Below are 230686 nucleotides of genomic sequence, written 5' to 3' on the forward strand. Positions count from 1 at the left end.
CCGAACAGGTAGTCGATGCCCCACTCCGTGCCCACACCCTCGGTGTAGAGCGGATCGCCCTCGAAGTCGAAGAACAGGTCGCCGGGATCCGCGGGCGGCAGCGCGGCCAGGGCCGCGGGCTCGACCACGCGGTACACCGGCACGGGAGTCATGTCATCGGGGGCGTCCGCCAGGGCGATCTCGGACGCACGCTGCAACTGCGCCTGCGTGCGGAGCAGGCCGAAGACGTCCGCGTTCATCTTCGCGGGCGGCGCCTGCGCGACCGAGAGTTCGTCCAGGGTGCGGATGCCGGCGTCGCGGAGTTTCGTGCGCTGCAGCGGCCGCATGCCCGCCACCAGCAGCAGGTCGCGGGATGCCTCGACCTCGATCTGGCACGTGGCACATCGACCGCAGGCGAAATACCGGTCGTCACCCCAGGCGGCGGGCGCATCGGCGGGACCCCGCTCGAGGTGACGGCTCTCGATCAGTTCGACCAGGCGCGCGTAGCGCAGGTGATAGACGGGCAGGATGTCGTCCACGAGATGCGAGCTCGTCGTGCCATCGCCGAGCAACAGCTCGACGCGATCCGACCGCGGCACGCCGAGTTCATCGAGCCGCTGTACGTATGCCGCGAGCTGCATGAGCGCGGTGACGCGAGCACGACGTGCGAGCTTGGTGTCTTGAACCAGCCAGCGCCCGCTCTCGTCCCGAATCAGGAAGTCGGCGAAGCCGACGAAGTCGGCGGTGGCGAACGCCGCCTGATAGATGATGCGCACGGAGGGGTCCGCGAGCGCCGCGTTCGTGAGGCGGACGGCTTCTGCCAGGGCCGGAGCATCGACCGACGACACCTGAGCGATGGTGGCCACGCCATCCGGATCCTCCTCCCGATACCGCTCGAGCACGCGCCGCTCGTGTCGATCGCCGAGTCGTGCCGCGCGCTCCAGTGTGAGATCTTCGGGTTCGACGACCTGCTCGATGCGGCCCAGCCGCGCATCGATCGCACGGACCCACGCGAACTCGCATTCCGACGCGGCTTTGAGGTCGCTCGCGCTCGTCACCAGTCGGCCTTCGTTCTCGATGTATCGCACGGGGTCCCCTCCGTCTGCGACCCTACCCGCGGCCTCGGACAGCCGATCGGACTACGTGGACTTCTTCGTGCGTGCCGTCAGGTCGACCAGCGAGACGACGAATGCGAGAGAGATGCCGACACCGACCGTGACCATCCCGACCGCGTACGCGTCGTGATAGACGACGATCGTGGGGACGGAATCACCTTCGCTGTAGATCGTCGCGTAGAAGAAGGCGAGCGCGATGGCGGTGCCGATGGATGTTCCGATGCGCTGCCCGAGCTGACTCACCGACCCCGCGAGGCCGCCGCGTTTGGGCGGGATGTCGGCGAGCGCGAGCGTCTGGTTGGGCGAGACGACGAGCCCGCCACCCGCTCCGGCGGCGACCATGATCGCCGCCATGACCCAGATCACGGCGCCCGACGGCACGAAGAGGGCCGCCAGAACGAGCCCGGCCGTGCCTGCCAGCAGGATCGCGAGCCCCCACACCACGAGCGGTCGACCGATCCGGTTGACCCACAGACCGCCGAACCACGAGGTCAGGGCGCTCGCGAGGGCGAATCCGATCGTGACCATGCCCGCGAAGACCGGCTCGAGGCCGACCCCTCCCTGCAGATACAGCGTGGTCAGCAAGAACAGCGCGGGAAGCGCGGCGAAGTAGGCCGACGCCAAGATCGTGCCATTGCGGTACGACGAGACCCGGAACAGCCCGAGCGGGACGAGGGGCTGGTGCCCCCGCGCCTGGTATGTCCGCTCCCAGACGATGAAAGTGCCGATGAAGAGCACGGATGGAACGAGCAGCCACCACCGGTTCGGGTCGTCCGTCGGTGAGCCGGTCGTGAAGAGGAAGGGCCAGAGCAGCGAGACGACCGCGAGCCCGAACAGCAGGATGCCGACCGGGTCGAGCGAGAGCTTGCGCCTCGACTTCGTCCGCGTGGCCGGCAGCAGCCAGATCGCCGCGGCGATCGCGATCAGCGCCAGGGGAACGTTCATCCAGAAGATGCCGCGCCATCCGTCGGTCGGACCACCGATCGCGATGGCGAGCCCACCGAGCGTCGGCCCGAAGGCGGTCGCAATCCCGATGCTCGCGCCGAACAGACCGAACGCCTTGCCGCGCTCCGCCCCGCGGAACAACTGCTGGATCAGGCCCAGCACCTGGGGCATCTGGATGCCGGCGGCAACGCCCTGGATCAACCGGGCGACGAGCAGGACGGTGACGTCCTGCGCCAGAGCGCAGACGAGGCTGGTCACCGTGAACAGTGAGAGGCCGACGATGAACAAGGCGCGACGCGAGCGCTGGTCGCCGAGTCGCCCCATCGGGACGAGCGCCAGACCGAACGCCAGCACGTAGCCCGACACGACGAGCTGCAGCTCGGTCGATCCGGCGCCGAACGCCTTCTCGATGGAGGGCAGGGCCACGTTGACCTTGCTGAGGTCGAGGATCGTGAGGGCGGCGACACCGACGCAGACCCAGTAGGCACGCCACCGATGCCGCTCGGTGAGGGCGATCTCACGCGTGCGCGGTGGCTCTTCCGGGGGTGCCGTACTCATCCTGACCACCCTAGGGTGCCAGACTGGGGTGATGACCGACGGCCTTCCGTTCCGCAACGCCTACCGCCACGGCTTTGCGCGCGTTGCGGCGTGCACGATCCCGGTGCGCATCGGTGACCCCGCCTCGAATGCCCGGGCTGTTCTCGAGACCGCCCGCGAATGCCACGACGACGCCGTGGCCGTCGCGGTCTTCCCCGAACTCTGCCTGACCGGGTATGCCATCGACGACCTCGTACTGCAGGATGCCCTCCTGGATGCGACCGAGGCCGCGATCGGGCGTCTGATCGAGGCGTCACGCGATCTCATGACCGTGCTCGTCGTCGGCGCGCCGCTCAGGCACCGCAACCGGCTCTACAACTGCGCCGTCGTCATCCACGGCGGCGAGCTGCTCGGCGTCGTGCCGAAGTCCTACCTGCCCACCTATCGCGAGTTCTACGAGCGCCGCTGGTACGCGGCCGGCGACGAACTGACCGGCGATGAGGCGCGCTGGATCTCGGTTGCGGGCGCGGAGGCACCGTTCGGACCCCACCTGCTCTTCGCCGCCGAGGACCTACCGGGTCTGGTGCTGCACGCGGAGGTCTGCGAGGACGTGTGGGTTCCGATCCCACCGTCGTCCGAGGCCGCGCTCGCCGGTGCCACCGTGATGGTCAACCTGTCGGGCAGCCCCATCACGATCGGCCGGGCAGACGAGCGCGCGATCCTCTGCCGAGCGCAGTCGTTCCGCTGCCTCTCGGCCTACGTCTACGCCGCCGCCGGTCAGGGCGAGTCGACCAACGACCTGTCGTGGGACGGCCAGACGATGATCTACGAGCTCGGCGGGCTGCTCGCCGAGACCGAGCGCTTCCCGGATGGCCCGCGCCGGTCGGTCGCGGACGTCGACCTCGATCGGATCCGCCAGGATCGCGCCAGGCAGGGCACGTTCGACGACAACCGCCGCACGCACGCGGTACGCACCGGCGCATTCGTGACGGTGCCGTTCACGCTCGGCGTCCCCGCGCACGAGACGGGGCTCAGGCGTCCGATCGATCGTTTCCCGTTCGTGCCCGACGACCCCGCGCGCCTGGCCCAGGACTGCTACGAGGCCTTCAACATCCAGGTCACGGGACTCGTCCAACGCCTGACGGCGATCGGCGGCCCGAAGCCGGTCATCGGCGTCAGCGGCGGCATCGACTCGACGCACGCACTGCTCGTGGTGGCGCGCGCGATGGACCGGATGGGTCGTCCCCGCTCCGACATCCTGGCGTACACCATGCCCGGCTTCGCGACGAGCGACCACACGAAATCGAACGCGATCGCCCTCGCCGAGGCCGTCGGCGCCTCGATCGAGACCATCGACATCCGCGACGCGGCCAACGAGATGCTTGAGAAGATCGGGCATCCCTTCAGCGGCGGCGAACCGGTCTACGACGTGACCTTCGAGAACGTCCAGGCGGGCCTGCGCACCGACTACCTCTTCCGTCTCGCCAACCAGAACGGCGGGATCGTGATCGGCACGTCCGACCTGTCGGAGCTCGCGCTGGGGTGGGCGACGTACGGCGTCGGCGACCAGATGAGCCACTACGCGGTCAACACCGGAGTTCCGAAGACGCTCATCCAGCACATCATCCGCTGGGTCATCGCCGCGGGCGAGGGCGTCGACGCCGCGGAAGCCGCCGTTCTGCAATCGGTGCTCGACACCGAGATCAGTCCCGAGCTCGTGCCGGCCGACGCGGACGGCGCGACGCAGTCCACCGAATCGCTCGTCGGCCCGTATGCGCTGCACGACTTCACGCTCTTCCACGTGTTGCGGTACGGCTTCCTGCCGTCCAAGATCGCTTTCCTCGCGCACGAGGCGTGGGCGGACCCGGATGCCGCGGGCTGGCCGCCGGGGTTCCCCGAAGACGCTCGGCTGTCCTACGACCTGGCGACGATCGTGCGGTGGCTCGAGGTGTTCCTGAAGCGCTATTTCGCTTTCGCGCAGTTCAAGCGTTCGGCGCTGCCGAACGGACCGAAGGTCTCGGCCGCGGGCTCGCTCTCGCCGCGCGGCGACTGGCGGGCACCCTCGGATGGGAACGCGCAGGCCTGGCTCGACGAGCTACGGCAGGCCCTGCCCGAGCTCGCCTCCGACTGATGCGCACTCAGGCCGCGGCGTCCGCGTCGGGCGTCCGGTCACGCAGACCCACGCGGTCGGGGATCTCGAACGCCAGGCCGGGCAACCACGTGACGGGCTCGGGCCACGGGCGCGAGGTCGGCAGCGCCGTAAGCAGCCGCCGGAACGCGGTGTCACCCGGTGTCGCCGGGGATGCCGCGGGAAGGACCCGACGCGGAGCCCGGAATCCGAGGGCGCCGCACCACCAGTGCCGCCACGTGTCGTCGGCCGCGTCCGGATCGAGCACGATGTAGTAGTCGGGCATCAGCGCCGTGCCCTCCTCGAAGTGGGCGAGCGCCGCCTCGACCTCGACCTCGAGCGTGCCGAGCGTCGCGCGTTCCTCGTAGAGTTCGACCCACGCGGCCGCGACGTGTTCGAGGGGATCGGCGTCGTGCACGATCCAGGGTGTGCTGCACGCCGAGATTCGGCGAGCGGCGGTGGCGGGATCGGAATCCCGCAGCGAGAGGGTCTCGACTCCCGGGATGCCCTCGAGAGTCGAGATCGCGCTCGCCGATTCAGAACCGACGATTGCGACGATCGTTCCGGTGGCTCCCGCGAAAGGGGAGGTGTCTGAGTGCGCCATGACTCAGCCTACGTCCGCTCGTGTTGCGGGCGGATGTCCCGCACCGGCCGATCACGTAACAGTGGATCGCGCCACCCTCAGTCGCCGGAGCGGGCGTTGTAGACGACGATGCCGCCGCTGTCGACGGCCGCGCGGTAGGCGCGGAAGACCGCGAGGGCCTCGTCGCGCAGCACGTCCTGCACGACCTCGATTCCGCGGGCCTCGAACTGCTCAGCCCAGTCCTCGACCATCGGCCCCTCGTCGAAGGTGCTGATCTCTTCGAGCTCGGGACCAGAACCAGCGACGACGAGGGTGCGCACACCCGACCACATGGTGGCGCCGTAGCACTGCACGCACGGACGCCAGTTGACGACCAGTTCGTGGGGCGACAGTCCCTCGGCCCCGAGGTCCCAGGATCCGACACGGGCCTGCGCCGTGCCGAGCGCGGTGACCTCGGCGTGTGCCGACGAGATGCCGCTGCCGAGGACGACGTTGACCCCGACGGACACGATGCGTCCCGTGTCGGTCTCGGCGACGAGCGCGGCGAACGGTCCGCCGTTCCCCTCCCGCCAGTTGCGATCGGCGAGACGGTGCACGAGCGCCATCCGTTCGGCACGGTCCGGGATGATATCCGGCACGCCGTGCAGTTCTTCGGCGATCCAGTCGGGAAGGTTCACCGAGTACCCGGTGGAGAAATAGGCCATATCCATGGCCTCATCTTGCCGGATGCGTGTGTCGCGCTCGTGACGGGACAGAATGGGTGACCGTGAGACTTCTCGTCGCGGCTCTGGATGCCGAACTCGTGGCCTTCCCCGCTCAGATCGACGGCTTCGACCGCCTGGTGACCGGGCCCGGCAAGCTGAAGGCCGCCGTCGCCCTGACGCGTGCGCTCTCGGCTCGTGACTACACGGAGGTCGTGGTCGTCGGCACCGCAGGTGCGCTGGATCCCGACGTCGAGGCGGCCGTTCACGAGATCGGGGCCGTCCTGCAGCACGATGTGAGCGATTTGGACGGGATCGTCGGTCAGCACGTCTCGCTCCCGGCCCGCATAGAGCTGTCGAACCCGGGCCACGCGATCGCCACGGGCGACATCTTCGTCGACGACGCGGAGGCGGTCGTTCGCATCCGCGCGCTCGATGCCGTGCTGGTCGACATGGAGGCGTACGCCTACGCGTATGTCGCCGGGGAGTTCGGGGTGCCGCTGCGCATCATCAAGGCTGTCTCGGACCGCGCACAAGACGGCGCAACGCAACTCTGGGACGAGGTCGTCGCGGCGTGCAGCGCAGCGCTCTGGCAGAGCTTCCGCTCCGACTACGGGCTCTAGCGGTGGTTCCCTGAGGGGTTGTGAACCCAACGGGACACTCCATCGATCTCAGCGACCGCAAGGCATGGCTCCACCTGCCGATCAGAAGGGTGGTGGGTCGGTGTTGGGGGTGAAGTGGACTGCCGGGGGTGGTTTGTCGATGTAGACGTGCCCACCCGGCGACGTCCATTCCAGGACACCGCCGCCGAGTTGTCGGACGGTCCAGCCTGTTTCGCCTTTCAGGGTGTGGTGTCTCTTGCAGAGGCACGCGAGGTTGCAGGTGCGGGTTTCGCCGCCGAGGGCGTAGTCGTGGGTGTGGTCGCGGTCGCATCGGTGTGCGGGTTGCCGGCACCCGGGGAACCGGCAGCGCTGATCCCGTACGCGCAGGAACCGTTTCATGTCCGCCGACGGCGTGTATCGGTCGACGGCGAGAACGCACCCGGTGATCGGGTCGGCGAGGACCCGTTCCCACCCCGTCGCGTGCCCGGCGAGAGCGCGGGCGGTCGCGGGGTCGATCGGGCACCGCCCGGCGAGCTCGGCCGGTTCATCCGTGACCCCGGCCAGAGCGAGGGCGGGGACGGTGACGTTCACGATCGCCCGGATCGCACCCAACCCACCGAACCCGTCAGAGAGTCCGGCACCGGTTTCGACGGTCGGCGTGGTGGTGAGCAGCATGTCCGCGACCAGGTCCGCACGAATCTGATCCACCGTCCTCACATCACCCGGGTCGGCGTTCTTGATCGCCCGCGCTTGTTGCGTGATCCGGTCGTGCATCGCATGCGCCAGGACGGCGGGCTGCACAGAGGTGAACTCCGCCATCCCGTCCCCGAGGTCCCGCACACACGCACCCCGCGACGCACGCGCTTCCCGGTGGCGCTCCGCCAACGACCGGGGTTGGAGGGATTCCGCGAGCCGCGCCAACGCAGACCCCAAACAGCCGGGCGTGGTTCCCTCTGCCCGGACCAACGCCGCAGCCTCGAACTCCGACCGCGCCTCCGCATCCACAAGCGGCAACCCGTGCTCCATGATCACCGCAACATGCCCCGCACCGACCCGGCCCGCATCCCACGCGTCGAACGTCGCCGGGAACGCCTCGGCCAACACCGCGGCGTCGTTCATGCGGCGTTGCACCGTCCGGTCGGACATGTTCGCCGCGACACCCAACTCCGCCGCCAACGCCCGCACCGGCAACTCCGCCTCACGCGACGAGACCGACACCAACTCGGCAACGCGCCGCATCCCGAGGTCGGCCGCATCCGCCAACACCCGCGCCTGCGCGGCTTGCGCCCGCGCCACCGTCCGGGACGCCTCGGCGAACCGCACCGCGAGATCACGCGCGGCAACATCGACATCGTCATCGGACGCGACACGTGTGTTCGAATGCATGTTCGAAACTCTACGGACGACCACCGACATCCGACGCCCGAAAAACACCGAAATCACGCCACATCAGAGCGCGAAAGATGAGAGTTCCCACATCTTCGCCAACCGGCCGCTCACACAACCAACGCCGCGGCCGAAGCACGCAACGGGAATGCCCGACAACGTGAACGGGTTGCCGGAATCATGCGCTCCATCGTCTACTCCCAGACCGGAAACTCCGACGTCCTCCACGAGGTCGACAGGCCGATCCCCGAACCCGGCAACGGCGAGGTCCGGGTTCGCGTGATCGTTTCTGGCGTCAATCCGACGGACTGGAAGAGCCGGGCGGGCGGCGCACCCGCCCCGGCGCGCTTTCCGGAGCAGGCGCCGAACCAGGATGGTGCGGGCATCATCGACGCCGTCGGAAGCGGTGTCGAAGACTACTCGCCCGGGGACCGCGTCTGGATGTTCCTCTCGGCCTTCGACCGCCCCACCGGTACGGCGCAGGAGTACACCGTCCTCCCGGCAACTCTCGTCGCGCGGCTGCCCGACAACGCCTCGTTCGATGTCGGCGCCTCGCTCGGCGTGCCGGCGCTGACGGCGCATCGAGCGCTCACCGTGCACGACGGAGGACCGACGCGGCTCGCCCCCGGAGCACTCACCGGCCGGACCGTGCTGGTCGCGGGTGGGGCGGGCGCGGTCGGACACGCCGCCATCCAGCTCGCACGCTGGGCCGGCGCGACCGTTGTCACAACGGTCTCTTCCGACGCAAAAGCGGCTCTCGCCACCGCGGCCGGGGCGCACAACGTCGTCAACTATCGGGAGCAGGACGCAGCCGCCGAGATCCGCGCGGTGGCCCCCGACGGGGTGGACATCGTCGTCGAAGTCTCCCCCGCACGCAACGCCGAACTGAACGCCGCCGTCCTGGCCAACCACGGCTCCGTCGCCGTCTACGCGACCGACGGCGGAACCCAGATGAGCATCGACATCCGCACGCACTTCGCTCTCAACATCCGGTACCAGTTCTTGCTGCTCTACACGATGGGGACGGATGCGATCGGCGCGGCTGTCGATGATGTGACGGGCGCGCTCCGCGACGGCGCGCTCCCCGTCGGCCGAGACGCCGGCCTGCCGATCACGCGGTTCGCCCTGGACCAGACCGCCCCTGCCCATGACGCGGTCGAAGGCGGGCTCGTCGGCAAAGCGCTCATCGACGTAGCAACGAGCTGACCCGCCCGGTCCCGGGGCGATCCGCGTCCAGCAGTTGCGCCCGCACGGCGATACGGCGCGCCTCTTCGCGGTTCAGCCTGTGCATGCGCCGAGGTTACTCGGACATGCACCCCCGCGCGGCTGATCGTCGTACGGGATCTTTCCTCCCGCAACACCGCTCGGCATCCGTCCAGGAACCGCCGCGCGGACCGCCATAGGGTGGAACCACCAAGGGGAGTACTCCGACACGGTCGGCTCGTCACTACGGATGCCACGGCATCCCGGGCCACCGGTCCTCGTTCAGAGGATGGAGAAGACCTTGGCGTCGATTCATTCACGCCACGGTTGGGAACCCTCTTGAACATCACGCCGCTCATCTGGATCATCACGATCGCCGTCACGATCGCGTTCTTCGTCTACGAGTTCTTCGCGCACGTCCGCAAACCGCACGAGCCCTCCATCGGCGAATCCGCCCGGTGGTCGGCGTTCTACATCGGCCTCGCACTGCTCTTCGGCGTCGGCATCGGCGTCTTCAGCGACTGGACCTTCGGCGGTGAGTATTTCGCCGGCTACCTGACCGAGAAGGCCCTGTCGATCGACAACCTCTTCGTGTTCCTGATCGTGATGACCGGGTTCGCGGTGCCGAAGATATACCAGCAGAAGGTGCTGATGATCGGCATCGTGATCGCGCTCATCCTGCGCGGGATCTTCATCGCTGTCGGCGCGACCCTCATCGAGAACTTCTCGTGGATCTTCTACCTCTTCGGCGCGCTGCTGCTCTTCCTGGCCTACCGCCAGGCGTTCGCGCACGGCGAGTCCAACCCCGCCGACGGAAGGTTCATGCGTTTCGTCCGCCGCATCCTGCCCGTGACCGACGAGTACCACGGCGACAAGCTGACCGTCCGAAAGGGCGGCCGGCGCTGGGTGACACCGATGATGCTGACGATCATCGCGATCGGATTCGTCGACCTGATCTTCGCGGTGGACTCGATCCCGGCGATCTACGGCCTGACGGAAGAGGCCTACATCGTCTTCACGGCCAACGCGTTCGCGCTGATGGGGCTGCGGCAGCTCTTCTTCCTCGTCGGCGGACTGCTCGAGCGCCTCGTCTACCTCGCGCAGGGACTCGCCGTCATCCTCGCCTTCATCGGCGTCAAGCTCGTGCTGCACGCCATGCACGTCAACGAACTGTCGTTCATCAACGGCGGCGAGCCGATGCTGTGGGCCCCCGAGATCCCGATCTGGTTCTCGCTCGTCTTCATCGCGGCGACGATCGGGGTGGCGACGGTCGCGAGCCTCATCAAGACACGGGGCGACAAGCGGTCGGTCGAGGAGTTGACGCCCGACCGAGGTTCATCCCTGTAGCGCTTGACCCGAGCGCGGACCGTGGCCTAGCGTTGCAAGGCTGTGCCGACGGCACGGCGATCAAGGCAGGCCGAGAGGACGACGCGATGAACCCGCTGCGGGAGCTTCGCAATTCGACGGTGCTGGGACTCAAGCCCCAGTTCCGTTACGAGTCGTACCCTCCGGCGCCGGCCGTGTAGAAGCATCCGCTTCCCTCACGCCCCGCACCGCACAGGTCCGGGGCGTTTCCTTCTCCGCGTGGCGGATTCGGATCGTCCGTACGACCTGGACGACCCGCCTCCGCATCGCGCAGCGTCCTCATATGCAGGAGTTGCGCGCAACCATAGGAAAGGAATCATGGAGAGGCTCACGAACCGCCTGCTGTCGTGGGCGAGCCTGATCGATGAGAAGACCATCGAGCAGGCCCGCACATCCTCACGCATGCCGTTCATCTACCCGCACCTGGCGCTCATGCCCGATGCGCACCTCGGGTTGGGGGCGACGGTCGGATCGGTGATCCCGACACTCGGCGCCATCATGCCCGCGGCTGTCGGCGTCGACATCGGCTGCGGCATGATCGCGGTCAAGACCGCGTTCACCCGCGGCGATCTCGCCGGACGCGACCTCGTCGAGCTGCGCGAGCAGATCGAGCGTGCCATCCCGCTGTCGGCCGGACGCGACAACCGCAAGATCGTCGCGACGGCGGAGCCGCGGGTCGCCGAGCTTGAGGACCTCGCCGCGAAGGCCGGTTTCGATCCGGCCTCGTACGCGGGGCGCTGGCGCAACCAGCTCGGATCGCTCGGCAGCGGAAACCACTTCATCGAGATCTCGGTCGACGAGACCGACGCGGTGTGGATGTTCCTGCACTCCGGGTCACGAGGCGTCGGCAACAAGATCGCCCAGCACCACATCAGGGTCGCGCAGCGGCTGGCCAAGCAGTGGTGGATCGAGCTGCCGCACCCCGACCTCGCCTACCTGGTCGAGGGCACGCCGGAGTTCACGCGATACATCAGCGAGTTGCGGTGGGCTCAGCGATTCGCCCTGCTGAACCGTGAAGAGATGATGGACCGCGTCGCGAATCAGCTCGGCCGCTTCGTCGGCACGGGGCCCGGCGGCACCGGCGTCGACGAGCTCGAGCGGATCAACTGCCATCACAACTTCACCGAGTCCGAGATGCACTTCGGCAAGAGGGTGTGGGTCTCACGAAAGGGCGCCATCATGGCCGATACCGGTCGCCCCGGGCTGATTCCGGGGTCGATGGGCACGGCGTCGTACGTCGTGGAGGGCAGGGGCAACCCCCTGTCGCTCAACTCGTCGCCCCACGGCGCCGGACGGGAGCACTCGCGCACCTCGGCCCGCAAGACCTTCACGCACGAGCAGCTGCGTGAGGCGATGGCGGGCATCGAGTACCGGGACACGGATGCCTTCCTCGACGAGATCCCGCAGGCCTACAAGCCGATCGACCAGGTCATGGCGGACGCCGACGATCTGGTCACGGTGCGGCACGTCCTGCGGCAGATCGTCAACGTGAAGGGCGACTGAGAGACGGGCCCCGACGAGCGGGGGGCGGGCGACACCCGATCCCCCGCTGGCCGGTTCGCCCGTGACGATCAGGGGATGTGCCAGAACTCGCTGCCGAGCCCGTACACGTTCCAGATCCACCACCCCTGCCCGACCAGACAGGCGACGAGGACCCCGATCCTCCAGGCGAGACTGCGCGGCTGGGCCACCGCTCCCCACAAGGGCGAGAGCGGAAACAGAAGCCGGAGGAGGCTCGACTGCGGCAGGAACACGGCCAGCAGGTAGAGGGCGTAGCTGGCGGCCCAAAGACGGATCTCGATCCCCAGCCTCCGGACCTGAGGGACGAAGATGAGGATGCTCGCCACCGCGACGATGATCGCGAAGACGGCGACGGGCCCCCACGCCGGGTTCAGGGACCAGGTCTCGAACCAGTAGCCGGCCGCCTGGAACCAGCCCTCGAAAGGCACGAAACCGCCCTCGTCGTCCATCCAGAGGCGACGCCACGACAGCTCGGTCTGAAGGTACGCGTCTGCTCGGCCCGTCACGGTCGCCACGATGATCGGCCACGAAAGACCGCACATCGTCGCGAGTGCGGCGGCCCCGGAGATGTGGACGATCTCGCCCGGCCGCAGGGCTTCGCGACGGCGAGACATCCATCGCCAGGCGCCGAACAGTCCCAGCAACAGCGCGAAGGCGAGCACCCCCGGACGGAGAAAGGCCATCCCGAGGACGACGGCGTACAGCCAGCCGTATCGCCGCCGCTGCAGACTCAGGATGCCGAGCAAGGTCAGGAGCAGGAAGAGCGTCTCGGGATAGGCGACCTGGAACATCGCGGCGAGCGGAGCGGACGCGAAGAACACCACGGACCACATCGACGCGGAGCGCCCGATCGTGCCCACCAGCATCCGGTACAGAACGAGACAGCAGAGGTATCCGCTGACCAGCGCGATCACCACCGCCCCGGCGCCCCACGATCCGAGGGGTGCACCCACGATCGTGGACAACCACGGGAAGAGCGGCATGAACGCCCACGCGTTGTGGGCCACCTCGCCCGCATCCGTCAGGGGCAGCTGAGATGGGTACCCCTCCACGGCGATCCGCCGATACCAGCGGGCGTCCCACGCGTGCACGTAGGTGGCGATGTCGGCGCCCGGCCCGAATCGGGATCCGGGAGGCGACAGTGCGCCCGCGAGCAGCAGATAGGTCGTCGTGACGAGACGCGACGCGAGGTAGATCGCGGCTATGCGCGCGGCGGTCGAGCCGGAGAGGAGGGGACCTTCGCCGGGATCAGACCGCATGCGGTGACAGACGCGGCGTCGCGTCCGTCCACGTGATCACGAGTCGCGCGGCCGACGTGCGGCTGCCGGCCGCCTGGCGGATCCTGGCCGAGATCGCGTGGCGGACGGCCGCCGGGTCGACGTCCGCGCCTCCCGAGAAGTGCAGGAGGATCTCGCCCGGAGCCTCGGTCACGACGAGCGTGCCGAGTCCCGGCAGCTCCGTCAACGTCTCGTCAGAGGACATCCGGACGTGCTCGATCCCGCGCAGCGCCGTCGCCACCTGCGCCAGCACCGGCCGGGCGGAACGGGATGCGGGATGGATCCTCGCGTGCAGAGACGTCACGACATCAGTCTTCCCACCGAAAACGGCGCGGAAATGAACATTCGGTGACAGAGTTCGACGCGTGACCCGCGCCGGTCGGGCTCAGGCGGCCAGACGGTAGGTCTCGTGCAGACGACGGACCACGTTCCTTTCGACGAGGACCGGAACGTAGTGGCGCAGCCGCACCCCGTCGAACGACTCCAGCTCCTCGGCGATCAGGGCGAACACCGCTTCATCGCTCGATTCGGGAAAACGCCGTCGCAGACGCTCCGCGAGATACACGAGTGCCTCGAACTCGCTCTCGGGGTGGGTGCAACTCATGTACCAATTGTCCCCGAAGTCCCGGCGAACGGTCCCGTTCCACCCATTCTCATGGTCACGACGACGGGGCAGACGCGGTCTCCTCCGCGGCGTAGGCTTCGATCCTCGACATCGAGCAAGGAGACTGACGCCATGGCCATCACCGACAACGGGCCCCACCCGAACGCCTTCGACATCGAGTCCGCCACGCGACAGAACGAGAACTATCGCACCGTCGCCTGGACCGGGAAGTTCCTTCAGGTCACGCTGATGTCGATCCCCGTGGGCGAGTCCATCGGCCTGGAGTCCCACCCCGGGACGGACCAGTTCCTGCGTGTCGACGCTGGTCGCGGCAGAGCAGTCATGGGCCCCGCGAAGGATCAGCTGGATTTCGAGCAGGATGTCTCGGACGGATGGTCCGTTCAGGTCCCCGCGGGCACGTGGCATGACGTCATCAACACCGGCACAGCACCTCTGCGCCTCTACACGATCTACGCCCCGTCGCACCATGCGCTCGGCGCGGTGCAGCCCACGAGCGAAGATGCGGAGCGCGAAGAGGCGGCGGGCATCGATGAGGCGCCGTCCTGGACCGTGCAGCCCGCCGAGGAGGAGCCCGACCGGCACGCGTGATGAGCTGCGGGAGTCGGGAACGCCAGCCGAACGCTCAGCGTTTGCCCTTCAGGCGCGCCTTGGCTTCCTTCTCGATGAGCACCGGCACGAAGTCACGGACCTTCGCATCGGAGAACGTCGTGCGCGCGTACTCGACAGCGTCTGCGACCGACTCGGGTGTGGCATCCGGGAACCGCTCTCGGAGTCTCTCCACGATTTCAGAGATCGCCTTGCTCTCGTCGACAACCTTGTCACCTGACATCGTGCACTCCTCAGCAGCCTGGTGTTCTTCGCCACCCTTTCGCTGACTCTACTCAACCGAGGTGAACCGCCCCGCCTGAGCCGCACCCACGTCAGCGAGGACGAAGCACTGCGCTTTCTGCATCACACCGGCAACTGATCGCCGGGACGGTCGCGTGTCGCGTGATCGGAAGAGGCGACCCAGGTCGGTTGCTGGGGGTGCGGCGTTCGGCCAAGGTGAGAGCTGATCGCACCCGCCTCTTCCCGAGAGGGACCCCGTGTCCTCGCAGACCGCTATATCGCCGATTGCGCACCCCACTCCCCGACGCCTTCAGGGCGGGCGGGTGGGTTCGCTCGAATACGCGCTGCTCTTCATCGCCGTGTTCGCGCTGGTCATCGGGGTCGTCGCGATCGCGGTCGCGGCGCAGCCGCCCGGCAACCTGGTCGCGATCGTGCAGTACGTCGTGCTGTTCTGGATCTGGGTGGCGGCGGGGATCTGCGCCTGGTGGCGACGGCCGATGAACGGAATCGGGGGGCTGCTGCTCGTCGGTTCCCTCGCGCTGATTCTGGGCAGCGCCGGATACTTCGGCGTTCCGGGGCTGTACGCCATCGGGGCGGTCTTCTCGAGCAGCGCCCTCTCGGTCGCCGTGCACCTGCTGCTGGCGTTCCCCTCGGGTCGGATCCGGGACCGCCTGTCGCTGATCACGGTCGTCCTCGGCTACATCACATCGCTCTTCTTCGACCTGATCCGTGCGGTCGTGTTCGGAACGCCCGCATTCGCCCCCGTTTCGTTCGTCCAGAGCACGATCGGCGTGACGGTCATGATCATGACGGCCGTGGTGCTCGTGCGGCGTCTGAAAGCGGCGGATGCGGCTCACCGGCGCATCCTGCTCCCCCTCTTCACCTACGGCATCCTTGCGATCCCCGCGCTGCCGATGATCCCGAACGTGCTGCTCCCGCTCGGCGTCGACCCGGAGCTCGTCACGTGGATGCAGGGTGTCCTGCTCGCGGGGCTTCCGATCGCCTTTCTCCTCGGCGTCCTGCGCGGGGGTTTCACCCGGACGACGCCGCTCGAGGCCCTGAGCGAGTGGCTGGCGCTGCGCGGCGCGAGCCGGCCGGCCGTCGCACGGGCGCTCGCGACGACGCTCGGCGACAGCACCCTGCGTGTCGTGTACTGGGACGCGGCGCACGCTCGCTTCGTCGACGAACGAGGGCTCGAGGTGCGCAACAGAACGGGCGACGCCGGCCGGGGGTGGCTGCAGGTGCTCGTGGACGACGACCTGGTCGGCGCCATCGACTACGACGCGGGGATGATCGCAGAGCCCTCCCCCGTGCGGCGGGCGGCCGAGGTGCTCGCCATCGCCATCGACCGCGAGCGTCTCACGGTCCAGTTGCTGACGAGCAACGAGGCCCTGCTGCTCTCGCGTGCTCGCATCGTCGAGGCGGGCGACCGCGAACGGTTCCGGATCGCGCGCGACCTGCACGACGGCCTGCAGACGCAGCTCGTCCTCCTGGCGATCGAGGCCCAGACGATCGCGAACGCGCCCTCGGGCTCGGACGCTGCAGGTCCGGCTGAGGCCCTCCGACGGGGAATCGACACGGCCGCGGCCGACCTACGCCGCCTCGTGCACGACGTGCTGCCCGCCGCACTCCTCGAGCAAGGCTTCGTCGCGGCGGTCGAGGATCTCGTCGACCGCCTGCCCGTGGCTGCCACGTTCCGGGCCGAAGTCGACGAGCCGACGGTCGCACGACCGACGGCGCACACCGCCTACTTCATCGTCGCCGAGGCGCTCTCCAACACCGTCAAGCACGCGCGCGCGACGACGGTGCGGGTGACGATGACGCAGACCGACGGCCGCCTCGCGCTCGAGATCGAGGACGACGGGATCGGCGGCGCTCGGATCAACGCCGGGATGGGGCTGCGCGGTCTGGCCGATCGTGTGGATGCGCTCGGCGGCAGGATCGAGATCCGCTCCGAGCGGAGTCGAGGAACGAACGTGAGAGTGGAGTTGCCGTGCGCGTTGTAATCGGAGAAGACGAGGTCCTGCTCCGGGAAGGCGTCGCGCACATCCTGGCGAGCGACGGGTTCGAGGTCCTCGCCAGCGTGAGCGACGCGGCGCAGCTCGAGCGCGAAGTCAATCGGCACGTGCCCGATCTGGTCGTCACGGACATCCGGATGCCCCCCACGTACACGGACGAGGGGCTCGAGGCCGCTCTGCGGATCCGACAGGCCCACCCGAGCATCGGGGTCGTCGTGGTGTCGCAGCACGTGCAGCGGCGGTATGCGACCGAGCTGCTCGACGGGGGCGGAGGATTCGGGTACCTGCTGAAGCAGCGGATCGCGGACGTGCGCACCTTCACGTCTGACATCCGGCGCGTCGCGAGAGGCGGAACCGCGCTCGACCCCGAGGTCGTGTCGGTCCTGGTCGCGCGGGCGAGCCGGGGCGCCTCCGCCGTCGGCAGACTGACCCCGCGTCAGCTCGAGGTCCTCGGGCTCATGGCCGAGGGCCGCAGCAATGCCGCGATCGCCGCGCAGCTGGTTCTGAGCGAAAAGGCGATCGTGCAGCACACGTCGAACATCTACGACGCGCTGGGACTGCCGCTCGACGCCGACGACCATCGCCGGGTGCTGGCCGTGATCCGCTACCTGCAGTCCTCACAGCCCCCTGCCCTCTGAGAGTTCCCCGCGCGAAGTCCCTCGCGGGCTTCCGTCTCAACTGCCGTACAGGGTGTCGATCAGCAGGCGTGCCAGGACCGCGGCGGTCGGCAAGCCGTCGGCGCCGGGCGCGAGGTTCGTCCAGACGACCACCGTGACATCGGTTGCGGGGTCGTAGCCCATGAAAGAGTTGTATCCCGGGAGCGAGCCGATATGACCGTAGAACGAGTCCATCCCGGCCATCCCCCAGCCGTACGAACTGCCGTCCTCGTTGGGTTGCACGCTCTCGATCCGTCGCTGTTGCATGTCGTCGCTGAGCAGCCCCCCGCCTCCCAGAGCTTCCACCCACGTCGCCAGATCGGATGCCGTCGAGATTCCGGCGCCCGCGGCCGATGTCCACGACGCGTTGTCGTTCGTGTGATCGGTCGGCACCAACTCACCCGCCGCGGCCGCGGCGAGCTCGTCGTCCGACAACCACTCGCCCTCCATCGTGTCCACGTTGTTCGAGAACATGTAGCCGTGCGCGTACGGTTCCGGGATCGATGTGTCGGTGGCGGAGGGGTAGGACGTCTCGGACAGCCCGAGCGGGTCGAAGAGTCGCTCCTGGAAGATCCGATCGATCGGCTTCCCCTCGAGGTCCTGCGCGATGAGTCCGAGCAGGACGGTATTGGTGTTCGAGTATTCGTATCCCTCGCCCGGTGCGAAGTACGGCTCTTCGGCGAGGCCCATGCGCACCAGCTCTTCCGGATCCCAGACGCGCTCCGGCGTCTCGTCCAGCGCCGTGTTCAGCTCGAGGGTGGTCGTGTAGTTATGCAGACCGCTGCGCATCGTCAGCAACTGCTCGATCGTGATGTTCTCGCCGTTCGGCACGTCGGGGCGGTACATCGACACCGGGTCGTCGAGCGCGATCTCGCCCTCTTCGACGAGCTGCAGGATCACGGTGCCGGTCCAGGTCTTGGTGTTCGAGCCGATGCGGATGTGATCGTCCAGAGTGACGGGCGTCGACCCCGCCCACTCGGTGACTCCGTATGCGTGCTCGACCTCACCCTCCGGTGTGCGCACGATCATCACGGCGCCCGGGACGAGCATCGCGGCGGCCGAGTCGTCGAAGGCCGCGGTGAGCGCCTCGGCGTCGAAGTCGACGGTCGCGCCGCCCGACGCGGACGAGCTCGCCGTGGCACCACCGTTCGCGGTCGTGCCGCCCGCGCAGCCCGCGAGCGCGAGAGTTGTCACGACGATGGCCGCGGTCGCGATCCGTCGTCGGCGCGCGCCCCGGAGCAAGGTGGTCGTCTGGATTCTCGGCATGATTCGCACGTCGTCTCCTCTCGCCCGTGCGAGAGCGCCGGGACGGATCCAGCCTGGCGTCCGACACCGGATGGGGCCATGGACCCAGGTCGCCTACCGCCTGCGGAGCATGGACCCAGGTCCATTGCCATAACCTGTGCGGGAGCGGGAGGGTGGACCCGGGAGCGTGGGGTCAAGGGGGGTGCCCCCGCTCCCGACTGGTCCGATCCCCGCATCCGCATCACGACCGGCACAGCAGACAGAGGAACTTCCATGACGCCGCACGCCCGCCGTCCGCGCATCTCGCTCGCCATCGCGGGACTCGCCTCGCTCGCAGCGCTCGTCGTCGTGACGGGCTGCACATCCACCGCCGCTTCCGACACGACGCCGCCGGGCGCATCGAAGCCAGCCGCGATCCGGCCGGCGGCGCCCGAGGGCGGGCTGCCGGACGACCTGCAGACCGAGCTCCAGCGGATCGTGGATGCGACGATGACCGAGTACGGAGTGCCCGGATCCGCCGTCGGGGTCTGGATCCCCGGCGAAGGATCGTGGACGTCGTTCACCGGCCTCGCCGACATCGCGGCCGACGCTCCCGTGTCGAGCGAGATGACCTGGCCGCTGCGGAGCGTCACGAAGTCCTACACCGTGACGCTCATCCTGCAGCTCGTCGACGAGGGCGAGCTCCGTCTCGACGACACCCTCGACCAGTACGTCGACGGCATCACGAACGGCGATCGGATCACGATCCGCCAGCTCGCCGACATGTCCAGCGGCAACTCCGACTACACGACCGCGGCAGGCTTCGGCGAGGCGTACGGAGCCGACGAGGCCCACATCTTCTCGCTCGCCGAGCTGAACGACTTCCTCGTCGGGGAACCCGCGCAATTCGAGCCGGGCGCGGAGAAGGTCTACACGAACGCGAACACGAACCTGCTCGGTGCCGTGGTCGAGAAGGTGACCGGGCAAGACTTCGCCGAGGTGCTCGAGGAGCGCATCCTCGAGCCACTCGGCCAAACGGGCACGGAATACCTCCTCGATGCCACCGAGTGGGTGGACCACCCGCTGGGCTACGCGATCGAGGACGGCGAGCAGACGGTGCAGAACGACAACCTGTCGATCTACGGCCCGGCGGGCTCGATGGTGAGCACGCTCGACGACGCCCGAGTCTGGGCCGAGGCGCTCGGCGGCGGTCTGCTGCTCGGAGCGCAGACACAGGCCGAACGCGAGCAGGGCGCACCCCTCGACGCCGGCCCGCCCTACGACATCTACGCGCTGGGCATGGGAGAGACCAACGGATGGTGGGGCCACAACGGCGAGGGCCTCGGTTTCACCGCTGCGGTCTTCCACCAGCCGGAATCCGGGGCGAGCATCGTCGTCTTCATGAACGAATCGAACGTGGAACCGAAGGCGCATCCCGCCGATCAGGCCTTCCGCCGAATCGCCGAAGCTCTCGGAAACGAGTCCTGATCATGCGCGCATTCACACGCCGCACAGCGGCCATCGCCACCGTGCTCGGGGTCGCACTCGCCGTCACGGCGTGCACGGCGGAGCAGACCGATCCCTACGCCGTCGACGGTCTGCCCGAGGCCGCGCTGGAGGTCATGAACAAGGCGCCCTACGCGGAGGGAACCTGGTACATCGCCGTGCAAGACATCGACACCGGCGATGTGCTGATCGATCTCAACGCGAACAGGATGGCCGCACCCGGGTCGTTCGTGAAGACGTACAGCGCCGGCGCGGCCTGGCTCGAGTGGGGCCCCGACCACACCATCACGACGCCGGTCAAGCGCAGTGGCGAGGTCACCGCCGGGGCGCTCGACGGCGACCTCGTGCTGGTCGGCATGGGTGACATCACGATGGGCGGACGCACGAAAGCCGACGGAACCGTCGACTTCACGGACCTCGATCACAACGACGCGAACTTCCTCGCGGGATCGACACTCACACCGGAAGATCCGCTGACGGGGCTCGACGAACTCGCTGAGCAGGTCAAGGCCGCGGGTATCGACTCCGTCGCGGGCGACGTCGTGATCGACGACCGCCTCTTCGCCGGCGAGCTCGCGGGGCAGCCCGTCACGCCGATCGTCATCAACCAGAACCTGATCGACATCATGGTCCACCCCGGCAAGGCGGGCGAGCCGGCATCCGTCGACATGATCCCCGTCGTCTCACCGTGGGTCGTGACGTCCACCGTCGAGACGGTCGAGGCCGGCGGACCCACGAACATCACGCTCCCGAAACCGACCCGGGACGGAGAGATCCTGGTGTCGGGCACCATCGCGGCCGACAGCGACCCGCAGCTGAAGGTCTACGCGTTCGCGGATCCCGCGACCTTCGCCCGCACGGCCTTCATCGAGGCGCTCGAACGTGCCGGAGTGAGCGTCGCGGCCGATCCGATCATCGTCAACCCCGACGAGAACCTCGCCGACCGGGCAACCGTCGACGCGCTGCCCTCGGTCGCCGAACTGGAGTCGCTCTCGATCGAGCAAGAGGCGACCTACGTGATGAAGATCAGCTACAACCGCGGGGCGCAGACCTTGATCTGCCGTCTCGCCGCCGAACGCGGCTCGACCGATTGCGATGACGGTATCCCGATCGCCGCGGAGATCTGGGATGCCGCGGGCCTCGACATCCTCGGCGCATCCCTCGTGGACGGCTCAGGGTTGGAGGGCAACTACGTCACCCCGGCGAACGCCCTCCAGATCCAGACGCTCATGGCGACGCGACCCGACGCGGCGCGCTGGCAGGCGACCATGCCGGTTCTCGGCGTCGACGGCTCGCTGGCTGCGGTCGAGGCGGACAGCCCTGCCGCGGGCAAGGTGTTCGCGAAGACCGGCACCCTGATCGGCGGCGACCCGTTCAACGGGCGGATGCGGCTGACCACGAAGACGCTCGGCGGTGTGATGGAGGCCGCGACGGGACGGAACCTCGCCTTCACGATCATGGTCAACCAGGGGTTCTTCCCCGCGCTCGAGGGAGTCTTCGAGGCCAACGACGACGTCGGGGCCGTCGCCGCGATCATCCAGCAGGCCTACTGATGTCTGCTCTCGAACCGGACGGGCAGCAGCCCGTGGCCGCGCGACGATCCCGAGTGCGCGCTCCCTCCGTCAGATCCTGCATCCGATGACATCCGACGAGGTCCGGCTCGCCGGTTCAGGCCGATTCAGACCGGCGCGATCACGAGCTCCGCGATGTGGTCTGCCTGAACGGTGAAGCGGAAGCCGAGTTCGGCGATGCCACCCGGAAAGTCGCCCTCGAGGCGCGCGAGCACGACCCAGCCGGAGTCACCTTCACGCCGTTGACCGATGAGCGTCGTCGTGTAGGTGAACTCGGTGGCCACGGTACCCAACCACCCCAGAATCGCATCACGACCGTCGTACCGGATGCGCTCATCCGTGACGCTGGCATCCGCGGCGAACACGTCGATGATCGACTCCCGGCCGCGGATGTCGTCTTTCGCCGCGAGGTAGCGGACGATGGCGGCGGGGAGGGCGTCGGCGTCGTACGGAGCGAAGCGGTTCGAGTTCGTCATGTCGGGGTTCCGTTCTGCGTGGGGCCCGAAGGTGATTCCATCGGGGCGATCAACCGGGGTCGCACAGCCCAGACTGGGCCTTCCCCTCGGGGAAAGGTCAAACGGCGTCGACGGCCCCCGAGGTCAGCGCGATACGCGGAAGACGGGCCAGCCGATCTCCATGACGACGATCCGATCCACTCCGGGGAACCCCGTGACGTACGTCTCACGCACGGGCGCGTCGATCGCGAGCTCATGACGGGCCACGTATTCACCGAGCGCCGCGTACGCGCGCGGGACGGCCGCGTCGGGACCGTGGTGGGTGGCCACGGCCAGCTCGACCGCGGGCAGGTCGAGAACGGCCGCGTCATCGCCGATCGTGCCGTCGTCGAACCCTGGACCCACGGTCAGATACACCGTGGCGGCGCCGTACTCATCCGTGAACAGCTCGTTGGGCCAGACCCCGCCGTATGCCCCCGTGGATGACGGGTCGTTGTTCTCGGCGATGCTCTGCAGGGTGGCGATCCCTCGGCGGAACCACGCGCCGAGCGAATCGAGCGGGATGTCCTCGCTGATCGCCACGACGCGCGTTTCGGGAACGCTGCGGTGGACGATCTCGATGGGCGGGCCGCCGGCTCGAGTATCGAGCGCAGATTCGCGACCGCGGCGCGCGTTGCGCTGAGCTTCGCCTCCATCCGTTCCAGATGCTCGCTCAGCAGCCTCGCTCGCACATCGATGCTCGGCGCAGCCATGAGGTCGCGAACGGATTCCACGGGCACATCGAGTTCGCGCAGCGTCCGGACGATCTGAGCATCCGCGATCTGCTCTGCCGCGTACAGTCGGTACCCGTTCTGGTCGTCGACGTGGGCGGGAGCGAGCACCCCGCTCTGGTGGTAGAAGCGGAGCGCTTTGGCGCTCATCCGGACCGCGCGCGAGAAGTCGCCGATGGTCATGAGGTCACCCACGGGGCGATTATCCCGCAGGATGCTCACGCGTCTGCGGAATCTTCTCCAGATGCCCCCGCGCCACCGTCATCCGTGTCTCCGCTCGCCGGCAGGCTGTGCCAGATGTCGAAGGACACCGATTCCGCACCCCGCGCATCACCGGCGGCGAGAAGCTCGATGAGCTGCTCGTGCCTCGCGACGGACGCGCGTCCATCACCCGTGAACCGGTGTCGCTCGGCCCGGCGCACCAGCGGACCGAACTGTTCGAGAACCGCCTCGAGGGCACGGTTGCCGAGCGCGGCGACCGGGATCATGTGCAATTCGTCGTCGGCTTCGAGCGCGGCGGCGAGGTCGTTCGCGACGAGCGCGTCGGCGAAGCGGCGATTGGCGTCTCGCATGCGGCCGATGTCGTCGGCGCTCAACCGGCCCGTCGTCTCGCGCACCGCCAGCCCGTGCATGGCGGCGATGACGTCGCGCGCATCGCGGACCGCCCGCGGATCGATCGTGCTCACGGCCGTCGATCGGCCGGGCACGGCGACCACGAGTCCACTGGCCCCGAGGCGCAACAGCGCTTCGCGCACCGGCGTGCGACTGACGCCGAGCCAGGTTGCCAGATCACCGTCCCTCAGCTGCTCCCCCGGTTCGAAGGTGCCGTCGACGATCGCGTCGCGGAGGCGCAGATAGACGTCATCGCGGAGCAAGGAGCGGTCTACGCCAGAGCGGCCAGCGGGAATCGGCATGCAATACATTGCGCACACCTCGGGTGGGGATGCAAATCCTCATCCTCTATCGATCCGTGTATTTCAGTGTTCTGCACCGCGGTGCACAACGCGGTGCACAACGCGATGCACAACGCGGCGTGACGCAGCGTGCTCGGCGGAGTGACCTCGTCCGCAGCTTGTTGCTGCATTCGACATGTCAGCGAGCGGTCTGTCCGGCGTCGATCGTCACGGCCGACCCGCTGGTGAATGTCGATTCCTCACTCAGAAGAAAGCACACGGTCGCCGCGATCTCCTCCGGCGCGGCGTAGCGGCCGAGGGGGACGTCCGAAAGAAACGCTTCGTGACCGCCTGGGCCGACTTCATCTTCCACGGATGCCATGAGCTGGCCCGCTACCGGGCCAGGACAGATTGCGTTCACCCGAACATTTCTCGCTGCAAGTTCGAGTGCAGCAGTACGGGTGAGACCCACCACAGCGTGCTTCGAAGCTACATAGCCTGCTATTCCGGGGGAACCAACGAGACCTGCGACGCTCGCCGTGTTCACGATCGAAGCCCCCGAGCGCATCACCGCCGCGACGTGCTTCAGTCCCAGGAACACACCTTTCACATTGACTGCCATCACCCGATCGAACTGGAGGGCGTCGTATTCTTCGACGGGGCTGATCGGCCCGACGATGCCAGCGTTATTGAAGAACGCGTCGACGCGACCGTCTCCCAACGTCATCGCGGCGGCAACGTAGCCCGCCACCGACGGCTCGTCCGTGACATCGGCGACGTGTCCAACGGCCTCTGAGCCCGCCGAGCTGAGCGCACGTACGGTGAGCTGCAGCGCAGCCTCGTCTCGATCCACGCAGAGCACCTTGGCACCCTCACGCGCGAGCCGCAGTGCAGTCGCGCGCCCGATTGTCCCGCCTGCGCCCGTGACAATCGCGGTCTTCCCCGTGAATCTCGCTACTGACATTCGCCGTCTCTTTTCTCGTTCGCGCTGGAAAGGCCAAGCGTGCCAAAATCCAGAGCGGTAAACCATGTACGGGATCCCACAAGAAACACGGCCGAGTGTGATCCGGGATATGCCTATTCGGAGCTCGGTACGCCGAGTTCTGCGAAGAGGCGACCGGCCCCAGGCGGCCGCGAGTTGGGACTCGAAGCGGACTAGAACGCCACGTTCTCGCGTCCCTTGAGCTCGAGAATCTCGCGTGCCTCGGCAGGAGTCGCAACTTCGAAACCGAGCCCTTCGAGCACCTGGCGCATCTTCCGCACCTGTGAGGCATTGTCGGGGGCAAGCTCACCGGGGCCCAGCCAGAGCGAATCCTCCAGTCCGACTCGCACGTTGCCGCCCATCGCGGCCGACATCGCCGCAATCCGAAACTGCGAAGCACCCGCACCGAGGACCGACCAGCGGTAGTCATCACCGAACAGCCGGTCGGCCGTGCGCTTCATGTGCATGACGTCTTCGGGGTGGGTGCCGATGCCGCCGAGGATGCCGAACACGGACTGGATGAAGAGCGGGGGCTTCACCAGCCCGCGGTCCAGGAAGTGCTTGAGGTTGTAGAGGTGCGCGATGTCGTAGCACTCGAATTCGAACCGAGTGTTGTTCTCGTAGCAGGTCGCCAGGATGTACTCGATGTCCTTGAACGAGTTGCGGAAGACCAGGTCCTTCGTAGCCGCCAGAAATTCCGGTTCCCAGTCGAACTTGAACTCCTTGTACCGATCGAGCAGGTGAAACAGCGCGAAATTGATCGAGCCCATATTCAACGAAGCCACTTCAGGCTTGAGGATCTCCGCCGGCTTCACGCGCTCTTCGACCTTCATGAAGGGGCTTCCACCCGTCGTGAGGTTGATCACCGCGTCGGTCGCATCCTTGATCTGCGGAAGGAATCGCATGAAGCCTTCCGGTGTCTGGTCCGGTTGGCCGGTCTCGGGATTGCGGGCATGCAAATGCAGGATCGACGCGCCCGCGTCTGCCGCCCCGAGGGCGTTTTCGATGATCTCGTCAGGCGTGATTGGCAGATGCGCTGACATCGACGGCGGCGTCATCCGGAGGCCGACCCGCTGCTCGGCTGGTCTTCGATCGCACCTCGCGTGTGTGCATCGGGATCGACTTGGGCGCAACGCACGGATCAGTCGGCGTCATGGACCTGTCTGGAGAGGTGCTGCGTGAGGAGAGCAGGGTTCTCGACATCGCGGACGGACCGGCGCAGATCCTGACCTGGGCGCTCGACACCGCAGAGCGCCTCCTCCGCGCGACCGGGCGGAAGAAGCGCCAACTCCTGGGCATCGGGGTGGGGGTTCCCGGTCCCGTCGAGCACTCGACAGGACGACCGATCCGGCCGCCCATCATGCCGGGATGGGATGGCTTCGACATTCCCTCGTTCGTGCAGCAACGGCTTGAAGCACCGGTCCTCGTCGACAACGACGTGAACCTCTTGGCGCTCGGCGAACGCGCTACCCGCTGGCCGGCGGTCAGCGATCTCCTCTTCATCAAGGTCGCGACCGGCATCGGCGCGGGAATAATCCTCGGAGGTGCGTTGCAGCGCGGCGCCCGCGGTTCGGCCGGCGATATCGGCCACGTCCAGGTGCCGGGCGTCGCGGACGATCGCGACCTCGAGGCCATGGCGAGCGCTCCCGCGATAGCGGCCCAACTTGGTCGCGACGGTGCGACGGTGGCCACCGGTGACGTGATCGACCGTATCCGCACCGGTGACCCAACAGCGATCGCTGCAGCCCGGGAGGCTGGACGTGTCATCGGCAAGGTCACGGCGGCGTGTGTCAGCATCCTGAACCCCTCCGTCGTAGTGATCGGTGGACAACTGGGGGTGAATGTGCAGGAGATCATCGCTGGAGTCAGGGAGGTCGTTTATCAACGATCGATCCCCCTGGCAACGCAGCACCTGAACATCGTGCCCGCGGAGGGAGGCGCCACAGCCGGAATCCGCGGGGCGGGGCTGATGGTTCTGTCCGAACGACTCAGCGCATCGGCCGTTGATGACCTGATCGCACAGACCGTGTGACTTGACGGCCTACGTTCGCGGCTCGCACCACGATAATCGTCCGAGTCTCACCTCACACGCGCCTGGGGCACGAACTCGACGGAGGATGCAGCGCCCCGGCTAACTTCGATGCACTTTCAGGACGAGGGCTGCGCGACCGTGCCTACTCCTGGACGGCGAGCGTATTCCTGACACTCGCATCGCAGTACCGCACGAGCTGAGACGGGAACTCCGTCAGTATGCGAGGTAGGCGGAGTGAGCAATCACGAGGTCCTGCCACCCTTGCCCGACCGACTTGAAGACCGGCACTCCTGAGCGCCGAAAAGCAGGTCCCGAGCCACCCGACGTCACCAAATCCCGCAGCGGAACCAGCGCGTCTGCACTCAAGGCACCATCTGCGATCGCCATGACGACATCGCCTGCCTCGCGCAGCGCGGTAGGGACATCCTCGACGACGACCAGCGCGCGCCCCATCAAGACCGCGTCCAGCTCCCGGCGATCGGGGTGGTGAGACCCCACCGCGACGATCATCGCGTCGTCGCGGACCGACGCCCCGTCGAATAGCGGGCGTGCCGCGCTCGTCGCGGCCACGATGATGTCGGCCCGGGGCACGTCGCCGACGACCCCGACCGTGGCATGGATACCGTGCGCCCCGAGCCGGGCGACGAGGGCCGCCGAGCTCTCGTGCGAACGCGAGACGATCCTGATGTCGTCAAGAGGACGTACGGCAAGCAACGCGTGCACATGCCCCTCGGCCTGCGGTCCCGCGCCGAAGACGACGACTCGATGTCCCGCGGGCGCGGCGAGCGCATCCACAGCCACGGCGGACAAAGCCGGCGTCCGGATCGACGTCAACGCCGCGCCGTCCAGCAGCGCCCGGGGGGTGAGCGTCTCGGAGTCCATGAGGATGTACGTCGCCTGGATGCGGGGACGGCCAAGCGCGTCGTTCCCCGGAGCGACCGACAGGACTTTGACCCCCGCCATCCCGCCGTGCTCCGCCGGCATCAGGAGAAGCTCCCCGTGCTCAGTGGGAACGGCAGTCCGGGCGGGCTGTCCGGCCGGATCCAGGCCGCGCCGCAGCGCCGATCGCAGGGCACTCACCGCGTCATGCCACGGGACGAGCGCGAACACGGCGGCGGCGTCGAGCGTGATCACGTCGGAACCGGTCATTCGCCCTCCCCCGTGGTCGCCATGGTGCGTTGACGCGAAATCTCCGCGCGATCACTGTGCAGGATGCCCGGGGTGCGGCGCGACCCCACTGTTAGCCTCGGCGCGCGGCAACCGAGCGCCGCACGGACACAGGGGCTCATGACATGGATATCGACATCATCGCACCCGACCACGAATCGCTTGAGGAGGGTTCCTTCAGCCCGGCCATGCGTGCCGGCGGTTGGGTCTTCACCTCCGGGCAGGTGGGCGAGAGAACCAACGGGACCGTACCCGAGTCGTTCCCGGACGAGGTCGAACTCGCCCTCGACAACCTGGAATCCGTACTCGCCGCGGCGGGGAGCGATCTCGCGCACGTGATGCGGATCGAGGTCATCCTCGCCGATATGTCCGACTTCGCGGCGATGAACGAGGTCTACCGGAAGCGGATGAGTGCCCCCCGGCCCGCCCGTTATACCCATGGCTCTGCTCTCGCGCCGGGGTATCGGGTCGAGTTCGTGGCCACGGCTGTCGTGGTGGATTGAGATGTGCGCGGCATAGCCCGCCGCAGTCCTGCCGGTCATGACGGCCGGATGAGGTCGGCGATGAGGGCGACTCCGTAGCCGGTGCCGCCCGCGGCGCCCAAAGCGTCAGCCGTGTGCCGAAAGGCCGGTCCCGCCATGTCGACGTGCGCCCACGGGACCTCCGCAACGAATCGACTCAGCAAGAGGGCAGCCGTGGAGACGCGCGCTCGAGGTACACCGGGGAAGTTCTTGTAGTCGGCGATATCTGATGTGATCTGTGCGTTCACGTCGGCCTGGAGAGGCATCCGCCACACGCGATCCCCGGTCCGCTCCCCCGCTGCGAGCAGGCGCGACGCGAGGGCGTCGTCCGTCGCGACGAGCGCCGCGAAGTCATCCCCGAGCGCGTTCCGTGCAGCGTAGGTGAGGGCCGCGAGGTCCACGATCGTGCGCGGCCCCATCTCGACGGCCCGTGCGAACGCATCGACGAGGATGACCCGACCCTCGAAGTCCGTGTCCAGGATCTCGAGAGTCGCGCCGTTCCGGACGCGAACGACGTCACCCGGCCGGACCGCGTGCGCACCGGGCATGTTCTCGACGATCGGGATGACGGCCGAGAAGGAGCGACCCGGTGCAAGCGACGGCAGCAGCGAGAATGCGGCGATGACCGCCGCCGCGCCGGCCATGTCGGACTTCATGTCCATGAGCGCTTCGGGGGATTTCAGGGACATCCCGCCCGAGTCGAAGGTCACGCCCTTCGCGACGAAAGCGTATTCGGGCGGCCCCTCACCGAGGGCGAGTTCCAGCAACAGCGGCGGGTGGGCGGATCCCTTCCCGATGGCGATGATGCCACCGTATCCTCCGTCCTCCAGTTCCGCCGCATCCCGGATGACGACATGAACGCCCAGGGGCTCCAGCAGCTCGCGCGCCCGGCGGGCGAGTTCCGCGGGCGTGAGCGCGGAGGGCGGCAGATTGACGAGATCACGTGCGTGCTGCACGGCCGCGGCGATTCGCGCGCCTCGCTCCCAGGCATCCGGAGAGGATGCGCCCGCGCGTGCGGGCAGCGACCGCGATGTGAAGGTCGTCTCGCCGGTCATGCGGAAGCGGTAGCCGCCCCAGGCGATTCCGCGGGCGATCGCGACGACCGCCTCGTCGTCGGGGGACGCGGCGAACGAGTCGATGTCGACCTCGAGCGTGATCGGGTCGGATGCCTCGGACACCGCGAACGCCGCGGACACCCGGCGTGCGATGGCCGCGGCCGCGCGCGCCAACCGCTCGGGCGACGACGCGTCCCGAGCGCCGACGCCGGTGACTCCGACGATGTGGTCGCCCGACTGCTCGATCCGCGTCTGGCCGATGCGCCCGGTGAAGCCGTCCACGCGGCGCGCGTCGAAGACGTCGGTGTCGATGTCGTCCTCGTAGACCGCTCTGACGACGACCGTGCTCATGGCCCGAATCCAGGTTCGACCGGCACCCCGTCCAGCACGACCCTCGGACGCCGGTCGCTCCAGAGCATCGCGGGGTCGTCGAGGGGATTGCCGTCGAAGATCAGCACGTCACCGAAAGCGCCCGGTCCGATCCTGCCGATGCGGTCGTTCCTCAGCAGCGCCGCATTCACCGACGTGACGCTCCGCAACAGCTCGAGCACGCCCGAGACCTCGCTCTGCAGCCGGAGGCCGTGCAGTTGCTCGCTCTCGAGCCCTCCCATCAGGTCGGATCCGAAGCCCACGGGCACGCCCGCGCCGGACGCGCGCTCGATGGCGGTCTTGCCAAGGTCGAGCACCTCGGCATTCTTGGCGAGCCCGATGGAGGTCATGCCCAGCTCGCCGCCGTGGCGGGACATCGCGTCGTATGTGACCAGGGTGGGTACGAGGTACGCACCGGCATCCGCCATCGCGCGCGCCGTCTCCTCGTCGAGCAGGTTCCCGTGCTCGATCGAGCGGACCCCGCCGCGCAGGGCGTGCTGGATGGCTTCCGATGAGTAAGCGTGCGCCGCCACGTAGCTTCCGCGCCGGGCCGCCTCCTCGGACACGACGCGGATCTCTGCCAGTGAGTACTGCGGGATCTTCAGCGGATCGGTCGGTGAGGTCACACCGCCCGACGCCATGATCTTGATGGCGTGCGCTCCCCCGTGCAGGCGGCTCCGCACGGCGATCCGCAACGCGTCCACCCCGTCGACGATCTCGAGGCCCGGGCCGCCGTGGAAGCAGAGCGTGTCGTCGGGCGAGGTCGGGTCGCCGTGCCCGCCGGTCTGACTCAGGGCCGCGCCGGAGTAGAAGTAGCGCGGCGAGGTGAACAGGCCCTGCTCGATCGCGGTGTGCAGTCCTGCGTCACCGCCTGCGACGTCCCGAACGGTCGTGAATCCGCGTCGCAGAGCCGCGCCCAAGCGCTTGCGCGCGAGCAGGGCGACATAGCTGAGGTGACGGGTCTCGTTGTGCAGGAGGTTGAGCGACACTGCGTACGCGTGCAGGTGGGCGTCGATGAAACCGGGGGTGACGACCCCGCCGCGAGCGTCGATCTCGGCGATACCGTCGAGCGCCGAATCGTCGGCGTCGAGCATGACACCATCGCGGATGACGAGGTCACGCTCAACCAGCGCTGCGGACGATCCATCGAACAGCAGGCCGTTGCGGATGCGCAGGGAACCGCCACGGGTGCGGAAGTGCGTCATCGGGACACCTCCGGAAAGATCTCGGCACGAGCAGCGGCGACGGCGTCGGTCGCCGCCGCCGTGAGTTCCACCGCGACGGCGACCGACTCGTCATCGAGGCTTCCCTCGGGTCCGAGGAAGTTGATCGAGCCGATCGTCTCGCCCGCGTGCACGACGGGCGTGTTCACGATCGCGCCGCAACCGAGCGACTCGATCGTCGCCCAGTCGAAGAAGAACTCCCGCACCGCCTCACGGTCCGCGCCGAGGAACGGCCGCTGGCCCGCGACGACCTGATCGAGCCAGATCGGCGACGTCTGCGTCGGGTCCAGCCTCTTCCGGCCTCCCACGGCGTACACCTCGGGGTGCGTCGAGTACACCCGCGAGATCTCGGCACCGTCCGGCGTGAGCACGGTGACCGTGACGAGGATGCTGCCGAGTCGCCGGGCGGCGGACTCGGCGGTCTGGGAGAGGGACAGTGAGGACATGTGTGAAGCTCCGGTTCGTGGGCGGTCAGCGGTCGACGGACGGGGACGGTGGCTGCGGGAGGGATGTGAGGTCGAGGGCTGCGAGCAGCAGGTGCGTTGACAGCAACTCCGCCGGGCGGTCCAGGTGGATCCCGAGAGCGGCCGCGCGCCGCAGGCGCAACTGAAGAGTGTTGCGGTGGACACCGAGCTGCTCCGCCGCGGCGGTGACGGAGCCCGCAGAGTCCAGGTACGCGACGACCGTGGCGATGATGTCGGCGGCGTTCGGGTCCGCCAGCAGCCGGGGGTAGGCGGTCCGTGTCAGGTCGATCGCTTCCTCGGCGGGAAGAAGTCGTCGCACGAGGGGCAGACCGAAGCGCCGGAAGTCGATGATCGGGCCGCCCGGTTCGGCGAGGCGCGCTGCCAGTCCCGCTCGGCGGAGCAGGTTCGAAACTTGCTCCGTGCCATCCGGGTCAAGCGCGACGCCGACGGCCGTGCCGAGGGGCCCGAGACCCGAGTCCGCGAGCTGCTGAAGCGCGCCGTCGACCTCGGCGGACGGGTGTGCGAGCGGCACCAACGCGAACCACCCGGCATGCATCCGCGCGAGCGGCACACGAGGGAACGCCTCGCGCCAACGACTGTTCACGACAGGGGCGATGCGATCCGCCCGATGATCGATGTCGCCCTCGACCACCCTGAGGACGACGGCCGCGAGCGGCGTGCCCGCGGGCCACCGTCGAAGCGTCGATTGGTCCGGGCGAGCGTCGTCGACGGCGCTGCCCTCGTGCAGGCCGGTGAGGGCGGCGAACGACAGTAATGGCGCGGCGTCGACGAGGTCGTCGAGTTCCTGCGCGAGCAGAAGCGCTCGCAGGGTCATGCCGGCTCGTGCGAGCGCCTGCTCGGCGAACACCTGCTGGGGAAGCGGGACGGCCGCAACCAGCTCCGGACCCCGCCTGCCGCCTGTCAGCACCAACCTGATCGTCACCGGTTCAGGCGGCCGCTCGCCGTGCGAGACGAGCTCGATTCCTTCCACGAGGACCTGAACGTGCGCGTCGCCGATCTCCTGCGAGATCTCCCTCAGTACCTCCGGGATCGTCGTGGCACGGGAGACACGACTGTGAAGCGCGTCGAGGCGGGACAGTATCCCCGCCTCGAGCGCTCCGAGTTCGCGCGCCAGCGTGAGAGCCGTCCGGTCGATACCCACCGCCGTCGTGAAGAGCGCGACGCCGAATCTGCGAGCCAGCTCGATGACCGACTCCGAGAAGGACTGCTCGGACACGACCAGCGCCACGGCACGACGTTCCCACGCATAGCGCAGAGCAACGGAGACCACCCAGCCACCCAGGGCCAGTTCTTCGCCGAGCAGCACGATGCTGTCGGGACCGACCTCCAGGATCTGGTCGACGTGCGTGACGAGGGCGATGTCGCGCACCGACTGCGCAGAGGACGGGACATGGTGAGCGGTAAGCCCCACGCTGTCGTGAGCCAACAGAAGATCGCGCAGGCTCACGCCGCGTCGCATAGCGCTCATCGGACCCGTCCTGCCCGGGCGGGACCCACGACGTGCATCGCCATGGGTTCGACAAGCGCGCGACCCTCGGGCGAGTACCACTGGGCCGCGGCGGGGAAGCTGATGAGATCGAGCTTGTTACCGACCCAGAGATCGTCGAGGCTGGCGACACTGGCATCTTCGGGCCGCACCATCGTGATCACGTCCGGTACGACGGCCTGGATGGCGCCGTCGACGAGCATCATGAGGATCTCGTTCTGGATCTCGAGCCGCACGATGCGCCCTTGGGCTTCGTCGACCAGGGTCGCACTGGAGGGCCGGTCGGGCAGGCCGGGAACGGATGGGCGCGAGAGTCCCTCCACATCGGTGACGCGGGCTCGGATGACCTTTCGCATCCCGAGCAGCGTCGTGAGTTGTGCGTACTTGGCCTGCGTGTGCAGTGCGGAATCGAGGATCTCGCCGATCTCGATGAGCCGGCTGATGCTGCCGATCACCCCGTGCGCCTGCAGCTGGGTCGCGGTCACCGGGTAGGAGGCGGTCGCCGCCCACCCGCCGAGTTCGGACGCGAGCGCGCGGACGATCCGTTCGGCTCGAGCCGGGGCGACGACATCGACCACCGCGGTCTCACCGGTGGGGCCGGTCAGCGCGATGGGCCCGGCGCTCAGGCCGGCTAGCGCGAGGGTCGTCTGGCTGACCAGCGGGAAGACGCGCCCCATGGGATCGGCGTCGACCAGGGGGAGCCCGGTCTGCACGGCCACATTCACCGGGACCATGGCGTTCACGCTGGCCGCCGCGAGCGGGAAGATCCCGCGCAGCGGCACACCCAGCCGTTCCTGCAGCAGCTTCAGCGCCGTCTCGAACTCGTCACCGACGGGGATCATCTCCGAGAACATCAGGCCTCGGTTCACGAATCCGATGGATGTCGTCATGTCCCCGGGATCGAGGCCGTCCGCCGACACCAGAACGGGTCCCTCGCCGCTGCGTTCGATGAGCGACAGCGTCGTATCTCGATACTGCTTGGCGCTCTCGTGATCGATCGTGCAGGCCACGAACATCGCGCCCGTGCAGAGGTGTCGGACGTCGACCGCGGTGAGTCGTCGAGGGGTCATGCGCGCCCGCCCTCGAGGACGCGCTCGGCGGGGATGCCGGAGCCCTGAGTATCGGCAACCCCGCGCACGCGCACGCGGATCATCTGGGCTTCGCCGTATGTCGTCGCCAACACCCGGGATTCCGTGACACGGACGCGCGCGGGGTGCGCCCCCCACGCCACGAGGTTCGCGCGGGCGATCGCCTCGCCGTCGGCGAGCGCCCGTTCGATGTCCTCCGCACCCAGCACCCGGGCGACGCGATTGTGCCAATAGGAGGCCGGCGCAACCGCGGCGCCCACCGCGACCAGATCCTCATCGGTGACGATCAGGGGAGCCAGGCCGAAGACGGCCAGGTCCTGTTCCGCGCCCTCGGCGAGTACCGTCACGGGCGGCTCCACCGACCCCGAGAGGAGCAGGTCCGTAAGCGGGACGACATGCGCGAAGCTCGAGGCGAGCGACATTCCGCCGGGGAGGGACGTCCGGCTGACGACGGACGGAAGACCGTCCACGAACTCCCCGATCCGCACGGCGCCCGGCCGGGCGACGATGATCCGTCCGTCGGTGCGGCCCGCGACGGCGGCACCCCCGAGCATCTCGCCGGCGACATCCGCGCGCATCGAATGGACGGGCGTGATCGGCAGCCGCGACAGGGGGGTACATCCGCCCTCGTTCGTTGCCACGAACGCCCGGACACCCTCGCCGGCGCCAAGCGCGACGGCGTCCGCGAGAGACGCCGCGAGACGTTCGGCGCTGGCGAGCATGACGGCGTTCAGGATGGCGGTGAACTCACGCACCAGGAGCGAGTCGCTGTAGAACGCGCTCGACTCCGTGACGCTGCCGACCGACACGGTCGAGCGAAGGACCTCGGCCGCTCGACGTTCGTGCTCCGGGTTGACCGGAGAGCCCGCGGCGGAGACCACGAGGTGCGACCCCGGCTCGATGTGCCCGGCGAGACCACGCAAAGCCTCCTCGTCCAGCGGCACGAGTTCGTGACCGAGGGCGTTGTGGCCCCCGCCGATGTGCGCGACATCGACCGGGATTCGTTCGGCGGGCCACAGATGACGCCGTGGCTCGCGCGGCTTGCGCGGCTCGATGAGCACCGAGACGACCTTGGTGTCGGCGTCCCGGACGAGCGCCTGGCTCACGTCGAAGACAACGGCCGAGACCGCATCACCGGCGTCGCCGCACAGGCGCCTGAGGATCTCGGCGACAGGCCGCGTCGGATCGCCCTGTGACGATCTCCGCGCGCGCGTCAGCCGCCCGTCCTCATGGACGGCGACGGCCGATATCTCGCGCCGCGTGACGCGCACGCCGATTCGCATAAGATCCTTCCGCGGCCCGGGAGCCGTTGAGGTTGTGTCTCTATCCTGGCCCGCTCGTCACCCTCGCGAGCGTCTGGATCTGCGCGAGAGCCACGCGTCCGCGGCGACGGCCACGAGGATGAGGACGCCCGTCACGACCTGCTGGTACGTCGTGTCCCAGCGCAACAGATTGAATCCGTTCCCGATGACGGTCAGGATGATGACTCCGACGACGGTGCGCCACACGGCTCCGGCCCCGCCGAGGATGCTCGTGCCGCCGATCACGACGGCGGCGATGGCGGTGAGCTCCATCCCGGTACCCATCGACGGTTGAGCCGAACCCGCGCGCGACGCGAGCACCATTCCCGCTGCGGCCGCGCAGATGCCGTTGATCGCGAACACGGAGATGTGGATGAGGGGGGTGCGGACGCCGCTCAGGCGTGCGGCCTCTTCGTTGCCGCCGACCGCGTAGACACGCCGACCGAACGTCGTTCCCCAGAGGACGAACCCGAGGACCAGCGCCGCTACGGCGAACAGTATCGTGCCGCCGGAGAAACCGCCTATGGCGGGGAGAGCCCAGAATCGGAATGCCTCGAGCTGGTCGCTCGGAACCGACAGGATCGCCCCCCCGGTCAGCACGATGGCGAGCCCTCGGTAGATGATGCTGATGGCGAGCGATCCGATGAAGGAGTTGACGCGTGTCAGCACGATCATCGTGCCCGTGATCGTGCCGAGGATCGCGCCGACGCCGAGGGCCAGGACGAATCCCATCGGTACGCCGAATTGCGTCGTGAGGAAGACCCCGGCGATCGCCGAGACGGCGAGGGTCGCCGACGACGAGAGATCGAACACGCCCGAGACGATGCAGAGCGTCGCGCCGACCGCCAGCAAACCGATGACGACCGCCTGGTCGAGCAGGTTGACGATGTTCTGACCGCTGAGGAACGTCGTGGTCGAAAGACTCAGGTAGACGATGATCGCAAGGAGTCCCCCGAGAATGCCGAAGTCCTTGAAGTCGAAGCCCCGGCGGCGCGGACGGGTGGCGATGTCTGTTGTCACGGAGGTCTCCTAGAGGAAGGCGGCGGACATGATGTCCTCGCGGTCGGCGGGGCTCGGGAATTCTGCGACGACCCTCCCGAGACGCATGACGAGGATGCGGTGAGAGAGGGCCATCACCTCCTCGAGCTCGGAGCTCACGACGATCACGGCCGTTCCGGCGGCGGCGAGGTCGAGGATCAGGTTGTGGATGTTGACCTTTGCGCCGATATCGACGCCCCGGGTGGGTTCGTCGATGAGAAAGATCTTCGGCGGCGTGATGAGCCACTTGCCGAACAGGGCCTTCTGCTGGTTGCCCCCCGACAGCGCGGCCAGGGGCACATGCCGGACGCTCCCCCGCACGTCGACCATGGTGACGACACGGTCCACCGCCGCGTGCTCGGAACGTCTGCGGAGGACGCCTGCGACCTGGCGTCTGCCCAGCGACGGGAGCGCGATGTTCTCAGTCGCGTCGCGGCCGAGGACCAGGCCTTCGTCCTTTCGGGACTCGGGCACCAGCGCGAGGCCGCGATCGATCATGCGGCGGATCGTCGCCCGCCGCACAGGCGCACCCGAGACGGACACGCGGCCCGACGTCAGACGGTCGGCGCCGAAAATGGCCCTCAGCGTCTCCGACCGGCCGCTGCCGACGAGGCCCGCCAATCCGAGGATCTCGCCCTCGCGCACGGACAGGCTGACGTCGCGGATGCGGTCGTTCGTCATGCCCTCGGCGCGGAGCACGACGGCGGCGGATCCCGGCAGAGGGCCCGGCGTGCGCGACAGGGCGGCGATCTCGCGACCGACCATGAGGCGCACGAGGGAGTCGGCCGTCTGTCCCGACGCGTCCTCGGTGGCGATCTGCGCCCCGTCACGGAGCACCGTGACGCGATCCGCGATGCCGAGCACCTCTTCGAGGAAGTGCGAGACGATGACGATCGTCGTGCCGCGGGCGGCGAGGGTGCGCAGCACCGCTAGCAATTGCTCGGTCTCCGCCTCGGCGAGCGCGGCCGTCGGTTCGTCGAGGCACAGCACCCGCGAACCGCGGGCGAGCGCCTTCAGGATCTCGACCTGCTGCGCCTTGCCGAGGGGGAGCGAGGCGACCTGGGCGTGCGGGTCGAGATCGAATCCGATCTCGGCGGAAAGCTCGTCGAAACGCCGGCGGTCGACCGCGGGAGTCGCGACCCCTCCCGCGTTCGCCCATCCGCCGAGGAAGACGTTCTCGAGCACCGTCCGGTGCGGGACCAGGGCGAGCTCCTGCGAGATGAGCGACACCCCGTGCGCGATCGAGTCTCGCGGACTCGACAAGCGGGTCGGGATCCCGTCGAACAGGACGCGGCCCGCGTCCGCGGGAATCGCCCCGCCGAGGATCTTCAGCAGAGTCGACTTGCCGGCCCCGTTTTCGCCGAGCAGGCCATGGATCTCGCCGGGTGCGATCTCGAACGAGATGTCGCGAAGGACCGAGATGCCGTTGTACGACTTCCCGACCGACTCGAGACCGATCAGCGGTGTGCTGGTGAGCGTGGTCGGCTTTGCCACCGTCTTCCCTTCGTGATTGTCGATCTCGCGATCGGACCCCGGGCGGGTCGCGTGTCCGCGGCCCACCCGGGTGGGCGATCAGTCGTCGTACGTCGCCTCGAAGCCCTCGAGGTTCGCGGCGGTGCCGATCCCCTTGCTCGGCGTCAGGTCGGCCTCGTTGATGGCCACCTCGACGTCCTCGCCCTGGTGCTTCTTGATGCCGAGCTCCGCCGCCGTGTAGCCGTTGAGGTAGAGATCGAGCGTGTACGTCGCGAACCACTCACCGCTGCGCACTGCCTCGACCGCCTGACGAGACGAGCCGTTGCCGACGAACATGACCGAGCTGTCGGCCCCGGCGGCGAGACGCGCCCCGCCGATGGCCTGCGAGGAGCCGATCACGACGTTCACGTCCGGGTTGGCGGTGATGATGTCCTGGAAGGCTGCCTGACCGGCGTGAGCAGTGTATCCGCCCTCGACCTGTGCGACGACCTCCGCTCCCCCGGCTTCGAGGGTGTCGACCACGGCTTGGGTACGAGCATTGTCGAGCGGGAGCGCCCGGAAGCCCTCCATGTAGGCGACCTGGCACGGGTCCGCCCCCGCCTCTTCGCAGGCCAGCAGGCCCATCTCGCCGAGCTTCTCGCCGTTGACGACGGCGGGGTCCACGATCGAGATCGCACCCTCCACCTGCGGCTCGACGGTCTCGAAGTCGGGACCGACGGCCGTGAACTCGACGACCACGGTGATGCCGGCGGCGACCGCGTCTTCGAGCGGCTTCTGCACGACGAGATTGTCGTTGGCCTGGATGATGATGATGTCGTACTGGCCCGACGTGACGGCATCCGTCACCTGCTGCGCCTGGAGCTGCCCGTCGAAGTTGGAATCGACGAACTCGGATGTGGCGCCCATCTCTTCCGCCGCGGCCTCGACCCCGTCGTACACACCTTGCGCGAACGAGTTCGCCGCGGCGAACCCGAAGAACCCGATGCTCAGCTGGTCGTCACCGCCGCTGGAACCCGAGCCGGGCTCTGTTCCTCCCGTGGCGCAACCGGCCAGGAGTGCGACCGTGGCTAGGGCCAGGCCGGGGACTGCGAAGTGCTTTCTCTTCATTGCAGGTACCGCTTCCTCTCGTGTGGGTGGAACTGTGATCTCATTCGGGGTGGACGTATCCGTAGTCCGCGCGCGCCCGCTCCGCCGATACGTAGCCGTTCTCCACGTCGTATCGGACGGCCTCGTGATCGCGCTCGGCGGGAGCGCCGTAGCCGCCGCCGCCGCCGACGGCGAGGCGGATGATGGTGCCCTTCGACGCGGGTTGGGCGTTGATCTTCAGGGTGCGGAACTCATCCGGGGTGCCAGGATTGATGACGACCTCCGGTCCCACGGCGCCGTTCCCGTCGAAGAGTCCCCAGGCGGGGGTCTGCGACCGCTCGAACCACAGGCCGAAGACGCCGTCCGCGAGGAACTCGTACTCGCGGACGACCCCGTTGCCGCCACGCCACCGGCCGGCTCCTCCGGAGTCCGCGCGGATGGAGTATTCACGGATGCGGAACGGCCACTTGGTCTCGACCATCTCGATCGGGAAGTCCTGGAGCGACCCGTTGACGTTGTTGATCAGTGCTGATTCGCCGTCCTCGCCGTTCCACGCGCCCCACCCGCCGAGCGTGGCCTCCATCGAGACCCAGTTGCGGCCGACCCGGGGATCGAACCCGGCGCTCGTGATGATCATCGAGTCGCCGTGGCTGGCGGCGGCGACGCGGTCGGGCAGTGCCGGCGCCAGGGCGCGCGACACCATATCGATGAGCATGCCCAGGTGCGAGAAGTACCACTGGCATGCGGCCGGCGCGACGGCGCCCAGGACCGACCCCTCGCGGACCTTGACCGTCAATGGACGGAACGACCCCCCATTGGAGTTGGTCTCGGGGCTCACCAGGATCTTGTAGCCGACGCGCAGAGCCGAGATCGCCTGCGCGACACCGCAGTTGACGGGGCCCTGGGTCTGGTCGGCCGACTCCGTGACGTCGAACTCGATCTGGTTGCCCGACACCGTCACGGTCAGCTTGATCGGGATCGGCACGTCGAGGTTGATGCCGTCGTTGTCGAGGAAGCCCTCAGCGGAGTACACGCCGTCCGGGATCTCGCGCACGCGCTCGAGTTCGAGCTCCTCGGTCTGGCGGAAGATCTCGTCGCGCGCCGCCTCGATGACGTCGAGGCCGTACTTGCGCACGAGCTCCTGCATGCGGATCGATCCCATGCGCAGGGCGGCGACCATCGCGTGCATGTCGCCGACCGTCTGGTACGGGAAGCGGGTGTTCGTCTGGATCAGTTCGACGACGTCGGTTTCGACGCCCTGGGAGATGAGCTTGACCGGACCCATCCGGAAGCCCTCCTGGAAGATATCGGTCGAATCCATGGACGCCCCGACGTCCTTGCCGCCCATGTCCATCCAGTGGGCACGCGTCGCCGAGAATCCGACCAGGACACCGTCGACGAAGACCGGTGCGAAGATCGTCACGTCGTTGAGGTGGGTCCCGCCGATGTACGCGTCGTTGAGGATCCAGACGTCGTCCTCTCGCCAGACGTCGCGACCGTACTTCTCCTCGACGGCCTTCGAGCAGGTCTCGATGTTGCCGAGGAACAGCGGCAGGCCGGCGGACTGCCCCAGCACCTGGTGGTTCTGGTCGAGCAGCGCCACGACGCAGTCGCCGCCCTCGTAGATGATCATCGAGTACGCCGACCGGATGAGCGTGGCGTTCATGTCCTCCGCCGCGCTCGTCAGCGCATTGCGCAGGATCTCGACGGTCACGGGATCGACGGTGACGGGAGCGCTCGCGCCCTCGAGGGCGGTGGTGTCGACGGTGGTCGAAGACATGGTTCAGGCCTCACTTTCGAGTTCGAGGTTCGTGATGATGAGCGAGCCGTGCTCGTCGACGGCCACGGAGAAGCCGGGCGGCACGACGGTCGTGGCCGTCGCCTCGATGACGATCGCGGGCCCGGAGAACGTGTGTCCCGCTCGGAGTGCGTCCCGTTCCGTGACGACGGTGTCGAGCTCCTGTCCGTCGAAGATGACCTTGCGGATCTCGTGGTCGAACTCAGCGTTCTCGGCGGGTGCGATCGTGAACGCGCTCGCCGACTCCAGCCGGCCGACCACGCGGGTGCGCAGCGTCACGATCTCGATCGGCGCGCCGAGCGTGGAGTGCCCGTACCGCGCCTCGTACGCGGTTGCGAAGCGCGCGCCGAGGGCCTCGAGGAAGTCGTCCCGCAACGGTTCGTCCGCGTTTTCGAGCGGGACGGTCAGGAAGTACTCCTGACCGAGGTAGCGCACATCCACCGCGTGCTCGGCGTACCGGTCGGCGGCGGGGATCCCCTCGCTCTCGAGGGAGGCGAGCGCCTCGGTCTCGACGGCGCGGAGCACCCGGCTCATGTCGGTCGCATCGATATCTTCGTCGAGGAAGTAGTACGGCTCGGTGAAGTCGCGCCGGATGTCTCCCTGCAGCATGCCCCAGGCCGAGAAGGCACCGGGGAAACGCGGGACGATCGTCTCGCGGATGCCGAGCTCCTTGGCGAGGAAGACGGCGTGCATCGGACCCGCGCCGCCGAACGCGACGAGGGAGAAATCGCGGGGCTCGATGCCGCGCGAGATGGTGATCGTCCGGATCGCCTGCGCCATCTGCGAGTTGGCGACATTGCAGATGCCCTCGGCCATCTGCACCACGTCGAACCCGAGCTTCGCTCCGACGGACTCGAGGGCGCTGACCGCGGCCTCGTGGTCCAGTCGCATCTGCCCGCCGGCGAAGTTCTCGGCGTCGACGCGCCCGAGCACGAAGTTCGCGTCGGTGACCGTCGGTTCGGTGCCGCCGCGGCCGTAGCACGCCGGCCCCGGCTGCGCCCCCGCCGAACGCGGCCCGACCCGCAGGCCTCCCGCCTCGACCCACGCGACAGAGCCGCCGCCGGCCCCGATCGTGTGGATGTTCACGATACTCATGAGCATCGGCAGACCCTCGAGGGTCGCCTCAGTCGACACATCCGGCACGCCGTTCACGACCAGGGAGACATCGAAGGACGTACCACCCATATCGACGCCGATGAGATTGTCGTTGCCGACGATCTTCGTCAGGGCTTCTCCACCGATAGCGCCGCCGACCGGCCCCGACAACAGGGTCTGCAGGGGACGCTCGCGCGCCGACTTGGCCGTGAGTACGCCCCCGGATGACTGCATGATGTGCAACGGTGCGTCCACTCCGCGCGCCGTCAGCTTCTCCTCGAGATCGACGAGATAGCTGCGCACGACCGGGCCCGTGTACGCCTCGATCACGGCTGACGAGGTGCGCTCGTACTCGCGCCACTCCTTGGCAGCCTCGTGCGAGAGCGACACGGTGAAGTCCTCGCCCAGCACCTCGCGCAGGATCTCGCGGGTGCGCAGCTCGTGCGCCGGGTTGCGGTAGCTGAAGAGATAACCCACCGCGACGGCGCCATAGCCCTCGGCCTTCGCCCGGGCCGCCGCGGCGCGCACAGCGTCCTCATCCAGAGGGACCAGCTCGCTGCCGTCGTACTGGAAGCGCCCGGCGATGCCGATCACATCCTTGCGCTCGACGAGGGGCTCGGGCTTGCGGTACTGCGCGTCGTACAGGCGCAGTCGGGGCCCCCGAGCGATGTGGTAGACGTCCTGCACGCCCTCCGTCGCGAGGAGGAGCACCCGCACCCCGCGCCGTTCCAGGAAGGCGTTCAGTCCCTGAGTCGTCCCGTGCACGATGAAGTCGATGTCGGCCAGATCATCGATGATCGACTCGAGCCCCCCGAGAACGCCCGTGCTGAGGTGTCCCGGGGTCGTCGAGGCCTTCGTCGCTCGGAACTCTCCCGTCGACTCATTGAATGTCACGATGTCCGTGAAGGTTCCGCCGATGTCCATCGACACCCTGTAGCTGGTCACTGCATGCCTCCTGCTGGGTCTGATTAGCGTGAATCGTATGAGTGACGCAAAACCGAAAGCCGTGCAGTTCGCCTTGTGCCGAGGCGCACAAGAGGGCATTCTGCCCGGTGTGAGCCGGTGCGGAAGACGGCGAGGTGAAACGACCTCGGCGGAATCCGCGAATTGACGCCGATCTCGGCAGCACCTCGGCGCGTGTTTCGGGCTTGTAAGACCTGTGTGAACCGGATCGTCCGCGGACGAAATCGTCGTCAGCGGGCCCGACGCAGCCTCAGCGCGTCCGCCAGGGCCGCTCGAACGGCCGCGATGGCGGGGCTCCGCCTCGACGCGGATCGGGTCGCCGCGAAGATCTCCCGTTCGGGCGGGCCCGGCAGGTCCACCAGGCGCACGGACGCCGCCTCGTCGGCCCACACGAGATCCGGCAGCATAGCGACGGCGTGACCCGAGGCCACGAGGCGGATGTGGGCGGTCAGGTCCGTCGCCTCGTACCGCACGTCGGGTTCGAAGCCCGCGGCGCGACACTGCTGGACGGCCCAGTCGCGGACGGCGGTGCCCGCTGGCTCGAGGATCCATGCCCGGTCCGCGAGGTCGGCCAGCCGACGAGCGGGATCGTCCCTCGGCAACGCGAGACGGATCGGGTCGGCACCGAGCGCCGTGCGGTCCACCCCCGCGCGCAGCTCGCGGGTGTGGCCGGGGTACTGCTCCGCGACGACCAGGTCGAATGTGCGGGCGGCGAGTTCGAACAGGGCTTCCTCGGGGGGCATCTCCCGATACTCCAGGCGCACGGGGGCACCGCGGGTGGCGAGCAGGTCGAGCGCGGGGGGCACGAGGGACTGCGCGGCGGTGGGCATCACGGCGATGCGGACCCGAGATGCTTCACCCCCGGAGTCCCGCAGCTCGGCGCGTGCGGCTTCGTCGAGCTCGAGCATGCGCGCGGCGTGGCCGGCCAGCCGCACTCCGGCGGGGGTGAGGCGCACTCGCCGGCCGTCCGGCTCGAGCAGAGCCGTTCCCGCCTCGCGTTCGAGCTGACCCAACTGCTGTGAGACCGTCGAAGAGCTGTAGCCCAGCGCCCCGGCGACCTCTGCGATCGTGCCCCGGAGGCTGAGCTCGTGCAGCAGGCGCAGGCGGCGAAGTTCGAGCACGGGCATCCAATCATCGATTTCATCGAAGAGTACACCCCGCGAATATGCGCTTTTCATGATGCTACGGCGGGACCACACTGAAAGTCCCGCACACGGGCCCACGCCGTACTGGAGGAACTCATGTCGCTCTCCCCCTCGATGAATCCCGTCGACGGGAGCCACGCCGCAGCCGAGCTCATCGGACTCGCGGACGATGCTGTCGCGCTCGTACACACCTGGCTCGAAGAAGCGCGCGGGGTGCCCGTTGACAAGGCCGCGCGTCGCCTCGCCGGGGTGCTCGGCGATGAGAACGGACTGGGATTCACCGTCGGGTTCGTCGACGGCGTCGTGCGGCCGGAGGATACGAGGGTGGCGGCACGGAACCTCCGTGTTCTCGCGCCGCTCACGCCCCGGTTCCTTCCGGCTCCGCTCCGCGCGCTCGTGAGGCTGGGGGGAACTCTCGCCCCGATCATCCCGGGCATCGTCGTCCCGATCAGTCGCCGTGTGCTGCGCTCGATGGTCCGGCACCTCATCGTCGATGCAACGGATCGGCGGCTCGGTCCGGCCATCCGGCGCATCCGGTCGGCCGAGGGCATCCGGCTCAACGTGAACCTTCTGGGCGAGGCGATCCTCGGGGAGGACGAGGCTGCGCGCCGCCTCGACGGCACACGCCGCCTGCTCAGCCGGGACGATGTCGACTACGTCTCGATCAAGGTCTCATCCACGGTCGCGCCCCACAGCCCGTGGGCCTTCGACGACGCTGTCGCACACGCCGCCGCCGCACTCATCCCGCTCTTCCGCATCGCGCGAGATGCGCCGTCGGGTCGCAAGTTCATCAACCTCGACATGGAGGAGTACAAGGACCTCGACCTGACGCTCGCCGTCTTCACGTCTATCCTCGAGCGCCCCGAATTCCACACGCTGGAGGCGGGCATCGTCCTGCAGGCCTACCTGCCGGACGCGCTGGGCGCCATGATGCGCCTGCAGGAATGGGCGAGCGCGCGGGTCTCGGAGGGCGGAGCGCCGATCAAGGTCCGCGTCGTCAAGGGCGCCAATCTGCCGATGGAGCGCGTCGACGCCGAGATCCACGACTGGCCCCTCGCCACGTGGTCCACCAAACAGGAATCCGACTCGTCGTACAAGGCCGTACTCGAGTACGCCCTTCGCCCCGAGAACACGCTCGCCGTGCGTGTCGGAGTCGCCGGGCACAACCTGTTCGACATCGCACTCGCCTGGCTGCTGGCGAAGCGACGGGGCGTCACTCACGCCATCGAGTTCGAGATGCTGCTGGGCATGGCATCCGCGCAGGCGACCGTCGTCCGACGGACGGTGGGCTCGCTCCTTCTGTACACACCGGTGGTCCACCCGGCCGAGTTCGACGTCGCCATCGCCTACCTGATCCGACGTCTCGAAGAGGGCGCCTCGAGCGACAACTTCATGTCGGCCGTGTTCGAGCTCGACAGCGACCCCGCTCTCTTCGCCCGCGAGCGCGATCGGTTCATCGCATCGACGAAGGCGCTGCCGCACGACGTCCCCCGGCCTCGACGGCACCAGGACCGTCGACAGGCGCCCGAACCGGCCGTCGTCGACGGCTTCCGCAACACCCCCGACACCGACCCGAGCCTCGCCGCGAACCGCATGTGGGCGGACGCCATCCGGAGCCGGATGCGGGACTCGTCGCTCGGCGAGCGCACGGTGATCGAGAACACACTGTCGGATGTCGCAGCGCTCGACAGGGTCGTCGCCGAGGCCGTCGAGGCGGGATCGGAATGGCGCGCGCTCGGACCCGATGCCCGTGCCCGGATCCTCCACCGGGCGGGCGACATCCTCGAGGCGCGCCGCGCGGATCTTCTCGAGGTGATGGGCGCCGAGTGCGGCAAGGTCATCGAGCAGGGTGATCCCGAGGTGTCGGAGGCCATCGACTTCGCGCACTACTACGCCGAGCGCGGGCGGCACCTCGCCCGCATCCCGGGAGCCGTGCCGGTGCCCGCGCGGCTCACCGTCGTCACGCCGCCCTGGAACTTCCCCGTCGCGATCCCCGCCGGATCGACACTCGCCGCTCTCGCCGCGGGATCGCCCGTCGTCATCAAGCCCGCCCGACGGGCACGGCGCTCCGGTGCCGTGATGGTCGAGGCACTCTGGGAAGCGGGCGTGCCGCGGGACGTCTTGCGCTTCGTGCAGCTCGACGGGCGCGATCTCGGCGACCACCTGATCGGTCACCCGGCCGTCGAACGGGTCATCCTCACGGGTGGGTACGAGACCGCCGAATCGTTCCGCAGTGTGCGCCCCGACCTGCCGCTCCTCGCCGAGACCAGCGGCAAGAACGCGATCATCGTCACTCCCAGCGCGGACCTGGATCTGGCCGCCAAGGACGTCGCGTACTCCGCGTTTGGACACGCGGGCCAGAAATGCTCCGCCGCTTCCCTCGTCATCCTGGTCGGCTCGGTCGCCTCTTCGCAGCGCTTCCGCCGCCAGCTCATCGACGCCGTACGGGCCTTCGACGTCGGCATGCCCTGGGACGGCACAGCACGCATAGGGCCGCTCATCGCCCCCGCCGACGGCAAGCTGCTGCACGCGCTTACCCATCTGGAACCCGGCGAGCGCTGGGCTCTTGCACCCGAGAAGCTCGACGAAGCGGGCGCCCTCTGGCGTCCCGGCATCCGTGACGGTGTCGCGCCCGGATCCCCCTTGCACCTCACCGAGTATTTCGGTCCCGTGCTGGGCATCATGACCGCGCGATCGCTCGACGAGGCCGTGGACCTCGTCAATGCGATCGACTACGGACTGACCTCGGGACTGCACTCGCTCGACGAGGACGAGATCGCCCAGTGGATGGCGTCGGTCGAGGCAGGAAACCTGTATGTCAATCGAGGCACCACCGGCGCCATCGTGCAGCGTCAGCCGTTCGGCGGCTGGAAGAAGGCGTCCGTCGGCACAGGAGCGAAGGCCGGGGGCCCGAACTATCTCATCGGCCTGTCGGACTGGATCGACTCGCCCGGGACGGCATCGAACGCGGCAGATCCGCTCTCAGAAGCGGCCGTGGATGCCGCGCGCGGTGTCGAGGCGGCGGATGTCGAATGGCTGCGCGGCGCCCTCGCGACGGACGAATCGGCGTGGGCCGACGAGTTCGCTGCGGTCCGCGACGTGACGGGACTCGAAACCGAGCAGAACGCGCTGCGCTACCAGGCAGTGCCGGTGACTATCCGAGTCGAGGAGGCGCGCACGGTCGACCTCGTCCGCGTCGTCGCGGCCGGACTTCGCGCAGGGTCTGACATGTCGGTGAGTAGTGCGGGCGAGCTCGCCCCCGCCGTGCGCGACTGGCTGTCCGCGAGCGGGGTGACATCGCGGGTCGAGGCCGAGCAAGCCTGGCTGACACGCGCGTCCGGACTGGCAGCGCGAGGTGGTCGTATCCGCCTGGTCGGCGGCGACGTCGCCGGCCTGGCCGAACACCTCGGCGGCACGCCCGCGGTCGCAATCTACGGCGGCCCGGTCCTGTCCGCCGGGTACGTCGAGATGCTGACGTTCCTGCGCGAGCAAGCCGTCTCGATCTCCGCCCACCGTTTCGGCACGCCGCGTCGGTATGAGATCCCGACCCTGCATCGCGCTTCGCGGAAGCAGGCGTAGGAGGTGCACATTGGAGCGCAGAGGGCCGAGTCTGACTACGGGAGTTAGAACTGGCCCGTCCGACCCGATGGACGGGCCAGATCCCATCCCTTGCTCCGATTACTGCCCATACTGCAAGGGTGCGTCTCGTAGCTTGGTGTCAATTCCTGCGGGGTTCTCGTCGTCGTTGACGTAGGAGGGCCATCGTGGGATGACCAGTTGTTTCCGCCAAGAAGCAAAGAAGAGATCCCACGATGACCCAGAATCAGTCTGCCTTGACGACCCTGATCGCAGAAGTCCTCGCCGATCCTGACCTCGCCCATTCCGACGTGTTCCGTCGGATGCTGCAGGCGGGGCTGCAGGACCTTGTTGACGCGGAAGCGACCGCGAAGATCGGCGCGGCCCGTTACGAACGCACGGCGGAGCGCACCACGCGTCGCAACGGTGCTCGCGCGAAGACGCTCGCCACGCCCGCGGGGGAGGTCGACATTCAGATTCCGAAGCTGCGGGAGGGGTCGTTCTTCCCGAGCCTGCTCAGCCCACGCCGCCGTGTCGACAAGGCGCTCTACGCGGTGATCTGCCAGGCCTGGATCGACGGAGTCTCCACCCGCAAGGTCGACCAGCTCGTCCGCGCGCTGGGCAACGACACCGGCATCAGCCGGTCCACCGTCTCCCGCATCTGCTCCGAGATCGATGAGGTGGTGCACGAGTTTCTGCACCGCCGGCTCGATCACACCTGGTTCCCGTACCTGTTCCTGGACGCCACCTACCTCGACGTGCGCCACCGTGGCCGGGTTCTCTCCCAAGCCCTCATCGTCGCGACCGGGGTCAGCGGCGACGGCCGTCGGGAGATCCTCGGGATGGCTCTCGGCGACGCGGAGACGACGGACTTCTGGACCGAGTTCCTCCGCTCCCTCCGCGACCGCGGTCTGAAAGTCTCCACCGACACAGACCCGCTCGGCGTGACCCTCGTCACGTCCGACGCTCACGCCGGCATCAAAGCCGCCGTCAAAGCGATCCTCCCCGGATCGGGCTGGCAGAGATGCCGCGTCCACTTCGCTCGTAACGTCACCCAGAAGCTCGGATCGGCACGCTCCAAGCCCGTCAACGCGCTGATCTCGACGATCTTCGCGCAGACCACCCCCGAGGCCGTGATCGCCCAGTATCACCAGGTCTCCACGTCCCTCCGCGGGTCGTTCCCGGAGATCGCAGACATGCTCAATGCTGCCGAAGCAGACCTCACCGGATTCGCGCCGCTCCCGCGTGAGCATTGGCAGAAGGTCTGGTCCAACAACCCGATCGAGCGCCTCAACCGTGAGATCAAACGCCGCGCCGACGTCGTGCAGATCTTCCCCGACCGCGACTCCGTCACCCGCCTCATCGGCGCCGTCCTGCAGGAGCAGCACGAGGAATGGCAATACGGTGAACGCCGCTACCTCTCCGACATCTCCATGCGCAAACTCGTCCACACACTCCAAGACCACGCCGAGCCTGAGCGCCCCGACCTGTTCCTCACCGCCTGACCCTCACCCATCAAGGAAGCAGCCGGATTGACACCACAACACGGGACTTGACCTACTGCAACGGCCCAGAAACCGACTGAGTACCCGACGGTGTGCGCAACATTCAGTCAGCACCGCGTTCAGAGGGTTGCCCCCGATCGTCGAGGATTAGACAACCTCATCGACGATGTCCTCGGAGCGGAAACAATCGGGATCCCTGGTCATGTCTTCGCTGGAACAGCCGAGCTCCGGCGCTTCTTGAGAGGACGGTCGTGAACTAGACGGCGCCTAACGGAGTCATGGACTGCAGAACTAGCGGACCACCGTGGCAACAATTCAACCGCAACGAACGAAACTGAGGCCGGCCCCAGCTGATCGAATCAGACTGAAACCGGCCTCAAAGTGGCGGTGACGGTGGGATTTGAACCCAAAAAGCCCCGCTGAAGCCCAGTTCAGTTCGATCAGAAAACCGCGGATTCATGCGGTTCCAAGCCTGATGTGGTCTGTGTTCGGCCCCTTTCGATCCGTCTCGTTCGCGTTCAGATGTGGGCACCGTATGGGCACGAAGCCGGGGCGCGCGCATGGCGTGCACGAGGACATGCGCGAAGACAACAAGCGTCCAGGACCGCAATCTAGCGGAGAGAGCCGTGTGTGCACTAGTCGGGCAATCCGGGCTTGATGAGCGCCGTCGTCCGGCACTCAAGTCCCGGATACACCTGTCACCGCACGACGACGGTTGCGGTCGCTAGCCGGTTGAGAACCTGCTGGCTGGTGGATCCGAGGATGAACCGGGCGATCGGACCACGGCCGTGTGAGCCGATGACCGCGAGCCGCGCGGTCATCGCGAGCCGGTTGATCACCGCATCCGGGCTGTAGCTACTCTCGACGACACTGCGGACGACCAGATCGGGGTAGAGCTGCGCAAGGCCGGCAAGCGATATCGCCAGCGACTCCTCCGTGACGATCTGCATGTTGCGCAGGTACTCATCGGGATACGTTCGCATCCCGAGCGGGATAGCGACGGGCGACCAGGTGCTCACCGCGATAAGCGGCTCACCGGAACGCTCCGCCTCGGCCGCCGCGAACGCGATCGCAGCTTCCGATACCGCCGATCCATCCGCTCCGACGACCACGCCCTCGCGTGCCGCCATATCGAGGTCAGGTACGACGACGACCGGGCAGTGCGCGCCCGCGGTGATGCGGATCCCGTGCGGCCCGCGAGCAGGACCCGAATCGGGGCCCCGGTAGTCACTACCGATGACCAGAAGGGCCGCTCCCGTCGAGGCCTCGATGAGCTGTTCAACGGGATTGCCCCGACCCACGCGCGTCTCGACGGGCACTCCTCGCTCGCGAACGCGCTCGGCTTCTCGATCGAGCAGGTGCTGCGTGAGCTTGAGCGCCTCGTCGATCACTCGATCCTCGCCGACGACCCCGACAGCGCCTCCGACAATGGAAACGAGTTCTACCGCGTCGCCCCGTCCGGCGGCTCGATCGGTGGCCCAGTCGACGGCCCTCCGCGACGCGGCCGCATCCGTCACACCGACAACTACTCTTTCGCGCACTTCGCACTCCTCTGCTCGAGGCGACGCTGTGGCGGTCGCCGCTCTGCTTCCACCTCCGACTATTCCCGATCACGGTGGGCGCGCGCCAGGACATAGGTCCCGCCCCCTCCTCGGCGGGCACAGAGGGACCATGTGCCCTATCGGTCTCGCTCGCGGTGGCGCACTGTGGGAGTACAGCGGCGAGCGATTTGTGTTGCTTCGCCGAGTTCTGAGAGACGACAGGTATTGGGCGTTATGACTGCAGCGAACTCCGGCGAATCTCTCCAGCCCGGCCTGCCATCCGGGCGCCCGCCGGAAGACCTCACGCACCACCCGGGCGCCTCGTCGGGGTCACCGAGCAAGCCGCATGCGCACCACGCCACCGATGTCCTCGAGGGGCTCGACACGAGCCGCTCGGGGCTGCGGTCGAGCGACGTTGATCGGCGTCACGCGCACTTCGGTCCGAACAGCTTTCCCGAGCCAACGCGAACGCACCCCATCGTGCGTTTCCTCGCACAGTTCAACAACGCCATCATCTACGTGCTCCTCGCGGCGGCCGTCATCAAGCTCGCCTACAGCGACTACATCGACGCGTCCGTGATCCTCGCTGTCGCGATCATCAACGCCATCATCGGCTTCGTTCAGGAGGGGCAGGCAGAGAAGGCGTTGCTCGGCATCCGGCGCATGCTCTCGCCGCAGGCGACGGTACGACGGGACGGCGGGTGGCACGACGTCGAAGCCGCCACGCTCGTGCCGGGCGACATCATCAGGGTGGGCGCCGGCGACCGCTCACCCGCCGATGCGAGGCTCGTCGAAGCACGCGACGTGCGCGCCGACGAGGCGGCATTGACCGGCGAGGCGGTGCCCTCCGACAAGCACACGGATCCGGTCGTGCGCGATGCCCCCGTCGGCGACCGCGACAACATGCTGCACGCGGGCTCGGTCGTGGTCGGCGGGCGGGCCGTCGCGGTCGTGACGGCCACGGGCACGCGCACAGAGCTCGGTCGCATTCAGCAGCTGGTGCGCGACGTCGAGCAGACCGACACTCCACTCATCCGCTCGATCAACCAGCTCGGACGCCAGATCACGGCGATCGTGCTCGCGCTGATGGTCATCATGGTTGTGTTGGGGTTCGTCCTGCACGGCGACCCGTTCGACACCCTCATCTCTTCTGCGATCGCCTTCGCCGTGGCCGCCGTCCCCGAAGGACTGCCCGCCGTCGTCACCATCACGCTGGCGCTCGGCGTGCGACAGATGGCCGCTCAGCGCGCGATCACACGCCGACTCGCTGCCGTCGAAACCCTGGGGTCAGTCACCGTCATTTGTTCGGACAAGACGGGAACCCTGACGAAGAACGAGATGACCGTGCGGGCAGCGGCGACCCCGAACCGCCGCTACACGGTCACGGGCGAAGGCTATGACCCCGAGGGCACAGTGCTCGCGGAGGACACCGCCGACGAGTCGGGCCCGGACCATCCGCACTCGGACGATCTCGCCGAGATGGCCACGATTCTCGCGCTCTGCAATGACGCTCGCCTCGATCGCGCCGAGACGGGCGAGTGGCGGGTCGTCGGCGATCCCACCGAGGGCGCCCTGGTGAGCTTCGGGCGCAAGGCGAACGTCGAGCTGACGTCCTTCACGCGTGTCGACGAGATCCCCTTCGACGCCGACGTCAAGTACATGGCTACCCTCGACAGGTCGGCTACCGGCGAGCAGTTCGTCTCGGTCAAGGGTGCGCCCGACCGAGTGATCGCGCTCTGCGCCTTTCAGCGCGCCAGCGACGGGGGTCAGACTCCACTCGATCCCGATGCGTGGCAAGCGCTCATCGACGACTACAGCGCCCGGGGCATGCGCGTCCTCGCTGCGGCGCGCCGCGACCTGCCGACGAATGCCGTGACCGTCGAGCCCGGCGACCTTCGCGAACTCGTCATGCTGGGCGTCGTCGCCATCGCCGACCCGCCTCGCCCCGAGGCGACCGCAGCAATCGCTAAGTGCCAGGATGCCGGCATCCGCGTGAAGATGATCACGGGCGATCATGCGCTCACAGCCCACGCCATCGCGGCCGAGATGGGACTGACTGACGCCGATGCGAGCGTTCTGACCGGCGCGGACGTAGATGGCCTCGACGACGCCCAGCTGGAGGATGTCGTCACCGATGTCGATGTTTACGCGCGCACGAGTCCCGAACACAAACTCCGCATCGTCGAAGCCCTCCAGTCGCGCGGCGGTGTCGTCGCGATGACCGGTGACGGCGTCAACGACGCCCCGGCGCTCACCCGCGCCGATGTCGGGGTCGCGATGGGCATGAAGGGAACCGAGGCGGCGAAGGATGCGTCCGATGTCGTTCTCGCCGACGACAACTTCGCCACGATCGAGCGGGCCGTCAGCGAGGGCCGGCGCGTGTACGACAACCTGCAGAAGTCGGTCGTCTTCATCCTCGCGACGACGCTCGGCCAGGCTCTCGTCGTCTTCACCGCCGTCGTCATCGGCTTTGCGGACCCCCTGCAGCCCACGCAGATTCTCTGGGTGAACCTCGTCACCGCTATCACCCTGTCGCTCGCATTCGCCCATGAACCCGTCGAGCCGGGAACGATGACGCGCCGCCCACGACCGCCCGCCGAGTCGATCCTCTCGCGCAAGCTCTTCCTTCTGGCAGGCATGGGTGTTGTGGTCGCCGCGGCGACCACAACCGCCTTCTTCGCCGAGCTCAACAGGAGCGGGGATCTGGACATCGCACGGACCGCGGCGGTGACCGTGCTGGTCGTCGGTCAGGTCGCGGTTCTGTTCAACGTCCGTCTGCTACACGGTTCGAGCTTCACCCGTCGCGTTTTCACCGGCAATCGCGTGATCTGGATCTCTATCGCCTCGCTTGCCGTCCTGCAGGCGGCGTACACCTACTTGCCTCCCTTCCAGCTGTGGTTCGGGTCGGTGCCCCTCGGTGCCGCGCACTGGACGACCGCGTTCGCCTACGGCCTCGCCGTCTTCCTGGTCATCGAGGCGATCAAGGCGATCGGTCGTCGTGCCGCGCCCGACGGGTGGCGGCGCGCCGATCCGTCCGGTCAAGGAATCGGCGTAGTTCACGGCTAACCGACACCCAGGGCACCCTCCTCGCACTCACCGGATCTTCGTCCGCATTGACCTGAAAGATCCTGGTAGCAGCGGCGCCTTGGCTTCTGGGATGCGTGAATCGCTTTCGACGTGAGCATCACGACGCTGTCGAAGATTTGGCCGTTGTCGGCCTTCCACCGCGACGGTAGCCGGGTCAACCTCGGCCTCGTCGCCAAACCGGACGACGTCGTCCCGCTGCGTCCCGCGCGGGTAGTCCATGCCGCCACGCCACAGAGCGAATCACGTCAGAAGGAGTCGTCCGGCATCTCGTCGATCGCGGCCGCATCGGCTCGAGCCCGTCTGCTGCGGGGCCTGGTCGCTTCTCGGATGCGCCGCACGATGAGGACTGCCACCCCGAGTGCGAGCGCGGTGTAGACGACGTAGTCAAGATATGACAGGTAGCCCTCGAGCCGTTCGTGTTGGGTCCCGAGCGCGGCACCCACCCCGATGAGCAGCGAGTTCCATGCGCCGCTGCCGACGATTGTGTAGATGCTGAACCGGACGAGGTTCATGTGAGATGCGCCCGCGGGGAGTGAAATCAGGCTTCGAACTCCCGGGACCAGCCTGCCGACGAGGACCGTCCAACTGCCACTGCGCAGGAACCAGTGCGCTCCGCGATCGAGGTCTGACCTACTCACGAGCTTCGTCGCCGCGAGAACGGTGACTGCGCGTTCCATACCGATGGCGTAGCCGACCCCGTACAGCAGCAGTGCCCCGATCCACGATGCGAGCGTGCTCCAGAAGATGAGCCATCCCAGGTTGAGGTCGCCGCTCTGGCTGAGGTACCCAGCGAACGGCAAGATGACTTCGCTGGGGATCGGGGGGATGAGAACCTCGATGAAGACCAGCACCCCGACCCCGAAGTCCCCGAACGCTGTTAAGACATCCGCGGCGAAGCCGGTCAGGCCGGTGAAACCGTGATCAGTCGCGGAGCTCGCAGCGGCGCTCATTCAGCCGACCTCCCGCTGTTGGCCGTGAACTTCGGATGGTCATGAAACGGTGGACAGTTCCGCTGGTCCCGGCAGCACTTCGCGCAGCAGGTCATCCATCGTGACGATGCCGAGGAGCGTGCCGCCGTCCACCACGGTCGCGAGCTGCACACGTCCGTACCTCATTCGCGCCAGCGTGTCGTACGCGGATGCATCGGGAGTGGTGACGAGGGCGTCCCGAGCGATATCGGCGGCAGGTGTTGCCAGGTCGATCGCCAAAGTGTCACGGACGTGTGCCACACGGGATCCCGCGCCCGTTCCGACGAGGATGCGAAGGTGGCCGGATGAAGCCGCTACCTCCTGAATGTCGGCCGCGGGCGCGGTCGCCGGCACCGAGGTCGGCACCCTGTCGGTGCGGACGATGTCGCCCACGGCGAGTGTGCCGAGCGCGATCGCCCGCGCAATGGGTGCCGAGAACTGCACGTCCAGCGTCCCGGCGGCACGCGAATGGGCCACGAGTTCACGGATGGTGTCCGCATCCTGTCCGCCCGCGGCCGCTTTCTCGACCGGCTCGACACCCCACGCCCGGACGAGGCGGTTGGCGATCTGGTTGATCCACAGGAGGAACGTCCGCAGCGGCCAGGTGAATGCCCGCGCCGCGATACCGGTCGCCTTCGCAGCCGTTTCCGGATGCGCGATCGCCCACGACTTCGGGGCCATCTCACCGATGACCAGGTGCAGGAAGGTGACGACGATGAGGGCGAGCATGAAGGCGATGACACCCGAGAGAACATCGGGCAGACCCCACTGTTCGAGCACGGGCGCGAGCGCGTAGTCGATAGCGGGCTTCGTGATGGCGCCGAGCAGGAAGGTGCAGGCGGTGATGCCCAACTGGGCGAAGGCGAGCATGACGGTCAGCTCGTTCATCCCGCGGAGAGCCGCTCGCGCCGACGCGCTGTGGTCGGCCTCTTGCTCGAGTCGGTGTCGGCGTGCGGCGAGCAGCGCGAACTCGACGATGACGAAGAACGCGCTCGCCAGGATGAGTGCGGTCGTGATGATCGTGACCACCCACCAGCTCATCGGGTCACCTCCTCATTCGAGGCATCCGCCGGGACGAGCGCAGCGTTACCAGGTGTCCCGCCAGCTGTCTCGGTGGCATCGTGATCGACCTCGCGAAGTCTCACGACGAGCTGCGAGGGCACGTGTCGGTCGACCTCGGTGACCTCGACGTCGAGCCATCGCTCGATGTGCATGCCCTGCACTGTCTCGGCCGGCTTTTCGGGCAGGGTGATCCGAACGGTCACGCCCACGGGCACCAGGTCGCCGTATTCGCTGATGATCAGACCCGCGATGGTCTCGGCGTCGCCGCGGGGCAGATCGTGGCCGATCAGTCGCTCGACCTCGTCCAGGTGCACGTCGCCGGGCAGGGTCCAGTGGTCGTCTCCCACATTGACGACTTCGTGGACATCCATGTCGTGCTCATCCGAGATCTCGCCGATGACTTCTTCGGTGAGGTCCTCGATGGTGAGGATGCCGTCGAAGTTGCCGTACTCGTCGACGACGCACGCGAGTTCGTTGCGGGTCTGGCGCATCCGTTCGAGTGCGACGGGCAACTGCATCGTCGTGGGGATGACGACGGCGTCGCGCATGACGGTCGACACCGGCGCGTCGTTGTCGTGCTTGTTGCGGAGCAGATCGATGAGTTCCACGACGCCCACCGGATCGTCTTCGTCGCCGATCACGGGGTAGCGGGTGTGGCCGGTCGCCATCAGCGCCCGGACCTCGCCGATCGTGGTGTCGGGAGAGATCGAGTCGATGCGCGAACGCGGGACCATCGCGTGCTCCACGTCGCGCTGCGGGAAGTCGAGGATGCGGTCGATGATCATCGACAGATCGTCCGGCAGGTCCCCACTGACGCGTGATTCCTCGATGATCGCCTCGAGGTCGCGTGCCGTCGCGCTCTCGTCTACGTCTTCGAGCGGCTCGATCCGCAGCAGGCGGAGCAGAGCGTTCGCGGCGACGTCGAACACCGTGATGAGCCATCCGAATGCCAGCAGATAGATGCGCGTCGGCATGGCGAGCGCGCGGGCAAGGGGTTCGGGATTCGCGATCGCGAGGTTCTTGGGATAGAGCTCACCGAAGATCATGGTGACGATCGTCGCGAGCAGCAGGGCACCGATCGTGCCCACCAGCACCGATACCGTCGGGTCGATGCCGACCCCGCCCAGCAGGGTGCCCAGCGAAACGCCGATCAGCGGCTCGGCGACGTAACCGATCAACAGGCCCGTCACTGTGATTCCGAGCTGGGCGCCCGAGAGCATGAAGGACGTGCGCTTGGTGATGGTGAGAACGCGCTTCGCTTGCGCGTCGCCCTTCTCTGCCAGCGCCGCCATGCGGGAGCGGTCGACCGACATGTAGGCGAACTCCTGCGCGACGAAGAATCCGCAGGCGGCGATGATCGCCAGCGTGACGAGCACACCCACCAGCAGAGTCAGCGCTGCCTCGAGCATCGAAATTCACCCCCTCGAAGAATGAGGGGGCTCGGTGATCGACCCTCCTGGTCGGTGGAGGCACGATGATGGCTCACGGGGTTTCTCTCTCGTGGGTCAGTGGCAAGTCCTGTCAACGATACGGGGCTGCCAGCCAAGCCGATGCTGTTCCGCTCAGGTGAGGGTCAACGCACAGGAACCTCACTCGTGACGCGGACTGGCCGCGCGGTCAAGTCCCGTGTTGTGGTGTCAATCCGGCTGCTTCCTTGATGGGTGAGGGTCAGGCGGTGAGGAACAGGTCGGGGCGCTCAGGCTCGGCGTGGTCTTGGAGTGTGTGGACGAGTTTGCGCATGGAGATGTCGGAGAGGTAGCGGCGTTCACCGTATTGCCATTCCTCGTGCTGCTCCTGCAGGACGGCGCCGATGAGGCGGGTGACGGAGTCGCGGTCGGGGAAGATCTGCACGACGTCGGCGCGGCGTTTGATCTCACGGTTGAGGCGCTCGATCGGGTTGTTGGACCAGACCTTCTGCCAATGCTCACGCGGGAGCGGCGCGAATCCGGTGAGGTCTGCTTCGGCAGCATTGAGCATGTCTGCGATCTCCGGGAACGACCCGCGGAGGGACGTGGAGACCTGGTGATACTGGGCGATCACGGCCTCGGGGGTGGTCTGCGCGAAGATCGTCGAGATCAGCGCGTTGACGGGCTTGGAGCGTGCCGATCCGAGCTTCTGGGTGACGTTACGAGCGAAGTGGACGCGGCATCTCTGCCAGCCCGATCCGGGGAGGATCGCTTTGACGGCGGCTTTGATGCCGGCGTGAGCGTCGGACGTGACGAGGGTCACGCCGAGCGGGTCTGTGTCGGTGGAGACTTTCAGACCGCGGTCGCGGAGGGAGCGGAGGAACTCGGTCCAGAAGTCCGTCGTCTCCGCGTCGCCGAGAGCCATCCCGAGGATCTCCCGACGGCCGTCGCCGCTGACCCCGGTCGCGACGATGAGGGCTTGGGAGAGAACCCGGCCACGGTGGCGCACGTCGAGGTAGGTGGCGTCCAGGAACAGGTACGGGAACCAGGTGTGATCGAGCCGGCGGTGCAGAAACTCGTGCACCACCTCATCGATCTCGGAGCAGATGCGGGAGACGGTGGACCGGCTGATGCCGGTGTCGTTGCCCAGCGCGCGGACGAGCTGGTCGACCTTGCGGGTGGAGACTCCGTCGATCCAGGCCTGGCAGATCACCGCGTAGAGCGCCTTGTCGACACGGCGGCGTGGGCTGAGCAGGCTCGGGAAGAACGACCCCTCCCGCAGCTTCGGAATCTGAATGTCGACCTCCCCCGCGGGCGTGGCGAGCGTCTTCGCGCGAGCACCGTTGCGACGCGTGGTGCGCTCCGCCGTGCGTTCGTAACGGGCCGCGCCGATCTTCGCGGTCGCTTCCGCGTCAACAAGGTCCTGCAGCCCCGCCTGCAGCATCCGACGGAACACGTCGGAATGGGCGAGGTCAGGATCGGCGAGGACTTCTGCGATCAGGGTCGTCAAGGCAGACTGATTCTGGGTCATCGTGGGATCTCTTCTTTGCTTCTTGGCGGAAACAACTGGTCATCCCACGATGGCCCTCCTACGTCAACGACGACGAGAACCCCGCAGGAATTGACACCAAGCTACGAGACGCACCCGGCCGCGCGACCTCATGCCTGGCGATCCCGCCCCAGTAGCAATGGCTAGCAGAACCATTGGGGCCGCTGGTGAGATCAGCCACACCGAGCCAGCCGGAGATGCGATGCGTGTAATCAGGACTCGAGTCACTGACGGTGGGCATTTCACCCACGTGAGATTCTGTGGGCAGCTCGTGGGCACGCACGATTTCGAGGAACTGCTCGACCGCGCTCGGCCGTGCTGAATGCGGTTCGCTCAAATCCAATTCGCTGACCCACGCAACGAAGAAAATCCCTGACCACGCCGTGCCCACAACTGAACCGCAACGAACAGAACTGAGGCCGGCCCCAGCTGATCGAATCAGACTGAAACCGGCCTCAAAGTGGCGGTGACGGTGGGATTTGAACCCAACCAGGAACACCTTTCATACGTGCACAACAGGCCGGCTTCGCTGTCATTCCGCGAGACTTGACCTTTCGGCCGTGTACTGCGAAGGCCCTGAGCTTTCGTCAATCTTTCTCACGGCGTTCCCACGGGCTCGGGCCTCGTGCGGGGCAAGGAAAGTGCCTTCTTTCAGCCCGCGGAGCGGGTTCCTCCTTGATCGCGTGCTATTGCGTCAATGATGGCGGGGATGTCGTCGCCGGCTTGCTGCAAGAACTCGTCCTGCAGCAGGGTGGCGAGGTCGGAAACGGCGACCGTGAGCACCTCTCCGGCGGCCACCACGATGGGGATGCGGCTCTTCTTGGCCGTTTTCGCGATGCCCCAGCCGGTGGTCATCGCTTGGGGCAGCGCGAGGGACCGATCCTTCTCGGCGAAGTAGTAGGTTTCGGCGCTCTGCATGAGATCGACGCGGGTTTGCGCGAGGGCTGAGGCGATTTCGTTCATCACCAGCGCATCGGTCTCGTACGCTTCGTCGCGTTCCAGGCGGGACACGAACCCGCCTTCAACGAGACTCCGGGTCCGCAAGGTGGTAGTGCGGCGACGGTTCAGCGCGGGGTAGAGCTGCATGATCCACGATACGGCGGCGGTGAAGAGAATGAAGCCGGTGAGTGCTTGGAGCGGGGCAAGTATTCGCAGCGCGGGGGTGGTCGCGACGACGTCTCCGTAGCCGAGGGTCCCAAGCGTGACGAGGGAGAGGTAGATCGACGAGAAGAGATCGGGATAGCGGTCCGGGTTGATACCCGGGGCAAAGCTGAAGCCGTCCGGCATCTGAGGCAGATAGATCAGTGTCCACCCGAAAACCTGCAGCGCTGCCCAGACGACGATGACCAGGACGATTCCCACCGGCCCGGCAAGCGGTGACGGGCTCCCCCTCGGCCACCGGGATACCCGCCAGGTTCCGCGCATCACCCACGTGCTCACCCCTCCGCGGCCGGCGGGGTGAAACAGCGTGTGGAATACGTCACGAAGGCCAACGAGAATCAGTGCGACACCGACTACGACGGACAGCACGTTCATAGTCTCCGGCAGCATCGCGTCGTTCCTCGACTTTCATTCTCTCCTCCGACTAGGCAAGCACCACCGCTTCAGCCTCAGATGGCGATGCGGCGTAACATGCCCGTCGGGCTCCTACGCCAGTTACTCGGCGGGGCACTGGCGCGCGGCGGCGCGATCGAACTCGGGTACCTCGCGGGCCTCAGCCTCGGCGACAGTGGCGGCGATGCCGTTCTCCTCGATGTCCTTGATCAGCCAGTCCATCTCGAGGATCTCGTTTCGCTGAGCTTCGCTGATCGAGATCGCGAGTTCGCACACGCGCACATCCTGAATCTGCGCCCGTTCGGAACGGGTGATGGCGAGCGAGTGATGCGGGATCATTGCGCTCATCCAGTCCGTGTCATCCACCGTGATCTGGCTGCGGTCGAGAGCGATGCCGCCGCCGATCAGCAAAACCCCGACTGCGACGATCGCGATGTTCGCTTTCGTGTTCTTGTACATGTTCAGCATCCAGGCGATCATGACCAACACCATGGTGCCGCCCATCGTGACCGCCATGAACACACGACTCTCGCTGAAGCGGACGTGGCCCCACTCCCACGAACCGGCGAACATCACCCAATACATGACGACCATCGCGGTGAGGATCATCGCCGCGAATCGCAGATACATCGGCATCTGCATCCGCGACTTCTGCTCCGTCTGGTGCTCGTTGTGGTCACGCTGTTGGTCGTTGTTCTGATTCGTCGACAAACGGATCATCTCCTCATTCACTCATTCGTAATCATTCACTCATTCGTACCGTCGATTGCCTCTCGTCGGTCGAGGCGCGATCGGTCGCGCTCTCAGGCGGCGAGCATCTCGACGCAGGCCTGCTCGCAGTGGCGGCACGCCTCTGCGCAGATCTTGCAGTGCTCGTGCATCTCGGCGTGCTGCTCGCACTCCTCCGCGCAAGCGGCGCACGCGGCTCGGCACGCCTCGAGGACCGCACGAATAGTGTCGGGGTTGCTGCCCGTCTGGCGGGTCAGTACGGCAGCGGTCGCGGCGCAGACGTCGGCGCAGTCTAGGTTCTTGCGGATGCATTCGGTGAGCTCCGCGACCATGTCCTCGCTGAGGCACGCGTCAGCGCACGCGGCACACGACTGGGCGCACTCCACGCACGCCTCGATACACGTCAGCAGCGCATTGCTCGCATCGGCCTTCGGGTGGGTGCGCAGCATGTCTCCCGTAATGGTCATCGTCATTGCTCCTTTCCCGCCGGGCGGATGCCCGACCAGCGGCACGCTACAACGGGCATACCCATCCACGGAGGGGGTTGCATACCGGTAGGGGGCTGCGGTACTAAGTCACACGTACGTAGCAAGCCAGAGCGTCTCGCGCACGGCCGCCATACCCAATGGGGGTATACAGTGAACTTGTCGCCATACCAACAAAGGCGACCCCCCAGGAGGGGAAGTTGTCATGTCGATGAACGAGTTTCGGGTATGGATATGACATGCGGGCTCGATGAAGCCCGCTGAATCGCTCGCTCACTCTGTTCCACCCGATGATCGCGACGACGTTGTCGATAGGAAAGGCCCATGACCTCAAACACCTCTGACCACGCCCCTGGGGGGACGCACCCCGGGGAGCACGGTCAGCACACCGGACAGATGGCAGAGCACGACGCACACTCAGAACACAGCGGGGCACATGCGGGCCACGGCGCCGATCACGTAACGCAATTTCGTCGGCTGTTCTGGATCAACCTGATCATTGCCATACCCGTCGTGGCGTTCTCGAGCATGTTTGCGATGCTCGTCGGATACCAGCTGCCCGACTTCCCGGGCGCCGCATTCATCGCCCCCGCGCTGGGTACCGTCATGTATGTGTGGGGCGGGCGCCCGTTCCTCACCGGTGCGGTCGCCGAATTGCGTGCCCGCACACCCGGCATGATGCTGCTGATCGCCCTCGCAATCACTGTCGCGTTCCTCGCCTCCTGGGGCGCGAGCCTCGGACTGTTGGATCACGAGCTCGAGTTCTGGTGGGAGCTGGCACTGCTGATCGTGATCATGCTCCTCGGGCACTGGATCGAGATGCGGTCGCTAGCCCAGACCACTTCGGCCCTCGACTCGCTCGCAGCGCTCTTGCCCGACGAGGCCGAACGGGTCGAGGGCGACGACGTGATCACCGTCTCACCCACCGACCTGAGGGTTGACGATGTCGTGATCGTTCGCCCCGGTGGCAGCGTTCCCGCCGACGGGCGCATCGTCGACGGCAGCGCCGACATGGACGAGTCCATGGTCACGGGCGAATCCCGCACTGTGTCGCGCGGTGTGGGCGACCCGGTCGTGGCGGGTACCGTCGCGACCGATTCCGGGCTGCGCGTGCAGATCACCGCCACGGGTGACGACACCACCCTCGCCGGCATCCAACGGCTCGTCACCGAGGCGCAGGCTTCGTCATCGCGAGCACAGCGTCTCGCCGACCGCGCCGCGGCATGGCTGTTCTGGTTCGCCCTCGGCTCCGCCGTCATCACCGCGCTCGTCTGGAGCCTCCTCGGCAACCCCGATGCTGCCGTCGTCCGCACGATCACGGTGCTCGTGATCGCGTGCCCTCACGCGCTCGGGCTCGCGATCCCCCTGGTCGTCTCGATCGCAACCGAACGCGCCGCGCGCGGGGGCGTTCTCATCAAGGACCGCCTGGCGCTCGAGAGCATGCGCACGATTGACGCCGTGCTCTTCGACAAGACCGGCACCCTCACCAAGGGCGAGCCGACTATCACCGATGTGCAGACGGTCGGGGATGTCGAGCCCGACACCGTTCTGCGCCTCGCGGCCGCGGCGGAGGCCGACAGCGAGCACCCGCTCGCGAAGGCGATCGTCCGCGCCGCGCAGGACCGGGGCCTCGCCGTGCCGCGCGCATCCGGCTTCCACTCCTCCCCCGCCGTCGGCGTCACCGCGACCGTCGAGGGCACCAAAATCCGGGTCGGCGGGCCGGCACTGCTCACCGAGGCCGCGGCGTCCGAAATCCCCGCCGCCGACACGTGGCGAGATGAGGGCGCGATCATCCTGCACGTCATGCAGAACGGCGCGGTCATCGGCGGGCTGCGGCTCGCGGACGAGATCCGCCCCGAATCGCGCGAAGCCGTCGAGGCGCTGCACGCCCTCGGGGTCGAGGTCGTCATGATCACCGGTGACGCAGATGCCGTCGCGCGGACGGTCGCGGGCGAACTCGGCATCGACCGGTACTTCGCGGGCGTCCGCCCCGAAGACAAGTCAGCCAAGGTCGCCGAACTGCAACACGGCGGACGCAAGGTCGCGATGGTGGGCGATGGCGTGAACGATGCCCCCGCCCTAGCGCAGGCCGACGTCGGCGTCGCCATCGGCGCCGGCACCGACGTCGCGATCGCTTCCGCCGGAGTCATCCTCGCCAGCTCCGACCCGCGCTCGGTGGTATCGGTCATTGAGCTGTCGCGAGCGAGCTACCGCAAGATGCAGCAGAATCTCTGGTGGGCCGCTGGCTACAACCTGCTCTCGGTCCCGCTCGCCGCCGGCGTGCTCGCCCCGATCGGATTCGTGCTGCCGATGTCGGTCGGCGCGATCCTGATGTCGCTGTCGACGATCGTCGTCGCCCTCAACGCCCAACTCCTCCGGCGCCTCGACCTGCAGCCCGAGGCATCCGTCCGCGCCGTCCTGAACCGCTAGAGAGGCCCTGCCATGTCGAACACCACCCGAGACCCCGTTCACGAGCCTGAATTCGCTCACGAACCCGCCGGGCACGGCTACATCACCGACAAGTCCAAGTACCTCAACCGGCTGAAGCGCATCGAGGGACAAGCCCGGGGTGTGCACAAGATGATCGAGGACGAGAAGTACTGCATCGACATCTTGACGCAGATCAGTGCTCTCACCAGCGCGCTACAGGTCGTCGCCGTCGGTCTTCTCGACGATCATCTCAAGCACTGCGTCCTCAATGCCGCGCGCGCGGGCGGCGACGAGGCAGACATAAAGATCAAAGAAGCCACCGACGCCATCGCGCGACTCGTGCGGTCCTGAATTCCCACCAGGCGGAAGCACGGCGGCGGTCTGCCTGACACCGCGCGCCAACATCGCCCCACCCCTCCGTCTCTCCAACCGCGTATCGCGCGGCAGACGCGGCGCAGTGTGCTCAGCCGCGAGCCGCGCGAAGCGAGTTCGGCGGATGGACACCCATAGGCGTGAGGCGCACCCTTCAGATGCAAGGACAGTGACCCGGCGCCCGAGGCCTCAAGACGGTTTGCGGCTGGACACCATTGCCCCGACGATCACCAGCAGCGCGGCAGCAGGATAGCCTGCGGCGAGGTCGACCCAACCTTCCGGTTGAGCTGGCCCGAAAGCTTCCAAATGCGCAAGCCAGTGGATGATGCCAACCACTGCTCCACCGATCATGATCACTTGACCTGCGCGGAGATATATCCGGCGGCGGCGGAAACGCTTCTGGAATTCTTCTTGGGTGGGCTCTCTACGCGGCGTGTCCATATGGCCTCCTCGCTTGTGGGGGTTTTGCAGCACCAACATGCTGCGGCGACAAGTGCTGCACCTCGGCGATCAAATGTGCCGACACGAACAGTTGGTGCGACCGAGTCGGGCCGCGCCGCTGGCGGTTCAGGGCACACCGCACTTTTAGGCGAGCGCGGGCGCACGTGCCGGTACGGACCTCGCCATTTGGTACGTGCGTCACGTTCACGGCGCCTTCAAATCGGCGCAGGCATCGTGGTAGCGAGTCACGCATCATAAGTGCCTCAGCGGAATCGTGCTCCGGCGGGATGACTTCGACGAGAGTCCAGCCACCGCACCCGCCGCGAATAGCAGAACGAGGACGCCCACGCCGAGCCGGTCGAACCATGGTGCTACCGCCATCGCTGGAGTGACCGAGTCGGATAGCGGCGCTTCGGCGACCATGGCGGAGCTTGTGAATGGTGCCATCGTGGCGATCTCTGCGCCGTCGGGCCCGATGATCGCGGATGATCCCACGGTAGACACGTTCGCCACGGATCGAGCCGTCTCCATCGCGCGGGCGCGCGCGATGGAGAGCTGCTGCTCACCCTGAGCTGAATCTCCGAAGTCAGCATTATTGGACGGGACGATCAGAATCTCGGCTCCCGTAGCGATAGTTTCCCGGACGAGTTGGTCGGAGACGATATCGAAGCAGAGTGCCAGACCGATCGGGACGCCGTTCACCTGGACGGTGGCGGCTGTCGTGCCCGGGGTCATATCGACAGGAATCAGTGACGGAACGAACGGCAGGAGGCTTGACCAAAGTGCACGGTCTGGAAGGAATTCGGCGAAAGGGACCGGGTACCTCTTGTCATATTGTTCGACTACTCCCACGCCCGCGCGCCAGACGAGTGCGCTGTTGAAGACCTGACCGTCGTCGACCGTGAGCGTGCCGAAAAGGATAGGCGCGCTCACCCGATCGGAGATCCCGTCGAGCGAGGCTTGAACTTCGGCGATTCGCGCGACGTCAACATCAACAGAATTCTCAGGCCACACCAGAAGATCGAGATCTTCGCCATAGAGCGATTGCGTTGCACGCACATGATCGCCGAAAATTCTCCCCGGCGCGCTGGCGTTGAAGATGCCGGCGTCCGAGTTGCCCTGCGCCGCACCAACTCGCATAGTTCCTGTTTCGTTGTAGGAAAAAGTGGGCACGGCCACGAGAGCGGCCAGAAGAACGAGTGGAGCGGATGCGTGCCCCAGTCTGCGCGAGCGTGCGACCTGCACGAGCATCGTGCTCATCACGACGACAGCGAAAGTAGTTCCGGCTACCCCGACCCACGGCAGTAGGTCGCGCAATGGGCCGTCGACCTGGCTGTAGGCGAGTCGACCCCACGCGAAGCCACCATACGGCCAGTTCCCAGCAACGAAATCGCGTCCTACCCACGCCGCTCCCACCAGCACGGGAACCACCACCATCCGGGTGAAGTCTCCCGGAATCCACTCCTCAATCGTCCGCCAGCCGGCGATCATGATTGCGGCGGCGCCCACCGACATGAGCACCTGCAACGCGACGAGTGCTGCCCAGGGTGCGGGACCTAGATAGGTTGTCAACCAGACAATGTGAATACCCCAGAAACATGTCGCTCCCGCCGCAGCTCCCGCCAGCGCATGGGTCATCCGTGGTGCCGTCAGAACGCAGACCTGCAGCGCGACGCCCACGAGCGCGAAGGGCCAAGACCCGACTGGCGGAAACGCGAGCGTCGTGAGAGAACCCCCCAGTGCGCCAAGAGCCAGAGTCCGCAGGAAGGCGTATCGGGGCGCCCGTCGCCGCGCCGACTTCGTGTGGCGGGGGCGAACCGCCTCGAGCGGGACCGGGATGGTCACGGTCCCGGGGGGTTATCGCCCGCCACGCGGGGGTCGGAGTCGGACGCTACGAAGGTTGAGCGGTGGGATTGCCTCTCACTCCCGAGAGTGCGGCCACTCTCCTGGTCGCTTGAAGCGGTTTTCGGGGAGCGGCCCTGTCGGTAAACGCTTAGTTCGGGCTCCGGGTGCCGGGCCGCTTGGACAACGACGAGAACCACGCCGGCAATCGCGAGGACGAGCGCTGTGAGCACGTTTATCTTGACGCCCCAGATTTCGAGCTCGGTGGGGTCGATACGAATGGATTCGAACCACGCCCTGCCCGTGCCGTAGATAAGCAGGTAGACGCCGAGCGCCCTGCCCCACCTCAGGTCATAACGACGCTCCAGAAGAAGGATCGTCGCGGCGCCTGCGAGATTCCACAACATCTCGTACAGAAAGAGCGGGTGAAAAATCGTGCCCGACGGCAAACCCTCCGGGAAAGCGGCGCTCTGCGGGTCGATTTGAAGCCCCCACGGAAGAGTGGTCGGAAGGCCGTAGAGCTCTTGATTGAAGTAGTTCCCCAGCCGACCTACTGCTTGCGCGATGAGCATGGCCGGTGCGAGTGCGTCGGCGAAGGACAGGAACCGGATTCCCGCGATGCGGCATCCGATCATCGCGGCAGCGCCCCCGACGAGGACGGCGCCGAAAATGGCGAGTCCCCCCTCCCAGACATAGAGCACGCGCCACAGATCAGCGCCCGGGTAAAAATAGTCGTTGGGATGGGTGATCACATGGTAAGAACGTCCACCGGCGATCCCGAAAGGGACCGCCCACAGCGCGATGTCGACGACAACGCCGCGGGCGCCACCTCGCCGTTCGAGGCGCCGAGAAGCCAGCCACGTGGCGATCGCAATCCCCAAAATGATGAATAGCGCATAGAAGCGAAGTTCGAAGCCGCCGAGATAGACAGAATTGATGGAGGGGCTGGGAATACCCGCCGTGAACATCAGGCCGCTGCCGTTCAAGGATTCACCTTTGCCGACAGCCACGCGTAGGGGTCGATGTAGGTACCGTCGGCTCGCATCATACCGAGGTGTAGGTGGGGGCCTCCGCTCAGTCCGGTATCGCCGACTTTGCCGACGAGGTCACCGACACTGACCGAATCACCGGCCCGGAGAGCCAGCGTCCCGACTGCCATGTGTGCGTACAGGCTGCTGATTTTCTCCCCGTCGACGACGTGGTCGATGATCGCGTACACGCCCCACTGGCTGCTGTCGCTGGCTGACGCTTCCCGTACGACGCCATCGGCGACCGCTTGGATCGCCGAGCCGGCGCCCGGGTTCATATCGATCCCGTTGTGATCCTGCGGGCAACCAGGGCACGGTGATTCGCGCCATCCGAACCCGCTGCTGATCGGAACTCCGGTCAGAAAGGGCCACTGTATCGCGCCGCTGTAGTTGACGAATGTGGATGCTGTCTGCGCATACACTCCCGTCGTGATCGCGCTCGCACTGACGTACGTTCCCCGATCGAGGGGTGCGCCTGTCACCTGGATGTCGAGGTCAAGCGATTGGGCCTCGCCGTCGGAGCCACTTGCCTCCACCGTGTCGCTCGACACCGATGCCGGGAATGAGGCGCCGCTGGCGGGAAGAGCGAAACTTAGCGCTAGCGCCACCGCGGACGACATCGCGGTCGCCGACACAATTTGTCGCCGGAACGACGAACGACGTGTCACGGCGAGCGCAGGGTTGGGTGGCGCCGATGGTGGCAGTGTCAGGCGCTCCTTTCCGCTCTCCCTGATGCTTCGGCGGGTCGGCGAGGTAGCGGGCATGGACGGGTCTGAGGATGAGGGCATTGTGCATTCCGGGAGGAGACGATGTCGCGCGCACCGGCGCGGAAGAAAAGCGCGAGGATCCAGGTAGCGGATCACTCGTGACGCGGTCGCGGATCATGAGGCAGACCGGTCTTGACTCACGCCGCCACGCCGCCTAAAAATACGCGGCGTGGGGCGGTAACGAGCACCGTGAGGAAAACGGGTGTGCTCAGGTCCGACTGATCGAGAGGACGTGAAGATCTGGTGCGCTGTGAAGGAGTACCCGCGCACGGAAACCCGTCCCTAAAGGGGGAACCAGACGTGTCGACAGCCAGAATCGCCGCGACGCCCGTGCGAGCCCGAGGCCTAAGGCAGCGACGAACGCGCAGACCGCGACAACCATGCACGCAAACAGGTCACCCATGTGGGATGAGCAATTTGAATCGCAGGGTTCAGCAACGGAAGAAGAACCGTCCGATGCGGAGGACAATATCGGGTTCTCCATAATGCTCTGCGAAAGGGACACTTCCGACGAGCCTGCGACGTTGTGCTCGCCCTCGCCCCCTGCATGCATCGCCAGAAGGGCGAGCACGAAGAGCGACACGAGCGTGACGAGCCAGAGGGTCGCGCCCTGCGTGCGTGTGCCGTCGCGAAGAATGTTCACTCGCGCCTTCCTGCCGCAGGGCTCGTTACGTGATCGTGATGACGTCAGGACAGAGTACAAGATCTGCATCCGAGACTTTCCTGTGAACCACACCTGGTAGGTATCGCCAACTGCAGTTGCTCGGCGTGTCTGGACAAGCGCGCTGGATGATCGGTGTAAGGGTAGCGAACGTTTCCCGCTATCGTCACCCGTCGCACGAGGAGTCCAATGTCCCGCTACCTTCCGCCGGTGGCGCTTCCCGCTGTCGACTGCGGGTGTGCACCATCCGCAGAAGAACTACGCAAACTTGAAGGACCGCGACGCGATGCGGGCGTCAGACACACATTGGGGCGGCGGGGCTTCGTGCGCATCGGCGCGCTCGGGCTGCTCGCCGCGGCGTCGCTCGGGGTGGCTGCTCCGGCCTTCGCTGCCACGTATCCGTCCTGGGACGATGTGCAGCGCGCCCGCGACAATGAAGCCGCGAAAGCCACCGAGATCTCGCGCATTCAAGGGTTCATCGCAACACTGAACGCCAACGTCATACGGACGCAGGCAGCAGCAGAGGAAGCGTCTCAAGAATTCTTCGTCGCGGAGGAGGAGTACTTTGCTGCTGTTGCGCGGGCGGATGAGTTCCAGTCCCAGGCCGATGCCCAGGCCGCCGTCGCAGCGACTGCCTCGGAACGAGCGGGCCGCGTTGCAGCGGAGATGTATCGATCGGGTGGCGACGACACGTCGTTGCGATTGTTCTTTTCCGATGCCGGTGACGCCGACCAGCTGCTGAGCAGGTTGGGCAGGGCTGACAAACTTCTGCAGCGAAACCGCGATGCGTTCGCTGATGCCACCGTCGCGCGCGGGGCGGCACAGTCGCTCAGCGATCAAGCCGCGGTCGCGCGAGACGAACGCGATCGACTCAAGCAGCTCGCTTCGCAGCGAATGGAAGAGTCGCAGGCAGCAGCCGACGCGGCTCAGCAGGCTCTCGATGAACAATCCACCAACTTGGTCGTCCTAGGTGCGTGGGTCAGATCCTTCCGTTAACGCGCCGGGGTGAATCCGGTGGATAGCGCGGGGTGCTGGGAGAATCGATTCATGACGGTGACTGCCAGCCTGGAGGGTCTGTTCGAGGTCGAGCCGGGTGAGGCGCGGGCGCCGGGATCGGCTGCACCGGCGGGTGCGGGCAAGACGTTCCGTGGGTATGACCAGGGGCAGTGTTTCCTGCTCCCGCCGAGTCTGGATGACTGGCTGGACGAGGATGATGAGGCCCGGTTCATCTCCGAGGTCGTCGAAGAGCTCTTGGATCTGACGCCGGTCTACGCGTCGTACGCGTCCGCCTCGGGTGCGCCTCCGTATGACCCGCGGATGATGTTGAAGCTGCTGCTGTTCGCGTACGCGACGGGCGTGACCTCGTCTCGTGAGTTGGAGCGGCGCTGCAAGCGCGATATCGCCTTCCGGTGGCTGTCGGGCAACCAGGCGCCCGACTACCGGTCGCTGGCCCGGTTTCGTCGGCGTCACCTGGATGCCCTGCCGGGGTTGTTCCTGCAGGTGCTGCGGGTCTGCGCGGAGGCGGGGCTGGTGCGGTTGGGGCGGGTCGCGCTGGATGGCACGAAGCTGGCTGCGAACGCGTCGCGGCATAAGGCGATGAGCTATGACCGGATCGTGCCGAAGATCGATCAGCTCCAAGCCGAGGTCGCTGCGCTGCTCGCCGAGGCGGAGGCGGTCGATGAGGCCGAGGATCAGCAGTTCGGCCAGGACCGGCGCGGGGACGAGGTCGCCCCGGAGCTGGCCCGCCGTGAGGGGCGCCTGGCAAAACTACGTGCCGCGAAGGACGCGATCGAGGCCGACGCCGCCGAGAAGGCGGCAGCCGTGGCGCGGAAGAAGGCCGACGCCGCCGGTCAGCCCCCTGAGCAGGCCGACGCGGCCGTCGCGACTGCGGTGGACACGGCGGCGCCGAAGCCGAAAGCGCAACGCAATTTCACCGATCCTGAGGCGCGGATGATGAAGACGGTCCGCGGCTTCGATTACGCGTTCAACGCGCAGGCCGTTGTCGATGAGGGCCACCAGATCGTGTTGAGCGCCGAGGTCACCCAGCAGGCCACCGATATCCAGCAGTTCGTCCCGATGGCCGAGCAGACCCTACGGAACCTCGACGCGGCAGGAATCGAGCGTTCCCCAGAGGTCGTCCTCGCTGACGCGGGCTACTGCTCGGAAGCCAACCTCGAAGCCGCCGACGATCTGGACGCACAGGTGTTGATCGCGACGGGACGGCAACGTCACGGCGAGAGCTTCCCTACCGCCGGCGCCCCGGACCCGGCCCCAGAGGACGCGAGCCGGCGGGAGCGGATGGCGCACGCGCTGCGCACCGAGCAGGGCCGCACCGACTACGCGCGCCGCAAAGCCATCGTTGAACCCGCGTTCGGGCAGATGAAGACCCGGCAAAACGCCGGACAGCTCCGGCTACGCGGACTCGCCGGCGCCCAAGGCGAATGGCTACTCCACACGATCTGCCACAACCTCCGCAAGCTCCGCGTCGCTACAGCCGCCGGGCTGGCGCCCGCATAGGCCTCCCCAGGGGTCCCTGGGCGTCACAGCACGCACCGACAGTCGCCACGAGCCCCTCGCCGTGCGATCCCGCACGCTCTCACACCGCAACGGCCCGCCCGTTCCCGTTCGCGACCGTCAGCGCGCGATGCCAGAGTCAACGCCGCGCGCCACGCCACCCGATTCTGACCCGCGCACCTAGTATCGATTACTTCCCCGATTGCCGCACATCGGGGCCCGTCTCGCGGCCGTTCGGGCGTGCTCTCGAAGTTTTTTCGAGAAATCTCCGCAAACGCGCGTCACGATTCGGGCGTTTCCCCGTGTTATGCGTGCCCGACTCCTGCACTGAGTCCCCCCAAGGAGTACCCCGGTGCGGGAGTCGGGTACAGATTTCAGGGTCCGATCTCGCGAGGTCGGGCCCGCATCCTGGGGAGGAAACGGGGAATGGCACTGCGTTCGGGAGTGATTCGAGACCGGGGCGGAAGCCGCTCGGCGCGCGTCGCGCGCGGTTTCGGCAAGTGGGTGGCAGGCGGGCTCGCCGCGCTGCTCTTCGGAACCGCGATGATCGCGAGCGGAAGCGGGATCGTCTCCGCCTCCGCGATGGAGGGCGCATCGCTGCTGCTCGTGAAGACCGTCGACGGCCAGGAGGCCAAGCGCGACCTGCGGCCCGGCGACTCCGTCGTCTACCGCGTCGAGTTCCGGGTGAACGACGAGGACGCGGACGCGCCCGTGCGCGTCGTCGACGAGCTCCCCGCCGCGTTCGCCGGATGGCGGATCAGCGAGCTCACCGCGGTCGTCGGCGGATCGCCGACGGGCATCACCCTCGATCTGCCCGGCATCGCCGCCGGGCCGTCGACCGCGGTTCCGGCGTCCGGCACGCTGGGATCCGGCTCCGAGGACCTCACCATCACGGTCGGCGTCGCGCTCCCCGTTCAGGCGGGCACCGGCAACGACAGCGGGCTCGGCATGTCGACTCGCCACACGGGCGTGCTCGAGTACGTGCTCACCGTTCCGAGCGACCTCTCGCCGAACGATCCGATCCTGCGCACCGACCTCGTCAACCGGGCGACCTTCTCCGCGATGGCCGGCCTCACTCCGCTCAGCGTCTCCGACACCGCGATCATCTCGGTCGACAACCCCGTCGCGGTGGACGTGACGCCGACGAAGACCTGGACCCCCGCCTCGCAGGGCTATCAGCCCGGCGCGGTCTCGAATCTGACCATCGGCGCCACGCAGGCCTCGAACGTGCCCGCGAGCGCGCTGCGGCTGCAGGATCCGGCCGACCCCGCTCTCGCGCCGGACGGCGCGACCTCGCTCGCGGACGCCAACCCCTTCAACTACGTCGACTTCGCGGGCTTCGCCGGCGACCCGACGACGAACCTTCCCGCGGGCGCGACCGCGGCCTCGGTCGAGGTCTACCACTTCGACGGCGCGAGCTGGAACTGGACCGCTTGGAACAGCGGGCTCGACAACGCAGACATCGCCGGTGTGCGCCTCGGCTACACCGGCTCGGTCCCCCCGGGCGCCTCGGTCTCGCAGGGCTTCGCGGCCCTGCAGCGGGCGACCCACCGCTCGACCGGCGCCGGGATCTCCGCGGGCTACACGATCTCGAACGACGTGCGCGCGACCGTCGAGGTGCCGGATCAGCCGTCCGTCTCGAAGGACGCCGAGGCGCCCTTCGCGGTCGGGCCGCAGCGCATCGACGTCTCGGCGCAGAAGCGCTTCCACACCCTTCCGGACGGCTCCGAGACCACGAACCTCACCGGGGTGACCGCCGGCGACACGGTGGGCGTCGTGCTGCGCGCGATCAACGCCGGCGTGCCGCAGAGCACCACCCTCGACCGCCTCGTCATCGCCGAGCCCGGCGCCGGATCCGACAGCCGCTTCTTCGGCGACGAGCTCTCCTTCGCGGGCTTCGCAGCCGGCGATCCGGCCGCGATCTGGCCCGCGGGTGCGACGAGCGCCGAGCTCACCTGGCAGCACCCCGGAGGCCCGACGGTCGTCACGGTGGCGGCCGGCGATCCGCTGCCGGCGGCGCCCGCGGACGTCACCGGCTTCGAGCTCGCCTTCGTCGGCGCGATCGAGCCGGGCGCCTTCAGCGAGGTCCGGTACCTGCTGGCCACGAGCTCCGACGAGGACTTCGTCGCCGCGGGCGGCACGGCGGGCCCCTTCCGCAACACGATCGACGTGACCGGTGAGAAGACCGGGCTCGACGACGACACGGACAATGCGGGAGCGAACCTCTCGCTGGTCGCCCCCAGCATCGACGTGGCGATCGACAAGCGGGTCGGGCCGGGAACGGTGCTGCCCGGCCAGGGCGTGGTCGTGCAGCTCGACACCCGCGTGCAGACCTCGGGCGGGCGCACGAAGCCGACCGAGATCGTGGTGGAGGACGTCTTCGGCGGGGCCGGCACCTTCTGGGACGCCTTCGACGCGGCCGAGATCCTGCCCCCGATCAGCCGCCCGGTGAACGGCGACGACCCCGTCGTCCAGGCCGATCTGCGCATCGAGGTGCTCGGAGCCGACGGCGTCACCTGGACGACGCTCGCGGACAACCCGGACGAGAACACCCCGATCGCGGTGCCGGCCGGCGCCACCGGCCTGCGCTTCGTCTACACCAACGCGGCCGGCTTCTCCCAGATCAGCTACGTGAAGCCGAACATCGCCTTCACCGCGCGCAGCGCGCTGCGCAGCGACGGCGCGCCCACCGGCGGCACCTTCGACACCCCCGTGCGCTACGAGAACGTCGCCACGGCCGAGGCCGAGGGCCGGCTCGACGACCGCGTCGTCACCGGCGAGGACGACGACCGCGAGAGCGTCGGGATCCGCGGCACCGAAGGCGGCACCGGTCCCGGCCCGGGCGGCCTGTGGGTGCACAAGGACTGGGCGCACAACTCGCTCGTCTCGCAGTCGGGCGCCTCCTCCTGGACCATCCAGGAGTGGGCCGTGACCCGGAGCGGCTACGCGACCGTGCAGCTGCAGGATCCCGCCGTTCCGACGGCGACGGGTGCGGGCACCGTCTTCGAGGCCTTCAACCTGACGCAGATCCGCCCGATCCGCTTCGCGGCCGGCGGCTCGAACAACACGGTCGATCCCATGCTGCGCTGGGACGTCGTGACCGACGTCCAGCTCTGGGACGGCGCGAGCTGGACCTCGGTGACCGCCCCCGCGGGCGGCTGGATGAACGCTGACGGCTTCGCGGGCCATGCGCTGACGGCGACGCAGCAGCAGAGCACCCTGGGCGTGCGCCTGGTGCTCGCGGAGAACACCGCGGCCCGGCAGGCGGCGGCCGACGCCGGCGACCTGACCGCCCCGGCGGTGGGCAGCGGCATCGCCGCCTCCGCCGAGACCCGTTCCTTCCGGCTGGACTGGCAGCTGCGCGAGACCGCGCGGCCCGCGAGCGATCCCGTGAAGTGGGTGAAGGAGAGCGGCACGACCTTCAACTGCGGCACCGCGGGCTGCATCGACAACGTCTTCGGCATCACCGCGACCCCCGAGGACGGCGCCCCGGCGACGGAGACCGCGAACGACACGATCCAGCTGCTCGACGGCATCGCCAACGTCGCGCTCACGAAGCAGGTGCGCCCGCTCCCGCTCGATGCGGCGGCGCCCGCCGCCGGCAGCATCGAGATGGTCGCCCCGAATCCGGGCGAGCTCGCCCAGGAGGACTACCCGCGGGCCCGCTACACGCTGACGACCTACAACTCGTCGACGATGCCGGCCGGCTCCCGAGGCGCGATGAAGCTCGGCAAGATCCGGGTGACCGACACCTCGACGCACCAGCTGAGCCCCGCTCCGGACTTCGACATGGATCGCAGTCCCTTCGAAGGCCGTGACTTCGCGGCCGAGGTCGCGGGGCCCGACGGCAACCACTTCGACCGCTTCAACCTGACGGGAGTCTCCTTCGAGGCGCTGCCGGCCTACATCGACGCCGCCGAGAGCACGGTGGAGCTGTGGCTCTACGACGGCACCGCGACCGGCACGACCCAGGTCTTCACCCTGCAGCAGGCGAGGGACGCCGATGCGGCGTTCGTCGCGGCGCTGCCGGACGCGATCGGCGTCGCCGTGACCTACTCCGGCACCGACCCCGCGCGCAACGGCAACCGCATCGTCACCGGCGACAACCTCGTCGTGCATCTCGACGTGCAGCTGCGCCAGACCGAGCGTCTGAGCGGGGACCCCGTCGAGGGCGGCACCCTGGGCAGCTCCGTCAGCGTGCCGAACGAGGCGATCTCGCGCGGCTGGGACGCGGTGGTGAACCCGGACAACATGCCGACCGACACCGGCGATGCCGTGGTCGAGCTCACCAGCGCGCAGATCTCCGTGAACCTGCAGAAGCAGATCGCGGTGGATCACGGCGGCACGAGCGATCGGACGATCACCGAGACCGATCCCGACGCCCCGGTGAACGTGCGGCTGACGGCCGACCCGGACGGCTCGACCGCGCCGCTCAGCACGCTGCGCATCGAGGACGACACGGCGGGCTTCTGGGATCGCTTCCGGTTCGTCTCCTTCGGCTCCCCGACCCATCCGACGGATGCCGACGCGGCGGCGTTCGAGATCCTCGTCGGTGGCGACTGGGTGCCGTTCGAGGGATACATCGGCGACCTCGCAGACATCGAGGGCGTGGCGGTGACCTTCTCGCGGACGACCGGCAACGGGCTCTTCCCGGCGGGCGCCGCCTCGTGGAGCGCCTCCTGGGGCACCGCGACGCTGCCCTTCACGGTGCAGCTGCGCGACGATGTCGCGGTCGACTGGGGAGACGACAGCGAGGAGAACACCGGCCGCGCGGAGGCGGTCAATCCGAACCTGCCGCTCGCCGAGGACGCCGCCGACGCCGAGGTCGACTTCTCCGACGGCACGAACGCGATCCGCGTCGTGAAGCGCGCGCCGAACGACACGGGCACGCACCAGGTCGATCCGCTCGTGAGCCTGCCCTGGAGCCTGGAGTTCACCAACACCGGCACCAGCTACCTGCCGATCACGCGGGTCACCGACGCGATGCCGGAGACGCTGAACTGGGACGGCGAGCAGCCGACCTTCACGAGCACGCCCGGTGCGAGCGGCGTCAGCGGGCTGACCGCCGACCCCGCCGAGATCGGGGTGAGCATCTCGACCGATGGGCGGGACCTCGTCTTCGAGTGGCCGGCCGGCTCCCGCATGGAGCCCGGCGAGACCATGACGATCGGTCTCGGCCTCATCCTGCAGCCGCTGCCCACGGGCGAGCGCGCGACCAACGAGGTCGTCGTCGAGACGGGCGTGCCGCTCGCCACCTGCACGCAGCCGACCGATTTCGGTCAGGATCCGCGGCAGCCCGGCGAGGAGGGCGAGTGCTCGAACACCAACTTCGTGCAGCCCCGCGCCGGCACCGTGATCGGCGCCGTGAAGACGGTGAACGGCGAGCCAGCCGAGACGCTCGGCGAGCACCTCGTCAGCGGCGCGCTCGACGTGCGCACGGGTGCCGAGTGCGCCCCCGGCAACTACCTGCCCATCGGCAGCGACTACACGCGCAACCCATGCGCCTCGTACACCGCTGTCGGCGCGACGGACACCTGGAAGCTGGAGCACATCAACTCGGGCACCAACGCCCTGTCGAGGATGACCATCGTCGACATGATGCCGGGCCCGGGCGACCAGATGCTCGCCGGAGGCGCGCCGCGCACCTCCACCTTCCGACCGGTGCTCGCCGGCACCTCGCCGGCGGACGTCTTCACCCTCTCCGGCCTGCCCGCCGGAGCGACGTACACCATCGACGTCACCACCAACCCGCAGGCCTGCGTGGGACCCACCCCGGGCAGCTCGCTCTGGGTGTCCGATCCCGAGTGCTCCGACGCCGTCGCCAACCCGGCGAACGTGTGGGTGCCGCTCGCCGGCTACACGGGCGACATCGCCGACATCGCGGGCTTCCGCGTCAACGTCGACATGTCGAGCGAGCCGCTGCAGCCGGCCGGCAACGTCGTGGTCGAGTTCGAGACGGTGAACCGCGTCGTGCAGAACGCGCCCGAGGGCCTGCAGCCGACCCTCGAGCAGTTCGCCACGCCCCAGTTCGCCTGGAACCAGAACGGCGTCATCGCCTGGGACACCGTCGGCAACCGCGTCAACCTGCCCGCCGCGCCCCAGCGCGCCGGCGTGACGGTGAAGACCGGCTCGCTGGAGATCTCGAAGGAGGTCCTGGGAGAGGGGGCCGGCAACGCGCCCGAGCTCTTCCCCGTGGAGCTCGCCTGCACCGTGCCGAGCGGCGTCGCCGACCCCGAGCGCGTGCCGCTCGACCTGGGCGACTCCTCGACCGTGCTGGTGCCGGGCGACGGCACCGCGGTTCGGATCTCGGGCATCCCGATCGGTGCGGACTGCATCGCCCGGGAGTCCGGCGAGGTCGGCGCCCACGGCGAGAGCGGCCGCTCCATCGAGCCCGCTCCCGGCGTGATGCCCGCGACCGACGGCCTCTCGGCCGAGATCCTCATCCGCGAGAGCGGCGGGGGAGCGGCTCACCTCCAGCTGCGGAACACCTACACGCTCGGCGAGCTGATCGTCGAGAAGGCGGTGCTCAGCAGCAACGAGCACGCGGTGCGCGAGGAGCAGCGGAGCGCGGTCTTCGAGTTCGAGCTCGTGTGCCTCGCGAACGGAATGGACGACGAGATCCGCCGCGGCTTCGAGATGCGGGCCGGCGAGCAGCATCGGGAGACCGAGCTGCCCGAGGGCGCCGAGTGCACCCTGACCGAGACCTCGACGCGCGGCGCCGAGTCGACCACCGTCACCGTGGGCGGCGAGGAGTCGGAGGGCGCGAGCCGAGTCGGCATCGTCATCACCGCCGAAGGCGCGCACGCGCTCGTCTCCAACGTCTTCGAGGGAGTCCCCCCGGAGGATCTCGAGAAGACGGGCGGGGCCGGCATCGCGGGGATCGTCATCGCGGCGATCGTGCTGCTCGGCCTCGGCGGGGCCGGTCTCGTGATCAGTCGCCGCCGCAGGAGCCGGGCCGACTGATCGCTCGCGATCGCAGTGGGGCCCGGGTCGTCGCGACGACCCGGGCCCCACTGCCGTTCGCCGCTCGCCGAGACCTGTTCGCTGCTCCCCGAACGCCGCGGAAAGCTAACGATACGGTCACGAGATCATTGAAAACACGCCGTTTTTTCAGGCCCCGGATCGCTTGGTGCGCTGACAGTCAACAACGTCTTCACTGTGTAGCAAAGATGCGCGCTACGATACTTGTACCGTGAAAGCGGAACACCCCGGCACTTTCGCACGGCCTCAAGCTCGCGGTGGCGCCGGTGGCCTCCGAAAACAATGATGTTGAAAGGAGCATGATGAAGAAGCTTCACATGAAGGCTCTGGTGGTGCCGGTCGCGGCTGCCGCCCTGGTCCTCGCCGGTTGCTCGGGTGGAGGCAACGGCGGCGGTGGCGACACGGGCGGTGGCGACGCGGCCACGGGTGAGCCCATCAAGGTCGCCGCACTGGCCTCGATGCTGTACTTCCCCGAGGCGCCTCCGGCCGCGCAGGCCGTGTTCGACGAGTACAACGCGAACGGCGGCTTCAACGGCCGTCCGATCGAGCTCGACACCTTCGACGACAAGGCCGATCCGGCCGCCTCCTCGACCGCGGCGCGCGACGCGCTCAACAGCGGCGCCGTCGCGCTCGTCGGCAGCTCGTCGATGCTCGACTGCTCGGTCAACAACAAGACCTGGGTCGACAACAACATCGTCTCCATCCAGGGCGTGGGCGTCGATCCGTTCTGCTTCGCGACGCCGAACATCGCTCCGGTGGACACGGGCCCCTACTTCAACATGTTCGCCTCGCTCTGGAACGGCAGCGAGACGCTCGGCTTCGAGAAGATCTGCTTCTTCACCGTTTCGGACGATGCCGCCGGCCGCGCCGCGTCCGAGCAGGCTCGGGATGCCTGGTCGGACGAGACCGGCAAGGAGCTGGCCCTGTGGGACGACTCGCTCGTTCGCGGCCAGTCGAGCTTCGCCGGCAACGTCGCGCAGATCAACAAGGACAAGTGCGACTCCATCTTGATCACCGGGGGGGACGCGGTGGCCAGCCAGTTCCTCTCCGAGGCGACCAACCAGGGCATCGACCTGCCCGTGCTGGCGCTGACCTCGACCTACTCCCAGGAGTTCGTCGACACGCTCGTCTACGCCGGCGACGTGCACGTGCCGTCCATGTTCTCGCCGTGGAGCGATCCGGAGGATCCCTCGAACGACGACTGGCGTGCGCTGATGGAGAAGAACAACATCGGTCTGACCTCCTTCGCGCAGGGCGGCTACCTGGCGGCCAAGGCGTTCATCCACATCCTGGAGAACGAGATGGACCCCGACGCCGAGATCACCCGCGAGGCGTTCACCGAGGCGGCCAAGGGCATGACCGAGGGCTTCGACACCGGCGGCATGACCGGTGACAAGTGGATGTTCGGTCCCGGCGATTCGCACCAGGCGAACGCCGCCGCGTGGCCGCTGGTCATCGAGGCGAACAGCGGCGAGTGGACCTCGCTCGGCCCGTGGTTCATCGGCACCGACAACGGCTGGGTGAACACCACCGTCCCTAGCAGCTGATCGGCTGAGAGGTTCCGGGTGCCGGGCGGCCTTCATGGTCGCCCGGCACCCGGAATCTTCGTCCTATTCCTCCAAGGGAGCACAATGAACCCACTGCTCGCAATGACGGCGGGGCTCACGGCAGGCGGCACGTTCGCGCTGTTCGGGGTCCTGCTCACCATCATGTCCCGGCTCGGCAAGGTCGTGAACTTCTCGCAGGTCGCGGTCGGCGTCTTCGCCGCGTTCATGGCGATTCGCATCGTGCCGAAGGACATGCAGCCCTGGGGCTCGCTCGTGGTCGGCATGATCGTGGCGATGCTGCTGTCGGTCCTGATCGGCTTCATCGTCGCCAAGTGGCTCGGCGATGCCTCGGTGGGCGCCCGCTCGGCCGCCACCGTCGCCATCCTGCTCGGCCTCTACTCGCTGTCGAACCTGCTCTTCGGCACGCGGGCCCAGCCGGTGCTGCCCCCCTTCAAGGGGCCGCTCATCCAGACCGACTGGATCAACATCTCGCAGCTGGCGGTCGTCACGACCATCGCCGCGATCGTCGTCGCGGTCGGCACCAAGCTCGTGCTCCGCTACACCATGGTCGGCACGCGCCTGCGCGCCGTGTCCGACCGACAGGATGCCGCCGAGCTCATGGGCATCAACGTGATGGGCCTGCAGCTCGGCGTCTGGGCGGTCACCGGCCTCATCGCCGGCTTCGGCATCGCGGTCGTCGCGAACATCCAGGCGTCCGACGCCAGCTCGATGATCACCATCTTCATCCCCAGCGCGGCCGCCGCGCTGGTCGGCGCCTTCAGGCGTCTCGACCTCGCGATCATCGGCGGCCTGGGCGTCGGTGCACTGCAGGGGCTGCTCACGGCCTTCCCCGCCCTCGTGCTGCTCAAGGACTGGGTACCGATCCTGGTGATCGTCGTGTTCCTGCTCTGGACCGAACGGAAGGAGGTGTGGGATGTCGCTCGCTAGCACCGCCATCGCGCGCCGTCAGCGCACACGATTCTGGATCATGGTCGCCGCGGCCGTCGTCGTCGCGGTCGCCGTGACCTTCGGCCTGCCCAGCTACTTCGTGTTCATCTCAACGACGGTGCTGGTGACCATGGTCTCGCTGATGGGCCTCGGCATCGTTACCGGCAGCGCGGGCATGATCGCGCTCTCGCAGCTCACCTTCGCCGCGATCGGCGCCTGGGTGATGGAGCTGCTGATCTTCCGCACCCCGCTCGGCACGATCTTCGGGGGCGTCTCGTTCATCGTCTGCATGCTGATCGGCGCGGTCGCCGCCGCGATCGTCGGCCTCATCGTCGGCCTGCCGGCGCTCCGACTGCGCGGCGTGAACCTCGCGGTGATCACCCTGGGCGTCGCGGCGGCGGCGGACATGACGCTGCAGAAGGTCTTCTTCCCCGACGCCTGGGTCAACCAGCGGGTGCCCCGCCCCTTCGGCATCTCGAACACGGTGGAGGGCGACCGGATCTACTTCCTCTTCACGGCGATCGTGGTCATCGTCATCGCGGCGGTCGTCTTCCAGGTGGGCAAGGGCCGCTTCGGCGCCATGTGGCGCTTCGTCGCCTTCTCCGAGCGCGGCACCGCGGCGGCCGGCACGAAGGTGCGCAACGCGAAGCTCAGCGCCTTCGCGGCGAGCGCCTTCATCGGCGGTCTCGCCGGCGGTCTCACCGTGGGGCAGATCGGCCAGGTGAACTACATCTCCTTCGCCACTGCCGGATCGCTCGGCCTCTACGTGCTCTGCATCGTGGTCGGCGCCCACTACATCGACATGGCGTTCGTGGGCGCGTGCCTGTTCGTCTTCATCCCCGAGATCCTGAAGCAGTTCGGCCTTCCCCTGGAGTGGGCGAACATCATCTTCGGCATCCTGGGTGTGCAGGCGCTCACCACCAACACCACGATGGGCGACCAGATCAGATCGGGGCTCAGAAAGCTCAGACGCCGCGGGGAGAAGGTCGAACCGGTTTCCGCGCATCTCGAAGAGGTCGATCTGGAACAGACCAGCGCGGTCTTCACGACCACGGGCAAGCCGCTGCTCGAAGTGAAGGACGTCAGCGTCGTCTTCGGCGAGTTGCGCGCGCTCGATCACGTGAGCCTGACGGTCTTCGACCGCGAGGTGGTGGGTCTCATCGGTCCGAACGGCGCCGGCAAGTCGACCATGATCGACACGATCACGGGCTTCATCTCGGGCTACGAGGGGTCGATCGTGCTCGACGGCCAGCCGGTCGACGGGCTCGCCCCCGACCGCCGTGCGCACGCCGGCATCCGTCGCACCTTCCAGCAGGATCGCGTGCCGACCTCGATGACGGTCGGCCAGTACCTGCGGCTCATGTCGCAGGGCAAGTCGACGAACGCCGAGATCGACGAGATCCTCGAGTACTTCGGCTGCCCCCCGGCGCACACCCCTCTGCGGGTGGTCGACGTGGGCTCCCGCCGCATCGTCGAGGTCGCCGCGAACGTGGCGTCGAAGCCGCTGGTGCTGCTGCTCGACGAGCCCGCTGCCGGCCTGTCGCACGAGGAGCACATCGTGTTCGGTAACCAGCTGCGCAAGATCCCCCAGAAGTACGGGATCTCGGTGCTGCTGATCGAGCACGATCTCGATCTGGTGCGCAGCGTCTGCTCGAAGCTGGTCGTGCTCAACTTCGGCGGCGTCCTGGCCTCCGGCGACCAGGAAGAGGTGCTTCGCAACCCCGAGGTGCTCAAGGCCTACATGGGAGAGAGGGTGGAGTGATGAGCCTCGTTCTTTCAGACGTCACGGTCAACCGCGGCATCGGCCCGGTCGTCAGCGGGGTGAGCCTCGAGCTGCAGCCCGGTCAGATCACCACGGTCGTGGGCCCCAACGGCGCGGGCAAGACGAGCCTGCTCGAGGCGATCTCGGGCCTGGTGCGCAGCTACACCGGCTCGATCGAGGTCGACGGCAAGGACATCCACCGGATGAACCGCCGTCAGCGCTCGAGGGCCGGCATCGTGCACGTGCAGCAGGGACGAGCCATCTTCCCGAGCCTCACGGTGCGCGAGAACATCGAGCTCGCCAGCCGGGACAAGGAGCGGTTCGCGCAGATCCTCACCTACTTCCCTGAGCTCGAGAAGCGCATCTCGGCGCAGACGGCCCTGCTCTCCGGCGGCGAGCAGCAGATGGTCGTGCTCGGTCGCGCGCTCGCGACGGATCCGAAGTACCTGCTGATCGACGAGATGTCGCTGGGCCTCGCACCGGTGGTCTTGATGCGCCTGCTGCCCGTGCTCGAACAGGTCGCCGCGACGGGCGTGGGCATTCTGCTCGTCGAGCAGTTCGCCCACCTGGCACTCGGCATCTCGAGCGACGCGCTCGTGATCTCGAACGGCAAGGTCGCGTACCACGGTGAGCCGAAGGTGCTGCTCGACGACGAGACGAAGCTGCACGACGCCTACATGGGCTGATCGTCTCACGGCGGAGGGGTCGTCGCGCTGATGCGCGGCGGCCCCTTTTGCGCGGTCCGGCGGATCCGACGGACGAGCCCGGCCGGAACCGGGATCGGCCTCGGCTCAGGCCGCGGAGACCATCGCGTTGAAGCGGTACTCGGTGGGCGAGATGCCCACCACCTGGCGGAAGAGCCGGGAGAAGTGAGAGGAGTTGAGGAAGCCCCAGCGGCTCGCGATGGTCGATACCGGCAGGTGCGCGAGCAGCGGGTCGCTGAGGTCGCGGCGGCAGCGCACGAGTCGGGCCTGACGCATATACCCGGCCACCGTGAGATCCTCGTCGCTGAAGAGCCGATGCAGGTAGCGGGTCGAGATGAAGTTCGCGGCGGCGATCTGCTGCGGATCGAGCTCGGGATCGTCCAGATGGCAGTCGATGAACGCCTGGATCTGCATGAGCAGCTCGCGCCGTCGGGTGCGGTGCGGCTCGGAGAGACTCTGGCCCACGAGGCTGAACATCATGGTCTCCACGAGGTCGACGGTGTTGCTCATGAGGCGCACGGCGCTCGGGCCGTTCAGGTCGGCGATGTTCCTCGCGAGGGTGGAGAAGAAGGGCAGCACGGTGCCCGAGACCCCGGCCCCGTCCTCGATGCGCTGGCCGATGAGGTCGTTGGTCGCCGCGTCGGGCAGGTCGAAGCGGTCGCGGGGGATCAGCAGGAACACCATGTGGAAGTCGTCGTCGAGGTACATGGTGTAGGGCCGGGCGCTGTCGTGGATGATCATCTGACCCGGCTCGAAGTCGGTCGAGCTCGTACCCTGCACCGAGTTCGCGTGGCCGCTCATGAGCACGCTCACCTTGAGGAAGCGGTGGTCCTTCGTGAAGAGGCGCACCTCCGCGTCGTCGCGGGCGATCTCGTGCTGCGAGCTGCGCACCTCGTTGACGTAGACCTCGCCGAGCACGCGGCTGCGGATGCCTCCCCGGAAGTGGGCGGGGTCGTCCGCCGTGATGCGCACCGGGGAATAGATGCGCGAGACCATCTCGGTGAAGTCGTCGATGCTGGTGGTGGATCCCCCGTCGATCGACGGCGGAAGCGCGGCATCGCGCAGATCTACCGTTGAAGGCATACGTCTCCCCTCCCTGGGAGTCGGACGAACCGTCCCGTGACCACAGTCTATGCGCTTCGGCGCTCCCGCTCCCAGGGTTCGTCAGGGGAACGGGAGCGCCGAGGACGCCGGGCTCAGAAGGGGTAGCGCGCGATGTCGCCCTGGACGGTGACCCACTGGGTCTCCGTGAAGGCGTCGAGGTTCGCCGCCGCGCCGCCGAAGCGGGAGCCGGTGCCCGAGGCGCCGACGCCGCCGAAGGGCGCGACCGACTCGTCGTCGACGGTCTGGTCGTTGATGTGCACGATGCCGCTCGGGATCATCTCGGCGATCGCGAGGCCGCGCATGACGTCGCGGGTGAGGATGCCGAGCGACAGGCCGTACTCGCTCTGCCGCGCGATCTCGACGGCCTCCTCGATAGTGCTGAACTTCAGCACGGGCGCGACGGGGCCGAAGATCTCGTCCTTGAACGCCGGGTGGTCGGGCTGCGAGTCGGCGATGACGGTCGGCTTGTAGAAGAGGCCGTCGTACTCGCCGCCCGCGGTGATGCGGGCCCCCGCGGCGCGGCTGCCCTCGACGAGCGCGTGCACCTTGTCGCGCTGGCGCTCGTCGATGATCGGACCGAGCGGCACCTCCGAGGCGCCCGTGTCGCCCACGGGGATGTTCAGCGCCTTCTCGGTGAGCAGGCTCACGTACTCGTCGTAGATCGACTCGTGGACGATGTGCCGGCCGGTGGTCATGCAGATCTGGCCCTGGTGCAGGAAGGAGCCCCAGGCGCCGGCCGAGGCCGCTGCCGCCACATCGACGTCGTCGAGCACGATGAGGGCGTTGTTGCCGCCGAGTTCCAGGTGCACCCGCTTGAGCTTCGCCGCGCCCGCCGCGCCGACCGCGCGGCCGGCGCCGGTGGAGCCGGTGAACGAGATGACGGGCACCCGGTCGTGGTCGACGAGTGCCGCGCCGACCTCGGCGCCGCCCGGCAGCACGTGGAACAGGCCGTCGGGGAAGCCCGCCGCCTCCGCGATCGCGGCGAGGAACAGGCCGCCGGAGACCGCGGTGCGGGGGTCGGGCTTCAGGATCACGGCGTTGCCCGCGGCGAGGGCCGGGGCGACGGAGCGGGCCGAGAGGATGCCGGGGAAGTTGAAGGGCGAGATGACGCCGACGACGCCCACCGGGACGCGGCGCGCCATGGAGAGGCGCGGCTTGCCCGAGCGCAGCAGCTCACCGTAGGGCTGCTCGACGAGGGCGGCGGCCGAGTAGAACTCGGCGGCCACGAGGTGCGACTCGAAGCCCGCCTTGCCGACGCCCGATCCGGCCTCGCGGGTCAGCCAGGAGATGAGCTCTCCGGCGTTCTCCTCGACCAGCCGGCCCGCCTTGCGGAAGATCGCGGCCTTCGCCTCGAAGGACATCGCCGCCCACTCGCGCTGCGCCGCCACCCCGCGCTCGACCGCCGCGTCGAGGTCGGCGACGTTCGCCACTCCGTAGGAGCCGATGGCCTGGCCCGTCGCCGGGGCCACGATATCGGCGGATCCGCCGCCGCCCGCTCGCCAGCCGCCGCTGTAGATGCGGCCGGACCACGTCTGCTCGTCGAAAAAGCCCATGATGAATCTCTCCTCGTCGAATGACCCTGTCGAAACGGTTCTGCGGATCCGTCCCCCACTGGGCGCGGATCCCGGGGGCCTCGCGGCCCTGCACGATCCAGTCTGCCAGGGGTCGCGGGGCGGCGCACCGGGTCGATCCGCTCGTGCACTGCGGGCACAACTCTTGTACGCGCTGACGCAACCGCGACGGCCCGGCAGGTGTGAGGCTGATTCTGCGAGGAAGCAGAGGAAGGGAAGCCGCGAATGGGCATCTTCAGACACGAGCTGGTCATCGTCGGCGCGGGAGTGGGAGGGCTCTACGCCCTGATCCGGGCGCGCAGGCAGGGGCTCGACGCCGTGGTGCTCGAGCGCGGGAGCGACATCGGCGGGACCTGGTACTGGAACCGCTATCCCGGCGCCCGCTGCGACGTGGAGAGCTTCGACTACTCCTTCTCGTTCGACGAGGAGCTGCAGCAGGAATGGGTCTGGACGGAGAAGTACGCCGGCCAGCCCGAGATCCTCGCCTACCTCCACCACGTCGCCGAGCGGTACGGACTGCGTGACGGCGTGCGCCTGCAGACGAACGTGCAGTCGGCGCGCTGGGACGAGGACGCCCTCGAATGGACCGTCGGCACCGAGGACGGCGACGAGTACCTAGGAGTGGCCCCACTTTCTGACTTGCCGGGGCGGTTCTGACGGTTTGATCTGGCCCCACCTGAGCGTGTGTTTCGTGTTGCTTCAGGATGAGCGGGCCCGGCAGGGGTCGAAAGTGGAATTGTTCGCGGATATCCGCCGTGCCTCGCGCGTCGACGGGCTATCGGTGCGCGCGTTGGCAGACAGGTTCGGGGTCCACCGTCGCACGGTGCGGCAGGCCTTGGCGTCGCCAATTCCGCCGCCGCGGAAGATACCGTCACGGATGTCTCCACGGCTGGGGCCGTACAAGGCGGTGATCGACGCGATGCTCACTCAGGATCTGGACGCGCCTCGTAAGCAGCGGCACACGGCGACAAGGGTTCTCGCGCGGCTGGTCGACGAGCACGAAGCGGCGGGACTGTCGTACTCGACGGTCCGCGACTACGTGCGCGTACGTCGTGCCCAGATCGATGCCGCAGCCGGGCGCCGCGTCGAGGTGTTCGTCCCACAGGAACACGCACCTGGTGAGGAAGCCGAAGTCGATTTCGGCGAGGTCTGGGTGATCCTTGGCGGGGTGAAAACGAAGTGCCACATGTTCACGTTCCGGCTCTCGCACTCGGGGAAGGCGGTGCACCGGGTGTACTCGACGCAATCGCAGGAAGCGTTCCTGGAAGGACATATCGACGCGTTCGACGAGATAGGTGGGATCCCGACCCGGCACATCCGGTACGACAATCTCACTGCCGCGGTACAGACGGTGCTGTATGGGAAGGGCCGTAGCCGAGTAGAGAACGACCGATGGGTACTGTTCCGCTCGCACTACGGGTTCGACTCGTTCTATTGCCAGCCCGGAATCGACGGCGCCCACGAGAAGGGTGGCGTCGAAGGCGAAGTTGGTCGGTTTCGCCGCACCTGGCTGTCGCCGATGCCGGTCATCGACTCGCTCGCCGAGTTGAACGAGCAGATCCGCCGGTGGGACGCCCGCGACAACGAGCGACGCATCAACACCCGGATCCGCACTGTCGGGCAAGACTTCATCGACGAACAAGCCCGCCTTACGCCATTGCCAGGCGAGCGGTTCGATCCTGGCCTGGTGCTCTACCCGCGGGTAGACCGCTCGAGCCTGATCACCGTGCGGATGGCGAGGTACTCCGTGCCCGCCCGTCTGATCGGGCGGAAGGTGCGGGTCTCGTTGCGGGCGTCTGAACTCGTGGTGTTCGACGGCCACGCCGAGGTCGCTCGGCACGAGCGGGTCGTGGCCCGCGGCGGGGAGTCGATCAACCTTGACCACTACCTCGAGGTCCTCAGGCGCAAGCCCGGCGCGTTGCCCGGGTCCACCGCGCTGGCCCGTGCACGCGAAGCCGGCGTGTTCACGACAGCGCATGACGCGTTCTGGCAGCAAGCGCGGAAGGTCGATGGCGACAGCGCCGGCACAAGGGCTCTGATCGATGTGCTCCTGCTCCACAGGACCATGCGAACCGTCGACGTGATCGCGGGGATCCGTGCCGCCCTCACGGTCGGGGCGGTGTCCGCCGACGTCGTCGCGGTCGAAGCCCGACTGCACGCCGCCGGGCCCGAGTCAGACCGTCATCGCGTTGAACAACCACGACGTGACGTGCAACGAGTTGTCAGCCTGACCCAGCGTCGCCTCATGGATCCGGCCGCGGTGATCGCCGGACTCCCAGCCGACCGGCGGCCACTGCCATCCGTCGCGCACTACGACGAACTCCTTAACCGACGTTCCGAACCAGAACCGCCGGTCACCGATGAGAGAGAAGGAATCGCCGGATCATGAGCAACCCCACGAATGTCACCACGACCCTGCGTCGGCAGCGCGGGCTGACCGAAGAAGCCGCCGCGGCCGCAGTTGACCAAGCCTGCCGCAGGCTCCGTTTACCCACCATGCGGGCGGTGATGCACGAAGCGATCACGGCCGCGGAACGTGAGCAGCTGACCTACCAAGGGTTCCTTGCCGAGCTCCTCCTCGCCGAGTGCGACGACCGGGACCGCCGGTCCGTTGTCCGCCGCGTGTCGGCAGCCGGGTTCCCGAGGAACAAGTGGCTCGGGGACTTCGATTTCGACGCGAATCCGAACGTCAACCCTGCAACGATCCATACGCTCGCGAACGGGGACTGGATCCGCCGCGGCGATCCGCTGTGTCTGATCGGGGACTCCGGCACCGGGAAGTCGCATCTCCTCATCGGCCTCGGCACCGCCGCTGCAGAGAAGGGCTTCCGCGTCCGGTACACCCTGGCGACGAAGCTCGTGAACGAGCTCGTTGAAGCCGCCGACGAGAAACAACTCACCCGCACCATCAACCGGTACGGACGCGTTGACCTGCTCCTGATCGACGAGCTCGGCTACATGGAACTCGACCGACGCGGCGCCGAACTCCTGTTCCAGGTCCTCACAGAGCGGGAAGAGAAGAACTCCGTCGCGATCGCATCCAACGAGTCGTTCAGCGGGTGGACGAAGACCTTCACTGACCCGCGCCTGTGTGCGGCAATCGTCGACCGGCTCACGTTCAACGGCACCATCATCGAAACCGGCACCACCTCGTACCGCCTCAACCACACCCGTCAGCGGCAGTAGCGATCCGAAAGTCATCAGAGGTAGCGGCAGATGGACTCCGGCGTGCAGGCTTCGGACGCCGTTGCCGTCGCGTGCGCCCGAAGCTCGACGATGCTCCCTCGTAGGGCGCGCAGCTGCTCGAGCTGCTCATCAATCTCCACGAGCCGGCGGTCAAGGAGATCCAGCACGTGAGCGCACGGCGAACCACCCGTGTCGCGAACATCGAGGATCTCCGCGGTCTGCGCAAGGGTGAGCCCCGCCGCGCGAGCCCGATCGATGAACTCGAGCCGCTGCACCGTCTCGTCACCATAGCTGCGGTACCCGGCCGGGGTGCGCTCCGGCGGTTGCAGCAGCCCGCGCTCCTCGTAGTACCGCAGCGTCGACGGTCTCGTCCTCGCCTTCTCCGCGAGTTCTCCGATCCGCATCGTGACACCTCCACCGTCAGTTTGACCTTCAAGCATGCTTGAAGGTCCATTCTGTCGCATAGGGCCGCACGTGCGGCCCGGTCCACCCGAGGAGGCATCATGACTCAGCACAACGAGTTCGATCTTGCGGTGGTCGGGACGGGCGGCGCGGCGATGTCCGCGGCGATCCACGCCCGACTCGAGGGGGCGAGCGTGGTCGCCATCGAATCGGGCACGCTCGGTGGCACCTGCGTGAACGTGGGTTGCGTGCCCTCCAAGACCCTCCTCGCGGCCGCGCACACCCGCCACGCCGCGCTCACGAACCCGTTCCCCGGCGCCGCCACCTCCGCTGGGGCCGTCGACCTCGGCGCGCTCGTGCAGCAGAAGGATGAGCTGGTCGGCATGCTCCGCCAGACCAAGTACGCCGACATCGCCGCCGCCTACGGGTTCGACATCCTCCCCGGCACCGCAACATTCACCGATCCCTCAACACTGCTCGTCGATGGACGACCGGTTCGCGCCAAGTCGTATCTCATCGCCACCGGCGCCGAACCGACCATCCCAACGATCCCCGGCCTCGAGCAGATCGATTACCTCACGTCGACCACGGCGATGGAACTCACCGAGCTGCCCGCTTCGCTCGTGGTGATCGGCGGCGGATTCGTCGGCCTCGAACAGGCCCAGCTGTTCGCCCGGCTCGGGGTCGAGGTCACCATCATCGGCCGGCTCGCCCCGCACGCCGAACCAGAACTCTCCTCCGAGCTCCGCAAAGCCTTCCTGACCGACGGAATCACCGTCATAGGCGACCGCGCCGCAACGATCACCCCACACGACGACCTGGTCCGAGTCCTCACCCGCACCGGGAAAGTAGCTACCGGTGAACGCGTCCTCGTCGCCACCGGCCGCACCCCCCGCACCGACGGGCTCGGCCTCGCCACTGCGGGCATCGCGACCGACACCCGCGGCTTCATCATTGTCGACGAACAACAGCGGACCACGAACCCGGCGGTGTTCGCCGCCGGCGACGTCACCGATGTGCCTCAGTACGTGTACGTCGCCGCGAGGACCGGGAAGATCGCCGCACACAACGCCCTCGGTCACTCTGAGCAGGTCGACTACACCGGGTTGCCCTCCGTCCTGTTCACCTCACCCCAACTCGCCTCGGCCGGGATCACCGAAGCCGAAGCCCTCGCCGCCGGCTACCGATGCGCCTGCCGCTACCTCCGACTGTCCGACGTGCCCAGAGCCATCGCCAACCACAACACCCGCGGCGGCATCAAGATCGTCGCCGACGCCGACACGGGCAAAGTCCTCGGCGTCCACGCCCTCGCCGACACCGCCGGCGAGATGATGCTCGCCGCGACCTACGCGATCAAAGCCGGATTCACCGTCACCCAACTCGCCGACACCTGGGCCCCGTACCTCACCATGGCCGAAGGCATCCGACTCACCGCGAACCTCTTCCGCAACGAACTCCCCACCTCCTGCTGCGCCTAACAGCAAACAGCAGCACACACCCGGGGCCAGTTCTAGCCGTCACCCCGGGGCCAAATCAGGTTGACAAAATCATGCCAGAGTGCGGCTGACGATCCGGGCGCGTAGCGGCTAGGTGCGTGGGTCAGATCCTTCCGTTAACGCGCCGGGGTGAATCCGGTGGATAGCGCGGGGTGCTGGGAGAATCGATTCATGACGGTGACTGCCAGCCTGGAGGGTCTGTTCGAGGTCGAGCCGGGTGAGGCGCGGGCGCCGGGATCGGCTGCACCGGCGGGTGCGGGCAAGACGTTCCGTGGGTATGACCAGGGGCAGTGTTTCCTGCTCCCGCCGAGTCTGGATGACTGGCTGGACGAGGATGATGAGGCCCGGTTCATCTCCGAGGTCGTCGAAGAGCTCTTGGATCTGACGCCGGTCTACGCGTCGTACGCGTCCGCCTCGGGTGCGCCTCCGTATGACCCGCGGATGATGTTGAAGCTGCTGCTGTTCGCGTACGCGACGGGCGTGACCTCGTCTCGTGAGTTGGAGCGGCGCTGCAAGCGCGATATCGCCTTCCGGTGGCTGTCGGGCAACCAGGCGCCCGACTACCGGTCGCTGGCCCGGTTTCGTCGGCGTCACCTGGATGCCCTGCCGGGGTTGTTCCTGCAGGTGCTGCGGGTCTGCGCGGAGGCGGGGCTGGTGCGGTTGGGGCGGGTCGCGCTGGATGGCACGAAGCTGGCTGCGAACGCGTCGCGGCATAAGGCGATGAGCTATGACCGGATCGTGCCGAAGATCGATCAGCTCCAAGCCGAGGTCGCTGCGCTGCTCGCCGAGGCGGAGGCGGTCGATGAGGCCGAGGATCAGCAGTTCGGCCAGGACCGGCGCGGGGACGAGGTCGCCCCGGAGCTGGCCCGCCGTGAGGGGCGCCTGGCAAAACTACGTGCCGCGAAGGACGCGATCGAGGCCGACGCCGCCGAGAAGGCGGCAGCCGTGGCGCGGAAGAAGGCCGACGCCGCCGGTCAGCCCCCTGAGCAGGCCGACGCGGCCGTCGCGACTGCGGTGGACACGGCGGCGCCGAAGCCGAAAGCGCAACGCAATTTCACCGATCCTGAGGCGCGGATGATGAAGACGGTCCGCGGCTTCGATTACGCGTTCAACGCGCAGGCCGTTGTCGATGAGGGCCACCAGATCGTGTTGAGCGCCGAGGTCACCCAGCAGGCCACCGATATCCAGCAGTTCGTCCCGATGGCCGAGCAGACCCTACGGAACCTCGACGCGGCAGGAATCGAGCGTTCCCCAGAGGTCGTCCTCGCTGACGCGGGCTACTGCTCGGAAGCCAACCTCGAAGCCGCCGACGATCTGGACGCACAGGTGTTGATCGCGACGGGACGGCAACGTCACGGCGAGAGCTTCCCTACCGCCGGCGCCCCGGACCCGGCCCCAGAGGACGCGAGCCGGCGGGAGCGGATGGCGCACGCGCTGCGCACCGAGCAGGGCCGCACCGACTACGCGCGCCGCAAAGCCATCGTTGAACCCGCGTTCGGGCAGATGAAGACCCGGCAAAACGCCGGACAGCTCCGGCTACGCGGACTCGCCGGCGCCCAAGGCGAATGGCTACTCCACACGATCTGCCACAACCTCCGCAAGCTCCGCGTCGCTACAGCCGCCGGGCTGGCGCCCGCATAGGCCTCCCCAGGGGTCCCTGGGCGTCACAGCACGCACCGACAGTCGCCACGAGCCCCTCGCCGTGCGATCCCGCACGCTCTCACACCGCAACGGCCCGCCCGTTCCCGTTCGCGACCGTCAGCGCGCGATGCCAGAGTCAACGCCGCGCGCCACGCCACCCGATTCTGACCCGCGCACCTAGAGGCTCAGCTCGCGGCACTACAGGATTCCACGGCACGCACCGTGGCGGATTACCAGGCCGGCGTGGAAGCTCGACGGCGCGCCGAGGAGGAAGCGAGACGACGCGCTGAGGAAGCGGCACGGCGTGCAGCCGAGGCAGCGGCTGCGGCTGGCGGGGGCGGCAGCGGCGGCGGCATGGCAGGACAGATCGGGCAGTCGGGTTGGGCGCGACCGTCCGGCGGGCGACCGACATCACGTTACGGAGCGCGCGCGACAATCTGCGAGAACGGTTATTGCACCGGCTATCACTACGGCACTGACATGGCGACGGGCTGCGGGGCTGGCGTTTTTGCGGCGAGTGCGGGTCGTGTTGCATACGCCGGGACATATGGAGCGTTCGGCCAGCACGTCCGCATCGATCATGGCGGTGGCATATTGACGGCATACTCGCACCTTCAGCAGGGCGGGATATTGGTGAGCTACGGGCAACAGGTCGCAGCGGGCCAGTTGGTTGCGCGGGGTGCGTCTCGTAGCTTGGTGTCAATTCCTGCGGGGTTCTCGTCGTCGTTGACGTAGGAGGGCCATCGTGGGATGACCAGTTGTTTCCGCCAAGAAGCAAAGAAGAGATCCCACGATGACCCAGAATCAGTCTGCCTTGACGACCCTGATCGCAGAAGTCCTCGCCGATCCTGACCTCGCCCATTCCGACGTGTTCCGTCGGATGCTGCAGGCGGGGCTGCAGGACCTTGTTGACGCGGAAGCGACCGCGAAGATCGGCGCGGCCCGTTACGAACGCACGGCGGAGCGCACCACGCGTCGCAACGGTGCTCGCGCGAAGACGCTCGCCACGCCCGCGGGGGAGGTCGACATTCAGATTCCGAAGCTGCGGGAGGGGTCGTTCTTCCCGAGCCTGCTCAGCCCACGCCGCCGTGTCGACAAGGCGCTCTACGCGGTGATCTGCCAGGCCTGGATCGACGGAGTCTCCACCCGCAAGGTCGACCAGCTCGTCCGCGCGCTGGGCAACGACACCGGCATCAGCCGGTCCACCGTCTCCCGCATCTGCTCCGAGATCGATGAGGTGGTGCACGAGTTTCTGCACCGCCGGCTCGATCACACCTGGTTCCCGTACCTGTTCCTGGACGCCACCTACCTCGACGTGCGCCACCGTGGCCGGGTTCTCTCCCAAGCCCTCATCGTCGCGACCGGGGTCAGCGGCGACGGCCGTCGGGAGATCCTCGGGATGGCTCTCGGCGACGCGGAGACGACGGACTTCTGGACCGAGTTCCTCCGCTCCCTCCGCGACCGCGGTCTGAAAGTCTCCACCGACACAGACCCGCTCGGCGTGACCCTCGTCACGTCCGACGCTCACGCCGGCATCAAAGCCGCCGTCAAAGCGATCCTCCCCGGATCGGGCTGGCAGAGATGCCGCGTCCACTTCGCTCGTAACGTCACCCAGAAGCTCGGATCGGCACGCTCCAAGCCCGTCAACGCGCTGATCTCGACGATCTTCGCGCAGACCACCCCCGAGGCCGTGATCGCCCAGTATCACCAGGTCTCCACGTCCCTCCGCGGGTCGTTCCCGGAGATCGCAGACATGCTCAATGCTGCCGAAGCAGACCTCACCGGATTCGCGCCGCTCCCGCGTGAGCATTGGCAGAAGGTCTGGTCCAACAACCCGATCGAGCGCCTCAACCGTGAGATCAAACGCCGCGCCGACGTCGTGCAGATCTTCCCCGACCGCGACTCCGTCACCCGCCTCATCGGCGCCGTCCTGCAGGAGCAGCACGAGGAATGGCAATACGGTGAACGCCGCTACCTCTCCGACATCTCCATGCGCAAACTCGTCCACACACTCCAAGACCACGCCGAGCCTGAGCGCCCCGACCTGTTCCTCACCGCCTGACCCTCACCCATCAAGGAAGCAGCCGGATTGACACCACAACACGGGACTTGACCGTTGCGCGGGAAGGGAACTCCGGATTGTCGCGGGGTTGCCATTTGCACTTCGAAGTGTGGCGAAACGGGCAACGAATCAACCCGGAACCATTCATGAGCGAGCGCGGCATCTCTATCTGATCTGGCAGCTAGAGGCGGCGGTACCAGCCGACTCACCAGGAATGGAATGTAAGATACCCCGTGGCGGTATAACCGCCGATAATCGGATTCGGCGAAAGGTTTCGCACATGAGCGTGATGCATCTACGCGTCGCCCTCACTCGCCGCGTCGGCTATATCCGCCCCCTTCTTCTCGCGACTCTGGGCGCCGCACTCATCATCGTTGGGCTACTGTCCATGCATGGGATGGGCGGTACCGCCGAACATTCGGTGCCCGCCTCTACTCAGGCACACGCTGTTGGTTCGGAGTCGTTGACGCACGACAAGCCCGCGTCAACGGATCTCGAAGAAACCGCAGGAGACTGCTCATCAATGTGCCCGACAGGGGACATGATGTCCATGCTCGCGTGCGTAGTGGCCCTCATGGTAGGCGCCCTCCTCGTCGGCGTCCGCCCGAAGGCCATGCGCGTCCTCCCGCGGCACCTCATTTCTCCTCGAATAAGCCGCCGTGTCGAAGATAGTGCGCCACCCGAGCCTCCTGACCTGAACGTCCTCTCCATCAGTCGAACGTGAACGGGTAGCTGCCACCACGCAGCCCGCTCTGACCACGGCTTCACCCAACACAAACGACGAACTTTTGAGGACAAGAAATGCGCACTCGATCCACCCTGCTCGCAGCAGGAACAGTTGCCACTGCACTTTTTCTTGCCGGCTGTACCGGCACGAGCATGGACGGCATGGACGGCATGAATGGCAACGAGCCATCGACAGGCATGTCGGCGGAGGCGACGGACGTCGATTTCAACGACGCCGACGTTTCCTTTGCGATGGAAATGATCATGCACCACCAGCAGGCGATAGAAATGTCCGACGTTCTCCTCGCGAAAGACGACGTCGCGCCCGAGGTCATCTCTCTCGCCGAACGCATCAAAGCCTCGCAGCAACCCGAAATCGACACCATGAACGGTTGGCTCGCGTCTTGGGGCCGGGAGACAATGGGTTCCATGGGCTCCATGGACAGCATGGGCGGGATGATGTCGGAAGAGGATATGACCGCTCTCGAAGACGCCTCGGGACCGGCGGCATCTTCGCTGTTCCTCGAGCAGATGATCGTGCACCACGAGGGAGCCATCGAGATGGCGCAAGCGCAGTTGACGGATGGGCAGAACCCGGACGCCGTGGAACTTGCGCAGAAGATCATCAACGATCAGACAGCGGAGATCGCAGAGATGGAGCAGCTGCTCACGCAGCTCTAAGCGCTTCGTGCCCGTAGCCACCTGCCATTACGAGGGGTCGCCGTGAAACTGGCGACCCCTCGCTTACCCCTCTTCGCCAGAAAGCGCTCATGACCCGCACGTCCAAACATCGCTCTCAGCGAGGCGGGAGTCAACAACTCCGCCTCGCTGTCACAGTCGTCATCGCCACGCTGACGCTCGTCGGCTGCAGCAACTCACCCGACGCAACAACACCGGAAGGCATCGCCGAGCTCCAACACGTCCATGGCATAGTCGACAATCCCGACGGAGACGGCATCTTGATCGCGACCCACGCCGGCATTTATGGTCTCGACTCCGTAGACGGAAATGGAGAACTGACCAAGCTTGTCGGCGGATGGGAATTCGATGCAATGGGCATCACCTCGACAGCCGATACTCTCTACGCCTCCGGGCATCCTGGGCCCGCGACACCGGAGGGTTTCGGCAGTCCGAACGTGGGCTTGGTTCAATCGGACGACGGCGCCCTCACCTGGCGGAGCGTGTCGCTTGCCGGGGTAGCGGATTTTCACGACCTGAGTGCCGCGTCTGAGGAATCCGAAACCATATACGGGCTGCAGGGCGAGGCGCTGCGCCGCAGCGACGACGGCGGCCAGACGTGGGTCGACCTTCCCCCCGTGCAGGCCCGCGACATTGTCGTGTCCCCCGGCAGCGGAGGCACGCTAAACGCGACAACGGAAGCGGGGCTGGCGGTGAGTTCTGACGGCGGCGAGAGCTTCGTCACCGACCCCCAGGCGCCCGTGATGTATGTCATCGCCGCCCGGAACGACGGAGGCCTCGTCGGAGTCGACCTCGCTGGCACGGTTCGCTACCAGGACGGACCTTCCGCGGAATGGGTTTCCGGGGGCGCTCTCTCGGGTACGGCGCAGGCGTTCAGCTATCTGGACGAGTTCGGAATGCTTCTCGCGGCCGATGATCGAGGAGTGCTCGCGTCGGAGGATTTCGGTGTGTCATGGGTGACCCTGATCGCGTCGTGAATGCGCGCCTAAGCCGGAGCACCTTTAGCGCACCATTGAACGTTGATAGGGTGAGGAGGACATGATCGCCCCGGTGTCGTCCCGACCCTCGTCAATCTTGTCCGAACGCCTGTTGATAACGAAGATCATTACGAGCGTGGCGCTCGCGTTCTTTCTCATCCTCGGCGCGTGGGTGTCGACTCACTCCGAGCAGGAGGCCGCTGCGCCGGTTCCTGTCGGCGTCGCGCTGATCGATTCACACGTCGAAGCGCCCGCTCCGGCCGTTCAGACGATCGTTAGCACATACTCGGGCACCGATTCCCTATGGGGAATAGCGGTGTGCGCATTTGGAGTGCTGTGCGGGCTTCTTCTCGTGCTGATGGCGACCAATTGGTTCCATTCGCGGGGGCGCCCAACCCACGCCAACGTCGCGCTCGCGATGACCCGCGTACTCCTCCTCGCGCCGCCCCTGCCTCGCAAGGTAGCACTTTCACTTACGCAATTGAGCATTTCTCGAACCTGATACTCGCTGCGCCGTCTTGGTGATGGCGTCTCGCTCCGGCCGTCCGCCGGAGGCATCCGTTTCTATGCCGTTCGCGTGTTGAGTGTGTGGAGTTGCTTCGTGAAAACCCCCGTAAAGGCGACATTGATCGCCATTGCTGTCGCTGTCGTTCTGGTACTTGCCGGAATTATCTATGCCCTCGTGAACCAGAGCGAGCCCTCGGCCCTCACAGGCGACGCCGGGGTTGTCTCGGTGGTGCGCCCCGACTCGCATGTCGTCGACGACGGAGGTGATGGCGCGGTCATTGTCGTGGAGTTCCTGGACTTCGAGTGCGAGGCGTGTGGCGCGTTCTACCCGATCGTGGAAGAAATACGGGAAAAGTTCGACGGCGAGATCACCTACGTCATCCGCTACTTCCCGCTGCCCGGGCACACCAACTCCACGAACGCCGCGCTCGCGGCCGAAGCGGCTGCGCAGCAGGACCAGTTCGAGGCGATGTATCAGCGACTGTTCGAGACTCAAGCCGAATGGGGCGAGTCGCAGGAATCCCGCGCGGATATGTTCAGAGGCTTTGCCGAGGGACTGGGGCTCGACCTCGCCGTCTACGACGCGGCAGTCGCAGACCCAGCCACGCTGGCTCGGGTGCAGTCGGACTTCGACGACGGACGCGCGCTCGGCGTCAGCAGCACCCCCACATTCTTCGTAGACGGGGCACTTCTGGAGCTGCAGCAGTGGAATGACCTCGAAGACACGATCGATCAAGCAGTCAACGGAGCGTCCGACTGAAATCGGCGTGAGCCGAGCCGCAGGCAATCGTAGACGCTCGCCACCGACCTCACGTCTCGACGCGGGCGAGGAATGAAGCGATCGCGATGGCCCGTCAGATCATCGACCGCCCCTGAAAGGAGCGAACCGTGGGCGCAGGACACAGCCACGACATGAGCGAAGCGACCCCCCGCAATAAATTGCTCATCGCATTCTCGATCACCCTGGCGGTGTTCGTGGTCGAAGTGATCGGATCGATCATCACCGGCAGCCTCGCGCTGCTGGTCGATGCGGGGCACATGCTCACCGACGTGATCGGCCTCGCGATGGCGGTTACCGCCGCTAACCTCATGAACCGTCCCCCGTCCGACCGGCACACCTGGGGGCTCCGGCGCGCCGAGGTTCTCAGTGCACTCGCCCAGGCCGCCCTTCTCTTGGGCGTGGGGATCTTCGCTCTCGTCGAAGGAATCCGACGTCTATTCGAGCCGCCCGAGATCGCATCCGGCAGCCTGTTGTTCTTCGGGATCGTCGGCCTGGTCGCGAACATCGCGTCCCTGCTGGTACTGATGAGCGGTCGCACACGCAACCTGAACATGCGCGCCGCGTTCCTCGAGGTCCTCAATGACGCACTCGGCTCGGGCGGTGTCATCGCCAGCGCCATCTTGATCGCCACCCTCGGCTGGTACCAGGCAGACGCCATCGCCGGCATCCTGATCGCCCTCCTGATCATCCCACGCACCTTCATCCTGCTTCGCGCCTCCGGCAGCGTCCTGCTCGAATCCACCCCGCCCGCCCTTGACCTGGCGGAGGTACGCCGACACATCCTCGAACTCCCGCAGGTGGTCGCCGTGCACGACCTGCACGCCTCCCAAGTCTCCACCGACCTCCCGACGCTAACCGCACACGTCGTGGTCGACGACACCCTCACCCCGGAGCAGTCCGCCCGGCTCCTGCGAGCACTCCAGGAATGTGTCGCCGAGCACTTCCCAGTCAGCATCGAGCACGCCACCTTCCAGATCGAACCGCAATCACACCCCGGAGAGCACACCACCCATGCGTAAATCCCGCCGCTACCTCTTTTCCGTCATCGCTGCAGTCCTTCTCGGGTCTGGAATCACGCTCGCGGCGGCAGGCCCGGCGCAGGCGCACGACGACCTCCTGGGCTCCTTCCCGGATGCAGATTCCACGGTCGCTGTCTCGCCGGATGAGATCACCCTGTCATTCAGCGGCGAACTCATCTCTGACATGCAATCAGCGGTCATCGAGGTGACCGCGCCCGGCGGCGAGAACATCGCTACTGACGCCCCGACTGTCAGTGGCACCACGATCACGCAACACCTAGAACCCAACCCCCCGGATGGCGCCTTCACCGTTCTGTGGCGGGTTGTTTCCGGCGACGGCCACCCGATCAGCGGCGAGTACACCTACACGGTCGAACCGATTCAGAGCGACGCGAGCACCCCGGGCGCGGGTGCGACGGAACAAGCGCCCGAACCGTCCATCACCTCCGCCGAGACAACCACCAACACCGGCGGTAGCGAGCCCTTTGGAGGTGTAGCACTCCTGCCGATCCTCGCAGTACTCACCGGGGTCATCATCCTCGGAGCGGGGTTCATCGTGGTGTTCAAGGTCACCCGCGAACGTCGACTCCGCAACGAGGAAGCGGTCGACCGACAGGAGCAGCAGGATTCCGAGCGCACAAGTAAGGACGCGTCCCATGAAAAGTAACCAGGTGCGATTGTTCGCGACGGCATGCATTGTCGCCGCAGCCGTAGTGGTGGTCGATCAGGCAACGAAGGCGGCTGCCATCGGCGGGCTGAGCGAGACGGAGCGGATACCCATCCTGGGTGACTTGCTCGGGCTGCAGCTGGCGTTCAACCCCGGGGCGATCCTCTCCCTCGGCTCCGAAGCAACTTGGCTGCTCACCCTGCTTGGCGCGAGCGCCATGGCGTTCCTTGTCGTCGCCGCAACGCGTGCTCGCAGCGCCGGGTGGGCGGCAGGAATCGGACTGATCCTCGGGGGCGCGCTCGGAAACCTTATCGACCGATTGTTCTCGCCCCCCGGATTCGCACGCGGCGAGGTAACCGACTTTCTCGCGTACGGGAACCTTTTCATCGGCAATCTCGCCGACATCGCCCTCGGCGCCGGCGCGCTCGTTCTCGCCGTGACGCTCTTGAATCGCTCCCGGCGCACTCGCGAAGGCCGTCCCGCGAGCACAGCTGCTGACGAGTCGAACATGCAGGTGGTTCCGTGAGCGACAAAGCCCGTGTTGCTTCATCCTTTCAACGGAACGCGTTCGCCCCCGGGCTCGTAGCTGCGGCTGTGCTGTTCGTTGCCCCCGTCCTCGTGGGAGACGACTGGTTCACCCTGGTGCTGTTCGTCACCGCCATCCTGGCTGCCATCGTGGGATGGTTCTCGATCCAAGCCCGCCAATGGTGGTGGACGCCTGTATTCCTCGCTGTCGCCGTAATCTGGAATCCCGTGTTCCCGCTGCCGTTCGCCGGTCCCGTTTGGGCGGGCGCTCAGTTCTTCGCGGCGGTGGCGTTCCTCGTCGCGGGTGTGCTGATCAAGGTGCCGCGCACATGAGCCTGCGCGAGCGAATCGGCTGGCCCTCCACGGTGCTCGCCATCGCCATAGTGCTCTCGGGATGCGCCGCCAACGACGCTCTCGCGGAGCAGTACCGGGACGGGAGTGAGAAGGGCTACATCTCCGGCGACTTTCAGGTCGTGGAGATCCCGGAGGGCGAGCGCGGCGATCCGGTCGATTTCGAAGGAGTCATCGAGACCGGAGAACCGGTCTCCAGCAGCGACTACAGGGGGGACGTTCTGGTCGTGAACTTCTGGTATGCGGCATGCGGCCCATGCATCGTCGAAGCGCCGCTCCTCGAGGAGGTATGGCAGAACTACCAGAGCGAGGGCGTCGCCTTCCTCGGGGTCAACACCTACGATCAGCCTGCCACCGCTCTGTCCTTCGCCCGGGACAACAACGTCACCTACCCGAGCGTCATCGACGTGAACGATGGAACCGTCAAGCTTGCGTTCGCGCAGGTCACTCCCATCCAGGCCACCCCAACCACACTCGTCCTAGATCGGGACGGGCGGGTCGCCGCCCGGATAATCGGGCAGTTGGCAACCGCATCCATCCTGTCCACCCTCGTCGATGACGCTCTCGCGGAGGACTCTCCGTGAATCCCGGTCAGCTGGTCTTCGATGGCGCCCTGTGGGTAGCGATCCCCATCGCCGTCCTCGCCGGTCTCGTCTCGTTCGTCTCGCCGTGCGTGCTACCTCTCGTGCCTGGCTACCTCGGCTACCTCGGTGGCACCTCGGTAGGTGATGGGGGAGCTGCTGATACTAATCAGCGCACGGCCACTGCGGACCGTGCCCGCATGATCGTGGGAGTGGGTTTGTTCATTGCAGGGTTCACCGTGGTGTTCGTGTCCGTGACGATCCTCGGCGGCACATTCGGTTACCTGCTGCTGCAATACGCGAACGTCCTGACCCGCATTTTCGGCGTGGTGGTGATCGCGCTGGGGCTGGTGTTCATCGGCTTCTTCGGGATCGCACAACGCACCCTGCGGCCCCGCGTCCAAGGCCGGGCCGGATTAATCGGTGCACCCCTACTTGGGTTCGCACTCGGTGTCGGGTGGACTCCCTGCATTGGCCCCACGCTGGCAGCGATCCTGTCTATGTCGTGGAACCTCGGCGACCCCGCCCGCGCGGGTCTCCTCGGGCTTGCATACTCAATGGGGCTCGGCATTCCCTTCCTTCTCCTCGCGCTCGGGTGGGGGTGGGCGTCACGCTCGGTGTCGATCCTCCGCCGCCACATCCGCGTCCTGAACATCGTCGGCGGGGCGCTGCTGGTTGTCTTGGGGCTGCTGATGGTGACCGGACTGTGGACCGCGCTGATGTCCACACTGCAGCAGGTGGTGATCAATGTCCCCGCCCCGCTCTGACACCGATAGTGCGGTCGATCCGCTGCGGCCGCCCGATCACGCCGACACCGATCGGGCCGACATCGTCGCCCCCTCTCTCGGGCTGGTCGGGTGGATGCGATGGGCGTGGCGTCAGCTGACCAGTATGCGCACCGCCCTCGTCCTGTTGCTCTTCCTCGCGATCGCCGCCGTTCCGGGATCGCTGTTTCCGCAACGCAGCGCAGACCCGAACGGGGTCATCCAGTGGGAGCGCAACAACCCCGACGTCTTCCCCCTGGCCGACGCAGTCGGCTTGTTCGATGTGTACTCGTCGCCGTGGTTCTCCGCGATCTACCTTCTGCTGTTCGCCTCCCTCATCGGCTGCGTGATCCCGCGCGCGAAGCACCATTACACCGCACTGCGGGCCCAGCCGCCTCGGACCCCTGCTCGGCTTGCCCGACTCCCGGCCTATCAGGAAACAACCCTGCCTGTCGTCGGCGGAAACACAGACGCCATGGGGCTCGCAGTTGACCTCGCGGAACGTCAGATGCGTCGGGCCGGCTATCGCGTGCACCGCTACGAAGGTGCGGGCTGGGCGTCGGTGTCGGCCGAACGGGGCTATGTGCGTGAGACCGGCAATCTGGTTTTCCACGTCGCCCTGGTTGGAGTGCTCACCTCGGTCGCCGTGGGCACCGGGTTCGCCTATACCGGACAGCGGGTCGTGGTGGAAGGCACCACGTTCGTCAACGCGCTCAGCGACTATTCCTCGTTCAATCCCGGCCGGTTCGTCGACGGGACCGTGCTCGCACCGTACTCACTCACCCTCGACGATTTCCAGGTCTCGTACCGACTCCCCGGCGCGCCTGGGGCCGGGCAGGCGGGGGACTTCTCTGCGGACGTCACCGTCCGCACACCGGGAGACGACGACCGCGCCGAGAGCGTGCTCGTGAACTACCCGATCACCGTTGATGGCGATCGGGTCTACCTTCTCGGCAACGGCTATGCTCCCACCCTCTCCATCCGCAACTCCGACGGCGAGCTGGTCTACAGCGAGTCGCAGCCGTTCCTTCCGCAGGACTCTGCGATGACCTCTTTGGGGATCATCAAGATCCCGGACGGTCTGCCGGAGCAGGTCGGCCTCGTCGGCTTCTTCTACCCCACGCAAGGCGTACTTCCCTCAGGCGCGTTCACCTCGATCTACCCCGATGTCGCGAATCCGGTCCTCACCCTCAATGTGTTCAGCGGCGATCTCGGCATCGATGACGGGATACCCCGGTCGGTCTACACACTGGATGTCGGCGGGCTCACCCAGCTCACCGGCGCTGACTCCGGCCTGGACTCCCTCGAGCTCACCCCTGGAGGCACCGCTGATTTGCCGAACGGGTGGGGCACCATCACCTGGGAGGACGACACGGAACAGGTCGGCGAGCCGGTGAAACGGTTCGCGTCCCTACAGATCCAGAGGGATCCCAGTGGCGTCTGGGTGCTCGTCTTCTCGATCCTCGCCCTCCTGGGGCTGTTCGCCGGACTGTTCGTCCCGCGCCGACGCCTCTGGGTCAAAGCTCGTCTGATGCCGGACGGGGTTCACGTCGAATATGCCGGTCTCGCGCGGGGAGAGGACCCGGCCCTTTCCCGCGCCGTCAGCGACTTCGCATCGCGACACTCCACCGCTTACACCGACCTGCCGAACGCAGCCCCACGCCCATGACGGAATGGATCTCGGACGCACCGCCCACGTTGATGGGGTTCCTTTCCCCTGTCCCGCTGCCGTTCCCGCTGTTGCCGCTTATCGCGGCAGCTCTTGCGGTCGTCTACCTCGTAGGCGCGATCCGGATGTGGACGCGGGGCAGGCGCTGGCCGATCTGGCGAACAGTCAGCTTCCTGCTGGGCTGCGTCAGCCTCGCCGCCATCACCGGGCTGGGAGTCGAGGCCTACGGGTACGCGCTGTTCTCGGTGTTCATGTTCCAGCAACTCACGCTCATGATGGCGATCCCACCGCTGTTGGTCCTCGGCTCGCCGGGCACGCTGCTCTTGCGCGCCACCCCTCACCACGGCGCCGGCCGCATTGTCCTCCAGATAGCTCACGCGGGGCTTCGCAGCCGGTTCGCGCGGTGGCTCCTCAGCCCCTGGATCGCGCTGCCGCTCTATCTCTTCGCGTTCTACGGTCTCTACCTGGCCGACTTCGCCGACCTCATCCTCGCTTTGCCCGGAGGTCATCTCGGCCTCGAGGTCGGCTTCCTCATCGCGGGGATCCTGTTCACCATCCCCGTGCTTTCCTCAGACCCGTTGCCCGTGCACCTCAATCACGCGGGACGAGCACTCGACGTCTTCGCGGAAGCCGCGCTGCACGCATTCTTCGGGGTGTTCCTGATGATCGCGGCAAGCCTTCTTATCGACAACTTCGCCGCATCCAGCCTCGCCCTCGGCGTTGACCCCCTCGTAGACCAGAGAATCGCGGGAGGGCTGGCCTGGTCGTACGGAGAAGCACCCACCCTGCTGATGCTCCTCTTCGTCATGCATCGCTGGTACCGCGACGACACCACCCGCGACGCAGCCGCCGCACGATACGCCGACACACACGGCGACCCCGATCTCGACGCCTACAACGCCTACCTCGAAACGCTCCGCAAGAGGGACACCTGACGAATGCTCTCGCTCACCTTCGCCTCTCACCCGACGCGACGCCGACACCGGCGACGGCAGGGTCACCGCTGTCCCGCCCCGAACCCGGCTCACTCCGGCCTCGATCGTCGATGCCTGGCTCACCACCCTCCTGCCGATCAGCGCCGGAGCCGGATTGATCCTTTTCGGATTCACTCACCGTCTTCGCAACCGACCTCGCCCTCACGATTGGAAACAACTCAATGCCCGGAACAGACCCACTTTCCCTCGATGGGATCTCACTGCTGCTGGTGTGGACGGCAATCGCCACCTACTCCCTAGCCTTCATCGCCTTCACCATCGACCTGGCGCAACGTGCCTCGCGCGCCGATACAGCGCACCTCCAGGAGCACCTACCCGCGCTCGTCGCTGTGGGCACAAACGCCCCCCACTCCGGCGTGGCAGACTTCGCCAACACTGCCGCCGCGAAACCAGCAGTCATCGATGCCCTGCGGGTGCCGCCAAGACTGCGCCCCCGACTGCTGTGGGCGCGCATCGGCACCGCGCTCACCGTCCTCGGGTTTCTCTTCCACGCGGCGGGCACCGTCTCACGCGGCATCGCGGCCGAGCGGGTTCCGTGGGCGAACATGTACGAATTCGCCCTCACCGGGACGTTGCTGATCGTGGCGGTCTTCCTCCTCGTCCTCCGGTTGTACGACCTGCGTTTCCTGGGTGCATTTCTCCTCGGAATGGTCGTGCTCCTTCTCGGTGGGGCGGCGGTCGCGTTCTACGTGGAGGTCGTCCCGCTGATGGACCCGCTCAAGAGCATCTGGCTGGTGATCCACGTGTTCGTCGCGTCCCTCGCCACAGCACTCTTCGCGATTGCATGCGGAATATCGGTCACGCAGTTGCTGCAAGCGCGCCGCGAGACGCGAGACTTGGCTACGTCCGACGATGCCGACATTCCCCGCTCTGGACTTCTGCGCGCACTCCCCAGTTCCGACGCCCTGGAATCGCTGTCCTACCGGTTTGCGATCGTCGGTTTCATGTTCTGGACATTCACGCTCATCGCCGGCGCCATCTGGGCAAACGACTCGTGGGGCCGCTATTGGGGCTTCGACACCAAAGAGGTGTGGACTTTCGTCATCTGGGTGCTCTACGCCGGTTACATCCACGCCCGGGCGACCCGCGGATGGCGGGGCAAGCGTTCCGCCTGGCTGTCCATCATCGGTTTCATGACCGTGCTGTTCAACTTCACCATCGTCAACATCTTCTTCAAGGGCCTGCACTCATACTCGGGCCTCAGTTGATCGGCAGGTTCAGGACGTCGAGGCGAGTGCGGGCTGCGAGGCGGCTGACTCAGTCATGCTGCGAACGAGAGCCGGGCGACGCGCAGCGCGAACGCCGTTCGCGATGACGATCAGCTCGGCTATCTCGTGAACCAGGACGACCCCAGCGAGCCCCATCACCCCGAATAGCGCGAGGGGGAAAAGCACAACGACAATCGCCAGCGCAAGGCCGATGTTGGCCGTCATGATCCGCCGACCGCGTCTCGCGTGCGCCAAGGCAATAGGGATAAGGCGAAGATCGTGGCCCGTGAAGGCGACGTCAGCAGATTCGATCGCCGCCGCGGAACCGCGCACTCCCATGGCGATCCCAACCGTTGCGGTAGCCAGCGCCGGGGCGTCGTTGATGCCGTCACCGACCATCGCGGTCGGATGCGTCGCCACGAGCTCCACGATCGCGTCGGCCTTATCTTTCGGCAGCTGCTCCGCCCGGACTTCGGTAATCCCGGCTTCCTCAGCGATCGCGCGCGCGGTGCGATCGCTGTCACCGGTGAGCATGATCGTGTCGATGCCCTGCGCGTGCAGCATCCGAACGGTCTCTGCCGACTCGGGCCGCAGCTCGTCACGCACCCCAATCAGACCGGCGAGCTGACTGTCTGCTTCGACGACAACAACGGTCATGCCGTGAGCTGCAATCTCTTCCGCGGCGACGCGGAGCCCCCCGGGGTCCAGCCAGCAGGCGTTGCCGACGTGCACGACCCGGTCGCCCACCTGGCCGGTGACACCGTGGCCGGCGTCCTCCACCACGTTCGTCGCGGAGGCGCCTCCCGTTCCGGCTTGGTTGATCGCCGCAGCCAGTGGGTGTGTGCTGGTGGCCTCGACCGCTGCAGCCCAGTCCAACAGCTCCTCGCGGGTAACGCCCGGGGCGGGTCGCACGTCCGCGACAATCGGTCTGTTGCGGGTGAGTGTTCCCGTCTTATCTAGTGCCACGGTACGAATGGTGCCGAGTTGCTCGAACGCCTCGCCGGACTTGATCACCACACCGAACTTTGATGCGGCGCCGATCGCGCTGATCACCGTCACCGGAACCGCGATCGCCAAAGCGCAGGGCGACGCGGCGACGAGGACGACCAGGGCGCGCTCGACCCACGTCCCGGGATCCCCCACGATGAACCCGAAAACGACGATCGCGGCAGCGGCAACCAGCACTACAGGCACTAGGGGGCGCGCGATGCGATCTGCGAGCCGAGCCCGATCTCCTTTCCGGGCATGAGCTTGCTCCACCAAAGCAACGATCTGCGTCAGCGAGTTATCCCGTCCATTCGCAGTCGCCTCGATGCGGAGCGTGGCCGCCCCATTCACCGAACCCGCGGCGACCGTCGCGCCAGGCGCGACATCTACCGGGATGGACTCGCCCGTCACTGCAGACGTGTCCAGACTCGAGCGACCCTCCACGACCACACCGTCCGTCGCGACACGTTCGCCGGCACCCACAACCAGGATGTCGAGTTCGCGCACCTCCGAGGCGGGGATCGTGAGATCGCTGTCAAGGCGCGAGACGCGCGCCGTCTCTGGAATCAGGGATAGTAGCGCGCGCAGGCCCTCCTTTGCGCGGTCCATCGCACGGTCCTCAAGGGCTTCGGCGAGGGAGAACAAGAACGCAAGCGTGGCTGCCTCGCCCACGTGGCCGAGCAGCACAGCCCCGATCGCGGCGATCGTCATCAGCAGTCCCACCCCGAGACGTCCGCGGAGAAGCCGCCGAACAGCGCCGGGAACGAACGTGTACGCGCCCGCCACCAACGCGGCCGACTGCAACGCCAACGCGAGGATGTCGAGCCCAGACCACTTGAAGATGTACCCGACGAGCAGGAACACCCCAGAAAGCACGGAGGGCAGCAGCGCACGATCGCGCCACCAGGCAGGGCGGACCTCCTCATACTGGTAGCGCCGATTGTTGCTGAGTTGCGTATTCAGCGGCTTCCGACTCTTCTCCCAATGAATGGTGGGGCACTGATCACCAATGATTGATCAGCGCTTGCTGTATAGTTCAGTACATGCTGACTATTGCTTCGCGCCTCGACGTCATGAACCGGCTCGGCCGGGCCATGGCGGACCCGACGCGCTCCCGGATCTTGATGACTCTGCTGAACGCACCGAGCTATCCGGCCGTGCTCTCGCGCGAGCTGGAGCTGACCCGCTCGAACGTCTCGAACCACCTGACGTGCCTGCGTGACTGCGGGATCGTGGTCGCCGAGCCTGAGGGTCGCCAGACGCGCTACGAGATCGCTGACCCGCATCTTGCGGCTGCGCTCGTCGCGCTCGTGGATGTGACGCTGGCGGTCGATGAGCACGCGCCGTGTGTGGACTCGTCGTGCACGGTGCCGGGCTGCTGCGGTACAGGGGCGGACGCGTGAGCGCGGCGTGTAGCTGCGAGCACGAGCCTGCCACTGCGGCGGAGGATGAGACCGAAGAGGTGGAGCGGCCCTGGTGGAGGGACCCTGGGATCATGGTGCCGGTCTTCTCCGGTGTCGCGTTCCTGGCTGGTCTGATCCTTGAATGGTCCGGGCTCAAGATCCCGGCGCTCGTACTGTTCTGGATCGGCCTGCTGCTGGGCGCGTCGACGTTCACTCCTGGCGCGATTCGGAAGCTGTTCAAGGGCAAGCTCGGGATCGGGCTGCTGATGACGATCAGCGCGATCGGCGCGGTCATCCTCGGCTATGTGGAGGAGGCCGCTGCTCTGGCGTTCTTGTACTCGATTGCTGAGGCGCTTGAGGACAAGGCGATGGACCGTGCCCGTGGCGGCCTGCGGGCGCTGCTGAAGCTCGTGCCGGAGACGGCGACCGTGCTGCAGAGCGGCGTCTCTGCGCAGGTGCCGGCGAGGGAGTTGACGGTCGGCCAGGTCATGGTGGTCCGCCCGGGCGAACGGATCGCAACCGACGGGATCGTCCGCTCTGGCCGCTCAAGCCTGGACACCTCGGCGATCACCGGGGAGTCGATCCCCGTCGAGGTCGAGCCCGGGGACGCGGTGTCGGCCGGCGCGGTTAACAGCTCCGGCGTGCTGGAGGTCGAGGCGACCGCGGCCGGTACCGATAACTCGCTTACGACGATCGTGGAGTTGGTCGAGAAAGCGCAGACGGAGAAGGGCGAGCGTGCGCGTCTCGCGGACCGGATCGCCCGCCCGCTCGTACCCGGTGTGCTGATTCTCGCAGCGCTCGTCGCGATCATTGGGTCACTGCTGGGCGACCCGGAGGTATGGATCACTCGTGCGCTCGTCGTGCTGGTAGCGGCCTCTCCGTGCGCGCTGGCGATCTCGGTGCCGTTGACGGTCGTTGCCGCGATCGGCGCGGCGAGCAAGTTCGGCGTGATCATCAAGTCCGGCGCGGTCTTCGAGCGCTTCGGCACGGTCCGGCACGTCGCGGTCGACAAGACCGGCACCCTGACCCGTAACGAGCCCGCGGTCACCGCGGTCCTCACTGCGAACGGCATTGCCGAGGAGCAGGCGCTGGCTTGGGCGGCGGCTCTGGAGCAGCACAGCACGCATCCCCTTGCGGCGGCGATCACCGCTGCAGCCCCGGGTGTTCCCGTGGCCGCGGATGTGACCGAGCAGGCCGGGCACGGCATCGACGGCACCGTCGATGGCGCTCGTATCACGGTCGGCAGCCCCCGCTGGCTCGACGCCGGCGAGCTCGGCGACCGGGTTGCAGGGCTTGAGGAGCAGGGCATGACTGTCGTGATCGTGCACCGCGACGAGGCACCGGTCGCGGCGATCGGCGTCCGCGACGAGCTGCGTCCGGAAGTCCCCGAGGTGGTCCGCACGCTTGCGGATCAGGGCGTCGGCATGACGATGCTCACCGGGGACAACGCCCGCACCGCTCGTGCGCTGGCTGCGCAGGCCGGGATCGCTGATGTGCGCGCGGAGCTGCGCCCTGAGGACAAGGCGACCGCGATCGGCGAGTTGTCGAAGGCGGGATCGGTCGCGATGATCGGTGACGGCATCAACGACGCCCCGGCCCTGGCGTCCGCGGACATCGGCATCGCGATGGGAGCGACCGGCTCCGATGCGGCGATCGAGTCTGCGGACGTGGCCTTCACGGGTCATGATCTGCGGCTCATCCCGCGGGCGTTCGATCACGCGCGGCGGGGCCGGCGGATCATCAACCAGAACATCATCCTGTCCCTGCTGATCATCACCGCACTGCTCCCGCTCGCGCTCTTCGGGGTCCTGGGGCTCGCGGCTGTCGTCCTGGTCCACGAGGTCGCGGAGGTCATCGTGATCCTCAACGGCCTGCGCGCCGCACGCACCCGCACACCACGAATGGAAAGCTGATGCTCGCAACCATCGGGTCGGCGATCGGCCTGTTCGCGGCGACCAACATCGACGACATCGTCGTGCTCACCGTGCTGTTCCTCGCCTCCAGCCGGGGAAAGCCGCGACCGTGGCAGATCGTCGCAGGCCAGTACCTCGGGTTCATCACACTCGTCGTGATCAGCGTGATCGCCGCGCTCGGTCTCACGATCGTCCCGGACGAATGGGTCGGCTTCCTGGGTCTGATCCCGCTCGGCATCGGCATCTGGACGCTCATTCGCGGCCTGCGCCGTAACGGCGACGACGATGATGACGACTCCAAGATCACCGCGGTCGGACTATGGGGGGTCGCCGGGATCACGATCGCCAACGGGGCCGACAACATCTCCCTCTACACGCCGATCTTCCGCACCAGCTCGCCCGGCGACGTCGCGGTCATGATCGTCGTGTTCCTGATCCTCGTCGCCGTCTGGTGCGCTGCCGGGCGACTGATCGGCACCCACAAGGCCGTCACCGAAACGCTCGAACGTGTCGAGCACTGGCTCGTCCCCGTCGTGTTCATCGGCCTGGGCCTGTTCATCCTCATTGAATCCGGCGTTATCGTCCGTCTCTTCGAGGCCCTCGCATGACCCCGGACACGAATACCGACGTTGAGTCGGCATCGGCGTCGGGAGAGCGTCCGCAGAGAGGACGCTGGCGGCTCACTGCCTGGGCGCTTCTGATCGCCGTGGTCGTCGTCGTGATCGATCAGGGAACGAAAGTGTGGGCCGAGGCCACCCTGTCGGAGCACGAGCGCATCCCGCTGATCGGCGACCTGTTGGGCCTGCAGCTCGCGTACAACCCCGGCGCGGCGTTCTCCTTCGGGGAGAGCTTCACCTGGGTGTTCGCTCTCATCGCCGTCGCGGCCACGGCCACCGCGATCGTGTTCGCGTTCCGGGTCCGACGCCCCGGGTGGGCGATCGTGATCGGTGCGCTCGGCGGGGCCGCTGCTTCGCACGCCGGCGACCGGCTTTTCCGCCAACCAGGATTCGCCCGGGGGCACGTCGTCGACTTCCTCGCCTACGGCAACTGGTTCATCGGGAACCTCGCCGACATCGTGATCGTCACCGCTACGATTGCCGGAGCGCTCCTGATGCTCCGCGGCACCGAGAACTGAGAGGGCCAACCATGGAGATCACCCTGCAGTACTTCGACGGCTGCCCGAACTGGGAAGTACTCGACCGCCGGCTTGCTGAGCTGCTCGACGGTCGATCAGATATCCGCGTCACACGACAGTTGGTCGAGACCGCCGAGCACGCCGAGCGCCTCGGATTCCACGGGTCACCGACCGTCCTCGTCGACGGCGTCGATCCCTTCGCCGACGAGCACACGCCGGTCGGGCTCGCCTGCCGGGTGTTCCGTACCCCTGCCGGGCTGGGAGGCTCTCCGACCGTCGAGCAACTGCGCGAAGCGATTTCCGGCCCGGCTCTGACGGGTGATGCTTGATCAGGGGTGGGTGGAGCGGAGAGCCGGGTAATCGGACCACTCGCCACCGGCGAGACGCGACCATGAGGCAGCGGATGCCGTCGTGATGCCGAGGAGATCCGAGACGATCCGGGGATGCAGTTGCCGGGTGAGCTCGATGAGCGCTGTCGTGCGGGCGCTCCCGGCAAGCAGGCCTTCGGCGCGAAGGCGACGGCTGAGCGGCCCCGGGGTGAGGTGACGGCCCGGGTTCCGGCCGGGGAACAACCACCCTTCAGGATGGCCCTTTGTGGCATCGACGAGCTCGACGATGGCGTCGCCGAGGATCGCGGGGACCTCGATCGGCTCGGCCCCGACGGTGAGCGTCACGGGCCGCGAGCTCGTGTCGACCTGTGCCCGGGTGATCGTGACGATGCGGGTCAGCTGGATCCCGTAGAGCAGCACGAGGAGACCCGCGGCCCGGGTCTTCGGGTCCATGTCGGCATCGGACAGGAACCTGCGGGCCATCTGCCATCGGTGATCAGAGGCGTAGTCTCGCCCCTCGAGGCGATGGGCTCGAAACTCGACCCGAAGGGTGCTCAGCCGGTGTTTTCGCAGCCAACGAGTGAACGGTGCCAGCGCGTCGCGTTGGCTAGGCGAATCGGTCAGATACGCGTCGAGTAGGCGCTGCGGGAACGTCGCCAGCGTCTCCTGCTGCGCCCGGATCTCCCCGAGGAACGCGGCGCAGTACTTCAGTGCAGCCCTCTGCCTCTGGAAGCCGGAAGCAGGGCTGGACGCGCTGCGCAGTGTCCGAGTGGATCGGAGGAGCTCCCAGGTGCAGTAGCGGCGCAGGATCAGCCGGTCCTCGGGATGGTCGATGCCACCGAGCCAGTCGTTGAGCCAGTGGTCGAAGCGCGTGCCCTCGACGTCGAGCTCCGGCAGCACGCCGGAACGGACCAGCAGTGAGAGGAGGAACGCGACCGACTGTCCCGACCGGGCTCGGGTGATGATCGCCTCGGCGGTGAGCGGCAGGGTCCCGTCCGCGAGCTCGCGGAGCACCATCGCGCACTTGCTCTTGTGCAGCCAGCGTTCGAGCGACGCCGCTTTGCCATGGTGCGTGAGCAGATAGTCAGCAAGCGGGTGGAGATCCTCACGGATCTCTCCCGCATCGTCGGCGAGCAGCTGTTGGATCGCGACGGGCCGGCGGCACTCGACGCAGAGGTGCCGCTGGAGGGGCTCGTGATGGGCACTCGCGCCGGGGACCTGGATCCGGGGGTGCTCCTCGCGCTCGGCCGCGCCGGCGTAGCATGGGATCGGCTGGAGGCGCTGCTCACGCGCGAGAGCGGCCTGCGGGCGCTGGCCGGCACCGAGGACATGCGCGACATCCATGCCGCGGCCGCCGCTGGGGATGCGAGCGCCGCCGCTGCGCTCGACGTCTACCATCCCCGGCTGCGCCACTATCTCGGCGCCTACCTCGCCCAGCTCGGCGGAGCGGACGCGATCGTCTTCACCGGCGGCGTCGGCGAGAACGCCGCCGCGACGCGCGCGGCGGTGGTCTCCGGCATGGCGGGCCTGGGCATCCTGATCGACCCGGCACGCAACGAGGCGAGGGCCGACGGGGCGCGAGCGATCTCGGACCCGAGCTCACCGGTCGCCGTGCTGATCGTTCCCACGGACGAGGAGCTCGAGATCGCCCGGCAGTCGCTCGCAGCGGTCAGCGTCTAGCGGTTCGGTCGACGTCGGAGGAGGCGGTCTCGTTCGTCCGATGCCGTCGGATGACGTTCAAGACGAGGACGGTTGCGAGCACCAGTGCCAGCACGAACATGGTCGCGATGAACCACAGGAAGTCCGAGCCGATCAGGATGTTGCTGATGACGAAGCGTCCGAAGGCGACGAGCACCCCGGCCGCCGTGCCGAGGTAGAGCCACAGCGTGCGGCGGGACAGCAGGGACGCGCCGATGCCCAGCAGCACGATCCCGAACCCCGCGATGAAGCCGCCCCAGGTCGAGAAGACGATCCCGAGCCAGTCCACGAATGCCACTGGCAGCGTGGCGGCGTCGATACCCGTATGCCGGATGTCTTCTGGCAGGAGGGAGGGTCGAAGGAACAGGAAGTAGACCCCGATCCCGAGGGTGAAGACGCCGAGCGCGGTCGTGAGAGCGCCGCCTAGCAGGTCCTTCCGGAGACGTTCCTGAGTGGGCATCCGAGACATCCGTCCTGTTCGACCGTGGGGCGCGTTCTCGCCTGGACCTGTGCCGGTGAGATGTGCCCTGGGCCCCAAGCGTTGCACAGGACATCCCGATCGGGCGAGAGCGGTCAGAGCCGGTCCAGGATGAACTGCACCCGCTCGTCGGCGCTGAGGACCGGAACCCGCACGACCGGCAAGGGCAGCGCTTCGTACACCTGGGTCAGCAGTTCGTGGATGCGCTGCTGGGCGGCGGTGTCCTCGGTGCGGGCGTAGTCGGCGGCCAGGGGCAGCAGGTCGAGGATGAACGTCGTGCGGTAGTCGACGTGCTCGAGCGCGGTGAGCAGGGCGGGGTCGGGCTCGAGATCGAGGAAGCGGTAGTAGGCGAGGGAGTCGGGGACGGCCCGGTCGAGGAACACGGTGGCGTCCGGGTCGAGGGCAGCTTCCTCCGCGAGCTGCATGTCCAGGACGCCGCGCTGGAACTGCCGCTGCTTCGCCCGGACCTCCTCGACGGTGCGGCCGGCGATGCGCTGCAGGTCGAGATAGTGCCGGGCATGCTCGATGGTGGTGGTGTAGCCGCGGTCCCGCAGCAGGTTCACGGTGGTGGTCTTGCCCGAGCTGGGCCCGCCGGTGATGACGTACCAGTTGGTCACGTTCGCCCTTTCGCTCTGCCCGCTCCGGGAATATCCTCTTCACGAAGTACCTTATACCGCTATAGGGTATACGATCGACGTCGGAGGTGGCTGAGATGGCACACGGATACGTGGATGACAAGCAGGCGCTGCTGGCGCGGTTGCGTCGAGCGGAGGGGCAGGTGCGCGGGATCGCGCGGATGGTCGACGAGGACGTGTACTGCATCGACATCCTGACCCAGGTCTCGGCGGCGACGAAGGCGCTGGAGTCGGTCGCGCTGACGCTGCTGGAGGACCATCTCGGGCATTGCGTCGCGCAGGCGACCGCGCAGGGCGGCCCGATCGCGGAGGAGAAGCTCCGCGAGGCGAACGCCGCGATCGCGCGGCTGGTCCGCTCCTAGAACGTTCACACCACACGCATCGACACGCTCACGAAAGGAGCACAACATGACCGGACAAGGATTCCAGGACCTCGGCCTGCAGGCGACGAACGGCGGTGGCTGCGCCTGTTGCGCCCCCACCTCCCACGCCGCCACGGCCAACACCACCGCCTCCGCGACGGCGCAACCGGCATCGGGCGAGGTGTCGGCGCAGTTCCTGGTGGAGGGGATGACGTGCTCGCACTGCTTGCGGAGCGTCACCGAGGAGGTCTCCGCGATCGACGGGGTCTCCGGCGTCGAGGTCGACCTGCACGCCGGCGGCGTGTCCACGGTGACCGTGTCCAGCACCGCCCCGGTGGACGCGGAGCGGGTGCGGGAGGCGGTCGAGGAGGCCGGGTACAGCCTCGCCGCAGCCTCATGAGCACGCTGGACGTCGATCTCGACATCACCGGGATGACCTGCGCGTCGTGCGCGACGCGGGTCGAGCGGAAGCTGAACAAGCTGCCCGGGGTGGAGGCGACGGTCAACTTCGCCACCGAGAAGGCCCGCGTGCACTCGGAGGCCCCGGTGCCGGTGGAGGAGCTGATCGCGGCGGTCGAGCAGGCGGGGTACGGAGCGAGCCTCCCAGCCCCGCCTGTGCCCGACACGGCTGAGCAGACCATCCCGCGGGACGATGAGCTGGCGTCGCTGCGGCAGCGGCTGATCGTCTCGGCGGTGCTGGCGGTGCCGGTCGCGGTGCTGTCGATGATCCCCGCCCTGCAGTTCACCTACTGGCAGTGGCTCACGCTCACCCTGGCCGCGCCGGTGGTGGTGTGGGGGGCGTGGCCGTTCCACCGCGCCGCGGCGATCAATGCCCGGCACGGGGCGGCGACGATGGACACTCTGATCAGCGTCGGGGTGCTGGCCGCGTTCGGCTGGTCGCTGTACGCGCTGTTCTTCGGCGGTGCGGGGATGCCGGGAATGCGGATGAGCGTCACCTTCGTCGGCACCCCGCAGGCCGGTGGCCACGAGGTGTACCTGGAGGTCGCCGCGCTGGTGACCGTGTTCATCCTCCTCGGCCGCTACCTCGAGGTTCGTGCCAAGCGGCAGTCCGGCGAGGCCCTGCGCGCCCTGCTGGAGCTCGGCGCCAAGGACGCAGTGATCCTCCGCGAAGGCACTGAGCAGCGCGTCCCCGTCGCACAGCTCGTTCCGGGTGATGTCGTGGTGGTGCGGCCGGGTGAGAAGATCCCCGCCGACGGCCTCGTCACCGAGGGAATGTCCGCGGTGGACGAGTCGATGCTGACCGGCGAGTCCGTGCCGGTCGAAGTCGCCCCCGGCTCCCGCGTGGTCGGCGCGACTGTGAACACCGGCGGGCGCCTGCTCGTGCAGATCACCCGCGTCGGCGCCGACACCGAGCTGGCCCGGATGGCGCGGCTGGTCGAGGAGGCGCAGACCGGCAAGGCCCAGGTGCAGCGCCTCGCCGACCGGGTGTCGGCCGTCTTCGTCCCCATCGTCATTGTCCTCGCCCTGGCCGCGTTCGCCGGGTGGCTGATCGCGGGGGCGCCCTTGGAGGTCGCCTTCACCGCCGCGGTGACCACCCTGATCATCGCCTGCCCGTGCGCGCTGGGGCTGGCGACGCCGACCGCTCTGCTGGTCGGCACCGGCCGCGGCGCCCAGCTGGGCATCCTCATCCGCGGACCCCAGGTGCTCGAGCAGACCCGCCGCATCGACACCGTCGTGCTCGACAAGACCGGCACCATCACCGCCGGCACCATGACCGTCACCGGCATCCACCCCGCTCCCGGCACCGATGAGGCGGAGCTGATCCGGTTCGCCGCGGCGCTCGAGCACGGCTCCGAGCACCCCATCGGCCGCGCCATCACCGCCGCAGCCGACGGCCCGACGGATGCCGTGGAGTCATTCGCCGCCGAGGCCGGTCAAGGCGTGCAGGGCATCGTCGACGGCCGCATGGTCGCCGCCGGCCGCGCCACCTGGATCACCGGGCAATGGGCGATCGCGATCCCCGACGAGCTCGCCGCGACGATCACGGCCGACGAGGCCGCGGGCGCCACCGTGACCGTCGTGGCGTGGGACGGGCAGGCGCGCGGCGCGATCAGCGTCGCCGACACCATCAAGCCCACCAGCCGTGAGGCCATCGCCCGACTGCGCGGGCTCGGGCTGACCCCGATCCTGCTCACCGGCGACAACCCCGGCGCCGCCCGCACCATCGCCGACGACGCCGGCATCGAGGACGTCCGCGCCGGAGTCACCCCGCAGGGCAAACTCGACACCATCCGCGAGCTGCAGGCATCCGGACGGGTGGTCGCGATGGTCGGCGACGGCGTGAACGACGCCGCCGCCCTCGCCCAAGCGGACCTCGGCATCGCAATGGGCACCGGCACCGACGCGGCCATCACCGCCGCGGACCTGACCATCGTCTCCGGCGACCTGCTCCTGGTCCCGGACGCGATCCGGCTCGCCCGCCGCACCCTGGGCACCATCAAGGGCAACCTGTTCTGGGCGTTCGCGTACAACGTCGCCGCGATCCCGGTCGCGATGCTCGCCCTGCTCAACCCCATCCTCGCCGCCGCCGCGATGGCGTTCAGCAGCGTGTTCGTCGTCACCAACAGCCTCCGACTGCGCCGTTTCCGCCTCCTGCCCGCCCCGACGCCCACCGTCCTGACGCCCAGCCGCGACACCACCCCCGTCCACGCCTGACACCCACGCAAGGAGACCGCCATGACGCACGACCACGAGCACCACACCGGCCACGAGCACGCCGCGCACGATCACGGATCCCACGAGCACCATCACCATGAGCCCCCGGCCGGGGCGACCAACCTCGTCACCTGCCCGGTCATGCCCGGCAATCAGGTCGACCCGGCGTGGGCAGAGAAGCGCGGCCTGTTCCGTGACTACGAAGGCGCGCGGTACTGGTTCTGCTGCCCCGAGTGCGGGCCGCTGTTCGACGGCGACCCCGCCCGCTACGCCAACGCCGCCTGACCCACGACGGCAGGGAAAGGGGGCGCGGGATGGATACAGCGGTCGGTCTGGTGCAGGCCTACCTGCGGGTGAACGGGTACTTCACCGTCGCCGAGTACCCGGTGCTGGACGCGACCGGTCCGGACGGGCCGCGCACCGTCACCGACCTGGACATCCTCGCGATCCGACTGCACCACATCCCCGGCGACGACCCCGACCCGGCCCTCGGCGCCCGCCCCGGGGCGCCGGACATGATCGTCGGCGAGGTCAAGGAGGGCGCCCCGAAGCTGAACCCCGCGATGCGCGACCCCGCGGTGCTGGAGGCCGCGTTCGCCCGGTTCGGCTGCTGCACCCCCGCCGACGCGCCCGCCCTCGTCCAGGAGCTGCTGACGGCCGGGCAGGTCCTCGCCCCGGAGGGCCACCTGATCCGCACGGTCGCGTTCGGCAACACCGCCCGCCCCCATCGGTCCGGCTCCTGGCACACCGTCCCCCTCGAGCACATCCTCGACTATCTCCGCGATCACCTCGCCCGCAACTGGGCCGTCGTCGGTCGCACCCAGATCAAGGACGACACCCTCGGGCTGCTGGCTCTGATGGAGAAGGCCCACCGTGCCGGAACGGGCCGCCGATGAGCCGGTTGCCGCGCACCGGTCCCCATCCGGGACCATCGCCCCTGGCCAGGCATCGGTCGGGCGACCAGGCTGGGCAGGACCGCCGTGCGCCCGATCGGCGCCGGCGGGGATCCAGGCACACCGGGGTACGCTGGACGCGGGAAGGAGGTCGGCGGTGAACCACATCCGAACCCTGGTGCACGCCCCATCCGGGCTGCACCGGCTGCTGCTGACCTTCGCGACCGCGCTCCTGCTGATCGCCGGCCTGCTGGCCATGCACACCCTCACCGGCATGCTCACCAGCGGGCACGCCGACACCCCCGCAGCGGCCTCCGAAGCCGCCCATGCCGCGCCCGACTCTGACCTGGGCGGCACCGTCGCGACCGGGAGCATGCTCGAGAACACCATCGGGACAGGCACCGAGGCTTCGGGCGGGCACTGCGAGGGCGACTGCGACAGCTCGGGCGGAATGCCGGACCATTCGATGCTGATGATGGCGTGCGTGCTGGCGCTGCTGGCCGCCACCATCGTGCTGCTCGCCCCGGCGCTGCTGGCCCGCCTGGGCACCGTCCTCGCCCTGCTACGCCTGCACGGGCGGAATGTGCTCACCGCGTTACCGCACCCCCGACCACCTTCCCTCATCGTCCTGTCGATCAGTCGAACCTGATTCCCCGCCCTCCCGTCGCCGCTGTGCCGGGAGATGCTGCGCCGTGCCCGCATACGGCTCGGGAATCAACTCACCATTCGACTGACTAGACAAGGACACCCACCCATGCGTTTCCGCATTCTCGCGCTGAGCACCGCCGCGCTCGCCGCTGCGCTCGTGCTCGCCGGCTGCGCGCCCACCGACGGATCCATGCCCGGCATGGACCACGGCCCCGGCGGCATGACCAGCGGCACCCCCGCCCCCTCCGAGCAGGCATCGTTCAACTCCGCTGACGAGATGTTCGTCACGATGATGATCCCGCACCACGAACAGGCCATCGAGATGGCCGATCAGATCCTGGCCAAGGACGGCATCGACGAGCGGGTCGTGACCCTCGCCGAGCAGATCAAAGCCGCCCAAGGCCCCGAGATCCAGACCATGAAGGGCTGGCTCGAGGACTGGGGAATCCCCTACGACGACTCCATGTCCGACATGGGCGGGATGGGCGGGATGGGCGGCATGGACCACGGCGACGGGATGATGTCCGACGACGACATGGCCGCCCTGGACGCCGCCACCGGGGTCGAGGCGACCCGGCTGTTCCTCGAGGGCATGGTCGGCCACCACCAGGGCGCCGTCACCATGGCCCAGATGGTGCTGAACAACGGCGAGAACCCGGACGTGGCCGCGCTCGCCCAGCAGATCATCGACGGACAGACCGCCGAGATCACCACCATGCAGGACATCCTCGCCACCCTCTGACCCGAACCCCTCGGGCGGGGCCGACCACCCCTGACCTGGCCCCGCCCGAGGCCCGGCGCATCCGTCCTGACCGACAGCGCCGGCCCGTCGAAAGGCCCATCATGACTTCCCGGACTCTGGCCGCGTGCTTCGTGGGCATCATCCTCGCCCTGATCATCCTGTCCGCGGCGACCATTCTCTTCATCCAGGCGATCGCATGAGCAGCAACGCCACCACGATCACGGCCGCTGCCGTCGCCGCTGCTGCGGGCCTGCTGCTGACCGGCTGCACCTCCACGCCGACCGCCACCTCGGCACCCGCCCCGGATACCGGTCTCGGTCATGTGCACGGCATCGTCGACCTCGGCGGGAGCACCGTGCTGCTGGGCGCCCACGCAGGCCTCTACACCCTCACCGACACCGGCGACATCTCCGGCCCCCTGGGAGGCGCGGACTTCGACGCGATGGGCCTGACCGCCGACGGCGACGTCCTCTACGCCTCCGGGCACCCGGGACCGAACACCCCGGCGGAGCTCGGCGAGCACAACCTGGGACTCATCCGAAGCACCGACGCCGGGACCACCTGGGAGCCGGTCGCGTTTACCGGGCAGGAGGACTTCCACGTCCTCACCGCCGGAGACGGTGCGATCCACGGGATCGGGTCCAGCTCGATCACCATCCGCACCAGCACCGACGGCGGGACCACCTGGATCGACGGCGCCGAGCTCCCCGCCGCCGACCTGACCGTCACCACCGACGGCACCCTCTACGCCGCGACGCGGCAGGGCCTGCAGGAGAGCCGGGATGCGGGCGCCACCTTCGACCTCGTCGCGGATGCGCCGCCGCTCTACCTGGTGGAGGCGGACTCCACGGGCGGGCTGGTCGGCGTCGACACCGACGGCACCCTCTGGCGAGTCACCGGCACCGGATCCTGGGACAGCGTCGGTGCCGCCACGGGCACCGTCCAGGCGCTCGGGAACGCAGATGGGGCGGTCGTGCTCGTCGACGACCGCGGCATCGTCTGGATCCACGGCACCGAGACCACCGTCGTCCTCCCGGCAGGGACCGCACAATGACCACTATCACCATGACCACATTCGGCGGCCTCGGCCGCGAACCTCGAGGAGACCGACCATGAGCACCGCACCGGCCCGCTGGGCATACCGCACCACCGCCGTCACCCCGGAACGACTGGAGGAGGTGGATGCGTGGTGGCGGGCGGCGAACTACCTGAGCATCGGGCAGATCTACCTGCTCGACAACCCGCTGCTGCGCGACCCGCTCACCGCGGAGCACATCAAGCCTCGACTACTGGGGCACTGGGGCACCACCCCGGGCCTGAACTTCCTGTACGCCCACCTCAACCGGGCGATCACCGACCGGGATCTGAACACCCTGTACGTGACCGGGCCGGGGCACGGCGGGCCGGGCATGGTCGCCAACGCCTACCTGGACGGCACCTACACGGAGCTGTACCCGCGGATCGACCGCACCGAGGAGGGGCTCAAGGCGCTGTTCCGGCAGTTCTCCTTCCCCGGCGGCATCCCCTCGCACGCGTCCCCGGACACGCCCGGGTCGATCAACGAGGGCGGCGAGCTCGGCTATTCCCTCGTCCACGCCTACGGCGCCGCGTTCGACAACCCGGACCTGCTGGTCGCGTGCGTGATCGGCGACGGGGAGGCCGAGACCGGGCCGCTGGCGACCGCGTGGCACGGCAACAAGTTCCTCAACCCCGCCGCGGACGGGGTGGTGCTACCGATCCTGCACCTGAACGGGTACAAGATCGCCAACCCGACGGTGCTGTCCCGCATCCCCGAGGACGAGCTGGTCGCGCTGCTGCGCGGCTACGGCCACGAGCCGTTCGTGGTCACCGTCGGCTTCGACGGCGAGGACCCGCGGGAGTCCCACGCCCGGTTCGCCGGCGTGCTGGACGAGGTGCTGGACCGGATCGCGGACATCAAGACCGCCGCGGCGGCCGGCACCCTGGAAGGCCGGCCGGCGTGGCCAGCGATCGTGCTGCGCAGCCCGAAAGGCTGGACCTGCCCGCCGGTGATCGACGGGCTCCCCGTGGAGGGCACCTGGCGGTCCCACCAGGTGCCGCTCGCCGAGGTCCGCGACACCCCCGAGCACCTGCAGATCCTCCAGGACTGGCTGGCCTCCTACCGGCCCGACGAGCTCTTCGACGCCGACGGCGCCCCGTTCCCCGCCACGGTCGCCGCCGCCCCGGCCGGAGCGCGGCGGATGAGCGCTAACCCGGTCGCGAACGGCGGGCAGCTGACCGTCCCGCTGCGCCTGGGCGACTTCCGCGACCACGCCCACCCGGTCGACCCCGAGGCGCGAGGCACGGGAACGGCGGAGGCGACCCGGATGCTCGGCGAATGGCTCGCCGACGTGATCCGGCACAACCCGGACAACTTCCGCATCTTCGGCCCCGACGAGACCGCCTCCAACCGGCTCGCCCCGCCCGTGTTCGAGGCCACCGGCAAGCAGTGGAACGCGACCGTGCTGCCGGTGGACGAGCATCTGGCGCCGACCGGGCGGGTGATGGAGGTGCTCAGCGAGCACCAGTGCCAGGGCTGGCTCGAAGGGTACGTCCTCACCGGCCGGCACGGCCTGTTCAACTGCTACGAGGCGTTCACGCACATCGTCGACTCGATGTTCAACCAGCACGCCAAATGGCTCGAAGCCGCCAGCGAGGTGCCCTGGCGGGAACCGGTGCCGAGCTTCAACTACCTGCTCTCCAGCCACGTCTGGCGGCAGGACCACAACGGGTTCAGCCACCAGGACCCCGGGTTCATCGACCTCGCCCTGAACAAGAGCCCCGACATCGTCCGCGTCTACCTCCCGTTCGACGCGAACACGCTGCTGTCCACCTACGACCACTGCCTGCGCTCCACCGGCTACATCAACGTCGTCGTCGCCGGAAAGCAGCCCGCCCCGCAGTGGCTCACCATGGACGAGGCGATCGAGCACTGCACCCGGGGCCTGGGCATCCTGCCCTGGGCCGGCACCGAGACCGAGGGCGCCGAGCCGGACGTGGTGCTCGCCGCCGCCGGCGACGTGCCCACCCTCGAGGTGCTCGCCGCGGCCGCGTTGCTGCGCGAGCACATCCCTGACCTGTCCGTGCGGGTCGTGAACGTGGTCGACCTGACCCGTCTGCAATCCGAGGACCAGCACCCGCACGGCCTGCCGGACCGGGAGTTCGACGCGATCTTCACCCCCGACAAGCCGGTGATCTTCGCCTACCACGGCTACCCGTGGCTGATCCACCGTCTCACCTACAAGCGCGCCGGGCACCAGAACCTGCACGTCCACGGCTTCGTGGAGAAGGGCACCACCACGACCCCGTTCGACATGGTCATGCTCAACGACCTCGACCGCTACCGGCTCGCGATCGACGTCCTCGACCACGTCCCGGGCCTTGCCGCGACCCACGCGCAGCTGCGGCAGGAACTCGTCGACGCCCGCCTGCGCGCCCGCGCCCACACCCGCGAGCACGGCACCGACATCCCCGCCGTCGCCGACTGGCGCTGGCCCCACCCCGACACCGACCTGAACCGCCCCTCCACCGCGAAGGAAATCCGATGACCGACACCAAGACCGTGACCCTGCAGGTCAGCGGCATGATCCGCGCGACCTCCAAGAACGTCACCGAAGCCCACCTCGCCCGCCAGCCGGGCGTCCTGTCCGTCGACGCGAACCCGGTCTCCCAGACCGCGACCGTCACCTACGACCCGCAGACCACCTCGGTCGCGCACCTGCAGCAGTGGGTGATCGAATGCGGCTACCACTGCGCCGGGCAGTCCGTCCCGGACCACATCTGCGACCCCGCCCACGAACCTCACGAGCACGCCGAGCACCACGACCACGCCGAGCACGATGCCCACGCCGAGCATGACGCGCACGACGGCTATCAGGAGCACGCCGAGCACGAGGGACGCGCGGTCTCCACCGGTCATGACACCCCGGCGGGGCACGAGCACCCGCACCCGGCAGCGGACCACGCGGACCACTCCGCCATGGACGCCGGCGCGCATGCCGGTCACGCTCCGGCCACCGAGGGCGGACACGATCACGGGGCTCAGCCGGCCGGCCGCAGCGCGCAGGATGTGATGGGCCACGGCGGGCATCACGGCGGCATGTCGATGGACGCGATGATCCGGGACATGCGCAACCGGTTCCTGGTCGCGTTGATCCTGTCGATCCCGATCACCTTGTGGTCCCCGATCGGCCGGGAGGTGCTCGGCTTCGAGGTGCCGGCCCCGTTCGGGCTGCGCGACGACGTGTTCATGCTGATCGTGTCGCTGCCGGTGATCTTCTACTCGGCCTGGATCTTCTTCGACGGCGCCTACCGGGCTCTGCGGGCCCGCACCCTGGACATGATGGTGCTGGTCGCGGTCGGTGTCGGCGCCGGCTGGATCTACAGCCTGGTCATCACCCTCACCGGCGGCGGCGAGGTCTTCTACGAGGCGGCGACCGTGCTGGCCACCTTCGTGCTGCTCGGCCACTGGGTCGAGATGCGCGCCCGGGGAGGTGCGAACGACGCCATCCGCCGGCTGCTGGAGCTCGCGCCCGCCCGCGCGGTCGTCCTCCGCGACGGCGAGGAGGTCGAAATCCCCACCTCCGAGGTCGTCCCCGGCGACCTCATGCTCATCCGCCCCGGCGCGAAGGTCCCCACCGACGGCGTCGTCGAGGACGGCGAGTCCGAGATCGACGAGTCGATGGTCACCGGCGAGTCCATGCCGGTCGAGAAGGCGCCCGGCTCGGAGGTGATCGGGGCGACCGTGAACACCGTCGGCACGCTCCGGGTGCGTGCCACGAAGGTCGGCGCGGACACCGCGCTGGCGCAGATCGTGAAGCTGGTGCAGGAGGCGCAGAACTCCAAGGCCCCCGGCCAGCGCCTCGCCGACCGGGCCGCGTTCTGGCTCGTTCTGCTCGCCCTCGTCGGCGGCACCCTGACCTTCCTGGTGTGGTTCCTCGCCGGGGCGGAGCTGCCGATGGCGATCCTGTTCGCGATCACCGTCGTCGTCATCACCTGCCCCGACGCCCTCGGGCTCGCCACGCCGACCGCGATCATGGTCGGCACCGGCCTGGGCGCCAAGCGTGGTGTCCTGTTCAAGAACGCCACCGGCATCGAGACCGCCGCGCACATCGACACCGTCGTGCTGGACAAGACCGGCACGCTCACCAAGGGCGAGCCGGAGGTCACCGACTACATCCCCATCGGCATGGACGACCTGGAGCTGCTCGCCCTCGCCGCGGCGCTCGAGCGGGAGTCGGAGCACCCGCTGGCCAAGGCGATCGTCACCTACGCCGAGAGCCGGAACATCCCGCGCCGCACCGCGTCCGCGTTCCGCAACGTCACCGGGCAGGGCGCGATCGCCACCGTGGACGGGAAGCACGTGGTGCTCGGCAACGCCCGGCTGATGGCCGCGCAGGGCATCGACACCGGCCCGGTCGTCTCGCAGCAGCAGGCCCTCGCGGACGGCGGCCGCACCGCGATCATGTTCGCCGTCGACGGGCAGATCGCCGGCGTGATCGCCCTCGCCGACGCCCCCCGCGACACCGCGAAAGCCGCGATCGACGCACTCCACGAGCAGGGCATCGAGGTGGCGATGCTCACCGGCGACAACAAGCCCACCGCCGAGCGCATCGCCTCGCTGCTGGGCATCGACACCGTGATCGCCGACGTGCTCCCCGAGGACAAGTCCGCCAAGATCGCCGAGCTCCAGGCATCCGGCAAGAAGGTCGCGATGGTCGGCGACGGCGTCAACGACGCCCCCGCCCTCGCCCAGGCGGACCTCGGCATCGCGATCGGCGCCGGCACCGACGTCGCCATCGAGACCGCAGACGTCGTCCTGATGCGCTCCGACCCGCTCGATGTCGCGATCGCGCTGAAGATCGGGAAGGGCACGCTGCGGAAGATGCGGCAGAACCTCGGCTGGGCCATCGGCTACAACGCCATCGCGCTGCCCATCGCCGCCGGCGTGTTCTACCCCGCGTTCGGGATCATGCTCACCCCCGAGATCGCCGCCATCAGCATGTCCGGCTCCAGCGTGATCGTCGCCGTCAACGCGCTCCTGCTCAAGCGGCTCCGGCTGCCCGCCCAGCAGGCCCCCGCGGCCCCGGCAGAGGCGAGCAGCCTCGCCCCGGCGTCGACGCCCGGCGGCGCCTCATGACCGGACGCGAGGCGCCGCGATGACTCCGCGGTCGGCAGAGCACGGGACTCACCACCTCGATGCCGTCTACGACGCGGTGCTGTTCGACATGGACGGCGTGGTCACGAACACCGCCGCGATCCATGCCGCCGCGTGGAAGCAGCTGTTCGACGAGGTGCTGCGAGACCCGCGTGTGCAGGTGGACGACCCCGAGACGACCTTCGACCCGGTCGCCGACTACCGCCGCTATGTGGACGGGCGAACCCGCGAGGACGGGGTATCGGCGTACCTGACGACCCGTGGGATCGCCCTGGACGCCGGAGATCCCGACGACCCACCAACGGCGTGGACGATCGCGGGGCTCGCGGCGCGCAAGAACGAGCTGTTCCTGGCGGAGCTGGGCACCCGTGGGCTGCGCGTCTATCCGGGCACCGCGGCGCTGCTGCATCGCCTGCGGGACGCGGCCGTGCCGGTCGGGCTGGTCACCGCGAGCCGGAACGCGCAGCAGATGCTCGCCGCCGCAGGACTGGCCGGCTGCTTCGACACCGTGGTGGACGGCCGGATCGCGCTCACGCATCACCTGAAAGGCAAGCCGGATCCCGCCATGTTCGTGGAGGCGGCCCGGCGACTGGGTGTCGCCGCGGCCCGCACCGCGGTCGTCGAGGACTCGGTCGCCGGCGTAGCGGCCGCGAGGCGCGGAGGCTTCGGCTTCGTCGTCGGCATCGACCGCGCCGGAGCGCGGGAGCAGCTCGAGGCCGCGGGCGCCGACCTCGTCCTGGCCGATGTCGCCGAGCTCGACCTGGGCGTCTCCACCACGGATCCGTGGCAGCTGGTCTACGACGGCTTCGACCCCGCGCACGAAGGGCACCGGGAGGCGCTCACCGCGCTGGGGAACGGCTACCTGGCCACCCGTGGCGCCCGGCCCGAGCACCACGACGACGGCATCCACTATCCCGGCACCTACCTCGCCGGCGTGTACAACCGACTGGCGAGCACCATCCACGGGCGCGAGCTCGAGGAGGAGCATCTCGTCAACACGCCCAACTGGCTTCCGGTGGACCTCCGCATCGGAGGCGGGCCGTGGCTGTCCACCGGCCAGGTCGTCGCGCACAGCGAACGACGCGAGCTCGACCTGCGCCGCGGCCTGGTCGTCCGCCGCGCGGTCCTCACCGCTCCGAACGGGGATCGACTCGACTTCGTGCAGACGACGTTCACCTCCCTGGACGAACCTCACCTTGCCGTGCTGGAAACCACGCTCACCGCCCCCGACTGGAGCGGCACGGTCACCCTTCGCGCCGGGATCGACGCCGGCGTGCGCAACAGCAACGTGGCCGCGTACCTCGGATCGGACGCCACCCACCTCACGCAGCCGACGTTCCGCCAGGTCGGCGACACCACCCTCTGCGAGGTGCGGACCCGACAGAGCCGGGTCCACATCGCCACCGCCGTCCGCACGACCCTCACCGGAACCGACAGCGCGACCGATCACCGCATCGACACGCCATCGCAGCCCACCCGGGAGCTGCGCATCCCTCTGGAGCAGGGTCGACCGGTCACCCTCACCAAGACGGCCGCGATCTACACCTCCCACGATCGGGCCATCAGCGAGCCGGGTGGTGCCGCCCTGACCCTGCTCATCGAACGCGGTGGCGACGTCGAGGCGCTGCGGGAACGCCACGCGGCGGCGTGGCGGCGACTCTGGGAACGCTTCGCGGTCACCCTGGACGCCGACACGCACAGCCGACTCATCCTGAACCTGCACGTCTTCCACCTGCTCCAGACCCTCTCGCCGCACACCGTCGAGCTCGACGCCGGGGTGCCCGCCCGCGGCCTGCACGGCGAGGGGTATCGGGGGCACGTCTTCTGGGACGAGGTGTTCGTCCTGCCCGTGATCGCTCTGCGCACGCCCGAGATCAGCCGGGCGCTGATCGACTACCGCTGGCGGCGACTGGACGCCGCCCGCGCCGCGGCGACCGCCGCCGGACTCCGCGGAGCCCTCTTCCCCTGGCAGAGCGGCAGCGACGGTCGCGAGGAGACGCCCGAGGCGCTCTACAACCCGCGCTCCGGTCGGTGGATGCCGGACAACTCCCACCGTCAACGCCACGTCGGCCTCGCCATCGCCTACAACGCCTGGCAGCACTACCAGGCCACCGGCGACCTCGAGTGGCTCGCCGAACGCGGCGGCGAGCTCATCATCGAGGTCGCCCGCCTGTTCGCCTCGCTCGCCGAGCACGACACTGCCACCGACCGCTTCCACATCGCCGGGGTGATGGGACCCGACGAGTTCCACGACGGCGCCCCGGACGCTCCCGGCAGCGGCCTGCGCGACAACACGTACACCAACGTCCTCGCCTCGTGGGTCGCCACGCGAGCGGCCCGGACACTCGCCCTGCTCCACGGGCACCGCGGCGAGGGCCTCCGCGACCGGCTCCGCGTCACCGACGAGGAGATCGCGGGGTGGGCCCGGCTCAGCACACGACTGGCGGTGGGGTTCCACCGCGACGGCATCCTCACCCAGTTCGACGGCTACGAGAGCCTGCAGGAGCTGGACTGGGACCACTACCGCGAGGAGTACGGGAACATCGGCCGGCTCGATCTCATCCTCGAGTCCGAGAACGACAGCACCAACCGGTACAAGCTCGCCAAGCAGCCCGACGTCGTCATGCTGGTCTACCTGCTCGGTCACGACGGGCTCCGGGCGCAACTCGCCACGCTCGGCTACCCGTTCTCCGAGCAGGACCTGACCCGCACGGTCGAGTACTACCTCGCCCGCACCGCCAACGGGTCGACGCTCAGCCGAGTCGTGAACGCCTCCGTCCTGGCCGGCATCGACCCGTCCCGCTCCTGGATCGCGTTCCGCGAGGCGCTGATCGCCGATCTCGACGACTCCCAGGGCGGCACCACCCGCGAAGGGATCCACCTCGGCGCGATGGCCGGCACCATCGACCTGCCCGTCCGCTCCTTCGCCGGCATGGCCCTCGGTGACGACGAGCTCGTCTTCGCCCCCCGACTGCCGCCGAACCTCACCCGGGTCGGGTTCCAGATCCGATACCGCGGCCACCTCGTCGACGTGATGCTCCGTGACCGCAGCCTGGAGCTTCGCGTGCACGCCGGCTCAGCACCCGCGATCCACGTGCGCGTCGGCGCGGTCGCCGTGCCGCTCTCGGCCGGACAGACCAAGACGTTCGCGATCGGCCCGGGCACCTCGGCCCGCGACGCGACCAACCGCGAAGGAGGCCTCGACTGATGAGCACGCATCGGAGCCGGTATCGGCGCATCGCCACCATCCTCGAGCACCACGGACTCGGGCTCGGCCTCGGGCTGCTCGGACTGGAGAAGTGGATTCCCTTCAACAAAGGCGTTCTCGGGCATGCGCGCCGGGACGAGCCCTACACCAGTCCGGAACACCTCCGACTCGCCCTCGAGGAGCTCGGACCGACCTTCATCAAACTCGGCCAGCTGCTGTCCACCCGCAACGACCTGCTGCCCGCCGCTTACCTCGCCGAGTTGGTCAAGCTTCAGGACGCCGCGCCGCCCGAGGCCTGGGAGCCGATGAAGGCGGTGATCCGCGAGGAGCTCGGCGCGGACCCCGAACAGCTCTTCGCACAGTTCGACCCGCAACCGCTGGCCGCCGCGTCGATCGGGCAGGCATACGCCGCGACCCTTCACGACGGCACCCAGGTCGTCGTGAAGGTCCGCCGACCCGGCGCGGTCGCCCAGATCCACGAAGACCTGGAGATCCTGCAGAACCTCGCCGAGCGCGCCGACAAGCGGTGGGATGCCGCCCGCCAGTACAACCTGCCGGGCATCGTCGAGGAGTTCTCCCGCACGCTGCGCGCCGAGCTCGACTATCTGCAGGAGGGCCGGAACGCGGAGCGGTTCGCCGCCGACTTCGCCGACTCACCCGACGTCGCCGTCCCTCAGGTGTTCTGGGAGACGACCACGTCACGCGTGCTGACCCTGGAACGGATGCACGGCATCCGAGTCGACGACCTGCCCGCCCTGGACGCGGCCGGCATCGACCGGAACCAGCTGGCCAGGCGAGGCGCAGACCTCATCCTCACCATGGTGTTCGAGAACCGCTTCTTCCACGCCGACCCGCACCCGGGCAACCTGTTCATCCAAACCGACGGATCCATCGCCCTCATCGACTTCGGCATGGTCGGCCAACTCGACGAAGAGGTCACCGAGCAGCTCTCCGACGTGCTGCTCGCCTTCACCCGCGGAGACTCCAACGCGCTCGCCACCGCCCTGCTCGCGCTCTCGATCACCAAGAACACCTCCGACCGCGGCGAGCTCGGCCGCTCCCTGGACGTCTTCGTGTCGCGGTATCTCGGACGCCCCCTGTCCGACATTAACCTCAGCCACCTGCTCGGAGAGCTGCTCGCCCTGCTGCGACACCACCACCTCCAGCTGCCGCAGCAGACCGCTCTGCTGTTCAAGGTCCTGATGATGGGCGAGGCACTGGCGGCACGGCTCGACCCCGAGTTCGAGATGCTGCAGGCGCTCACCCCCTTCTCGGAGCGGATCGTGCAGCGACAGTTCTCCCTCCCCGCCCTGGCGAAACGCTGGGCACAGGCATCCGCGGATGCCGGAGCACTGCTGCTCGAGCTGCCCGGAACACTCAAGCAGCTCCGGCGGGTGCTGGAGAACGGCGGCCTCGAGGTGCACCTGCGCGCGGCCGAACTGGAACCGCTCGTGGGACGGGCTGAACGGATCGGCAATCGCCTGATCGCCGGCATGATCACCGCCGCCCTGATCAACGGCATCGGCGAACTCGTCAGCGGGAACACGAGATGGCGCTCGCGGGAAGGCGTCATGATCGGCGCCGGCGCGAGCGTGGTCACCGCACTCGGCGGCTACCTGCTCTGGACCACGCGGCGACGGCGATGACCGCCGCGGCTCCCATCCCTCATCAGAAAGGCACGCACATGAACACCATTCGAGTCGGCGTCAACGGCTACGGCGTCATCGGCAAGCGCGTCGCCGACGCGGTCCTGCTGCAGTCGGACATGGACCTGGTCGGCGTCGCGGACATCGCCACCGACTGGCGGATCAAGTCCGCAGCGAACCGCCTGCCCGTGTTCGCCTCCACCATCGAGGCGCAGCAGGCCATGCGGGGCGCCGACGTGCCCGCACAGGGAGTGCTCGACGACCTTCTCGCGCAGTGCGACGTCGTCGTCGACACCACCCCCAAGCATGTGGCAGCGGGAAACCTGGAGCGCTACCGCGCCCTCGGCGTCAAGGCAGTGCTCCAAGGCGGCGAGTCCCACTCCACCACCGGCCACTCCTTCGTCGCCCAAGCCAACTACGCCAGCGCCATCGGCAGGGACAGCACCCGGGTGGTCTCCTGCAACACCACCAGCATCGTGCGGATCCTCGGCGCGCTGGATGCGGCCGGACTCCTGCTGCGCGCCCGTGGGGTGCTCATCCGCCGCGCCACCGACCCGTGGGAATCGCACCTCGGCGGGATCATGAACACGATGGTCCCAGAACCGACCATCCCCTCTCATCAGGGCCCCGACGCACAGACCGTGCTCCCCGGACTCGATGTCGTCACCATCGCCGCCAAAGGCGCCCACACGCAGACCCACAGCCACTACTGGACGCTACAACTGACCCGGGAGGCGACCCGCGACGAGGTGCTGGACGCCCTGCGCGCCGCGCCCCGCATCGCGTTCATCCGGATGTCCGATGGCCTGGTCGCCCTCAACTCCACCGTCGAGCTGATGCGCGATCTCGGCCGCCCCCGGGGAGACATGTGGGAGGTCGCCGTGTGGGAGGACCTGGTCACCGTGAACGGCAGCGAGGCCTACCTCGCCTACCAGGTCTACAACGAGGCCATCGTCGTGCCCGAGACGATCGACGCGATCCGCGCGCTGACGGGCACCGTCCCCGACGCCGCGACCTCGATCCGCCTCACCGACGAGAGCCTCGGCATGCGCCAGGACTTCCTCACACCGGCGGAGGAGCCCGACCATGACCGGTGACCACCAACCGCCCGCCGACGTCCCGGCGAAGGCGACCCGCGGCGACGGATGCCTGTGACGGCGTGGCTGATCATCGGGATCTCCGTGCTCGGGATCGCGATCTACCTGTTCATCGACCACCTTCCCCACGTCGTCGCAGTGCTGCCCTACGTCGCGATCATCGGCATGGCCGCCATGCACCTGTTCGGCCACCGCCACCACACCGGCGCCCACGACTCGAATCATCGACGCCACGGGGGCGACAGCGGGACCGACACGCGAGAGTCGTCGTGAACACCGTCGTCCGCCCCCTCGCGGACGCCAGCCGGCACGGGCACCCCCGACCGCTGCGGATGCTGTGGGTCACGCTCGCCTGGGGGTCGTGCTTCGTCGCGATCACCGTCGGCCTGCAAGACGCCCCGCCGCTGTGGCTCGCGGCACTGAGAGCCCTCATCGCCGGGGTCGCGCTCGCAACCGTCGCCGGCATCCAGCGGGCACCTCTTCCCCGCGACCCGAAGACATGGGCACTGATCGGCTGCCTCGGACTGGTGAACATCGCCCTGGCATTCACGACGATGTTCGTCGCCGCGACCGGACTGTCGACCGGGATCGCCTCGGTGCTCGCCAACGCGCAGCCAATCCTGATCCTGCTGCCCGCGTGGTGGCTCTACCGCGAGCGTCCCACCCCCGCCGCGATCGCCGCGATCGGCCTGGGCTTCACCGGCCTACTCATCATCGTCCTTCCCTCCGGGCTCGGCACCGGAGCGTGGCTCTCACTGACCTCCGCCGCCGCGATCACCGCCGGCACCCTCATCGGCCGGATCGTGCACGCAGACGTCCGAATCGTGGCGGCAGCTCAGCTGCTCATCGGAGGTGCGATCCTCGCCGGCACCGCAGCCGTCACAGAAGGGCCGCCCACGATCGACTGGAACATCCGGTTCATCCTCACCCTGCTGTTCCTATCACTGGTCGGCACCGCCGCCACCACGGTCGCCTGGTTCACCGAGATCGGACGTGCCCGGCTCGACCTCCTCGCCGCGTGGACGCTGCTCGTGCCGGTCTTCGGGATCCTGCTGTCGCTGCTGATCCTGCGCGAGGACCCGGGCCTGTGGGGCTGGATCGGGACCGTGATCGTGCTGATCGCAATGGCGTTGCTCGCCATCGGATCCAGGCGCTCAGAGCCCTCGGCCGTCACGGCAACCGGCAATCGTGCCCCACGAGCCTCCGCCGATCATGCGACGTCCGACCCGGACGGCCTCCCTGACGAAAACCACGGCCCGCGCTCCCGGCCGGAAAGGAAACAACGATGAACCCGTCGCCCGCCCCACGCCCCCGCTTCCTCCTAACTCGGCGAGGGTTCCTCGGCGTCAGCATTGGCGCCGTCGCGACGGTCGCGCTGGCATCCTGCGCGCCGGCGGCGAACTGGGTGCAGCCCGACGGCGCCCAGGTCCAAGGCGCCGAGCGGCGCCGCGGCGGCACCGGGAAGGTCACCACCGCGACCCTCACCGCCGCCCCGACCGTGCTGGACCTAGCCGGGGCGACCGCGCCGACCTGGGCGTTCGGGTCTGTTCCGGCGCCCGTGATCCGTCTCGGCGCCGGAGACACTCTGAAGGCCACCGTCCGGAACCAGCTCGAGGCGGACACCTCCGTGCACTGGCACGGGCTCGCGCTGCGCAACGACATGGACGGCGTCCCGCCGGTCACCCAGCAGCCCATCAAGGCCGGGGCCAGTTTCGACTACGAGTTCATCGCGCCCGATCCCGGCACCTACTGGTTCCACCCCCACGTCGGGGTGCAGCTGGACCGTGGCCTGTACGGGGCGCTGATCGTCGAGGACCCCGCCGAGCCCGGCGGGTACGAGGACGAGTGGGTCATCATCCTCGACGACTGGCTCGACGGCGTCACCGCCACCCCCGACGACGTCCTTGACGAGCTGTCCGCCGGGATGGGCGACATGGGCGGGATGGGCGACATGTTCATGCGGATGGGCAACACCCTCATGGGCGCCACCTCCGACCTGCTCGGCGGCGACGCCGGCGACGTCTACTATCCCCTCTACCTCGTCAACGGGAAGCCCCCCGCCGACCCGACCCAGTTCACCGGGCGGGCCGGCGAGAAGGTGCGGCTGCGGATCATCAACGCCGGCAGCGACACCGCGTTCCGCCTCGCCATCGGCGGTCACACGCTCACCATCACCCATACCGACGGATTCCCCGTGGAACCGGTCGAAGTCGACAGCATCCTCATCGGTATGGGCGAACGCTACGACGCGACCCTCACCCTCGGCGACGGCGTGTTTCCCCTCGTCGCGCAAGCCGAAGGCAAGCGCGACCGCGGCTTCGCCGTCATCCGCACCGGCAGCGCCGCGGCAGCACCGACGGCCGATGTGAGCATCCCGGAGCTCACTAGCAGCCGGATCGGGACCGCACAGCTGCTGACGTCAGATAGCAGCGTTGCGCTGTCCTCACGGCAGCCTGATCGGACCGTGGCGATCACTCTCACCGGAGGTATGGCCGAATACGACTGGGGCATCGACGGGCGACGGTTCGATATGAATCAGCCCCTCGACGGCGCGCACGAGATCCGCGAAGGCGAACGCGTCCGGTTCACGATCACTAATGACACCGAGATGTGGCACCCATTCCATCTACACGGTCACACCTACCAGCATGAAGGTGGCGGCCCGCGGAAAGACACGTCGATCATCCTGCCCAAGCAGACCCTCACCGTCGACTTCGACGCTGACAACCCAGGTCTCTGGGTCGCCCACTGCCACAACATCTACCACGCCGAAACCGGCATGACCACTGTCATCGGCTATCGGGCGTGACCACGGCGCAACCTTCCGGAGGCCACGGAACTGGTCGTGTCGATGAACGCGTGACGGCGCCATTGATCGGACGGGATGCGGTCCCACCCCTGCGGGATCGTGACGATACCGGCCGCGGCTACGTTATTGGCCGGCCGGCCGGTCCGCCGTTGTCGGCGGTGGAGAGCGTGCGCGCCGAACGCATCCACCGCGCCGTGTTTGGGCACGCCAAGATCGTCCACGTCCTCGAGGGCGCCGCACACATTGAGGCGTCCGTCCGGGCGTGCATCCTGACGCCTGGGACGGCTCGGCACTCGTGCTGCAGCCTGGCGTGGACATCCTGCACCGCATCGAACCGCTGTGGCGCCAGATCAGCCTCGTGAACGAGACCGCGCCACCGGAGGTCGCGACCACCCGACTGATCTCTCTGTTCTCCCGCGCCGTCGAGATTGCCCTACCGACGCTGCTCGCCGACGACGGCGCCGTGCCCGAGAGGTTCGTCCTCCCGGTGCGCGGCCGGCTCGCGCAGCCGCCAATCGCTCGCCCCGTGCGCCGCTCGGTCGTCCTGCTGCGCTCGCGCATGACCGAGCCGTGGACGGTCGGCAGGCTCGCCGCGGAGGTGGCCGTCTCCCGCGCCCATCTCACACGCGTTTTCACCCAGCAGGTCGGTGTCGCCCCCATGCGGTTCCTCATCGAGACCCGCCTGACGGAGTTCACGCGACTGATCGAGGAAACCGACCTGCCGATCGCCGATGCATCCCGGCAAGTCGGATGGAACGACGCGCGAGCCGCCTGATCACGCGGTCGGCCGCTCCCGAGGCGGCCTGTCGACGAAGATCCACCAGCTCGTCGACGGCAACGGGCTCCCGCTGGTCGCGCTGCTGACAGCAGGCCAGGCCGGGGACTCGCCGATGTTCCTGCCGCTGATGGGACACCTGCGTGTCGCCCGTCCCGTCGGCCGGCCCCGCACTCGTCCGGACGCGGTCCGGGGTGACAAGGCGTACTCATCCCGCGCGATCCGCGGGCATCTACGCGCCCGCGGGATCAAGGCCGTGATCCCCGAGCCGTCCGACCAGCAAGGCCACCGCAAGCGCCGCGGCTCACGCGGCGGACGCCCCGTCTGCCTCGACGCCGCCGACTACAAGGGCCGCAACGTCATCGAGCGCCGCTACTGCCACATCAAGCAATGGCGAGGACTCGCCACCCGCTACGACAAACTCGCGATCACCTACCGGGCCGCTGTCATCCTCAACGCCGTCATCGCCTGGACCCGGCAATTGTCAGAATACGGGAGCGGGTCGGATCGGCCATCGCGCGGCCGAGACGGTTCATCACATCAACACGAGACGCAATGGTCAGCATGCGCTGACTATACACCTGATAGTGTTTGGTGATCGACTGTTCGATTCCTAATCACCCCGAGCGTAGGACCGTCTGCAATGATCCGCTCCACCCCGGCTGACCGCGCTATCGTTGCGCGCGCCGGTTGGCCGGTAGCGCGGCTGCTCGTAGGGCTGGGAATGGTCGTGGCACTCCTAATGGGGTGCTGGGCGGCGACGCACTCGGAGACTGGAGGCGTCTCGGCCGCGCCGATCGCGGAGTCGATCGACGCTGACTGGCCGGATGCCGTTCTCGCAGGTTTGACAGCGGATGGGTACGCCAGCGAGGCCGGAGATCTCGACGCCGCCCTGTGCCTGCTCGGAGTGGCGTGCATGTTGGCGCTCGTTGTCCTGGCCCGGCGGGCACCGTCCCGCACGTACAGTTTCGAACGTGTCGCCGGGGTGGTACGTGAGCTGTTCCCGGTCCCGCCGTCCCGGGGGCCCGTGCTCACCCTTACCCAGCTGTGCGTTTCCCGAACCTGAATCACGACTCAACCCCCTCGCACCCGTGAGAGCGTGCGGACTCCGGCGCTGCCGGACCGCAAGCCTGTTGAGTCCTGGTATTGGAGTACGTTGTGGTAAACCCGTTCTGGGTGACTTCCGTCACCCGCGCCGTCCCCCCGGATGCCCATCAAAGGACCTGGCGCACGTTCCGCGCGGCCGCCGCAATGCTCGCTGTGACTGCCGTGCTCACGGTCGCAGGGTGCACATCCCAAGATGGGCTTGCCGCAACGGTGAACAACGGCACCGGTTCCACCAGCGTCGACGAGCGCATCGTCGAGATCCCCGAGACGGAGCGCAGCGAAGCGGTGGCGTTCGCCGGCAGTGATGAGCGCGGCAACCCGGTCAGCAACGACGACTTCGCCGGCAAAGTGTACGTCGTGAATTTCTGGTACGCCGCGTGTGGCCCGTGCCGGGTCGAGGCGCCCCTTCTGGAAGAGGTGTGGCAGACCTACCAGCCCGAAGGGGTGGGCTTCATCGGGGTGAACATCTACGACCAACCCGCCACCGCGCTGTCGTTCGCGGAGGACTACGGGATCACCTACCCGAGCGTGATCGACATCGTCGACGGGAAGACCAAGCTCGCCTTCGCCGCGGTCACCCCCATCCAGGCGACCCCGACGACCCTGGTCATGGACCGTCAGGGCAGGGTCGCCGCGCGGATCATCGGGCAATTGCCGGCCGCGTCGATCCTGTCCACCCTCGTCGCGGACGCGCTGGCGGAGAGCGAATGAGCGCCGAAGGGCTCATCTTCGACGGCGCACTGGGGGTGGCCGTACTCATCGCCATGCTCGCGGGCCTGATCTCCTTCGTCTCCCCATGCGTGCTCCCGCTTGTTCCCGGATACTTCGGCTACCTCGGGTCCTCCCTGTCCACCTCCACGGCACAGACCCAGGCCGCCGGCCGTGGACGGCTGCTCGGCGGGGTGGCGTTGTTCGTCGCCGGGTTCACGCTCGTGTTCATGACCGTCACGGTGCTCGGCGGGATGGCGGGACTGTTCTTCCTCGAATATGCGAACATCCTCACCCGGGTGCTCGGGGTGATCATCATCATCATGGGACTGGTGTTCATTGGCGCGTTCCCCCGCGCGCAACGCACACTCCGACCCCGTTTCCGCGGCAACCTGCGCCTGCTCGGCGCACCGCTGCTGGGTATTGCGCTCGGGATCGGCTGGACCCCCTGCATCGGTCCGACGTTGGCGGCGATCATGTCGGTGTCCTGGAATCTCGGCGACCCCGGCCGTGCCGCGCTGCTGGGGCTGGCGTACTCCCTCGGCCTGGGCATTCCGTTCTTCCTGCTCGCGCTCGGACTGGGCTGGGCCACCCGGTCGGTCACCTTCCTCCGTCGTCACATCCGGGTAGTCAACATCATCGGCGGCAGCCTGCTGATCGCCCTCGGCGTGCTGATGGTCACCGGCATCTGGGGCATGTTGATGTCGGTTCTCCAGGGGGTGATGCTCAGTGTCACGCTCCCTCTCTGACCAGGCGTCCACCGACCCCTCCCGCCCCGCCGATCACATCGATCAGGACGAGCCGGACGCCATCACCTCCCCGACGCTGGGACCCGTCGAGTGGCTGCGGTGGGGGTGGCGGCAACTCACCAGCATGCGCACCGCGATCCTGCTGCTGCTCCTGTTGGCCATCGCCTCAGTTCCCGGGTCAATCTTTCCCCAGCGCACCGCCGACCCCAACGGGGTGCTCCAATACTTCCGCACCAATCCCGACCTTGCGCCCATCCTCGACGGGCTCCAAGTGTTCGACCTGTATAACTCCGCCTGGTTCTCCGGCATCTACCTGCTGCTGTTCATCTCGCTGATCGGGTGCATCATTCCCCGCACCCGGCACCACTGGAAAGCTCTTCGTGCCCGGCCACCACGCACCCCGGCACGGCTCAGCCGGCTGAGCGCCCACCTTGTCGTCGACGTCCCGGCAAAGGCCGTGGACCCCGACGCGGACGCGGCGGACACAATCACCACCGCTGCCGCTGATCTGCGTCGACGCGGATACCGTGTCGAGCGGTATGACACCGCCAGGTCTTGGTCGGTGTCGGCCGAGCGTGGGTACATCCGCGAAACCGGCAACCTGATCTTCCACGCCTCCCTCGTGGGGGTGCTGGTCGCCGTGCTCGCCGCCAGCGGGTTCTCCTACACTGGGCAGCGGGTCATCGTCGAGGGAACCACGTTCGTCAACACCCTCAACGACTACTCCTCGTTCACCCCGGGCAGGTTCGTGGACGGCACGCAATTGGACCCGTACTCGCTGACCCTCGACAGCTTCGAGGTCAGCTACGTGCCCCCGGGAGTGCCCGGGGGCGGTCAAGCCGGCGACTTCGCCGCGAACCTCACCATCCGAGACGCCCGCACCGGGACGGAGGACACTGAGAGCGTCCGCGTGAACTATCCCATCACGGTCGGCAATGACCGGGTCTACCTGCTCGGCAACGGCTATGCACCCACCATCACCGTCCGAAACCCCGAGGGCACAGTCGTGTACAGCGAGTCGCAGCCCTTCCTCCCGCAAGACAGCAGTATGACCTCGCTCGGCATCATCAAGGTTCCAGACGGGCTCCCTGAGCAGGTCGGGCTCGTGGGGTTCTTCTACCCCACCCAGGGTGCTCTTGCCACGGGAGCGTTCACCTCGGTGTATCCCGACCTGGTGAACCCAGTCGTCACGTTCAACGTGTTCTCCGGCAGCCTCGGCATCGATGACGGCGTGCCCCGGTCGGTGTACACCCTCGACACCACCGGGATGACCCAACTCACCGGCGGCAGCAGCGGCGCCGAGTCGATCCAGCTCACTCCCGGGCAGACCGCCGACCTACCCAACGGGTGGGGCACCGTCACCTTCGAGGACGCCTCCGGCAGCACGAATCCCCTGGCGGCGGTGAAACGGTTCGCGTCGCTAGACATCAAACGCGACACCGGCGGTCCTTGGGTGCTCGCCTTCGCCACCCTCGCCACCCTCGGTCTAATCACCGGCCTTCTCGTTCCCCGACGCCGCGTGTTCGTCAAAGCATCCGTCACCGGCGACCCGGACGAGCCCACCCTGCGCCTGGAATACGCCGGTCTCGCGCGCGGAGAGGACCCGCAACTGCCCGACGCGATCGCCAGCATCCGCAACGCCCACCTCGCCGCCCGTGAACACCCCAGCTCACAGACATTCAGCCGAAGGAACCCACGATGAAGACCCCCATGAAAGTGACCCTCATTGCGATCGCCGCCGTGGTCGTGCTCGTCATCGGCGCGATCATCTACACGGTCGCCGCCCGCCCTCAACCGCCCGCAGACGACAACGCCGCGGACGCGCTCCCGGGCGCGCGCAGTAACTCTCACGTCCTGGACAGCGCCGGCCCGAACGCGCCGACCCTGGTGGAGTTTCTCGACTTCGAATGCGAGGCATGCGGGGCGCTTTATCCGTACGTGGAACAGGTCCGTGAGCAGTACGACGGTCAGATCAACTATGTGTTCCGGTACTACCCGATTCCCAGCCACTACAACTCGATGAACGCCGCCCTCGCGGTGGAAGCGGCCGCGCAGCAGGACCGGGTGGAGGACATGTACCACCGGATGTTCGAGACACAGGCCGAGTGGGGCGAGCAGCAGGTCTCCGAAGCGGACCTGTTCCGCAGCTTCGCCGAGGAGCTCCGCCTGGATATGGCCGCCTACGATGAGGCGGTCGCGGACCCCGCCACCCGTGAGCGGGTCGAGGAGGACTTCGCCGAAGGGCAGCAGATGGGTGTGCAGGGCACACCCACGTTCTTCCTCGACGGCGAACGACTCGAGCTCACCCAGTTGACCGATCTGACCAATGCTCTCGACCGCGCCCTCGCAGACTGACACGCCGACACCCCTCGTCGCCCCCGCCGCTGCGCGACGAGGGGTGCCGCTGTGGGCGGCGATACTCCTCGCCGCGATCGCCGGCGGACTCCTGGACCTATCCTTCCCCGCCGTGGGGTGGTGGCCGCTCGCGTTCGTGAGCATCATCCTCGCGTTGTGCACGATGATCCGCCGCAGCAGCGGCGGCGCGTTCCTGGTCGGCGCGGCCTTCGGTGCCGCGTTTTACTTCATCCATCTGGTGTGGGTTGGCACCTACCTCGGCCCCGTCCCCTGGGTGGCGTTGGCCGGCTTGGAAGCGGTGCTGTTCGGTGTCGGGGCGATCCCACTCGCCCTCGCCTACCGGTGGACCGACCGCGCCCGCGGACATGTCATCCTCTGGCTTGTCGGTGTGCCGCTGCTGGTGGCGGGGCTGTGGAGCGTACGAGAACTGGTGATGGGGTCCTGGCCCTACTCCGGATTCCCATGGGCGCGGATTGGGATGACCCAAGCGAACGGACCGCTACCAGAGGCGGCATCCTGGGTCGGGGTGACCGGGCTGAGCTTCCTCATTGTCGCCGCCTGCGCGAGCCTCGTGCAGTGGTGGCGAGCCGGTGGACTCCGACGCATGGCAGGCCTCCTGCCTGCCGCGGTGATCGTGACCGCCCTGCTGGTCGTTCCGCAGTTCCCGACCGGCGACGCCGGCCGGCTGGACATCGGCTGGGTACAGGGCAACGGGCCCTCCGGGTACTTCGATGACCGCACCCCCGGGGATGTGCTGGCCGCGCAGACAACAGCGACGGCCCCCCTGCTCGGGGAGGATATGGACCTGCTGGTGTGGCCCGAAGGGGCCGTCGACAGCGACCCCCTCACCGACCCTGCCACCGCCCGCCGCCTCACCGATCTCGCCGCACAGGCTGGCGCACCGCTGCTGGCCAACGCCGCCACCGCACGGGGTAGTGACGTGTTCAACACCTCGATGCTGTGGGACGGGCAGGGCACTCCGCAGCTGCATGACAAGGTCAACCCCGTCCCGTTCGGTGAGTACGTCCCAGACCGCTGGTTCTACGAGCGGATCGTGCCCGACCTCATCGGCTTGATCCAACGCGAGTACACCCCCGGCCAGAACCCGCCGTTCGTCACGGTCGACGGGGTGAAGGTCGGGCTGGCGATCTGCTTCGACGTCATCTACGACTCCGTCATCTGGGACGGCGCCCGCCAGGGCGCCCAGGTCTACGTGTTCCAGACCAACAACGCCGACTTCCGCGGCACTGACGAGAACCTTCAACAGCTCACGTTCGCCCGGATGCGTGCGATCGAGACCGGACGAGCCGTGGTGAACGTCTCCACTGTCGGCACCAGCCAAGTCATCGCCCCGGACGGACAGATCATTGACGGCGCCGGCGTCGACAAAGCGGCCGCGGCGATTACCCGGGTCCCGCTACGCGAAGGACTCACCCCCGCCGTCGTGCTCGGCGGTGCCCTCACCGCCCTGATCGCCCTCGGCGCGATCACCGGTCTCACCATCGCCGGAATCGGACACCGACGCCACCACCACCGACCCCAAACCGCACGAGGAGCAACCGATGCCTGACCCCGAATCCCTGACCCTGGACAGCATCTCCCTGCTGTTGGTGTGGACCGCGATAGCCGTGTACCTGCTCGCGTTCGTCGCCTACGCGGTCGACCTTGCGCAACGCTCAGTACGCCGCGACGAACCTCAGCGGATGCCCGCGCTCGTGACCGCCGGGGGCGGCGCAGACACGCAGAGCGCCAGCGACGAACGCTCCGAGCTGAATGAGGTCCGCACCCGGCCAGGTCAGCGTCAGCGTCTGCTCTGGGCGCGCATCGGCACCGTGCTCACCGGGTTCGCGTTCGTCTTTCATCTCGCCGGCACCATCGGGCGAGGACTCGCCGCAGAACGAGTCCCGTGGGCGAACATGTACGAGTTCGCGCTCACCGGGACACTGCTGATCGTCGCGGTCTATCTGGCCGTGCTTCGCCGATACGACCTCCGCTTCCTGGGCTCGTTCCTCATCGGTATGGTCGCGTTGCTCCTCGGCGGTGCGACCCTCGCGTTCTACGTCGAAGTCACCCCGCTGATGGACCCGCTCAAGAGCGTCTGGCTTGTCATCCACGTCTTCGTCGCCTCCCTCGGCACCGCCCTATTTGCTATTTCCTGCGGCCTTTCCGCCACTCAACTCATGCAAGCCCGACGCGAACGACGGGCGGCGGGCAAGAATGAAACCACGAAGGGCCTCGGTCTGGGATACCTGCGCACGCTGCCGACCGCGGAGGCGCTGGAGTCACTGGCGTACCGGTTCGCGATCGTCGGGTTCATCTTCTGGACCTTCACCCTGATCGCCGGCTCAATCTGGGCCAACGATTCCTGGGGACGATACTGGGGCTTTGACACCAAGGAAGTGTGGACTTTTGTGATCTGGGTGCTGTACGCCGGCTATATCCACGCTCGCGCGACCCGCGGCTGGCGCGGCACCCGCTCCGCGTGGCTATCGATCATCGGCTTCACTGCCGTCCTGTTCAACTTCACCATCGTCAACATGTTCTTCAAGGGCCTGCACGCCTACTCCGGCCTCAGCTGATGACCAACGCCGCTCCACTATCAAGGACTCATTCCTCAGTGCCCACACCATTGCTCGATCCCGATTGGTCTCCACGTCCGCCGTCGGCGACGCACGCCCGCCCTCGTGACGGCGTGTCCTCGGTCTCCGACGTGCGGAGCGCACGGTGAGGGGCGGTCGAAGTTTCAGACTGGCCGTCGCGTGCCTGGTCGCACTCGCCATGGCTGTCGTGGACCAGGGCACGAAGGCTATCACGCTCGCACAGCTGAGCGAGCAAGAACGCATTCCGCTGATCGGCGACCTGCTAGGGCTGCAGCTCGCATTCAACCCCGGCACCGTCATGTCTCTCGGCTCGAGCAGCACCTGGGTGTTCACGGTGATCGGAATCGTGGCAGTGATCGCGTTGTTCTACGCCGCCTGGCGGGCGCCATCCACGATGTGGGCGGTCGCCATCGGATTCGTCTGGGGTGGAGCGATCGGCAACCTCATCGACCGCCTCTTCGCGCCTCCAGGGTTCGGCCGCGGACACGTCACCGACTTCCTCGCCTACGGCAACCTCTTCATCGGAAACATCGCCGACATCGCCATCGGGGTCGGCGTCGGACTCGGTATCCTCCAAATGCTCCGCAGCCACCGATCGCAGCCGCGCAGCGAACACCCGGCGGCGACTCCCACCCACGAGAAGTAATTTCGGCCCGAATATGGATCATTCGCGCTAGATGATGCTCGCCAGGACATTCAGGCGGAGCTGAGCGAGCACCGCGACAACCAGGTAAGCAGCGACCGTCGCGAGCGTCATCCACGGCCACAACACCGCACCGACTCGTCTTACTCTGCGACCGAAGACGCCCTCACGCAGGTTCCGAGCTGTCACGAAGAAGAACAGGGGGAGCGTGGTCAGCCACACCACAAGACACCAAGGACAGAGGGTCCCCAGCACATAGATGCTCTGCCCGATCAGCCAGACCACGAACGCAAACGCACCCGCGACACCGATGTTGAACAGCATCCAGAACCAGCGCGCGAAGTGCGGGACCGCCCACACCGCGACGCCGACACACACCACGAGCGCGAACCCGACCAGTCCGAGGAAAGGATTGGGAACCCCGAAGGCGGATCCCTGAGCGCTGTCGAGGTTCGCGGAGCATTGCACCAATACGGAGAAGTCGCAGCTGAGGCCCGCGTCGGGGTTGGTCAGCTTTTCGATCTTCTCGACGGACAGCGCCATCGCTGCCGTCAATCCGATGACGCCAGACAGTATGAGGAACAAGCCGAAGAAGAATTCACGGCGCACGAACTGTGACAACTTTCACCCATCGCGAGATTTGTATGGAACGGTTAGCAATCGTACAGTGAACCGTGTATGTTCATCGCGTGCTGACTATAACCGATCGTCTGGACGTGATGAACCGACTCGGCCGAGCAATGGCCGACCCGACACGCTCACGCATTCTCATGACCCTGCTTGACGGCCCGATCTATCCTGCGGCACTCGCCCGCGAGCTGGACCTCAGCCCGTCCAACGTCTCCAACCACCTGACCTGCCTCCGTGACTGCGGCATCGTTGTCGCCGAACCCGAGGGACGCCGAACTCGGTACGAGGTCGCAGATCCCCGTCTCACCCGGGCGCTTACCGCTCTGCTGGACACGACCTTGGCCGTGGACCATGCAGCCGGGTGCATCGATCCCTCCTGCGCGGCCCCGGAATGCTGCACGGCGGAGGCGACCGCATGATCTTCCTCTCCATCCTGCAAGCGATCGGCCTGTTCCTTGTCACGAACATCGACGACATCATCGTGCTCTCGCTGTTCTTCGCCCGCGGCGCGGGACAACGGGGCACGACCGCTCGAATCCTGGTCGGGCAGTATCTGGGCTTCGCAGGCATTCTCGGCGCGGCCGTACTCGTAGCTCTCGGCGCCGGAGCATTCCTGCCTCCCGAAGTCATCCCCTACTTCGGCCTGATCCCGTTGGGATTGGGTCTATGGGCGGCCTGGCAGGCATGGCGTCGACGTCACGACGATGACGATGACGATGACGATGAGGGCAAGATGAATCGGCCTGACTTTCGTTCCTATCGGGAGCCTTGTCCAGCAGGTGCCGGATTGGCTGATTCCAGGTCAGCGTAGTACGCGTCTTCGACCTCGATCGGGGTGCGCATGTCGAGCTCGCCGTGGAGGCGCTGATTGTTCCACCACCACACGTACTCAAGGGTTGCTAGCTCGACCTGCTCGACGGTTCGCCAGGGGCCGCGCTGACGGATCAGCTCGGTCTTGTAGAGACCGTTGACCGCCTCCGCGAGGGCGTTGTCGAACGAGTCGCCGACGGTCCCGGTGGAGGGTTTCGCGCCGAGTTCCTCGATCCGATCGGTGTAGACCACGGCGAGGTAGTTCGATCCGTGATCGGCGTGATGAACCAGGCCGTCGAGGCGTCCGCCGGCGTCCCAGGCGGCCATATCGAGCGCCCGTAGTGGCAGGATGTCGGACTTGAGCGTGGCTGCGACGTTCCAGCCCACGATGCGACGCGAATAGACATCGGTGACGAACGCGACATACGCGAACCCGGACCATGTTGCGACGTATGTCACGTCAGCGACCCAGAGGCGGCGCGGGCCGGGGGCAGTGAACCGGCGTTGCACGAGATCCTTCGGCTTCTCCGCTGCCGGGTCGGACTTCGTCGTGAACATCCGCTTGGACCGCTTCACGCCCTCCACCCCGGCGAGCCGCATGAGCCGTTCGGTCTGATCGCGACCGATCTCCCACCCTTGCCGCCGCATGAGTGCGTGCATCTTCCGGCGTCCGTAGACGCCGTAGTTCTCCGCATGTAGGCGAGCGACCTCCGGCACCAGCAGGTCGTCGCGCAGCTGCCTCGCTGACGCCGCACGGCTGACAGCGGCGCGGTAGCCGCGCGCGGTGAGGAAGCCCTGGACTGCCGGTTTGAGGACCCGGCAGATGAGCTCGACCCCGAAACGATCCCTGTGTTCATCGATGAACCGGACCATCTCGGTCAGGGGCGGTCGAGCTCCTTCGCGAAAAACACGCTCGCAGCCTTGAGGATCTCGTTGGCCTTGCGCAGTTCGGCGTTCTCCTTCTGCAGCCGCTTGATCTCCACCGCCGCGTCCGTCGTCAGCCCGGGCTTGACACCGGCGTCGACCTCGGCCCGGCGCTGCCACAGTCGCAACGTCTCCGGGCTCATCCCCAGCAGCCCAGCCACATGCCTAACCGCGCTCATCATCGTCGGGTGCGACGGCCGCGTCTCCGCGAGCATCCGCAACGCCCGCTCACGCATCTCCGGCGAATACTTCCTGTTCATCGTGTTCCATCCTTGCTTGAAGAACGGAACGAAAGTCAGGCCGATTCAAGATCGAGGGTAAAAAGGTCGCGGTCTGGGCCGTAGCGGGTGTCACCTTCGCAAACGGTGGGGACAACATCGGGGTCTACGTGCCGGTCTTCCTGAGTGTCGGACCCGCCGCCGTGGTCGCCTACTGTGTTGTGTTCCTCGCGCTCGTCGCGGTCCTCGTGATGGTTGCCAAGTTCATCGCTACCCGACGTCCGATCGCAGAAATCCTGGAACGATGGGAGCACATCCTGTTCCCGATCGTTCTGATCGGCCTTGGTGTCTTCATCCTGATCAGTGGCGGGGCATTCGGACTCTGAGCACCAAAAAGAAGCAGGCTGAGCCGGGACCTACGTTCCGATCATTAGCGTTCACGCGCAGTGGTTAGGCGGGAATGAGCACAAACCCGTCCTCGGGTTGCGCCGGGAATCGCCGCAGGTCGACTCGAAAGTCCTGGCCCGGGACTGCGTACTGCGCAGTGGCCAGCCGTCCCACAGCGGAAGCGAGGAGGTCCACCGTCGCCGGTTCGCCCGGGCAACGGTGGCCGTCCTCGTAAAAGCCACCGCCTTGCGGCACAAGCGCGTTGTGATGCGGCTCACTCGACATGAACCGGGTGGGATCAAAGGTGCACGGATCTGACCAGAGCTGAGGATCACGATTGGTGGCGAAAAGATCAAGGATCACCCAATCGCCGCGCGTAAAACGGACACCGTCCCATTCCATATCGCGCGCGGCGGTCCCGCCGACCACGGGGAAAAACGGCGTAGTGCGGCGCACTTCCTGAGCGAAGGCGAGACGGGTCTCCTCGTCCTCGGCGACACGCGAACGCCATTCGGGATGAAGATGCAACGCGAGAGCCGCGAACACGATGAAGCGCGCAATCGCAACGGTGGGTCGAAGCAGGTTCAGGAATTCCACGGCTGCCGTACGCTCGTCGAGCGACTGACCATCTGCGGCCCGATGACCTGCCACTCTGGCCGCGATGGTCTCTGGCGGCGCGTCGCGGAGCACCTGTCGCGCCCATGCTTCCGTACGCAATCGGAGCGCCCGTCCTCGCAGGTTTCGTGGCCCGAAGGAGCCTGCACCATCGATCATCCCTGCAAACTCGGACGCTCTTCGATCAAGGTCGCCGTCGCTGAGCGGAATTCCCGCCCAAGTGCACACCCCAGCGGTCAGAGCGCGCCCAGCCAACTTCAGCAGAGATACGCGGTTTCCGGACGCCGCGGCCCATTCCTTCTGCCACGCCTCCGTGACATGGCGATCCAGATCGATGCGAGCCGACGCATCGAGCACGTCAATGAAAAGTGCCTTACGATTCCGGTGCTCATCCCCGGCGAGGGTCTGCACGCTTCCCTCATCCTGCAACGAGTGCTTCACCGAGCGAGGCATCGCCCGATCCCGAGTAAATCGGTCACCCTCGTAGAAGAAGCGCACCCAGCCGCTGCCGCGGGCGAAAGTCACACGTCGCCCCATCAGGCGAGTCGTGAACGCATCGCGTCCCACCGCATCGAACCCGTGCTGCCCGAACGCGTACCCGCGCACGAGGAACTCGAGCGTTCGATCGACGGGAAGAACGGGAAGCGCAGATCTCCTGTCCTTGGGCATGCTCTGACGGTATTCACGAAGTTGTTCACGCGGCAAGGGACTTGACCTCCGCATTGCACAGGTGGGTGGAGTTCGTCGCTCTGCGGCGGTGTTCTGTGATCGCTCCGTGTCGCAGCCCTAGTCGGTGAGCGCGCGAGATCTCCGGTAGAACGTGGCTCGCGACATGCCGAGGTCGCGGGCGACTTGAGCTGCTGGTTCACCACCCTCAACGAGACGGATGGCGTTTCGGATCTGGCTGTCGGTGACTCGGCGCGGGCGCCCGCCGAGATCTTGCCGGCCTCTCGACGCTTGCTGATCGAATCGACGATCCGCTCACGTTTGATGTCGTGTTCCATCTGCGCCAGCGCTGCCATGATAGTGAGCAGCATCGATCCGACGGGAGTTGATGTGTCGACATCACCGCCGCCAAGGTTCATTGCGAAGCGTCCGTCCTGATGACATTGCGCCAGGTGTTTCCGGCGTCAGTGGTGACACGCACGCCACCCTCGTCCGCGATCGCAACAGCGCCGTCGAGGCTGGCTGCGATCGCTGAGGCGGCTCCGGTGGCGTTCCCGGCGGTCTCCCACACTGCACCCTCGATGCTGCTGCCGGTCCAGATCGTGCCGTCCGCATCGACCCCGATGATGCCCTCCTCCACAGTGGGGTCGGCGGTGATGACCAGGAGGGCAGGGGCGTTGGCGAGGGGTGTGAAGGTGATGCCGCCGTCGCGGCTGATCGTCAGACCGTCCGGTGTGGTGGCGGTGACCAGATCGGCCTTCACCGTGTCGATGCTGATGTCTCGCGCGATCAGCGGGCTAATGTCCGTCCAGGTCTGTCCGGCATCGCTGCTTGCGGCTAGGACAGCCCGGTCGGACGGGAGTCCGAGGAGAAAGTCGGGGGCCGCGGGGGTGGCGGCGAGCATGTGGAAGTCCGTGATCCCCGCGAGGGACACTTGCTCCCAGCCTGTCTCGGTATGTCGGACGAGGCCGATGTTCGGTGCGGTGAATGTGTCGTCCTGGTTGTCGGGGGCGGGGTGGCCGGAGGCGAGGAGGGTGTCCGCTTGGACGGTGAGGCCCATCGCGTCGAAGCTCGTCCCGCCGACCAGTGATACCTCGTCAGTAGTGAGGTCGATCCGGTACGCACCGGTATGGGCACCGACCAGGAGGGCGCTGTCCTGGTCGAAAGCGACGTCGTGGACGTGCGGGATGAGTTTGAGGTCGGGTTCACCATCGGGGGCCGCATTGCATGCGGCGGCGGTGAAGGTGAGCAATGTGGCGAGGCCGATGGCGGCGAGGGTGCGTGCAGGTTTCTTCATAATGGTGGTCTCCCTAGGTCGAGGTGGGCTGTGTCGGGTGTGGCCGGCGCCTGACGGTCAGAAGGTCGCGAGAATGTCCTCCATCGTGTCGATCTCGGTGGTCTGCGAGGCGATGATGGCTTCGGCGATGGCGATTACGTCGGTGTTCTGCCCGTTGTCGACCTCGGTCTGGGCCATCTTGATCGCGCCTTCATGGTGGACGATCATCTGCTCCAGGAAGAGGCGGGATGCCTCCGCCCCGGTGGCGACTTCGAGGGCTTGCATGTCGGTGTCCGACATCATCCCTCCGTGGTCCATTCCGTCCATGTCACCCATCGGGGTGTCCCAGTCATCGAGCCAGGATTCCATCAGCTCGATCTCCGGGCCCTGGGCAGCCTTGATCTGTTCGGCCAGGGTGACGACCTGCCCGTCGATGCCGTCCTTGCCAAGGATCATGTCGGCCATTTCGACGGCCTGTTCGTGGTGCGGGATCATCATCATCGTGAACTGCATGTCCGCGTCGTTCACATCGGCCGCGGGGGCTACGGATGCCGATGAGCCCATTCCGGACATGTTGTCCGTCCCGCCGCTGCCGGTGGTGCCGGCGCAGCCGGCGAGGGCGAGCAGGGCGGTCAGGGTGATCGCGGCGGTCGCCGCGGCACGGTTCTTCATTGGTTCTCCTCAGTCGTCTGTGTGGCGCGCACGATCGGTGTGATCGCGCGTGAGAGCTCGGCTGCCCCTGACGGGTCAGCGAGCTGTCATCACGTACGACTGATGCAGAGAACGAGAAGAGAGGGTGGGCGGGACAGCGCGGCCCGGCCGGTGACCACGAGGGGTCCGGCCCGGCCGAACACGACACCCCAGCTGACGCCGGCGCGGGGCAGGAGGAACAGCAGCGATACGACCAGGAGGGCAAGGACGCACGCCATGGCGAGCATGGCTTCATGCCCCCCGCAGTCCAGGCAGCCGTCGTCGGTGGGTGGCGCGTCGTGGCCGTGGGCGGCGCTGGCTTCCTGTACGGACACGGCGGTGGCAGGCTCCGCGTGCGCGGTCGGGGCGGTCAGCGCGTGCATGGCGAGCAGCCCGACGATGAGAGCGGCGGTGAGGGCGATGACCAGCAGCACAGAACGGCCCAGCCCGGACGGGCTGCGGCGCAAGTGCTGCGCGAGAGCGATCATCGAGATCTCACCTCCTCCCCTTCAGGGTAATCGTCACTGGTCGCCGGCGTTGAACCGCCCGGCCATCAGGTCTCAGGCGGGCTGCGGGACCCGCGTCGCGGGTGCGGTGGACACCGTCGGCGCCGGCGCTGGGCGGAATCGTCGCAGGCGGAGGCTGTTGGTCACGACGAACACGGATGACAGGGCCATCGCTGCGGCGGCGACCAGGGGGTTGAGCAGGCCGAGCATTGCGATCGGGATCGCGGCGATGTTGTAGGCGAACGCCCAGAACAGGTTGCCCTTGATGGTGCCCAGGGTCCGGTGCGACAGCCGGATCGCATCCGCGACGACCAGGAGGTCGCCGGAGGCGATGGTCACGTCACTGGCGGCGATGGCGGCGTCCGTCCCGCCCCCCATCGCGATGCCGAGGTCGGCCGCGGCGAGGGCTGCGGCATCGTTCACACCGTCACCGACCATCGCCACGACACGCCCCGAGGATTGCAGTTGCCGGATGGTGTCGAGCTTTCTGGCGGGGGTGACCCCAGCCCGAACCTCGTCGATCCCGACCAGACCTGCAATGTGTTCGGCGGCGCCGGCGTTGTCGCCGGTGAGCAGCACGGGACGCAGGCCCAGGGCGCGGAATCGGGTGATCGCGCCCGCACTGGTCGGCTTGACGGTGTCGGAGACCGCGACGATACCGAGGAATTCCCCGTCGCGGGCGACCGCGATCACCGTGCCCCCGGCAGCCTCCAGCACCTCCGCCTCACCGCGGAAACGGATCGGCAGATGAACGGACCACTGGTCCTCAACCCACTGCGGGCGTCCAGCCACGACCAGCGACCCGTCGAGCACAGCCTGGACGCCGAAACCGGCGTGCGACGCGAACGTCTCCGCCACCGGCGCCGCGCCATCATGAGCGGTCACGATGGCCCGCGCCACGGGGTGTTCGGATCCCCACTCCGCACCAGCGGCGATCCGCAGCAGCTCCTGGTCGGTGACGCCGGGCGCCGCCGAGACGGTGGTCACGGTCATCGCGCCCTGCGTGACGGTGCCGGTCTTGTCCAGCACGATCGTGTCGACCTCACGCGTCTGCTCGAGCACCTGCGGGCCACGAATGAGGATGCCCAGCTGTGACCCGCGTCCGGTGCCGACCAGCAGCGCGGTCGGCGTGGCCAGACCCAACGCGCACGGGCAAGCGATGATCAGCGTCGCCACCGCAGCAGTGAAGGCGACCTCGACGGAGCCACCGACCAGCATCCAGCCGACGAACGCGACGATCGCCGGGAGAATCACGACCGGAACGAACACCGCGGAGACCCGGTCGGCGAGACGCTGCACGCGCGCCTTGCCGGTCTGGGCTTCGTCCATCAGCCGCTGCATCCGCGCCAGCTCGGTGTCCGCCCCGACCCTGGTGATCTCGACGATGAGGCGTCCGCCCACGTTCACGGTGGCGCCCACGACCCGGGATCCGACGGTGACCTCGACCGGAACGGACTCGCCGGTGAGCATGCTCGCGTCGATCGCCGAGGCGCCGTCGACGACGAGCCCGTCCGAGGGGATCTTCTCGCCGGGGCGCACCAGCACCCGGTCCCCGACGGCAAGCTGCGCTACCGGGACCCGCTGCTCCACCCCGCCGACGAGGCGCGTGGCGTCCTTGGCACCGAGCTCGAGCAGGGCGCGCAACGCCTCGGAGGAGGACTTCTTCGCCCGGGCCTCGGCGTACCGGCCGGCCAGGATGAACACCGTGACGAGGGCGGCCACTTCCAGGTAGATCTCCCCGCTTCCCGCTTCCGGGCTGCCGAACAGGGTGAAGGTCATGTGCATGCCCGGCATCCCCGCCATCCCGAAGAACAGTGCGTACAGCGACCACCCGAATGCGGCGATCACCCCCACGCTGATCAGCGTGTCCATGGTCGCGGCGCCGTGGCGGGCATTCACGAACGCTGCACGGTGGAACGGCCAGGCGCCCCAGACCGCGACCGGTGCAGTCAGGGTCAGCGCGAGCCACTGCCAGTTCGTGAACTGCAGCACCGGGATCATCGACATCAGCGCGACCGGCACGGCCAGGGCCGTGCTGATCAGCAGCCGGCGTCGTAGGGACACCAGCTCGACGTCGTCGGCAGGTACTGCGGCCGAAGTGGGCTCATCGATGACCGGTGCGGGAAGCGCCGCGGAGTAGCCGGCGGATTCGACCGCCGCGATCAGCTGCGCCGTCTCCACCCCGTCGGCGTGCACGCGCGCCTTCTCGGTCGCGTAATTGACCGTCGCCTCTACACCCGGGATCTTGTTGAGCTTCCGCTCGATCCGGGTCGCGCAGGATGCGCAGGTCATCCCCGAGATATCGAGGTCCACATCGACGGTGCTCATGCGGGTGTGCCGGCGAGGGCGTACCCCGCCTGCTCCACCGCGGCCCGCACGCGTGGGGCATCGATCGGCGCGGCGCTGTGGATCGTGACGCGCGACGTTCCGCCGGCCTTCAGGTCGACCGAGACGTTGTCGACACCGTCGATCGCGGAGATCTCCTCGGTCACGCTCATCACGCAGTGCGAGCAGGTCATCCCTTCAACCAGCACCTCTTCCGCAACTGTGGATGTGGCGGGCTGCGTGTCAGAGACGGATGCCGTGGCGCAGCAGCTGCATCCGGCGGAGGAGTCGGTCAGGCCCAGGTCGGTGCGCTCGTTCGTGGTCATGATGTGTGTCCTTTCGGTTCAGGGGTAGGGGTCAGGAGCGGACAAGGCGAGCGATCGCCTCGTTCGCTTCTCGGATCTTCTCTTCGGCTACCGGACCGCTTTCAGCTGCAGCCTCGGCGACGCAGTGGGACAGATGATCCGCCAGCAGCGACAACGCGACCGTCTCCAGCGCGCTCGTCGCTGCCGACACCTGGGTGAGGATGTCGATGCAGTACTTGTCGTTCTCGACCATCCGTGCGATTCCACGCACCTGACCCTCCGCGCGGCTCAGCCGCTTGAGCAGATCATCCTTATTCCCCGCGTATCCGTTCACAGCACGATACTATACCCCCCTACGGTATGGGCTGGCGGGCGACGGGACATAGGCCGGGGCGGGAGACGGTCATGAGCAGCATGGGTGAGCGATGAGGCTTTAACTACGCATCGGGAGACTCTCAAGCGTCTTCAGAAGTTTCGATGAAAGGCGGCCTCCGCCGCACGACTAGTAGACGGCGCGTTCCCAGAAGATGAACTCGCGGTCGTCGTCGGTGATGCCGTAGTGGATGCCGACAGTGCCCAGCCAGGTTGATGCGAGCCTGCAGAGGCTGACGAGAATCGACTGAAGTTCGACGACCGTCATGGGTTCATCGACGGGTCGCAGGCGGTTAAAGGTGAGGCTCCAGGCGTCCCACGAGTCCTCGACGTAGTCGTCCCAGCCCGCTGGCCACGGGTCGGGGCGGTGGGGCCGGCCGTGTTCGTCGAGACCGAGTTCGGCTGAGAGGTAGGCGATCACGCGGATCAGCCCGTTTGCGGCCGTCATCGTGCGGAAGAGGGCGTGGCCGATGTCGTCCTGCCATGTGCGTTTCGACTCGTTGAGTTCGTCGCGGAGGTGCGCGATCGCCTCGGCAAGGTGGTCGACGTGCAGGAATGGTGAAGGCGCGTGCACGGCGGTGTATCGCTCGATGCGGTGATCGTCGATGTGCGCAGCAAGGTGTTTGCGCCAGACCGCCTGGGTGGGGGCGAGTCCCTGCGGGTCATTGAAGGCATCGGTATCTTCGCCGCGGATGCGCAGCGCGGCGTGGCCCGCTTCGTGGCGTGAGAGATGTTCGCCGGCGGTCATGATGTGTTGCACGAACTCCTCGACGCTGTCGAGCTCGTCGCGGGTTTCGACGAGGGCGAGTCCGGAGATCACGATGTCGAAGGTGCCGTCCTCGTGCGGGAGGGTGATCGCGCCGACGTGTCCGGCTCCGCGGTCTGTTGTGTAGGGGTCATCTTCGCCGCGTTTGGTGAATTCGTTGACGGTCTGAACCATGTCGCCGCTGATCGTGAGCCGCCAGAGCGACGAGTCCGGGACCAGCTTGAGGATGCCCGCGACCAGGACCTGCGCCAGCCCGAACTCTTGCAGGAGCCGGGTCAGCGCGCCACGGGCTTCTGCCTCGTCCTCGCCATCGAAGTGGGCGAATGAGATCATAATCGGATTCGCGACCTGCTCGTCGGTCATGGGCTGACCCTAGTTGGCGCCTCGGACTTCACTCCGGCTGCTGCGACTGGCAGGAGGCGCTGCGTTCGCGTCCGGGTAGCATCTGCCCTATGGAGCCGGACCGCGGGGCGTCTGATGTTGCGGTGGCCGGGGTGCATTGTTCGTGCTGCAGACGCGGTTACGCGCGGAGCAAGCTGCACGCGTTGGGCGATTCGGGCGCGTACATTTGTCGTCGATGCGGGCTTTACGTGGCGTTGCGGTTGCGAACGGACCCGCAGTAGCGCCCGGCGCCGTCGGTGTGGGTCTCACGCATCCAGTGCCAGTGCGCGAACCTGCTCGAGTACGCGATCACGGCGGTCCCCGACCCCGTCGATGCCCCAGCTGTTCGGGTAGAGAAACTCCCATTCGACGAGCCGTCCTGTGACCGGTCCGGGCAGGGCGAGTCCGGGTTTCATGGTGACGGCGATGTCCGCCGCGGCCAGGTCTGCGGCGGTGACGGGACGTGGGACGGCTGCGCTCGTGGCGATGCCCAGCTCGTTCAGGGCCTCGGCGATCACGGGGTTGATGTGTTCCGCGGGTGCGATGCCGCCGCTGGTCGCGTTCGCCCGCCCCGGAGCGATGTGCTCGAGGAGGTGCGCGCCGAGTTGGGATCGGCCCGCGTTGTGCTGGCAGATGAACAGCACGGTGGGTGGGGCGCTCACGCGAAAACTCCTGCAGGGGCGTAGGTGCGGGACCAGGCCTGGGTGGCGACCTGGACGGCATCCCACGAGGATCCGAGCGGCGGCGTGTAAGACAGGTCGAGGTCCGAGATCTGCTCGACGGTGAGCCCGGCAAACAATGCGGTGGAGTAGGTATCGACGCGTTTCGCGGTTTCGGTCCGAGCCGACCGACCAGCTGCGCGCCGAGCAGCAGCCCGGACTCGGTGTCACCGGTGATGCGGATGCTGATCGGTTGCGCGCCCGGGTAGTAACGCTTGTGATCATCGGCCGCGGTCTGCGTCGTGGCGGGGTGGTAGCCGGCCGCGAGGGCTTCGTGTTCGCGGAGCCCGGTGCGGGCGGCGACCAGGTCGAAGACTTTCACGACCTGAGTGCCCATCGATCCGGCGAGCCGGGCTGTCCCGCCGAGCGCGTTCTCCCTGGCAACGCGACCCTGCTTGTGCGCAGTGGTCCCGAGCGGCAGGTAGGTGATGCCGAGGAGGCGGTGGGGGGTGGTGACCCCGTCGCCAGCAGCGAAGACATGCGGGAGGCCGGTGCGCATCTGCTCGTCGACCACGACCGCCCGCCGCGGCCCGTCACTGAAGTCCTCCCATTCGCCCCGCGGATCGGCAGGGCTGAACGTCAGCTACGCATCGCTACACTGCTGGAATGGCGCAGCCCTCGTCCCGGCCGTCCTCGAACGAGTCTGGCGCCCCGCTCGCGAGGAGTCTCGCCGAGGAACTCGCCCGCACACTTCGAGCAGTGGCCGACCCGACTCGATTGCAGATTCTCAGCGTCGTCCTCGACTCATCAGACGGTCGCGCCACGGTGGGTCAGCTTGCCGATGCTCTCGAACTACGGCAACCGACCGTGACGCATCATGTCCGAATATTGGTCGACGACGGTTTGCTTCAGCGCGAACCCGATGGGAAATTCGTGTGGCTCTCTGTGGCATCTGACCGGCTACCTGCAATCCAGGACCTTCTTCGATGAGCGCCGACGGCGCTCGTCATCGAGTCGGGAAGCCGCTCGATCCCGAGTCGGCACGGCTGCGTGCGTCGCAGGCCGCAGTCCTCGGCGATGCCCTCAACCTTCGAGTACTCAGCGCGCTGGCCGCGGGCGCGCCCGCGGCCGAGCTCTCCGAGATCCTCTATGTGGATGACGCCCGAATCGCCGCTTCCCTGATCGCGCTTTCTTCCGCCGACATCATCCGGCGAGACGTTGTCGGCGCAGACGTGTTGACCGCGGACGCATGGGTGCGATTCGGCCGCCTGCTCGTCGAAACGGGCAAACCACGATCCGAGTCGAACGCGCCCGCTCTCGGCGCACTGCCGCCCGCGATAGAAACAGTCGCAAGAGACCTCGTTTACCGGTTCGCATCGACCTTCAGTGGCGAGACGGTATCCCGATACGTCGCCGAGAGCTACCTTCTTCTGGGCCAGCGAGCACGGGTCTCCGGCCACCTGTCGGCGCTGACCGCCCGCTACGCAGCTGATCGGCTCGACGCTCTGGCATCCGCCAAAGGCCTGGTGCTCCGAGGCACGCCGGAAGTGCTCTTCGTATGTGTTCAGAACGCGGGCCGCTCCCAGATGGCAGCGGCGTACGTGTCGCACCTCGCTGGCTCGGCCGTGCACGTGCGAACGGCCGGCTCGGCACCCGCAAGCGAGATCAACCCCCGGATCACCGCCGCGCTTGCCGAAGTCGGAGTTCCCCTCACCGATGCGTATCCGAAGCCCCTCACCGATGAGGTCGTGCAGGCCGCCGACTACGTGATCACGATGGGTTGTGGCGACGCGTGCCCCGTCTACCCGGGACGCCGCTACATGGAGTGGGACCTGGATGATCCGCTCGACCACGACGATGAAGGCTTGAGAGAGATCCGAGATGCCGTCCGCGAGCGAGTCGAACGGCTACTCGAGGAGATGGGTCTGCACCGTCAGCCCGCGAGGCGATAACCCAGTCCGCGAACGGTTTCGATCGGTGGTTCTGCGCTCTCGCCGAGGCGTGCGCGGATGCGTTTGATCAGGACCCGGACCGACGCGTGCGGGTCTGCGACCGCTTCGAAATGCTGCCGAGCAAGATCATCGAGCGTGACCATGTACGGGTGCGCCCGCGCCAGACACAGCAGGACGTCGAACTCGCGCGGCGTCACATCGATGCGGCTTCCCTGCCATTCGACGACGTGACGACCGGGGTCAACCATCAGATCCCCTGCCTGAACGCACTCGATCGGAACCGCCGCGCGGGGCGACGCTCGGAGGAGACGCTCGAGGCGGTCCGGGGTCAAGGGGAGGGCCACACTCGTTTGCACGCCCAGGGCGAAAGCTGAACGCACAGTCTCGGCGTCCGTCAGCGGATCTAGGCCGAGTACCACGGGTGATGCGCAGACCTCACGAGCGAGCTCCAGAATGGGGGCGAGATTCTCGGGTGCGACACTGCTCGAGACGATGAGAATCGAATCGGCGTCACGCACAACCTCGGTCAGCGCACTGACGACATCCTGCCGGATAACGACCGCGATGCCGCGGTGCCGGTATTCGACCGGCGCACCGCGGACCACCCGGGGATCCTCCGTGAGGACAACGAACCGAGCGGACCCCTGCAGCGGTTCGACGCTGATGCTCATCCGAACCGTCCGCTGATGTAGTCCTCCGTACGCTGGTCGCGGGGCTGCTCGAAGATCTGCGACGTCCGGCCGTATTCCACGAGCACGCCCGTGCGGTCACCGGTCGTGTCATCGGCCAGGGCCGTGAAGAACGCCGTCCGATCCGCGACCCGCGCGGCCTGCTGCATGTTGTGCGTGACGATGATGATCGTGTACTCGCGCTTGAGTTCATGCATGAGATCTTCGATGCGCATGGTGGCGATCGGGTCGAGCGCCGAGCACGGCTCGTCCATCAAAATGACGTCGGGCTTCACCGCGATCGTGCGGGCGATGCAGAGCCGCTGCTGCTGTCCACCCGAGAGACCGAAAGCGGACTGCTTCAGCTTGTCCTTGACCTCATCCCACAACGCGGCCTTGGTGAGCGCTTCCTCGACGAGATCGTCCATGGACGACAGCTTCATGCCTGTCACACGGGGGCCGTAGGCGACGTTGTCGTAGATCGACTTCGGGAACGGGTTCGGCTTCTGGAACACCATGCCGATCCGACGGCGCACTTCGATCGGGTCGACACCCTTGCCGTAGATGTCGTCGTCCTGGAAAAGCACCTCGCCCTCGACGCGCGCGCCATCCACCAGATCGTTCATCCGGTTGAGTGAACGAAGCAGCGTTGATTTGCCGCAGCCGGATGGGCCGATCAGGGCTGCGATCTCGTTCTTACCGAACTTCAGGTCAACTCCCGTCACGGCGCGAAATGCGCCGTAGTAGACGTCGACGCTTTTGCACTCGATGAGGCCGCTCGGCACGTCGGGCAGGTTGCTCCCGCTGGATCCGGAATGGAACTGGGGATGTGGGGAGTCTTCCGGGAGGGTCATTGTCGGGTCGCTCATGGCTACCACCGTTTCTGATACTTGTTGCGGATGAAGATGGCCAATGCGTTCATGAGCAAAAGCACACCCATGAGCAGCACACTGGTGGCAGCGGCGAGTTCGTGGAACCCCTCTTGCGGACGGCCCGTCCAGTTGAAGATCTGGATGGGCAGCGTCGTGAAGCCGCTCATCAGGCCGTTTGGGTCGAAGGTGATGTAGACGAGGGCGCCCAGGACGAGAAGCGGTGCGGCCTCGCCGAGCGCGCGAGACAGCGCCAGGATCGATCCCGTCGCGATGCTCGGTACCGATGCGGGCAGGATCTGGCGCCACACGGTCTGCCACTTCGTCGCTCCGAGGGCCAACGAGCCATCCCGGATCTCGTTGGGCACGGCCCGGAGACCTTCACGCGTCGAGATGATGATAACGGGCAGGATCAACAGCGAGAGCGCGAGCGCGCCACCGATGACGATGTTCTTGTTCTGCACCTGCAGGAGCGAGAGGAATGCGAGCGCGAGCAGGCCGTAGACGATCGAGGGAACCGCGGCGAGGTTCTGCACGTTCAGTTCGATTAACTTGTTGAACCACTTGCGCTTGTCGGCGAACTCTTCGAGGTGCACAGCGGCCGCGATCCCGAGTGGCAGCGTCATGACGGCGGTCACACCGATGACCCACGCGGACCCAAGAATCGCCGGCCGTGCGCCCGCCGTCTCCGGCGTGGCCGAAGGATAGTTCGTGAACAGGTTCATCGTGAGCTTCGGCCATCCGTCCAACAGGATCGTGACCAGAAGTGTCGCCAGCACGGCGAACGCAACGAGCAACGACAGCCACAGCAGGATGAGGAAGATCATCGGACCCAGCTTGCGCTCGCCATCCGTCCCGGTCTTGAGGGGACGGGAACTCGGCACGGTCGGCCGATCTTTTACGAGGGTGGACATCAGTAGGCCTCCCGGAACCGGCGCACGAAGCGGATGCTGATGAAGTTGATCAGCAGAGTGATGATGAAGAGCAGCAGCCCGACGGCGAAGAGCGTGTTGTATTCGAGGCTGCCGACCCGTGAGTCGCCCAGCGCTGCGTTCGCGATGAAGCCGGTCATCGTCTGACCCTGCTCGAGTGGGTTGGTGACGATGCGAGCCTGGTTGCCGGCCGCGATCGCCACGATCATGGTTTCGCCGACCGCACGCGATATGCCGAGTACGACGGCGGCCACGATGCCGGAAAGTGCGGCGGGGAAGACGACGCGGAGGGTTGTCTGCATGCGGTTGGCGCCGAGCGCGGCGCTGCCTTGCCGCAGTGCGTTCGGCACGGCCGACATTGCGTCTTCGGCGATTGAGGCGACGGTCGGGATGATCATGACGCCCATGACCAGACCTGCTGCTAGAACACTGAATGCACCGGTCGGCAGCTGAAGCCAATCGCGCAAGACGACGTTCTGAACGAACTGCAGAGCGAAGAATCCGTAAACGACCGTGGGCACGCCCGCGAGAATCTCGAGCAACGGCTTCAGGATCTTGCGTACCCGCGGCTTGGCGTACTCCGCCAGCAGGATCGCGGCTCCGAGCCCGAACGGCACGGCGACCAGCAGCGCGATGCCCGTTGTCCACAGCGTTGCGGAAACAAGCGGGATGACGCCGAACGATGCGTCCGCGAATCGGGGTGCCCAGCGTGTGCCGAACAGGAACTCCCAGACGGGGACCTCGGCAAAGAAACTGAGCGAGGGGACCAACAGCGCGATCAGAATGCCGATGGTCGTGACGACGGTCAGACCCGCGGCAAGTCGGAGCACCATCCTGATGATGGCCTCGCCCGGGCGGGGCCTACCCGCGAACTGGGTCGAGACCCGGGGGCCCGAGACGAAGCTCGGGCCCCCGGTCTTCTCGCTGACAGATGTCATCGAATGATCTCCGTGAGAGAAAGCGCGCTTGCTCAGCCGAGCGAAGCGAGCTCCTCCTGTGCGAGGGTGACCTGCTCCTCGGTGAGGGGTACGAACAGGGCGAGGTCGGCGATCTCGAGGGAGTTCGCGACGTAGAAGTCAACGAACGACTTCACGGCATCGTTGTCGACGTAGGAGGCGTTGTTCACGTAGATGAACAGCGGGCGGCTGAGCGGCGTGTATGTGCCGTCCTGAACCGTCTCGGTCGTCGGGTAGACCCCGTCGATCTCGGCGGCGATGATGACGCCCTCGTTCTCTTCGACGTAGCTCAGGCCGAGGAAGCCGATGCCACCCTCGGCGCCAGCGACACCCTGAATGGTGATGTTGTCGTCCTCGGAGGGGCTGTAGTCCGTGCGGATGGCACCCTCTTCGCCGTTGACGGCGTCAGTGAAGTAGTCGAACGTGCCCGAGTCGGTACCGGCGCCGAACAGAGCGAGGGGCACGTCGGGGAAGCTCGGGTCGACATCGGCCCAGCTCATCACGACGCCCTCGGATTCGGGGGACCAGATCGTGGCGAGCTGCTCGACCGTCAGGTCGGTCGCCCAGTCGTTCTCGGGGTTGAGGATGACGGACAGGCCGTCGTTTGCGGCGACGATTTCGGTGTACTCGATGCCGTTCGCCTCGCACTCGGCAGCTTCTTCTTCCTTGATCTCGCGCGACGCGTTCGAGATATCGGTTTCGCCGGCGCAGAACGCCTTGAAGCCGCCACCTGTGCCGGACGTGGCGACCGAGACGTTGACGTTGGGCTCTTCTTCGCGGTAGAGGTCGGCGGCTGCTTCGGTGAGGGGGGCGACGGTCGATGAGCCGTCGGTCGTGACGGAGCCGCTCAGGCCGCCGTCTTCGTCGGTGGAGCCGCCGGACGTCTGGCCGCCGCAGGCGCTCAGGGCGAGTGCGGCAGCCGCCAGGGTGGCGATAGCCGCGAACTTTGCTGTGGTGGTGTTCACGTGTGCACTTCCGTTGAGGGGCCGTCTCGGCCACAACTTGACCGCCGGTGCCGGCGAGTCGGATAGATGATCTTCTATCCGAGTCAGATAGAAGTATGTCTATCTGAACGCAAGGTGAACGAAGAGCAGCGGCGTGCTGTCCTGCGCGCGGCCGTCAGTGGCGCCCAGATCGAACCGCCGCGGAAGGATTTGCCGACAGCGAACCATCTTTGCTGGGGACCGCCACTACTTGATCTATGGTGAAAGGCCGCATCGCCGTCGCCCGACTTGGAATGCGAGGGCGCGAACAAACGACCCACGATAGCCGTGCGCGACCCGGAGCCACATGAGTCCTACCGAACCTGTCGATCCAGCAGCGGCACGTCGTCATCTGACCGACGTGCGACGACTCGTGCTCGCGATCATTGCGGACGAGCCCTCGATCACCGCCGATCAGATCGTCACGAGATGGGCCGAACGCAGGCCAGGGCTCTCGGCGCGCCACACGGCGGCATTGCCCCGGATGACCAGCCAGACGCTGTGGCGCTTGGAGAACCTGGGATGGGTAATAAGAGCGCACGGGCGCTTCAGCATCACCGAACAAGGCCAAGTCGCGCGCTACCTCTAGGTGAAGCACCCGAACAAGCCACAAGGCTGAGCGTTACTGCTGCGAGTGCTGATCCCCCGATTACAGTGCGACTACGCGTCGTACTCATTGCGCCGTCCAGCAGGCTCAGCCTCGATCCACCGATGGGGTTGGGTGCTGAGCGGGCGTCATGACATGGAAATGCCTCTCGGATCAGCCCGCACGATCGCGGTGAAGCCCGACGTCATCCTCATGGATGAGCCCTACCTCGTAGATGCAATTCAAGCATGCTCCTGCTGCGGTGTCCGCGGTGTTCGATGATCCGAATCTCGTGTCGGCCGCGGGACTGGTCCCGATGCTGCGACTCGCGCGTTCCGCGGGCGTGGATCGGCTCTCGCAGTCCCGGCTGAGCGTCCCGACGGACAAGGGCTCCAACGCGGGCGCGAAGGTGATGGCGTTGGTCGCGGGGATGCTTGCCGGGGCAGACTCGATCGACGACATGAACCTGCTCCGCCACGGCGGGATGGGCCGCCTGTTCGATCGGACCTACGCGCCGTCGACGCTGGGCTCGTTCCTGCGCGAGTTCCGGTTCGGTCACGTCCGCCAACTCGACGCCGTCGCCTCCCGCGTTCTGGGGAACCTCACCGCGGACGCGTCACTGCTTCAGTCGCGGGCCGGGGAGCGAGTGATGGTCGATCTGGACGATACGATCATCGAGGTCCACGGATACCAGAAGCAGGGCGCCTCGTTCGGGTACTCCAGCGTCCGCGGCTTGAACGCGCTGATCGCGACCGCATCGACCTCCTCGTCGGCGCCGGTGATCCTCGGCCAGCGGCTGCGGCAGGGAAAGACCGGATCCCCGAAGGGCGCCGCGCGGATCGTCGGTGACGCGCTCGCTACTCTGCGCCGCACCGGCGTATCGACGGGCGCCCGCCCGTTGCTGCGCGCGGACTCCGCGTTCTACGGTCACGCGACCATCGGCACCGCGATTAAAGCCCGGCGCGGACGTGTCGGTGACTGTTCGGATGGACCCGGCGGTGAAGGCCGCGATCGCGACCATCCCGGATGATGCGTGGGAGATGATCGAGTACACCGACTCGCTCCGTGACGAGACCACCGGGCAACTGATCTCCAAAGCCGAAGTCGCCGAAGTTCCGTTCACCGCGTTCCGGTCCCGACAGAAGGCCGAGCAGATCACCGGGCGGCTGGTGGTCCGCCGCATCCCCGACCTGAACCGAGACAGGTCGAGCAGCCGACGCTGTTCGACGTCTACCGGCACCACGCGTTCTTCACCACCACAGACCAGGACGACATGGACACCGTCGACGCGGACAAGACCCACCGTGCTCACGCGATCATCGAGCAAGTCCACGCCGACCTCAAAGCAGGGCCGCTCGCGCACCTGCCGTCGGGGGTGTTCACCGCGAACAGCGCCTGGCTCGTGCTCGCCGTGATCGCGTTCAACCTCACCCGCGCAGCAGGCGTGATCGCCGACAAAGCCGGTCGGCTCGCGAGGGCCACGACAGCGACGATCCGCCGCACCCTCATCCACGTCCCGGCGCGGCTGGCGCGCTCCGCGCGCCGCATCACACTGCACCTGTCCGAGGCCTGGCCCTGGCAGACCGCGTTCGACCGGCTCTTCATCGCGACGCACGCGCCGCCACCGGTCGCGGCCAACCGACCACCGCCGCAACCGCGGCATGACCGAGGACCGCGTGGACGACCGGGATGCGATGCCCGGAACTCACCCCTACCCGCGCCACGTCACCGCGCGTCGATCACACCAGCCCGCCCCACCCCAGCCCATCGGTGGATCGAGGCTTAGCGCCTTCCTTTCAGTCGCGCCTTTGTCTCTTTCTCAATCAACACGGGCACGAAGTTGCGCCCTGTCGCGCCGGAGAAGCTCGTCCGGGCATACTCCACCGCGTCGCGCTCCGGGAGTAAGACGTTCAGCGGGAGCGCGCCGCACCCACACACTCACTCGCCGCTTGACGGCAGGCGGGCGCAGCGTGCTTACGGTAGGCAGCCCCATCCTCACAGCCCTGTCACCTATGCGTGCAGCAGTCCCCCCGAGCCGCGGTCCCCGATATTTCCGAACTCACGGCCTGGAGTTGAGTTCAGTCAGCAGACCCTGATTCTCACAGCTCCAACCAGGACTTGGAGCATCGCGCGCCCACCTCAGTACAGGCCACAGGCCCTCGCGTCGAGGTCGGCCAGTCCCTGAGCAGAGGATCCAGATTGGGTCACGGGCCGTGCGGGCTAGATCTCCCCCAGTTCCTGACCTAGCCGAAGGTAGAGATCGGTCACTGCGGCGTTATTCACGCGGTACACCGGCCACTCCCCCTGCTTTCGGTTCGATTTGGGTGGATTCGCGATGAGAACGTCGGCTTCTTCGAGTTCGCGGAGGTATCGAACCAGGGTGGGCGCGGGCACTTCGATTGCTTCGGAAATGGCTTTGCGGCCCGCGTTGGGGTTTCGACGTAAGTAGGCAATCAGACTGGCTTTTCCCAAGTTGCCGAGGATTGTCACTGCCGCAGCCGCGCGGTCGCTGTTAGCTGGCTTGACGAGCTTTGGCATGAACGTATTGTTCCGCGATTTTGGTGCCAGCGGAAGCATCCTGAATAAATAAATGCTTCACATCACATCTGAATCACTATACGATCCACGCATGAGCTCAAGCAGATGGGTCCCAGATCAAGCATTCGGCGCGGCCGAGAACGCTATGGTGGCGCGGCCAACCGCGAGCCAGCTCACCCCGAGCGGCCCATGTCGTCGCGCTTCGCATTCCCGCTCGGACGGTGGACGATACCCTCGCCGCCGCTCTTTGCCCCAGGTCCGTGACCAAATCGTTCCTTTTGCAACTGTGCACCGTCTGCTTAGTATTCCTCCACTGCGACCTACTGGGGTGCTCTGGGGGTACGAGGTCGCTGCCAATCAAGCGAAGGCGGTGCTGCCGTGAGTGCAGCCACAATGCGGGGACGCGGGGGGATGTGGGCGTTGATCGGCGCCGCGGTGCTGGTCGCGGGGATCATCGCCATCATCGTCGCGTCCATCCTGCCTCGACCTGCCGATCCGGCCCCGAGCCGGTCGGAGGGAACCTCACAGGGACCCGACGGCGTGACGGCGTCTCCCAATGCTCCATCCGAGGACGCGGCGGTCGACACCGAGGTCACGGGACGCGGTTGGGTGGCGGAGCCGATCACGACCGACCCGGAGCTGTATGCGCGTACCGCTCTCGCTGCCGCGTCGACCTTCGACACCACCCTCGCGAGCCGTGAAGAGTGGCTAACTTACCTCGACACCTGGTTCACCCCCGACACTCGCTACGCATCAGGCGCAGACCAGGCCGCGGAGCTCGTTGCCGCTCAGCTGGAGTTGCGTCAGGGTGTGGTGTTGCCGCAGGCGCAGTGGGATTCGATGGCGGCCAAGAGCGGCCGTGTCGTCGCGCAGACAACCGGCGAGATGACATTAATGCCCGTGCCTGAGGATGCCTCTGGCGATGTGGCGATTGGCACGGCGAATGTGACGTTGTCGTTCACGATGACCGGCGCAGATGGAGAGTCATCTTTCGACGAGACCGTTCGAGTGAGCGTCCAGGTGCTCTGCGGCCCGGATTCGATACCGACACCCGGGTCGGCGCAGACGCCAGGGGATTGCAAAGTCGTGCGGTTCTTCTCGGAGCCGATGGAGCCGTGACATGGGAGCCCCCGTTGCAGTCGCCGCCGCCGTCATCAGGACGCGCGGCGCCCGCCGCCTGATCGGCCTCTTCGCCGGCGTCCTGGCGTGCGTCGCCGCGGCCGTCTTCGCGCCCCTGATCGTGCTGCCCCTGACAGTCGCGGCGCAGTCCTCGACGACGGTCTCGAACGAGGGCGCCAACGGCGCCCCGATAGTCGTCGGCGAATGGGGATACCCCTACGCGGGCAGTCACACCACGGGCCGCGGCTACGGGTGGCACCCGGTGAAGGGATGCGCATACTGCCCCGCCGCTCACTTCGGGTACGACATGGCACAAGGGTGCGGGGCGGACATCTTCGCCGCCGGCCCCGGCACGGTGACCCTCGCTGGGCGGTTCGGGCAGTTCGGCAACAGCGTGATCATCGACCACGGCGCTGGCACCGTCACCCTTTACGCGCACCTCGCCGACGGATCGATCACTGTGGCCAAAGGCCAGCAAGTGACCGCCGGGACGCGGGTCGGCGGGGAAGGGCAGACGGGTCTGTCCTACGGCTGTCATCTGCATTTCGAGGTGCGGCAGAACGGCGCTCGCATCGACCCGGCCCCATTCATGGCCGCCCTAGGTCTCCCTCTGATTTGACCACGCACCATCTCACGCGATGCAAGGAGCGATCATGACACCCACCACGCTGGTCCCGTTCGACGTCGAAGTGCCCGACGTGAATCCCGACTTCTCCGCCCCGTTCTTCCAAGGATTCCAAGTGATCGCCTCCTACATTCTTGCGGGCGCGATGATGGTGGTCCTGATCATGCTGATCATCGCTGGTGCCGCCCTCGCCTTTCGCGGGATCGCGTCTGACCGGGTGCGGACTTGGGCCGGGGAGAACATCCTCTGGATCTTCATCGCCGCCGCCGTCTTGGGGGCAGCGAGCGGCCTGTTCCAGTGGTTCGTGAACTTTGACTTCGGCTTCTAATGCGCCTCGCCCGCCCACTCACCCTGGGCATCGTCCTCGGAGCGGCCCTCGGGATCGGGGCGCTCGCCCCAGCCGCCGCAGCACTGCAGGCGTCTGGCGAGTGGACGACGGTATCCGTGGTCTCTGCCGCCGTGGTCGAAGGTGAACCGTGGAGCTCGCCGGCCTACCCGGTGGACTGTGAAGAGGCGAACGGACAGATCGCCTGCACTCCTACCCTTGCGGCCGACGTTCGGGCGCAACAGTGTTTTCTCGGTGTCGCCGTGAACGGTGCCCGCGCCACTGTCTGCACGACCTATGAGGGACATGCAGCAGCAATCCAGGGCGCCGGGGGTAAGCCGGTCGTGGTGGCATACGGATGCAGTTTCGGCGATGTGTTGTGTGCGTCGTTCGAGAACTTCGGGCGGGGCATGGCGATTGCGACGACGGGGATGATGTACGTGGTCGCGCTGAACATGCAGTTCGACACGTCGTCGTTGCTGTGGACCGCGGCAGTAGGCGAGTGGTCGTTCTGGCAGTGGGCGATTCTCATCATCTTGTTCGGCGCGATGATCTGGGCTGTCACCGCCGCCATCGTCTCCGGTGATCGGGAGCAACTCGTCGGCGCGATCGTGCGTTCGTTCATCGCGATCCCCGCGGTGCCGCTCACCTTGTGGTTGACGGGGCATCTATTGAACACGATCGATGAGATGACCTGGTATGTGATGAACCGGGACGGGCCGATCGCGTTGTTCTCGACTCTGCAGTCGGTGATGTGGGCCGGTGGGCAGGCGAACTATTTCTTCGCCGTCATCATCCACGGGCTCCTGATGGTCGGGATGCTGCTGCTCATGTTGGTGTTTGCGTTTCGCAACATCGTCCTCGCCGCGTTGATCGCGGTCGGTCCGGTCGCGTGGATGCTTTTCCCCGTCCGAGGCACCGGGCCGCAGTGGGTGATCCGGTACGTGTCCGCTGTCGTCGTACTGCTGCTTACGGGCCCCTTGACAGTCGGGTTCGTGACATTGATCATCAATGGGCTCGCCGATGTGCGAACGATCTGGGACCCGCAGTCCTGGCCGCTGCTGATCGGTCTTGTTTTGGTCGCCTTCGCGCCGTTCGCGATCTTCGGGCTGTTCTCCTTCGTCGGCGGAGTCGCCGCGGACTCCCTGGGCTCAGCCCTGGGATCAGGCGCCCGCCGTGCCAGCGGAAACGCAGCACGGTCGGTCGCGAGCATCCCCACTCGCCTCGGCGGATCCCCAGCCGGCGTCCCGACCGGATCCCGCGGCGGCGCGAACGTCCGACCGCCGTCAGCACCAGCCGTCGGCGCGCCAACCCTCCCCAAAGGCGCAGGCACACCAGCGAGCACGAGCCCCGCAAGCCCCGCCCGCCAAAGCGTCCCCGCCCCGGCGGGTGCAACGTCCCCGCCCGCACCGACGCCGACGATGCCCGCGGGAACACAAGTGACTACTTCGGGACCGAGGCCCCCGTCAATGGCGTCGACCCCGGCGAGTGAGAGGAGGCCGTCATGACGGTGACAGGCGACACGGGGCGGCCGGTGCGGCTGCCGCGCCGTTCACGGCAGGGCATCGTGCTCGGCATGGATGGCTGGCAAGTCGGGTTCCTCGCCACCGCAGCGCTGGTGATCTTGATCGCGGTGAACAGGTTCGGGCCCGTCGGCCTCCTCTACTCCGCCCCCATATTTCTGATCCTCGGCGGCACCGCTCTCGCGACTATCCATGGGATTTCTGCCCCACGGATGGGGGGGAGGCATCCGATAGCTCCCCGCACTGCGCAGTACAGGTCTGGAACTCCTGGAGATCGTTGGATACTCAAGGAATGTGCTTTGTGCACAACTCGAAGTATATCGGATCAGCATGGAGGATTCCGGGAGTCATGTGATGACACGGTGGTGACCGATCGAAACTCATGACGGCGGATCGTCGTGCGTGCTAGATGTCCACAGCCTAGCTGCAGTCAGGGCGGTCAGCGTAGCAGGGCCAGCAGCGCCGGAGTCATCCTTCCACGCAGCGCTCACCTGCGCACCCAACCAGGAGACGCGGCCCCTAGTAGCGGACGGTGAATGCTGCATCTAGGGCGTCACCGAACGGCACGGCGGCGTTGGTCTCGGTCCACGAGGCAAGGGCTGCGTCTAGGCAGGCGAAGGCGCTGCCGACTAGTGTGCGAGCCTCGAGGTCAACGAAGAGAGGGTCGTCCTCGAGGCGTTCCCTGATTAGAGGTGTGAGCAGGGCGGACCAGGCGAGGTGCTTTTCGAGGTTTCGTGCGCGGAGTGATGCTGCACTGTAGATCACACGCATGGTTCGAAGCCACTTGTCGGGCTGCGCGTCGATTTGCTCCGCGCCATCGCGCATGCCGAGGTGCAGTGCCCGCCAGGGCGTCTGGTCTGCCAGTCGCCGGGCGACGTTGTCCCGGAGCTGGGTGCCTGCGATGACAAGGTCGCCGATCACGGCGTCTTCTTTGCTGGCGTAGTAGCGGAAGTAGCTGCGAACCGAGATACCGACCGCGGTCACGATGTCTTCGATGGTGGTCTGCTCGAACCCCTTCTCATCGAAGAGGATGAGCGCGTGCTCGGCGATGCGTTCGCGCACTGCTTCGCGAGTTATCGCACGCAACCCGCTAGCCGGGGCCGGGGGACGGTTCATGTTCCGAGCATACCGCGCCGTTTGTGTCATGCTGTGTCAGTTTTGACGTAGGGTGTTGTAAGTCTCCAGGAAGGACAACGTGATGAAGAAGCGCACACTCGGTCAGCAGGGACTGACCGTCTCGGAGCTGGGCTACGGCTCAATGGGACTCGTCATGGCCTACGGGCCGACGGATGAGACTGAGGCCACGGCCGCGATCAAGAAGGCACACGAGCTGGGCGTTACTCTCTTCGACACCGCCGAGCTGTACGGGTGGGGAGAGGGCGAGAAGTTCCTCGGCCGCGCCGTGAAGCACTTCCGTGACGAGATCGCCATCGCGACGAAGTTCGGCTTCACCCGCGAGTTCGGTTACGACAGCCGCCCGGAGCACGTCCGTGAAGTCATCGACAACAGCCTGGGGTACCTCGGCGTCGACTACATCGACGTCATATACCAGCACAGAGTGGACCCGAACGTTCCCATCGAGGACGTCGCCGGAGTCGTAAAGGAGTTCATCGATTCCGGCAAGGTCAAGTACTTCGGTCTGAGCGAAGCGGGACCGAACACGATCCGCCGCGCACATGCCGTACAGCCGGTATCCGTCGTGCAGAGTGAATATTCACTCTTCACGCGAGAAGTCGAGACACTGTTCCCCGTTCTCAACGAACTGGGCATCGGGTTCGTTCCGTACTCGCCGCTGGCGCGCGGTTTCCTCACCGGCAGCCTGAAGAAGTCGACCGCGGACTACGACGGCACAGACAGTCGCAACTCCGGCGCAGGCCTTCCGTGGTGGCAGCCGGAAAACTTCGACAAGAACTACGAGATCGTCCAGAGGCTGACAGCGATCGCTGTGGGCAAGGCCGCGACGGTCTCACAGCTCGCGCTTGCCTGGCTCCTCGCGCGGGGTGACTTCATCGTGCCGATTCCAGGAAGCCGCAGCCCGAGGCGGGTCGAAGAGAACCTCGCGGCAGCTAGGCTGAGCCTTACTGCCGATGACTTCGCCGCGATCGAGACTGCGATCGGAGACGGTCCCTACGGCGCCCGTAACAGCGAAGGCGTCCGGTGGGACTGAAGTAGCACAGCGGGCCCGCCGCGATCTTCACAACCTGCCACGAGAGGCCCAGCAAGGAGTGCAGTCTCCGGAGCGACCGGGGTCGCCGTCAATGATCGCACGGGTCCCCCGAGGGCCGACTCTTCCCCGACACTGGCTCACCTCCGTCGACGAGCCGTCGAGGGATGGGCTAGAACCATCAGATGGCCGCCGCCTCGAGGCGGACGTCACGGCGCGTCGGAATGACAATCGGGTGTGTACCGGCCATCCGCTCGAGCACGCGAATCACTTGACATGAATAGCCGTACTCGTTGTCGTACCAGACATAGAGGACAAGATTCACACCGTCGACAATCGTGGCGAGCCCATCGACGATCCCCGCGCGATGCGAACCGACGAAGTCAGTAGAGACAACCTCAGGTGATTCGACGTAGTCAATCTGCTGCCGCAGTTGCGAATGCAGCGATACGCGACGGAGGTAGTCGTTGACGTCGTCCTTCGTCGCCGGACGGTCGAGCGTCAGATTGAGGATCGCGAGCGAAACGTCCGGGGTTGGTACACGAATGGCCGAGCCGGTGAGCTTCCCGGCAAGTTTCGGCAGCGCCTTTGCGACCGCTTCTGCTGCCCCTGTCTCGGTGATGACCATGTTCAGCACCGCGGACCTTCCCCGCCGGTCGCCTTTGTGGAAGTTGTCGGTGAGGTTCTGGTCATTCGTGAATGAGTGCACGGTCTCGACGTGGCCGCGAGCGACCCCGTAGGCCTCGTCGATCGCCTTGAGCACTGGAGTGATCGCGTTCGTTGTGCATGACGCAGCCGACAGCATCCGGTCGGCTGCTGTGATCGTCTCATCGTTGATGCCGTGCACGATGTTCTTTAGCGGCTTCTTCCCAGGCGCGGTCAGCAGCACCCGTGCCACACCCGAACTTCGCAGATGCTGAGCCAGGCCAGACTCATCACGCCAGCGGCCCGTGTTATCAACGACGATCGCGTCGTGGATTCCGTACGCCGTGTAGTCGATCCCAGCCGGGTCATCGGAGTAGATGACTTGGATTCGGGTGCCGTTAGCAATCAGCACGTCGTGTGCGGCGTCTACCGTCACCGAGCCAGCGAATGGCCCGTGGACCGAGTCGCGAGCGAGCAGACTTGCCCGCTTGACGAGATCATTCTCCGACCCGCGACGCACCACGATCGCGCGCAACCGCAGCCCGCGACCGTTTCCCGCGTGGGCGACGAGGATTCGAGCAAGCAGCCGACCAATTCGGCCGAATCCGTAGAGCACCACGTCCGTGCCAGCGACGGGGGGCGCCTCGCGCGGCGCTGCTGCGAGAATGCTGCGCACGTGATCCACGACGTCCGACGCTGCCGCGTCGCGCAACGACGCCGCTAGCCGCGCCACGTCGATCGACGCGGGGCTAGGTGAGATCTTGAGTAGCGCATCGATCACGACCGATGTCTCGGCAAGGGGGAGTTCCTCGTGGCCGAGTTCACGTGCGCGCTCGTGCACCGAAATGACGCCGGCAGCGGACAGATTGATGAGCCGATGCCCGTGAATCGACGTCACCACCCCGTGGTCACGGTACAGGCGGCCGATCCGCGGTATAAGCTGCTCCGCCTGTTCTTCGCGGGCGATCCAGGCATCACGATGCGCATCGTAGGTGGCTGCGGACACGTCTCTCTCCTCAGGCGCACCTTGGATTGAAGCGCCCTCTCCCGTTACGAACGTTGTGTTAAGTGTGAATGCACTTCGTACCAGCTTACGATGCATTCGTGCAGCATGGCTAATTATCCCGCTTCGTCCACCGTAGTTCGCTCGACAGGGATCTGCAGCAGGGCGAAGCCTATGGCTGGGACGGCCCTGCACGGCTGAGGGTGTATCCGCGAGCGGAGCCGCAGGTCCAGCATCTCCGGGATCGTTGGTCGACTCCGGCAGGGTTCCCCGCCTGGATCCGCAACGCGATCGACCGAGCAAAGGGACGATGGGTTCGAAGTAGTCTCGACTCGCGGATGCGTTCATGGCCTGCTGCCCGGTGTTTCCCATTCGGCAGGACGCTCCGCATTCCCAGGAACGACTCGTTCTGCTCCCGCCCCTTCCCTCAGCGGCGCGAGTCGACGACCATGTCACAAATCCGGAGCCTGGACGTCTTTCTCTGTGAGGCCGCGCAAGTCGGCGTGGCCATGACACGAAAGAGATCCGTCATGACAACTGCCATCTTCGACCTCGCTGAGCTGCCGCGGGCGTTCGCCGATCGCTTCAATGCCCGTGACTTGGACGGCCTCGTTGCTCTCACCACGCCTGAGACGGTCTTTGTGCCTGCTCCAGGGCAGCCGGTGCAGGGCGCAGATCAAGTGCGGGCTGCACTTGAGAGCTTTCTCGGGATCGACTTGCCGATCTCGCTGACCGTGCGTCACACGTTCGTCGCCGGAGCGACCGGCCTCGCCGTCGCCGATTGGAAGATAGAAGGCACGGGGCCTGACGGCGCGGCGGTGTCGCTGTCGGGCAGCACCGCCGATGTCGCGACCCTTGACGAAGCGAAGGGCTGGCGATACACCATCGACAATCCGTTCGGAACGGCCTGAGCCCGGCCGCTGGGCAGGGGGTGGAGTCCGCTCAACCTCCTGCCCACCGTTCACACGCCCGACTCGCCTCCCTCGGTCCGAAGTTCGGCTCGCAGCATGGAGCGCGCACGCGTCAATCGCTGACGCACCGCTGATGGGTTGATACCGAGCATCGCGGCGGTCTCGGCGGCGCTGCGGCCTTCCATTACTGAGAGCACGAATGGGTCGCGCAACGTGTCAGGCAGATCGTGGATCGCATCCACGGCCTGGCGGAGACGCACACGATCGTCGACCGCGCTGAGGACATCGTGCGCAGCGGAGAGACTGACGGAGAGTTGCTCCTCGGGCCGGCGAGAACGCAGGCGAAACAGGTCGGCCGCCGTTGTACGCGCGATCACGTCGATCCACGCGCACAGTGACTTCGGTTCGGAAGAGGCGACTGTATCCACCGACCGCCACGCACGCAACGCGATCGTCTGGGCCACGTCGTCGGCGTCGTCGGGATGCACACCGAGCGAGATGCTCCGCCGGCGTAGCCTCAGCGGCTCGGCCGTCAGCAGAGCCTCCAAGACCTCGCGGCGAGCAGGAACAGCTGCATTCTGATCAGTCATGCCCGGTGTCAAGCTGCGAGCTGAGGCTCTCTTCATCAGGAGACACGTTCGAGGAGCTGCCGATCGGGAGGAGACATCCATCCGACCCACAGATACCGTCCGCGTCAGCGTTGCCCAGGATCGTCAGTGGGACTTTGGGGTCACTCATCGAATCACTTCCTTCTAGGTCGATCGAACCGACTCGAACAGACCGATGATCGCCTCCGCGGTCTGCGCCCCGATGCGCCGTCGGAACGACCGATAAACGAGTTCCACTCCGTCGCCGTCCGCGCGAATCGGGCGGCCGCCTCGTTCAACACGCTCGTGCACCATCCCGCAGCACATTCGCATCTGGCGCATGGCGACCCATCCGATTGGCCGCTCAGCTGCCCGTTCCGTAACCCCACCGACCGGTGACGCGATAGCCGCCGTCGACGCGGTCGGCCCGCGAGCTCGGTGCGAGCACGATGGAGATGAAGGAGGTCCCGGCACCACCGCCCCAGACGTCCTGCTGCGCACGGTCGTCCATGAGGGCGAGCACCCAGGCGCCGGAGTCGAGGATTCCGTGCACCCATGCCGCACTGCCGTCGCCGAGGGCGATGGCACGCGCGACAGCGTGTGCTTCACCGGTGTTCGCCGCGAGGCCGCCGAACCGGGTCGGCACCGAGATGGTGAACGCGCCGGTCTCAGCTAGGGCGTCGAACGCCGCGACCGGGATGCGGCGCAGCTCCTCGCCTTCCCTGCCCGCTGCGGACAGCTCTGGCCGCAGCTCGTCGATGCGCTCGATTACGGCGGCGATCTCAGGACGGATGTGATCTGACACGCGAGAGGCTCCTTGTCGTATTACTGGCGATAGTCAGGACTGAGGACGGAGACGCCCGAGCCCACGCGGGGACGGTCCGTGTTCGGAGGGGCCATGCGCCCGTAGGTGCGGTTGGCGACGCATGCCATCGCCGGGTCGCCACGAGGTCGTCGTGCGACGAGTGTTGGTGGCGTCGTGCATGTCGGCGTGATCCTCTTCGATCTGTCGCTGCCGTCGCGCTGCATCGCGACGACCTGCCGTCACGCTAGGCAGCCACCCGATGGCACGCCAATGCTGCGGCGTGAGGTTTGCGCCCTGCGTCGCAGTCGGTGCGTTGCAGGTCGGTGCGCGCCGCGCCGGCGGCTCACCGGGCAGTCGACGCGCTCGCGGTTGCGGGAAGTGTTCTCGGCTGTCGATCGAACCGCGCGGCGGAAACCACGGTCATGGGAGACGGGCTGCGCGGAACTCGCTAGGGCTCAGCCCGAACTCGGCCCTGTAGGCGCGAGCAAACGTCGTCGAATTGGGCAGGCCGTGGCGCCTGGCGATCACGCCGATGGGCTCTCCCGCCATGCGCGGATCGGTCAGCTCCCGCCGGATCGCGGTGAGCCGGATGGATCGCAGACGGTCCATCACGCTCGCTTCCTCCTGGGCGAAGAGATTGTGCAAAGTTCGTACCGAGATGCTGTGGGCGCGCGCGATCGTGACGGGATCTAGGTCGGGATCGGCGTGGTGGTCTGCGAGGTACGCTCGCACCCGGGCTCGGAGCACGTCCGTGGGGTGCCCCACCGCCCACGGCGAGCCGAACCTCGACTGGACCAGCGCCGCGACCAGGTCGAGCGCACTCTCGGCGAGCGTCTCCGCCGAGGTCTCCTCCTCGATCTCCTCGGCATGCCGTGAGAGCTCCAGCAGATGACGGATCACGACCCTGGCGATTCCCGAGTCGGTCGCGATCGTGGTCGCGGTCAGCGAAGAGATCTCGGTGTCCGGCTGGCGGAGCTTCTCCTTCGGCAGCTGGAAGACATGCCAGTGGAACTGCTCGGCCATCACGAGGCTGTAGGGACGCGAGCTGTCCCAGAAGACCATGTCGCCCGGGCCGAGGATCGCCTCCCGACCGTCCTGCGTGAGCAGCGAGCTTCCCCGGGTGGGAACGCCCAGGTGCACACTGTCGGGGTCGGCGCGGCGCACCTGACGTTCATCGCGGCTGTAGACGTGGTCGCCTCCGCCGCCCACCTCGTGTATCTGCAGGCCGCCGATCCGCTTGCATAGGATGGCCGCCTCGGGGCGTTCATCGTGGCGCGGATCCAGATCGACCAGCAGGATGTGACTCGAGACGAGCTCACGCCAGTAATCCAGGCGATCCTCGCGTGTCACCAGCCGACTGTCGAAGACCTGGACCATGGTCGCTCCTCGCGCGCGCGGCGTGATGTGAGACACCGGCCCGGGTCGAGAGCGCCGATGCTCTTCTGACGGGTGACATTATCTGTTAGCTATTAATGAACGTCAAGCGCTCGTTTGTGAAGGTGCACGCAAAGAATTGCCGATCGGATGCCACCCCTCCGCCGTGCGCGCTGCGACCGACATCCGACTCCGAGGTGTCAGCGGCCCGATCCCGCACCGATCAGCACGTCTTCCATCTCTTCTGCCGCATGGCGGAGCGTCCGTGCGACTTGGCGACTGCGCAGGCCGGAGAAGCGAACCGTCGGCACCGCACAGCTGACTCCGGCGATCACTCCTCCGAGCGAGGAGCGGATCGCCACTCCGACGCCGCAAACGCCTGCGACGGCCTCCTCGAGGTTGGTGGCGTACCCTCGCTCCCGCACCTGTTGCAGATGCTCGATCAACTGCGCCATCGACGTCATCCGCGACGAGGGCCAGCGAGGCAGTCCACCTCGGTGCATGCGTTCGACCTCGGCGTCGCTGAACCGTGCCAGCAGGGCCTTTCCCACGGCGGAGCAGTACGCGGGCACACGTTCCCACGCGTTGAGGCGTATTCCCAGGGCCTGAGTCGACTCGATGCCGTCGATATTGCGCACCAGCACCCCTTCGAGCACCCAGAGGTTGACGGTCTCGTCGAGCTCGGTCTGCACAGCGGCGATGCTCGGCCGCAGGGCGATGCGCGCGTCGTCGATAGTGCGCTGGCGCTCTCCTGCCCGAAGCGCGGGACCCGCTCGGTAGCGGCGGGCGGCGTCCTGCGTCGCGAAGTCACGCGCCCGGAAGGCGCTCAGCAGCCGATGCGCGGCAGAGGCCGAGACCTCCAAGTGTCCGGCGACTTCGGTCACACTGAGCGATTCCGTTTCGCGCAGCAGAATCAGGAGTCTCAGCGCGCGGTCGACCGCCGCGTGCGGCGCCGCTTTCTTCTCCACAGAAGAAATCTAGTCTCTCCCCGTTGTGATCAGGAGAATCCGGCTCGTACAGTCAGCATGAACGGCGAAGCGTGTCCTCCGCCGGCGATCTGTCAAGGGAGATACGAGTGCCGTCGACGACCCCTTTCACCGCGAAGGAACACTTCGTGCTCGGGACGTTCACGTCGAACTGCTCCAGTGGGATGACGATCACCACCGTTTCCGAGCGATGGGACTCGTCGTGGGACAACAACCTCGCGCTGGCGAAGCTGCTCGACGAGGCGAGCATCGACTTCATGTTCCCGGTCGCGCGCTGGGTCGGAAACGGCGGCGCGACGAATTTCCATGGCAACGCGCTGGAATCGGTGACGTGGGCGACCGGCCTTCTCGCCCACACGCAGAAGCTGTTCGTATTCGCCACGATCCATGCGGCGATGAACCACCCGGTCGTGGTCGCCAAGCAACTGGCGACGGTGGACCAGATCAGCGACAGCCGAATCGGCCTCAACATCGTGGCCGGCTGGAACGAGCCAGAGTATCGCGCGATGGGCCTGACCCTACCTTCCGACCACGAGACCCGCTACGCGTATGCGCAGGAGTGGTTCGACGTCGTCCAACGGCTCTGGACCCATGACGGCCGGTTCGATTGGGAGGGCGAGCATTTCCATCTCGAGCAGGTACACGGCGATCCGAAACCACGGCGGGCCCTGCCGATCGTCAACGCGGGCGGGTCGCAGGCCGGGCGGGAGTTCGCCGTCCGCAATGCGGACTACCTTTTCGCCTCGGCCCTGGATCTTGAGCGCGCGCGCGACGACAACGCGAGACTGCGGTCGGATGCCGCCGCCAGCGGCCGCGAGATCGACGTGCTCACCTTCGCCCACGTGATCTGCCGACCGACCGAGCGCGAGGCTCAGGACTACCTGCAGTACACGGCTCGCGACAACGTCGACCGCGAAGCCCTGGACAACACGCTCCGGCTGCAGATCGCGCACTCGGAGTCGTTCCCACACGACGTGCTGGAGAGGTTGCGTGACCGCTTCGCCGCCGGCCACGGCGGATACCAACTCGTCGGCACTCCCGAGCGGGTGGCCGACGGGATCCAGGCGCTGCAGGATGCCGGGTTCAGCGGCGCCGCCCTGTCATTCGTCAACTACATCGACGAGTTCCCCTACTTCCGCGACACCGTCCTGCCCATCCTCGACGATCGCGGCATCCGCTCACTGGTCGCCGCCTGACGGCCGCTCCCTCCATCCACCCACCCACCCGCGTTAGGAGACGCATACCATGTCGACACCATCATTCCTGGAGAAGGACACCTTCCTGCTGGGCACGTTCACCTCGAACTGCTCCAGCGGCATGACGATCACGACCGTCCCAGAGCGATGGGATGCCTCGTGGGCGAAGAACCTGAAGCTCGCGAGGCTGCTCGACGATGCCGGTATCGACTTCATGCTCCCCGTCGCCCGCTGGGTCGGCAACGGTGGCGAGACGAACTTCCACGGCAGCGTGCTGGAGACGATCACCTGGGCGACGGGGCTGCTCGCGCAGACCGAGAATCTCTTCGTGTTCGCCACAGTGCACACCGCGATGAGCCATCCGATCGTCGTCGCGAAGCAGCTCGCCACTATCGACCACATCAGCGACAGCCGCATCGGTCTCAACATCGTCGCGGGGTGGAACAAGCCGGAGTATGAGGCATTCGGGCTCGACCTACCCGACGACCACGAAACCCGCTATGCGTACGCGCAGGAGTGGTTCGACGTCATCCGCGCCTTGTGGGAGCGCGACGGTCGCTTCGACTGGGAGGGGAAGTACTTCCATTTGAAGAACGTGCACGGCGATCCGAAGCCGCAGCGGCCGCTGCCGATCTTCAACGCGGCGGGATCGCAGATCGGGCGCGAGTTCGCCGTGCGCAATGCGGACTTCCTCTTCACCAGCGCGCTCGACCTGTCACGCTCCAAGGACGAGAACGCCGCTCTCAAGGAGCAGGCCGCGCAGGCGGGACGATCGGTCGACGTGCTGACCTTCTCGCACGTGATCTGCCGGCCCACTGAGAAGGAGGCTCAGGACTGGCTGCAGTACACCGCGCGCGACAACGTCGACCGCGAGGCGCTCGACAACACGGTGCGGCTGCAGATCGCCCACGCCGAGTCATTCCCGCATGATCTGCTGGAGCAGCTGCGCGACAGCTTCGCGATCGGACACGGCGGTTTCCAGCTCGTCGGCACGCCCGAGCAGGTCGCCGACGGCATCACGGCTCTGCATGAGGCCGGCTTCGGCGGCACGACCCTCTCGTTCGTGGACTACGTCGAGGAGTTCCCCTACTTCCGTGACAATGTGTTGCCCATCCTTGAAGAGCGTGGCATCCGTCGGCCGGCGGCCGTCGCCGTGGCCGGCTGAGGTCATAGACATCATGACCAGACGCATCCTGAACATCGTCCCTGTCCCGGTCCCGCCGGCCGCACTCGACGCCTTCCGTGCCCAGTTGTCGGATGAGGTGGTGCACCCGGACTTCGAGAACGACTTCGTGGCCGCGCGGGCAGGAGCCAGGGTGATCGACAGCCCGTACGAGCAGCTTCTCGCGGAGACATTCGTGTTGGAGGCCGGCGCCCGCGCCCAGGAACAGGGCTACGACGCCGTCGCGATCAACTCGATGAGCGACTCCGCTCTGTCGGCGCTCCGGTCGCGGCTGGAGATCCCCGTCGTCGCGCCGGCGAGCGCCTCGATCCTGCTGGCGTGCCTGCTCGGCAAGAAGTTCTCGATCATCACCATGTGGCCGCGCTGGCACTCGCTCTATGAGAAGACGATCGCCGAGCAGGGGCTCGCCCATCGGGTCGCGTCAATCCGCGACATCGGGGTGCGACCGGATGCCGCCGAGCTGCTCGCGGGCAAGGAGGAGGTCGTCTTCGAACTGCTCGAGCGCCAGGCCCGTGCGGCGATCGACGAGGACGGCGCCGACGTGATCATACTCGGGTCGACCACGATGCATCAGAGCTACGAGCACCTGCGCACGGTGCTCGAGGTGCCGGTACTCAACCCGGGCGTGGTGGCGGAGAAGTTCGCCGAGCTACTCGTGCTCACCGGCGTCAGCCACAGCAAGAAGGCATACCCGTCGCCCGAGGTCGTGCAGGACGACCTCTTGGATGCCGTGCGCTCAGTGCGGTGAGTGAAGTTGCGGCACGCCTTCCACGGAGCCAGAAGGGGCCTCTCGAGGCTCAGGCGGCGCGAACGTCGAAGACCTCGGGATGTCTCGAGAGTTCGAGGCGGCTGCGACGGATGTGCCGCGCGAGCAGCAACTCCGCGTCGTCGGCGTCACGCCGACGAAGCGCACCGACCAGCAGCTGATGGTCGTGGTGCACGCTGCTGTCGCCCTCGTTCCAGAACAGGCGTGTGGCGGCGCGCCGGTAGTGCTGGGTGCGGTTCCACAAGCTCTTGACCAGATCGGTGAGCACGCTCGTGTTGGCATGGTCGATACCCGTGAGGTGGAACTCGCGGTCCAGCATGAGGAACTCCTCCACATCGGCGGAGTCGTTCATCCGGTCAGCGAGAACTTGCAGGCGCTGGATCTCCTGGTCGGTCACGAAGGGCACATTCATTCCCAGCAGAAGCGGCTCGAGGCGCTCCCGAACGAGATACAGTTCCTGGCATTCTTCAGCGCTCAGCGTCGAGACCCACGCGCCGGTGTTCGCCACGAGGGTGACCAGTCCTTCGGCCTCCAGCATCCGGAGGGCCTCGCGCACTGGTAGCCGACTTGCGCCGTGACGCTCGGCGAGCTCATCCTGCCGAATTCTCTCACCCGGCGTGTACTCGCCGTCCAGGATGGCGAGCCGCAACGTCTCGGCGACACGGGCGCCGGTGGCGCCGTGCCCGCCTACACGCGGAGCGTCCATCATGGGTCCTTTCATGCGGACGGGTCGGTGGGCTTCCACAGCAGACGCGTCGCGTCCGCTTCGTACGCCTTGCCTTCTGGATAGCTCACGAGTTCGAACTGGAGTCCCCAGGGACTACGGAAGTACACCCACCGCTGTCCGAGTGCGGCCTGCTGGCTCGCAACGGGTTCGCCCATCACTTCGACCCCGGCAGCGCGAAGATACTCAACTGCGACGTCGATGTCATCCACGTACAGAGCCAGATGATACCCGCCGATGTCGCTGTTGCGCGGCTGCGGATTCTGCCCGTCAGCGGCGTCGTATAGGAAGACCTCGAGATTCACGCCCGTTTGGAGTCGGTAGAAGCGGATTTCACGGATCACCGTGCGCGGATGCACTCCGATCTGGACCTGCATCCAGTCGTCGTCGGCACGTTTCTCGCCGAGTGTGTAAACGTGCTCGGCGCCGAGGACATCGACGAAGAAGGTGTGCGCCTCATCAAGGTCTGGGACCGTAATCCCGATGTGGTCCGATCCCTGCAGCCCCGGTATACCAGCGCGCCTATTGTTCTTCATTGCTCAACCCCCTTGTCAAGTGTCACTAATATCGTATCCATTCAAGTCAGCGTGGTTCACCCATTAGCGAGATTCCTTGGCAACCTTGGCTTGTATTGGATCAAATCCTACTCTACACTGGCATCCAGCGGGCCGACAGCATGGCCGCGGATGGGAAGCGGCGACGATGCCAAAACGCAAGAAGCTCTCCACCGGTGTCGACTGGATCGAACTGGTGACGACGAAGGCGGACTGGGAAGCGGCGGATCCCGCATTGCTGGGCACGATGCTCAGCCAGCTGCACCTGATTCGTGCATTCGAGGAGTCGGTGCTCGAACTCGCCGGCGAAGGTCTCGTCCATGGCCCGGCGCACTCCAGCATCGGGCAGGAGGGCGGCGCCGTCGGCTCCATTGTGGGGCTGCGCTCCTCAGATGGGGTGAACGGGTCGCACCGCGGACATCATCAGTTCCTCGCGAAGGCACTCACGCACGTGAGCGGCGGCACGATCGACCCTGCCGACCCTGTCGACGAGCGGATTCAGACCGTGCTACAGCGCACGCTTGCCGAGATCCTCGGGCTCGCGCAGGGCTACTGTCGCGGACGTGGCGGGTCGATGCATCTGCAGTGGTTCGAAGCGGGCGCGCTCGGCACCAACGCCATCGTCGGCGGCGGCGCTCCGATGGCCGCCGGCAACGCCTGGGCACAGAAGCACAGCGGTACGACCGACCTCACCATCAACTACTTCGGCGACGGCGCGGCGCAGATCGGCTCGGTGCTCGAGTCGATGAACCTCGCTGCGGCTTGGAATCTGCCGGTGGCGTTCTTCGTCGAGAACAACATGTACGGCGTCTCCACCCGCGCCGACGAGATCACTGCTGACACCCGCTTCTCGGTACGCGGTCAGGGCTTCCACATCCCGTCGTGGCGGGTGGACGGCATGGACCCTCTCGCGGTGTACCTCGCCACTGAGGAGGCCGCAGAGCGGATGCGGTCGGGCGAGGGCCCTGCCGTCATCGAGGCGCAGGTGTACCGGTTCTTCCACCAGAACGGCCCTTATCCCGGCAGCGCCTTCGGCTACCGCACCAAAGAGGAAGAGGCGGAGTGGCGCGCTCGCGACCCGCTCGACCTCACAGCGAACCGCATGCGCGACCGCGGGCTCATCGACGACGAGGGTGTGGCCGCGCTCCGTTCGCGGGTCCAGCAGGCCATGACGACTGCCGTCGACGCCTTGATCGAAGCCGATCCCGATCGACCCGGCAAGCGCCGCATCCGACCCGGACTGTGGCCCGAAACCACGTTCGTGAACGTCGGCGTGCGGGGTGACGGCAGTGAGCTCACGGGCCTTCCCCACCTGGATTCGCCAGAGTCGACCCGGACCGTGAAGTTCGTCGACGCTGTCGCGGCGGTCATGGACCGCCGCATGGAGCAGGACCCCCGGATCGTCGTGATGGGCGAGGACATCCACAAGCTGAACGGCGGCACCAACGGAGCCACCAAAGGACTGGCGAAGAAGTACGGGCCCGACCGCGTCTTGGGCACCCCGATCAGCGAGAACGCGTTCGTGGGCTTGGGTGGCGGACTCGCCTTGGACGGCCGCTATCGCCCCGTCGTGGAGTTCATGTACCCCGACTTCATGTGGGTCGCCGCCGACCAGGTGTTCAATCAGATCGGCAAGGCACGTCACATGTTCGGCGGCGACAACCCCGTGCCGCTCGTGCTGCGCACGAAGGTCGCGATCGGCTCCGGGTACGGCTCGCAGCACCTCATGGACCCCGCCGGCATTTTCGCGACCAGCCCCGGCTGGCGCATCGTTGCCGCCTCCAACGCAACCGACTACGTCGGTCTCATGAACGCCGCCCTCGCGCTGGAGGATCCTGTGCTCGTCATCGAGCACGTCGATCTCTACGCCAAGGCCGATCACCTCCCCGAAGGGGATCTCGACTACATCATCCCGCCGGGCAGCGCCGCCGTGGTCCGTCCGGGATCGGAGGTCACCGTCATCAGCTATCTGTCGATGGTCGGCCACGCCGCCGAGGCGATCGAGCAGACCGGTGTGGATGCCGAGCTCATCGATCTGCGCTGGCTCGACCGAGCCTCGATCGACTGGGACACGATCGGCGAGAGCATCCGCAAGACCAACGCCGTGCTCATCGTCGAGCAGGGCGCACAGGGCACCTCATACGGTGGATGGCTCGCCGACGAGATCCAGCGCCGCTACTTCGACTGGCTCGACCAGCCGATCGCGCGAGTGACTGGCGGCGAGGCCTCTCCGAGCATCTCGCGCGTCCTCGAACGCGCCGCGATCGCCCGCACCGAGGAAGTGGTCCTGGCCCTCGAGGCCGTCCGGGCCGGATTCGGAGCCTGATCATGGCCCAGATCATCCGCATGCCTGAAGTGATGGCAGGCGCCACAGAAGCCGCCATCCAGACGTGGCTCGTGCAGGAGGGTGACGCAGTCGCCGTCGACCAGTCCCTGGCCGAGATCGAGACCGACAAGGCGATCGTGGAGCTGTCCGCGGAGGTGGGCGGAACGATCGGTCGCCTGCTGGTGACGGAAGGCGATAACGTCGCGGTCGGCGACGCGATCCTCGTGCTCGTCGCCGAAGGCGAATCCGGCGACGCCATCGACGACGCGCTGCGTACAGCCGGAGTCTCCGGCTCCGCATCTCATCCCGAACCTGTTTCATCGCCTTCGCGTGCGGCCGACACAACTGATGCGTCTCCTTCGATAAGTGCGCTAGGCGATCCCGGCCCTGCCCCGATCCCGTCAACCACGGATACCGAGTCCGCTCCTGCAGGAGAGCGGCGGTTCGCCAGCCCACTGGTGCGTCGCATCGCAGCCCAGCACGGAGTTTCGCTCGATGAGATCGCCGGCACCGGCCCACGTGGGCGGATCGTGCGTCGCGACCTCGACCGGTACCTGGCGAAGGCTCCTACCGAGGCCCCGGCTATCGCGGAAGCCGCACCGCGGTCCCCTGCCCCGAGCGCACCGGCCACGCCCACCGAGGCGGTCGCGGCGTTTGAGGACGTTCCGATCGACCGAATGCGGCGCACGATCGCGAGGCGGCTCACGGAGAGCAAGTCGACTGTCCCCCACTTCTACCTCGTAGCGGATTGCCGCGTGGATGCGCTTCTCGATCTTCGCCGCACGATAAACGAAACCGCCCCCCGGAAGATCTCGGTAAACGACTTCGTGCTCAAGGCCGTCGCCGCGGCGCTCGTTGACGTGCCCGCCGCAAACGCGATCTGGAACGATGACAGCATCCGGCGGTTCTCTAGTGTCGACCTCGCCGTGGCCGTCGCTACCGAGGGCGGCTTGCTCACGCCCGTCGTGCGAGCCGTCGAGCGCCTTCCGCTATCGCAGCTGAGCGCCTCGGTCGCCGACCTCGCAGAGCGCGCCAGAGCCGGTCGCCTCCGCCAGCAAGAGCTGGAGGGGGGAAGCTTCTCGGTCTCGAACCTAGGAATGTACGGGACGGAGCAGTTCAGTGCGATCCTGAACCCCCCGCAGTCGGGCATCCTCGCGGTAGGAGCCGCGCGCCCGGTGCCAATCGTGGGTTCTGACGGTGAGCTGACCGTCGGAACGGTGATGACCGTGACCCTGTCGGCCGATCACCGCGTGCTCGACGGCGCCATCGCCGCACAGTGGCTGGCCGCGTTCCAGCGCCGCATTGAGAATCCGCTCAGCATCCTCATCTGAACAACCGCCCTCGCACGCATCAGGAGCCTTCTGTGGCCACAATCCGCACCATCAACCCTGCCACCGGCGTCGAGCTGGGCACATTCGAAGAGGACGACGAGCTCTACGTCGAGTCCAAGCTCGCCGCCGCTGACCTGGCGGTCACGGCGCTCGCGGAGGCCGGCTGGCACGCGCGAGCAACATGGATGCGTGCCGCCGCCGACTTGCTCGATGCGGAAACCGAGGAGGTCGCTGCCTCGGTCACGGCGGAGATGGGCAAGCCGATCGTGCAGGCCCGCCAGGAAGTCTCCAAGTCTGCGCGAGCTATGCGGTTCTACGCCGACCACGCCGAGGCCTTCCTCGCCCCTCAGTCGCTCGATGACCCCGGGGTGGTGGGAGCTTCATCGGCAGGCGCCCGCTACGAGCCGCTCGGGGTCGTGCTCGCTGTCATGCCCTGGAACTATCCGATCTGGCAGGTCGTGCGATTCGCCGCGCCCGCGCTGATGGCCGGGAATGCAGGGCTCCTCAAGCACGCGAGCATCGTCCCGCGCTCTGCGCTGTATCTCGGCGAGCTATTCCGGCGCGCTGGCTTCCCGGAAGGATCGTTCTCAACGCTACTGATCGGCTCGTCACGCGTGGAGGGAATCGTTCGCGATCCGCGCGTCGCTGCAGTGACGCTGACCGGTTCCGAAGGCGCGGGACGTGCCGTCGCGCGCGCGGCGGGCGACTCGCTGAAGAAGGTCGTGCTGGAGCTCGGGGGCTCTGATCCGTTCGTGGTGATGCCCTCGGCCGATCTCGAGACGGCTGTGCGGACAGCGGTCTCGGCTCGCACGTCCAACAACGGGCAGGCATGTATCAATGCCAAGCGCTTCATCGTGCACAAGGACGTCTACGACGCATTCTCCGTGGCTTTCGTCGAACAGATGGCAGCGCTCGTGGTGGGTGACCCTGCCGAGGAGTCGACGCAGATCGGACCGCTCGCAAGCGAGTCAGGGTTGCGTGATATCGAGGAGCTCGTCGAGGATGCTCGCGCGAAGGGCGCAGAAATCCTCACTGGTGGCGACCGCCGGAGCGGTCACGGCTGGTTCTACCCACCCACCGTCGTCGCCGCGATCACCCCGAAGATGCGCCTGTTCGCCGAGGAGGCGTTCGGTCCGGTCGCCGCCCTGTACAAGGTCTCGTCGCTCGATCAAGCACTGCAGGTTGCCAATGTGCTTGACTTCGGGCTCGGTTCGGCGTTCTGGAGCACAGACCAAACCGAGATCGACGCCGCGATCCGTGGGATCGAATCGGGCGCCGTTTTCATCAACGGGATGACGATCTCCTACCCAGAGCTGCCCTTCGGCGGCATCAAACGATCGGGCTTCGGTCGTGAACTCTCCGTTGAAGGCATTCGCGAGTTCTGCAACCTCAAGACGGTCTGGGTGGCCTAAGGCGTTTCTGACAAGGTCTTTGCTGCGACGATGACGGCGTTGAGGATCACAGCGGCACGGTAAACCATCGCATGCTCAGGCGGCTCGTCGACCGGATTCGTGTAGTTCGATCGAGCCTCTTGAGCAGGCGATGCGACCGTTGGATCAGTGTTCATCGGCGGGCGGCGGGACGGTGAGCGCCCACACGGCCATCGCTTCCAGCACCGGGCGTAGCCGCTCACCCAGTGCGGTCAGCTCATATTCGACCCGCGGGGGGATCTCAGGGTAGGCGGTGCGGGTGACGATCCCGTGCGCCTCGAAGCGGCGCAGCCGGCTGGTGAGGGTGTGCGGACTGATCCCCGGCAGGGCGTCACGCAACTGCGTGAACCGCAGCGGACCGGGCAGGAGCTCTCGCACAATCAGCGTCGCCCACGGCCCCTCCAGCAACACCAAGAACCTGGCCACCCCACACTCCGGCAGCAGCCCCGCAGCCGTCGCCAAGGAGCCGGAAGTGGCGACGGTGGCAACGGTGCTGGTCATAGGACGACACTATCCCATTGGTGCAGTTGAAGTAACCGATGCTGTGTGTGCACTAATAGTGGGTATGAGCTACCTCGTGCACGGCGCCACCGGCGCTCAAGGGTCCCCCGTCGCAGCCGAACTGATCGCCGCGGGCCGTCCCGTTACCGCGATCAGCCGCACTCCCGGCACCGATGTGCCGGGAGCCGAGACAGTGATCGCCGACTACGCGTCCGCTGAGCAGTTGACCGAGGCCTATCGTGATGCGGACGGGGTGTTCGTGCACCTCCCCGCTCGGTCCTGAAGAGCTGATCGCACCATACGCCGACAACATCGCGACCGCGATCACCCGGGCTCGCCCCGCCCGGGTGGTTGTCTCCACCAGCGGGAAGACCATCGACGCCGAAGGCAGCCCGCTACAGCAGCCTGCCCACGCCGCGCTCCCCACACTGCTGTCGTCGCTGGAAGAACAGGGGGTATCGTTCGCTGTGATCGCGCCGCGGTTGTTCCTGGAGAACCTTCTGTTACCTCCGGTCATCGACACCGTCCGATCCGACGGAGTGCTGCGATACCCAATCCGGGCAGACTTCCCCGTCTCGTGGGCCTCCCACCTGGACATCGCCGCCGCCGCCGCCGTGCTCCTTCAACGCCGCGACGTCACCGGTATCGTCGGGATCGGGCAGCTCCCCGCCATCACCGGTCCCGACCTTGCCGCCTCCTTCGCTGAGCACCTCAGAAGGGACGTGAAGTTTGAATCGATCACCCCCGAGGAGTTCGGCACCCTGATCACCCCGCTGATCGGCCCCGCCGCCGCGGGGGTCACCGGCCTCTACCAGGCGCTGTGGCATCAACCCGACCACGTCATCGACCCGACGACCAGTGCACAACAGCGCCTCGGCCTCATCCCACGCACCATCACCGCCTGGCTGTCCGCGATCGGAGCCTGAACAGCCGCCGCCGATGTCCTGAGCGACCACCCGGACAGCTCGGGCGACGTGGGCTGGTCTGCTCGACACCGTCGACGGCCTCAGATGGTGCTGGCGCCCGCGTGCTAGGCGTCTGCATTGAAGGGGTGAACGGTCGTCCAGGCCGCGTTGGCGACGGAGCTACGCTCTACCGCCTCCAGCACGCGCTGCACGGCGAGGCCGTCATCGAAGCCTAGATGCGGGTCGACCACGTTTGCGATCGCGACGATGAAGTCGACGGCTTGGCGGGAGAAGCCGTGCTCGTAACCGAGCACGTGCCCGGCCGGCCACCATCCGGCGACGTACGGGTGGCCAGTCTCCGTGACGAGGACCCTCGTGTACCCTTGCCGGTCGGGTGGTGCCGTGCGGTCGTAGAACTGCAGACTGTTCAGATCTTCCAGATCAATGCGAGGGCACCCTCGTCGCCCGAGACCTCGATGGTCAGAGCGTTCTTGCGACCGGGTGGCAAACCGGGTTGCCTTGAACGAAGCGAGAGCGCCGTTGGTGAGCCGTCCCGTGAGCAGGGCGATGTCGTCTACGGTGAAGTCCCCAAAGCCGGCCCCGTGGGGCAGCAGACGTCGCTTCACGATGGTGTCCACCGCTCCGCTCACGCTCCGCACGGGCGTCAGCGATCAGGTTCCGGAGGAACGTGAGGGCGGGCACGCGCCGATAACGTTCTCACCGCGACGGGATCGGATTTGTGCTGAACCGGCGGTCGCGGACGCGGCGGAAGCTTGAGCGCGAGCGCTCGAGAAGTCAGGCCTTCCTCCTTCAGGTCGAGCTGCCCGTGAACGAACACTGTGAGGCGAGGGAGTCCACCATCCTCTGCGCGGGCGCCAACTCGTTCCAGGCGCAGCGGTTGCCGCATCGGCCCAGACTTTCACCGACGATCTGCGGGGACGCTTACACCAGCGGCGTCACAGAACTGCCATCGTCGCGGCCGAGAAGCGCCTTACCGTACAGCTCGTATCCCAGTGCCGGACGCACGAAGGCGTGTCGCGCGGCGACCGCCTGGTCACGCCACAGTCGCTGCAAGGGGTTTGCCTCGGCGAAGGCGGCAGAGCCGTGAGCGGTCAGGAGGATGCTGATCGCTTCGCTGACGTGCTCAACGATCCATCCGACGTATGCGCGGTTACGCGCCCGTGAAACATAGGTCGGGTACTCGTGGGCTTCAGCGGGGATGTCGATCTCGTCCGTTGCCCGGTGTGCAAAGCCTTCTGCCGCCTCCAGCAGAAGCGCTGCCTTGGCGACCTCGAGCTGGAAGGCCACCGAGTCTGACTGCCTCTCGAAGCTGGTGTAGGCGATGCCCTTGCTGGCGGCCTTCTGGACCACCGCGTCCAGCACGGCTTGACCGATGCCTATCTGAGGGCCGGCCAGGATGATGTTCAGCACCGGAATCCATCCGGCCCGGTACACCCCCGGCGTGTCCTCAGTGGTGCCAGGGTATTCGCCCCGCAGCGCGGGAGTGCCCGGGATGACTCGGTAGTCGGGCACGAAGACATCCGTTGCAGTGATCGTATTGCTGCCGCTCCCGCGCATCCCTGCGACGTACCAGGTGTCATCCAACCCTAGCTCCGACTGCGGAATCAGAAGCTGCGCCGTGTCGACGAACTCGCCGTTCTGGTCGACAAGCTCGGCACCCAACACCGACCAAGCGCTGTGCAATGAACCGGATGCGTAGGCCCATCGTCCTGTGACGCGGTAGCCGCCGTCGACACGCACAGCCTTGCCGTTCGGCGCAAGCACTCCCGACACGCGGGTGCGGGGATCCTCTCCCCACACGTCATGTTGCGCCTGAGCGGGGAACAGCGAGGTTAGCCATCCCCCAATGTTTGTGAGCGCGACCACCCACGCGGCCGCGCCGTCGCCGCGGCCGACGGCCCGAGAGACCTCGATCTGGGCACGGGAGTTACCCTGGAACCCGCCGAAGCGGGCAGGTTGGGTCACCTGGAACGCGCCGATCTCCGCGAGCACATCGATCGACTCCTGCGCCACACGCCGGTTCTGATCGCCGAATGCGCCGTTACGCAGCAGGAGCGGGCGCAGTTCGTCGATCTTCTCGATCAGAGCTGAGACGTTGGCGGGGAGACTGCTGGGGGACATCGGCACCGCTTCTCTCTTGCCGGATGCCGACCGCAGCGAGCATCCGGCGCGTACGCGTGGTCATGAGCCTGAAGGGCTCACGTATCTCGGAAGTGCGCAGCCCGCCTTCTCGGTTCCATGTGGCGCCGGGAGGGCGGGCTGCGCAGAGCTCTTGCTAAACGAAGGGTGTGGCGGGGTTGCTGTTCTCCCCCGTGGCCAGCCATCGGCCGTAGACTTCGAGCCCGGTGTCAGGGAGGGTCAGACCGTGCCTGGCCGCGATCGCCTGGTCACGCCAGAACCGCTGCAAGGAGTTGGACTCGGCGAAACCCGCCGAGCCATGCGCGGTCATCAGGAGGTCGATCGCGTCCTTGACGTTCGCCACCACCTGGGCCTGTTGCCCACGCTGTCGAGCGCGTGTCGCGTAGTCCAGATATGTCCCCGCCTGCGTGGCCCCGTCGATCTCCCGCGCTGCGTTGTAAGTGAACAGCTCAGCAGCTTCAAGCAACAGTGCGGCTCGCGCAAGAGCGAGCTGGAAGGGTACGGAATCCGACTGTCGCTGATAGGTAGTGTAGGCGATGCCCTTCTTGGTGGCGTCCGCTCGGACCGCGGCGAGCACGGCCTGCCCCATTCCGAGGTGTGCACCCAGTAGCTGCGCCTCCAGGACGGGGACGAACGCGGCTTTGTACGGTGCTTCGCTGCTTTCGTCCACACCCGGGTAGTCGCCCTCGATCGCCGGGGTCACCCGTAGCACTCGGTGCTCGGGAACGAAGACATCCTCGGCGACGAAGCTGTTGCTCGCGGTCGACTTCAAGCCAGCGACGTGCCACGTGTCCTTGTACTGCAGATCCGTGCGGGGGATGAGAACGATCGCGTTGTCCTCGAAGGCGCCGGAATCGTCGTGCAACGGCGCGCCGAGGATCGCCCACTGAGAGTGCCACGAGCCGGAGTTGTATCGCCACTCGCCGGTCACACGATATCCGCCGTCGACCTTCGTGGCGTTCGACGAAGGCGCCAGCACGATCGAGACGAGCGTATCCGGACCAGTGCTGAAGACTTCCTCCTGCGCCTGGCGCGGGAACCAGCCCACGACATACGCTCCGGAGTTCAGAAGTCCGGTGACCCATGCTGTGCCGCCGTCGGCCTGTGCGACAACGCGCGCGACGTCGATCTGTTCCCGCGTATCGGACCCGAAGCCGCCGAAGCGCTTCGGAACACCGGTGCGGAACACGCCGATCGCCGTCATCGCGTCGACCGTCTCCTGCGCCACATGCCGCTGTGCTTCACTCTCCGCCGCATGCTCGCGGATGATGGGGTGAATCTGCCGGATCTTCTCGAGCAGATCGGGGATGTCTCGAGCCACAGAAAGGTCGCTCATGTGTATTCCTCTCGGGTGCAGGCCGTCGCACGTGACCATTCACGATCGGCGGCGGGGTTGACTTCGGTGTTGAAACCCTCTCGGGTGGGTCCCGCCCGAGATCACGCGACCTCGGGCGGGCGGTGTGACAGGTGAGGTTCGGTTCCAGCTCAGACCAGCGGGGTGACAGAGTCGCCGTCGTCGCGGCCGAGCAGCGCCTTGCCGTACAGCTCGTATCCCAGCGCCGGCAGGACGAACGCGTGCCGCGACGCGACCGCCTGGTCACGCCAGAGCCGCTGCAGCGGGTTCACCTCTGCGAACGCTCCCGAACCGTGCGCGGTGAGGAGGATCTCGATCGCTCGCGATACGTGCTCCACGATCCAACCGACGTAGGCACGGTTACGTGCGCGCGTCAGGTAGTCGGGGTATTCGCCGAGCTCGGCGGGGACGTCGATCTCGTCCGTTGCCCGGTGCGCAAATCCCTCCGCCGCCTCCAGGAGCAAGGCTGCCTTCGCCACGTCGAGCTGAAAGGCCACCGAGTCGGTTTGGCGCTCGAAGCTCGTGTAGGCGATGCCCTTGCTGTCGGCCTTCGCAATGACGCGATCCAGCACCGCTCGGCCCAGGCCCAGCTGTGGGCCGACGAGGATGATGTTCAGCACCGGGATCCAGCCCGCGCGGTATACGCCAGGCGTGTCGTCCGTCGTGCCAGGGTACTTCCCGAGGAGGGCAGGCTCGCCAGGGAGTACTCGGTGGTCCGGGACGAAGATGTCCTTCGCGACGAGCGTGTTGCTGCCGCTGGAACGCATGCCCGCGACGTACCAGGTGTCTTTGAACTCGAGATCGGTTCGAGGAATGAGGAGCTGCGCCGTGTCGACGAACTGGCCCTTGTCATCGACCAATTCGGCTCCGAGGATCGCCCATTGAGTGTGCCACGAGGCTGAGTTGTAGCTCCACTCTCCACTGACACGGTAACCACCGTCGACACGCGTGGTCTTTCCGTTGGTAGCCAGGACCACGGAGACCTTCGCGTTGCGGTCCTCTCCCCACACGTCTTCCTGCGCCTGACGAGGGTAGAGCGAGGTGAGCCAGTTCGCGATATTGGTGAGGGCGACTACCCATCCAGTACCGCCGTCGGCGCGGCCGACAGCCGCACCGACATCCACCTGCGCACGCGAGTTACCTTGGTATCCGCCGTACTCGGCGGGCTGCGTGACCCGGAAGGCTCCGATCGCTTCGAGTGCGTCGATCGATTCCTGGGAGACGCGGCGATCCGCCTCGCCCGCCGCTGCGTTCTTCTCCAGAAGAGGACGCAGCTCGGCGATACGCTCGAGCAGGCTGGGAATGTCGGGCGGCAATGCGCTGTCGACCATGTGACGGTTTCCTTTCTCTGAATTTGCCATGTTGTGGATGTCTCGCTGTTCGGATGCGACATCCGGTCGTTCAATCCTGCTGAATCACTAACGACGACTGATCGGTATGAATCGGCCCTGAATCCACTTCATCGCATCGAGTAGCTCGACGGCCTAATGGCCTGAGTACTCGCACCACGGCGCGCTCTCCTCAGCAATGCGTGGTCACTCAGCTTCCGCCGAGAGGACCTCGGGTGGCGTCCGGCAAGGTGGTGTACGGATCGGGTGACCGTGTCGCTGCGGACGTAGCGACGGTCACCGCGTGATCCTTCGAGAGAACTCTTCACATCCATCTCGAAAGGACCCCGACGATGACCGTCTCACCCCACGATATCGACCCTGCCCGCTTCCTCGAAGACCACCTCGCGCAGGCGTCTCCCGATCTGCTGCGGGAGATGCTCGGCACGTTCATCAACCAGCTGCTATCCGCGGACGCGGACCAGATCTGCGGCGCCGCTTACGGCACGATCAGCGACGACAGGGTGAACCGTCGCAACGGTTACCGCCACCGCGACTTCGACACCCGCGCCGGGACCATCGACGTGAAGATCCCCAAGCTCCGGCAGGGCACCTACTTCCCGGAGTGGCTGCTGGAACGCCGCCGCCGCGCGGAGGCCGCACTGACCACCGTGGTCGCGACCAGCTACCTCCTCGGCGTGTCCACCCGTCGGATGGATGACCTGGTGAAGACCCTCGGGATCACCGGGCTGTCGAAGTCGCAGGTGTCGGAGATGGCGCGCGACCTTGACGAGCAGGTGACCGCGTTCCGCACCCGGCCGTTGGACGCCGGCCCGTACTCGTTCGTCGCCGCCGACGCGCTCACCATGAAGGTCCGCGAGGGCGGCCGGGTCGTGAAGGTCGCGGTGCTGGTCGCGACCGGCGTGAACGCCGACGGCTACCGCGAGATCCTCGGTCTGCAAGTCAACTCGACCGAAGACGGCGCCGGCTGGCTGACGTTCTGGCGCGACCTCGTCGCGAGAGGCCTGACCGGCGTGAAGCTCGTCACGTCCGACGCACACGCAGGTCTGGTCGCAGCGATCGGCGCGACCGTCGGCGGGTCCTGGCAGAGGTGCAGAACCCACTACGCGGCGAACCTGATGAGCGTGACCCCAAAGTCCTCGTGGCCATGGGTGAAGACCCTGCTGGGCACGGTTTTCGACCAGCCCGACGCGGAGTCCGTGCACGCCCAGTTCGACCGCGTCCTGGACGCGCTCGAGCACAAGCTCCCCAGGTCGTTCGAGCACCTCGAGGCCGCACGTGAGGAGATCCTCGCGTTCACCGCGTTCCCGAAGAGCATCTGGCGGCAGATCTGGTCCAACAATCCGAACGAACGCCTCAACCGGGAGATCCGCCGCCGCACCGACGTCGTGGGCATCTTCCCGAACCGCGACGCGATCATCCGGCTCGTCGGCGCCGTCCTCGCCGAGCAACACGACGAGTGGGCCGAGCAACGCCGCTACCTCGGCCTCGACGCCCTCGCCGCCGCACGCCGCGTCGGCGAACCCACCACAGAGGAGGTGATCGAACCCGACCTTCGGGCCCTCACAGCCTGACCTCGACACGAGGGATCACACGATCACCGATACACCACGTCCCAGGACTTGACCAGGACCTCGAATCACCTCGAACCATCGAGACGTCGTGTGTAGTGTATCTAAACACACAGCTTCTTCGGGACGCAAGATCTAAGCAACTCCTCGCATGACGGTCGCAGCCTTCACGGGAATCGACTCCGCCCCCAGCGCAGCTGCGCGATGCGACCTCTGCTCCGATAGATGCCGCTGTAAACGAAGTAGACGTGCACGTGTTCTCGCATCCAGAGCTGACGTCAGCGATGCCTGCTTCCGGGAGCCTCTTCGCCATGGCGAGAACTCGAGTGACGAGTTCCTTACTCGTTAACACGCTCGGCGTGTGGGCGCCCCCAACGCGGTGTAGCGCTGCCAGGACCTCTCTTCCGAGAGCCCCTCTGCCGCATGGGGTCTGGCGCGCACCGACCGTCTGGCCCGGGGCGGCGCGCCGCCAGGAGCTTCGGCTTGCGGCTGAGGAGGCCGAGCAGGCAGAACTCGCCTGTCAGGCAGCTGAAGAGCTCAAGGCTGCGCTCGCGAAGGCACGGACGACGAAGGCAGGGCTGATATTCGCTGTCGTGCTGGTCACCGCCGGGGTAGGTATCGGGATCTACTGCAGGACGGGAGGACATCGCGTCTGCTCCCGCGGCGATCGATGGAGCACACTGCGGTGACGGATGCATGCAGGATGAACGGGGCTGTGGGCGTTGGCCCGGGCAGGTTCGATGCCAGCATCAGCAGCACCATCAGATGTTCACCTGGGTGAACGCCGCCGGGGTCGCGACGATCACCGCTCCATCGTCGAGACGCACCGCGGGTAGCGCGATCGGGAACGACTCCACGACATCATCCACACCGTACTCGAGCCACGACGTGCAGTCTGTGTGCGGGTACCGAGATGCGGTCTGACCAGCGACGAGCAGAAGACTGAGCGGTGGAAAGTGGCTGATCGCGGAAATGGCGGGAAGTGCGCGATCCTCCTGCGTACTGGACGGGCCACGAAGTGTAATCGATACGGCGAGACCGGCATGGCCACCGCCAACGTAGATACGCTCCGTCGCCGGGGTTACACCGACGAGGAAGCGCACGTCGTGCCGAGCAGCGAGCAATGCCCCAGTGCGAATCGTGGCTACGAGCTCAGGATGGGTCTCGACCAGCCCCTCCGCGAGGGCAGTCATCCCCGCAAGCGCAGCCCGGACAAACCGACCAGGTCGCGCTGTCGGGAAGCTGCCGGTGAGCGCGGAACGCTCGCCTCGCCTCGGCGATCTGACCAACGCACGCCCGATCTCCTTCGCCCACAGGATGTACTCGTCATCCCACGGTGATGTCGCAGAGCGGCAATCCTCACAGTGACCCCAGACGCGCATCCCGCCGTCGCGGGAACGATCCTGAACGAGCATCCAGTCCTCGGTGACTACCGAACGGCTCATCTTTCCGACGTTGAAAGCAGCCCGAGGTGGCACATGGGTAGCCGTACGCAGCGTCACCAGCCCGCACAAACTGCAAGGACCCCAGCGCTCGTGGGTTCGAAGACTCGTGGGAGTCACGCGCGGCATAGGCGCTACAACATTCGAGAACGTGTTCGTATTCCAACTCTCGCGGTGTTGGCTGCTGTGCGATGTGAAATCGACAGAGCCTTTGGTTGGCGGAGGAAGGTATTCAGGTGAACTGAATGTGAGACTCCGCCCGGCTGCCCTGGCCCGCTCGAGGGGCGGTTCAGCCGAGCGCGGCGGCGACCAGGAACAGCGCGAACGCGAGGATCGCCGCGCCCGCTCGGAACGTGTCGATTCGCTCCCAGCGCGCTACCACGTCCCGCCAGTCCGCTGGCGGGCTCTCGGCCGACCAGGTGTCGTTGACCTTGATGTTGATCGGCACGGTGCCGAGAAATGATAGGAGCAGGAACGCAGCAAGAGTGGCCACGCCGGCGCACCGGAATGCGAAGCCCGCACCGCTACCCGTGAACATGAGCACGGCCACTCCGGCCAGCACCGCCGGGACCATCAGCGCTGGCACGATGATCATGAGACGACGGACCAGTGACATGCGCGCATCAATGTGCGCGCGGTCCTCCAGTCGGCGCAGAGCCGGCTGGACGCCCCAGCGTACCGCGAACTCTTCACCGGCGAGCAGCCCGACGAGGAACAGCCCGACGAGTTCGAGCACGGAGATAGTCATGGGGGAAATCGTAGGACCGTGGCCGCGAGTTACGATGCTCAGGCCGAACGCCTGGGCTCAGCGCCGCGTCAGGCTGACGAAGCCGCACCGACGGTGGCACGAGCGTGGGCGAGCAACTCATGAGACTGCGACTCATCACGACGACCGCTACCCGCATGTCGACCTCTGGATGGAAGATTGGGCGGAGGGTAGGTATTCGGAGCGGCTGAATGCCCGGGCTCAGCGCGGACGGACGGCCGTTGCTGCTGTGGCGGAGGTAAGTCGTGGTCCGGGGGCCGCTCCCCGCTTTCCGGGGACTGCGGCGGTGAGGAAGCCTTCTCGGCGGGCGGTTGCGATCCAGTCGCGGACGGTCGGCTCGGGCCGGTTGAATCGCTGAGAGAGTCGCTTGAGGAGGCCGACGCCGGCGGGGGCTTCTTCGAGGTAGGCGTGCGCGACGGCTGCGAGGGTTTCGTCCGGGAGGGGGGGTCGTCCTCGCTTGGTCCGGTTCGCGGCGAGGACGGCTGACTCGAGGGCGTTCGTCTCAGCGTGGGTGAGCTCGTCGGGGCCGCGATCCCGACCCATGAGGACCTGGATGCCGTCGGTGCGCCACTCTTCCTGCGCCAGCGACTGCTGAGACATCGCGATGATCCGCCCGATCGGGATGCGACGGAGCACGTCGCTGGTGATGAGTTGCTCCGGCTCGGGTGAATCGTCCTCGTCCGTTTCACCGACGTCGGCCGAGTCGTCGGGGTCCACGAACGTGCTCCATCCGTCGAAGTAGCCCCAGCTGCTGCGGAACAGCTCGAGTTCCGTGACCTCCAGTCCGCGGCCGCGGTTGATCAAGATGCCATAGACGGTAACCGGCAGATCCTTGCTGTTGTAGACGAAGTCGGCGACGTAGCCTTTGCCGCGGGGGCGTTCCTTGATGTAGGTCTCCAGCCGCTCGGTCTGCCAGGTGGTCTCGTCCTCGGGGTCGAGGTCGTCGCGCTTCTCCCAGCCGGGGTCGAACACGGCGCCCTTGTAGAGGTCGATCAGCTGGCGCATCCGGCTGCGCTCGTAAGACAGGTCGCGGACCTCGAAGTGGTCGGAGCGGAGCCGCCGTTCGCCTTCGGGGGCGTCGGGGTTCTCGAAGTCGTCGGGGCCGAACTCGGGTTTCGGTGTCATGCCCACCACAATATTGCGACCTGTTCGCGAACATGATGGAAAAACCTGCCGAGTTGCGCCGCGACGATACTCGGCAGGCGGTCAGCGTTAGGCGATTTGGGCGGAACAGTCGCGGGCGGACCGCGCGGCCCAGATGGCAGCCGCTCGAGGCGTGCCGATGAGCTCAGCGAGGACTGGCGCGGGGATCTCGCGGGCGACCTTCGAGGAAATTGTGAAGGAAGGACGCAAGTTCGGAGTGTTTTCTCACAATCGCGAGTCAGAGGGTGTCAGATCGTTTGTGTAAGGGGTGTCTGCTTCTTATGGAAGGACGACGCTGATGACCATGATCGACAAAGAAGCTCGAGCGGAGCGACGGCGGCGGCAGGAGGAAGGCGCCAGACGGCTGCGTGAGTCGGGGGTGCTGGATGATCTGTTCGCGAAGATTGATGCTGGCGAGGTGCAGCTCGATGGCAGGGACGGGTTGATCCAGCAGTTGATCAAGACGGGCCTCGAGCGTGGTCTGGGCGCTGAGCTGACCGAACATGTCGGTTACGAGCGTGGTGATCCCGAGGCGCCGCTGCATGACAACTCCCGCAATGGTTCGTTCCCGAAGACGGTCTCGACGGTCGCTGGCGATGTCGAACTCTCGATCCCGCGGGACCGGAACGGGACGTTCATCCCGAGGCTGGTGCCGGTCGGTCAGCGTCGCCTCGGCGGGTTGGACGAGATGATCGTGTCGCTCTATGCCGGCGGAATGACGGTGCGCGATATCGAACACCACTTGGCGTCGACGATCGGCACCGAGATCAGTCGCGAGACGATCTCCAAGATCGTCGACGAGATTTCCGACGAGGTCCTTGCCTGGCAGTCTCGGCCGCTGGAAGCGTTCTACCCGGTCATCTACTTGGACGCGATCGTGGTGAAAGTCCGCGACGGCGGACACGTGCGCAACAAGGCCGCTCACATCGCGGTCGGCGTCGATATGGAAGGCGTCAAGCACGTCCTGGGCATCTGGGTGCAGCAAGCCGAGGGCGCGAAGTTCTGGGCCTCCGTCTGCGCCGAGCTCGCCAATCGCGGCGTCCGCGACGTGCTCATCGTCTGCTGCGATGGGCTCACCGGCTTCCCAGAAGCGATCGAGGCGACCTGGCCTGAATCGCTCGTGCAGACCTGCGTCGTTCATCTGATCCGAGCGTCAATGCGGTTCGTCTCCTACGGGCAACGCAAAGCCGTCGCCGCCGCGTTGAAGCTGATCTATCAAGCCCCCGACGCGGACGCGGCGAGGGCAGCGCTGGAGGCGTTCGCGGCCTCCGATCTGGGTCAGGGCAATCCGCACACGGTCGCCGCGTTCGAGAACGCGTGGGAGCGGTTCACCCCGTTCCTGGGGTTCCCGCCCGATGTCAGGCGGGTGGTCTATACGACGAACGCGATCGAGTCGCTGAACTTCCAGCTGCGGAAAGTGACCAAGAACCGGGGTCACTTCCCGAACGACGCGGCAGTCGTCAAACTGCTCTGGCTCGCGATCTGCAACATCGAAGACAAGCGAGCCCTCGAGCGGGCGAAGGAACGCGGCAAGCCCTCGAACGAGCGCAAAGCCCCACCGCGGCTGGTCGAAGGCGCCGTCACCACGAACTGGAAGAAGGCGCTCTCGCAGCTCGCGATCGCGTTCCCCGACCGAATCAACCCCTACCTCTGACCACCCACCGATGCCCGCTTACACAAACAACTTGACAGGCTCGCGAGTCAGCGCCCCACGACATCTCAGACACAATCGTCTCCCAGCTCCACAACTACTTCCTGGACCGCCTCGTGAACAAACTGGACATCAATGCCATACAGAAGGCCGTGTCTTACCTCGACAATGTCCCTTTCGAGTCCCTTCCGACTATGCCCGCTGGAACCCGCATCCTCTCCGGAGTATCAGCCCAAGTTCCTGTAGTGGTCAGCGTGTCTCTCCTTGCTGTCAGGTACGAACCCAACAGCAAGACCATGACGCTCAACGACAAGTGGCAGTCAAGCACTTCCTGAACAGCATCAGTGCTTCTGCAGGCCAATGAATGCGGCTAATTGCGATGAGCCAGATTTCGTTGAGCACGTGATCGTCGCACGGCCCTGCTTGGATGCGCAGTGTCTTCTCCTACGCACGAGCGCGGGAGCGGCGACTGGCCCTCAAGGAGTCGTTGACTCCAGGTAGGTGAGGACGCGATGCATCGCGCGGATCGCCTGTATGGCGTCGGGCTTCTCGACTCGCGTGTCGCCCTCATGGACGGCTACGTGGCGCTTTCCGTATAGGGCTTTACCCGCAGTCGCGACGTCAGCGGGAGCATCTGCAAGTCGGCGCTTCACATCGGGCGCACGTCCGCCGCACGCCGTCTCGACAGCGAGTCGCGCGGAGAGCACCGCCTCGCGATACCGGCCCCTGTCGAAGTGCGTCTGTGCGGTCCGCGTGTGTGCCGCGGGCGCCGACTCCTCCGTCAGCACGCGGAACGCATCCCGGTATGCGGTGTCGGGTGTCGGGCCAAGCAAGTAGGTGAGCTCAGCGCCGTCGTTATAGAGCACCACGTCGTATGAATCTGTGGCCGTGCCTCCGGAGACCAGCACGTAATCGTCGAATCCCTCCTTCTGGTAGAGGTTGGCCATGTGAGTGCTGGACCCTGTGAGCTGCGGACTGCTGAGGAATGTGAGCAGGTGGTCCTCGTTCTTGCCGTACACCTCGACCTTCCGGCCGGTGACCTTCTGCCGAAGACGCAAGCCAAGGCCCCCGTCCTCGACGGGATACTCCTCGATGTAAGCCCAGACGGATGTCGGAGGAGATGCGACGTTCGCAGTTGCGATGTGGACTTTCACCGAGAAGCCCTCGAATGCGACAGCGATTTCCTGAGCGCTTTGCTTCACGATCGGCGCGGAGATGGCAATGTGCTCCGCACGACTCCGCGGCTCAACGAGGCCGCCTCCATGCGCGTAGCAGTCCTGCAACAGGTTCGACAGCGGCGCAAACGACCTCAACGTCTGGTCGTCCATGAGAACCCTCACGAGCCGTCTGGTCGACTTCTCGCGAAGGCGAAGGTCGGGCGCGCCGGCGGCATTCTCGAACCGCTCGACGTAGCACTTGACGATGCCGGAACTCTGGGCGCTACGAGCAGTCACTTTCGCTGCCCGGGCAGTGCGTCGCGCCTTCAAGCTTGGTGGGCTCATCGCCTCAATGCCCCACTTTCGGCTCAGTATTCAGGACGATCGCAGGTCAAGTCCTGGGACGTGGTGTATCGGTGATCGTGTGATCCCTCGTGTCGAGGTCAGGCTGTGAGGGCCCGAAGGTCGGGTTCGATCACCTCCTCTGTGGTGGGTTCGCCGACGCGGCGTGCGGCGGCGAGGGCGTCGAGGCCGAGGTAGCGGCGTTGCTCGGCCCACTCGTCGTGTTGCTCGGCGAGGACGGCGCCGACGAGCCGGATGATCGCGTCGCGGTTCGGGAAGATGCCCACGACGTCGGTGCGGCGGCGGATCTCCCGGTTGAGGCGTTCGTTCGGATTGTTGGACCAGATCTGCCGCCAGATGCTCTTCGGGAACGCGGTGAACGCGAGGATCTCCTCACGTGCGGCCTCGAGGTGCTCGAACGACCTGGGGAGCTTGTGCTCGAGCGCGTCCAGGACGCGGTCGAACTGGGCGTGCACGGACTCCGCGTCGGGCTGGTCGAAAACCGTGCCCAGCAGGGTCTTCACCCATGGCCACGAGGACTTTGGGGTCACGCTCATCAGGTTCGCCGCGTAGTGGGTTCTGCACCTCTGCCAGGACCCGCCGACGGTCGCGCCGATCGCTGCGACCAGACCTGCGTGTGCGTCGGACGTGACGAGCTTCACGCCGGTCAGGCCTCTCGCGACGAGGTCGCGCCAGAACGTCAGCCAGCCGGCGCCGTCTTCGGTCGAGTTGACTTGCAGACCGAGGATCTCGCGGTAGCCGTCGGCGTTCACGCCGGTCGCGACCAGCACCGCGACCTTCACGACCCGGCCGCCCTCGCGGACCTTCATGGTGAGCGCGTCGGCGGCGACGAACGAGTACGGGCCGGCGTCCAACGGCCGGGTGCGGAACGCGGTCACCTGCTCGTCAAGGTCGCGCGCCATCTCCGACACCTGCGACTTCGACAGCCCGGTGATCCCGAGGGTCTTCACCAGGTCATCCATCCGACGGGTGGACACGCCGAGGAGGTAGCTGGTCGCGACCACGGTGGTCAGTGCGGCCTCCGCGCGGCGGCGGCGTTCCAGCAGCCACTCCGGGAAGTAGGTGCCCTGCCGGAGCTTGGGGATCTTCACGTCGATGGTCCCGGCGCGGGTGTCGAAGTCGCGGTGGCGGTAACCGTTGCGACGGTTCACCCTGTCGTCGCTGATCGTGCCGTAAGCGGCGCCGCAGATCTGGTCCGCGTCCGCGGATAGCAGCTGGTTGATGAACGTGCCGAGCATCTCCCGCAGCAGATCGGGAGACGCCTGCGCGAGGTGGTCTTCGAGGAAGCGGGCAGGGTCGATATCGTGGGGTGAGACGGTCATCGTCGGGGTCCTTTCGAGATGGATGTGAAGAGTTCTCTCGAAGGATCACGCGGTGACCGTCGCTACGTCCGCAGCGACACGGTCACCCGATCCGTACACCACCTTGCCGGACGCCACCCGATCGCAGACTATCTAGGAGCGGGCGCAGTCGCTTGCTCTGCTCCAAACATCCGGTCGACCGGATTTCCAGCTTGAGCATTCGCACCCCAGCACAGCGGCGGGATGTCAACTCTGAGCGGATTCCCCACCCTTCTAGCGGTGCAGGGTGCGTATTGGAGAGGAGCGAATAGCTGATGCGTTCGTCGAGTTGCCGAGCCTCGCCATGCGCGTTTGCCAAGCCGGACACGAGTCCCTTGACTCGGACTCGGACTCGGACTCGGACTCGGACTCGGACTCGATGGAGGCATGGAGTGCCGGCAATCGCAAGAACCTCGTTGAACGCGCGATCCGAAACCCGCGATGGTAAGCCTTGAACCCGGTCTACCGGCGTTCTTGGGGGGCGAACGACCAGCGCCTCCATGGTGGGCTCGACCTCCGCACGCCCGCCGAGGTCGAGAACGCGTGCCGTGCTGGCTCGAATCAGCCCACCACAGCAACTGCGAGATCAGGGCACCGACTGGAGCGAAACTCTGGGTGGCTCACATTCCCGTCGCCACGGCATGATCCTTCTTCTTGCTGATCGTCAGGAATCCGTTCCTCGGATTCTCCTTGACAACCCGGTCTCTCGGCAGTGCCGTTGGTTCTCCCTGACGGTTTCTACGGACCTTGGCAAAGAAGTAGATGGTCTGAGGCCTCCCTCCGCGCAGGGTAACCGAAGTTCGGTGCAAGTAGTACGGAACTCCCCGTGAGTTGAGGTGAACATACCCGTCCGACGTACCGACGAGCTTCTCTACTACCTCGTCGACGAAGGGGTGCCGAATGGCGGTTGCCGACAGGAAGTCGAGCGCGCGGCTCTGGAGATCTGTGACGCGGCCAGATGCAAGCTCCTTCAGAAGGTCGAGAACAAAGTCACGACCAGCGGTACGACGCATGCACCAGGCGACGAAATCCTCAGCGAATCGATCGGGGTACAGCGGCCGTAAGTACGGACTGACTGCGGTGTTATGAGTCCCGCTACCCTCCTCCGCAGGGTACAGCTGGGCATGCCGATCTATGAGGGACTGAGCGTCTGCATCGTTGCCTGCGAGACGCGCCGTGCGTAGGAGCTGCCTCGCATCAGCCGAACTTCCAAGAGGGCCGAATAGGGTGGCAGCCAAGACTGTCCTCGACACTCGGTCAATCTCCGCCGTGGCGACCACCGCCGGCAAAACAGGAGCCAAGCCCACCGACCAGTACTTGCGCTCGTGAGTCAGAAGGAACTCCGACAGATCAGCGCCCGACGGGATCGTTTGCTGGTTGTTCTGCGCCAGAACCGTCGCAAGTGCCGCCATGTGCAGACCGAGCAGCGAGTTGTCTGTGCTCTTCGGGCTGGCCGGCGGCGCCAGCTTCTTCAGCGGGAGTTTCATCGCGGACTGGAACGCGGCCACTGCCTCGCCGAATGCGGTAGTGGACTCAAGCGTGCCACTGGCGAACAAGGGTTCCAGACGGATGGGAGCGGCGAGATCGTCAACCTGACGATCCAGAGTCGAGGCGATCAGCTCCCACAGCCCATAGTCCATTCGCGCGAGGAGCAGTACACGCAAGTATCCCGGCCCCGCTTCTTCCGCCAAGTCCAGGATCATCCGCGCAAGGACTTCTATGTTCCACCGCTCTGCATAGTCGACGACAACGAGTAGCCGCCCAGACCTAACGCGGGGAGCGTTGGCGCCCGCCTTTTCGACTGCCTGGACCACGTCCCATCCACGCCCAGCCGCCCTCCGAGCGACTTCCGTCGCTAGCCGACTGGGTCTGCCGCACCGGTAGGTGACATCTGAGTTGGGTTGCCCGGGAGGGTGCCCTGGAAGGATGTCATCGTGCCCAAGCCCTATCCCTCGGAGTTCCGTGACGATGTCGTGCGCGTCGCTCGGGGCCGCGAGCCCGGAGTGACGATCGAGCAGATCGCGACTGACTTCGGGGTTCACCCGATGACCCTCACGAAGTGGTTGCGGCGTGCCGCGGTCGAAGAGGGCACAAAGCCGGGCGTGACCCGGTCCGAGGGTGCGGAGCTGCGGGAGGCGCGGAAGCGGATCCGGCTGCTGGAGCAAGAGGTCGAGGTGCTGCGGCGGGCGGCGGCGTATTTGTCGCAGGCGAACCTGCCGGGAAAAGGCTCTACCCGCTCGTGACCGAGCTCGCCGTCGACGGGATTCCCGTCGCGGTGACGTGCCGGGTGCTCAAGCTCGCTCGCCAGCCGTACTACCGATGGCTGGCAACCCCCATCACCGATGCTGAACTCGTTGCGGCGTATCGTGCAAACGCGTTGTTCGGCGCGCACCGCGACGACCCTGAGTTCGGCTACCGGTTCCTCCTCGACGAGGCCCGCGACGCGGGCGAGGTCATGGCGGAACGGACGGCATGGCGGATCTGCCGTGACAACGGTTGGTGGTCCGCGTTCGGGAAGCGTCGCCGTGGGAAGAGTCGGCGTCCTGGCCCGCCGGTCCACGATGATCTCGTGCGCCGGGAGTTCACCGCCGACGCGCCGAACCAGCTCTGGCTCAGCGACATTACAGAGCACAAGACCGGTGAAGGCAAGCTCTACCTCTGCGCCATCAAAGACGTGTTCAGCAACCGGATCGTGGGGTACTCGATCAGCGACCGGATGAAGGCTCGTCTCGCGGTCGACGCTGTCAACAGTGCCGTCGCGCGGCGCGGAAACGTCGCCGGCTGCGTGGTCCACACGGACAGAGGATCCCAGTTTCGCGCGAGGAAGATGGTCCGCGCTCTGCACCATCACGGGATGGTCGGATCAATGGGCCGAGTCGGCGCGGCGGGCGATAACGCGGCGATGGAATCGTTCTTCAGCCTGCTGCAGAAGAACGTCCTCAACCGACGCTCCTGGGCCACCCGCGACGAGCTCCGCATCGCCATCGTCACCTGGATCGAACGCACCTACCACCGACGCCGCCGACAGAAGCGGCTCCACGGCTTGACCCCGGTCGAGTACGAAGCAATCATGAACACCGACGTCGCCCTCGCGGCGTGACTATAACCCGTCACCTATCCGTGCGGCAGACCCACTCTTACCCTGGCCACCGTCACCATGCACTAGTTGCACAGATGTGCGCGAGGCGCGACCCTCCAGCCACATCTCCAACATCTGTCGCTCACGACGGTCGTGTGAATCGGCCTGACTTTCGTTCCTATCGGGAGCCTTGTCCAGCAGGTGCCGGATTGGCTGATTCCAGGTCAGCGTAGTACGCGTCTTCGACCTCGATCGGGGTGCGCATGTCGAGCTCGCCGTGGAGGCGCTGATTGTTCCACCACCACACGTACTCAAGGGTTGCTAGCTCGACCTGCTCGACGGTTCGCCAGGGGCCGCGCTGACGGATCAGCTCGGTCTTGTAGAGACCGTTGACCGCCTCCGCGAGGGCGTTGTCGAACGAGTCGCCGACGGTCCCGGTGGAGGGTTTCGCGCCGAGTTCCTCGATCCGATCGGTGTAGACCACGGCGAGGTAGTTCGATCCGTGATCGGCGTGATGAACCAGGCCGTCGAGGCGTCCGCCGGCGTCCCAGGCGGCCATATCGAGCGCCCGTAGTGGCAGGATGTCGGACTTGAGCGTGGCTGCGACGTTCCAGCCCACGATGCGACGCGAATAGACATCGGTGACGAACGCGACATACGCGAACCCGGACCATGTTGCGACGTATGTCACGTCAGCGACCCAGAGGCGGCGCGGGCCGGGGGCAGTGAACCGGCGTTGCACGAGATCCTTCGGCTTCTCCGCTGCCGGGTCGGACTTCGTCGTGAACATCCGCTTGGACCGCTTCACGCCCTCCACCCCGGCGAGCCGCATGAGCCGTTCGGTCTGATCGCGACCGATCTCCCACCCTTGCCGCCGCATGAGTGCGTGCATCTTCCGGCGTCCGTAGACGCCGTAGTTCTCCGCATGTAGGCGAGCGACCTCCGGCACCAGCAGGTCGTCGCGCAGCTGCCTCGCTGACGCCGCACGGCTGACAGCGGCGCGGTAGCCGCGCGCGGTGAGGAAGCCCTGGACTGCCGGTTTGAGGACCCGGCAGATGAGCTCGACCCCGAAACGATCCCTGTGTTCATCGATGAACCGGACCATCTCGGTCAGGGGCGGTCGAGCTCCTTCGCGAAAAACACGCTCGCAGCCTTGAGGATCTCGTTGGCCTTGCGCAGTTCGGCGTTCTCCTTCTGCAGCCGCTTGATCTCCACCGCCGCGTCCGTCGTCAGCCCGGGCTTGACACCGGCGTCGACCTCGGCCCGGCGCTGCCACAGTCGCAACGTCTCCGGGCTCATCCCCAGCAGCCCAGCCACATGCCTAACCGCGCTCATCATCGTCGGGTGCGACGGCCGCGTCTCCGCGAGCATCCGCAACGCCCGCTCACGCATCTCCGGCGAATACTTCCTGTTCATCGTGTTCCATCCTTGCTTGAAGAACGGAACGAAAGTCAGGCCGATTCAGTCCGGGACTTCCGACCAGCTGGTTCAACTCATCCAATACTTCGCACCAGGCGGGCCGAGCGGGCTTCACGCTAGCTTCACCCCCGCATAGTCCAGGCTGATTTTGTGTCCAGTTTCCAGCATGGACCATGGTGGACAACCCCCGGGACACGATCGTCGTCAAGACCACGCGACGACCCACGGGAGCAATCATGACGATTGAATCGGCACTCCACCTCTTGTCCATGCCTGTTGTAGTGCACGTGGTTGCCGGAGCCATAGTGGTGCTCCGACTGGCCACTGCCGCGATCAACTTCGCTATCGCCGTTCGCCGTGGGTATCTTTCCCTTCGGTATCCGAACGGGAGAGCGCCCTCTCGGGGAAACGACGGAGATTGAAACGTTGAGCAGGTCAACGGACGCGCACGCTGACGCATCCCCCGTTACCCCCCGGTAGTGTCCAGTGAAGGCGGCCCATTTGACGGCAGTCTTATCGGCAATACCCCTCAACTCAGCGAGAACCGGCGCGAGGACTTCGCCAGCGAGGGATGGCGGGAATGGCTTAGGCGGACGCCGACCGCGACGACGTGTCCGCTGAAGCTCTCTCGGACGAGATGACGGCGGGGTACCGTCCGGGGAGGAGCCATGCATGCTCCCGGCTCACGATCGAGGGCGTGCCTGGCTTGTCGAGGCGGCGGCGGATCAGCGAGAACCCGCCTCAGCGCACCCACACCGCTGTGCCCGGCTTAGGGGATCTTCTAACAGTGCAGGGTGTGTACACGTGTGGAGCGAATAGCAGCCGTCTCACACGAACGCCAGGAGCGCGCGCGTCGCTAGGGAATGTGCATTCTGCAGGCTCAGCGAAGTTCGTAGACTCTCCTCATGCCTAGTAGCTGCAACGAGCAGGCCTGCGGGTCGAGTAGCCCAGGGCTCAAGGCAAACGTGGCCAACTTCTTGGAACGGGCTGCGCGGATCGCCAACAACCCGCTCGCCGGACAAGATGCTCAGTTCAGTGTGCAGATGCGACTCGACCTGAGAACGCGTGAGGTGAGTGCGACTGGCTTCGATTCACAGGTCCTCCCCGAGGACGACTGGCTAACGATGGCTGTGCGGATGAGACCGATCATTTTCCTTGAAAACGATCCGGTGAGCGTTAAGAATCTGACTACCCAGATCGAACGCGAGCACGTTCTGCTGCGGGGGCAGTTGAGGTCGGCTCGAAGCGGTCTCGCGGCCTGGAAACGGCATGCGTTCGTGTATGCGGGGAACCTCGGCGGAACCCCACCGTCGATGGCATCTGGCGATGTTCGTCGTCAGATGGTCAAGATCGGACCACCGGGCGCTTCGCCGTCCGGAGTGCCGGTCGAAGGTCTTGCGACGGACTACGACTACGCGAACACCTACCTCAACGCGATGGTGTGGCATTCGGACACCGATAAGTCCATCGAGTACCAAGATGCCGCTGAGTACATGAAGCAGCACTACCGGAAGTGTGCGGAGATCCGTGTCCTCAGCGCAGCCAAGGACATCATTCCCCCGCTGCGGCGATGGATTCTGGATGCTCGATCCGACGGTCATGACTTCTGAACGGCGTGCGGGCCGCGGTGACCACCAGCTGCGGTGCGAACACACGCCGTGACGACGGGCGACCGGTGCAGCTGAGTTGCCGCTCAAGTCTGCAAGCGGGGGAACCCGCCCGCGACGTCGTCATGCGGCTGGCCACGATTTCAGGCTGCGGCTGTTGCTCTCTGTGGCGACGGCGTTCAGCGCGGGCTGAGCTCCTGCGCGTCGAGGATTGGCGGTGTGAGGAGGTACAGCTCGCAGACAACGCCCTTGACGTGCTACTTGATGAAGCTCTGCCAGTCATCGCTGGCTTCGACGCCACTGGCGCCATCTCGATTGATGGTCAGCCATTTCTTGGATGTACCGTCCTCGGCACCCCAGCCGAGTGCTCGCTCCACGTCTCGGCGGCGCGGCTCATCACCGAAGGTGACGACAAGGACCCGCGGCTTCGGGTCACGGTCGATGAACTCGGCTCTTAGCGCGGCGTTGACTGGATCGTCTTTGAAGGAGTAGCCGATGATGAGCCAGTGATCTGCCTCGGCCAATCCATCGGCGAACATCGTGTACGCAAGGTCGAAGGGGAACTGAGCGACGTGCTCGGCCTTGTCTTTCCGATTCGCGAGAACGACTACTGGCCTGACGTTGGTTGTCCTCTCTCGGACCGCGCGCCATTGATCACCGTCGTCCAGCATTTCCTTGGGTAGCTTGGCGTGTATCTTCCCATCCCGCGTCGCCCAGAACGTGAGTGATCCGTGGATGTGCAGCAGCTGCACTCGTTTGCTTCTTGGGAAGTCATCGCTACTTGATCTGAGCGCCTGCACGGTGCGCTCAACCTGGTCGTCGACGACGACTTTCACGTGACGGTAGCCGTGGCCCATATCGGCGAGCTCCGGCTGACACACTGTAAGGAGCGATGCAAGCAGGAGGGTGTCGTAGTTGAGATTTGCGATGACGACCTTGCCATCGAACGCTCCGGTTATCGCCGTCACTAGGTGCGTGGGTCAGATCCTTCCGTTAACGCGCCGGGGTGAATCCGGTGGATAGCGCGGGGTGCTGGGAGAATCGATTCATGACGGTGACTGCCAGCCTGGAGGGTCTGTTCGAGGTCGAGCCGGGTGAGGCGCGGGCGCCGGGATCGGCTGCACCGGCGGGTGCGGGCAAGACGTTCCGTGGGTATGACCAGGGGCAGTGTTTCCTGCTCCCGCCGAGTCTGGATGACTGGCTGGACGAGGATGATGAGGCCCGGTTCATCTCCGAGGTCGTCGAAGAGCTCTTGGATCTGACGCCGGTCTACGCGTCGTACGCGTCCGCCTCGGGTGCGCCTCCGTATGACCCGCGGATGATGTTGAAGCTGCTGCTGTTCGCGTACGCGACGGGCGTGACCTCGTCTCGTGAGTTGGAGCGGCGCTGCAAGCGCGATATCGCCTTCCGGTGGCTGTCGGGCAACCAGGCGCCCGACTACCGGTCGCTGGCCCGGTTTCGTCGGCGTCACCTGGATGCCCTGCCGGGGTTGTTCCTGCAGGTGCTGCGGGTCTGCGCGGAGGCGGGGCTGGTGCGGTTGGGGCGGGTCGCGCTGGATGGCACGAAGCTGGCTGCGAACGCGTCGCGGCATAAGGCGATGAGCTATGACCGGATCGTGCCGAAGATCGATCAGCTCCAAGCCGAGGTCGCTGCGCTGCTCGCCGAGGCGGAGGCGGTCGATGAGGCCGAGGATCAGCAGTTCGGCCAGGACCGGCGCGGGGACGAGGTCGCCCCGGAGCTGGCCCGCCGTGAGGGGCGCCTGGCAAAACTACGTGCCGCGAAGGACGCGATCGAGGCCGACGCCGCCGAGAAGGCGGCAGCCGTGGCGCGGAAGAAGGCCGACGCCGCCGGTCAGCCCCCTGAGCAGGCCGACGCGGCCGTCGCGACTGCGGTGGACACGGCGGCGCCGAAGCCGAAAGCGCAACGCAATTTCACCGATCCTGAGGCGCGGATGATGAAGACGGTCCGCGGCTTCGATTACGCGTTCAACGCGCAGGCCGTTGTCGATGAGGGCCACCAGATCGTGTTGAGCGCCGAGGTCACCCAGCAGGCCACCGATATCCAGCAGTTCGTCCCGATGGCCGAGCAGACCCTACGGAACCTCGACGCGGCAGGAATCGAGCGTTCCCCAGAGGTCGTCCTCGCTGACGCGGGCTACTGCTCGGAAGCCAACCTCGAAGCCGCCGACGATCTGGACGCACAGGTGTTGATCGCGACGGGACGGCAACGTCACGGCGAGAGCTTCCCTACCGCCGGCGCCCCGGACCCGGCCCCAGAGGACGCGAGCCGGCGGGAGCGGATGGCGCACGCGCTGCGCACCGAGCAGGGCCGCACCGACTACGCGCGCCGCAAAGCCATCGTTGAACCCGCGTTCGGGCAGATGAAGACCCGGCAAAACGCCGGACAGCTCCGGCTACGCGGACTCGCCGGCGCCCAAGGCGAATGGCTACTCCACACGATCTGCCACAACCTCCGCAAGCTCCGCGTCGCTACAGCCGCCGGGCTGGCGCCCGCATAGGCCTCCCCAGGGGTCCCTGGGCGTCACAGCACGCACCGACAGTCGCCACGAGCCCCTCGCCGTGCGATCCCGCACGCTCTCACACCGCAACGGCCCGCCCGTTCCCGTTCGCGACCGTCAGCGCGCGATGCCAGAGTCAACGCCGCGCGCCACGCCACCCGATTCTGACCCGCGCACCTAGGTCGTACAAACTCTGCGCCTCGTCGACGTAGGCGTGCGAACGTTCCGCTATGACCTCTAGGACGTGGGATATCCCTGTGTCGCGTACCCGTTCCGCGAACCTCGAGACTCGCTGTATGGCCTTTCGGAGCTTCTCGTCGGCGGGCTGGGTTAACTCAGCGAGAGTGTCCAGCACATCCAGCGTGCGGGATTCTGCGCCGAAGGCGCCCACAAGCACCTCGAAGTCCGCGGCACTGGTGGCGCCGTCTGGGAGAGCGCGCTCCGCGAGCTCTTTCATTGCGATCACGACGTCACCGCCGTCCGCCTCCTCGATGCGGCGGAGAACCTCTTCTGTGATGCTCTGCAGGTTCAACTCGGGGTTGAAAGCGATCGACAGTCCGTTCCCTGCGAGAACCGCGACACTGCGGCCATCCGTCACTACGACCCCCTCCAGATATGTGCGCGGATCGGGTTTGCTTCCCTCCCGCTGACACACAGTATCCGACCGCTTTTCGACGGTGCTCCGTCGCCAGTCGAGTGGACGAGTAGACGGGGGCTCTGAGCCCGGTCGCGTCCCGGAACCCATTGAGTCCCGCGCTCCCGACGCCCGCTCCACTGGCGCAGGGTCGATATTCACCTTGGGATGAATGCTCGTCCTGAGTTGCGTTGGGCGCTACAGCCGCACCGGTCATGGGAGGCAGGGGCGGCCCACGTTGTCAGCGGCTGTGCGGGGCGCCCTTCTCCGTGTAGTACCGGAGAAGCGGAGACGTCATGTCGCGGACACCGTCACCGATGACGATCGAACGCAGCAAGTACCCGTACCCGAACCCCGCCGACATCAGCCGCATCGACAACACATCGGAGGGGTGCGCGGGCCGCCCCTTGTCGTCAGATGACGCGTCTGGGGTGCTCTGGCCCGTCACCACGGGGCTGTGGGAACATGGAATCAGCCGCCGCCACACCGGGCGCGGTTTCGGGCGACGGAGGTGCAGTGTGACCGAGACAGTCACGTTGGGCGCTGACTTCGAGCGCGGCATCCGCTTCGAGGGGCTGCGTGAGTCGATCACTGGTGAGATCGCCCGCCGCAATGCCGCCGCCCACACAGCCGGACTCGACACCCCCGAGGGACGACGGCAGACCGACGCGATCGCCGCGCTCGTCCAGGTACGCAAACGCCTCCGTTCCGACGACGACGAGCAACTGCTGATCGCCGAACTGCTGCTGCAGGTGCAGGACAGCGACCGCGCCCACGCCCGCGCGTGATGACCGATCCGACCCGGTTCCAGCTCACCGACGCCGACAACGAACACATCTTCCGCACACGACTGCTTCCGCTTGAGTTCCCCGGTCTGCACGCCGCTTCAGGCCCGAGCGCGCACTTCTTCGGCGCGCAACCGGGGGCCGGCAAGTCCGTGGCCCAGGCCGCCGTCATCACCGAGCTGGCGCACCGCGACAGCTGGGATGCCGTCGCCGCGATCATCGGGGACGACTACAGGCCCTACCATCCCGACTATGCGCGGCTCCTGGCCGAGAGCGACGAGACCGCTGCGTTCTACACCGACCGCGACACCGCCCGGTGGGTCGAGCGAGCCATCGAGCATACGCTCACAGTGCGCCCGCATGTCATCGTCGAAGGAACGCTACGCCGGGCCTCCGTCACCATCGACACCGCCCGCCGCTACCACGACGCCGGATTCGACACGCACCTGCACGTCCTCGCCATCCACGAGGTCGTCTCCCGTCTCCGAATCTTCGGACGCTACCTCGACCAGCTCGATCGCGACGGCCACGGCCGCTACACCCTCCCCGCGGCACACCGGGTCGCTTACGACGCTCTCCCCGGCTCGGTCGCTGACATCCTCTCCGCCGACGTATTCGACACGGTGACCGTCCACAACCTGCACGGCACCGTCATGCACACCGCCGGCCCTGGCCGCGACGACGCACAGGCGATCCTCGCAGCGATCGACCGTGAGCGGGCCTCCGACCATCTCGACACGAGCGGCTTGCTCGCCATCGCAGACGCCTACCTCGACCGCGCACGAGCAGCCGGTCCCGCCATCACCCCCGACCTCATCGCACTCTGCCAGGACATCGCAACCACCGCGTACACGCCCTCGTGAAGAACCAGGAATCTCCGACTACTCGTTACATGCAGAGGTCGTGAAGAGTGCGAGCAAAGAGTAAGGGTGTATGCACGAGAGATCTACCCGCAATTGTGAGTCCGCGCTTCGCCACGCCGGCGACTTGGCTGCGCGATTCCGGGCATCATAGATATCTCTTGGCAGCCTCCTTCAGATGACTTCCGGCGTTCGCTCTGCGACTTCTGTTAGCCGACGTCCCACGTGTTCTCCTGCGCGACCTGCGTAAGCGGCGGCAGCTGGGTCCCCTTCTTCGCCGCCAGCGTGTTGATGGCGCTCTCTACGATCTGTACAGGCCACAGTTCGGGAGCCGACATCACCTCGGCCACGCGGGACGCAGTCAACGCCCCCAGCTTCACCGTCGGTGGCAATTCCTCCAGTGTGGCGCCGCGGACGATGTCTATGCCGACTGTTCGACGTGGGTGCACCGCCGCGAACAACTCGCTGGGCTCTATTCCTGCCTCCGCGACGTCTTCGAGTGCTTTCTCCAGCTGCTTGTCGATCCATCCTGTGGGTTCGGTGCTCACCACGCGTATCAGCCAGAGAACACGCCCCGTGGCCCGAATCGTCCCGACGCGTACCGCCTCGTCCAAGGGAAGCCGTCGTCCCCGTGAGATGCCATGACCGGCGACGAGGGCGTCGCACACCGTCGAGTACTGCGCCGGAGACATGGCTCCGACGGAGAGTTCGAGATGCGCTATCGATTCGATGAGGACGTCCTGACGGGCATGCGAGAGGAGCCCCACGACACGGAGGTCACGTTCGGTATCGGTAGCTGCGGTCCGCAGCGCGTCTTGCCACCATTGCGCGTCGTCGGAGTGGGTGCGGAACGAGTGCTCGGTACGAAGGGCACTGTTCAGGTGCGGGTTTGACGTCACTATGGCGAGGTCGGTTGCTGACGGGAGGGAAGCAACCGCGCGCCCAAGCACCCAGCCCTCGCCCCATACTCCGGCGATGGAGACCAGCGATTCGACCCCGTCGCTTGTCTTCTTGCCGAGGAAGAGATGAGCCGCGCGCGCCGCTCCCAGGGGATCTTGTTCGTTACGACGGGCCCGCGGTAGTCCCGCTCTGTTCTTGGTGACGATCGCGGCCGCGAACTGGCTCAGCAACGCGACCGGCGTTGCCTGCGCAGCCTCGGCAACCACACCCCGGTTCTGTTCGCGAAGTACGAGTTGAAGGATACGGTCGTCGTCGCCGTCGTAACCGCCAGCGAGGAGCAGGTGGGCGAACGCTACCTCTTCGTCGGCAGCGACCTCGAGCGCCGCGACCAGCCGTGCAGTTTCATCCGGATCTAGCGAGCCCAGTGCTTGTAGGGTCGCCGCGACCTCCACCCACGATGAGCTGGGCCTGTATTGCTCCCACCACCACGCGACCAGGTCGTCGTCCACTGTCGCGTGGCGGTACAGGCTCGAAGCGACCGACCTGACCGGACCGTTGCCGTTCTCCAGGCGCTGACGTAGGTAGGCGACTGCTTCGGCGCGTCCGGCGCGGTCGCTGAACTGCAGCGGGATGCGGGTGCTGTCGAGCAAGCCCAGTTCCCCGAGAGTGACTCCCGATCCGTCGAGAACAAACGCTACGACCTTTTCCAACACAGTCGACGACTGCGCCTGATAGACGCGGTCCGCTAGCGTCAGAGCCGCTGTCGCGCGAACCAGTGGGTGCGGGCTGACAGCGTTATCTGCCGACCTGAAGTTGTCATGGAGGGAACGGACCTCGCCCTTCGTGAACATGCCCACGAAGAAGCGCGTCACATTTGTCCAGTAGGCGCGGGAGAGCAGCGCGGTCGCGCCGTCGTCACGGGAGTCGCCGACACCTCGGGAGGTGAGGTTCTCGAACAGGTGCCAGGCGGCGAAGTACTCGCGCAACGATTGGACTTCGAACTCGAATTTCCCTTCGCGCTCTACTAGGCACAGCACCCGCGAGGTGATGGCGGAGTAGATGGCGTCTGCGAGCTTCTGTGCGTCTGGTTGTCCTTCGAGTCGGACGCGGAGGACACGTCGCAGTTCGTCTTGACCGATGCCACCCTCGAGCGCGCCGAGCTCGGTCTGCGAGTGTAGGTACCAGCCGAGGTAGGCGTGTGTGTCGACAAGCACGTTGCGGTGCTGGGCGAGAAGCGGTTCCTTGTTCTCGGCCTGTTCCCGATCGAGGGAAGACTCGAGGTAGTTGCGAAAGAGCTCAGTGCGCTGCTCGGGCAGGAGTTGGCGTCTGTGGAGAAGGTTCAGCAGGATGGCCAGCTGCATGGGCGAGGAGGCGAGCTCCTGGATGTGAGGAAGGTGTTCGTTGTCGTGGAACGCTGTCGCGAGCCGTTCGGCAGAGTCCGGTTCGAGCGCGTTGACCTCGATCCACCTGTTGAGGTACTGCCTCCGCAGCCCTGGGGTGAGCGGTAGCACTTGGAGAACGGTGAACGTGCCCGAAGCGGTCAACGCGCTCAGCGAGCTGCCCGGGCGGGTGCTGACGAGGACGACGAGGTTCGCGGCCAACGCATTGAGCCTGTCGCGGGCTCGAGCGATCTCGGTCGTTACCTCGTCTCGATCCTGGACGTTCGGGATTTCGTCCAGCCCGTCCAATGCGAGAAGCAGTGGCTCGGTGGCCAGCATCATCTCGAAGTCGTCGGCTGTGAACTCGTGTGTTCGGGTGTGCCGGGTGATGTCGCCAAGAAGATACCGTTCGAGGTCGGTGCGCGCTTCGGATGCTTCTTTTCCTTCTTGGACGGCGCGTTCCCTCTGGATGCGTCTCCATTGTGCATAGCGACGCAGATCCAGGCGGAGTGGGATTCGCGCCAAACCTGTGCTGCGCACAAGGCTGACATCCTGCGCGTCGTAAGTGCTCTTGTCCAGCCGTCGCGCCCGGTAGTACTGGGCCAGGTATTGCAGAATGGTCGACTTGCCCTGCCCCGGTCCGCCGACCAAGACCGCGTTCTCCTTCCACTCCGGGTGCAGCAACATCTGCGCAGCCCCGGCGACGAGGAGGCTCCGCCGACTGTCCGCGGGCAACGGGTCGCCAGGGTGCGCGCGAGAGATCTCGCCAACCAATGCAGCAGCGCGACTGTCTGCCCGGCAACCAAGCGGGACGTCCACGAACATCGCATCCACGCGCGCTTTCAACTCGGCCTGCTGGAACTGGACGAAGTCCTCCGCCCCGTACCGGTCGGCCATATACGCGCGAATCGCGGGGCTGAACTTCGCTCGCTTGTCCTGCTGACGCACATGCTGAGCTTTCATCTGCTCGAGCTGCGCCACGGTGAAGTGACGGCCGTCGTCGGAGTCGATGAGGGTGTGATGGGTAGGACAGAGGAGGATCAGATTGTCGGGACCGTCGACGTCTTCGTACAGAGGGTCGTGACGCGGCCCCCGCGGCCGGCCGGAACGAATGTGCGCCTGCTCACCCACGACAACGCTGCCGTCCCCGTCTCCAGCGTCAATGGTGAGCGGCTGAACGCACAACGTGTAGGCGCAGACGTTGTGCGATGTGCCCCACAGCACCTTCTGCGTCGCGACAGTGATGGTCATCCAGAACCCTCCGTCGCCATCTTGTCAGAGCCGAGTGCCGGCCCGTATGTCGACGCAACCTCGCGACTCCCGCGCGGTATGCGTGGCATGCGCGGTAGGTCACCGTCGACGCCGTGGAGCTACCCAGCCGATTACCACGGTCTGGTTCAACGGGGTCTGCTGCAGTGCACAGCACTTCGCTAGGCTCTCACTGTTGATCAGGACGGGGTTCGAATGGCGATCGCTGCAAGGACATGTGCGACCGCGACGCCTGGCGCTCAAGACCCGGTCTACGTGACATGCGCTCCGCCGGTTCAGTACCAGTCGCTCTACTACCACCGTCCCGCCGCGAAGCTCCCGGGCAAGTCTCGCTGGATCTTAAGCAGCGACGATGAATGTCATGCGTTCTGCCACGCGTCGGATCGGGGCTGGATAGATTCGCGCGGGAAGCACTGGTTCGTCATGCCGGACGCCAGCGTCATCGGTGCGAGCCGGGAGCGCATAGCGACGTTCACCCGGTCTGACGTCGGTATCCCTTGGCACGGCTACCCTGTCTCCGCGCTTCCGGACGCTGTGGCGCGCACTTCCGTGCCGCCCGAAGTGCTTCGCGCTTGGGAGCAAGAAGGGGCAACGACGCGAGGACTCATCAAGAAGCTCTGGAAGCGCAGAGCATGACAAGGGCCGCGCTGTTCCAAGCGATCCTTCCCGGCGAGTGGGCAGAGGGGTGGCTCTATAAAGACCATCTGTTTCTCTGGACTACAGATGGCGACCTCGTTCACACGCCCGTGGCTCGCCTCGTTTCGCAACTACATGGCACCCACGGCCCGGAGGTTGCTCTCGCCGCACAGTTCGCGCTCTTCCGCAATGACTGGAAGGGGGGCATGCAGATCGAAGCGCTCACTCGTGTGCCGCGTATCCGCGACGCGCTGTCTGACACCGTCAGCGCCGCGAGCAAGGTCGCTCGGGTGGAGTTCGCTGATCCGCCGATGGAGTCCGTAGACATCGAGTCCGTGCCCGGCTTCCTGCTCTCGGTGTCGATTTACGGCAATCACGCCTTCATCGCAAGCAGCGACGGGCTGTTCGAGACGAACCTGAACCCTGAATACTTGGGCCAAGAGCACTACCTCGAGTCGCGGCTGAGCTTTGCCGTCCACGACCTTGATACGAATTACGGTGCTGTCGCGGCATCCGCTTTCGAGGAGGGGCTTTGGTTCGATCGGATCGACTTTGGCCACGAGGAGGGACGTTCCCAGGGGAACTCAATGCAGCGACTTGCCGACTTCTCCAGTGGTGTGTCGATGGCGTCCAAGGACCTGTTGAATTTCGTAGAAGAAGGAATCCCCAATCTTTACCTGGGGGCCTCTGAACGACGTCTCCAGAGCCCGAGGTCCCGCTTCCCCAGCCACATGATCACCGGCTACCGTCGCTCTGATGACGACCTTGCGATGCTGTCTGCGCGGAGCCTCGGTATCGACGAGTCGCGAGTACGAGAAGGCGGGGTGCGAGTGCTCGCAAACTCTAAGCAGCGGCTGCTGTACGACGTTGACGGTGATTTGCGTGTGGCCCGGTTGCGGACCCTGGACGGAGTGAAGCTTGACCGGGCTGCCGCGCTAGGCGTCCGCCTTGACGATGCGACCGCCGGCGGTGCTCCCGTGTCCACGCACGCTATGGCGGGCGGCTTTCTTGTCGAAGGACAGGAACGCGTGTCATGGATCGATCATGACGGCGTGCTAGAGGTCTCCTCACAACCTGCCGTTACCGTGCGGACATTCCCTGGTTCACGGCACTTCATCGACACCGCACTCATCATCGAAGAGGATCGCGCCATACTCGTCGGGTTTCTCGACATCCCCCGGTCGTAGACGTTCATTCCGCGACAAGCGCCCCTGGGTACGCTTTCCACACAGGCGGGACATATCCCGATATCGCAGCTGGTGGGGGTCTGTCACCTCTTATGGGTATAACAACTGACTGGTGCAGGGTGCGTATTCAACGGGAGCGAATAGCTCCGAGAACCGAGGCTGCGCGGTTGCTGCCTTCGATTGCACCGGGCGCTCAGACCTCGCGAAATGGCACCCAGTGCGTAGGGCTGCGGAAGTCGCTCGGGTGAATACGATCAGATCATGCCGAGTAGCTCGAGTCGCATCACCGCGATCACGCGTCGCAAGCTGTTCGACTCCATCGCGCTCTCGGGCCTCAGCTGGTCGGGACGTCTTGAGGAACCGGACTTCCTCGGCCGGATCTACGACCTGGGCGAGCTGCCGAGCACGGATACCCGCTACCGAGACGCGTCCGGAGACATCTGGCAGCACCGGGTGAACAACCCTTACGACTGGGAAGACGATTGGGTCTTCACAGACAGCAGGTTCGGGCTCATGCATGGCGACGATGAGGTAGTCCTCGTGTTCCTCGCCGAGATGCTGCACCCGGTCGTGCGAACTGACGAGGCCGAGGCGGCGCTGTTGTTGAAGGCGTTCAACGAGGCCCTCGCGCGCGACGGCTACGAGCTTTATGCGTCCGACTGGATCAGCGGTCATGCGATCTACGGCTGGCGGCGCTTGGACGCGTTTCACGGCACAACGCCGGAGCTACGACTGAGCGAGCGACCTCTCACGGATCCGGACGTTCTCCAGGAGCACCTCAACCGGATCCGCGCCGGTCTAGTCGCGGATCCACCGGCGGCGATCTCCTCGTGCAAGAACCTCATCGAGTCGTTGTTCAAGATCATCCTCGACCGCAGCGAGGTCGCCTACAGTCGCAGCGACGACATCCCTGACCTCTATCGCAAGGTCGCGGACCTTCTCGCCCTTAGTGCCGAGGCGGTGCCAGAGTCCGCGCGGGCGAGTCAGACCTCGCAGAGGATCTTGCGCACGCTCGTGACGACCGTGAACTCGCTCTCTGAGCTGCGCAACGAGCTGGGGATCGGACACGGGCAGTCCCGGCGCAGCGGGGCGCTTGCACGTCACGCTCGTCTGGCGCTGAACGCGACGGTCACTATCGCGGAGTTCGTACTCGATACCTGGCAGGCCCGGCTCGAGTCCGGCGCCCTCGAAATCGGACAGACACAGTGACAGTGCCCGAAGGATGGCTGTACGAGAACACTCCCGACAACACAGCGCGGTTCGTGCTTGGCACAGTCGGGGAGAACCCTTTGATATGCGTGGGCGTCAACCCGAGCACTGCGACGCCACTGAAGCTGGATCGCACGGTGACCCGTATCGCCCGGAGAGCCGCGAAGAACAACTACGACAGCTGGATCATGCTGAACCTCTATCCACAGCGGTCGAAGGATCCGGACGGCATGCACACGCAGTACCTGCCGGAGCTGAAGGCCCAGAACGAGAAGCACATCGCTGAGTTGCTACGGGGCCGCAGCGTCACGCTGCTCGCAGCATGGGGTGAGCTAATCGAGAAGCGAGCCTATCTCCCTGAGATGCTCGACGGCATCGCGCAGATCGCGGAACAAGGGTCTTGCGGCTGGATGTCGATCGGCAGCCCCCTGAAGAGACATCACCCTCGGCATCCTTCACGCGCACCCTACGACACGAGTCTGCAGAGCTTTGACATGGCGACGTACCTACGGACGCTGTGAACATGCCTGCGCCACCCAGTCCCCGGTGGTCAAAGCTCCGGTGACGATGACGAGCGACAACGGGACCGCATCAGATGCAATTCACCAAGGTCCTCAATGTGAGCGCGGCCCCGACTGTCACCACGAGCAACTCTCCTCGCTCAGCGTCGGATCGACGACGCCATTCCCGACAACTCCTCCAGCATTTGCCAGCTGTGCACCGGTGCTTCCCCTGACCTCAATCGAGCGTGAGGTACGCGAGTCCCGCCTACTCGGTACGGTGGCGTCCGGCAAGGTGGTGTACGGATCGGGTGACCGTGTCGCTGCGGACGTAGCGACGGTCACCGCGTGATCCTTCGAGAGAACTCTTCACATCCATCTCGAAAGGACCCCGACGATGACCGTCTCACCCCACGATATCGACCCTGCCCGCTTCCTCGAAGACCACCTCGCGCAGGCGTCTCCCGATCTGCTGCGGGAGATGCTCGGCACGTTCATCAACCAGCTGCTATCCGCGGACGCGGACCAGATCTGCGGCGCCGCTTACGGCACGATCAGCGACGACAGGGTGAACCGTCGCAACGGTTACCGCCACCGCGACTTCGACACCCGCGCCGGGACCATCGACGTGAAGATCCCCAAGCTCCGGCAGGGCACCTACTTCCCGGAGTGGCTGCTGGAACGCCGCCGCCGCGCGGAGGCCGCACTGACCACCGTGGTCGCGACCAGCTACCTCCTCGGCGTGTCCACCCGTCGGATGGATGACCTGGTGAAGACCCTCGGGATCACCGGGCTGTCGAAGTCGCAGGTGTCGGAGATGGCGCGCGACCTTGACGAGCAGGTGACCGCGTTCCGCACCCGGCCGTTGGACGCCGGCCCGTACTCGTTCGTCGCCGCCGACGCGCTCACCATGAAGGTCCGCGAGGGCGGCCGGGTCGTGAAGGTCGCGGTGCTGGTCGCGACCGGCGTGAACGCCGACGGCTACCGCGAGATCCTCGGTCTGCAAGTCAACTCGACCGAAGACGGCGCCGGCTGGCTGACGTTCTGGCGCGACCTCGTCGCGAGAGGCCTGACCGGCGTGAAGCTCGTCACGTCCGACGCACACGCAGGTCTGGTCGCAGCGATCGGCGCGACCGTCGGCGGGTCCTGGCAGAGGTGCAGAACCCACTACGCGGCGAACCTGATGAGCGTGACCCCAAAGTCCTCGTGGCCATGGGTGAAGACCCTGCTGGGCACGGTTTTCGACCAGCCCGACGCGGAGTCCGTGCACGCCCAGTTCGACCGCGTCCTGGACGCGCTCGAGCACAAGCTCCCCAGGTCGTTCGAGCACCTCGAGGCCGCACGTGAGGAGATCCTCGCGTTCACCGCGTTCCCGAAGAGCATCTGGCGGCAGATCTGGTCCAACAATCCGAACGAACGCCTCAACCGGGAGATCCGCCGCCGCACCGACGTCGTGGGCATCTTCCCGAACCGCGACGCGATCATCCGGCTCGTCGGCGCCGTCCTCGCCGAGCAACACGACGAGTGGGCCGAGCAACGCCGCTACCTCGGCCTCGACGCCCTCGCCGCCGCACGCCGCGTCGGCGAACCCACCACAGAGGAGGTGATCGAACCCGACCTTCGGGCCCTCACAGCCTGACCTCGACACGAGGGATCACACGATCACCGATACACCACGTCCCAGGACTTGACCCTCGGTACAGTGTGCTCGTGAGATGGCCTTGGGGGCAGAAGAAGCCGGGCGCGGCATACGAACCACCTGCGGGGCTCGTCAAACTGGACGCCGAGCATCTCGATGTCATCGAGAAGCAACTCGAACGCCAAGAGGCGGCAATGACCAGCCGCTTGTCGAACACGAGCACCCGCGCCGCGGTCCTCATCGGTGTCAGCGGCGCGCTGGGCGGCACCGAGCTCGTCACCGCTTCGGGGAACGCGTGGATCAGCGGCATCAGCCTGGCACTGTATCTCGGTGCGGCCGTGTGCGGACTGTTCGCGATGCGTTCCCGCCTGACCGAGCAACCCGCCCTCGACGGCACCATCACCGAGTACGCGGCCAAAGCAAGCGAATGGATGCGCCGGTCGCTCGTGGGCAGTCGCCTGGCATCCCAGAAGCGCTCCCGCACGCAACTCCGTCACCGGCACAACTGGCTGATCGGCGGCTTCATCGTCCTCATGGCCGCCTGGGTCGCATCCGGCGCCGGAACGATCTACGGCATCGTCAATCCTCAGCCCGCACCGCCCACCATCATCCAGATCGAAGGAGATATCCCATGACCGACACTGTTTCCGGCGGCAAGGACGGCGAAGAGGGAACCATCAAGATCTTCACCGAGACCGTGGTCGAGCACGCCCAGGAGCCTGATCCCCTCACCGACCTGCGCGCCTCCGAGTAGGGGACGCTCAGCTCAACCCCACCCCCGTCGATCATCGCCGGGGAGTCATTGTCGAGCCCGCCACTTCATGGAAGACCAAAGACTCGACCATCCAGGGCGGCGTCGTCGGGGCGGCGGTCAACGACGATGACGAGATCGCATCAGATGCGATTCGTCATCGTCAACTGGACCTTGATTGCAAGAAGTGTGTCGACGTCGTTCTACACGAGGATGGTGAGCGCGCGCAGCGGCCGGGTTGTGTGGAATTCTCGGGCGCGCGAGCTGTTGCGGGACGTGAGCGAGGGTGGGTGGGTCCAGCTTGGTGTCGGGGTTGCGGCATTGGCCGGCCTGATGCGGAGCCGTGCCTGCGTGATCTGGGTTCAGGCACGACCCGCCTCGCGGGCGATCCGTCCACTGGCTATCAGAGGTTGTCGCGGACGAGGTCGATGATGGCGGTGAGGTAGGCCGCAACGACCGCGCGTGCGTGGCCGTGGGTGAGGCTGCGGGACTCGCCGCTGTCGACGTCGTAACTGAGGAAGACACCGGCTCCGAACAGCGCAGCGGGGGCGCCCAGGTGGGCGGCCGTGAAGCTGAGGATCGGATTCAGCGTGCTGCGGCTGATGCCGTCGTCATCGACGTAGAGACTGATCCCGAGGGGCAGCCCGACCACGTCGAAGGTGTCGCATCCGATCGCGCGGTGGAGGTTGTGGACGAGGCGGGCGGTGGTGGTGTCGTCGATGGTGACGGTCTCGAGCTGTCCATCGAGGGTGATGCGGATCCCGGTGAGCATGGTTGCCTCCTGTCGGTTCGTGGGTGCCGTCCTGGCGGGAAGCGAGATGACGGGGCGACGGGGGAAGCGCCAAGCGGCGACCGAGGTCGGGGAGCGTGAGCGGAGGGAGCGAGGTCGCCGCTTGGTGCTGGAGGAGTCGTCCCGTACGCTCGCGGCGCCAGAGGACGGCACCCACGAACCGGTGAGGCAGCCGGCGCGGGCTCGCGTCGCTCGCGGTGCGACGGCCGGTTGCCTTGGACGTCTGCAGCGCGAAGCTGGCGGGCTTCTGACACTCGGCTGCCTGTGTTGGCAGCGAGGTGACCCCGAAGCGCGATTGACACGACGGCGACCCTGGACTGCGCGGCCAGGGCCGCCTACTCAGTGAGGCTCAATCGTCGGCTTCGGCCTCCCTGGCGTCCCAGCTCTCCAGGTCGGCGTCGTCGAGGCTGTGACTTTCGAGGTGTTCTCGGACGTCTGCCAGGTACAGGCTGTCGACCCTGCGGATAGCGTCGTCTTCGCTGTACGCGTTGATCTCAAGCCACACCTCGAGCGTGATGTGTGTGCGAACTCGGAAGGAACGGTCCAGGTCTCCGGCGTCGCGCAGGTCCTGGCGGCTGGGGCCACCGACGGTGTCGATGATCGCGTCGTACTGGCCGCAGTACTCCTCCTGTTCGGCGACGAGCGCGGCGGCGACCCAGATGTGCCGCATCCGCGGGTCGTCCGCAGGCACCGGCGCGGTGCGCAGCTGCTCGTTCTCGGCGCGCAGCCGGGCGGCCTCACGTTCGGTGTCGGCACGGGCCTGGATGATCGCGCGCAGCTTGGCGGCCTTGGCGGGGTCGACCAGAGGTAGCGGCTCACGCGCGGTCGAGACGAGTGAGGGGGCGGCGGTGAGCTCGGTGATGTTGGTGATGGTGGTCGGCGTGTCGATCGACATGGTCGTGTCCTTTCTGCCGCGCCCGGGTGGGCGTGTCGGCAGGGCGGGCGGTCACGGGGCGGTGCGGGAGCGGCGGCGGGCGACGCGGCGACCGCCTGCGGGCGGGCGCGGCGTTCGTCGCCGTCCGCACCGCCCCGTAGCCTGCGTCGCCGGCGATGCCCGCCCCGCGGCGCGTATCAGGCAGCGACCGATCGCGCGCGACTGGGGCGACACACCATCTATACGTGCGGCACCGTGCCGCTCAGAAGGGACGGACGTCGTGGCCGAGATCAGTGCCGGGGAGGAGATGCTGCGGACGATCCGCGATGCGGCCACAGTGCCGATCCCGGAGCAGCCGCGCAGATCGCAATTCGCGTCCGAGGAGAGGTTCGCTCAGGCCTGGGACGACTGGCAGGGGGAGGCGCTGGAGCGCGCGTTGAGCGCGCTGGACGCGATCGTCGTGCTGACCGGCACGGACCGTGCCGCCCCTGTGCAGCTGTGGACACCGGGCGAGCTGCTGTCGGTGTCACTGCTGCGGTCGGCGCTGACGCAGGCCGAGCGCAACCCCGCCGCCTGGCCGTACAGCGCGGCCGAGCTGGACCGCGCCCGCAGCCTGCTGGAGCGGACCAACCCGCAGGTATCGGTTGCGACGCCGAACGCCGTCGCAGGCGGTGAGCGGTGGACGGGGTGGGCGTGGGACGCGGCGCACTGGATCCCACCAGGCGTGTACGACGCGACCGGGACGCACGACGGGCAGCGGTATCGGCTGGTCGTCGGTCCGGTCGCGGATCGTGTCGCCGGCGAGTCCTCGGCGGCGTTCCGGGTCGGTGACGCCGACCGCGCGATCGTCGATCAGCTCGCGGCGACGCTAACGGGCCTGGCGCCCGGTCACCTCGCCCGGACCCTGGATCAGGCCGTCGCGGTCATCGAGGACTCCGGCCGCGACGTCGACGCGGCACGCCAGGTCAGCGCTGACCTCGCCCGAGCCGAACGCGCCCGAGCAGCCCTGCCCCGCCCACTCCCCGGGCCTGCGGCCGCGCCCCCGGCCATGGCGGCGGCGCTGAGCGACCGTGCCGCACACATCAATCGAGCAGACCCGGCGGACGAGTTGACCCCGGCTCGCCCCACGGCCTCGCGGCGGTTGTAGCCGGGAGTGCAGAAGCAGGAAGGGGCGCCCCAGCCACTGCTGGGGCGCCCCTCCTATGCGGATCAGACGGCCGGCTCGACCTCGACCCCGTCCGCGGTGGACTCCTCCGGAGCCTCGCCGACCTCCGTCTCGTCGTCGACCTCGACCCCGTCGACCTCGTGGGTCTGGGTGTGTGCGACGACGATCTGCTCGACGTCGCAGAGGGTGTATCCCCAGGCCTCGAGCGTGGTGAGGTAGCCGCCGGTCCTGCGGTCGGGGTTTCGCCAGGAGTGCCGTCCGGTGGAGCCTTCCAGGCCGCCCAGCACGATCGCCAGCGTCACATGCGCCGCCTTGGCGGGGTGGGTGTGCACGAACCCGGCCAGCCGGTCCGCACCCCATCCGCTGTCCTGGGCGACCCCAAGCAGGTCGTGGGCGAGCTTGTTGCCGCCGTCAAGACCCTTCGCGACCACAGTGCGGTCCGCCGCGAGCGCGGTGGCGATGACCCGTGGCGCGTCCTTGGGGAGGGTGCGGCGCCCGAAGAACTGGGTCAGCCACTCCCGCCTGACGGTCTGCGCCGCATCCCACGCCTTGTTGTTGGCGATGACTTCGCGCCGTTCGGCCTTCTCCTCATCGGTCATCGGCCCGGACTGACCGCCGCCGAAGCGGGGCGCGAACCCGTGGGCCTTGGGGTCGGCGAGGAAGTACGTCACGTGCACGTCGTCCCCGTAGTACACCCGCACCAGCGCGGCGGCACCGTCGAGCCCGGCGATCTGTTCGGCGGTGACGAGGTTGCCGTCGCTGTCGACCAACTCCGTGATCCGGGTGTGGGTGGTGTCCTGGTAGCCGGGTTCGCGGTCCAGGATCGTGTAGCCCTGCGCGGCGAGGTCCTGTTCGGTAGCCTCCCGCGCGCGGGCGCGCGCCTGGTCGTCCCGGGCGCGCTGTACGGCGTGATCGAACTGCCCGGGCGTTTCGACGGCGATTGCGATCAGCTCGGCGACGGTGCCCTCGTCGGCCTCGAACTCCACCAAGGCGGCGGCCTGGTCGAGGGTGAGCTGGTGGGCGGCGATCGCGGTGGCTGCCAGTTCGTTTCCGGCGACCTTGAGCCCGGTCTTGACCCGTGCGGTCTTGGTGCCGGTGCGCTTGGCGATCACCGCGGGTGTGAGCCCTTCCAGCGCGAGCTGCTGCCACGCGGCGGTGCGCTCGGTGTCAGTGAGCGCTTCGCGCTGGTCGTTCTCAACGATCTGCTCGACGATCCGTTCCACGGTGTGCTCCGTGCTGTCGACCACGAACACGGGGATCGCGGTCAGCCCCGCCTCGCGGGCGGCGAGGACGCGTCGCTGCCCGGCGCGGACGATCACCGATCCGGTGTCGTCGCGTCGGCCGCGGACGGGCTGGAGCACGCCGTGCTCTCGGATGGTGGCGATGAACTCGTCGGTCAGCGGCGCGCTGGGTCGCACGTTCGTCTCCAGCACGATCTGTGCCGGGTCGACGTACTCCAGGATCCCGACCGGCGGGCTCTGGGTAGTGGTGGTCATGGCATTGCCCTTCTGTGTGAGGAAGGATCGCGGCGGGTGCCGTGTCCCTGGCCGGTCCGGTTGGTCCGTTCCGGCACGCAGAGGGGAAGCGACCAGAGCCGGCGCAGTGCCCGCCGCGAGCGGTTCCTAAGCGGAGCCCGCAGCGACGCGGCAGCGGTGCGGAGGGCGGAGTCTGGAAAAAGCGAGCAAGGGAACGCAGCCGGCGGCGGGAGCTACCGTCGCAGGGCCGGAGACGGGCGACCGGTGCCGCGTTGGCGACACGCGCCGCCACCGCCCACGACGCGGAGGACCGAGGCCGCGCGCGTGACCGCGGCGCAGGGATGGGCGTGCACACCACGCTGGAGCGCCACCGCGCGGGTGGCTCGAAGGCGGGTGGATGATGACGCGTCGATACACGCGGGAGGAAGTGGCCGCGTACCGGGTGGAGAAGATGGAGGAGGTCACCCAGCGGCTGCAGGAGTCCGTGCAGCGGCTGGTGACCGGGCAGGACTGGCTGGAGTCGATCCGGTTCGCCGCGCGGTTCCGGTCACGGTCATGGCTGAACACGCTGCTGCTGTTCAGCCAGCAGGCCGACGCGTTCCAGGCCGGCCGGGTGCCCAGCCCGTACCCGACCTATGTCGCCGGGAGGGTGGCGTGGAAAGCGCTGGGGCGGTGGCCGACACAGCCGGGGTTCGTGATCCGGCAGCCCGTGCTCGTGGCGATGGCCTCCGCCACCCCACAGGACCCAGGCTCCTGGCACCGCCTGCCGCGCGGGCAGCGACCCGAGCCGGGCGAGGTGGTGCAACAGCGGATGGTGGGGGTCAAGCCCGCGAAGGTCTGGGACGTGTCGATGACGGACGGCACGCCGATCCCGGACCGTCCTGAGCCCCAGCTGCTGGAGGGCGCCGCTCCCCCAGGGCTGCTGGCGGCTGTGCAGGAGCAGATCCGCTCCTCGGGATACACGCTGCAGGATGCTGCCACCGCTGTCGCGCTGGATGGTGCGAACGGGATGACCAGCTTCGCGGAGCGGACGGTGAGTGTCCGTGCGGATATGGGCGAGGCTGCGCGGCTGAAGACGACGCTGCACGAACTGGCGCACGTGAAGCTGCACGCCCCGGACTCCCTCACCGCACGCGGGGAGCATCGCGGGATCGGGGAGGTGGAAGCCGAATCGGTGGCGATGTTCGTCGCCGCCAGCCACGGGCTGGACACCAGCGGATACACCGTCCCGTACGTCGCTGGATGGGCGAATAGCGTGAGCGACCGGACCGTGGCGGAGGTGCTGCAGGACACGGCCGACAAGGCCCGCCGCACCGCCCTCGGCATCCTGGAAAACCTGCCCGAGCCCGCCGTCTCAGATGGATACCCGCCGGGGATGAGCGAAGCCCTCGAGGCGCGATCGAACACGACATCACCGCAGCCGGAACGCTCACCTGCCGCACGCGCCTCGGTGGGGCGGTGACCATGGCGGAGCTGGAGTTCCCCGCTGCAACGGCAGCTCTGCCCGCCGCCGCGGTGCACTATGCCCGGCATGGTCTGAGGGTGTTCCCGTGCGTGCCCAAGCACAAGCGGCCGATGACGGAGAACGGATTCAAAGACGCGACAACGTCGGTCGGTGTGGTGGAATCCTGGTGGCGGTCCTGGCCGTGGGCGAGCATCGGGATCCCGACTGGTGGCGACGGCATCGACGTCCTGGACATCGACGTGTACGCCAGCGGCGACGGGTACGGCGCGTTCGCCGAGCTCGAGGACGCCCGCCTTGTCGACGGGTGGGCCGCGAAGGTGCGCACCCCCTCTGGGGGGATGCACGTGTACTTCCCGGCCGATCCGGCCTGGCCGCAACGGAACTGGGCGGTGACGGCGTCCCACATCGACTTCCGCGGCGAAGGCGGGTATGTTATCGTGCCGCCCTCCTTCGGGGCTGGAACGAAGCGGTACGAAGTCATGGAAACAGCTCCCGCCGCCCGCCCGCTGGACTCCGCCCGGGTCCGAGACTTCCTGCGTCCGCCACCGCCGCCCATCGTCGCCCCGCCGCGGGCGCTGGATCGCTCGCCGGACGCGATCGTGCGGCGGATCGCCGGATTCGTCGCACGCCAGTCCGAGGGCAACCGCAACCGCGCGCTCTTCTGGGCCGCGTGCCGAGTCGCGGAACTGGATCTGCCGGAGGACTACGCGCACGGCGCGCTGGGGATGGCGGCGCTGCGCACCGGTTTGAAGCAAGAGGAGGCCGTGGCCACGATCCGCTCCGCGTACCGCACGGTCTCGGCGACGAGGTCGCTGCATCTGGATCCCGGGCCAGCCCCTCCGCCGCTCGGCCTGTGAGTGTCGTTCTGCCGGCCGTTCCGAGCGATCCGATCGCGGGTCCGAAGGGTGGCGGAGGACATGGCGTGTCCGCACCATGCGTGCGAAGAGGATGACTGATGTCCCCTTGGAGGCGTACTATCCGATCTAGAATATAGTTTCTATTAACGGACGGCATCATGAGAGTAGTGTCACCACACCGTGCAGCGACGGTCTGGTTCGAAGACGGTGTCCCGACGCGGCTGTTCTGGACGGACAGACGATGGAGAGTCTTGGATCGCCCCACGCGGCTGGACGTCCGGGAGGACATCCTCTTCCCGCCGGCTACCGGCGGCTCCCCGCGAATTGGCAGCGGGTGGCGGTTCATCGCCGGCGCGGAGGATCGCGCCGAGACGTACGTGTTCGATCTGCGCGAGACGGCGCCGGACAGGTTCGAGGTGCTGCGTGTCTTCGAGTGAGAAAGTACCGATCGAGCTTCCCGACGGTGTCGGACTGCGGCGCCTGCCGCCGAAGTCTCATCGGTCGCGCAACGCTCCGCCGGAGTGGGACGTGATGCTCGACGGTGCACGCATCGGGTGGATCGAACAGTGGAACGTTCGCAGCGCCAGTTCGACCTTCTACCGGGCGACCGCGGTTCACCCGGGAACCGGCGCACCCATCCCGCTCGAGTCGAGCACAGACCTCGCCGAACGGGTGGAAAAGGTGGTCGCCGCGTGGAAGGACCCGGCGCGCTTCGTCCGCAAGTCGTCCTGGGACTGAGTGGCCGCGTTCACGCGGACAGCGCGGCCACCGTGCACACCGCGGCTGCCACCGCGAGTGCCGGGCCATGCGCCACGGCGCCGGGTCGATGCAGCACGTACACGACGAGCTGATGCATCCCGCTGATCCCCACGGCGACGACCGGGATGAGCATCCACGCGACCCCACCGAGGCCGCCGACCCACAGCCCGAGGGCGCCGGCGAGCTTCACGTCGCCGAACCCGACCGCCCCCAGCAGTCCCAGCACGAAGTACACGGCGGCGAGCACCACGGCTGCCAGCGCAGCACCGCCGAGATGTGT

At 66.9% G+C, this 230686-nt stretch carries 204 protein-coding genes and 9 pseudogenes (2 of these 213 only partly in view); 116 read left to right on the plus strand and 97 right to left on the minus strand.

Features of this window, described 5'->3' with window-relative positions; all coding sequences use genetic code 11:
• Positions 1–1067: the 5' end (the start) of a TM0106 family RecB-like putative nuclease gene (locus tag CGU35_RS13020; protein WP_100812008.1), read on the minus strand. It extends 2449 nt beyond the left edge of the window; the window shows 1067 of its 3516 coding nt (coding positions 1–1067); it begins with the start codon at positions 1065–1067; the stop codon falls past the left edge of the window.
• A 51-nt stretch (positions 1068–1118) separates the two neighbouring features.
• Positions 1119–2597, minus strand: a complete 1479-nt coding sequence (locus CGU35_RS13025) for an MFS transporter (RefSeq protein ID WP_100812177.1) — start codon at positions 2595–2597, stop codon at positions 1119–1121.
• A gap of 31 nt (positions 2598–2628) precedes the next feature.
• Between CGU35_RS13025 and CGU35_RS13030 the strand changes: the two genes are divergently transcribed.
• On the plus strand, positions 2629–4707 hold the full coding sequence (locus CGU35_RS13030) for an NAD(+) synthase (RefSeq protein WP_100812009.1): 2079 nt from the start codon (positions 2629–2631) through the stop codon (positions 4705–4707).
• A gap of 7 nt (positions 4708–4714) precedes the next feature.
• On the opposite strand, the gene CGU35_RS13035 is transcribed toward CGU35_RS13030, so the two are convergent.
• Both CGU35_RS13035 and CGU35_RS13040 read right to left on the minus strand, forming a co-directional pair.
• On the minus strand, positions 4715–5308 hold the full coding sequence (locus CGU35_RS13035) for a hypothetical protein (RefSeq protein ID WP_100812010.1): 594 nt from the start codon (positions 5306–5308) through the stop codon (positions 4715–4717).
• Positions 5309–5385: 77 nt separating this feature from the next.
• Positions 5386–5997, minus strand: a complete 612-nt coding sequence (locus tag CGU35_RS13040) for a nucleoside deaminase (protein WP_181003312.1) — start codon at positions 5995–5997, stop codon at positions 5386–5388.
• 56 nt (positions 5998–6053) lie between these two features.
• Here CGU35_RS13040 and CGU35_RS13045 point away from each other — a divergent pair, with 56 nt between their 5' ends.
• A complete protein-coding gene (locus tag CGU35_RS13045) occupies positions 6054–6611 on the plus strand; it encodes a nucleosidase (protein ID WP_100812179.1) in 558 nt (185 codons plus the stop codon).
• An 81-nt stretch (positions 6612–6692) separates the two neighbouring features.
• Here the strand turns inward: CGU35_RS13045 and CGU35_RS13050 are convergent, their stop codons facing one another.
• On the minus strand, positions 6693–7976 hold the full coding sequence (locus tag CGU35_RS13050; protein ID WP_157813980.1) for an HNH endonuclease signature motif containing protein: 1284 nt from the start codon (positions 7974–7976) through the stop codon (positions 6693–6695).
• A gap of 180 nt (positions 7977–8156) precedes the next feature.
• Between CGU35_RS13050 and CGU35_RS13055 the strand changes: the two genes are divergently transcribed.
• The 3 genes from CGU35_RS13055 to CGU35_RS13065 all read left to right on the plus strand — a co-directional run bounded on the left by CGU35_RS13055 (position 8157) and on the right by CGU35_RS13065 (position 12047).
• A complete protein-coding gene (locus tag CGU35_RS13055; protein WP_100812012.1) occupies positions 8157–9182 on the plus strand; it encodes an NADPH:quinone reductase in 1026 nt (341 codons plus the stop codon).
• Between the two features lie 336 nt (positions 9183–9518).
• Positions 9519–10526 carry a TerC family protein gene (locus CGU35_RS13060; RefSeq protein ID WP_100812013.1) on the plus strand — a complete coding sequence of 336 codons (1008 nt, stop codon included), beginning with the start codon at positions 9519–9521 and terminating at the stop codon, positions 10524–10526.
• Between the two features lie 336 nt (positions 10527–10862).
• Positions 10863–12047: an RtcB family protein gene (locus CGU35_RS13065; protein WP_100812014.1), complete on the plus strand. Its 1185-nt coding sequence runs from the start codon at positions 10863–10865 to the stop codon at positions 12045–12047.
• A gap of 68 nt (positions 12048–12115) precedes the next feature.
• Here the strand turns inward: CGU35_RS13065 and CGU35_RS13070 are convergent, their stop codons facing one another.
• The 3 genes from CGU35_RS13070 to CGU35_RS13080 all read right to left on the minus strand — a co-directional run bounded on the left by CGU35_RS13070 (position 12116) and on the right by CGU35_RS13080 (position 13946).
• Positions 12116–13324, minus strand: coding sequence for a hypothetical protein (locus CGU35_RS13070; protein ID WP_100812015.1), 1209 nt, complete (start codon positions 13322–13324; stop codon positions 12116–12118).
• Positions 13314–13646 carry a hypothetical protein gene (locus CGU35_RS13075; protein ID WP_146047978.1) on the minus strand — a complete coding sequence of 111 codons (333 nt, stop codon included), beginning with the start codon at positions 13644–13646 and terminating at the stop codon, positions 13314–13316. Before CGU35_RS13075 ends, CGU35_RS13070 begins: the two co-directional genes overlap by 11 nt.
• Before the next feature lie 81 nt (positions 13647–13727).
• A complete protein-coding gene (locus CGU35_RS13080) occupies positions 13728–13946 on the minus strand; it encodes a three-helix bundle dimerization domain-containing protein (RefSeq protein WP_100812017.1) in 219 nt (72 codons plus the stop codon).
• Positions 13947–14078: 132 nt separating this feature from the next.
• On the opposite strand from CGU35_RS13080, the gene CGU35_RS13085 reads away from it, so the two are divergent.
• A complete protein-coding gene (locus CGU35_RS13085; protein WP_100812018.1) occupies positions 14079–14555 on the plus strand; it encodes a cupin domain-containing protein in 477 nt (158 codons plus the stop codon).
• A gap of 34 nt (positions 14556–14589) precedes the next feature.
• On the opposite strand, the gene CGU35_RS13090 is transcribed toward CGU35_RS13085, so the two are convergent.
• Positions 14590–14796: a three-helix bundle dimerization domain-containing protein gene (locus CGU35_RS13090; protein ID WP_100812019.1), complete on the minus strand. Its 207-nt coding sequence runs from the start codon at positions 14794–14796 to the stop codon at positions 14590–14592.
• A 322-nt stretch (positions 14797–15118) separates the two neighbouring features.
• Between CGU35_RS13090 and CGU35_RS13095 the strand changes: the two genes are divergently transcribed.
• Both CGU35_RS13095 and CGU35_RS13100 read left to right on the plus strand, forming a co-directional pair.
• Complete coding sequence (locus CGU35_RS13095; RefSeq protein WP_232711306.1) at positions 15119–16801, plus strand: sensor histidine kinase; 1683 nt, start codon at positions 15119–15121, stop codon at positions 16799–16801.
• Positions 16789–17451, plus strand: a complete 663-nt coding sequence (locus CGU35_RS13100; protein WP_100812020.1) for a response regulator transcription factor — start codon at positions 16789–16791, stop codon at positions 17449–17451. Before CGU35_RS13095 ends, CGU35_RS13100 begins: the two co-directional genes overlap by 13 nt.
• A 36-nt stretch (positions 17452–17487) precedes the next feature.
• Here the strand turns inward: CGU35_RS13100 and CGU35_RS13105 are convergent, their stop codons facing one another.
• Complete coding sequence (locus CGU35_RS13105; RefSeq protein WP_100812181.1) at positions 17488–18735, minus strand: serine hydrolase domain-containing protein; 1248 nt, start codon at positions 18733–18735, stop codon at positions 17488–17490.
• Between the two features lie 252 nt (positions 18736–18987).
• Here CGU35_RS13105 and CGU35_RS13110 point away from each other — a divergent pair, with 252 nt between their 5' ends.
• Both CGU35_RS13110 and dacB read left to right on the plus strand, forming a co-directional pair.
• Complete coding sequence (locus tag CGU35_RS13110) at positions 18988–20181, plus strand: serine hydrolase domain-containing protein (protein ID WP_157813981.1); 1194 nt, start codon at positions 18988–18990, stop codon at positions 20179–20181.
• A gap of 2 nt (positions 20182–20183) precedes the next feature.
• A complete protein-coding gene (gene dacB, locus CGU35_RS13115; RefSeq protein WP_100812022.1) occupies positions 20184–21752 on the plus strand; it encodes a D-alanyl-D-alanine carboxypeptidase/D-alanyl-D-alanine endopeptidase in 1569 nt (522 codons plus the stop codon).
• Positions 21753–21877: 125 nt separating this feature from the next.
• Here dacB and CGU35_RS13120 read toward each other — a convergent pair whose 3' ends face one another.
• The 6 genes and pseudogenes from CGU35_RS13120 to CGU35_RS13145 form a co-directional block, all read right to left on the minus strand.
• Positions 21878–22246, minus strand: coding sequence for a DUF4440 domain-containing protein (locus tag CGU35_RS13120; protein WP_100812023.1), 369 nt, complete (start codon positions 22244–22246; stop codon positions 21878–21880).
• Positions 22247–22369: 123 nt separating this feature from the next.
• Entirely contained in the window at positions 22370–22993 is a 624-nt protein-coding gene (locus tag CGU35_RS18615; RefSeq protein ID WP_100812024.1) for a GyrI-like domain-containing protein, read from the minus strand.
• Positions 22984–23178 (minus strand): annotated as a pseudogene (locus tag CGU35_RS18835) (MerR family transcriptional regulator); the annotation flags it as partial. The gene CGU35_RS18615 and the pseudogene CGU35_RS18835, both read right to left, overlap by 10 nt.
• Positions 23179–23213: 35 nt before the next feature.
• Positions 23214–23870, minus strand: a complete 657-nt coding sequence (locus CGU35_RS13135) for a GntR family transcriptional regulator (protein WP_308455388.1) — start codon at positions 23868–23870, stop codon at positions 23214–23216.
• 217 nt (positions 23871–24087) lie between these two features.
• Positions 24088–24918, minus strand: a complete 831-nt coding sequence (locus CGU35_RS13140; protein WP_198519590.1) for an SDR family NAD(P)-dependent oxidoreductase — start codon at positions 24916–24918, stop codon at positions 24088–24090.
• A 125-nt stretch (positions 24919–25043) separates the two neighbouring features.
• Positions 25044–25928 carry a 3-keto-5-aminohexanoate cleavage protein gene (locus tag CGU35_RS13145; protein WP_100812028.1) on the minus strand — a complete coding sequence of 295 codons (885 nt, stop codon included), beginning with the start codon at positions 25926–25928 and terminating at the stop codon, positions 25044–25046.
• Positions 25929–25975: 47 nt separating this feature from the next.
• On the opposite strand from CGU35_RS13145, the gene CGU35_RS13150 reads away from it, so the two are divergent.
• Positions 25976–26902 carry an ROK family protein gene (locus CGU35_RS13150; RefSeq protein ID WP_100812029.1) on the plus strand — a complete coding sequence of 309 codons (927 nt, stop codon included), beginning with the start codon at positions 25976–25978 and terminating at the stop codon, positions 26900–26902.
• A gap of 213 nt (positions 26903–27115) precedes the next feature.
• Here the strand turns inward: CGU35_RS13150 and CGU35_RS13155 are convergent, their stop codons facing one another.
• Complete coding sequence (locus CGU35_RS13155; protein WP_100812030.1) at positions 27116–28051, minus strand: ornithine cyclodeaminase family protein; 936 nt, start codon at positions 28049–28051, stop codon at positions 27116–27118.
• Between the two features lie 143 nt (positions 28052–28194).
• Here CGU35_RS13155 and CGU35_RS13160 point away from each other — a divergent pair, with 143 nt between their 5' ends.
• The gene (locus CGU35_RS13160) at positions 28195–28572 is read left to right on the plus strand and encodes a RidA family protein (protein WP_100812031.1); all 378 of its coding nucleotides are present in this window, start codon (positions 28195–28197) and stop codon (positions 28570–28572) included.
• Positions 28573–28607: 35 nt separating this feature from the next.
• Here CGU35_RS13160 and CGU35_RS13165 read toward each other — a convergent pair whose 3' ends face one another.
• The 12 genes from CGU35_RS13165 to CGU35_RS13220 form a co-directional block, all read right to left on the minus strand.
• Positions 28608–29996: a leucyl aminopeptidase gene (locus CGU35_RS13165; protein WP_100812032.1), complete on the minus strand. Its 1389-nt coding sequence runs from the start codon at positions 29994–29996 to the stop codon at positions 28608–28610.
• Entirely contained in the window at positions 29993–31219 is a 1227-nt protein-coding gene (locus tag CGU35_RS13170; RefSeq protein ID WP_100812033.1) for a metal-dependent hydrolase family protein, read from the minus strand. The genes CGU35_RS13165 and CGU35_RS13170 overlap by 4 nt, the downstream gene beginning before the upstream one ends.
• Positions 31216–31683, minus strand: coding sequence for a GAF domain-containing protein (locus tag CGU35_RS13175; RefSeq protein WP_181003311.1), 468 nt, complete (start codon positions 31681–31683; stop codon positions 31216–31218). The genes CGU35_RS13170 and CGU35_RS13175 overlap by 4 nt, the downstream gene beginning before the upstream one ends.
• Before the next feature lie 25 nt (positions 31684–31708).
• Entirely contained in the window at positions 31709–33190 is a 1482-nt protein-coding gene (locus CGU35_RS13180) for a PucR family transcriptional regulator (RefSeq protein WP_100812034.1), read from the minus strand.
• Positions 33187–34278 (minus strand): DUF917 domain-containing protein, encoded by a 1092-nt coding sequence (locus CGU35_RS13185; RefSeq protein WP_100812035.1) that lies wholly within the window; start codon positions 34276–34278, stop codon positions 33187–33189. Before CGU35_RS13185 ends, CGU35_RS13180 begins: the two co-directional genes overlap by 4 nt.
• Positions 34275–35579 (minus strand): hypothetical protein, encoded by a 1305-nt coding sequence (locus tag CGU35_RS13190; RefSeq protein ID WP_100812036.1) that lies wholly within the window; start codon positions 35577–35579, stop codon positions 34275–34277. Before CGU35_RS13190 ends, CGU35_RS13185 begins: the two co-directional genes overlap by 4 nt.
• 57 nt (positions 35580–35636) lie before the next feature.
• Positions 35637–36617 carry an ABC transporter permease gene (locus CGU35_RS13195; protein WP_100812037.1) on the minus strand — a complete coding sequence of 327 codons (981 nt, stop codon included), beginning with the start codon at positions 36615–36617 and terminating at the stop codon, positions 35637–35639.
• 9 nt (positions 36618–36626) lie between these two features.
• Complete coding sequence (locus CGU35_RS13200; protein WP_198519591.1) at positions 36627–38129, minus strand: sugar ABC transporter ATP-binding protein; 1503 nt, start codon at positions 38127–38129, stop codon at positions 36627–36629.
• Between the two features lie 78 nt (positions 38130–38207).
• Positions 38208–39215 carry a sugar ABC transporter substrate-binding protein gene (locus CGU35_RS13205; RefSeq protein ID WP_100812038.1) on the minus strand — a complete coding sequence of 336 codons (1008 nt, stop codon included), beginning with the start codon at positions 39213–39215 and terminating at the stop codon, positions 38208–38210.
• A 40-nt stretch (positions 39216–39255) separates the two neighbouring features.
• Entirely contained in the window at positions 39256–40974 is a 1719-nt protein-coding gene (locus tag CGU35_RS13210; RefSeq protein ID WP_100812039.1) for a hydantoinase B/oxoprolinase family protein, read from the minus strand.
• Positions 40975–40977: 3 nt separating this feature from the next.
• The gene (locus tag CGU35_RS13215) at positions 40978–43032 is read right to left on the minus strand and encodes a hydantoinase/oxoprolinase family protein (RefSeq protein WP_232711308.1); all 2055 of its coding nucleotides are present in this window, start codon (positions 43030–43032) and stop codon (positions 40978–40980) included.
• A gap of 248 nt (positions 43033–43280) precedes the next feature.
• Positions 43281–44171 (minus strand): LysR family transcriptional regulator, encoded by an 891-nt coding sequence (locus CGU35_RS13220; protein ID WP_100812183.1) that lies wholly within the window; start codon positions 44169–44171, stop codon positions 43281–43283.
• Positions 44172–44309: 138 nt separating this feature from the next.
• Here CGU35_RS13220 and CGU35_RS13225 point away from each other — a divergent pair, with 138 nt between their 5' ends.
• Positions 44310–47774 carry a proline dehydrogenase family protein gene (locus tag CGU35_RS13225; RefSeq protein WP_100812184.1) on the plus strand — a complete coding sequence of 1155 codons (3465 nt, stop codon included), beginning with the start codon at positions 44310–44312 and terminating at the stop codon, positions 47772–47774.
• Between the two features lie 233 nt (positions 47775–48007).
• Entirely contained in the window at positions 48008–49276 is a 1269-nt protein-coding gene (locus CGU35_RS13230) for an IS256 family transposase (protein ID WP_100809674.1), read from the plus strand.
• A gap of 698 nt (positions 49277–49974) precedes the next feature.
• Here the strand turns inward: CGU35_RS13230 and CGU35_RS13235 are convergent.
• Entirely contained in the window at positions 49975–50817 is an 843-nt protein-coding gene (locus CGU35_RS13235) for a universal stress protein (RefSeq protein WP_100812041.1), read from the minus strand.
• Between the two features lie 234 nt (positions 50818–51051).
• Here CGU35_RS13235 and CGU35_RS13240 point away from each other — a divergent pair, with 234 nt between their 5' ends.
• Positions 51052–53883, plus strand: coding sequence for a cation-translocating P-type ATPase (locus tag CGU35_RS13240; protein WP_100812042.1), 2832 nt, complete (start codon positions 51052–51054; stop codon positions 53881–53883).
• Positions 53884–54149: 266 nt separating this feature from the next.
• Here CGU35_RS13240 and CGU35_RS13245 read toward each other — a convergent pair whose 3' ends face one another.
• The 7 genes from CGU35_RS13245 to CGU35_RS13275 all read right to left on the minus strand — a co-directional run bounded on the left by CGU35_RS13245 (position 54150) and on the right by CGU35_RS13275 (position 61639).
• Positions 54150–54854, minus strand: a complete 705-nt coding sequence (locus CGU35_RS13245) for a DedA family protein (protein WP_100812043.1) — start codon at positions 54852–54854, stop codon at positions 54150–54152.
• Positions 54855–54893: 39 nt separating this feature from the next.
• Positions 54894–55913 (minus strand): CNNM domain-containing protein, encoded by a 1020-nt coding sequence (locus CGU35_RS13250; RefSeq protein ID WP_100812044.1) that lies wholly within the window; start codon positions 55911–55913, stop codon positions 54894–54896.
• Positions 55910–57343: a hemolysin family protein gene (locus tag CGU35_RS13255; RefSeq protein ID WP_100812045.1), complete on the minus strand. Its 1434-nt coding sequence runs from the start codon at positions 57341–57343 to the stop codon at positions 55910–55912. Before CGU35_RS13255 ends, CGU35_RS13250 begins: the two co-directional genes overlap by 4 nt.
• Before the next feature lie 259 nt (positions 57344–57602).
• Positions 57603–58871: an IS256 family transposase gene (locus tag CGU35_RS13260; RefSeq protein WP_100809674.1), complete on the minus strand. Its 1269-nt coding sequence runs from the start codon at positions 58869–58871 to the stop codon at positions 57603–57605.
• 669 nt (positions 58872–59540) lie between these two features.
• Entirely contained in the window at positions 59541–60419 is an 879-nt protein-coding gene (locus CGU35_RS13265; RefSeq protein ID WP_157813984.1) for a potassium channel family protein, read from the minus strand.
• Positions 60420–60545: 126 nt separating this feature from the next.
• Positions 60546–61154, minus strand: a complete 609-nt coding sequence (locus tag CGU35_RS13270; protein ID WP_232711309.1) for a DUF305 domain-containing protein — start codon at positions 61152–61154, stop codon at positions 60546–60548.
• 92 nt (positions 61155–61246) lie between these two features.
• The gene (locus CGU35_RS13275; RefSeq protein WP_370651852.1) at positions 61247–61639 is read right to left on the minus strand and encodes a four-helix bundle copper-binding protein; all 393 of its coding nucleotides are present in this window, start codon (positions 61637–61639) and stop codon (positions 61247–61249) included.
• Positions 61640–61981: 342 nt separating this feature from the next.
• On the opposite strand from CGU35_RS13275, the gene CGU35_RS13280 reads away from it, so the two are divergent.
• Positions 61982–64087 carry a heavy metal translocating P-type ATPase gene (locus CGU35_RS13280; RefSeq protein ID WP_100812047.1) on the plus strand — a complete coding sequence of 702 codons (2106 nt, stop codon included), beginning with the start codon at positions 61982–61984 and terminating at the stop codon, positions 64085–64087.
• Positions 64088–64099: 12 nt separating this feature from the next.
• Positions 64100–64438, plus strand: coding sequence for a metal-sensitive transcriptional regulator (locus CGU35_RS13285; RefSeq protein ID WP_036295147.1), 339 nt, complete (start codon positions 64100–64102; stop codon positions 64436–64438).
• A 210-nt stretch (positions 64439–64648) separates the two neighbouring features.
• Here the strand turns inward: CGU35_RS13285 and CGU35_RS13290 are convergent, their stop codons facing one another.
• From CGU35_RS13290 to CGU35_RS13310, 5 genes are all read right to left on the minus strand, one after another.
• Positions 64649–64900 (minus strand): hypothetical protein, encoded by a 252-nt coding sequence (locus CGU35_RS13290; protein WP_081766122.1) that lies wholly within the window; start codon positions 64898–64900, stop codon positions 64649–64651.
• Between the two features lie 252 nt (positions 64901–65152).
• Complete coding sequence (lnt, locus tag CGU35_RS13295; RefSeq protein WP_100812048.1) at positions 65153–66745, minus strand: apolipoprotein N-acyltransferase; 1593 nt, start codon at positions 66743–66745, stop codon at positions 65153–65155.
• A complete protein-coding gene (gene lgt, locus CGU35_RS13300) occupies positions 66742–67752 on the minus strand; it encodes a prolipoprotein diacylglyceryl transferase (protein ID WP_232711311.1) in 1011 nt (336 codons plus the stop codon). The genes lnt (CGU35_RS13295) and lgt overlap by 4 nt, the downstream gene beginning before the upstream one ends.
• Positions 67725–68321: a M23 family metallopeptidase gene (locus CGU35_RS13305; RefSeq protein ID WP_157813986.1), complete on the minus strand. Its 597-nt coding sequence runs from the start codon at positions 68319–68321 to the stop codon at positions 67725–67727. Before CGU35_RS13305 ends, lgt begins: the two co-directional genes overlap by 28 nt.
• Before the next feature lie 424 nt (positions 68322–68745).
• The gene (locus CGU35_RS13310; RefSeq protein WP_100812051.1) at positions 68746–69180 is read right to left on the minus strand and encodes a hypothetical protein; all 435 of its coding nucleotides are present in this window, start codon (positions 69178–69180) and stop codon (positions 68746–68748) included.
• Positions 69181–69387: 207 nt separating this feature from the next.
• Here CGU35_RS13310 and CGU35_RS13315 point away from each other — a divergent pair, with 207 nt between their 5' ends.
• From CGU35_RS13315 to CGU35_RS13345, 7 genes are all read left to right on the plus strand, one after another.
• Positions 69388–70194: a coiled-coil domain-containing protein gene (locus CGU35_RS13315; protein WP_146047973.1), complete on the plus strand. Its 807-nt coding sequence runs from the start codon at positions 69388–69390 to the stop codon at positions 70192–70194.
• Between the two features lie 51 nt (positions 70195–70245).
• Positions 70246–71715: an IS1182 family transposase gene (locus CGU35_RS13320; protein WP_036294992.1), complete on the plus strand. Its 1470-nt coding sequence runs from the start codon at positions 70246–70248 to the stop codon at positions 71713–71715.
• A 423-nt stretch (positions 71716–72138) separates the two neighbouring features.
• Complete coding sequence (locus tag CGU35_RS13325; protein ID WP_100812053.1) at positions 72139–78675, plus strand: DUF5979 domain-containing protein; 6537 nt, start codon at positions 72139–72141, stop codon at positions 78673–78675.
• Between the two features lie 320 nt (positions 78676–78995).
• Positions 78996–80240 (plus strand): ABC transporter substrate-binding protein, encoded by a 1245-nt coding sequence (locus tag CGU35_RS13330; protein WP_198519593.1) that lies wholly within the window; start codon positions 78996–78998, stop codon positions 80238–80240.
• 84 nt (positions 80241–80324) lie between these two features.
• Positions 80325–81188 (plus strand): branched-chain amino acid ABC transporter permease, encoded by an 864-nt coding sequence (locus CGU35_RS13335; RefSeq protein ID WP_232711312.1) that lies wholly within the window; start codon positions 80325–80327, stop codon positions 81186–81188.
• On the plus strand, positions 81175–82950 hold the full coding sequence (locus CGU35_RS13340) for a branched-chain amino acid ABC transporter ATP-binding protein/permease (RefSeq protein ID WP_100812056.1): 1776 nt from the start codon (positions 81175–81177) through the stop codon (positions 82948–82950). The genes CGU35_RS13335 and CGU35_RS13340 overlap by 14 nt, the downstream gene beginning before the upstream one ends.
• On the plus strand, positions 82950–83636 hold the full coding sequence (locus CGU35_RS13345) for an ABC transporter ATP-binding protein (protein WP_232711313.1): 687 nt from the start codon (positions 82950–82952) through the stop codon (positions 83634–83636). The genes CGU35_RS13340 and CGU35_RS13345 overlap by 1 nt, the downstream gene beginning before the upstream one ends.
• Positions 83637–83741: 105 nt before the next feature.
• Here the strand turns inward: CGU35_RS13345 and CGU35_RS13350 are convergent, their stop codons facing one another.
• Entirely contained in the window at positions 83742–84737 is a 996-nt protein-coding gene (locus tag CGU35_RS13350) for a helix-turn-helix domain-containing protein (RefSeq protein WP_100812058.1), read from the minus strand.
• 113 nt (positions 84738–84850) lie between these two features.
• The gene (locus CGU35_RS13355; protein ID WP_100812059.1) at positions 84851–86311 is read right to left on the minus strand and encodes an aldehyde dehydrogenase family protein; all 1461 of its coding nucleotides are present in this window, start codon (positions 86309–86311) and stop codon (positions 84851–84853) included.
• A 243-nt stretch (positions 86312–86554) separates the two neighbouring features.
• On the opposite strand from CGU35_RS13355, the gene CGU35_RS13360 reads away from it, so the two are divergent.
• From CGU35_RS13360 to istB, 3 genes are read left to right on the plus strand one after another with little or no spacing between them, the layout of a single operon-like run.
• Positions 86555–86986, plus strand: coding sequence for a flavin-containing monooxygenase (locus tag CGU35_RS13360; RefSeq protein ID WP_100812060.1), 432 nt, complete (start codon positions 86555–86557; stop codon positions 86984–86986).
• Positions 86987–87023: 37 nt separating this feature from the next.
• The gene (gene istA, locus CGU35_RS13365; protein ID WP_054686999.1) at positions 87024–88718 is read left to right on the plus strand and encodes an IS21 family transposase; all 1695 of its coding nucleotides are present in this window, start codon (positions 87024–87026) and stop codon (positions 88716–88718) included.
• Entirely contained in the window at positions 88715–89515 is an 801-nt protein-coding gene (gene istB, locus CGU35_RS13370; protein ID WP_054682946.1) for an IS21-like element helper ATPase IstB, read from the plus strand. The genes istA and istB overlap by 4 nt, the downstream gene beginning before the upstream one ends.
• Positions 89516–89529: 14 nt before the next feature.
• Here istB and CGU35_RS13375 read toward each other — a convergent pair whose 3' ends face one another.
• Entirely contained in the window at positions 89530–89919 is a 390-nt protein-coding gene (locus CGU35_RS13375) for a heavy metal-responsive transcriptional regulator (RefSeq protein ID WP_054682943.1), read from the minus strand.
• Between the two features lie 99 nt (positions 89920–90018).
• Between CGU35_RS13375 and merA the strand changes: the two genes are divergently transcribed.
• The 18 genes from merA to ccsB (CGU35_RS13465) all read left to right on the plus strand — a co-directional run bounded on the left by merA (position 90019) and on the right by ccsB (CGU35_RS13465) (position 106585).
• Positions 90019–91395 carry a mercury(II) reductase gene (gene merA / locus CGU35_RS13380; RefSeq protein ID WP_069696261.1) on the plus strand — a complete coding sequence of 459 codons (1377 nt, stop codon included), beginning with the start codon at positions 90019–90021 and terminating at the stop codon, positions 91393–91395.
• Positions 91396–91584: 189 nt separating this feature from the next.
• Positions 91585–93054, plus strand: coding sequence for an IS1182 family transposase (locus CGU35_RS13385; protein ID WP_036294992.1), 1470 nt, complete (start codon positions 91585–91587; stop codon positions 93052–93054).
• Positions 93055–93408: 354 nt separating this feature from the next.
• Entirely contained in the window at positions 93409–93789 is a 381-nt protein-coding gene (locus CGU35_RS18620) for a murein hydrolase activator EnvC family protein (RefSeq protein ID WP_269800328.1), read from the plus strand.
• A gap of 58 nt (positions 93790–93847) precedes the next feature.
• The gene (locus CGU35_RS13395) at positions 93848–95116 is read left to right on the plus strand and encodes an IS256 family transposase (protein WP_100809674.1); all 1269 of its coding nucleotides are present in this window, start codon (positions 93848–93850) and stop codon (positions 95114–95116) included.
• Between the two features lie 289 nt (positions 95117–95405).
• On the plus strand, positions 95406–95840 hold the full coding sequence (locus tag CGU35_RS18840; RefSeq protein WP_369122003.1) for a DUF6153 family protein: 435 nt from the start codon (positions 95406–95408) through the stop codon (positions 95838–95840).
• A 77-nt stretch (positions 95841–95917) separates the two neighbouring features.
• A complete protein-coding gene (locus CGU35_RS13405; protein WP_036297900.1) occupies positions 95918–96523 on the plus strand; it encodes a DUF305 domain-containing protein in 606 nt (201 codons plus the stop codon).
• Positions 96524–96612: 89 nt separating this feature from the next.
• Positions 96613–97518 (plus strand): WD40/YVTN/BNR-like repeat-containing protein, encoded by a 906-nt coding sequence (locus tag CGU35_RS13410; RefSeq protein ID WP_051513316.1) that lies wholly within the window; start codon positions 96613–96615, stop codon positions 97516–97518.
• A 61-nt stretch (positions 97519–97579) separates the two neighbouring features.
• The gene (locus CGU35_RS13415; RefSeq protein WP_036297898.1) at positions 97580–98020 is read left to right on the plus strand and encodes a hypothetical protein; all 441 of its coding nucleotides are present in this window, start codon (positions 97580–97582) and stop codon (positions 98018–98020) included.
• A gap of 99 nt (positions 98021–98119) precedes the next feature.
• Positions 98120–98785 carry a DsbA family protein gene (locus CGU35_RS13420; protein WP_036297896.1) on the plus strand — a complete coding sequence of 222 codons (666 nt, stop codon included), beginning with the start codon at positions 98120–98122 and terminating at the stop codon, positions 98783–98785.
• 128 nt (positions 98786–98913) lie between these two features.
• Complete coding sequence (locus CGU35_RS13425) at positions 98914–99825, plus strand: cation diffusion facilitator family transporter (RefSeq protein ID WP_036297894.1); 912 nt, start codon at positions 98914–98916, stop codon at positions 99823–99825.
• Entirely contained in the window at positions 99818–100492 is a 675-nt protein-coding gene (locus tag CGU35_RS13430; RefSeq protein WP_051513314.1) for a copper resistance CopC family protein, read from the plus strand. Before CGU35_RS13425 ends, CGU35_RS13430 begins: the two co-directional genes overlap by 8 nt.
• Positions 100482–101018: a signal peptidase II gene (locus CGU35_RS13435; RefSeq protein WP_100812062.1), complete on the plus strand. Its 537-nt coding sequence runs from the start codon at positions 100482–100484 to the stop codon at positions 101016–101018. The genes CGU35_RS13430 and CGU35_RS13435 overlap by 11 nt, the downstream gene beginning before the upstream one ends.
• Complete coding sequence (locus CGU35_RS13440; protein ID WP_100812063.1) at positions 101015–101350, plus strand: DUF6804 family protein; 336 nt, start codon at positions 101015–101017, stop codon at positions 101348–101350. Before CGU35_RS13435 ends, CGU35_RS13440 begins: the two co-directional genes overlap by 4 nt.
• Positions 101347–101952, plus strand: a complete 606-nt coding sequence (locus CGU35_RS13445; RefSeq protein ID WP_036297888.1) for a TlpA family protein disulfide reductase — start codon at positions 101347–101349, stop codon at positions 101950–101952. Before CGU35_RS13440 ends, CGU35_RS13445 begins: the two co-directional genes overlap by 4 nt.
• Positions 101949–102716 (plus strand): cytochrome c biogenesis CcdA family protein, encoded by a 768-nt coding sequence (locus CGU35_RS13450; protein WP_036297886.1) that lies wholly within the window; start codon positions 101949–101951, stop codon positions 102714–102716. Before CGU35_RS13445 ends, CGU35_RS13450 begins: the two co-directional genes overlap by 4 nt.
• Positions 102697–104382, plus strand: coding sequence for a cytochrome c biogenesis protein ResB (gene resB / locus CGU35_RS13455; protein ID WP_100812064.1), 1686 nt, complete (start codon positions 102697–102699; stop codon positions 104380–104382). The genes CGU35_RS13450 and resB (CGU35_RS13455) overlap by 20 nt, the downstream gene beginning before the upstream one ends.
• A complete protein-coding gene (locus CGU35_RS13460) occupies positions 104379–105317 on the plus strand; it encodes a cytochrome c oxidase assembly protein (RefSeq protein WP_100812065.1) in 939 nt (312 codons plus the stop codon). Before resB (CGU35_RS13455) ends, CGU35_RS13460 begins: the two co-directional genes overlap by 4 nt.
• A gap of 221 nt (positions 105318–105538) precedes the next feature.
• A complete protein-coding gene (ccsB, locus tag CGU35_RS13465) occupies positions 105539–106585 on the plus strand; it encodes a c-type cytochrome biogenesis protein CcsB (RefSeq protein ID WP_100812066.1) in 1047 nt (348 codons plus the stop codon).
• Between the two features lie 9 nt (positions 106586–106594).
• Here the strand turns inward: ccsB (CGU35_RS13465) and CGU35_RS13470 are convergent, their stop codons facing one another.
• A complete protein-coding gene (locus tag CGU35_RS13470; protein WP_232711314.1) occupies positions 106595–108448 on the minus strand; it encodes a heavy metal translocating P-type ATPase in 1854 nt (617 codons plus the stop codon).
• 167 nt (positions 108449–108615) lie between these two features.
• Between CGU35_RS13470 and cmtR (CGU35_RS13475) the strand changes: the two genes are divergently transcribed.
• Genes cmtR (CGU35_RS13475) through CGU35_RS13495 form a run of 5 tightly spaced genes read left to right on the plus strand, consistent with a single transcriptional unit; the run spans position 108616 to position 112352 of the window.
• Positions 108616–108975, plus strand: a complete 360-nt coding sequence (gene cmtR / locus CGU35_RS13475; protein WP_036297877.1) for a Cd(II)/Pb(II)-sensing metalloregulatory transcriptional regulator CmtR — start codon at positions 108616–108618, stop codon at positions 108973–108975.
• On the plus strand, positions 108972–110888 hold the full coding sequence (locus CGU35_RS13480) for a heavy metal translocating P-type ATPase (protein WP_198519605.1): 1917 nt from the start codon (positions 108972–108974) through the stop codon (positions 110886–110888). The genes cmtR (CGU35_RS13475) and CGU35_RS13480 overlap by 4 nt, the downstream gene beginning before the upstream one ends.
• A complete protein-coding gene (locus CGU35_RS13485) occupies positions 110888–111496 on the plus strand; it encodes a cadmium resistance transporter (protein WP_036297875.1) in 609 nt (202 codons plus the stop codon). The genes CGU35_RS13480 and CGU35_RS13485 overlap by 1 nt, the downstream gene beginning before the upstream one ends.
• Positions 111493–112023, plus strand: a complete 531-nt coding sequence (locus tag CGU35_RS13490) for a signal peptidase II (RefSeq protein WP_036297873.1) — start codon at positions 111493–111495, stop codon at positions 112021–112023. Before CGU35_RS13485 ends, CGU35_RS13490 begins: the two co-directional genes overlap by 4 nt.
• An 11-nt stretch (positions 112024–112034) precedes the next feature.
• Positions 112035–112352, plus strand: a complete 318-nt coding sequence (locus CGU35_RS13495) for a hypothetical protein (RefSeq protein WP_036297871.1) — start codon at positions 112035–112037, stop codon at positions 112350–112352.
• On the opposite strand, the gene CGU35_RS13500 is transcribed toward CGU35_RS13495, so the two are convergent.
• Complete coding sequence (locus CGU35_RS13500) at positions 112353–113369, minus strand: hypothetical protein (RefSeq protein WP_081766240.1); 1017 nt, start codon at positions 113367–113369, stop codon at positions 112353–112355.
• Positions 113370–113447: 78 nt separating this feature from the next.
• Between CGU35_RS13500 and CGU35_RS13505 the strand changes: the two genes are divergently transcribed.
• Positions 113448–114032, plus strand: a complete 585-nt coding sequence (locus tag CGU35_RS13505) for a hypothetical protein (protein WP_232711316.1) — start codon at positions 113448–113450, stop codon at positions 114030–114032.
• On the opposite strand, the gene CGU35_RS13510 is transcribed toward CGU35_RS13505, so the two are convergent.
• Together CGU35_RS13510 and CGU35_RS13515 are read right to left on the minus strand one after the other, a co-directional pair.
• Positions 114022–114510 carry a hypothetical protein gene (locus tag CGU35_RS13510; protein ID WP_081766238.1) on the minus strand — a complete coding sequence of 163 codons (489 nt, stop codon included), beginning with the start codon at positions 114508–114510 and terminating at the stop codon, positions 114022–114024. The genes CGU35_RS13505 and CGU35_RS13510 overlap by 11 nt on opposite strands.
• 113 nt (positions 114511–114623) lie before the next feature.
• Positions 114624–115145: an AAA family ATPase gene (locus CGU35_RS13515; RefSeq protein ID WP_021010663.1), complete on the minus strand. Its 522-nt coding sequence runs from the start codon at positions 115143–115145 to the stop codon at positions 114624–114626.
• A gap of 95 nt (positions 115146–115240) precedes the next feature.
• Between CGU35_RS13515 and CGU35_RS13520 the strand changes: the two genes are divergently transcribed.
• From CGU35_RS13520 to CGU35_RS13610, 18 genes and pseudogenes are all read left to right on the plus strand, one after another.
• Positions 115241–115525: a metal-sensitive transcriptional regulator gene (locus tag CGU35_RS13520; protein ID WP_036297866.1), complete on the plus strand. Its 285-nt coding sequence runs from the start codon at positions 115241–115243 to the stop codon at positions 115523–115525.
• Between the two features lie 46 nt (positions 115526–115571).
• Positions 115572–115925, plus strand: a complete 354-nt coding sequence (locus CGU35_RS13525; protein WP_051513309.1) for a heavy-metal-associated domain-containing protein — start codon at positions 115572–115574, stop codon at positions 115923–115925.
• Positions 115922–118201 (plus strand): heavy metal translocating P-type ATPase, encoded by a 2280-nt coding sequence (locus CGU35_RS13530; RefSeq protein ID WP_021065010.1) that lies wholly within the window; start codon positions 115922–115924, stop codon positions 118199–118201. The genes CGU35_RS13525 and CGU35_RS13530 overlap by 4 nt, the downstream gene beginning before the upstream one ends.
• Before the next feature lie 21 nt (positions 118202–118222).
• The gene (locus tag CGU35_RS13535; RefSeq protein WP_021010667.1) at positions 118223–118486 is read left to right on the plus strand and encodes a YHS domain-containing protein; all 264 of its coding nucleotides are present in this window, start codon (positions 118223–118225) and stop codon (positions 118484–118486) included.
• Between the two features lie 29 nt (positions 118487–118515).
• Positions 118516–119097 (plus strand): hypothetical protein, encoded by a 582-nt coding sequence (locus CGU35_RS13540; protein WP_021065011.1) that lies wholly within the window; start codon positions 118516–118518, stop codon positions 119095–119097.
• Between the two features lie 154 nt (positions 119098–119251).
• Positions 119252–119743 (plus strand): DUF6153 family protein, encoded by a 492-nt coding sequence (locus CGU35_RS13545; protein WP_036302050.1) that lies wholly within the window; start codon positions 119252–119254, stop codon positions 119741–119743.
• 105 nt (positions 119744–119848) lie between these two features.
• Positions 119849–120484 carry a DUF305 domain-containing protein gene (locus CGU35_RS13550; RefSeq protein ID WP_036302052.1) on the plus strand — a complete coding sequence of 212 codons (636 nt, stop codon included), beginning with the start codon at positions 119849–119851 and terminating at the stop codon, positions 120482–120484.
• A 196-nt stretch (positions 120485–120680) separates the two neighbouring features.
• Complete coding sequence (locus tag CGU35_RS13555) at positions 120681–121538, plus strand: F510_1955 family glycosylhydrolase (RefSeq protein WP_036302054.1); 858 nt, start codon at positions 120681–120683, stop codon at positions 121536–121538.
• 58 nt (positions 121539–121596) lie between these two features.
• Complete coding sequence (locus tag CGU35_RS13560; protein ID WP_033107645.1) at positions 121597–124050, plus strand: phosphoketolase family protein; 2454 nt, start codon at positions 121597–121599, stop codon at positions 124048–124050.
• Entirely contained in the window at positions 124047–126641 is a 2595-nt protein-coding gene (locus CGU35_RS13565) for a heavy metal translocating P-type ATPase (protein ID WP_100812069.1), read from the plus strand. Before CGU35_RS13560 ends, CGU35_RS13565 begins: the two co-directional genes overlap by 4 nt.
• A gap of 19 nt (positions 126642–126660) precedes the next feature.
• Positions 126661–129867: an HAD-IA family hydrolase gene (locus CGU35_RS13570; protein ID WP_100812070.1), complete on the plus strand. Its 3207-nt coding sequence runs from the start codon at positions 126661–126663 to the stop codon at positions 129865–129867.
• The gene (locus CGU35_RS13575; protein WP_036298344.1) at positions 129867–131513 is read left to right on the plus strand and encodes an ABC1 kinase family protein; all 1647 of its coding nucleotides are present in this window, start codon (positions 129867–129869) and stop codon (positions 131511–131513) included. Before CGU35_RS13570 ends, CGU35_RS13575 begins: the two co-directional genes overlap by 1 nt.
• A gap of 38 nt (positions 131514–131551) precedes the next feature.
• Positions 131552–132610, plus strand: a complete 1059-nt coding sequence (locus CGU35_RS13580) for a type II glyceraldehyde-3-phosphate dehydrogenase (RefSeq protein ID WP_033107657.1) — start codon at positions 131552–131554, stop codon at positions 132608–132610.
• Between the two features lie 48 nt (positions 132611–132658).
• Entirely contained in the window at positions 132659–132883 is a 225-nt protein-coding gene (locus tag CGU35_RS13585; RefSeq protein WP_100812071.1) for a DUF2933 domain-containing protein, read from the plus strand.
• Positions 132880–133899, plus strand: coding sequence for a DMT family transporter (locus CGU35_RS13590; protein ID WP_100812072.1), 1020 nt, complete (start codon positions 132880–132882; stop codon positions 133897–133899). Before CGU35_RS13585 ends, CGU35_RS13590 begins: the two co-directional genes overlap by 4 nt.
• Positions 133896–135419: a multicopper oxidase family protein gene (locus tag CGU35_RS13595; RefSeq protein WP_100812073.1), complete on the plus strand. Its 1524-nt coding sequence runs from the start codon at positions 133896–133898 to the stop codon at positions 135417–135419. Before CGU35_RS13590 ends, CGU35_RS13595 begins: the two co-directional genes overlap by 4 nt.
• Before the next feature lie 559 nt (positions 135420–135978).
• Positions 135979–136194: a helix-turn-helix domain-containing protein gene (locus CGU35_RS18625; RefSeq protein WP_232711325.1), complete on the plus strand. Its 216-nt coding sequence runs from the start codon at positions 135979–135981 to the stop codon at positions 136192–136194.
• Positions 136184–136684: pseudogene (locus tag CGU35_RS13610) on the plus strand (IS5 family transposase); the annotation flags it as partial. The gene CGU35_RS18625 and the pseudogene CGU35_RS13610, both read left to right, overlap by 11 nt.
• On the opposite strand, the pseudogene CGU35_RS13615 reads toward CGU35_RS13610, so the two are convergent.
• A pseudogene (locus tag CGU35_RS13615) lies at positions 136680–136760 on the minus strand (Cd(II)/Pb(II)-sensing metalloregulatory transcriptional regulator CmtR); the annotation flags it as partial. The pseudogenes CGU35_RS13610 and CGU35_RS13615 sit on opposite strands and share 5 nt — an antisense overlap.
• Before the next feature lie 77 nt (positions 136761–136837).
• On the opposite strand from CGU35_RS13615, the gene CGU35_RS13620 reads away from it, so the two are divergent.
• From CGU35_RS13620 to CGU35_RS13655, 8 genes are all read left to right on the plus strand, one after another.
• Positions 136838–137260, plus strand: a complete 423-nt coding sequence (locus tag CGU35_RS13620) for a hypothetical protein (RefSeq protein ID WP_100812075.1) — start codon at positions 136838–136840, stop codon at positions 137258–137260.
• Between the two features lie 110 nt (positions 137261–137370).
• Positions 137371–138012 (plus strand): TlpA family protein disulfide reductase, encoded by a 642-nt coding sequence (locus tag CGU35_RS13625; RefSeq protein ID WP_442923061.1) that lies wholly within the window; start codon positions 137371–137373, stop codon positions 138010–138012.
• Positions 138009–138758: a cytochrome c biogenesis CcdA family protein gene (locus CGU35_RS13630; protein ID WP_100812077.1), complete on the plus strand. Its 750-nt coding sequence runs from the start codon at positions 138009–138011 to the stop codon at positions 138756–138758. Before CGU35_RS13625 ends, CGU35_RS13630 begins: the two co-directional genes overlap by 4 nt.
• Positions 138739–140460, plus strand: coding sequence for a cytochrome c biogenesis protein ResB (gene resB, locus CGU35_RS13635; protein WP_100812078.1), 1722 nt, complete (start codon positions 138739–138741; stop codon positions 140458–140460). The genes CGU35_RS13630 and resB (CGU35_RS13635) overlap by 20 nt, the downstream gene beginning before the upstream one ends.
• Positions 140457–141113, plus strand: coding sequence for a DsbA family protein (locus tag CGU35_RS13640; protein WP_100812079.1), 657 nt, complete (start codon positions 140457–140459; stop codon positions 141111–141113). Before resB (CGU35_RS13635) ends, CGU35_RS13640 begins: the two co-directional genes overlap by 4 nt.
• On the plus strand, positions 141085–142683 hold the full coding sequence (gene lnt / locus CGU35_RS13645; RefSeq protein WP_100812080.1) for an apolipoprotein N-acyltransferase: 1599 nt from the start codon (positions 141085–141087) through the stop codon (positions 142681–142683). Before CGU35_RS13640 ends, lnt (CGU35_RS13645) begins: the two co-directional genes overlap by 29 nt.
• Positions 142676–143692, plus strand: a complete 1017-nt coding sequence (gene ccsB / locus CGU35_RS13650; protein WP_100812081.1) for a c-type cytochrome biogenesis protein CcsB — start codon at positions 142676–142678, stop codon at positions 143690–143692. Before lnt (CGU35_RS13645) ends, ccsB (CGU35_RS13650) begins: the two co-directional genes overlap by 8 nt.
• Positions 143693–143891: 199 nt before the next feature.
• On the plus strand, positions 143892–144359 hold the full coding sequence (locus CGU35_RS13655) for a signal peptidase II (protein ID WP_100812082.1): 468 nt from the start codon (positions 143892–143894) through the stop codon (positions 144357–144359).
• A 27-nt stretch (positions 144360–144386) separates the two neighbouring features.
• Here the strand turns inward: CGU35_RS13655 and CGU35_RS13660 are convergent, their stop codons facing one another.
• Positions 144387–144977 carry a vitamin K epoxide reductase family protein gene (locus CGU35_RS13660; protein WP_232711317.1) on the minus strand — a complete coding sequence of 197 codons (591 nt, stop codon included), beginning with the start codon at positions 144975–144977 and terminating at the stop codon, positions 144387–144389.
• Between the two features lie 68 nt (positions 144978–145045).
• On the opposite strand from CGU35_RS13660, the gene cmtR (CGU35_RS13665) reads away from it, so the two are divergent.
• Both cmtR (CGU35_RS13665) and CGU35_RS13670 read left to right on the plus strand, forming a co-directional pair.
• Positions 145046–145405: a Cd(II)/Pb(II)-sensing metalloregulatory transcriptional regulator CmtR gene (cmtR, locus tag CGU35_RS13665; protein WP_100812187.1), complete on the plus strand. Its 360-nt coding sequence runs from the start codon at positions 145046–145048 to the stop codon at positions 145403–145405.
• Positions 145402–145722, plus strand: a pseudogene (locus tag CGU35_RS13670) (cadmium resistance transporter); the annotation flags it as partial. The gene cmtR (CGU35_RS13665) and the pseudogene CGU35_RS13670, both read left to right, overlap by 4 nt.
• A gap of 20 nt (positions 145723–145742) precedes the next feature.
• Here CGU35_RS13670 and CGU35_RS13675 read toward each other — a convergent pair.
• Positions 145743–146980 (minus strand): IS3 family transposase gene (locus tag CGU35_RS13675; RefSeq protein ID WP_100809984.1). Its coding sequence is split into 2 segments (ribosomal slippage): positions 145743–146695 and positions 146695–146980, totalling 1239 coding nucleotides; the frame shifts between segments, so codons are not numbered across the junction.
• Between the two features lie 47 nt (positions 146981–147027).
• On the opposite strand from CGU35_RS13675, the pseudogene CGU35_RS13680 reads away from it, so the two are divergent.
• Positions 147028–147324, plus strand: a pseudogene (locus CGU35_RS13680) (cadmium resistance transporter); the annotation flags it as partial.
• A gap of 64 nt (positions 147325–147388) precedes the next feature.
• Here CGU35_RS13680 and CGU35_RS13685 read toward each other — a convergent pair.
• The 11 genes and pseudogenes from CGU35_RS13685 to CGU35_RS18845 all read right to left on the minus strand — a co-directional run.
• Positions 147389–148609 (minus strand): cytochrome P450, encoded by a 1221-nt coding sequence (locus tag CGU35_RS13685; protein WP_100812083.1) that lies wholly within the window; start codon positions 148607–148609, stop codon positions 147389–147391.
• A gap of 117 nt (positions 148610–148726) precedes the next feature.
• Positions 148727–149037 (minus strand): annotated as a pseudogene (locus tag CGU35_RS13690) (helix-turn-helix domain-containing protein); the annotation flags it as partial.
• Positions 149022–149903, minus strand: coding sequence for a hypothetical protein (locus tag CGU35_RS13695; RefSeq protein ID WP_100812084.1), 882 nt, complete (start codon positions 149901–149903; stop codon positions 149022–149024). The gene CGU35_RS13695 and the pseudogene CGU35_RS13690, both read right to left, overlap by 16 nt.
• 57 nt (positions 149904–149960) lie before the next feature.
• The gene (locus tag CGU35_RS13700; protein ID WP_100812085.1) at positions 149961–150554 is read right to left on the minus strand and encodes a DUF305 domain-containing protein; all 594 of its coding nucleotides are present in this window, start codon (positions 150552–150554) and stop codon (positions 149961–149963) included.
• A gap of 89 nt (positions 150555–150643) precedes the next feature.
• The gene (locus CGU35_RS13705; protein WP_232711318.1) at positions 150644–151060 is read right to left on the minus strand and encodes a DUF6153 family protein; all 417 of its coding nucleotides are present in this window, start codon (positions 151058–151060) and stop codon (positions 150644–150646) included.
• 72 nt (positions 151061–151132) lie between these two features.
• On the minus strand, positions 151133–153406 hold the full coding sequence (locus CGU35_RS13710; protein WP_100812086.1) for a heavy metal translocating P-type ATPase: 2274 nt from the start codon (positions 153404–153406) through the stop codon (positions 151133–151135).
• Positions 153403–153729 (minus strand): heavy-metal-associated domain-containing protein, encoded by a 327-nt coding sequence (locus CGU35_RS13715; protein WP_100812087.1) that lies wholly within the window; start codon positions 153727–153729, stop codon positions 153403–153405. The genes CGU35_RS13710 and CGU35_RS13715 overlap by 4 nt, the downstream gene beginning before the upstream one ends.
• 31 nt (positions 153730–153760) lie before the next feature.
• Complete coding sequence (locus tag CGU35_RS13720) at positions 153761–154042, minus strand: metal-sensitive transcriptional regulator (RefSeq protein ID WP_100812088.1); 282 nt, start codon at positions 154040–154042, stop codon at positions 153761–153763.
• Between the two features lie 168 nt (positions 154043–154210).
• Positions 154211–155209, minus strand: coding sequence for a hypothetical protein (locus tag CGU35_RS13725; RefSeq protein ID WP_100812089.1), 999 nt, complete (start codon positions 155207–155209; stop codon positions 154211–154213).
• Positions 155210–155493: 284 nt separating this feature from the next.
• Positions 155494–155889, minus strand: coding sequence for an arsenate-mycothiol transferase ArsC (locus CGU35_RS13730; protein WP_100812090.1), 396 nt, complete (start codon positions 155887–155889; stop codon positions 155494–155496).
• Positions 155890–156130: 241 nt separating this feature from the next.
• Positions 156131–156445 (minus strand): annotated as a pseudogene (locus CGU35_RS18845) (CoA-disulfide reductase); the annotation flags it as partial.
• A 107-nt stretch (positions 156446–156552) separates the two neighbouring features.
• On the opposite strand from CGU35_RS18845, the gene CGU35_RS18850 reads away from it, so the two are divergent.
• Positions 156553–156876, plus strand: coding sequence for an ArsR/SmtB family transcription factor (locus CGU35_RS18850; RefSeq protein ID WP_100812091.1), 324 nt, complete (start codon positions 156553–156555; stop codon positions 156874–156876).
• On the plus strand, positions 156873–157838 hold the full coding sequence (locus CGU35_RS13745) for an arsenate reductase/protein-tyrosine-phosphatase family protein (RefSeq protein ID WP_100812092.1): 966 nt from the start codon (positions 156873–156875) through the stop codon (positions 157836–157838). Before CGU35_RS18850 ends, CGU35_RS13745 begins: the two co-directional genes overlap by 4 nt.
• Here CGU35_RS13745 and CGU35_RS13750 read toward each other — a convergent pair.
• The 5 genes from CGU35_RS13750 to CGU35_RS13770 form a co-directional block, all read right to left on the minus strand.
• Positions 157820–158443 (minus strand): winged helix-turn-helix domain-containing protein, encoded by a 624-nt coding sequence (locus CGU35_RS13750; protein WP_157813987.1) that lies wholly within the window; start codon positions 158441–158443, stop codon positions 157820–157822. The two genes, CGU35_RS13745 and CGU35_RS13750, sit on opposite strands and share 19 nt — an antisense overlap.
• Positions 158444–158505: 62 nt before the next feature.
• Complete coding sequence (gene pstB, locus CGU35_RS13755) at positions 158506–159276, minus strand: phosphate ABC transporter ATP-binding protein PstB (protein WP_232711326.1); 771 nt, start codon at positions 159274–159276, stop codon at positions 158506–158508.
• 101 nt (positions 159277–159377) lie between these two features.
• A complete protein-coding gene (gene pstA, locus CGU35_RS13760; RefSeq protein WP_100812095.1) occupies positions 159378–160289 on the minus strand; it encodes a phosphate ABC transporter permease PstA in 912 nt (303 codons plus the stop codon).
• On the minus strand, positions 160289–161245 hold the full coding sequence (pstC, locus tag CGU35_RS13765; RefSeq protein ID WP_100812096.1) for a phosphate ABC transporter permease subunit PstC: 957 nt from the start codon (positions 161243–161245) through the stop codon (positions 160289–160291). The genes pstA and pstC overlap by 1 nt, the downstream gene beginning before the upstream one ends.
• 32 nt (positions 161246–161277) lie before the next feature.
• On the minus strand, positions 161278–162228 hold the full coding sequence (locus CGU35_RS13770) for a PstS family phosphate ABC transporter substrate-binding protein (protein ID WP_100812097.1): 951 nt from the start codon (positions 162226–162228) through the stop codon (positions 161278–161280).
• Between the two features lie 325 nt (positions 162229–162553).
• Here CGU35_RS13770 and CGU35_RS13775 point away from each other — a divergent pair, with 325 nt between their 5' ends.
• A complete protein-coding gene (locus CGU35_RS13775; RefSeq protein WP_157813988.1) occupies positions 162554–162835 on the plus strand; it encodes a hypothetical protein in 282 nt (93 codons plus the stop codon).
• 232 nt (positions 162836–163067) lie between these two features.
• Positions 163068–164456 (plus strand): annotated as a pseudogene (locus CGU35_RS13780) (IS1380 family transposase); the annotation flags it as partial.
• Positions 164457–164614: 158 nt separating this feature from the next.
• Here CGU35_RS13780 and CGU35_RS18855 read toward each other — a convergent pair.
• The gene (locus tag CGU35_RS18855) at positions 164615–164770 is read right to left on the minus strand and encodes a three-helix bundle dimerization domain-containing protein (protein WP_442923063.1); all 156 of its coding nucleotides are present in this window, start codon (positions 164768–164770) and stop codon (positions 164615–164617) included.
• A gap of 282 nt (positions 164771–165052) precedes the next feature.
• A complete protein-coding gene (locus CGU35_RS18230; protein ID WP_157813989.1) occupies positions 165053–165370 on the minus strand; it encodes a hypothetical protein in 318 nt (105 codons plus the stop codon).
• A gap of 378 nt (positions 165371–165748) precedes the next feature.
• On the opposite strand from CGU35_RS18230, the gene CGU35_RS13785 reads away from it, so the two are divergent.
• The 4 genes from CGU35_RS13785 to CGU35_RS13800 are packed head-to-tail and all read left to right on the plus strand — an operon-like array spanning position 165749 to position 168947.
• A complete protein-coding gene (locus CGU35_RS13785) occupies positions 165749–166489 on the plus strand; it encodes a hypothetical protein (RefSeq protein ID WP_157813990.1) in 741 nt (246 codons plus the stop codon).
• A 1-nt stretch (position 166490) separates the two neighbouring features.
• Positions 166491–167108: a M23 family metallopeptidase gene (locus tag CGU35_RS13790; RefSeq protein ID WP_100812100.1), complete on the plus strand. Its 618-nt coding sequence runs from the start codon at positions 166491–166493 to the stop codon at positions 167106–167108.
• 34 nt (positions 167109–167142) lie between these two features.
• The gene (locus tag CGU35_RS13795; RefSeq protein ID WP_100812101.1) at positions 167143–167442 is read left to right on the plus strand and encodes a hypothetical protein; all 300 of its coding nucleotides are present in this window, start codon (positions 167143–167145) and stop codon (positions 167440–167442) included.
• Positions 167442–168947: a hypothetical protein gene (locus tag CGU35_RS13800; protein ID WP_100812102.1), complete on the plus strand. Its 1506-nt coding sequence runs from the start codon at positions 167442–167444 to the stop codon at positions 168945–168947. Before CGU35_RS13795 ends, CGU35_RS13800 begins: the two co-directional genes overlap by 1 nt.
• Positions 168948–169481: 534 nt before the next feature.
• Here the strand turns inward: CGU35_RS13800 and CGU35_RS13805 are convergent.
• Entirely contained in the window at positions 169482–170078 is a 597-nt protein-coding gene (locus tag CGU35_RS13805) for a TetR/AcrR family transcriptional regulator (protein WP_100812103.1), read from the minus strand.
• Positions 170079–170160: 82 nt separating this feature from the next.
• Between CGU35_RS13805 and CGU35_RS13810 the strand changes: the two genes are divergently transcribed.
• The gene (locus CGU35_RS13810) at positions 170161–171129 is read left to right on the plus strand and encodes an aldo/keto reductase (protein ID WP_100812104.1); all 969 of its coding nucleotides are present in this window, start codon (positions 170161–170163) and stop codon (positions 171127–171129) included.
• A gap of 178 nt (positions 171130–171307) precedes the next feature.
• Here CGU35_RS13810 and CGU35_RS13815 read toward each other — a convergent pair whose 3' ends face one another.
• The gene (locus CGU35_RS13815; RefSeq protein WP_100812105.1) at positions 171308–172873 is read right to left on the minus strand and encodes a glyceraldehyde-3-phosphate dehydrogenase; all 1566 of its coding nucleotides are present in this window, start codon (positions 172871–172873) and stop codon (positions 171308–171310) included.
• 431 nt (positions 172874–173304) lie between these two features.
• Here CGU35_RS13815 and CGU35_RS13820 point away from each other — a divergent pair, with 431 nt between their 5' ends.
• The gene (locus CGU35_RS13820) at positions 173305–173685 is read left to right on the plus strand and encodes a YybH family protein (RefSeq protein ID WP_100812106.1); all 381 of its coding nucleotides are present in this window, start codon (positions 173305–173307) and stop codon (positions 173683–173685) included.
• 50 nt (positions 173686–173735) lie between these two features.
• Here CGU35_RS13820 and CGU35_RS13825 read toward each other — a convergent pair whose 3' ends face one another.
• The 4 genes from CGU35_RS13825 to CGU35_RS13840 all read right to left on the minus strand — a co-directional run bounded on the left by CGU35_RS13825 (position 173736) and on the right by CGU35_RS13840 (position 177419).
• Complete coding sequence (locus tag CGU35_RS13825; RefSeq protein WP_100812107.1) at positions 173736–174275, minus strand: RNA polymerase sigma factor; 540 nt, start codon at positions 174273–174275, stop codon at positions 173736–173738.
• A 361-nt stretch (positions 174276–174636) separates the two neighbouring features.
• Positions 174637–175077, minus strand: a complete 441-nt coding sequence (locus CGU35_RS13830) for an acyl-CoA dehydrogenase family protein (protein WP_157813991.1) — start codon at positions 175075–175077, stop codon at positions 174637–174639.
• A gap of 420 nt (positions 175078–175497) precedes the next feature.
• Positions 175498–176454 (minus strand): helix-turn-helix domain-containing protein, encoded by a 957-nt coding sequence (locus tag CGU35_RS13835; protein WP_100812109.1) that lies wholly within the window; start codon positions 176452–176454, stop codon positions 175498–175500.
• Positions 176455–176651: 197 nt separating this feature from the next.
• Positions 176652–177419 carry an IclR family transcriptional regulator gene (locus CGU35_RS13840; RefSeq protein ID WP_100812110.1) on the minus strand — a complete coding sequence of 256 codons (768 nt, stop codon included), beginning with the start codon at positions 177417–177419 and terminating at the stop codon, positions 176652–176654.
• Between the two features lie 107 nt (positions 177420–177526).
• On the opposite strand from CGU35_RS13840, the gene CGU35_RS13845 reads away from it, so the two are divergent.
• From CGU35_RS13845 to CGU35_RS13855, 3 genes are read left to right on the plus strand one after another with little or no spacing between them, the layout of a single operon-like run.
• Positions 177527–178633 carry an LLM class flavin-dependent oxidoreductase gene (locus CGU35_RS13845; protein WP_232711319.1) on the plus strand — a complete coding sequence of 369 codons (1107 nt, stop codon included), beginning with the start codon at positions 177527–177529 and terminating at the stop codon, positions 178631–178633.
• A gap of 49 nt (positions 178634–178682) precedes the next feature.
• Complete coding sequence (locus CGU35_RS13850; protein ID WP_100812111.1) at positions 178683–179798, plus strand: LLM class flavin-dependent oxidoreductase; 1116 nt, start codon at positions 178683–178685, stop codon at positions 179796–179798.
• Between the two features lie 13 nt (positions 179799–179811).
• Complete coding sequence (locus tag CGU35_RS13855; RefSeq protein WP_100812190.1) at positions 179812–180564, plus strand: aspartate/glutamate racemase family protein; 753 nt, start codon at positions 179812–179814, stop codon at positions 180562–180564.
• A gap of 49 nt (positions 180565–180613) precedes the next feature.
• On the opposite strand, the gene CGU35_RS13860 is transcribed toward CGU35_RS13855, so the two are convergent.
• Together CGU35_RS13860 and CGU35_RS13865 are read right to left on the minus strand one after the other, a co-directional pair.
• On the minus strand, positions 180614–181288 hold the full coding sequence (locus CGU35_RS13860; protein ID WP_100812112.1) for a GntR family transcriptional regulator: 675 nt from the start codon (positions 181286–181288) through the stop codon (positions 180614–180616).
• An 11-nt stretch (positions 181289–181299) separates the two neighbouring features.
• Positions 181300–181842, minus strand: a complete 543-nt coding sequence (locus CGU35_RS13865; protein ID WP_100812113.1) for a VOC family protein — start codon at positions 181840–181842, stop codon at positions 181300–181302.
• 166 nt (positions 181843–182008) lie between these two features.
• Between CGU35_RS13865 and CGU35_RS13870 the strand changes: the two genes are divergently transcribed.
• The 3 genes from CGU35_RS13870 to CGU35_RS13880 are packed head-to-tail and all read left to right on the plus strand — an operon-like array spanning position 182009 to position 186929.
• A complete protein-coding gene (locus CGU35_RS13870; RefSeq protein WP_100812114.1) occupies positions 182009–184186 on the plus strand; it encodes an alpha-ketoacid dehydrogenase subunit alpha/beta in 2178 nt (725 codons plus the stop codon).
• Between the two features lie 2 nt (positions 184187–184188).
• Entirely contained in the window at positions 184189–185517 is a 1329-nt protein-coding gene (locus CGU35_RS13875) for a dihydrolipoamide acetyltransferase family protein (RefSeq protein WP_100812115.1), read from the plus strand.
• Between the two features lie 32 nt (positions 185518–185549).
• Positions 185550–186929, plus strand: a complete 1380-nt coding sequence (locus CGU35_RS13880) for an aldehyde dehydrogenase family protein (protein ID WP_232711320.1) — start codon at positions 185550–185552, stop codon at positions 186927–186929.
• 144 nt (positions 186930–187073) lie between these two features.
• On the opposite strand, the gene CGU35_RS13885 is transcribed toward CGU35_RS13880, so the two are convergent.
• On the minus strand, positions 187074–187448 hold the full coding sequence (locus CGU35_RS13885; protein ID WP_100812116.1) for a winged helix-turn-helix transcriptional regulator: 375 nt from the start codon (positions 187446–187448) through the stop codon (positions 187074–187076).
• A gap of 64 nt (positions 187449–187512) precedes the next feature.
• On the opposite strand from CGU35_RS13885, the gene CGU35_RS18405 reads away from it, so the two are divergent.
• Together CGU35_RS18405 and CGU35_RS13890 are read left to right on the plus strand one after the other, a co-directional pair.
• A complete protein-coding gene (locus tag CGU35_RS18405) occupies positions 187513–187731 on the plus strand; it encodes an NAD(P)H-binding protein (protein WP_198519594.1) in 219 nt (72 codons plus the stop codon).
• Positions 187688–188374 carry a hydroxylase gene (locus CGU35_RS13890; RefSeq protein WP_198519595.1) on the plus strand — a complete coding sequence of 229 codons (687 nt, stop codon included), beginning with the start codon at positions 187688–187690 and terminating at the stop codon, positions 188372–188374. Before CGU35_RS18405 ends, CGU35_RS13890 begins: the two co-directional genes overlap by 44 nt.
• Positions 188375–188478: 104 nt before the next feature.
• On the opposite strand, the pseudogene CGU35_RS13895 reads toward CGU35_RS13890, so the two are convergent.
• From CGU35_RS13895 to CGU35_RS13910, 4 genes and pseudogenes are all read right to left on the minus strand, one after another.
• A pseudogene (locus CGU35_RS13895) lies at positions 188479–189012 on the minus strand (gfo/Idh/MocA family oxidoreductase); the annotation flags it as partial.
• Positions 189013–189295: 283 nt separating this feature from the next.
• The gene (locus tag CGU35_RS13900) at positions 189296–190495 is read right to left on the minus strand and encodes an oxidoreductase (RefSeq protein ID WP_100812192.1); all 1200 of its coding nucleotides are present in this window, start codon (positions 190493–190495) and stop codon (positions 189296–189298) included.
• Between the two features lie 154 nt (positions 190496–190649).
• Positions 190650–191849, minus strand: coding sequence for an acyl-CoA dehydrogenase family protein (locus CGU35_RS13905; RefSeq protein ID WP_100812117.1), 1200 nt, complete (start codon positions 191847–191849; stop codon positions 190650–190652).
• Positions 191850–191998: 149 nt separating this feature from the next.
• Positions 191999–193198 (minus strand): acyl-CoA dehydrogenase family protein, encoded by a 1200-nt coding sequence (locus tag CGU35_RS13910; protein ID WP_100812118.1) that lies wholly within the window; start codon positions 193196–193198, stop codon positions 191999–192001.
• A 350-nt stretch (positions 193199–193548) separates the two neighbouring features.
• Between CGU35_RS13910 and CGU35_RS13915 the strand changes: the two genes are divergently transcribed.
• The gene (locus CGU35_RS13915) at positions 193549–194790 is read left to right on the plus strand and encodes an IS256 family transposase (RefSeq protein ID WP_100809640.1); all 1242 of its coding nucleotides are present in this window, start codon (positions 193549–193551) and stop codon (positions 194788–194790) included.
• 758 nt (positions 194791–195548) lie between these two features.
• Here the strand turns inward: CGU35_RS13915 and CGU35_RS13920 are convergent.
• The 3 genes from CGU35_RS13920 to CGU35_RS18410 form a co-directional block, all read right to left on the minus strand.
• Positions 195549–195980 carry a hypothetical protein gene (locus CGU35_RS13920; protein WP_157813992.1) on the minus strand — a complete coding sequence of 144 codons (432 nt, stop codon included), beginning with the start codon at positions 195978–195980 and terminating at the stop codon, positions 195549–195551.
• Positions 195981–196518: 538 nt separating this feature from the next.
• Positions 196519–196965: an anthrone oxygenase family protein gene (locus CGU35_RS13925; protein WP_198519596.1), complete on the minus strand. Its 447-nt coding sequence runs from the start codon at positions 196963–196965 to the stop codon at positions 196519–196521.
• Between the two features lie 231 nt (positions 196966–197196).
• Entirely contained in the window at positions 197197–198120 is a 924-nt protein-coding gene (locus tag CGU35_RS18410) for a hypothetical protein (RefSeq protein ID WP_198519597.1), read from the minus strand.
• A 322-nt stretch (positions 198121–198442) separates the two neighbouring features.
• Here CGU35_RS18410 and CGU35_RS13935 point away from each other — a divergent pair, with 322 nt between their 5' ends.
• Positions 198443–199792: an IS256 family transposase gene (locus CGU35_RS13935; RefSeq protein ID WP_100811295.1), complete on the plus strand. Its 1350-nt coding sequence runs from the start codon at positions 198443–198445 to the stop codon at positions 199790–199792.
• 473 nt (positions 199793–200265) lie between these two features.
• On the opposite strand, the gene CGU35_RS13940 is transcribed toward CGU35_RS13935, so the two are convergent.
• The 3 genes from CGU35_RS13940 to CGU35_RS18415 form a co-directional block, all read right to left on the minus strand.
• Entirely contained in the window at positions 200266–201117 is an 852-nt protein-coding gene (locus tag CGU35_RS13940) for a hypothetical protein (protein WP_198519598.1), read from the minus strand.
• 272 nt (positions 201118–201389) lie between these two features.
• Complete coding sequence (locus CGU35_RS13945; RefSeq protein ID WP_100809640.1) at positions 201390–202631, minus strand: IS256 family transposase; 1242 nt, start codon at positions 202629–202631, stop codon at positions 201390–201392.
• Positions 202632–203269: 638 nt separating this feature from the next.
• A complete protein-coding gene (locus CGU35_RS18415; RefSeq protein WP_198519599.1) occupies positions 203270–204463 on the minus strand; it encodes a hypothetical protein in 1194 nt (397 codons plus the stop codon).
• Between the two features lie 120 nt (positions 204464–204583).
• Between CGU35_RS18415 and CGU35_RS13955 the strand changes: the two genes are divergently transcribed.
• Positions 204584–205749 (plus strand): IS3 family transposase gene (locus CGU35_RS13955; protein ID WP_100812122.1). Its coding sequence is split into 2 segments (ribosomal slippage): positions 204584–204868 and positions 204871–205749, totalling 1164 coding nucleotides; the frame shifts between segments, so codons are not numbered across the junction.
• 157 nt (positions 205750–205906) lie between these two features.
• Here the strand turns inward: CGU35_RS13955 and CGU35_RS13960 are convergent.
• A protein-coding gene (locus CGU35_RS13960) for an IS3 family transposase (RefSeq protein ID WP_100809984.1) occupies positions 205907–207144 on the minus strand; the annotation gives its coding sequence in 2 pieces (ribosomal slippage) (positions 205907–206859 and positions 206859–207144; 1239 coding nt in all).
• A 968-nt stretch (positions 207145–208112) separates the two neighbouring features.
• On the opposite strand from CGU35_RS13960, the gene CGU35_RS13965 reads away from it, so the two are divergent.
• Complete coding sequence (locus CGU35_RS13965) at positions 208113–208757, plus strand: hypothetical protein (RefSeq protein WP_100812123.1); 645 nt, start codon at positions 208113–208115, stop codon at positions 208755–208757.
• A gap of 254 nt (positions 208758–209011) precedes the next feature.
• Here the strand turns inward: CGU35_RS13965 and CGU35_RS13970 are convergent, their stop codons facing one another.
• Entirely contained in the window at positions 209012–209722 is a 711-nt protein-coding gene (locus CGU35_RS13970; protein WP_100812124.1) for an SIR2 family protein, read from the minus strand.
• An 80-nt stretch (positions 209723–209802) separates the two neighbouring features.
• Here CGU35_RS13970 and CGU35_RS13975 point away from each other — a divergent pair, with 80 nt between their 5' ends.
• On the plus strand, positions 209803–211272 hold the full coding sequence (locus CGU35_RS13975) for an IS1182 family transposase (RefSeq protein WP_036294992.1): 1470 nt from the start codon (positions 209803–209805) through the stop codon (positions 211270–211272).
• Between the two features lie 136 nt (positions 211273–211408).
• On the opposite strand, the gene CGU35_RS13980 is transcribed toward CGU35_RS13975, so the two are convergent.
• The gene (locus CGU35_RS13980; RefSeq protein WP_100812125.1) at positions 211409–211870 is read right to left on the minus strand and encodes a hypothetical protein; all 462 of its coding nucleotides are present in this window, start codon (positions 211868–211870) and stop codon (positions 211409–211411) included.
• A gap of 353 nt (positions 211871–212223) precedes the next feature.
• On the opposite strand from CGU35_RS13980, the gene CGU35_RS18235 reads away from it, so the two are divergent.
• The gene (locus CGU35_RS18235; RefSeq protein WP_157813993.1) at positions 212224–212694 is read left to right on the plus strand and encodes a hypothetical protein; all 471 of its coding nucleotides are present in this window, start codon (positions 212224–212226) and stop codon (positions 212692–212694) included.
• Positions 212694–213554, plus strand: coding sequence for a zeta toxin family protein (locus CGU35_RS13990; RefSeq protein WP_100812127.1), 861 nt, complete (start codon positions 212694–212696; stop codon positions 213552–213554). The genes CGU35_RS18235 and CGU35_RS13990 overlap by 1 nt, the downstream gene beginning before the upstream one ends.
• Positions 213555–213760: 206 nt before the next feature.
• Here CGU35_RS13990 and CGU35_RS13995 read toward each other — a convergent pair whose 3' ends face one another.
• Positions 213761–217081: an NACHT domain-containing protein gene (locus CGU35_RS13995; protein ID WP_100812128.1), complete on the minus strand. Its 3321-nt coding sequence runs from the start codon at positions 217079–217081 to the stop codon at positions 213761–213763.
• 650 nt (positions 217082–217731) lie between these two features.
• On the opposite strand from CGU35_RS13995, the gene CGU35_RS14000 reads away from it, so the two are divergent.
• From CGU35_RS14000 to CGU35_RS18740, 6 genes are all read left to right on the plus strand, one after another.
• Positions 217732–218922: a hypothetical protein gene (locus tag CGU35_RS14000; RefSeq protein WP_100812129.1), complete on the plus strand. Its 1191-nt coding sequence runs from the start codon at positions 217732–217734 to the stop codon at positions 218920–218922.
• 261 nt (positions 218923–219183) lie between these two features.
• Positions 219184–220131, plus strand: coding sequence for an abortive infection family protein (locus CGU35_RS14005; RefSeq protein WP_100812130.1), 948 nt, complete (start codon positions 219184–219186; stop codon positions 220129–220131).
• 2 nt (positions 220132–220133) lie between these two features.
• Positions 220134–220652 carry a DUF1643 domain-containing protein gene (locus CGU35_RS14010; protein ID WP_157813994.1) on the plus strand — a complete coding sequence of 173 codons (519 nt, stop codon included), beginning with the start codon at positions 220134–220136 and terminating at the stop codon, positions 220650–220652.
• A 376-nt stretch (positions 220653–221028) separates the two neighbouring features.
• Positions 221029–222270, plus strand: coding sequence for an IS256 family transposase (locus CGU35_RS14015; RefSeq protein ID WP_100809640.1), 1242 nt, complete (start codon positions 221029–221031; stop codon positions 222268–222270).
• Positions 222271–222341: 71 nt separating this feature from the next.
• Positions 222342–222905, plus strand: a complete 564-nt coding sequence (locus tag CGU35_RS14020) for a hypothetical protein (protein ID WP_157813995.1) — start codon at positions 222342–222344, stop codon at positions 222903–222905.
• On the plus strand, positions 222902–223024 hold the full coding sequence (locus CGU35_RS18740) for a hypothetical protein (RefSeq protein ID WP_269800329.1): 123 nt from the start codon (positions 222902–222904) through the stop codon (positions 223022–223024). Before CGU35_RS14020 ends, CGU35_RS18740 begins: the two co-directional genes overlap by 4 nt.
• A gap of 400 nt (positions 223025–223424) precedes the next feature.
• Here the strand turns inward: CGU35_RS18740 and CGU35_RS14025 are convergent, their stop codons facing one another.
• Positions 223425–223793, minus strand: coding sequence for a DUF3846 domain-containing protein (locus CGU35_RS14025; RefSeq protein WP_100812133.1), 369 nt, complete (start codon positions 223791–223793; stop codon positions 223425–223427).
• A gap of 367 nt (positions 223794–224160) precedes the next feature.
• On the minus strand, positions 224161–224706 hold the full coding sequence (locus CGU35_RS14030; protein WP_100812134.1) for a hypothetical protein: 546 nt from the start codon (positions 224704–224706) through the stop codon (positions 224161–224163).
• A gap of 259 nt (positions 224707–224965) precedes the next feature.
• On the opposite strand from CGU35_RS14030, the gene CGU35_RS14035 reads away from it, so the two are divergent.
• Positions 224966–225832 carry a hypothetical protein gene (locus tag CGU35_RS14035; protein ID WP_100812135.1) on the plus strand — a complete coding sequence of 289 codons (867 nt, stop codon included), beginning with the start codon at positions 224966–224968 and terminating at the stop codon, positions 225830–225832.
• 62 nt (positions 225833–225894) lie between these two features.
• Here CGU35_RS14035 and CGU35_RS14040 read toward each other — a convergent pair whose 3' ends face one another.
• A complete protein-coding gene (locus CGU35_RS14040) occupies positions 225895–227346 on the minus strand; it encodes a ParB/RepB/Spo0J family partition protein (protein ID WP_100812136.1) in 1452 nt (483 codons plus the stop codon).
• Positions 227347–227722: 376 nt separating this feature from the next.
• Between CGU35_RS14040 and CGU35_RS14045 the strand changes: the two genes are divergently transcribed.
• The 4 genes from CGU35_RS14045 to CGU35_RS14060 all read left to right on the plus strand — a co-directional run bounded on the left by CGU35_RS14045 (position 227723) and on the right by CGU35_RS14060 (position 230385).
• Complete coding sequence (locus tag CGU35_RS14045; protein ID WP_232711321.1) at positions 227723–228787, plus strand: serine/arginine repetitive matrix protein 2; 1065 nt, start codon at positions 227723–227725, stop codon at positions 228785–228787.
• A gap of 2 nt (positions 228788–228789) precedes the next feature.
• Positions 228790–229647: a bifunctional DNA primase/polymerase gene (locus tag CGU35_RS14050; RefSeq protein ID WP_100812137.1), complete on the plus strand. Its 858-nt coding sequence runs from the start codon at positions 228790–228792 to the stop codon at positions 229645–229647.
• 251 nt (positions 229648–229898) lie between these two features.
• Positions 229899–230084, plus strand: coding sequence for a hypothetical protein (locus CGU35_RS14055; RefSeq protein ID WP_100812138.1), 186 nt, complete (start codon positions 229899–229901; stop codon positions 230082–230084).
• Positions 230071–230385 carry a hypothetical protein gene (locus CGU35_RS14060; RefSeq protein ID WP_100812139.1) on the plus strand — a complete coding sequence of 105 codons (315 nt, stop codon included), beginning with the start codon at positions 230071–230073 and terminating at the stop codon, positions 230383–230385. Before CGU35_RS14055 ends, CGU35_RS14060 begins: the two co-directional genes overlap by 14 nt.
• A 10-nt stretch (positions 230386–230395) precedes the next feature.
• Here the strand turns inward: CGU35_RS14060 and CGU35_RS14065 are convergent, their stop codons facing one another.
• Positions 230396–230686 carry the final stretch of a prepilin peptidase gene (locus CGU35_RS14065; RefSeq protein ID WP_100812140.1) on the minus strand. Its footprint extends 291 nt past the window's final position, so the window shows 291 of its 582 coding nt (coding positions 292–582); the start codon falls outside the window, past its right edge; the stop codon is at positions 230396–230398.

It is taken from the genome of Microbacterium sp. BR1, assembly GCF_002812725.1.
Lineage (GTDB): Bacteria > Actinomycetota > Actinomycetes > Actinomycetales > Microbacteriaceae > Microbacterium.

Bases quoted from the DNA above. Each gene is read 5' to 3' on its own strand.
- CGU35_RS13025 (WP_100812177.1), bottom strand. From the start codon at position 2,597: ATGAGTACGGCACCCCCGGAAGAGCCACCGCGCACGCGTGAGATCGCC.
- CGU35_RS13030 (WP_100812009.1), top strand. From the start codon at position 2,629: ATGACCGACGGCCTTCCGTTCCGCAACGCCTACCGCCACGGCTTTGCG.
- CGU35_RS13035 (WP_100812010.1), bottom strand. From the start codon at position 5,308: ATGGCGCACTCAGACACCTCCCCTTTCGCGGGAGCCACCGGAACGATC.
- CGU35_RS13040 (WP_181003312.1), bottom strand. From the start codon at position 5,997: ATGGATATGGCCTATTTCTCCACCGGGTACTCGGTGAACCTTCCCGAC.
- CGU35_RS13050 (WP_157813980.1), bottom strand. From the start codon at position 7,976: ATGCATTCGAACACACGTGTCGCGTCCGATGACGATGTCGATGTTGCC.
- CGU35_RS13055 (WP_100812012.1), top strand. From the start codon at position 8,157: ATGCGCTCCATCGTCTACTCCCAGACCGGAAACTCCGACGTCCTCCAC.
- CGU35_RS13065 (WP_100812014.1), top strand. From the start codon at position 10,863: ATGGAGAGGCTCACGAACCGCCTGCTGTCGTGGGCGAGCCTGATCGAT.
- CGU35_RS13070 (WP_100812015.1), bottom strand. From the start codon at position 13,324: ATGCGGTCTGATCCCGGCGAAGGTCCCCTCCTCTCCGGCTCGACCGCC.
- CGU35_RS13080 (WP_100812017.1), bottom strand. From the start codon at position 13,946: ATGAGTTGCACCCACCCCGAGAGCGAGTTCGAGGCACTCGTGTATCTC.
- CGU35_RS13085 (WP_100812018.1), top strand. From the start codon at position 14,079: ATGGCCATCACCGACAACGGGCCCCACCCGAACGCCTTCGACATCGAG.
- CGU35_RS13090 (WP_100812019.1), bottom strand. From the start codon at position 14,796: ATGTCAGGTGACAAGGTTGTCGACGAGAGCAAGGCGATCTCTGAAATC.
- CGU35_RS13105 (WP_100812181.1), bottom strand. From the start codon at position 18,735: ATGCCGAGAATCCAGACGACCACCTTGCTCCGGGGCGCGCGCCGACGA.
- CGU35_RS13110 (WP_157813981.1), top strand. From the start codon at position 18,988: ATGACGCCGCACGCCCGCCGTCCGCGCATCTCGCTCGCCATCGCGGGA.
- dacB (WP_100812022.1), top strand. From the start codon at position 20,184: ATGCGCGCATTCACACGCCGCACAGCGGCCATCGCCACCGTGCTCGGG.
- CGU35_RS13120 (WP_100812023.1), bottom strand. From the start codon at position 22,246: ATGACGAACTCGAACCGCTTCGCTCCGTACGACGCCGACGCCCTCCCC.
- CGU35_RS13140 (WP_198519590.1), bottom strand. From the start codon at position 24,918: ATGGTTTACCGCTCTGGATTTTGGCACGCTTGGCCTTTCCAGCGCGAA.
- CGU35_RS13145 (WP_100812028.1), bottom strand. From the start codon at position 25,928: ATGACGCCGCCGTCGATGTCAGCGCATCTGCCAATCACGCCTGACGAG.
- CGU35_RS13155 (WP_100812030.1), bottom strand. From the start codon at position 28,051: ATGACCGGTTCCGACGTGATCACGCTCGACGCCGCCGCCGTGTTCGCG.
- CGU35_RS13160 (WP_100812031.1), top strand. From the start codon at position 28,195: ATGGATATCGACATCATCGCACCCGACCACGAATCGCTTGAGGAGGGT.
- CGU35_RS13165 (WP_100812032.1), bottom strand. From the start codon at position 29,996: ATGAGCACGGTCGTCGTCAGAGCGGTCTACGAGGACGACATCGACACC.
- CGU35_RS13170 (WP_100812033.1), bottom strand. From the start codon at position 31,219: ATGACGCACTTCCGCACCCGTGGCGGTTCCCTGCGCATCCGCAACGGC.
- CGU35_RS13175 (WP_181003311.1), bottom strand. From the start codon at position 31,683: ATGTCCTCACTGTCCCTCTCCCAGACCGCCGAGTCCGCCGCCCGGCGA.
- CGU35_RS13180 (WP_100812034.1), bottom strand. From the start codon at position 33,190: ATGAGCGCTATGCGACGCGGCGTGAGCCTGCGCGATCTTCTGTTGGCT.
- CGU35_RS13185 (WP_100812035.1), bottom strand. From the start codon at position 34,278: ATGACCCCTCGACGACTCACCGCGGTCGACGTCCGACACCTCTGCACG.
- CGU35_RS13190 (WP_100812036.1), bottom strand. From the start codon at position 35,579: ATGCGAATCGGCGTGCGCGTCACGCGGCGCGAGATATCGGCCGTCGCC.
- CGU35_RS13205 (WP_100812038.1), bottom strand. From the start codon at position 39,215: ATGAAGAGAAAGCACTTCGCAGTCCCCGGCCTGGCCCTAGCCACGGTC.
- CGU35_RS13210 (WP_100812039.1), bottom strand. From the start codon at position 40,974: ATGTCTTCGACCACCGTCGACACCACCGCCCTCGAGGGCGCGAGCGCT.
- CGU35_RS13225 (WP_100812184.1), top strand. From the start codon at position 44,310: ATGAATCCCGTCGACGGGAGCCACGCCGCAGCCGAGCTCATCGGACTC.
- CGU35_RS13230 (WP_100809674.1), top strand. From the start codon at position 48,008: ATGACCCAGAATCAGTCTGCCTTGACGACCCTGATCGCAGAAGTCCTC.
- CGU35_RS13240 (WP_100812042.1), top strand. From the start codon at position 51,052: ATGACTGCAGCGAACTCCGGCGAATCTCTCCAGCCCGGCCTGCCATCC.
- CGU35_RS13245 (WP_100812043.1), bottom strand. From the start codon at position 54,854: ATGAGCGCCGCTGCGAGCTCCGCGACTGATCACGGTTTCACCGGCCTG.
- CGU35_RS13250 (WP_100812044.1), bottom strand. From the start codon at position 55,913: ATGAGCTGGTGGGTGGTCACGATCATCACGACCGCACTCATCCTGGCG.
- CGU35_RS13255 (WP_100812045.1), bottom strand. From the start codon at position 57,343: ATGCTCGAGGCAGCGCTGACTCTGCTGGTGGGTGTGCTCGTCACGCTG.
- CGU35_RS13260 (WP_100809674.1), bottom strand. From the start codon at position 58,871: ATGACCCAGAATCAGTCTGCCTTGACGACCCTGATCGCAGAAGTCCTC.
- CGU35_RS13275 (WP_370651852.1), bottom strand. From the start codon at position 61,639: ATGACCATTACGGGAGACATGCTGCGCACCCACCCGAAGGCCGATGCG.
- CGU35_RS13280 (WP_100812047.1), top strand. From the start codon at position 61,982: ATGACCTCAAACACCTCTGACCACGCCCCTGGGGGGACGCACCCCGGG.
- CGU35_RS13285 (WP_036295147.1), top strand. From the start codon at position 64,100: ATGTCGAACACCACCCGAGACCCCGTTCACGAGCCTGAATTCGCTCAC.
- CGU35_RS13290 (WP_081766122.1), bottom strand. From the start codon at position 64,900: ATGGACACGCCGCGTAGAGAGCCCACCCAAGAAGAATTCCAGAAGCGT.
- CGU35_RS13315 (WP_146047973.1), top strand. From the start codon at position 69,388: ATGTCCCGCTACCTTCCGCCGGTGGCGCTTCCCGCTGTCGACTGCGGG.
- CGU35_RS13320 (WP_036294992.1), top strand. From the start codon at position 70,246: ATGACGGTGACTGCCAGCCTGGAGGGTCTGTTCGAGGTCGAGCCGGGT.
- CGU35_RS13325 (WP_100812053.1), top strand. From the start codon at position 72,139: ATGGCACTGCGTTCGGGAGTGATTCGAGACCGGGGCGGAAGCCGCTCG.
- CGU35_RS13330 (WP_198519593.1), top strand. From the start codon at position 78,996: ATGAAGAAGCTTCACATGAAGGCTCTGGTGGTGCCGGTCGCGGCTGCC.
- CGU35_RS13335 (WP_232711312.1), top strand. From the start codon at position 80,325: ATGAACCCACTGCTCGCAATGACGGCGGGGCTCACGGCAGGCGGCACG.
- CGU35_RS13340 (WP_100812056.1), top strand. From the start codon at position 81,175: ATGTCGCTCGCTAGCACCGCCATCGCGCGCCGTCAGCGCACACGATTC.
- CGU35_RS13345 (WP_232711313.1), top strand. From the start codon at position 82,950: ATGAGCCTCGTTCTTTCAGACGTCACGGTCAACCGCGGCATCGGCCCG.
- CGU35_RS13350 (WP_100812058.1), bottom strand. From the start codon at position 84,737: ATGCCTTCAACGGTAGATCTGCGCGATGCCGCGCTTCCGCCGTCGATC.
- CGU35_RS13355 (WP_100812059.1), bottom strand. From the start codon at position 86,311: ATGGGCTTTTTCGACGAGCAGACGTGGTCCGGCCGCATCTACAGCGGC.
- CGU35_RS13360 (WP_100812060.1), top strand. From the start codon at position 86,555: ATGGGCATCTTCAGACACGAGCTGGTCATCGTCGGCGCGGGAGTGGGA.
- istB (WP_054682946.1), top strand. From the start codon at position 88,715: ATGAGCAACCCCACGAATGTCACCACGACCCTGCGTCGGCAGCGCGGG.
- CGU35_RS13375 (WP_054682943.1), bottom strand. From the start codon at position 89,919: ATGCGGATCGGAGAACTCGCGGAGAAGGCGAGGACGAGACCGTCGACG.
- merA (WP_069696261.1), top strand. From the start codon at position 90,019: ATGACTCAGCACAACGAGTTCGATCTTGCGGTGGTCGGGACGGGCGGC.
- CGU35_RS13385 (WP_036294992.1), top strand. From the start codon at position 91,585: ATGACGGTGACTGCCAGCCTGGAGGGTCTGTTCGAGGTCGAGCCGGGT.
- CGU35_RS18620 (WP_269800328.1), top strand. From the start codon at position 93,409: ATGGCAGGACAGATCGGGCAGTCGGGTTGGGCGCGACCGTCCGGCGGG.
- CGU35_RS13395 (WP_100809674.1), top strand. From the start codon at position 93,848: ATGACCCAGAATCAGTCTGCCTTGACGACCCTGATCGCAGAAGTCCTC.
- CGU35_RS18840 (WP_369122003.1), top strand. From the start codon at position 95,406: ATGCATCTACGCGTCGCCCTCACTCGCCGCGTCGGCTATATCCGCCCC.
- CGU35_RS13405 (WP_036297900.1), top strand. From the start codon at position 95,918: ATGCGCACTCGATCCACCCTGCTCGCAGCAGGAACAGTTGCCACTGCA.
- CGU35_RS13410 (WP_051513316.1), top strand. From the start codon at position 96,613: ATGACCCGCACGTCCAAACATCGCTCTCAGCGAGGCGGGAGTCAACAA.
- CGU35_RS13415 (WP_036297898.1), top strand. From the start codon at position 97,580: ATGATCGCCCCGGTGTCGTCCCGACCCTCGTCAATCTTGTCCGAACGC.
- CGU35_RS13430 (WP_051513314.1), top strand. From the start codon at position 99,818: ATGCGTAAATCCCGCCGCTACCTCTTTTCCGTCATCGCTGCAGTCCTT.
- CGU35_RS13435 (WP_100812062.1), top strand. From the start codon at position 100,482: ATGAAAAGTAACCAGGTGCGATTGTTCGCGACGGCATGCATTGTCGCC.
- CGU35_RS13445 (WP_036297888.1), top strand. From the start codon at position 101,347: ATGAGCCTGCGCGAGCGAATCGGCTGGCCCTCCACGGTGCTCGCCATC.
- resB (WP_100812064.1), top strand. From the start codon at position 102,697: ATGTCCCCGCCCCGCTCTGACACCGATAGTGCGGTCGATCCGCTGCGG.
- CGU35_RS13460 (WP_100812065.1), top strand. From the start codon at position 104,379: ATGACGGAATGGATCTCGGACGCACCGCCCACGTTGATGGGGTTCCTT.
- ccsB (WP_100812066.1), top strand. From the start codon at position 105,539: ATGCCCGGAACAGACCCACTTTCCCTCGATGGGATCTCACTGCTGCTG.
- cmtR (WP_036297877.1), top strand. From the start codon at position 108,616: ATGCTGACTATTGCTTCGCGCCTCGACGTCATGAACCGGCTCGGCCGG.
- CGU35_RS13485 (WP_036297875.1), top strand. From the start codon at position 110,888: ATGCTCGCAACCATCGGGTCGGCGATCGGCCTGTTCGCGGCGACCAAC.
- CGU35_RS13490 (WP_036297873.1), top strand. From the start codon at position 111,493: ATGACCCCGGACACGAATACCGACGTTGAGTCGGCATCGGCGTCGGGA.
- CGU35_RS13495 (WP_036297871.1), top strand. From the start codon at position 112,035: ATGGAGATCACCCTGCAGTACTTCGACGGCTGCCCGAACTGGGAAGTA.
- CGU35_RS13500 (WP_081766240.1), bottom strand. From the start codon at position 113,369: ATGGTGCTCCGCGAGCTCGCGGACGGGACCCTGCCGCTCACCGCCGAG.
- CGU35_RS13510 (WP_081766238.1), bottom strand. From the start codon at position 114,510: ATGCCCACTCAGGAACGTCTCCGGAAGGACCTGCTAGGCGGCGCTCTC.
- CGU35_RS13520 (WP_036297866.1), top strand. From the start codon at position 115,241: ATGGCACACGGATACGTGGATGACAAGCAGGCGCTGCTGGCGCGGTTG.
- CGU35_RS13525 (WP_051513309.1), top strand. From the start codon at position 115,572: ATGACCGGACAAGGATTCCAGGACCTCGGCCTGCAGGCGACGAACGGC.
- CGU35_RS13530 (WP_021065010.1), top strand. From the start codon at position 115,922: ATGAGCACGCTGGACGTCGATCTCGACATCACCGGGATGACCTGCGCG.
- CGU35_RS13535 (WP_021010667.1), top strand. From the start codon at position 118,223: ATGACGCACGACCACGAGCACCACACCGGCCACGAGCACGCCGCGCAC.
- CGU35_RS13540 (WP_021065011.1), top strand. From the start codon at position 118,516: ATGGATACAGCGGTCGGTCTGGTGCAGGCCTACCTGCGGGTGAACGGG.
- CGU35_RS13550 (WP_036302052.1), top strand. From the start codon at position 119,849: ATGCGTTTCCGCATTCTCGCGCTGAGCACCGCCGCGCTCGCCGCTGCG.
- CGU35_RS13555 (WP_036302054.1), top strand. From the start codon at position 120,681: ATGAGCAGCAACGCCACCACGATCACGGCCGCTGCCGTCGCCGCTGCT.
- CGU35_RS13560 (WP_033107645.1), top strand. From the start codon at position 121,597: ATGAGCACCGCACCGGCCCGCTGGGCATACCGCACCACCGCCGTCACC.
- CGU35_RS13565 (WP_100812069.1), top strand. From the start codon at position 124,047: ATGACCGACACCAAGACCGTGACCCTGCAGGTCAGCGGCATGATCCGC.
- CGU35_RS13570 (WP_100812070.1), top strand. From the start codon at position 126,661: ATGACTCCGCGGTCGGCAGAGCACGGGACTCACCACCTCGATGCCGTC.
- CGU35_RS13575 (WP_036298344.1), top strand. From the start codon at position 129,867: ATGAGCACGCATCGGAGCCGGTATCGGCGCATCGCCACCATCCTCGAG.
- CGU35_RS13580 (WP_033107657.1), top strand. From the start codon at position 131,552: ATGAACACCATTCGAGTCGGCGTCAACGGCTACGGCGTCATCGGCAAG.
- CGU35_RS13585 (WP_100812071.1), top strand. From the start codon at position 132,659: ATGCCTGTGACGGCGTGGCTGATCATCGGGATCTCCGTGCTCGGGATC.
- CGU35_RS13595 (WP_100812073.1), top strand. From the start codon at position 133,896: ATGAACCCGTCGCCCGCCCCACGCCCCCGCTTCCTCCTAACTCGGCGA.
- CGU35_RS18625 (WP_232711325.1), top strand. From the start codon at position 135,979: ATGACCGAGCCGTGGACGGTCGGCAGGCTCGCCGCGGAGGTGGCCGTC.
- CGU35_RS13620 (WP_100812075.1), top strand. From the start codon at position 136,838: ATGATCCGCTCCACCCCGGCTGACCGCGCTATCGTTGCGCGCGCCGGT.
- CGU35_RS13630 (WP_100812077.1), top strand. From the start codon at position 138,009: ATGAGCGCCGAAGGGCTCATCTTCGACGGCGCACTGGGGGTGGCCGTA.
- CGU35_RS13640 (WP_100812079.1), top strand. From the start codon at position 140,457: ATGAAGACCCCCATGAAAGTGACCCTCATTGCGATCGCCGCCGTGGTC.
- lnt (WP_100812080.1), top strand. From the start codon at position 141,085: ATGCTCTCGACCGCGCCCTCGCAGACTGACACGCCGACACCCCTCGTC.
- ccsB (WP_100812081.1), top strand. From the start codon at position 142,676: ATGCCTGACCCCGAATCCCTGACCCTGGACAGCATCTCCCTGCTGTTG.
- CGU35_RS13655 (WP_100812082.1), top strand. From the start codon at position 143,892: ATGGCTGTCGTGGACCAGGGCACGAAGGCTATCACGCTCGCACAGCTG.
- CGU35_RS13685 (WP_100812083.1), bottom strand. From the start codon at position 148,609: ATGCCCAAGGACAGGAGATCTGCGCTTCCCGTTCTTCCCGTCGATCGA.
- CGU35_RS13695 (WP_100812084.1), bottom strand. From the start codon at position 149,903: ATGAAGAAACCTGCACGCACCCTCGCCGCCATCGGCCTCGCCACATTG.
- CGU35_RS13700 (WP_100812085.1), bottom strand. From the start codon at position 150,554: ATGAAGAACCGTGCCGCGGCGACCGCCGCGATCACCCTGACCGCCCTG.
- CGU35_RS13705 (WP_232711318.1), bottom strand. From the start codon at position 151,060: ATGATCGCTCTCGCGCAGCACTTGCGCCGCAGCCCGTCCGGGCTGGGC.
- CGU35_RS13710 (WP_100812086.1), bottom strand. From the start codon at position 153,406: ATGAGCACCGTCGATGTGGACCTCGATATCTCGGGGATGACCTGCGCA.
- CGU35_RS13715 (WP_100812087.1), bottom strand. From the start codon at position 153,729: ATGACCACGAACGAGCGCACCGACCTGGGCCTGACCGACTCCTCCGCC.
- CGU35_RS13725 (WP_100812089.1), bottom strand. From the start codon at position 155,209: ATGACCGACGAGCAGGTCGCGAATCCGATTATGATCTCATTCGCCCAC.
- CGU35_RS18850 (WP_100812091.1), top strand. From the start codon at position 156,553: ATGGCGCAGCCCTCGTCCCGGCCGTCCTCGAACGAGTCTGGCGCCCCG.
- CGU35_RS13745 (WP_100812092.1), top strand. From the start codon at position 156,873: ATGAGCGCCGACGGCGCTCGTCATCGAGTCGGGAAGCCGCTCGATCCC.
- pstA (WP_100812095.1), bottom strand. From the start codon at position 160,289: ATGTCCACCCTCGTAAAAGATCGGCCGACCGTGCCGAGTTCCCGTCCC.
- pstC (WP_100812096.1), bottom strand. From the start codon at position 161,245: ATGACATCTGTCAGCGAGAAGACCGGGGGCCCGAGCTTCGTCTCGGGC.
- CGU35_RS13775 (WP_157813988.1), top strand. From the start codon at position 162,554: ATGAGTCCTACCGAACCTGTCGATCCAGCAGCGGCACGTCGTCATCTG.
- CGU35_RS18230 (WP_157813989.1), bottom strand. From the start codon at position 165,370: ATGCCAAAGCTCGTCAAGCCAGCTAACAGCGACCGCGCGGCTGCGGCA.
- CGU35_RS13790 (WP_100812100.1), top strand. From the start codon at position 166,491: ATGGGAGCCCCCGTTGCAGTCGCCGCCGCCGTCATCAGGACGCGCGGC.
- CGU35_RS13795 (WP_100812101.1), top strand. From the start codon at position 167,143: ATGACACCCACCACGCTGGTCCCGTTCGACGTCGAAGTGCCCGACGTG.
- CGU35_RS13800 (WP_100812102.1), top strand. From the start codon at position 167,442: ATGCGCCTCGCCCGCCCACTCACCCTGGGCATCGTCCTCGGAGCGGCC.
- CGU35_RS13805 (WP_100812103.1), bottom strand. From the start codon at position 170,078: ATGAACCGTCCCCCGGCCCCGGCTAGCGGGTTGCGTGCGATAACTCGC.
- CGU35_RS13810 (WP_100812104.1), top strand. From the start codon at position 170,161: ATGAAGAAGCGCACACTCGGTCAGCAGGGACTGACCGTCTCGGAGCTG.
- CGU35_RS13815 (WP_100812105.1), bottom strand. From the start codon at position 172,873: ATGCATCGTAAGCTGGTACGAAGTGCATTCACACTTAACACAACGTTC.
- CGU35_RS13820 (WP_100812106.1), top strand. From the start codon at position 173,305: ATGACAACTGCCATCTTCGACCTCGCTGAGCTGCCGCGGGCGTTCGCC.
- CGU35_RS13825 (WP_100812107.1), bottom strand. From the start codon at position 174,275: ATGACTGATCAGAATGCAGCTGTTCCTGCTCGCCGCGAGGTCTTGGAG.
- CGU35_RS13835 (WP_100812109.1), bottom strand. From the start codon at position 176,454: ATGGTCCAGGTCTTCGACAGTCGGCTGGTGACACGCGAGGATCGCCTG.
- CGU35_RS13850 (WP_100812111.1), top strand. From the start codon at position 178,683: ATGTCGACACCATCATTCCTGGAGAAGGACACCTTCCTGCTGGGCACG.
- CGU35_RS13855 (WP_100812190.1), top strand. From the start codon at position 179,812: ATGACCAGACGCATCCTGAACATCGTCCCTGTCCCGGTCCCGCCGGCC.
- CGU35_RS13860 (WP_100812112.1), bottom strand. From the start codon at position 181,288: ATGGACGCTCCGCGTGTAGGCGGGCACGGCGCCACCGGCGCCCGTGTC.
- CGU35_RS13865 (WP_100812113.1), bottom strand. From the start codon at position 181,842: ATGAAGAACAATAGGCGCGCTGGTATACCGGGGCTGCAGGGATCGGAC.
- CGU35_RS13870 (WP_100812114.1), top strand. From the start codon at position 182,009: ATGCCAAAACGCAAGAAGCTCTCCACCGGTGTCGACTGGATCGAACTG.
- CGU35_RS13875 (WP_100812115.1), top strand. From the start codon at position 184,189: ATGGCCCAGATCATCCGCATGCCTGAAGTGATGGCAGGCGCCACAGAA.
- CGU35_RS13885 (WP_100812116.1), bottom strand. From the start codon at position 187,448: ATGACCAGCACCGTTGCCACCGTCGCCACTTCCGGCTCCTTGGCGACG.
- CGU35_RS18405 (WP_198519594.1), top strand. From the start codon at position 187,513: ATGAGCTACCTCGTGCACGGCGCCACCGGCGCTCAAGGGTCCCCCGTC.
- CGU35_RS13900 (WP_100812192.1), bottom strand. From the start codon at position 190,495: ATGTCCCCCAGCAGTCTCCCCGCCAACGTCTCAGCTCTGATCGAGAAG.
- CGU35_RS13905 (WP_100812117.1), bottom strand. From the start codon at position 191,849: ATGAGCGACCTTTCTGTGGCTCGAGACATCCCCGATCTGCTCGAGAAG.
- CGU35_RS13910 (WP_100812118.1), bottom strand. From the start codon at position 193,198: ATGGTCGACAGCGCATTGCCGCCCGACATTCCCAGCCTGCTCGAGCGT.
- CGU35_RS13915 (WP_100809640.1), top strand. From the start codon at position 193,549: ATGACCGTCTCACCCCACGATATCGACCCTGCCCGCTTCCTCGAAGAC.
- CGU35_RS13920 (WP_157813992.1), bottom strand. From the start codon at position 195,980: ATGACTGCCCTCGCGGAGGGGCTGGTCGAGACCCATCCTGAGCTCGTA.
- CGU35_RS18410 (WP_198519597.1), bottom strand. From the start codon at position 198,120: ATGACACCGAAACCCGAGTTCGGCCCCGACGACTTCGAGAACCCCGAC.
- CGU35_RS13935 (WP_100811295.1), top strand. From the start codon at position 198,443: ATGATCGACAAAGAAGCTCGAGCGGAGCGACGGCGGCGGCAGGAGGAA.
- CGU35_RS13940 (WP_198519598.1), bottom strand. From the start codon at position 201,117: ATGGACGACCAGACGTTGAGGTCGTTTGCGCCGCTGTCGAACCTGTTG.
- CGU35_RS13945 (WP_100809640.1), bottom strand. From the start codon at position 202,631: ATGACCGTCTCACCCCACGATATCGACCCTGCCCGCTTCCTCGAAGAC.
- CGU35_RS13975 (WP_036294992.1), top strand. From the start codon at position 209,803: ATGACGGTGACTGCCAGCCTGGAGGGTCTGTTCGAGGTCGAGCCGGGT.
- CGU35_RS18235 (WP_157813993.1), top strand. From the start codon at position 212,224: ATGACGATCGAACGCAGCAAGTACCCGTACCCGAACCCCGCCGACATC.
- CGU35_RS13990 (WP_100812127.1), top strand. From the start codon at position 212,694: ATGACCGATCCGACCCGGTTCCAGCTCACCGACGCCGACAACGAACAC.
- CGU35_RS13995 (WP_100812128.1), bottom strand. From the start codon at position 217,081: ATGACCATCACTGTCGCGACGCAGAAGGTGCTGTGGGGCACATCGCAC.
- CGU35_RS14000 (WP_100812129.1), top strand. From the start codon at position 217,732: ATGACAAGGGCCGCGCTGTTCCAAGCGATCCTTCCCGGCGAGTGGGCA.
- CGU35_RS14005 (WP_100812130.1), top strand. From the start codon at position 219,184: ATGCCGAGTAGCTCGAGTCGCATCACCGCGATCACGCGTCGCAAGCTG.
- CGU35_RS14015 (WP_100809640.1), top strand. From the start codon at position 221,029: ATGACCGTCTCACCCCACGATATCGACCCTGCCCGCTTCCTCGAAGAC.
- CGU35_RS18740 (WP_269800329.1), top strand. From the start codon at position 222,902: ATGACCGACACTGTTTCCGGCGGCAAGGACGGCGAAGAGGGAACCATC.
- CGU35_RS14025 (WP_100812133.1), bottom strand. From the start codon at position 223,793: ATGCTCACCGGGATCCGCATCACCCTCGATGGACAGCTCGAGACCGTC.
- CGU35_RS14030 (WP_100812134.1), bottom strand. From the start codon at position 224,706: ATGTCGATCGACACGCCGACCACCATCACCAACATCACCGAGCTCACC.
- CGU35_RS14040 (WP_100812136.1), bottom strand. From the start codon at position 227,346: ATGACCACCACTACCCAGAGCCCGCCGGTCGGGATCCTGGAGTACGTC.
- CGU35_RS14045 (WP_232711321.1), top strand. From the start codon at position 227,723: ATGATGACGCGTCGATACACGCGGGAGGAAGTGGCCGCGTACCGGGTG.
- CGU35_RS14050 (WP_100812137.1), top strand. From the start codon at position 228,790: ATGGCGGAGCTGGAGTTCCCCGCTGCAACGGCAGCTCTGCCCGCCGCC.